217 protein-coding genes, 1 tRNA gene, 15 pseudogenes and 1 riboswitch (1 of these 234 running past the window's edge) are annotated in these 225,827 nt (G+C 61.5%); of the genes and pseudogenes, 99 read left to right on the top strand and 134 right to left on the bottom strand.

Annotation, left to right across the window (positions count from 1 at the left end; all coding sequences use genetic code 11):
* Positions 1–64 precede the first annotated feature (64 nt).
* The 4 genes from ACR52_RS01430 (at position 65) to ACR52_RS01415 (ending at position 3,539) form a co-directional block, all read left to right on the top strand.
* A complete protein-coding gene (locus ACR52_RS01430; protein WP_048719676.1) occupies positions 65–676 on the top strand; it encodes a LemA family protein in 612 nt (203 codons plus the stop codon).
* 18 nt (positions 677–694) lie between these two features.
* Positions 695–1,423, top strand: a complete 729-nt coding sequence (locus tag ACR52_RS31490; protein ID WP_048719674.1) for a TPM domain-containing protein — start codon at positions 695–697, stop codon at positions 1,421–1,423.
* 31 nt (positions 1,424–1,454) lie between these two features.
* Complete coding sequence (locus tag ACR52_RS01420) at positions 1,455–2,072, top strand: TPM domain-containing protein (protein ID WP_048719673.1); 618 nt, start codon at positions 1,455–1,457, stop codon at positions 2,070–2,072.
* A gap of 249 nt (positions 2,073–2,321) precedes the next feature.
* On the top strand, positions 2,322–3,539 hold the full coding sequence (locus ACR52_RS01415; protein ID WP_048719671.1) for a class I SAM-dependent methyltransferase: 1,218 nt from the start codon (positions 2,322–2,324) through the stop codon (positions 3,537–3,539).
* On the opposite strand, the gene ACR52_RS01410 is transcribed toward ACR52_RS01415, so the two are convergent.
* Positions 3,527–4,435 (bottom strand): DMT family transporter, encoded by a 909-nt coding sequence (locus ACR52_RS01410; protein WP_048719669.1) that lies wholly within the window; start codon positions 4,433–4,435, stop codon positions 3,527–3,529. The two genes, ACR52_RS01415 and ACR52_RS01410, sit on opposite strands and share 13 nt — an antisense overlap.
* 189 nt (positions 4,436–4,624) lie before the next feature.
* On the opposite strand from ACR52_RS01410, the gene ACR52_RS01405 reads away from it, so the two are divergent.
* Both ACR52_RS01405 and ACR52_RS01400 read left to right on the top strand, forming a co-directional pair.
* Positions 4,625–5,206, top strand: a complete 582-nt coding sequence (locus tag ACR52_RS01405) for a DJ-1/PfpI family protein (RefSeq protein WP_048719667.1) — start codon at positions 4,625–4,627, stop codon at positions 5,204–5,206.
* A gap of 18 nt (positions 5,207–5,224) precedes the next feature.
* A complete protein-coding gene (locus ACR52_RS01400) occupies positions 5,225–5,524 on the top strand; it encodes a ribbon-helix-helix domain-containing protein (protein ID WP_048719664.1) in 300 nt (99 codons plus the stop codon).
* 1 nt (position 5,525) lies between these two features.
* On the opposite strand, the gene ACR52_RS01395 is transcribed toward ACR52_RS01400, so the two are convergent.
* From ACR52_RS01395 to ACR52_RS01380, 4 genes are all read right to left on the bottom strand, one after another.
* Entirely contained in the window at positions 5,526–8,084 is a 2,559-nt protein-coding gene (locus ACR52_RS01395) for a TonB-dependent receptor (protein ID WP_048719662.1), read from the bottom strand.
* Positions 8,085–8,211: 127 nt separating this feature from the next.
* A complete protein-coding gene (locus tag ACR52_RS01390; RefSeq protein WP_048719659.1) occupies positions 8,212–9,180 on the bottom strand; it encodes a FecR family protein in 969 nt (322 codons plus the stop codon).
* Positions 9,177–9,716 (bottom strand): RNA polymerase sigma factor, encoded by a 540-nt coding sequence (locus ACR52_RS01385; RefSeq protein WP_048719657.1) that lies wholly within the window; start codon positions 9,714–9,716, stop codon positions 9,177–9,179. Before ACR52_RS01385 ends, ACR52_RS01390 begins: the two co-directional genes overlap by 4 nt.
* Positions 9,717–9,917: 201 nt before the next feature.
* A complete protein-coding gene (locus ACR52_RS01380; RefSeq protein WP_048719654.1) occupies positions 9,918–10,934 on the bottom strand; it encodes a DUF4917 family protein in 1,017 nt (338 codons plus the stop codon).
* 123 nt (positions 10,935–11,057) lie between these two features.
* Here ACR52_RS01380 and yiaY point away from each other — a divergent pair, with 123 nt between their 5' ends.
* Entirely contained in the window at positions 11,058–12,206 is a 1,149-nt protein-coding gene (gene yiaY, locus ACR52_RS01375) for an L-threonine dehydrogenase (RefSeq protein ID WP_048719653.1), read from the top strand.
* Here the strand turns inward: yiaY and ACR52_RS28995 are convergent.
* A pseudogene (locus ACR52_RS28995) lies at positions 12,173–12,409 on the bottom strand (hypothetical protein); the annotation flags it as partial. The gene yiaY and the pseudogene ACR52_RS28995 overlap by 34 nt on opposite strands.
* A 234-nt stretch (positions 12,410–12,643) precedes the next feature.
* Between ACR52_RS28995 and ACR52_RS01365 the strand changes: the two are divergent.
* Positions 12,644–13,318 carry an NAD(P)H-binding protein gene (locus ACR52_RS01365; protein ID WP_048719649.1) on the top strand — a complete coding sequence of 225 codons (675 nt, stop codon included), beginning with the start codon at positions 12,644–12,646 and terminating at the stop codon, positions 13,316–13,318.
* Positions 13,319–13,338: 20 nt separating this feature from the next.
* Here ACR52_RS01365 and ACR52_RS01360 read toward each other — a convergent pair whose 3' ends face one another.
* Positions 13,339–13,827, bottom strand: a complete 489-nt coding sequence (locus ACR52_RS01360) for a DMT family transporter (protein ID WP_048719647.1) — start codon at positions 13,825–13,827, stop codon at positions 13,339–13,341.
* Between the two features lie 77 nt (positions 13,828–13,904).
* On the opposite strand from ACR52_RS01360, the gene ACR52_RS01355 reads away from it, so the two are divergent.
* The gene (locus ACR52_RS01355) at positions 13,905–14,810 is read left to right on the top strand and encodes a LysR family transcriptional regulator (RefSeq protein ID WP_408003325.1); all 906 of its coding nucleotides are present in this window, start codon (positions 13,905–13,907) and stop codon (positions 14,808–14,810) included.
* 270 nt (positions 14,811–15,080) lie between these two features.
* Complete coding sequence (locus ACR52_RS01350; protein ID WP_048719643.1) at positions 15,081–15,608, top strand: DUF4142 domain-containing protein; 528 nt, start codon at positions 15,081–15,083, stop codon at positions 15,606–15,608.
* A 55-nt stretch (positions 15,609–15,663) separates the two neighbouring features.
* On the opposite strand, the gene ACR52_RS01345 is transcribed toward ACR52_RS01350, so the two are convergent.
* From ACR52_RS01345 to ACR52_RS01320, 6 genes are all read right to left on the bottom strand, one after another.
* Positions 15,664–16,089, bottom strand: a complete 426-nt coding sequence (locus ACR52_RS01345) for a low affinity iron permease family protein (RefSeq protein WP_048719641.1) — start codon at positions 16,087–16,089, stop codon at positions 15,664–15,666.
* A gap of 114 nt (positions 16,090–16,203) precedes the next feature.
* Positions 16,204–16,704, bottom strand: a complete 501-nt coding sequence (locus ACR52_RS01340; protein ID WP_048719640.1) for a methylated-DNA--[protein]-cysteine S-methyltransferase — start codon at positions 16,702–16,704, stop codon at positions 16,204–16,206.
* Positions 16,705–16,805: 101 nt separating this feature from the next.
* Positions 16,806–17,138 carry a hypothetical protein gene (locus ACR52_RS01335; RefSeq protein WP_048719639.1) on the bottom strand — a complete coding sequence of 111 codons (333 nt, stop codon included), beginning with the start codon at positions 17,136–17,138 and terminating at the stop codon, positions 16,806–16,808.
* A gap of 87 nt (positions 17,139–17,225) precedes the next feature.
* On the bottom strand, positions 17,226–17,636 hold the full coding sequence (locus ACR52_RS01330; protein WP_048719638.1) for a type II toxin-antitoxin system HicB family antitoxin: 411 nt from the start codon (positions 17,634–17,636) through the stop codon (positions 17,226–17,228).
* A 22-nt stretch (positions 17,637–17,658) separates the two neighbouring features.
* Positions 17,659–17,841: a type II toxin-antitoxin system HicA family toxin gene (locus ACR52_RS01325; protein WP_048719636.1), complete on the bottom strand. Its 183-nt coding sequence runs from the start codon at positions 17,839–17,841 to the stop codon at positions 17,659–17,661.
* A gap of 165 nt (positions 17,842–18,006) precedes the next feature.
* Positions 18,007–18,903: a LysR family transcriptional regulator gene (locus ACR52_RS01320; protein ID WP_048719634.1), complete on the bottom strand. Its 897-nt coding sequence runs from the start codon at positions 18,901–18,903 to the stop codon at positions 18,007–18,009.
* Between the two features lie 95 nt (positions 18,904–18,998).
* Between ACR52_RS01320 and ACR52_RS01315 the strand changes: the two genes are divergently transcribed.
* From ACR52_RS01315 to ACR52_RS31050, 5 genes are all read left to right on the top strand, one after another.
* Positions 18,999–20,162 carry an MFS transporter gene (locus ACR52_RS01315; RefSeq protein WP_048719631.1) on the top strand — a complete coding sequence of 388 codons (1,164 nt, stop codon included), beginning with the start codon at positions 18,999–19,001 and terminating at the stop codon, positions 20,160–20,162.
* Entirely contained in the window at positions 20,159–21,352 is a 1,194-nt protein-coding gene (locus ACR52_RS01310; RefSeq protein ID WP_048719629.1) for an MFS transporter, read from the top strand. Before ACR52_RS01315 ends, ACR52_RS01310 begins: the two co-directional genes overlap by 4 nt.
* 190 nt (positions 21,353–21,542) lie before the next feature.
* Positions 21,543–21,857 (top strand): hypothetical protein, encoded by a 315-nt coding sequence (locus ACR52_RS01305; protein ID WP_048719628.1) that lies wholly within the window; start codon positions 21,543–21,545, stop codon positions 21,855–21,857.
* Between the two features lie 34 nt (positions 21,858–21,891).
* Positions 21,892–22,149: a helix-turn-helix domain-containing protein gene (locus tag ACR52_RS01300; protein WP_048719625.1), complete on the top strand. Its 258-nt coding sequence runs from the start codon at positions 21,892–21,894 to the stop codon at positions 22,147–22,149.
* A gap of 23 nt (positions 22,150–22,172) precedes the next feature.
* Positions 22,173–22,424 carry a hypothetical protein gene (locus ACR52_RS31050; RefSeq protein ID WP_048719623.1) on the top strand — a complete coding sequence of 84 codons (252 nt, stop codon included), beginning with the start codon at positions 22,173–22,175 and terminating at the stop codon, positions 22,422–22,424.
* Between the two features lie 24 nt (positions 22,425–22,448).
* Here ACR52_RS31050 and ACR52_RS01290 read toward each other — a convergent pair whose 3' ends face one another.
* The 13 genes from ACR52_RS01290 to ACR52_RS01230 all read right to left on the bottom strand — a co-directional run bounded on the left by ACR52_RS01290 (position 22,449) and on the right by ACR52_RS01230 (position 35,724).
* The gene (locus tag ACR52_RS01290; RefSeq protein ID WP_048719621.1) at positions 22,449–22,754 is read right to left on the bottom strand and encodes a DUF6482 family protein; all 306 of its coding nucleotides are present in this window, start codon (positions 22,752–22,754) and stop codon (positions 22,449–22,451) included.
* Positions 22,755–22,768: 14 nt separating this feature from the next.
* Positions 22,769–23,293: a DUF3833 domain-containing protein gene (locus ACR52_RS01285; protein WP_048719619.1), complete on the bottom strand. Its 525-nt coding sequence runs from the start codon at positions 23,291–23,293 to the stop codon at positions 22,769–22,771.
* 220 nt (positions 23,294–23,513) lie between these two features.
* Positions 23,514–23,587, bottom strand: a tRNA-Gly gene (locus ACR52_RS01280).
* A 156-nt stretch (positions 23,588–23,743) separates the two neighbouring features.
* Positions 23,744–24,628 carry an alpha/beta fold hydrolase gene (locus ACR52_RS01275; protein ID WP_048719617.1) on the bottom strand — a complete coding sequence of 295 codons (885 nt, stop codon included), beginning with the start codon at positions 24,626–24,628 and terminating at the stop codon, positions 23,744–23,746.
* A 304-nt stretch (positions 24,629–24,932) separates the two neighbouring features.
* On the bottom strand, positions 24,933–25,625 hold the full coding sequence (locus tag ACR52_RS01270) for a pseudouridine synthase (RefSeq protein WP_048719615.1): 693 nt from the start codon (positions 25,623–25,625) through the stop codon (positions 24,933–24,935).
* On the bottom strand, positions 25,625–25,837 hold the full coding sequence (locus tag ACR52_RS01265) for a cysteine-rich CWC family protein (RefSeq protein WP_048719613.1): 213 nt from the start codon (positions 25,835–25,837) through the stop codon (positions 25,625–25,627). Before ACR52_RS01265 ends, ACR52_RS01270 begins: the two co-directional genes overlap by 1 nt.
* Before the next feature lie 59 nt (positions 25,838–25,896).
* On the bottom strand, positions 25,897–29,520 hold the full coding sequence (gene uca / locus ACR52_RS01260; protein WP_048719611.1) for an urea carboxylase: 3,624 nt from the start codon (positions 29,518–29,520) through the stop codon (positions 25,897–25,899).
* 234 nt (positions 29,521–29,754) lie between these two features.
* Complete coding sequence (locus tag ACR52_RS01255) at positions 29,755–30,384, bottom strand: urea amidolyase associated protein UAAP2 (RefSeq protein ID WP_048719609.1); 630 nt, start codon at positions 30,382–30,384, stop codon at positions 29,755–29,757.
* 9 nt (positions 30,385–30,393) lie between these two features.
* Positions 30,394–31,119 carry an urea amidolyase associated protein UAAP1 gene (locus tag ACR52_RS01250; protein WP_048719608.1) on the bottom strand — a complete coding sequence of 242 codons (726 nt, stop codon included), beginning with the start codon at positions 31,117–31,119 and terminating at the stop codon, positions 30,394–30,396.
* Positions 31,116–31,880 carry an ABC transporter ATP-binding protein gene (locus ACR52_RS01245; RefSeq protein WP_048719606.1) on the bottom strand — a complete coding sequence of 255 codons (765 nt, stop codon included), beginning with the start codon at positions 31,878–31,880 and terminating at the stop codon, positions 31,116–31,118. The genes ACR52_RS01250 and ACR52_RS01245 overlap by 4 nt, the downstream gene beginning before the upstream one ends.
* Positions 31,877–32,692: an ABC transporter permease gene (locus ACR52_RS01240; RefSeq protein WP_048719604.1), complete on the bottom strand. Its 816-nt coding sequence runs from the start codon at positions 32,690–32,692 to the stop codon at positions 31,877–31,879. The genes ACR52_RS01245 and ACR52_RS01240 overlap by 4 nt, the downstream gene beginning before the upstream one ends.
* Before the next feature lie 12 nt (positions 32,693–32,704).
* Positions 32,705–33,772: a putative urea ABC transporter substrate-binding protein gene (locus ACR52_RS01235; protein ID WP_048719602.1), complete on the bottom strand. Its 1,068-nt coding sequence runs from the start codon at positions 33,770–33,772 to the stop codon at positions 32,705–32,707.
* 60 nt (positions 33,773–33,832) lie between these two features.
* A riboswitch (guanidine-I (ykkC/yxkD leader) is annotated at positions 33,833–33,934 on the bottom strand.
* A 167-nt stretch (positions 33,935–34,101) separates the two neighbouring features.
* Positions 34,102–35,724 (bottom strand): methyl-accepting chemotaxis protein, encoded by a 1,623-nt coding sequence (locus ACR52_RS01230; RefSeq protein WP_048719600.1) that lies wholly within the window; start codon positions 35,722–35,724, stop codon positions 34,102–34,104.
* 320 nt (positions 35,725–36,044) lie between these two features.
* Here ACR52_RS01230 and ACR52_RS28990 point away from each other — a divergent pair, with 320 nt between their 5' ends.
* Positions 36,045–36,410 (top strand): hypothetical protein, encoded by a 366-nt coding sequence (locus ACR52_RS28990; RefSeq protein WP_082143075.1) that lies wholly within the window; start codon positions 36,045–36,047, stop codon positions 36,408–36,410.
* Between the two features lie 160 nt (positions 36,411–36,570).
* Positions 36,571–37,002: a DUF3757 domain-containing protein gene (locus tag ACR52_RS01225; protein ID WP_048719598.1), complete on the top strand. Its 432-nt coding sequence runs from the start codon at positions 36,571–36,573 to the stop codon at positions 37,000–37,002.
* A gap of 4 nt (positions 37,003–37,006) precedes the next feature.
* Here ACR52_RS01225 and ACR52_RS01220 read toward each other — a convergent pair whose 3' ends face one another.
* Positions 37,007–38,119 carry an enoyl-CoA hydratase/isomerase family protein gene (locus ACR52_RS01220; RefSeq protein ID WP_048719596.1) on the bottom strand — a complete coding sequence of 371 codons (1,113 nt, stop codon included), beginning with the start codon at positions 38,117–38,119 and terminating at the stop codon, positions 37,007–37,009.
* A gap of 136 nt (positions 38,120–38,255) precedes the next feature.
* Between ACR52_RS01220 and ung the strand changes: the two genes are divergently transcribed.
* Positions 38,256–38,948 (top strand): uracil-DNA glycosylase, encoded by a 693-nt coding sequence (ung, locus tag ACR52_RS01215; protein ID WP_048719594.1) that lies wholly within the window; start codon positions 38,256–38,258, stop codon positions 38,946–38,948.
* Between the two features lie 34 nt (positions 38,949–38,982).
* Here the strand turns inward: ung and ACR52_RS01210 are convergent, their stop codons facing one another.
* The 5 genes from ACR52_RS01210 to ACR52_RS01190 are packed head-to-tail and all read right to left on the bottom strand — an operon-like array spanning position 38,983 to position 44,362.
* Positions 38,983–40,023, bottom strand: a complete 1,041-nt coding sequence (locus ACR52_RS01210; protein ID WP_048719592.1) for an AbrB family transcriptional regulator — start codon at positions 40,021–40,023, stop codon at positions 38,983–38,985.
* Entirely contained in the window at positions 40,016–41,530 is a 1,515-nt protein-coding gene (locus ACR52_RS01205) for a tripartite tricarboxylate transporter permease (protein ID WP_048719590.1), read from the bottom strand. The genes ACR52_RS01210 and ACR52_RS01205 overlap by 8 nt, the downstream gene beginning before the upstream one ends.
* A gap of 1 nt (position 41,531) precedes the next feature.
* Entirely contained in the window at positions 41,532–41,990 is a 459-nt protein-coding gene (locus tag ACR52_RS01200) for a tripartite tricarboxylate transporter TctB family protein (RefSeq protein ID WP_048719588.1), read from the bottom strand.
* Positions 41,991–42,049: 59 nt separating this feature from the next.
* Complete coding sequence (locus tag ACR52_RS01195; RefSeq protein WP_161799283.1) at positions 42,050–43,039, bottom strand: Bug family tripartite tricarboxylate transporter substrate binding protein; 990 nt, start codon at positions 43,037–43,039, stop codon at positions 42,050–42,052.
* Positions 43,040–43,066: 27 nt separating this feature from the next.
* Positions 43,067–44,362 (bottom strand): OprD family porin, encoded by a 1,296-nt coding sequence (locus ACR52_RS01190; protein WP_048719585.1) that lies wholly within the window; start codon positions 44,360–44,362, stop codon positions 43,067–43,069.
* 246 nt (positions 44,363–44,608) lie between these two features.
* On the opposite strand from ACR52_RS01190, the gene ACR52_RS01185 reads away from it, so the two are divergent.
* Together ACR52_RS01185 and ACR52_RS01180 are read left to right on the top strand one after the other, a co-directional pair.
* A complete protein-coding gene (locus ACR52_RS01185) occupies positions 44,609–45,280 on the top strand; it encodes a response regulator (protein WP_048719583.1) in 672 nt (223 codons plus the stop codon).
* Positions 45,273–46,658: a sensor histidine kinase gene (locus tag ACR52_RS01180; protein WP_048719581.1), complete on the top strand. Its 1,386-nt coding sequence runs from the start codon at positions 45,273–45,275 to the stop codon at positions 46,656–46,658. The genes ACR52_RS01185 and ACR52_RS01180 overlap by 8 nt, the downstream gene beginning before the upstream one ends.
* Here the strand turns inward: ACR52_RS01180 and ACR52_RS01175 are convergent, their stop codons facing one another.
* Together ACR52_RS01175 and ygfZ are read right to left on the bottom strand one after the other, a co-directional pair.
* On the bottom strand, positions 46,659–47,480 hold the full coding sequence (locus tag ACR52_RS01175) for an HDOD domain-containing protein (protein ID WP_048719578.1): 822 nt from the start codon (positions 47,478–47,480) through the stop codon (positions 46,659–46,661).
* Positions 47,481–47,516: 36 nt separating this feature from the next.
* Positions 47,517–48,458: a CAF17-like 4Fe-4S cluster assembly/insertion protein YgfZ gene (gene ygfZ / locus ACR52_RS01170; protein WP_048719576.1), complete on the bottom strand. Its 942-nt coding sequence runs from the start codon at positions 48,456–48,458 to the stop codon at positions 47,517–47,519.
* Positions 48,459–48,598: 140 nt separating this feature from the next.
* Here ygfZ and ACR52_RS01165 point away from each other — a divergent pair, with 140 nt between their 5' ends.
* Both ACR52_RS01165 and ACR52_RS01160 read left to right on the top strand, forming a co-directional pair.
* Complete coding sequence (locus ACR52_RS01165; protein WP_048719573.1) at positions 48,599–48,853, top strand: FAD assembly factor SdhE; 255 nt, start codon at positions 48,599–48,601, stop codon at positions 48,851–48,853.
* Positions 48,837–49,283: a protein YgfX gene (locus ACR52_RS01160; RefSeq protein WP_048719571.1), complete on the top strand. Its 447-nt coding sequence runs from the start codon at positions 48,837–48,839 to the stop codon at positions 49,281–49,283. The genes ACR52_RS01165 and ACR52_RS01160 overlap by 17 nt, the downstream gene beginning before the upstream one ends.
* Here ACR52_RS01160 and nadB read toward each other — a convergent pair.
* Positions 49,252–50,868 (bottom strand): L-aspartate oxidase, encoded by a 1,617-nt coding sequence (gene nadB / locus ACR52_RS01155; protein ID WP_048719569.1) that lies wholly within the window; start codon positions 50,866–50,868, stop codon positions 49,252–49,254. The genes ACR52_RS01160 and nadB overlap by 32 nt on opposite strands.
* Positions 50,869–51,330: 462 nt before the next feature.
* Between nadB and rpoE the strand changes: the two genes are divergently transcribed.
* The 4 genes from rpoE (at position 51,331) to ACR52_RS01135 (ending at position 55,185) form a co-directional block, all read left to right on the top strand.
* Positions 51,331–51,912 (top strand): RNA polymerase sigma factor RpoE, encoded by a 582-nt coding sequence (rpoE, locus tag ACR52_RS01150; protein ID WP_003172477.1) that lies wholly within the window; start codon positions 51,331–51,333, stop codon positions 51,910–51,912.
* A 32-nt stretch (positions 51,913–51,944) separates the two neighbouring features.
* Positions 51,945–52,532 carry a sigma-E factor negative regulatory protein gene (locus tag ACR52_RS01145; protein WP_048719537.1) on the top strand — a complete coding sequence of 196 codons (588 nt, stop codon included), beginning with the start codon at positions 51,945–51,947 and terminating at the stop codon, positions 52,530–52,532.
* 16 nt (positions 52,533–52,548) lie between these two features.
* Complete coding sequence (locus tag ACR52_RS01140; RefSeq protein ID WP_048719535.1) at positions 52,549–53,511, top strand: MucB/RseB C-terminal domain-containing protein; 963 nt, start codon at positions 52,549–52,551, stop codon at positions 53,509–53,511.
* Positions 53,512–53,745: 234 nt separating this feature from the next.
* Positions 53,746–55,185: a DegQ family serine endoprotease gene (locus ACR52_RS01135; RefSeq protein WP_048719533.1), complete on the top strand. Its 1,440-nt coding sequence runs from the start codon at positions 53,746–53,748 to the stop codon at positions 55,183–55,185.
* A gap of 68 nt (positions 55,186–55,253) precedes the next feature.
* Here ACR52_RS01135 and ACR52_RS01130 read toward each other — a convergent pair whose 3' ends face one another.
* Positions 55,254–56,687: a M48 family metalloprotease gene (locus ACR52_RS01130; RefSeq protein ID WP_048719531.1), complete on the bottom strand. Its 1,434-nt coding sequence runs from the start codon at positions 56,685–56,687 to the stop codon at positions 55,254–55,256.
* Between the two features lie 95 nt (positions 56,688–56,782).
* On the opposite strand from ACR52_RS01130, the gene ACR52_RS01125 reads away from it, so the two are divergent.
* Complete coding sequence (locus ACR52_RS01125; protein WP_048719529.1) at positions 56,783–57,022, top strand: sulfurtransferase TusA family protein; 240 nt, start codon at positions 56,783–56,785, stop codon at positions 57,020–57,022.
* 31 nt (positions 57,023–57,053) lie between these two features.
* A complete protein-coding gene (locus ACR52_RS01120; protein ID WP_048719527.1) occupies positions 57,054–58,124 on the top strand; it encodes an AI-2E family transporter in 1,071 nt (356 codons plus the stop codon).
* 365 nt (positions 58,125–58,489) lie between these two features.
* Here the strand turns inward: ACR52_RS01120 and ACR52_RS01115 are convergent, their stop codons facing one another.
* Positions 58,490–59,116, bottom strand: coding sequence for a response regulator transcription factor (locus ACR52_RS01115; RefSeq protein WP_048719526.1), 627 nt, complete (start codon positions 59,114–59,116; stop codon positions 58,490–58,492).
* Positions 59,113–60,375 (bottom strand): sensor histidine kinase, encoded by a 1,263-nt coding sequence (locus ACR52_RS01110; RefSeq protein WP_048719524.1) that lies wholly within the window; start codon positions 60,373–60,375, stop codon positions 59,113–59,115. Before ACR52_RS01110 ends, ACR52_RS01115 begins: the two co-directional genes overlap by 4 nt.
* Positions 60,376–60,668: 293 nt before the next feature.
* Between ACR52_RS01110 and ACR52_RS01105 the strand changes: the two genes are divergently transcribed.
* The 6 genes from ACR52_RS01105 (at position 60,669) to ACR52_RS01080 (ending at position 65,702) form a co-directional block, all read left to right on the top strand.
* Positions 60,669–61,853 (top strand): ABC transporter substrate-binding protein, encoded by a 1,185-nt coding sequence (locus ACR52_RS01105; RefSeq protein ID WP_048719522.1) that lies wholly within the window; start codon positions 60,669–60,671, stop codon positions 61,851–61,853.
* Positions 61,854–61,879: 26 nt separating this feature from the next.
* A complete protein-coding gene (locus ACR52_RS01100; RefSeq protein ID WP_048719520.1) occupies positions 61,880–62,839 on the top strand; it encodes a YVTN family beta-propeller repeat protein in 960 nt (319 codons plus the stop codon).
* Positions 62,836–63,576, top strand: a complete 741-nt coding sequence (locus ACR52_RS01095; RefSeq protein WP_048719519.1) for an ABC transporter ATP-binding protein — start codon at positions 62,836–62,838, stop codon at positions 63,574–63,576. The genes ACR52_RS01100 and ACR52_RS01095 overlap by 4 nt, the downstream gene beginning before the upstream one ends.
* Positions 63,573–64,364 carry an ABC transporter permease gene (locus tag ACR52_RS01090; protein WP_048719517.1) on the top strand — a complete coding sequence of 264 codons (792 nt, stop codon included), beginning with the start codon at positions 63,573–63,575 and terminating at the stop codon, positions 64,362–64,364. The genes ACR52_RS01095 and ACR52_RS01090 overlap by 4 nt, the downstream gene beginning before the upstream one ends.
* A 108-nt stretch (positions 64,365–64,472) precedes the next feature.
* Complete coding sequence (locus ACR52_RS01085; protein ID WP_048719515.1) at positions 64,473–65,012, top strand: PQQ-dependent catabolism-associated CXXCW motif protein; 540 nt, start codon at positions 64,473–64,475, stop codon at positions 65,010–65,012.
* A gap of 24 nt (positions 65,013–65,036) precedes the next feature.
* Positions 65,037–65,702, top strand: coding sequence for a response regulator transcription factor (locus ACR52_RS01080; RefSeq protein ID WP_048719513.1), 666 nt, complete (start codon positions 65,037–65,039; stop codon positions 65,700–65,702).
* Positions 65,703–65,846: 144 nt separating this feature from the next.
* Here ACR52_RS01080 and ACR52_RS01075 read toward each other — a convergent pair whose 3' ends face one another.
* The 5 genes from ACR52_RS01075 to ACR52_RS01055 form a co-directional block, all read right to left on the bottom strand.
* Complete coding sequence (locus ACR52_RS01075; protein ID WP_048719511.1) at positions 65,847–67,787, bottom strand: PAS domain-containing hybrid sensor histidine kinase/response regulator; 1,941 nt, start codon at positions 67,785–67,787, stop codon at positions 65,847–65,849.
* A complete protein-coding gene (nosP, locus tag ACR52_RS01070; RefSeq protein ID WP_048719509.1) occupies positions 67,729–68,874 on the bottom strand; it encodes a nitric oxide-sensing protein NosP in 1,146 nt (381 codons plus the stop codon). Before nosP ends, ACR52_RS01075 begins: the two co-directional genes overlap by 59 nt.
* A gap of 165 nt (positions 68,875–69,039) precedes the next feature.
* Positions 69,040–70,215 (bottom strand): porin, encoded by a 1,176-nt coding sequence (locus tag ACR52_RS01065; protein WP_048719508.1) that lies wholly within the window; start codon positions 70,213–70,215, stop codon positions 69,040–69,042.
* Positions 70,216–70,372: 157 nt separating this feature from the next.
* Positions 70,373–71,185 (bottom strand): sulfite exporter TauE/SafE family protein, encoded by an 813-nt coding sequence (locus tag ACR52_RS01060; RefSeq protein ID WP_048719506.1) that lies wholly within the window; start codon positions 71,183–71,185, stop codon positions 70,373–70,375.
* The gene (locus ACR52_RS01055) at positions 71,186–72,430 is read right to left on the bottom strand and encodes an NAD(P)/FAD-dependent oxidoreductase (RefSeq protein ID WP_048719504.1); all 1,245 of its coding nucleotides are present in this window, start codon (positions 72,428–72,430) and stop codon (positions 71,186–71,188) included.
* Between the two features lie 168 nt (positions 72,431–72,598).
* Between ACR52_RS01055 and ACR52_RS01050 the strand changes: the two genes are divergently transcribed.
* Positions 72,599–73,462, top strand: a complete 864-nt coding sequence (locus tag ACR52_RS01050) for an MBL fold metallo-hydrolase (protein ID WP_048719502.1) — start codon at positions 72,599–72,601, stop codon at positions 73,460–73,462.
* A gap of 9 nt (positions 73,463–73,471) precedes the next feature.
* On the opposite strand, the gene ACR52_RS01045 is transcribed toward ACR52_RS01050, so the two are convergent.
* Together ACR52_RS01045 and ACR52_RS01040 are read right to left on the bottom strand one after the other, a co-directional pair.
* Complete coding sequence (locus ACR52_RS01045) at positions 73,472–75,091, bottom strand: methyl-accepting chemotaxis protein (protein WP_408003316.1); 1,620 nt, start codon at positions 75,089–75,091, stop codon at positions 73,472–73,474.
* A 185-nt stretch (positions 75,092–75,276) separates the two neighbouring features.
* Positions 75,277–75,759, bottom strand: a complete 483-nt coding sequence (locus ACR52_RS01040; RefSeq protein WP_027606189.1) for an Lrp/AsnC family transcriptional regulator — start codon at positions 75,757–75,759, stop codon at positions 75,277–75,279.
* Between the two features lie 195 nt (positions 75,760–75,954).
* Here ACR52_RS01040 and ACR52_RS01035 point away from each other — a divergent pair, with 195 nt between their 5' ends.
* The 6 genes from ACR52_RS01035 (at position 75,955) to ACR52_RS01010 (ending at position 82,651) form a co-directional block, all read left to right on the top strand.
* Complete coding sequence (locus ACR52_RS01035; RefSeq protein ID WP_048719495.1) at positions 75,955–77,190, top strand: 3-methyl-2-oxobutanoate dehydrogenase (2-methylpropanoyl-transferring) subunit alpha; 1,236 nt, start codon at positions 75,955–75,957, stop codon at positions 77,188–77,190.
* Between the two features lies 1 nt (position 77,191).
* Positions 77,192–78,250 (top strand): alpha-ketoacid dehydrogenase subunit beta, encoded by a 1,059-nt coding sequence (locus ACR52_RS01030; RefSeq protein ID WP_005789444.1) that lies wholly within the window; start codon positions 77,192–77,194, stop codon positions 78,248–78,250.
* Positions 78,251–79,513, top strand: a complete 1,263-nt coding sequence (locus ACR52_RS01025) for a dihydrolipoamide acetyltransferase family protein (RefSeq protein ID WP_048719491.1) — start codon at positions 78,251–78,253, stop codon at positions 79,511–79,513.
* Between the two features lie 4 nt (positions 79,514–79,517).
* Positions 79,518–80,897: a dihydrolipoyl dehydrogenase gene (gene lpdA, locus ACR52_RS01020; RefSeq protein ID WP_048719489.1), complete on the top strand. Its 1,380-nt coding sequence runs from the start codon at positions 79,518–79,520 to the stop codon at positions 80,895–80,897.
* A 281-nt stretch (positions 80,898–81,178) separates the two neighbouring features.
* A complete protein-coding gene (locus ACR52_RS01015) occupies positions 81,179–82,198 on the top strand; it encodes a branched-chain amino acid aminotransferase (protein WP_048719487.1) in 1,020 nt (339 codons plus the stop codon).
* Positions 82,199–82,366: 168 nt separating this feature from the next.
* The gene (locus ACR52_RS01010; RefSeq protein ID WP_048719486.1) at positions 82,367–82,651 is read left to right on the top strand and encodes a hypothetical protein; all 285 of its coding nucleotides are present in this window, start codon (positions 82,367–82,369) and stop codon (positions 82,649–82,651) included.
* 46 nt (positions 82,652–82,697) lie between these two features.
* On the opposite strand, the gene ACR52_RS28985 is transcribed toward ACR52_RS01010, so the two are convergent.
* Positions 82,698–83,585, bottom strand: coding sequence for a GNAT family acetyltransferase (locus ACR52_RS28985; RefSeq protein WP_082143074.1), 888 nt, complete (start codon positions 83,583–83,585; stop codon positions 82,698–82,700).
* A 214-nt stretch (positions 83,586–83,799) separates the two neighbouring features.
* On the opposite strand from ACR52_RS28985, the gene ctlX reads away from it, so the two are divergent.
* From ctlX to ACR52_RS00965, 7 genes are all read left to right on the top strand, one after another.
* Positions 83,800–84,726: a citrulline utilization hydrolase CtlX gene (gene ctlX, locus ACR52_RS00995; protein ID WP_048719483.1), complete on the top strand. Its 927-nt coding sequence runs from the start codon at positions 83,800–83,802 to the stop codon at positions 84,724–84,726.
* An 11-nt stretch (positions 84,727–84,737) separates the two neighbouring features.
* Positions 84,738–85,784, top strand: coding sequence for an ornithine cyclodeaminase (locus ACR52_RS00990; RefSeq protein WP_048719482.1), 1,047 nt, complete (start codon positions 84,738–84,740; stop codon positions 85,782–85,784).
* A 256-nt stretch (positions 85,785–86,040) separates the two neighbouring features.
* Positions 86,041–86,820 (top strand): ABC transporter substrate-binding protein, encoded by a 780-nt coding sequence (locus ACR52_RS00985; protein WP_048719481.1) that lies wholly within the window; start codon positions 86,041–86,043, stop codon positions 86,818–86,820.
* A 172-nt stretch (positions 86,821–86,992) separates the two neighbouring features.
* Entirely contained in the window at positions 86,993–87,694 is a 702-nt protein-coding gene (locus ACR52_RS00980) for an ABC transporter permease (RefSeq protein ID WP_048719479.1), read from the top strand.
* On the top strand, positions 87,691–88,404 hold the full coding sequence (locus tag ACR52_RS00975; protein ID WP_048719476.1) for an ABC transporter permease: 714 nt from the start codon (positions 87,691–87,693) through the stop codon (positions 88,402–88,404). The genes ACR52_RS00980 and ACR52_RS00975 overlap by 4 nt, the downstream gene beginning before the upstream one ends.
* Before the next feature lie 3 nt (positions 88,405–88,407).
* Complete coding sequence (locus ACR52_RS00970; protein WP_048719475.1) at positions 88,408–89,244, top strand: ABC transporter ATP-binding protein; 837 nt, start codon at positions 88,408–88,410, stop codon at positions 89,242–89,244.
* Between the two features lie 5 nt (positions 89,245–89,249).
* Positions 89,250–89,747, top strand: a complete 498-nt coding sequence (locus ACR52_RS00965; protein ID WP_048719474.1) for an Lrp/AsnC family transcriptional regulator — start codon at positions 89,250–89,252, stop codon at positions 89,745–89,747.
* 61 nt (positions 89,748–89,808) lie between these two features.
* Here ACR52_RS00965 and ACR52_RS00960 read toward each other — a convergent pair whose 3' ends face one another.
* From ACR52_RS00960 to ACR52_RS00945, 4 genes are all read right to left on the bottom strand, one after another.
* Positions 89,809–90,642, bottom strand: a complete 834-nt coding sequence (locus tag ACR52_RS00960) for a TIGR03915 family putative DNA repair protein (RefSeq protein WP_048719473.1) — start codon at positions 90,640–90,642, stop codon at positions 89,809–89,811.
* Positions 90,639–91,859, bottom strand: coding sequence for a putative DNA modification/repair radical SAM protein (locus ACR52_RS00955; protein WP_048719472.1), 1,221 nt, complete (start codon positions 91,857–91,859; stop codon positions 90,639–90,641). The genes ACR52_RS00960 and ACR52_RS00955 overlap by 4 nt, the downstream gene beginning before the upstream one ends.
* 87 nt (positions 91,860–91,946) lie before the next feature.
* Entirely contained in the window at positions 91,947–93,284 is a 1,338-nt protein-coding gene (locus ACR52_RS00950) for a lysine N(6)-hydroxylase/L-ornithine N(5)-oxygenase family protein (protein ID WP_048719467.1), read from the bottom strand.
* A 119-nt stretch (positions 93,285–93,403) separates the two neighbouring features.
* A complete protein-coding gene (locus tag ACR52_RS00945) occupies positions 93,404–93,886 on the bottom strand; it encodes a sigma-70 family RNA polymerase sigma factor (RefSeq protein ID WP_048719465.1) in 483 nt (160 codons plus the stop codon).
* Positions 93,887–94,143: 257 nt separating this feature from the next.
* Here ACR52_RS00945 and ACR52_RS00940 point away from each other — a divergent pair, with 257 nt between their 5' ends.
* The 15 genes from ACR52_RS00940 to ACR52_RS00870 all read left to right on the top strand — a co-directional run bounded on the left by ACR52_RS00940 (position 94,144) and on the right by ACR52_RS00870 (position 111,165).
* The gene (locus ACR52_RS00940) at positions 94,144–95,313 is read left to right on the top strand and encodes an efflux RND transporter periplasmic adaptor subunit (protein WP_048719463.1); all 1,170 of its coding nucleotides are present in this window, start codon (positions 94,144–94,146) and stop codon (positions 95,311–95,313) included.
* A 1-nt stretch (position 95,314) separates the two neighbouring features.
* The gene (locus tag ACR52_RS00935; RefSeq protein ID WP_048719461.1) at positions 95,315–97,288 is read left to right on the top strand and encodes a MacB family efflux pump subunit; all 1,974 of its coding nucleotides are present in this window, start codon (positions 95,315–95,317) and stop codon (positions 97,286–97,288) included.
* The gene (locus tag ACR52_RS00930; RefSeq protein WP_048719459.1) at positions 97,281–98,693 is read left to right on the top strand and encodes an efflux transporter outer membrane subunit; all 1,413 of its coding nucleotides are present in this window, start codon (positions 97,281–97,283) and stop codon (positions 98,691–98,693) included. The genes ACR52_RS00935 and ACR52_RS00930 overlap by 8 nt, the downstream gene beginning before the upstream one ends.
* A gap of 139 nt (positions 98,694–98,832) precedes the next feature.
* Complete coding sequence (locus ACR52_RS00925; protein WP_082143073.1) at positions 98,833–100,452, top strand: alpha/beta fold hydrolase; 1,620 nt, start codon at positions 98,833–98,835, stop codon at positions 100,450–100,452.
* A 116-nt stretch (positions 100,453–100,568) separates the two neighbouring features.
* Positions 100,569–101,339 (top strand): FadR/GntR family transcriptional regulator, encoded by a 771-nt coding sequence (locus ACR52_RS00920; RefSeq protein WP_048719457.1) that lies wholly within the window; start codon positions 100,569–100,571, stop codon positions 101,337–101,339.
* A gap of 107 nt (positions 101,340–101,446) precedes the next feature.
* Positions 101,447–102,649 (top strand): ABC transporter substrate-binding protein, encoded by a 1,203-nt coding sequence (locus tag ACR52_RS00915; protein ID WP_048719455.1) that lies wholly within the window; start codon positions 101,447–101,449, stop codon positions 102,647–102,649.
* Positions 102,650–102,707: 58 nt separating this feature from the next.
* Positions 102,708–103,568, top strand: a complete 861-nt coding sequence (locus ACR52_RS00910) for a branched-chain amino acid ABC transporter permease (protein WP_048719453.1) — start codon at positions 102,708–102,710, stop codon at positions 103,566–103,568.
* A gap of 1 nt (position 103,569) precedes the next feature.
* Positions 103,570–104,580, top strand: a complete 1,011-nt coding sequence (locus ACR52_RS00905) for a branched-chain amino acid ABC transporter permease (RefSeq protein WP_048719451.1) — start codon at positions 103,570–103,572, stop codon at positions 104,578–104,580.
* Positions 104,577–105,326, top strand: a complete 750-nt coding sequence (locus ACR52_RS00900) for an ABC transporter ATP-binding protein (RefSeq protein ID WP_010209301.1) — start codon at positions 104,577–104,579, stop codon at positions 105,324–105,326. The genes ACR52_RS00905 and ACR52_RS00900 overlap by 4 nt, the downstream gene beginning before the upstream one ends.
* A complete protein-coding gene (locus tag ACR52_RS00895) occupies positions 105,326–106,021 on the top strand; it encodes an ABC transporter ATP-binding protein (RefSeq protein ID WP_048719438.1) in 696 nt (231 codons plus the stop codon). Before ACR52_RS00900 ends, ACR52_RS00895 begins: the two co-directional genes overlap by 1 nt.
* A gap of 12 nt (positions 106,022–106,033) precedes the next feature.
* Positions 106,034–107,302: a Zn-dependent hydrolase gene (locus ACR52_RS00890; protein ID WP_048719436.1), complete on the top strand. Its 1,269-nt coding sequence runs from the start codon at positions 106,034–106,036 to the stop codon at positions 107,300–107,302.
* Positions 107,299–108,699, top strand: coding sequence for an amidase (locus tag ACR52_RS00885; protein ID WP_048719433.1), 1,401 nt, complete (start codon positions 107,299–107,301; stop codon positions 108,697–108,699). Before ACR52_RS00890 ends, ACR52_RS00885 begins: the two co-directional genes overlap by 4 nt.
* Before the next feature lie 93 nt (positions 108,700–108,792).
* Positions 108,793–109,068 (top strand): hypothetical protein, encoded by a 276-nt coding sequence (locus ACR52_RS00880; RefSeq protein WP_048719431.1) that lies wholly within the window; start codon positions 108,793–108,795, stop codon positions 109,066–109,068.
* 170 nt (positions 109,069–109,238) lie between these two features.
* Complete coding sequence (locus tag ACR52_RS00875) at positions 109,239–110,102, top strand: LysR family transcriptional regulator (RefSeq protein WP_048719430.1); 864 nt, start codon at positions 109,239–109,241, stop codon at positions 110,100–110,102.
* Positions 110,103–110,160: 58 nt separating this feature from the next.
* Positions 110,161–111,165, top strand: a complete 1,005-nt coding sequence (locus tag ACR52_RS00870) for a LacI family DNA-binding transcriptional regulator (RefSeq protein ID WP_048719428.1) — start codon at positions 110,161–110,163, stop codon at positions 111,163–111,165.
* Here ACR52_RS00870 and ACR52_RS00865 read toward each other — a convergent pair.
* From ACR52_RS00865 to ACR52_RS00840, 6 genes are all read right to left on the bottom strand, one after another.
* Positions 111,162–111,887: an SDR family oxidoreductase gene (locus tag ACR52_RS00865; RefSeq protein WP_048719426.1), complete on the bottom strand. Its 726-nt coding sequence runs from the start codon at positions 111,885–111,887 to the stop codon at positions 111,162–111,164. The genes ACR52_RS00870 and ACR52_RS00865 overlap by 4 nt on opposite strands.
* 138 nt (positions 111,888–112,025) lie before the next feature.
* Positions 112,026–113,558: an FGGY-family carbohydrate kinase gene (locus tag ACR52_RS00860; protein ID WP_048719425.1), complete on the bottom strand. Its 1,533-nt coding sequence runs from the start codon at positions 113,556–113,558 to the stop codon at positions 112,026–112,028.
* Positions 113,559–113,560: 2 nt separating this feature from the next.
* The gene (locus tag ACR52_RS00855) at positions 113,561–114,640 is read right to left on the bottom strand and encodes an alcohol dehydrogenase catalytic domain-containing protein (RefSeq protein ID WP_048719423.1); all 1,080 of its coding nucleotides are present in this window, start codon (positions 114,638–114,640) and stop codon (positions 113,561–113,563) included.
* Positions 114,641–114,667: 27 nt separating this feature from the next.
* Positions 114,668–115,660, bottom strand: a complete 993-nt coding sequence (locus ACR52_RS00850; protein WP_048720475.1) for an ABC transporter permease — start codon at positions 115,658–115,660, stop codon at positions 114,668–114,670.
* On the bottom strand, positions 115,626–117,134 hold the full coding sequence (locus tag ACR52_RS00845) for a sugar ABC transporter ATP-binding protein (RefSeq protein WP_048719421.1): 1,509 nt from the start codon (positions 117,132–117,134) through the stop codon (positions 115,626–115,628). The genes ACR52_RS00850 and ACR52_RS00845 overlap by 35 nt, the downstream gene beginning before the upstream one ends.
* Positions 117,135–117,197: 63 nt before the next feature.
* Positions 117,198–118,121, bottom strand: a complete 924-nt coding sequence (locus ACR52_RS00840) for a substrate-binding domain-containing protein (RefSeq protein ID WP_048719419.1) — start codon at positions 118,119–118,121, stop codon at positions 117,198–117,200.
* 206 nt (positions 118,122–118,327) lie between these two features.
* Between ACR52_RS00840 and ACR52_RS00835 the strand changes: the two genes are divergently transcribed.
* Complete coding sequence (locus ACR52_RS00835) at positions 118,328–119,029, top strand: sterol desaturase family protein (RefSeq protein ID WP_048719417.1); 702 nt, start codon at positions 118,328–118,330, stop codon at positions 119,027–119,029.
* A gap of 5 nt (positions 119,030–119,034) precedes the next feature.
* On the opposite strand, the gene ACR52_RS00830 is transcribed toward ACR52_RS00835, so the two are convergent.
* The 3 genes from ACR52_RS00830 to ACR52_RS00820 all read right to left on the bottom strand — a co-directional run bounded on the left by ACR52_RS00830 (position 119,035) and on the right by ACR52_RS00820 (position 122,181).
* Entirely contained in the window at positions 119,035–120,480 is a 1,446-nt protein-coding gene (locus ACR52_RS00830) for a pre-peptidase C-terminal domain-containing protein (RefSeq protein ID WP_048719415.1), read from the bottom strand.
* Positions 120,481–120,644: 164 nt separating this feature from the next.
* On the bottom strand, positions 120,645–121,007 hold the full coding sequence (locus tag ACR52_RS00825) for a hypothetical protein (RefSeq protein WP_048719413.1): 363 nt from the start codon (positions 121,005–121,007) through the stop codon (positions 120,645–120,647).
* A 136-nt stretch (positions 121,008–121,143) separates the two neighbouring features.
* Positions 121,144–122,181, bottom strand: a complete 1,038-nt coding sequence (locus ACR52_RS00820; protein ID WP_152687575.1) for a lipocalin-like domain-containing protein — start codon at positions 122,179–122,181, stop codon at positions 121,144–121,146.
* Between the two features lie 19 nt (positions 122,182–122,200).
* Here ACR52_RS00820 and ACR52_RS31650 point away from each other — a divergent pair.
* A pseudogene (locus ACR52_RS31650) lies at positions 122,201–122,287 on the top strand (outer membrane lipoprotein carrier protein LolA); the annotation flags it as partial.
* A gap of 24 nt (positions 122,288–122,311) precedes the next feature.
* Here ACR52_RS31650 and ACR52_RS00815 read toward each other — a convergent pair.
* Together ACR52_RS00815 and ACR52_RS00810 are read right to left on the bottom strand one after the other, a co-directional pair.
* Complete coding sequence (locus ACR52_RS00815) at positions 122,312–124,774, bottom strand: ABC transporter permease (RefSeq protein ID WP_048719411.1); 2,463 nt, start codon at positions 124,772–124,774, stop codon at positions 122,312–122,314.
* A gap of 1 nt (position 124,775) precedes the next feature.
* The gene (locus ACR52_RS00810; protein ID WP_048719409.1) at positions 124,776–125,444 is read right to left on the bottom strand and encodes an ABC transporter ATP-binding protein; all 669 of its coding nucleotides are present in this window, start codon (positions 125,442–125,444) and stop codon (positions 124,776–124,778) included.
* Positions 125,445–125,708: 264 nt separating this feature from the next.
* On the opposite strand from ACR52_RS00810, the gene pmrG reads away from it, so the two are divergent.
* From pmrG to ACR52_RS00795, 3 genes are all read left to right on the top strand, one after another.
* Positions 125,709–126,383, top strand: coding sequence for a lipopolysaccharide core heptose(II)-phosphate phosphatase PmrG (gene pmrG, locus ACR52_RS00805; protein WP_048720471.1), 675 nt, complete (start codon positions 125,709–125,711; stop codon positions 126,381–126,383).
* A 155-nt stretch (positions 126,384–126,538) separates the two neighbouring features.
* Positions 126,539–128,197 carry a lipid IV(A) 4-amino-4-deoxy-L-arabinosyltransferase gene (gene arnT / locus ACR52_RS00800; RefSeq protein ID WP_048719406.1) on the top strand — a complete coding sequence of 553 codons (1,659 nt, stop codon included), beginning with the start codon at positions 126,539–126,541 and terminating at the stop codon, positions 128,195–128,197.
* Between the two features lie 9 nt (positions 128,198–128,206).
* Positions 128,207–129,724: an ArnT family glycosyltransferase gene (locus tag ACR52_RS00795; protein ID WP_048719404.1), complete on the top strand. Its 1,518-nt coding sequence runs from the start codon at positions 128,207–128,209 to the stop codon at positions 129,722–129,724.
* Between the two features lie 23 nt (positions 129,725–129,747).
* Here the strand turns inward: ACR52_RS00795 and ACR52_RS00790 are convergent, their stop codons facing one another.
* The 4 genes from ACR52_RS00790 to ACR52_RS28910 form a co-directional block, all read right to left on the bottom strand.
* A complete protein-coding gene (locus tag ACR52_RS00790) occupies positions 129,748–130,461 on the bottom strand; it encodes an AAA family ATPase (RefSeq protein WP_048719401.1) in 714 nt (237 codons plus the stop codon).
* Positions 130,461–131,204 carry a cation-translocating P-type ATPase gene (locus tag ACR52_RS00785; RefSeq protein WP_048719399.1) on the bottom strand — a complete coding sequence of 248 codons (744 nt, stop codon included), beginning with the start codon at positions 131,202–131,204 and terminating at the stop codon, positions 130,461–130,463. Before ACR52_RS00785 ends, ACR52_RS00790 begins: the two co-directional genes overlap by 1 nt.
* 504 nt (positions 131,205–131,708) lie before the next feature.
* Positions 131,709–132,644, bottom strand: a complete 936-nt coding sequence (locus tag ACR52_RS00780) for an ATP-binding cassette domain-containing protein (protein WP_048719397.1) — start codon at positions 132,642–132,644, stop codon at positions 131,709–131,711.
* Between the two features lie 225 nt (positions 132,645–132,869).
* The gene (locus ACR52_RS28910; RefSeq protein WP_152687569.1) at positions 132,870–133,850 is read right to left on the bottom strand and encodes a hypothetical protein; all 981 of its coding nucleotides are present in this window, start codon (positions 133,848–133,850) and stop codon (positions 132,870–132,872) included.
* 152 nt (positions 133,851–134,002) lie between these two features.
* Between ACR52_RS28910 and ACR52_RS31985 the strand changes: the two are divergent.
* A pseudogene (locus ACR52_RS31985) lies at positions 134,003–134,089 on the top strand (DUF6124 family protein); the annotation flags it as partial.
* Here the strand turns inward: ACR52_RS31985 and ACR52_RS00770 are convergent.
* Positions 134,072–134,491, bottom strand: a pseudogene (locus ACR52_RS00770) (helix-turn-helix domain-containing protein); the annotation flags it as partial. The pseudogenes ACR52_RS31985 and ACR52_RS00770 overlap by 18 nt on opposite strands.
* Before the next feature lie 3 nt (positions 134,492–134,494).
* On the opposite strand from ACR52_RS00770, the pseudogene ACR52_RS31045 reads away from it, so the two are divergent.
* Positions 134,495–134,677 (top strand): annotated as a pseudogene (locus tag ACR52_RS31045) (aldolase/citrate lyase family protein); the annotation flags it as partial.
* On the opposite strand, the pseudogene ACR52_RS31040 reads toward ACR52_RS31045, so the two are convergent.
* Positions 134,678–134,860 (bottom strand): annotated as a pseudogene (locus ACR52_RS31040) (MarR family transcriptional regulator); the annotation flags it as partial.
* A 266-nt stretch (positions 134,861–135,126) separates the two neighbouring features.
* On the opposite strand from ACR52_RS31040, the gene ACR52_RS00765 reads away from it, so the two are divergent.
* A complete protein-coding gene (locus tag ACR52_RS00765) occupies positions 135,127–136,425 on the top strand; it encodes an NAD(P)/FAD-dependent oxidoreductase (protein WP_048719395.1) in 1,299 nt (432 codons plus the stop codon).
* Positions 136,426–136,456: 31 nt separating this feature from the next.
* On the top strand, positions 136,457–136,822 hold the full coding sequence (locus ACR52_RS00760; protein ID WP_048719393.1) for a cupin domain-containing protein: 366 nt from the start codon (positions 136,457–136,459) through the stop codon (positions 136,820–136,822).
* 256 nt (positions 136,823–137,078) lie between these two features.
* Here ACR52_RS00760 and feaR read toward each other — a convergent pair whose 3' ends face one another.
* The 3 genes and pseudogenes from feaR to ACR52_RS00745 all read right to left on the bottom strand — a co-directional run.
* Positions 137,079–138,020, bottom strand: coding sequence for a transcriptional regulator FeaR (gene feaR / locus ACR52_RS00755; protein ID WP_048719390.1), 942 nt, complete (start codon positions 138,018–138,020; stop codon positions 137,079–137,081).
* 112 nt (positions 138,021–138,132) lie between these two features.
* A complete protein-coding gene (locus ACR52_RS00750) occupies positions 138,133–138,729 on the bottom strand; it encodes a DUF3156 family protein (RefSeq protein WP_048719388.1) in 597 nt (198 codons plus the stop codon).
* Positions 138,692–139,585: pseudogene (locus tag ACR52_RS00745) on the bottom strand (APC family permease); the annotation flags it as partial. The pseudogene ACR52_RS00745 and the gene ACR52_RS00750, both read right to left, overlap by 38 nt.
* Here ACR52_RS00745 and ACR52_RS00740 point away from each other — a divergent pair.
* Positions 139,578–140,015 (top strand): annotated as a pseudogene (locus tag ACR52_RS00740) (hypothetical protein); the annotation flags it as partial. The pseudogenes ACR52_RS00745 and ACR52_RS00740 overlap by 8 nt on opposite strands.
* Positions 140,016–140,029: 14 nt before the next feature.
* Here the strand turns inward: ACR52_RS00740 and ACR52_RS28970 are convergent.
* Positions 140,030–140,239 (bottom strand): annotated as a pseudogene (locus tag ACR52_RS28970) (flavin reductase family protein); the annotation flags it as partial.
* Positions 140,227–140,775 (bottom strand): annotated as a pseudogene (locus tag ACR52_RS00735) (p-hydroxyphenylacetate 3-hydroxylase oxygenase component); the annotation flags it as partial. The pseudogenes ACR52_RS00735 and ACR52_RS28970, both read right to left, overlap by 13 nt.
* Positions 140,776–141,012: 237 nt before the next feature.
* On the opposite strand from ACR52_RS00735, the gene ACR52_RS00730 reads away from it, so the two are divergent.
* Complete coding sequence (locus ACR52_RS00730; protein WP_048719386.1) at positions 141,013–142,500, top strand: aldehyde dehydrogenase family protein; 1,488 nt, start codon at positions 141,013–141,015, stop codon at positions 142,498–142,500.
* Between the two features lie 217 nt (positions 142,501–142,717).
* Here the strand turns inward: ACR52_RS00730 and ACR52_RS00725 are convergent, their stop codons facing one another.
* Positions 142,718–143,128, bottom strand: coding sequence for a RidA family protein (locus ACR52_RS00725; protein WP_048719385.1), 411 nt, complete (start codon positions 143,126–143,128; stop codon positions 142,718–142,720).
* A 384-nt stretch (positions 143,129–143,512) separates the two neighbouring features.
* Here ACR52_RS00725 and ACR52_RS00720 point away from each other — a divergent pair, with 384 nt between their 5' ends.
* Positions 143,513–143,788 (top strand): DUF6124 family protein, encoded by a 276-nt coding sequence (locus ACR52_RS00720; protein ID WP_048719383.1) that lies wholly within the window; start codon positions 143,513–143,515, stop codon positions 143,786–143,788.
* A gap of 202 nt (positions 143,789–143,990) precedes the next feature.
* Here the strand turns inward: ACR52_RS00720 and ACR52_RS31485 are convergent.
* The 3 genes and pseudogenes from ACR52_RS31485 to ACR52_RS00705 all read right to left on the bottom strand — a co-directional run.
* Positions 143,991–144,311, bottom strand: a pseudogene (locus ACR52_RS31485) (LysR family transcriptional regulator); the annotation flags it as partial.
* 66 nt (positions 144,312–144,377) lie between these two features.
* Positions 144,378–145,010, bottom strand: a complete 633-nt coding sequence (locus ACR52_RS00710) for a glutathione S-transferase family protein (protein WP_048719377.1) — start codon at positions 145,008–145,010, stop codon at positions 144,378–144,380.
* Between the two features lie 105 nt (positions 145,011–145,115).
* Positions 145,116–145,988: a LysR family transcriptional regulator gene (locus ACR52_RS00705; RefSeq protein WP_048720460.1), complete on the bottom strand. Its 873-nt coding sequence runs from the start codon at positions 145,986–145,988 to the stop codon at positions 145,116–145,118.
* Positions 145,989–146,130: 142 nt separating this feature from the next.
* Between ACR52_RS00705 and ACR52_RS00700 the strand changes: the two genes are divergently transcribed.
* The 3 genes from ACR52_RS00700 to ACR52_RS00690 are packed head-to-tail and all read left to right on the top strand — an operon-like array spanning position 146,131 to position 149,344.
* Positions 146,131–147,483, top strand: coding sequence for a GntP family permease (locus tag ACR52_RS00700; protein WP_048719375.1), 1,353 nt, complete (start codon positions 146,131–146,133; stop codon positions 147,481–147,483).
* A gap of 20 nt (positions 147,484–147,503) precedes the next feature.
* The gene (locus tag ACR52_RS00695) at positions 147,504–148,277 is read left to right on the top strand and encodes a glucose 1-dehydrogenase (RefSeq protein ID WP_048719373.1); all 774 of its coding nucleotides are present in this window, start codon (positions 147,504–147,506) and stop codon (positions 148,275–148,277) included.
* Positions 148,278–148,291: 14 nt separating this feature from the next.
* A complete protein-coding gene (locus ACR52_RS00690) occupies positions 148,292–149,344 on the top strand; it encodes an L-idonate 5-dehydrogenase (protein WP_048719371.1) in 1,053 nt (350 codons plus the stop codon).
* A gap of 304 nt (positions 149,345–149,648) precedes the next feature.
* Here ACR52_RS00690 and ACR52_RS00685 read toward each other — a convergent pair whose 3' ends face one another.
* Positions 149,649–150,440: an ABC transporter permease gene (locus tag ACR52_RS00685; RefSeq protein WP_048719369.1), complete on the bottom strand. Its 792-nt coding sequence runs from the start codon at positions 150,438–150,440 to the stop codon at positions 149,649–149,651.
* Positions 150,437–151,114 carry an ABC transporter ATP-binding protein gene (locus ACR52_RS00680; protein ID WP_048719367.1) on the bottom strand — a complete coding sequence of 226 codons (678 nt, stop codon included), beginning with the start codon at positions 151,112–151,114 and terminating at the stop codon, positions 150,437–150,439. Before ACR52_RS00680 ends, ACR52_RS00685 begins: the two co-directional genes overlap by 4 nt.
* A gap of 132 nt (positions 151,115–151,246) precedes the next feature.
* On the opposite strand from ACR52_RS00680, the gene ACR52_RS31645 reads away from it, so the two are divergent.
* The 4 genes from ACR52_RS31645 to ACR52_RS00665 all read left to right on the top strand — a co-directional run bounded on the left by ACR52_RS31645 (position 151,247) and on the right by ACR52_RS00665 (position 153,935).
* On the top strand, positions 151,247–151,417 hold the full coding sequence (locus tag ACR52_RS31645) for a hypothetical protein (protein ID WP_408003310.1): 171 nt from the start codon (positions 151,247–151,249) through the stop codon (positions 151,415–151,417).
* 46 nt (positions 151,418–151,463) lie between these two features.
* Positions 151,464–151,697: an aldo/keto reductase gene (locus tag ACR52_RS31640; RefSeq protein ID WP_048719365.1), complete on the top strand. Its 234-nt coding sequence runs from the start codon at positions 151,464–151,466 to the stop codon at positions 151,695–151,697.
* A 176-nt stretch (positions 151,698–151,873) separates the two neighbouring features.
* A complete protein-coding gene (locus ACR52_RS00670) occupies positions 151,874–153,079 on the top strand; it encodes a DUF1835 domain-containing protein (RefSeq protein ID WP_048719363.1) in 1,206 nt (401 codons plus the stop codon).
* 19 nt (positions 153,080–153,098) lie between these two features.
* Positions 153,099–153,935 carry a 5'-nucleotidase, lipoprotein e(P4) family gene (locus ACR52_RS00665; RefSeq protein WP_048719361.1) on the top strand — a complete coding sequence of 279 codons (837 nt, stop codon included), beginning with the start codon at positions 153,099–153,101 and terminating at the stop codon, positions 153,933–153,935.
* Between the two features lie 218 nt (positions 153,936–154,153).
* Here the strand turns inward: ACR52_RS00665 and ACR52_RS00660 are convergent, their stop codons facing one another.
* From ACR52_RS00660 to ACR52_RS31120, 4 genes are read right to left on the bottom strand one after another with little or no spacing between them, the layout of a single operon-like run.
* Positions 154,154–154,642 (bottom strand): Lrp/AsnC family transcriptional regulator, encoded by a 489-nt coding sequence (locus ACR52_RS00660; protein WP_010449292.1) that lies wholly within the window; start codon positions 154,640–154,642, stop codon positions 154,154–154,156.
* Between the two features lie 45 nt (positions 154,643–154,687).
* The gene (locus tag ACR52_RS00655; RefSeq protein ID WP_048719357.1) at positions 154,688–155,332 is read right to left on the bottom strand and encodes an HAD family hydrolase; all 645 of its coding nucleotides are present in this window, start codon (positions 155,330–155,332) and stop codon (positions 154,688–154,690) included.
* A 48-nt stretch (positions 155,333–155,380) separates the two neighbouring features.
* Complete coding sequence (gabT, locus tag ACR52_RS00650; RefSeq protein WP_048719355.1) at positions 155,381–156,673, bottom strand: 4-aminobutyrate--2-oxoglutarate transaminase; 1,293 nt, start codon at positions 156,671–156,673, stop codon at positions 155,381–155,383.
* Between the two features lie 49 nt (positions 156,674–156,722).
* Positions 156,723–156,869: a hypothetical protein gene (locus tag ACR52_RS31120; protein WP_236692108.1), complete on the bottom strand. Its 147-nt coding sequence runs from the start codon at positions 156,867–156,869 to the stop codon at positions 156,723–156,725.
* Between ACR52_RS31120 and ACR52_RS00645 the strand changes: the two genes are divergently transcribed.
* On the top strand, positions 156,868–157,794 hold the full coding sequence (locus ACR52_RS00645) for a 2-hydroxyacid dehydrogenase (protein ID WP_048719352.1): 927 nt from the start codon (positions 156,868–156,870) through the stop codon (positions 157,792–157,794). The two genes, ACR52_RS31120 and ACR52_RS00645, sit on opposite strands and share 2 nt — an antisense overlap.
* A 178-nt stretch (positions 157,795–157,972) precedes the next feature.
* Here the strand turns inward: ACR52_RS00645 and ACR52_RS00640 are convergent, their stop codons facing one another.
* From ACR52_RS00640 to ACR52_RS00585, 12 genes are all read right to left on the bottom strand, one after another.
* Entirely contained in the window at positions 157,973–159,058 is a 1,086-nt protein-coding gene (locus ACR52_RS00640; protein WP_048719349.1) for a tartrate dehydrogenase, read from the bottom strand.
* A gap of 20 nt (positions 159,059–159,078) precedes the next feature.
* Positions 159,079–160,539 (bottom strand): NAD-dependent succinate-semialdehyde dehydrogenase, encoded by a 1,461-nt coding sequence (locus tag ACR52_RS00635; protein WP_048719347.1) that lies wholly within the window; start codon positions 160,537–160,539, stop codon positions 159,079–159,081.
* A gap of 117 nt (positions 160,540–160,656) precedes the next feature.
* Positions 160,657–161,814, bottom strand: a complete 1,158-nt coding sequence (gene argE, locus ACR52_RS00630) for an acetylornithine deacetylase (protein WP_048719344.1) — start codon at positions 161,812–161,814, stop codon at positions 160,657–160,659.
* Positions 161,811–162,965, bottom strand: a complete 1,155-nt coding sequence (locus tag ACR52_RS00625) for an NAD(P)/FAD-dependent oxidoreductase (RefSeq protein ID WP_048719341.1) — start codon at positions 162,963–162,965, stop codon at positions 161,811–161,813. The genes argE and ACR52_RS00625 overlap by 4 nt, the downstream gene beginning before the upstream one ends.
* Positions 162,962–164,338 carry an FAD/NAD(P)-dependent oxidoreductase gene (locus ACR52_RS00620; RefSeq protein WP_048719338.1) on the bottom strand — a complete coding sequence of 459 codons (1,377 nt, stop codon included), beginning with the start codon at positions 164,336–164,338 and terminating at the stop codon, positions 162,962–162,964. The genes ACR52_RS00625 and ACR52_RS00620 overlap by 4 nt, the downstream gene beginning before the upstream one ends.
* Positions 164,320–164,628: a (2Fe-2S)-binding protein gene (locus ACR52_RS00615; protein WP_048719336.1), complete on the bottom strand. Its 309-nt coding sequence runs from the start codon at positions 164,626–164,628 to the stop codon at positions 164,320–164,322. Before ACR52_RS00615 ends, ACR52_RS00620 begins: the two co-directional genes overlap by 19 nt.
* Positions 164,625–166,466 carry an ABC transporter ATP-binding protein gene (locus ACR52_RS00610; protein ID WP_048719334.1) on the bottom strand — a complete coding sequence of 614 codons (1,842 nt, stop codon included), beginning with the start codon at positions 166,464–166,466 and terminating at the stop codon, positions 164,625–164,627. Before ACR52_RS00610 ends, ACR52_RS00615 begins: the two co-directional genes overlap by 4 nt.
* 1 nt (position 166,467) lies before the next feature.
* Positions 166,468–167,343, bottom strand: a complete 876-nt coding sequence (locus ACR52_RS00605) for an ABC transporter permease (RefSeq protein ID WP_048719331.1) — start codon at positions 167,341–167,343, stop codon at positions 166,468–166,470.
* Positions 167,340–168,296 (bottom strand): ABC transporter permease, encoded by a 957-nt coding sequence (locus ACR52_RS00600; RefSeq protein WP_048719328.1) that lies wholly within the window; start codon positions 168,294–168,296, stop codon positions 167,340–167,342. The genes ACR52_RS00605 and ACR52_RS00600 overlap by 4 nt, the downstream gene beginning before the upstream one ends.
* Before the next feature lie 13 nt (positions 168,297–168,309).
* Entirely contained in the window at positions 168,310–169,947 is a 1,638-nt protein-coding gene (locus tag ACR52_RS00595) for an ABC transporter substrate-binding protein (protein WP_048719326.1), read from the bottom strand.
* A 95-nt stretch (positions 169,948–170,042) separates the two neighbouring features.
* Entirely contained in the window at positions 170,043–171,317 is a 1,275-nt protein-coding gene (locus tag ACR52_RS00590; protein WP_048719324.1) for an NAD(P)/FAD-dependent oxidoreductase, read from the bottom strand.
* Positions 171,318–171,347: 30 nt separating this feature from the next.
* Positions 171,348–172,016 (bottom strand): haloacid dehalogenase type II, encoded by a 669-nt coding sequence (locus ACR52_RS00585; RefSeq protein ID WP_048719321.1) that lies wholly within the window; start codon positions 172,014–172,016, stop codon positions 171,348–171,350.
* Between the two features lie 497 nt (positions 172,017–172,513).
* Between ACR52_RS00585 and ACR52_RS00580 the strand changes: the two genes are divergently transcribed.
* The gene (locus tag ACR52_RS00580) at positions 172,514–173,365 is read left to right on the top strand and encodes a GNAT family N-acetyltransferase (protein WP_048719318.1); all 852 of its coding nucleotides are present in this window, start codon (positions 172,514–172,516) and stop codon (positions 173,363–173,365) included.
* A gap of 22 nt (positions 173,366–173,387) precedes the next feature.
* On the top strand, positions 173,388–174,101 hold the full coding sequence (locus ACR52_RS00575) for a cupin domain-containing protein (RefSeq protein WP_048719317.1): 714 nt from the start codon (positions 173,388–173,390) through the stop codon (positions 174,099–174,101).
* A 28-nt stretch (positions 174,102–174,129) separates the two neighbouring features.
* On the opposite strand, the gene ACR52_RS00570 is transcribed toward ACR52_RS00575, so the two are convergent.
* Positions 174,130–175,014, bottom strand: coding sequence for a LysR family transcriptional regulator (locus ACR52_RS00570; RefSeq protein WP_048719314.1), 885 nt, complete (start codon positions 175,012–175,014; stop codon positions 174,130–174,132).
* Positions 175,015–175,109: 95 nt separating this feature from the next.
* On the opposite strand from ACR52_RS00570, the gene ACR52_RS00565 reads away from it, so the two are divergent.
* From ACR52_RS00565 to ACR52_RS00545, 5 genes are all read left to right on the top strand, one after another.
* Positions 175,110–176,246, top strand: a complete 1,137-nt coding sequence (locus ACR52_RS00565; protein WP_048719312.1) for a DSD1 family PLP-dependent enzyme — start codon at positions 175,110–175,112, stop codon at positions 176,244–176,246.
* The gene (locus ACR52_RS00560) at positions 176,236–176,640 is read left to right on the top strand and encodes a RidA family protein (protein ID WP_048719309.1); all 405 of its coding nucleotides are present in this window, start codon (positions 176,236–176,238) and stop codon (positions 176,638–176,640) included. The genes ACR52_RS00565 and ACR52_RS00560 overlap by 11 nt, the downstream gene beginning before the upstream one ends.
* Positions 176,637–177,809, top strand: coding sequence for an NAD(P)/FAD-dependent oxidoreductase (locus tag ACR52_RS00555; protein ID WP_048719308.1), 1,173 nt, complete (start codon positions 176,637–176,639; stop codon positions 177,807–177,809). Before ACR52_RS00560 ends, ACR52_RS00555 begins: the two co-directional genes overlap by 4 nt.
* Positions 177,806–178,645, top strand: a complete 840-nt coding sequence (locus tag ACR52_RS00550; RefSeq protein WP_048719306.1) for a GNAT family N-acetyltransferase — start codon at positions 177,806–177,808, stop codon at positions 178,643–178,645. The genes ACR52_RS00555 and ACR52_RS00550 overlap by 4 nt, the downstream gene beginning before the upstream one ends.
* 147 nt (positions 178,646–178,792) lie before the next feature.
* The gene (locus tag ACR52_RS00545; protein WP_048719304.1) at positions 178,793–180,256 is read left to right on the top strand and encodes an aldehyde dehydrogenase family protein; all 1,464 of its coding nucleotides are present in this window, start codon (positions 178,793–178,795) and stop codon (positions 180,254–180,256) included.
* A 134-nt stretch (positions 180,257–180,390) separates the two neighbouring features.
* Here the strand turns inward: ACR52_RS00545 and ACR52_RS00540 are convergent, their stop codons facing one another.
* Genes ACR52_RS00540 through ACR52_RS00530 form a run of 3 tightly spaced genes read right to left on the bottom strand, consistent with a single transcriptional unit; the run spans position 180,391 to position 181,708 of the window.
* Positions 180,391–180,669 (bottom strand): hypothetical protein, encoded by a 279-nt coding sequence (locus ACR52_RS00540; protein WP_048719301.1) that lies wholly within the window; start codon positions 180,667–180,669, stop codon positions 180,391–180,393.
* A gap of 34 nt (positions 180,670–180,703) precedes the next feature.
* Positions 180,704–181,171, bottom strand: coding sequence for a hypothetical protein (locus ACR52_RS00535; protein WP_236692107.1), 468 nt, complete (start codon positions 181,169–181,171; stop codon positions 180,704–180,706).
* Positions 181,172–181,219: 48 nt separating this feature from the next.
* The gene (locus ACR52_RS00530) at positions 181,220–181,708 is read right to left on the bottom strand and encodes an Hcp family type VI secretion system effector (protein WP_048719298.1); all 489 of its coding nucleotides are present in this window, start codon (positions 181,706–181,708) and stop codon (positions 181,220–181,222) included.
* Positions 181,709–181,893: 185 nt separating this feature from the next.
* Between ACR52_RS00530 and ACR52_RS31555 the strand changes: the two genes are divergently transcribed.
* Both ACR52_RS31555 and ACR52_RS31550 read left to right on the top strand, forming a co-directional pair.
* On the top strand, positions 181,894–182,187 hold the full coding sequence (locus tag ACR52_RS31555) for a hypothetical protein (RefSeq protein ID WP_330219065.1): 294 nt from the start codon (positions 181,894–181,896) through the stop codon (positions 182,185–182,187).
* Positions 182,188–182,231: 44 nt separating this feature from the next.
* Positions 182,232–182,879: a hypothetical protein gene (locus tag ACR52_RS31550; protein ID WP_330219064.1), complete on the top strand. Its 648-nt coding sequence runs from the start codon at positions 182,232–182,234 to the stop codon at positions 182,877–182,879.
* A gap of 255 nt (positions 182,880–183,134) precedes the next feature.
* On the opposite strand, the gene gspD is transcribed toward ACR52_RS31550, so the two are convergent.
* From gspD to ACR52_RS00460, 12 genes are all read right to left on the bottom strand, one after another.
* Complete coding sequence (gene gspD, locus ACR52_RS00515; protein ID WP_048719297.1) at positions 183,135–185,357, bottom strand: type II secretion system secretin GspD; 2,223 nt, start codon at positions 185,355–185,357, stop codon at positions 183,135–183,137.
* Positions 185,354–185,878, bottom strand: coding sequence for a general secretion pathway protein GspN (locus ACR52_RS00510; RefSeq protein WP_048719296.1), 525 nt, complete (start codon positions 185,876–185,878; stop codon positions 185,354–185,356). The genes gspD and ACR52_RS00510 overlap by 4 nt, the downstream gene beginning before the upstream one ends.
* Entirely contained in the window at positions 185,875–186,486 is a 612-nt protein-coding gene (gene gspM / locus ACR52_RS00505) for a type II secretion system protein GspM (protein WP_048719293.1), read from the bottom strand. Before gspM ends, ACR52_RS00510 begins: the two co-directional genes overlap by 4 nt.
* Positions 186,461–187,504: a type II secretion system protein GspL gene (locus ACR52_RS00500; RefSeq protein ID WP_048719291.1), complete on the bottom strand. Its 1,044-nt coding sequence runs from the start codon at positions 187,502–187,504 to the stop codon at positions 186,461–186,463. The genes gspM and ACR52_RS00500 overlap by 26 nt, the downstream gene beginning before the upstream one ends.
* The gene (locus ACR52_RS00495; protein WP_048719288.1) at positions 187,501–188,226 is read right to left on the bottom strand and encodes a hypothetical protein; all 726 of its coding nucleotides are present in this window, start codon (positions 188,224–188,226) and stop codon (positions 187,501–187,503) included. Before ACR52_RS00495 ends, ACR52_RS00500 begins: the two co-directional genes overlap by 4 nt.
* Positions 188,223–188,852, bottom strand: coding sequence for a prepilin-type N-terminal cleavage/methylation domain-containing protein (locus ACR52_RS00490; protein ID WP_048719286.1), 630 nt, complete (start codon positions 188,850–188,852; stop codon positions 188,223–188,225). The genes ACR52_RS00495 and ACR52_RS00490 overlap by 4 nt, the downstream gene beginning before the upstream one ends.
* Complete coding sequence (locus ACR52_RS00485; protein WP_048719284.1) at positions 188,849–189,217, bottom strand: prepilin-type N-terminal cleavage/methylation domain-containing protein; 369 nt, start codon at positions 189,215–189,217, stop codon at positions 188,849–188,851. The genes ACR52_RS00490 and ACR52_RS00485 overlap by 4 nt, the downstream gene beginning before the upstream one ends.
* Positions 189,214–189,645 (bottom strand): type II secretion system protein, encoded by a 432-nt coding sequence (locus ACR52_RS00480; protein ID WP_048719281.1) that lies wholly within the window; start codon positions 189,643–189,645, stop codon positions 189,214–189,216. Before ACR52_RS00480 ends, ACR52_RS00485 begins: the two co-directional genes overlap by 4 nt.
* Positions 189,646–189,654: 9 nt before the next feature.
* On the bottom strand, positions 189,655–190,080 hold the full coding sequence (gene gspG / locus ACR52_RS00475; protein ID WP_048719279.1) for a type II secretion system major pseudopilin GspG: 426 nt from the start codon (positions 190,078–190,080) through the stop codon (positions 189,655–189,657).
* A 20-nt stretch (positions 190,081–190,100) separates the two neighbouring features.
* Positions 190,101–191,303, bottom strand: coding sequence for a type II secretion system inner membrane protein GspF (gene gspF / locus ACR52_RS00470; protein ID WP_048719276.1), 1,203 nt, complete (start codon positions 191,301–191,303; stop codon positions 190,101–190,103).
* Complete coding sequence (gene gspE / locus ACR52_RS00465) at positions 191,300–193,030, bottom strand: type II secretion system ATPase GspE (protein WP_048719273.1); 1,731 nt, start codon at positions 193,028–193,030, stop codon at positions 191,300–191,302. Before gspE ends, gspF begins: the two co-directional genes overlap by 4 nt.
* Positions 193,031–193,176: 146 nt before the next feature.
* Positions 193,177–193,398: a hypothetical protein gene (locus tag ACR52_RS00460; RefSeq protein WP_048719271.1), complete on the bottom strand. Its 222-nt coding sequence runs from the start codon at positions 193,396–193,398 to the stop codon at positions 193,177–193,179.
* 507 nt (positions 193,399–193,905) lie between these two features.
* Here ACR52_RS00460 and ACR52_RS00455 point away from each other — a divergent pair.
* On the top strand, positions 193,906–196,656 hold the full coding sequence (locus tag ACR52_RS00455; RefSeq protein WP_048719268.1) for a beta-glucosidase: 2,751 nt from the start codon (positions 193,906–193,908) through the stop codon (positions 196,654–196,656).
* Between the two features lie 47 nt (positions 196,657–196,703).
* On the opposite strand, the gene ACR52_RS00450 is transcribed toward ACR52_RS00455, so the two are convergent.
* The 16 genes and pseudogenes from ACR52_RS00450 to ACR52_RS00375 all read right to left on the bottom strand — a co-directional run bounded on the left by ACR52_RS00450 (position 196,704) and on the right by ACR52_RS00375 (position 212,572).
* Positions 196,704–197,318, bottom strand: a complete 615-nt coding sequence (locus ACR52_RS00450; RefSeq protein WP_048719266.1) for a TetR/AcrR family transcriptional regulator — start codon at positions 197,316–197,318, stop codon at positions 196,704–196,706.
* A gap of 62 nt (positions 197,319–197,380) precedes the next feature.
* A pseudogene (locus ACR52_RS00445) lies at positions 197,381–197,614 on the bottom strand (substrate-binding domain-containing protein); the annotation flags it as partial.
* 4 nt (positions 197,615–197,618) lie between these two features.
* Positions 197,619–198,407 carry a Fe(3+) dicitrate ABC transporter ATP-binding protein FecE gene (gene fecE / locus ACR52_RS00440; protein ID WP_048719261.1) on the bottom strand — a complete coding sequence of 263 codons (789 nt, stop codon included), beginning with the start codon at positions 198,405–198,407 and terminating at the stop codon, positions 197,619–197,621.
* A gap of 4 nt (positions 198,408–198,411) precedes the next feature.
* The gene (locus ACR52_RS00435) at positions 198,412–199,380 is read right to left on the bottom strand and encodes an iron chelate uptake ABC transporter family permease subunit (RefSeq protein WP_048719258.1); all 969 of its coding nucleotides are present in this window, start codon (positions 199,378–199,380) and stop codon (positions 198,412–198,414) included.
* Positions 199,377–200,366, bottom strand: coding sequence for an iron-dicitrate ABC transporter permease FecC (fecC, locus tag ACR52_RS00430; protein WP_048719255.1), 990 nt, complete (start codon positions 200,364–200,366; stop codon positions 199,377–199,379). The genes ACR52_RS00435 and fecC overlap by 4 nt, the downstream gene beginning before the upstream one ends.
* Positions 200,367–200,368: 2 nt before the next feature.
* Positions 200,369–201,283: a Fe(3+) dicitrate ABC transporter substrate-binding protein gene (locus ACR52_RS00425; RefSeq protein ID WP_406955018.1), complete on the bottom strand. Its 915-nt coding sequence runs from the start codon at positions 201,281–201,283 to the stop codon at positions 200,369–200,371.
* A 183-nt stretch (positions 201,284–201,466) separates the two neighbouring features.
* The gene (locus tag ACR52_RS00420) at positions 201,467–203,872 is read right to left on the bottom strand and encodes a TonB-dependent receptor (RefSeq protein ID WP_048719249.1); all 2,406 of its coding nucleotides are present in this window, start codon (positions 203,870–203,872) and stop codon (positions 201,467–201,469) included.
* 123 nt (positions 203,873–203,995) lie between these two features.
* Positions 203,996–205,606 (bottom strand): gamma-glutamyltransferase family protein, encoded by a 1,611-nt coding sequence (locus ACR52_RS00415; protein ID WP_048719247.1) that lies wholly within the window; start codon positions 205,604–205,606, stop codon positions 203,996–203,998.
* A 17-nt stretch (positions 205,607–205,623) separates the two neighbouring features.
* A complete protein-coding gene (locus tag ACR52_RS00410) occupies positions 205,624–206,715 on the bottom strand; it encodes a polyamine ABC transporter substrate-binding protein (RefSeq protein WP_048719244.1) in 1,092 nt (363 codons plus the stop codon).
* A gap of 20 nt (positions 206,716–206,735) precedes the next feature.
* Positions 206,736–207,515, bottom strand: a complete 780-nt coding sequence (locus ACR52_RS00405) for an amino acid ABC transporter ATP-binding protein (protein ID WP_048719241.1) — start codon at positions 207,513–207,515, stop codon at positions 206,736–206,738.
* A 2-nt stretch (positions 207,516–207,517) separates the two neighbouring features.
* Complete coding sequence (locus ACR52_RS00400; protein WP_048719238.1) at positions 207,518–208,294, bottom strand: amino acid ABC transporter permease; 777 nt, start codon at positions 208,292–208,294, stop codon at positions 207,518–207,520.
* A 12-nt stretch (positions 208,295–208,306) separates the two neighbouring features.
* The gene (locus ACR52_RS00395) at positions 208,307–209,113 is read right to left on the bottom strand and encodes an ABC transporter substrate-binding protein (RefSeq protein ID WP_048719236.1); all 807 of its coding nucleotides are present in this window, start codon (positions 209,111–209,113) and stop codon (positions 208,307–208,309) included.
* 76 nt (positions 209,114–209,189) lie between these two features.
* A complete protein-coding gene (locus ACR52_RS00390; RefSeq protein ID WP_048719234.1) occupies positions 209,190–209,858 on the bottom strand; it encodes a GntR family transcriptional regulator in 669 nt (222 codons plus the stop codon).
* A 255-nt stretch (positions 209,859–210,113) separates the two neighbouring features.
* The gene (locus ACR52_RS00385; RefSeq protein ID WP_048719231.1) at positions 210,114–210,551 is read right to left on the bottom strand and encodes a hypothetical protein; all 438 of its coding nucleotides are present in this window, start codon (positions 210,549–210,551) and stop codon (positions 210,114–210,116) included.
* Positions 210,552–210,608: 57 nt separating this feature from the next.
* Entirely contained in the window at positions 210,609–211,892 is a 1,284-nt protein-coding gene (locus ACR52_RS00380) for a HAMP domain-containing sensor histidine kinase (protein ID WP_048719229.1), read from the bottom strand.
* Positions 211,889–212,572 (bottom strand): response regulator transcription factor, encoded by a 684-nt coding sequence (locus ACR52_RS00375; RefSeq protein ID WP_048719227.1) that lies wholly within the window; start codon positions 212,570–212,572, stop codon positions 211,889–211,891. The genes ACR52_RS00380 and ACR52_RS00375 overlap by 4 nt, the downstream gene beginning before the upstream one ends.
* A gap of 196 nt (positions 212,573–212,768) precedes the next feature.
* Here ACR52_RS00375 and bamA point away from each other — a divergent pair, with 196 nt between their 5' ends.
* The gene (gene bamA, locus ACR52_RS00370) at positions 212,769–215,135 is read left to right on the top strand and encodes an outer membrane protein assembly factor BamA (RefSeq protein WP_048719224.1); all 2,367 of its coding nucleotides are present in this window, start codon (positions 212,769–212,771) and stop codon (positions 215,133–215,135) included.
* A gap of 42 nt (positions 215,136–215,177) precedes the next feature.
* Here bamA and ACR52_RS00365 read toward each other — a convergent pair whose 3' ends face one another.
* Entirely contained in the window at positions 215,178–216,041 is an 864-nt protein-coding gene (locus tag ACR52_RS00365; protein WP_048719221.1) for a LysR family transcriptional regulator, read from the bottom strand.
* 112 nt (positions 216,042–216,153) lie between these two features.
* On the opposite strand from ACR52_RS00365, the gene ACR52_RS00360 reads away from it, so the two are divergent.
* Positions 216,154–216,762 (top strand): LysE family translocator, encoded by a 609-nt coding sequence (locus tag ACR52_RS00360; protein WP_048720455.1) that lies wholly within the window; start codon positions 216,154–216,156, stop codon positions 216,760–216,762.
* Between the two features lie 170 nt (positions 216,763–216,932).
* Here ACR52_RS00360 and ACR52_RS00355 read toward each other — a convergent pair whose 3' ends face one another.
* Positions 216,933–217,814, bottom strand: coding sequence for a LysR family transcriptional regulator (locus ACR52_RS00355; protein WP_048719219.1), 882 nt, complete (start codon positions 217,812–217,814; stop codon positions 216,933–216,935).
* 131 nt (positions 217,815–217,945) lie between these two features.
* On the opposite strand from ACR52_RS00355, the gene ACR52_RS00350 reads away from it, so the two are divergent.
* The 3 genes and pseudogenes from ACR52_RS00350 to ACR52_RS31980 all read left to right on the top strand — a co-directional run.
* Positions 217,946–218,983 (top strand): SDR family oxidoreductase, encoded by a 1,038-nt coding sequence (locus tag ACR52_RS00350; RefSeq protein WP_048720453.1) that lies wholly within the window; start codon positions 217,946–217,948, stop codon positions 218,981–218,983.
* 211 nt (positions 218,984–219,194) lie between these two features.
* The gene (locus ACR52_RS00345; protein WP_048719217.1) at positions 219,195–220,064 is read left to right on the top strand and encodes an AraC family transcriptional regulator; all 870 of its coding nucleotides are present in this window, start codon (positions 219,195–219,197) and stop codon (positions 220,062–220,064) included.
* Positions 220,065–220,171: 107 nt separating this feature from the next.
* Positions 220,172–220,317, top strand: a pseudogene (locus ACR52_RS31980) (DUF932 domain-containing protein); the annotation flags it as partial.
* 94 nt (positions 220,318–220,411) lie between these two features.
* On the opposite strand, the gene ACR52_RS00340 reads toward ACR52_RS31980, so the two are convergent.
* Positions 220,412–221,476, bottom strand: coding sequence for a 2,3-butanediol dehydrogenase (locus ACR52_RS00340; RefSeq protein ID WP_236692111.1), 1,065 nt, complete (start codon positions 221,474–221,476; stop codon positions 220,412–220,414).
* A gap of 551 nt (positions 221,477–222,027) precedes the next feature.
* Here ACR52_RS00340 and ACR52_RS00335 point away from each other — a divergent pair.
* A complete protein-coding gene (locus tag ACR52_RS00335) occupies positions 222,028–222,276 on the top strand; it encodes a hypothetical protein (protein ID WP_048719211.1) in 249 nt (82 codons plus the stop codon).
* On the opposite strand, the gene ACR52_RS00330 is transcribed toward ACR52_RS00335, so the two are convergent.
* From ACR52_RS00330 to ACR52_RS00315, 5 genes and pseudogenes are all read right to left on the bottom strand, one after another.
* A complete protein-coding gene (locus tag ACR52_RS00330; protein ID WP_048719208.1) occupies positions 222,246–222,698 on the bottom strand; it encodes a hypothetical protein in 453 nt (150 codons plus the stop codon). The two genes, ACR52_RS00335 and ACR52_RS00330, sit on opposite strands and share 31 nt — an antisense overlap.
* A gap of 1 nt (position 222,699) precedes the next feature.
* Entirely contained in the window at positions 222,700–223,011 is a 312-nt protein-coding gene (locus ACR52_RS00325) for a hypothetical protein (RefSeq protein WP_048719204.1), read from the bottom strand.
* Between the two features lie 426 nt (positions 223,012–223,437).
* Positions 223,438–224,346: pseudogene (locus ACR52_RS00320) on the bottom strand (reverse transcriptase domain-containing protein); the annotation flags it as partial.
* Between the two features lie 116 nt (positions 224,347–224,462).
* A pseudogene (locus ACR52_RS31110) lies at positions 224,463–224,567 on the bottom strand (Lrp/AsnC family transcriptional regulator); the annotation flags it as partial.
* Positions 224,568–224,760: 193 nt separating this feature from the next.
* Positions 224,761–225,827 carry the 3' portion of an Nramp family divalent metal transporter gene (locus ACR52_RS00315; protein ID WP_048719200.1) on the bottom strand. 235 nt of this gene lie beyond the right edge of the window, so only the last 1,067 of its 1,302 coding nucleotides appear in the window; its start codon lies beyond the right edge, outside the window; the stop codon is at positions 224,761–224,763.

Here is a 225,827-nt window from a genome sequence, read left to right as displayed (position 1 = left end):
CCCCAAGCGCGCGGTTTATAGGGTTAGTCGTCAAATTCCATCAAGTTTGGGCAGGAGAAACACCATGCAAGCAGCACAAAATTACCGCTGGGGCTTGAAAGCCGCGGCTTTGCTATTGATCAGCAGCGTGCTCAGCGGTTGCGGCATCAATAACATTCCGACCCTGGATGAACAGGCCAAAGCGGCCTGGGGCCAGGTGCAGAACCAGTATCAACGCCGCGCCGACCTGATCCCCAACCTGGTGGAAGTGGTCAAGGGCTACGCTGCCCATGAGCAAGACACCCTCACCGCCGTGATTGAAGCGCGGGCCAAGGCCACTTCGATCCAGGTCGACGCCAGCACCCTCGACAACCCGGAAAAACTCAAGCAGTTCCAGCAAGCCCAGGATGGTTTGAGCGGCGCCCTCAGCCGCTTGATGGTGGTGTCCGAGCGCTACCCGGACCTGAAGGCCAACCAGAACTTCCTGGCCCTGCAATCCCAGCTGGAAGGCACGGAAAACCGCATCGCCGTGGCGCGTCGTGACTTTATCCAGGCCGTGCAGGCTTACAACACCGAGATCCGCACCTTCCCCGGTCGCCTGTGGCACACCGTGATGTACAGCGACTTGCCGATCCGCGCCACGTTTGAAGCGACCAGTGCCGATGCCGATAAAGCGCCGCAAGTGAAGTTCAAATAAGGCTGCATTGAGGTGTCGATGCGTTTATTACGGATAGGCCTGGCGCTGTGCCTGCTGGCCTGCGTGGGCGTGGCCCAGGCGGCACTGACCTTCCCGGCCTTGACCGGGCGGGTGGTGGACAGCGCCCAGATGATCGACCCGGCGGTGCGCGAGCAGCTCACCCAGCAATTGCAGGCGCTGGAGCAGACGTCCGGCGACCAGATTGTGGTGGTCACTGTGCCCGACCTGCAGGGTGTGCCCATTGAAGACTACGGTTATCAATTGGGCCGCCAGTGGGGCATTGGCCAGAAGGGCAAGGACAACGGCGCGCTGTTGATCGTCGCCCGCGATGAGCGAAAATTGCGCATCGAAGTTGGCTATGGCCTGGAAGGCGTGCTGACGGATGCGCAGTCGTGGGTGATCATCAACCAGGTGATCGCACCCAAGTTCAAGGCCGGCAATTACAGCCAGGGCATCAGCGACGGCGTGGCGGCGATGCTGCAGGTGGTGGGCGGTGAGCCGCTGGCGGTGCCGGCCCATGTGGCGGAGGCGAATTTTGCCAAGGAGAATCCCGGGTTTTCCATTGGCTTGTTTATCCTGCTGATCGGCGTGTTGTGGCTGTGCCATCGCATGGGCCTGCCGGTGGGCGCGATCCTGCTGGCGATTCTCAGCAGCAGCGGTCGCGGCGGCGGGGGAGGCGGCGGTGGCGGTGGTTTCCGGGGCGGCGGTGGCGGTTTCGGTGGCGGCGGGGCCTCGGGCGGCTGGTAATGACAATAACTGGAAAAGAGCACCTACAACCATGGCATTACTGAGTGAACACGAGCAACGCCAAGTCGCCGAAGCGATCGCCCGGGTCGAGCAACAGACCGACGCCGAACTGGTGACCGTGCTGGCCGCCCGCGCTGACGATTACGCCTACATCCCGCTGCTGTGGGCCAGCCTGATTGCGTTGGTGGTGCCGGGGATTGTGCATTACCTCTCCGGCTACCTGACCATGTACACCTTGCTGTTGGCGCAATGGGCGACGTTTATTGTGTTGTGCCTGGTGTTTCGCCTGCCCAAGGTCACTACGCGCTTGATCCCGCGTTCGGTACGGCACTGGCGCGCGTCCAACCTGGCGCGGCGGCAGTTCCTGGAGCAAAACCTGCACCACACGTTGGGCAGTACCGGGGTGCTGATTTTTGTCAGCGAGGCGGAGCGGTATGTGGAGATTCTGGTGGATGACGGGATTTCCAAACGTTTGGACGACAGCAGTTGGGATGCGATCGTCAAGACGTTTACCCAGCAGGTGAAGCAGGGGCAGACGTTGGCCGGGTTTATTACGTGCATCGAAGCCTGCGGCGAATTGCTCAAGGAGCATGTGCCAGTGACGCAGACGCGCAATGAGTTGCCCAACCGCCTGGTCGTGCTCGAATAACCCAAACACTATCGCCTGATCGTTCCCACGCTCCGCGTGGGAATACATTCTGTGACGCTCTGCGTCACCCTTGCGCAGGGCTAGAGCCTTGCGCCATCTTCGGGACGCGGAGCGTCCCTGGCGGCATTCCCACGCAGAGCGTGGGAACGATCAGCGTAGTAGAGTCGACCGTTGATCAAATAACCCCGTGCCCTTAACCCCCATCCCGCCTAAAATGCCCGCCATTCCCAGCCCGAGGCGTTTTTGTTCATGTCTGTCACCGCTCAACCAGCCCGCCCTGCGCCGGATCATCATGCCCAGTTCATCGAACTGTTGAGCGCAAGCCTCGCGCAGAACGCCTTTATCAAGCTGGTGCTGGCCAAGTACGTCGGTGAGGAAGCCGAGCTGCAGCGGCTGATCATCAAGCCGGTGACGGTCAAGGAGCAGGCGTGCCTGTCCTTCGTCTACCGCTACAAGACCCGCGACATCACCAAGAACTTCCCCGTGGCGGACGGCGTGGTGGCGATTGCCGAACTGCTGCCGAGCGCCTTCAAAAACGCGCACTTGCTCTCGCTGACCGACGAAGCCCAGCTGGAGTACAGCAAGAAGAACAAAAGTTCGCTGTTCAAAAGCCAGCCGCAGCAACTGCGTGAGGCACCGTCGGCTGCGCATAACCGCGAGAAAAATCGCTTCCTCGACCTGAACCGGCCGTTCCTCGCCGACCTGGGCGTGACCGATGCCAAGCAGGCGCTGATCCCGTCGATGTCGCGCAAGTGGAAGCAGATCAACAAGTTCATCGAAGTGTTCAGTCATGCGCTGACTTCGTCACCGCTGAAGCTGGATCAGCCGGTGCGCGTTGCCGATTTTGGTTCGGGCAAGGGCTACCTCACGTTCGCGATCCACGACTACCTGCGCAACACCCTCAAGGCCGAGGGCGAGGTCACCGGCGTTGAACTGCGCGAAGACATGGTGACGCTGTGCAACACCGCCGCCGCGCGCCTGGAGCACCCGGGGCTGGTATTCAAGTGCGGTGACGTGCGCAGTGTGGCGCCGAGTGAGCTGGACGTGATGATCGCGCTGCATGCCTGCGACATTGCCACCGATTACGCGATCCACACCGGCATCCGCTCCGGGGCGTCGATCATCATGTGCTCGCCGTGCTGCCACAAACAGATTCGCCTGCAGATCCAGAGCCCGCTGCTGCTCAAGCCGATGCTGCAATACGGTTTGCACCTGGGCCAGCAGGCGGAAATGGTCACCGACAGCCTGCGTGCGTTGTTCCTTGAAGCGTGCGGCTACGAGACCAAGGTGTTCGAGTTCATCTCACTGGAACACACCAACAAGAACAAGATGATCCTGGCGGTCAAGCGCACCGAACCTTTGGATAACGCGCAATTGCTGGAGAAAATCCAGGCGCTGAAGGCGTTCTACCACATCACCGAGCACTGCCTGGAAACCTTGCTGCGCGCGGATGGCTACCTGAACTGAACGCCGCTCCTACAGGAAGTTGGCGCAGGCTGCACCGCCGTCTTGCGCCCCAGCATGACCGTTACGATTACCCCGCACGCAAACAGCCAAGTAATCGGCTCGATGTGTTCACCAAAAAACAGCGCCGAAAACGCGATGGTGAAAAATATCTGCAGCAGCTGAATCTGGCTGACCCGTGCAATGCCGCCCATGGCCAACCCGGCGTACCACGCAAAAAATCCCAGGAACTGCGAGAACAGCGACACATAACCAAACGCCCACCAGGCGCGCATGGAAATCGCCCCTTGATGCTGCGCCGCCAGGTACCACACCGGTCCGATTAGCACCGGTGTCGACAGCACCAGCGCCCAGCAGATCACCTGCCAGCCACCCATCTCCTTGGCCAAACGGCCGCCTTCGGCATAGCCCAGGCCACCCACGGCAATCGCGCCGAGCATCAACAGATCACCCGCCTGGATACTGCCGGCCCCGGTGATCAACGCATAACCGAGCACCAACGCACTGCCCAGCGCGGCGCAGGCCCAGAAGGCTTTCGACGGCCGCTCATGGGACAGCCAGGCTGCATACAGCGCCACGCACAACGGCTGCAAACCGTTGACCATTGCGCCATGGGAAGCCGGCAAGGTTTGCATCGCCCAGGCCGACAACACCGGGAAGCCAAGGATCACGCCGGCGATCACCAGGCACAGCCCACGTACCTGGCGCCAGGTGGGCCAGCGCTCACGGCGCCACAGCAACAGCGCCGCCGCCGGGATCGCCGCGAACAACGCACGGCCAAGGCCATTGAGCAGCGGGTGCATTTCCTGCACCACGATGCGGGTGAAGGGCAGGGTCAGGCTGAAGATGATGACGCCCAGCAGGCCGAGGGCCATGCCGGTGTTTTCGCGCGAGCTCATGGCGGGGACCAGAATCGAAAGGGCCGGAAGTGGTCGATCATCTAGCCACAGCGCCCGAAAATCGGGGGCCTACAGCTGGGCGCAGATTGATCCGTACAGTTGTAGTAGCGGGGCATTACCCGACTCGTCTACGCAGGCCTATCGTGGCTGTTCTTGTCTGCCCAACCGTTCAACCGGAGGAATGCCCCCATGGCCGCGAAAAAAATCCTGATGCTGGTCGGCGATTACGTCGAAGACTATGAAGTGATGGTGCCGTTCCAGGCGTTGCTGATGGTCGGTCATACCGTGCACGCGGTGTGCCCGGACAAGACCGCCGGCCAGACCGTGCGCACGGCAATCCACGATTTCGAAGGCGACCAGACCTACAGTGAAAAGCCCGGTCACCTGTTCGCCCTGAATGCCGATTTCGCCGACGTCGAAGCTGCCGATTACGACGCGCTCCTGGTGCCCGGCGGCCGTGCGCCGGAATACCTGCGCCTGAATGAAAAGGTCCTGCAACTGGTACGCTCCTTCGATGAAGCGGGCAAGCCCATCGCCGCCGTGTGCCATGGCGCGCAACTGCTGGCCGCCGCCGGTATCCTTGAAGGCCGCGAGTGCAGTGCCTACCCGGCTTGCGCCCCCGAAGTACGATTGGCGGGCGGCTCGTTCATCGATATCCCAGTGACCCACAGCCACGTTCAAGGCAATCTGGTGACGGCTCCGGCCTGGCCGGCGCATCCCGGTTGGCTGGCAGGGTTCCTCAGCCTGCTGGGTACCCAAATCACCCTGTAAGCAACGGAGGTCATCGCCATGTGCGAGCTGTACGTCAAGGCCGACCCGATTCTCTACGAATCGCGCTCGCGCTCCCTGCGCATCTGCGGCGTCGTCACCACCTTGCGCCTGGAGAACCAGTTCTGGGACATCCTCAGCGAGATCGCCAGTGTGGATGGCATGACCACCAATCAACTGATCACCAAGCTGTACGAGGAAGTCATGGACTACCGCGGCGAGGTGGTGAATTTTGCGTCGTTCCTGCGCGTCAGCTGTACCCGCTACTTGAGCAAGCAGCGGGTACCGGCGGCGGAGTTGAGCCTGGTGCGCAACCGCTAGGTTAGAAGAACCGCGTCACGCTGATCTTCGCATCCCGCCCCTTGGTGTAGGCACGGTCGCCGCTCAGGGCCGGACGGAAGTTGTTGTTGAACATGTTGTCCAGCGTGAAGTTGACCTCGGTGCCTTTCAGGTAAGCCTGCTGCGGCTTCCATTTGGCGAACAAGCCCTGGGTGTTGTAGCGCTTGTTGCCGTACTGGTCGTAGAACAAGTCGCCGACGCTGGAGCCCGGGCCGCCGGAGTATTTGTCGCTGGGCAGGCGGTCGGTCGCGCCGACGAACTGCCCCATCCAGCCCACTTGGGCATCCCAGGCCGGAATGTTGGTACCCAGCACCAGCACCCATTTGGTTGGCGGAATATCACGCGCCGATACGTCCGGCCCCCAAGGGTTGGTGTAGGCACCTTCGTGTTGGCCGGTGGCGTAGGCGAACGACACGGAGCCAAACAGGTAGGTCGAGTTATAGAAAGACTCGACCTCGAAGCCTTTGATGGTCAGGCCGCCAATGTTGCGGTAGTTGGACATCGCGCCTGGCGGGCAGGCGGTGGAAATGGTGCCGCCGTTGACGGCCTGGTTCTGGCAGCCGACGCCGGTTGCCTTGAAAATTTCGTCTTCGACTTTGTTGTGGAACAGGGTGGTGCGCACCTGCAGGTTGTCGTCCTGGGCGATCAGGTTGTCGAAGCTGGTGATGTTACCCACGGTGATCGACGTGATGCGTTCCGGGTCGAGATCGACGCTGGTGGCGGTACGGCTGCCCAGGCCTTGTACTTCGTACTGCTCGTCGATGACCGGCGCGCGCCAGGTCTGGCTCCAGTTGGCGAACAGTCCGACGTTCGGGGTGACGGTCCAGAACAGCGCCAGGCGCGGCGACCAACCGGTGTAGGTGCGGTCGCTGTAGTCATGGCCGATGGCCGGATCGGGGTTGCTGTAGTACGGCGCATCGTTGGCCTCGCCACGGTTGCGCACATGGTCGTAGCGCAGGGACGGGGTGATGGTCACGTCGCCAACCGTCACTGCATCCTGGATAAAGAAGCTGTTGGTATCGACCTTGCCGTGGGGCATGAAGCCCGGCTGGAAATGCCCGTAGTTGTAGCGCGCGGTGTTGTAGGTGGCACCGGGCATCCACATCTCGGTTTCGCGAATGTGCTTGCGGATCTGCCCACCGAGTGTCACTGCATGCTGCAATGGGCCGGTGTCAAACAGGCTGACGTTGCGGATGTCGAGGTTCTTGTCGGTGTAGGACGTGTCCATCTTGCGCCCGCCGCTGGCCAGCTGGAAAAACGCCGTGGCGTCACGCTCGTCGGTCTGGTCGGTATTGGACTGCGAGTACTTGACGGTCAGGTCCACCAGCGGGTTGTCCAGGGGCTGGTATTCATACTTGCCCGACCAAGTGGTGTCGACGGTGTCGCGGTTGGCTAGAAAACGCTTAAGCGCACCTTCGTAGCCGTAGCGGTCGATGTTGGTCTGGGTCGGCGGCGTCGGGTAGCTCGCGGCGGAAAACGGCGTCCAGCGATTGCTGTGGGAGCGCGAGTAAGACAGGCCCACACTGTGCTCATCGGTGATGTGTGCATTGACCTTGAACAGCTTGCCGTCCACATCTTGCGCGGTATTCGGCAGGCGCTGGGGGTTGATCGGGTATTGGTTGTTTTCGTTGGGCAGTTTGGCGGCCACTTTCATGTCGCCGCCGTCGCGCTGGGTCAGGTACGCCAGTGCATCGAACCGGCCATCGTCGGTGCGGCCATACACGGCGCCGCTGTAGACCTGTTCGTGGTCGTTGCTGGAGTAACCATATTTGAGCATCGCGCCGCTGTTGCGGCCGTCCTTGAGCAGGTCCGGGGCATCCTTGGTGGTCATGTTCACCGTGCCGCCAAAACCGCCGTTGCCGGTGAAGGGCGAGTTGGGGCCTTTCTCCACCTCGATGCTTTTGATCAGCTCGGGCTCGATGAACACGGTGCCTTGCTGGTAGCGCTCGAAGCCGCTCTTGGTGGCGCCGTCGACGGTCAGCGGAACGTCTTCGGCATCGCCGAACCCGCGAATGTTGATGGTCTGGCCACCGGGTTTCAGCGAGCCGCCCTGGCTGACGCCGGGCAGGGTCTGCAGCAGGCTGGGGATGTTGTTGGCCTGGTAGCGGTCGATGTCGGCCTGGCTCAGGGTGGAACGGCCTACGGTGCTGGAGTCGACCTCGGTACCGGTGCCGATCACGCTGAGGGTTTCCAACTGAATCGCGCCGCTGTGCGTGGTCTTGCCCTCATCGGGGCGCACAACGTAGGTGCTGCCAACCTTGATCAGGGTGAACTCGCCATTTTGCAGGAGGTTGCGGATCGCCACTTCCGGGGTGAAATCACCGTTGAGCGCCGGTGCCTGGACGTTCTTGAGCAGTGTTTCATCGAACAGCAGTTGGATTTTTGCCTGCTGCGCCACTTGGCTCAGGGACGTGGCCAGCAACTGGGCGGGCAGTTGCAGCTTGAACGACTCGGCCTGGGCGCTGACGCTGAAGGCCAGGCACGTAGCAATGAGCGTGGGTCGAAGAAACAGATGCGAAGCGTGGCAAGGCGCGCGAAACATGAAATCCCCCGGGGTGGCTAAATAGCCAAAAAGGTGTGCGTATCAAACACAGTCAGGAGGAAGACGGGGCAGGCAAAAAAATCCACACATGCGAATGCAAAATATTCTCATATGTGGCGCTTGGGGTTTATTTGCTGGATTCTATTCTGACCACGCCATCGGCCGAGGTCACGGTTTTCACCGGCAACAGGGCGGGCAGGGCGTTGAGCAGAGCGTCGGGATCATTCACATCAAGGTTGCCCGACACCTTCAATTGCGCCACCGAACTGCTGACCTGCAGCGGAGCCTGGGGGCGGTAAAGACTCAGTTCATCGATCAGGCTGGCCAGTTCGCGATTGCGAAACGACAAGTGCCCGCTGCGCCAATCGGCGACTTCTTCGGCGGTGAGGGTTTGCTGCTGCAACGTGCCTTTGGCGTAGCTGTAGGTGGCGCGTTGCTGGGCACCGAGCAGGGTCGCCGGGGTTTTGGGGGCCGGCTCGAATGCCACCTGGCCATGGGCAACGCTGACCACCAACTGCTGCTGGCTGCGGCGCACATCAAAACCGGTGCCCACCACCCGCACATTCGCCTCGCCGGCTTGCACGTAGAGCGGCCGTTCCTTGTCGGCGGCCACTTCGATGTACAGCTGGCCCTTGTCCAGATGGATGATGCGTTGGTGCGCGGTGAAGTCCACACGCAGCCGGGTGTTGGCATTCACATAAACGGTGCTGCCATCGGGCAGGTTGAGCGTGCGCATGCCTTTGGCATGGGCCGCGACCTGCGTGTGATACAGCTCGCGGGGCGCGCCGATATGCGTCGCCAGCACCGCGCAGAGCAAGGCGGCGGCCACGGCCAGGGCGGGGCGCCAGATCGCGGGTCTGCGCTGGGGCAACGGCACGGGTTTGTTCAGTTGCTGCAACTGGGCCAGGTCGGCCCACAGCTGTTCGAATTCGGCATAGGCGCGGGCATGGGCGGGCTCGGCCTGCCAGGCGGCGAAGGCCTTGCGGTCGGCACGGGTCGCGTCGTTGCGGTTGCGTGCAAACCAGCTGGCGGCTTGGGCATCGATGGAGTCGCTCGCTTCGATGTCCAGGGCGTCGATGTCGCTCAGGCGGTTCATTCTGGCTGCTCCGTGCCGGGGTCGGGTTGAAGGCGTCGCTTGCAATGCAGCAGGGCAAAAGCGATGTGCTTTTCCACCATGCTGGTAGAAATGCCCATGCGCTCGGCGATCTGCGCCTGGCTCAAGCCTTCGAAGCGGTGCAGCATAAGGGCTTCTCGCCTGCGGGGCGAGAGTTCGGCGAGGACTTCTTTCAACTGTTCCAGGCGTTGCATGCGAAGCGCTGCGGCCATGGGGTCGTTTTGCTCATTAGTGACCGGCTCGGCGTCCATGTCGGCCTGATCAGCGTGGACGTTCTGCCGTACCTTCTGTTTGCGCCAGTGGTCGCGCAGCAGATTGCGCGCCATCTGGAACAGAAACGCCCGTGGCTGCTCGACCTTCGCCCGGTCGCGGTAGTCCAGCCATTGGGTAAAGACATCCTGAGTCATGTCTGCCGCGTCGCTGGCGTTGTCCGTGCGTTTGCGCAGGAAATACAGAATATCTGCATAGAACCCGCGAAAGGCATCGGCCGACAACGGGTCGGGCTTGGGACGAGACATGGATATCCTTCTTGACGAAGCACGACGTGGAAAAGTCGTGAATGATATCGAGAATTATTGCCATTTGTCTCTATGTAAAGCGCGTACTCGGTCAACGTGTGGGAGGGGCGGTGCAACGATCCGACAAGCGCCCTCGCCACAAGTCCAGTGCGCCCCCTTAACTGACTGGCATTAGTCAGTGTGGGAGCTGTGTTCAGGAAGTCAGCGTTCGACCGGCACCGACAATGCCGAATTGCCCAGTGCATGGGTGCGGGCAGCGAAGAACCGCAACTCTACCCCAGTGCCTTCAAACAACTCCGAATACCGGCGCTTCTGCTGGCGGATAAACCCGTCGCTGCGCCCCGACACCGAGATCGCCAGGGTGCTCGGTTTGGCCTGGCGAATCGCGTCCACCAGGTGATTGTCCTGCGGCCCCAGGCCATGGCCGAAGATGCACAGCGCGCCCTGATGGGTCAGCAGTTGCTCATAGCAGAACGACAGGTAATCCGAACTGCGGATGGTTTTGAGCTTCTCTTCCACCTTGCCTTCGCTGACAAACAACGGCACGTCATCGAGGGTCTTGATGGTGTTGTTGATTGCAAAACTGCTGAGCAAGGTGCTGTCGGTGGTGGGCAATTTGCGCGCCGTGCCGTCGAGGTTGCGCACCAGGTGCAGCCCGCCGTGCAGGTAGAGGATGCGCGTGGCGTCGGTGCGGGTGTTGCGCAGGTCGAAGCTTGAGTCGGCGCTGCGGAACAGGTCGTCGATGCCCGGCGTGTGCAGGATCGCCCAGTAGTTGAGCAGGTCGTAATTGCTGGTGAATACGCTGGAGTAGTTGGCCAGTTCTGCATTGATCGTCGCCAGTGTCGACGGTTGCACCAGGCGCCACGGGATGTGCACGGTGTGAATGGTGTTGATCAGCGCTTCCTTGATCGCGTAGTAGCGATTGCGCGGCGCCGCCGAGCTGACCGCCAGCGCCTTGTTGACCCGGCTGGTGGTCTTCAGCGCGCCCAGCGCCTGTTCGAAGCTGCGGGTTTGCAGCGCGTCGAACACGCTGAGTTCGGATTGGCTCAGGGGTTTTTCTTCGACGGTGCGCGCGTTTTCGAACAGCGAGTCGTAGGCAAAGTCTTCCCAAATAGTCCGGCTGGCGCCGTTGCCGATCAGAATCCCGCTGAAGTCGATGGCGCTGCGCAACGCGCTCCAGTCTTCAAGGTGGGCGTCAATATCCTGGAAATCCTTCATTGCGGCGGGTCTACTCGAAATCGGCTGGACGGCGACTTTATCACGAGCGGGCGTTGATCCTGATCAAGATGCGACGTGCAATGTAGGTTGATTCTGTAGGTATAACGCCTATGAGGATTCGCCATGAGCAGCACCTTCTTTATTCCCGCCGTCAACATCATGGGCACCGACTGCCTCGACGAAGCGATGGTTGCCATCCGCAACTACGGTTTTCGCAAGGCGTTGATCGTCACCGACGCCGGCTTGGCCAAGGCGGGCGTGGCCAGCATGATCGCCGAGAAACTGGCGATGCAGGACATCAACTCGGTGATCTACGACGGCGCCAAGCCCAACCCCAATGTGGAAAACGTCGAGAAAGGCCTGGCGCTGCTGCAACAGAGCGCCTGTGATTTTGTGGTGTCCCTGGGCGGCGGCTCGCCCCATGACTGCGCCAAGGGCATCGCGCTGTGCGCTACCAACGGCGGGCATATCGGCGACTACGAAGGCGTCGACCAATCGAGCAAACCGCAACTGCCATTGGTGGCCATCAATACCACCGCCGGCACCGCCAGCGAGATGACCCGGTTCTGCATTATCACCGACGAAACCCGTCACGTGAAAATGGCCATCGTCGACCGCAACGTCACACCGCTGATGTCGGTCAACGACCCGTCGCTGATGGTCGGCATGCCCAAGGGCCTCACCGCCGCCACCGGCATGGACGCCCTGACCCACGCCATCGAAGCCTACGTGTCCACCGCCGCCAACCCGATTACCGACGCTTGCGCGATCAAGGCCATCGAACTGATCAGCGCCAACCTGCGCCTGGCGGTACGCGACGGCACCGACAAAGCCGCGCGGGAAAACATGGCGTATGCGCAGTTCCTCGCGGGGATGGCGTTCAACAATGCATCCCTGGGGTTCGTGCATGCCATGGCCCACCAATTGGGCGGCTTGTACGACTTGCCCCACGGCGTGTGCAACGCGGTGCTGCTGCCCCATGTGCAAAGCTTCAACGCCAGCGTGTGTGCCAAACGGTTGAGCGATGTGGCCCGCGCTTTGGGCGCCGACATCAAGGGCACCTCTGCGGAAGAGGGCGCCCAGGCGGCCATCGTCGCTATTCGCACGCTGTCCCAGGACGTTGAAATTCCCGCCGGCCTGCGTGAACTGGGCGCCAAGTTGCAGGACATCCCCCTGCTGGCCACCAATGCGCTGAAGGATGCGTGTGGCTTGACTAACCCACGGCGGGCCGATCAGCGTCAGATTGAAGAGATCTTTCGCAGCGCGTTCTGATCCGTCCTGCATCGGGCGACGCACACGTACGCGCCGCCCGCCAAAGCCACACATAACAGCGCCAACGGCCACGCCTGCTGACTCACCAGCAGGCTCGCCACGCCCCAGCTCATCATCGTCAACCGGCCCGTGCGCGCCACGAAGCGATTGACCATCAACGCCCCCGCCAGATAGGCGCCACTGATCGGCCAGCCCAGCCAGCCCAGCCAGCCATGGCGGCGGGCAGGGACTGGGCGATGGCAGGTGCAGCGGGCAAATAACTGCTGATACCGACCTGGGCGAGGAAGGCTGCGCTGCACGCCAGGGCCAGGGTTGTGGTGCTTTTCAAGGGCAGGCATTTCCTATTTGGGCGCTAAGCTACTGGCGGCACGCTACAAGCTGTTAGTGTATTTGTCTTTAGCGAGCCGCATGTTGCTGGCCATTGAAGGTAAAACCTCATGAGAGTCTTGTTATTCGGTGCCACCGGCATGGTCGGCCAGGGCGTTCTGCGCGAGTGCCTGTTGGCCGCTGACGTGCAGGAAGTTGTCGCCGTCGGCCGCACGCCGCTGACCCAGGAACACGGCAAGCTGCATCAGGTGTTGCACAGCGACATGCTGGATTTCCAACCGCTGGAAAATTTGTTGCAAGGTTTTGATGCGTGTTTCTTCTGCCTTGGTGTTTCGTCGGCGGGCATGAACGAAACCCGGTACACCCACCTGACCTACGACCTGACGCTCCTCGCCGCCAGCACCCTGGCACGGCTCAATCCGCAAATGACGTTTATCTACGTGTCCGGCGCCGGTACCGACAGTTCCGAGGCGGGTAAATCGATGTGGGCGCGGATCAAGGGCAAGACCGAAAACGCGTTGCTGCGCCTGCCGTTCAAGGCGGTGTATCTGTTTCGGCCAGGGGTGATTCAGCCGCTGCATGGCGTGCGCTCGAAGACGCCGTTGTACCAATCGTTCTATAGCGTGCTCGGGCCTTTGCTCACGGTTGTGCGTCGTATAAAGCCGGGCTGGGTGGTCAGCACCGAAACCGTTGGCCGGGCGATGTTGGCGGCGGTGCGTAACGGTGTACCGCAGCCGGTGGTCGAGCAGGCGGAGATCAATCGCCTGGCCTCTGACAAACACTGAACCCAGTGGACTACGGCTGATTAGCCCGCCGTTGCCAGTGCGCGGGCCGGTGTGGCGCTGAACTGAATCAACGCCACGCCGCCAATCAACAGCAATGCTCCCAGCACACGAGGCGTTGTCAGTTGGCGCTCCACCAGACCGAACAGGCCGAAGTGGTCGAGTGCCAGCGAGGCGAGAATCTGCCCGGCCATGGCCAAGGCAATAAACCCTGAGGCGCCCAGCTTGGGCAGCAGCATCAGCGCCAGCGAGATAAAGCACACGCCAAACGCACCGCCGGCCCACATCCACAGCGGCGCCTTGGTGATGAACGCCAGGCTCGGCAACGGCAGGCGCAGTGCGATGATCACCGGCAGCAGTACGATAATGCTTACCAGCAGCGACGCCAGGGTGGCCCACAACGGGTGGCCGAGCCCGCGCCCGAGGTTGGCATTGATCGCACTTTGAAACGGCACCACGGCCCCGGCGATCACCGCCAACAGCAACACACCCGTCCAATGCAGCGTCGTCATCTCGAATCTCCCAGAGGTTTTGCTGGACTCTAGGCTATTCGTCACGCAAATTTAAATTCCAAGTTCTTATGCCGAGCATGCAGCTGATGAATGATCTGCGCCGCATCGACCTCAACCTGCTGGTGATCCTCGACGCCTTGCTAAGCGAGCAACACGTCACCCGTGCGGCCGAACGATTGCACCTGAGCCAACCGGCGGTCAGCCATGCGCTGGCGCGTTTGCGGGATTTGCTGGGTGACCCGCTGCTGGTTCGTCAGGGCGGCACCTTGGTACCAACGGCCCGCGCGCTGGAGTTGGCGACGCCGCTGGCCGAAGCCCTGGCCCAGGTGCAGGCGCTGCTGGCGCCGAACCGATTTGACCCGGCCTCGGCCAAGCGTCGGTTTCGCGTGGCGATGTCGGACTACAGCGCGGCGATTTTCCTGCCGGGGTTGGTCCGTACTTTGCGCCGCGAAGCGCCGGGTATTGACCTGCAAATCATCCAGGCCAGCCGCGAAGGTATGGTGGACGGTGTGCTCAATGGCGACATCGACCTGGCCGCCGGGGTATTTCCCGACATGCCCGCCGAACTGCGCACTACGCCGCTGTTCGAAGAGCATTACACCTGCCTGGTGGACCGCGACAGCCTGCCGGAAAACGCTGTGCTCGACTTGCCTACTTACCTGTCGCGCCCCCATGTACTGCTGGAAATGCGCGGCAGCGGCACCCCGGAAATCGAGCGGGCATTGACGGCGATTCGTCAGCGGCGGCATGTGGCGATCAGCCTGCCGCATTGGGGCGTGGCGCCGCAGTTGATCCAGGGCACGGACCTGATCCTGACGGTATCGTCGCGGGGCTTGCTCTACATCGACTCCCAACACTTGTTGGCCGTGCCGCCGCCGTTTCATATCCCGGCGTTTGCCTTTGTGCTGGCGTGGCACGCGCGACGGGGTGGGGATTCGGGGTTGCAGTGGTTGAGTGAGCGGGTGCGGGGAGTATTGAAGTAAACCGTCTCCACCTGTCGCCAGCCCGCTTTGTGGCTAGCCCGCTTTTTGTGGGGAGCGGGCTAGCCCGCTCGCCACAGTTAACCGTGTTCGGGCATGGCATCCTGTTAGGCCCGATCAACCCCAGGGCCGGTTTGGCCGCAAACCTGGCTGAGTTGGCGGTTACCGTTCGTCGCACTGGCAAGTTTTTTCTAAACCTTTGTCGCTCTGAAAATTCGAATTCAGGGCGAGGTGTATTTTCTCGCACCTATTTTTGCCCTGGAGGAACCCATCATGAGCCGCATGGCTATCCGGTTACGCACCGCCAGTTTCGCGATGCTGCTGGGCCTCGGCGCCAGCAATGCTTTCGCCCAGTCGCCCGCTGAATTCATCGAGCAGGCTTCGGCCAAAGGGATGGCCGATATCGAAACCAGTCGCATGGCCCACGCCAAAACCTCGTCCCAGGAGATCAAGGACTACACCATCGAGGTGATTAACGAGCGCACCCTGGCCAACCAGCATCTGGCGGCCATCGCCAAGAAGCTCGACCTGCCCGTGGCACCGCGCGAGAAGATCGTCGACAAAGCCGAAACGCTGATGCCCGAACTCAAGGACGGCGACTCCTTTGACGCCGCCTACGTTGCGCAGCAGGTCAAGGAAAACGAAGACGCCATCGCCCTGTTCAAGCAGGAAGGCGCAGCGTCGGCTGTACCGGAGATAAAAGCGCTGGTGGATGAGACGTTGCCCAAGCTGGAAGAACGTCTGCAAAAAGCCCGTGCCCTGGCGTCGACCTACGGTAAAGCTCATCAAGGCGACGGTTGAATTTGTGAGTTGAAATAAAAAAAACGGCGGTTGGATCAGATCCAACCGCCGTTTTTTATGCCTGGTTCAAGTCGGTCTTGGTCGGCGCCGCATCGTCGGCAGCGTGGCCGCAACTGCTGTTCAGGCTTACGCTGCCGGCATCGCCGATGCTGCGGTATTGCTGGCGCAGTTTTTCCAGTTCCTTGCGGTCCAGCCCATCCAGGCTCAACACGGCGTTTTGTGCATCCTTGGAAACGCGCAGCAGTTCATCGATCTTGATGTGCAGGATGTCGTTGTCGCGGTTTTGCGTGTTCTGGATCAGGAACACCATCAGGAAGGTGATGATGGTGGTCGAGGTATTGATGATCAGCTGCCAGGTGTCGTTGTAGTGGAAGTACGGCCCGCTCAGGCTCCACAGGAAAATCAACGCGACGGCCGCGTAGAACGTCCGGGCACTGCCTGCCCAACGGGACAGGGATTGTGAGACTGCGGAGAATTTCATGACCGTTTTTCCTAAATAGGTGGGTGATGAAATGATGGACCGCAGCGGCGCTTTGAAATTTCTTTTTACAATTGCGCGAATGAACAAAGTTATACGTTTTTGTCGCGGTCTGATTCAGAACGCCAATTGCGCTTGGCCTGTGCCTTCGAGCGCCAACAAATACTGCTTTGCTTCCAGCCCGCCGGCGAACCCAGTCAGCCCTCCCGACGCTCCAATCACCCGATGACAGGGTGCGATTATCGAGATGGGATTGCGCCCATTGGCCGCGCCCACCGCGCGTACGGCTTTTGGGTTGCCTATCTGTTGGGCGATCTGGCTGTAGCTGCGGGTTTCGCCGAAGGGAATGGTCAACAGCGCCTGCCAGACTTGCTTCTGAAAGTCAGTACCTGCGAAGTCCAGTTCCAGCTCGAACTGGTTACGGGTACCGGCGAAGTATTCCTTCAACTGGCGCTTCGCTTCCAGGAGCACGGGGTTGTCGTTGGATTCGTGCAACTCACCCAGGCGTACGCGGTTGGCACGCTCGCATTCCCACAGGATTGCGCTGAGTTTTCCATCACGCGCCACCAGGGTGAGTTCGCCGACGGGGGAGGGCATGAGTTTGTATTCGTAGGGCATGAGCGGGCTCCTCGAGATAGGACATAAAAAACTACAACGCTACCGTAGTTGCATCAGCTCAATTGAAAACTACGTTTCTTGCGATCAAATTCTGCGCCCGCTTAGAAATTCCAGTAAACCCAGTGGGAGTAGTACGCGTACGCGTAAACCCAGCCGATGTTATACACGGCCTTGAGCACTGAGCCCGTTCCCATCAAGAGTGCAGAGACGACATTCAGCGAGGTGACAATCAGCGCGAACACCGCCACTTGCCTGCTTGCATGGCGCCAGGTGAACCGCATGCCGTAAACCGACGTGATGACCGAAGCGAGCGTCAGTAACAGCCCCAGCGGGGGCTTAAGCCACAACAGGGACATCAACAATGGCAAAACCACCACCCAACCCACCACTTGGCGCAGTACGGGTTTTGGCGTGGGTTGGTTGGGTTCAAGCATTGCGGTGGTCCCGTTCTCAGAGGCTGATGAGGCGACATCATTAAGTTACGCGGTCGTCTCGGCATTCAGACTTTGCTGGGATTTTAGCTACCGATCCTGTTGCAGCACCTTGAGCGCCGCCGACGCAAGGAAGCCCGAACGGCTTTTTTCTTCTGGATGGTGCAGTACATATTCGTCGATGCGATTGAGCAAATAGCCTGGCAAGGTGATGTTGAGTTTCTGTGCCTTGCCCAGGTACTTGGTGACGTCGATGTCGACAACCGCCCAGGTGCAGCCGGCGTACTTTGGGTTGGCTGCATGCAGGGTGACTTTCTGGGCGCTCGGGATCGGCGCGCCATCTTCCGCGAGAATCTCGAAGTGCCCTTCGATGGCTTCACGGGCCATGGCCATGGCGTCGTCCAGGTCTTCACCGGCAGAGTAGCAGCCAGGAATATCCGGGACTTCCACGCCCCAGGCATGGTCCTGGTCGCCGGTTGAAATTGCGATGGGGTACAGCATGTTTGTTGTCCTCCAGGGACGGTTAACTCAGTAGAGCTTGTTTCAAAATGCTCTTGGCGGTCTTGTCCAGCAGGTCCTTCTTTGGGTGGGGAATCGTTACCAGCCCAGGCTTTGTCGGGTGCTTGTAGTGGTGATGACTGCCCCTGGTGCGTACGAGGTACCAACCGTCCGCGACAATGTGACCTATCAGATATCGGCTATCCACATCACCTCCTTGTGGTGTGTGTTGGTGGTGACTATAACCACTGAAAATAATTTATCAACACTCTACCTACCGACGGTCGATGACCGGTATTTCGGCAGGGGGTGAATGCAGTGTATGAGTGCGTGGGAATGGTGCTGCGGGGGAGGTATTGCGAGGTTTTTCGGGTTATTGCCGGATGTGTAATGACTCCCCGATAACGGCCAGAAACGCGTCAATCAATACACTTTGTCTTCCGGCAGGAGTCAGCACCAACAACGGCGCACACGCATCCACCTCCACCAACGGTCGATACGTCACGCCCTTGTTCATCAAACTCTGCGTACAGGCCGGCACCAACGCTACACCTTGTCCGGCCGCCACCAGCGCAATGATCGAGGTGATCTGCCGTCCGGTCGGCCCGGCGCGCAGGGGAACGCCGTGATGGCGGTAAAGCTGCTCGATGGACTGGTTCAACCCCGAGCCGTAATCCGCCGGAAATAGAATCAACGGGTGCGTACTGAGCTGCGCCAGGCTGACGCTGGCCTGGCTTGCCAACGGGCTGTCACTCGACACGGCTGCCACCAAGCGTTCCTCGCCCAGCGATAACGTTTGTACCTCTTTGCTGTGCGGCAACAACCGGCTCAAGCCAATATCCAATCGTCCGTCAGCCACCTGCGCCCCCAGGCTGCCGGAGGCGCATTCCACCAGGGTTAATTGCACATCGGGAAAGCGCTGGGCGAAGGCCTGGATGGCCCGGCTGAACAGATCCGACAGGGCGATTGAGCTGACGTACCCCAAGGCCAGTTGGCCCGCCGTCCCCGCAGCCAATTTTCCGGCGATCACTTGAGCCAGCTCCACCTGGTCCAGCACACCACGGGCATAGGGCAAAAACGCCCGGCCCTGGGCGGTGAGGGAAACGGTGCGGCTGGTGCGGTCGAACAGCTTGAAGCCCAGCTCCCCCTCCAGCGCGGAAATCTGCCGGGTCAACGGCGGCTGGGCCAGGTGCAGGCGCAGGGCGGCGCGGCCGAAGTGCAGTTCTTCGGCGACCGTCAGAAAGTAACGCAGCTTGCGTAGGTCGAGCATCCTGATCCTTGGGTATTGATCGGTCGGAAATCGGTATTGGTCACGATCATGCCCGTCATTCTATAAAGGCGTTACAAAATAAAACGAGAGGTTTCATGAAACCGCGCCTGCATTGTGCCCGCCTTGCCCTGTTCCTGTGTGGCTGTGCGGCGTTTCTCAACCTCTATGCCACCCAAAGCATTCTCCAGACCTTTGCCGCGCATTTTCACATCAGCGCGAGGGCCGCGGGCTGGAGCATTACCGTCACCACCCTGGCCGTAGCGATCACCGCACCCTTCGTCAGCCGCCTGACCGGTCGCTTCGAGCAGCGCACGGTGATAGCGGTGGCGGCGTTGCTGCTGGCGGTGCCGGCGTTGATGACCGCCTATGCCGACAGCTTCGCCGAAGTGCTGGTGTGGCGTTTTGTTGAGGGCATGTTGATTCCGGTGGTGTTCGCCACCAGCGTGGCTTACATCGGCGACCGTTGGAGCGGCGGCACGGTCACTGAGGTTACCAGCCTCTACGTCGCGGGCACGGTGTTGGGCGGGTTCGCCGGGCGCTTCGTCACCGGTGTGATGACCGAATACGTGGGCTGGCGTGAAGCGTTTGAATTGCTGGCGGTGCTGAGCCTGATGGTGGGCGGGTTTATCCAGTTTCTGTTGCCCGCCAATCGGTCACGAACGATGCCGTTCAAAGCCTCGTCTTCGAGTGTCTTTCGCAGACCCTTGTTGGCCGCGTATGCCGTAGGTTTTTGCGTGTTGTTTTCCCAAGTTGCGACCTTTACCTACGCGGGTTTGTACCTCGGACTACCACCGTTCAATCTGGGCACTGCGGCGCTGGGCACGCTTTACATGGTGTTCCTGTTGGCCCTGATCGTAATCCCCATCGCCGGGCGTTTGAGCAAAGCCCGTCCACATGCCGAACTGCTGACGATTGCCGCCGTACTTGGCATCAGTGGCGGCGCCCTGACTCTGGCACCGTCGCTGTGGTGCATTGTGGTGGGCCTGGCGCTTAGCTCCACCGGCGTGTTCCTCGCCCAGGCCGCCGCCAACGCCTTTACCACCGCAACTGCCCGTGACAACAAGGCCGGCGCCGTGGGCGTCTACCTCACCTGTTATTACCTGGGCGGCAGTTGCGGTGCCATCGTCCCTGCATTGTTCTGGGAACGTTGGGGTTGGGCCGGGTGCGTAACGCTGGTTATCGGTTTTCAACTGCTGACCCTGCTGATTGCCCTGACCGGCTGGAAACCCCTCAAACCCGAGCTGATCCAAACGCCATGAACGATACCGTCGCCGTGCCTGCTGGCGAACCGTCAAGCCGTCGCCGCTCGCTGATCGCCGGCTGCAGCGCCCACGCCGTGCACGATGGCCTCACCGATGTCATCTATGTTCTGTTGCCGATCTGGCAGGCCCAGTTCGCGTTGTCCTACGCCCAGATCGGCCTTTTACGTGGCGCTTATTCCGGGATGATGGCGGTGTTCCAGTTGATGGCCAGCCGCGCCGCCCAACACTGGGGGCGCTTACCGATGCTGGTGGGCGGGACTGCGCTTGCGGGAATCGCCTACCTGTTGGTGGGACAAGCGAGCGGGCTGACGCTGTTATTGCTGGCGCTGCTGCTCGGCGGCTTGGGCGCCAGCACCCAGCATCCACTGGCCTCCTCGATGATTACCGACGCTTACGAGGACGGTGGCGGGGTCAAGCAAGCGCTGTCCCAATACAACTTCTCCGGCGACATCGGCAAAACCCTGATCCCCGGACTGGTTGGCGTGTTGCTCACCTTGATCAGTTGGCGTGCCAGCGCCACGCTCCTGGGGCTTCTCGGCCTGGCTGCGGCGGGACTGCTGTGGTGGATGATCCCCAACCAGCCACACGCAGCCACGGCCACTCAAAAAACCAGGCCACTCACTGGCACCGGCTCCGCCAGCGGCCTGCGCGCGCTGATCCTCACCGGCACGCTCGACAGCGCCGTGCGCATGGGTTTCCTCACCTTTCTACCGTTCCTGCTGCAAGCCAAAGGCGCCGGCACTGCCGGCATCGGGCTGGCGCTGACGATGCTGTTCATCGGCGGCGCATTCGGCAAACTGCTCTGCGGCTACCTCGGTGTGCGCATCGGCATGATGAAAACCGTGTGGCTAACGGAAACCAGCACGGCCCTCCTGATCGTCGCGGCGGTGTACCTGCCGCTGACGGCGTTGATGGTGATGTTGCCGGTGCTGGGGTTGGCGCTGAACGGCACGTCTTCGGTGCTCTACGGCGCCGTGCCGGACCTGGCGGGCGCCGGCAAGCGCGAGCAGGCTTTTGCGCTGTTCTACACCGGCACGATCGGCGGCGGGGCGCTGGCGCCGTTGCTGTTTGGCGCAGTGGGGGACGCGCTTGGGGTGTCGGTGGCGGTGCTGGTGTTGGCGGGGATGTTGGGGGTGACGTTGCCGTTGGCGTGGGTGGTGCAGCGGGGTGTGGGGATTGAGGGGTGATTGCCATTTTTTCAGATGGAAAACTCAGTTCCGTCCTACGTCATGTCACAGGTTCGCTGGTTGTAGAGTTTGCGCTTCAGAAATCTCGGCGCATGTTTCGTATGCCTATCAATGAGTGACGTATGGCTGTTGCGTGATAGGAAACGATCGGCATAAGCTACTTATGCGCCAGTGACGTATAGGCGTGAGCATGATATTTATCGAGTCGCTCGCATTTACAGAAGATTTGGAAGCGCTTCTGAGTGACGAAAGTTACAGTGAGTTCCAAGAGTTTCGGGCGGAAAATCCCACCGCTGGTGATGTTATTCAGGGGACCAATGGCCTCAGGAAAATCCGCTGGGCGTCGCAGGGAAAGGGAAAAAGGGGTGGTGTCAGAATTATCAACTACCACCTCTGTATGACCTATCAAATTAGATTGATCCTGATCTATCGAAAGGGCGTCAAAGATGATCTTTCGCCGGCGGAAAAGAGAATCCTGTGCGAGATAAACCGAAGGTGGGAGTGATGGAAAAAAACTGTTCAATCGTCTGGTCGAGAGCATGACCCAGATGGACGAGATCGTACGAGGCGAGCACCCCCCATCCCGCGAATTTTTTGTTGATGCCTTGAAGGTAAAAGAGATTCGACACGCCACGGGACTGTCACAAGCGCGCTTTGCGAAGGCGATTGATGTGCCGGTGGGAACGCTTCAAAACTGGGAGCAAGGGCGACGTGAGCCGGAGGGACCGGCAAGGGCATTGTTGCGCGCCCTTTACAATGATCCGGGTCACGTATTGGCAGCCCTGGAGTATAGATAACCATCTATAGGCGGTTTTTTTGTTTGAGTAGCCTGCGTCAGCGTTTCGCGAGCTTTTGCCACAAAATCGGTTGCACTGGGACGTTCGGCATCATCGCGGTCAGCCAGGACTTGAAATGGGTATTTGGGGAACGAAAGCCTGATTTTTTGAGGGTCACAGCCGAATTTGTCAGCGAGGCAGTCGAGAAGAGCCAAGGCGGCTTTCTGCGCAGCGGCGTTATCGAGAATCTCGATGAGCAGGATCCGAAACTTGTTTACGTCGAAGTTGTTCGGTAGGGGGCATAGCTGGAATCGTCGTTTCTAAAAAGACGAGTTCAGCGAAAAGGGAATCCGCAACGCATCGACAGGCCCTTCACGCACGCCACACATTTCATCATGCACGCAGTGCTGCACCAGCACGCAAGGGAACGGCGGCACCCGTTGCAGCAAGTTGCGCAAGTGGGTGGTAGACCCGATGCGCATCGGCTTCCCGTCATCACCGACCAGCGTTATTTCAACGTGATCCAGCCTGATGCGCGCCAGGTAGAAACCGCCCTCCAGCGACAGCAGTTCCAACTCGCGTACCTCGCCCTTCGTGGCCAGTTCGCTCAGCATTTGAATATTCATGATTCATCCTCTGTTCATTGGCGACGAAAGAACAACGTGACCTGCCCCCATTCGACGCCGAACTTGGACATGCTCGAACGGTTGATCAGCGTGTCTTCGTCCATCAGGTACATCCAGTCGTCAAAGCTGACTTCGTACACGGAGCCATCCACCGGCAGGTTGAGGCGGTAGCGCCAACGCAACGCGTTCCCGGCCACCTCGCCAATGGCCTCGCCGACCACGTCACTGGCCCGTCCGCGCCAGCGCCCAGGGCCATCCGGCGTAAGCGTCCACACCCGCTGTTGGCGCGTACCATCGCTGTATAGAAAACGTTCGTCGAGAATCAAGGCGTTGCCCTCGCGCCGGCTGGCGATGTCCACCTCAAAGCGCTTGGCCACTTCCCCCGAACGCTTCTGGAATATTCCCCAGGCCTTGACGGGTTTGCTGAAGAAACGCTCCAGATCCAATTGTGGTTGCTGGTCGGCGTAGTGGTCGACACCGACACTGCCGCAGCTGCACAGGCTCAGTGCCAGGAACAGTGAAACCAGTAGACGGCGCATTGTCCGGCTCCTTGATCGTGCGAGGCGAGGTGCCGACGCTCAAGGGTTTATAGTTGTACATGAAATTGTATTTGTACAGGTTTTGTGGCGCGTTATTTGGAAGATGCGGAGATTTAGACGGGATATTCCCAAACCCCACCCATAAAAAAACCGGCCCCAAGGGCCGGTTTTTTCATGCATCCCCCGTCAAAAACATTCTGACGCGGGAGCAAAATCTGAGTGGAGCGGGTGAAGGGAATCGAACCCTCGTTATCAGCTTGGGAAGCTGGAGTAATGCCATTATACGACACCCGCTCAGAGCGGCTGACTTTGTACCAGATGTGCGCCGGGATTTGAAGTTTTTCTTCGAAAAATGTGCGGGTTGCGTGCGTTGAACCAGGCGACGAACGGACCCAATGCAGTAGCGAGCAAGGGCTAGCCGCCCGCCTCGCTCCTGCAAGGGATCTCATTTCAGATTGCGAATGCATGCTGCGTCTGGCCCTGGTGATACCGCAATCGGCTCACCTGCCGCTGCGGTTTCAGAAAGCCCACCACCGCCTCCCGGCTGTCCCGGCACGCTGCCTTGTGCTCCATGTCCAAAAAGTGCCCGGTTGCCTGGATCGTGCTGAAGCTGCTGTTCGCCACGTATTGGCCGAACTGCTTGGCATCCTCCGCGCTGGTGTATTCGTCCCACTCGCCGTTCAAGAACAGCACCGGCACGTCGATCTGCCGCGCGGCCTTGAGGTAGCACAGTCGGTCACTGTTAAGCACCTGGCTGATGTGGAAGTGCATCTGGCCATATTCGTGCTCGGCCAGGCCGCTCACGTGCTTGTAGTTGAAACGCTTGAACAGTGACGGCAGGTGTTTGCCAATCGTGCTGTTGACCAGGTGGCCGACGCTATGACGGTCGAGGTTGCCGAGGTAGTCGACGCCGCGCTCAAGATAGTCGCGCATAGGGGCGTTGATCACCGGCGAGAACGAGCTGATCACGGCCTTTTCCACGCGACAGGGTCGGTGGGCGAGGGCGACGAGGGTGGCTGCGCCGCCCCAGGAGAACGACAGCACGTGTTCGGCGGCGAAGTGGTCGATGAGTTCCAGGAGTATCTGGCCTTCGACTTCTTTCGTTAGCATCTGCTCGTGGCGGTTATGGATTTTGGATCGACCGGCGTAGGGCTGGTCGTACAAAACCACGTTGAATTGCGGGTACAGGCTTTTTACGGTTTGGGCGAAGGATGCCGTGGTGGCCATCGAGCCGTTGACCAGGATGATGGTCTTTTCAGCTGCGTCCGCGCGATAGAACTCCGTGTAAACCCGATACTGACCCTGTATATCCAGCACAGCGATTTCTGGCCTCATGTCGTAAGACTCCTGGCAAGCGGGTAGTGCGCGCAGATCACTCTGCACGAGCTTTGTGACAGGTAGGCATACGCCTGGAAGATGAGGGCCCATGTCGATCCGGTGACGGCTGGTCGACGGGTATTGTTATGACGGGCTGTTTGCCTGAGAGGCCCGTCGGTCAAGCGCGGGCGGGGCAAGGTGTTTCTTGGAGGTTATAGGCGACTCGTCAGTCATAATTTGGCTGACGGTTTGATTCAAGCAGCAGACCCGGGATGTCGCAAGTCGCAGAAATGGGTTTTTGCCATCACCGGCCGAACGGTCGTCAGACCTGTCGTATTTCATCCAGGGTCAGCGCGCGATACGCGCCGGGCGCCAGCGAACAATCGAGCGCCAGCGGCCCCATGCGCTCGCGATGCAAGCCGATCACCTTGTTGTTGAAGTGCCCGAACATGCGCTTCACCTGGTGATAGCGACCTTCGATGATGCTCAAGCGCGCCGTCCTCGGGCCCAGCAGCTCCAGCTCGGCCGGTTGGGTGGTGAGGTCTTCAAACGCGAAGTACAGGCCCGCCTTGAACGTCGCGGCATAGTGCGCACCGATGTTCTGCTCGGTTTCCACAAGGTAGACCTTGGGCAGTTTGGTTGTCGGTTGTGTCAGGCGCCGCGACCACTGGCCGTCGTTGGTGATCAGCATGAGGCCCGTGGTGTTGAAGTCCAGACGGCCGGCGATATGCAGCTCGGCGATGTCGGGCTCGTCCAGCAGCTCCAGCACGGTAGGGTGTTGCGGATCCGAGGTGGCGCTTACGCAACCCTGGGGTTTGTGCAGCATGAAATAACGCGCCGGTTTGCCCTCTTGAAGCACTTCATCGTCCACGCACACACGGCTGAACTCACGCACTTCATGATGAGGGTCGCTGACCTTCACGCCATCGACGGCCACCCGCCGTTCAACCAACAGCAGGCGCACTTGCTGGCGATTGAAACGTGGCAGGTTGCTGAGGAAACGGTCGATACGCATTACTGAGGCTCGATCCCACGCAATTGCTCATTGACCTGGGCACAGCGCGGGCACAGGCAGGCCTTGTTGCGCAACTCGTCGGGCAGCGCTTGGAGCACCGCCGGGTCGATGGTGACGGTGTAGCACCAGCAGGCTTGGTCTGCGGTGCGTGGGTCGGCCAGGGTGCAGTCGTTGCGGGCACCGCAGGCGGGGCAGAGGGTGGGTGTGGTCATCGCTCGGTTCAGGCTGGATCGGGCAGGGCGCCGAAGGTCCCTGCACGATACAGCGCCGGTCAGTCGCGTTCCAGCACCACGACCCGCTGGCCAGCGCCGATGCCGCTGCCCGGTTTTACGGGAATTTCCCGCACCACGCCGGCAAACGGCGCCACCACCGGAATCTCCATCTTCATCGACTCCAGAATCACCAGCACATCCCCGGCCGCCACTCGCTCACCCGCCACCACCTGGACCTGCCAGAGATTGCCGGCGATGTGGCTGTCGATGCTGTACTCGTTGGCCTGCAGCGGCGTGTCGTCACCCGGTGGCGGCGCCAGTTCTTCGCTGTCGAAATGCGCCTGGCCGCTGGCAATCCAGCGCTCGCGTTCGGCATTGAAGGCGTGCTGCTGTTGCTCACGAAACGCGCCGATACTCGAGGCTTCCCGGGCGAGAAAAGCCTGGTAATCCGCCAGGTTCAACTCGCTCTCTTCGATGCTCAACTCGAAGCGCCCGAGCGGAAAATCCCGGCGTATCTGCACCAGCTCTTCGGCGCTCACCGGGTAGAAGCGAATCTGATCGAAAAATCGCAGCAGCCACGGTTTGCCGTCAAACGCCGCCACCTCGCGATAGCGATTCCACATCTGTAAGGTGCGCCCCACGAACTGATAACCACCGGGGCCTTCCATGCCATACACGCACAAGTACGCGCCACCGATGCCCACCGAATTTTCGGCGGTCCAGGTGCGGGCCGGGTTGTACTTGGTGGTCACCAGGCGATGGCGCGGGTCCAGCGGCGTCGCCACCGGGGCGCCGAGGTAGACGTCGCCCAGGCCCATCACCAGATAGCTGGCATCGAACACGGTGTGGCGGACTTCGTCGAGGTTGGCCAGGTCGTTGATACGGCGGATGAACTCCAGGTTACTCGGGCACCACGGGGCGTCCTTGCGCACGGTGGTCATGTATTTTTCGATCGCCAGTTGGCACGCCGGATCGTCCCAGGACAGCGGCAGGTGGACGATGCGTGAGGGCACTTGCAGGTTTTGCGTGGCGCACACGGCGGTCCATTCGCTGGTGATCAGCAGTAGCAGGTTGGCCAGGGGCAGTTGTTCGGGTTGGTAGTGGATTTGCAGCGAGCGGATGCCGGGCGTCAGGTCGATCACGCCGTGCAGCGCGCGGGCCTGGAGGGCTTGCATGAGGGCGTGGGCGCGAAAACGCAGCACCAGGTCGAGCTCGGGGGCGCCGATTTCCAGGAGCAGGTGGGTATCGCCGGCGAGGCGGGCGACGAGGCGGGCGTCGGCGTGGCCGATGTCCAGCACCACAGGCGACGCGATCAAATGTGGGAGCGGGCTTGCTCGCGATGGCATCACCTCGGTCTGACTGTGAGACCGAGTCGCCTGTATCGCGAGCAAGCCCGGCTCCCACATTTGATCCCATTTCAAGGCGAGGTCGCGGGCGGTTTTGATGTCCACTGGTTCAAAGCGAATATGGTCCCCCGCCTTGAGCTGTCCGAGCTGCCACAGGTCTGCCTCGATCACCGTCACCGGGCACACAAACCCACCCAGGCTCGGCCCGTCCGGCCCGAGAATCACCGGCATGTCCCCGGTAAAATCCACCGCCCCAATCGCGTAGGGATTGTCGTGAATGTTCGACGGATGCAGCCCGGCTTCGCCGCCGTCCGTACGCGCCCATTCAGGCTTCGGCCCGATCAAGCGAACGCCGGTGCGGCTGGAGTTGAAATGCACCTCCCACTGCGTGGCGAAGAAGGTGTCGATGTATTCGGGCTTGAAGTATTCCGGCGCGCCATGGGGGCCATAAATCACCCGCAGCGTGCGCACGTCAGTCAGCGGTTCGGCGATCAACTGCTGCCCGGCGGCGACGTCCATCAACGGCAACACATGCAACACATCACCCGCCCGCAAGGCGCGCCCGCCATGCCCACCAAACTGGCCAAGGGTGAACGTGCTTTTGCTGCCCAGGTAGTCCGGCACTTGCAGCCCGCCGCGCAGGCACAGGTAACTGCGTGCGCCGGCGCCGGCGATAGTTCCCAGACTCAAGGTGGCGCCCTCAGGGATGAGCAGCGCGGTATTCATCGGCACAGTCAGGTCATTCAACAGCAGCGGAATCTCTGCACCCGTCACCGCGACAACCGACGCACAGTTGAAGCGCAACATCGGCCCGCTCATGGTGATTTCCAGCGCAGCGGCGCCGTCGCTATTACCCAGCAGACGATTGCCCAGTCGCAGGGCGCGGCTGTCCATCGGCCCGGACGGCGGAACCCCAACGGCCCAATAACCGAGGCGACCGGGGTAGTCCTGCACGCTGGTTTGAGTGCCCGCGCTGATCACCTCGAAGGTGTTGGCACTGTAGACCAGGTCTTCCAGGCAACGCGTCCAAGGCCGGCCGCTGGCGAAGGGTGCGGCGAGCAAAATCTGGCGCAAGTAATCGCGGTTGGTTTCCACGCCGTACAGCTGGCTGTCGCTCAAGGCTTGATGCAAATCCAGGCGCGCCTGTTCGCGGGTGGGCGCCCAGGTGATGAGCTTGGCGATCATCGGGTCGAAGTACGGCGGGATCTCGCAACCGGCTTGCACCCAAGTGTCGATCCGCAAGCCCTCGGCCACCGGGAAGTCCACGCGGGTCAAAAGCCCGGGGCTCGGCTGGAAGTCGCGGCCCGGATCTTCCGCATACAGCCGCGCTTGAATCGCATGGCCTTGCGGTTTCAATTCCAGCTCACTCAGCGGCGGCAGTTCACCCGCCGCCAGTTGCACCATCCAGCGCACCAGGTCCACGCCCCACACCTGCTCGGTGACGCCATGCTCCACCTGCAACCGCGTGTTCACTTCGAGGAAATAGAAGCGGCCGTCGGCGCTGTCGAAGATGAATTCCACGGTGCCCGCGCTGCGGTAATTCACCGCCTTGGCCAGCGTGATGGCGGCCGCGCACAGTTCATCGGCCATGCCTTCGGGCAGGTTCGGCGCGGGGGTTTCTTCGAGGACTTTCTGGTTGCGCCGCTGCACCGAACAGTCGCGCACGCCGAGGGCGATGACCTCACCCGCGCCGTCGCCGAACACCTGCACTTCCAGGTGGCGAGCGTGCTGGATGTACTTCTCGATAAACACACCCGCGTCGCTGAAGTTGTTCTGCCCCAGGCGTTTGACTGTCTCGAAGGACTCGCTCAACTCCGCCGCGCTGCGGCACACGCGCATGCCGATACCGCCACCGCCGGCAGTGCTTTTGAGCATGACGGGATAGCCCACGCTATCGGCTGCAAGCAGCGCGGCGTCGAGGCTGTCGAGCAGCTCGGTGCCTTCCAGCAGCGGGATCTGGTGTTGCTTGGCCAGCGCCCGAGCGGTGTGCTTGAGGCCGAATACACGCAGCTGTTCCGGCGTCGGCCCGACAAAGGCGATGCCGGCGTTTTCACAGGCCTCGGCGAACGCTGCGTTCTCTGAAAGAAAACCATAGCCAGGATGAATCGCCTTGGCACCCGAAGCCTTCGCCAGGGCGAGGATTTTTTCCACCGCCAGGTAGGTGCTCGCCGCCGCGCCTTCACCGAGGCTGTAGGCCTCATCGGCTTGTTGGATGTGCAGGCTGGCGGCATCGGCTTCGGCGTACACCGCAATGCCCTTGACGTGGAGTTCGCGCAAAGTGCGCAGGATGCGGCAGGCGATGGCGCCCCGGTTGGCGATCAAGAGTTTTTCGAACATGGTAAAACCCTGCGGGCCGTCCCGCAAAGTGAGGGAACACTACGGTCGTCCGCAGTGCATGTCATGAGTGTGGGAGGGGGCTTGCTCCCGATGACGTGAGCCAGTGAGCGCATGTGTGGCTGACTCAGCGCCATCGGGAGCAAGCCCCCTCCCACATTGTTCAGCGGTTTCGCAGGCACTGCCCGCTGCGGGCCTGGCAGAGGGCAAACAGCCAAGCGCGCAACCGCTTCATTTTCAATTCCATACGAATAACTCCGCAGGGGTTGGGTTGTAGCCGTTGCACGGGTTGTTCAGTTGCGGGCAGTTGGAGATCAGCACGATCACGTCCATTTCCGCGCGCAGTTCAACGTACTTGCCGGGAGCGGAAATACCGTCTTCAAACGTCAGCCCGCCGTCGGCCGTCACCGGCACATTCATAAAGAAATTGATGTTCGGCCCGATGTCGCTTTTGCCCAGTCGACCGTCATGGGCGCAGGCCCGCAGGTAGTTGTCGCGGCAGCTGTGCATGTAGCGTTTTTCCAGGGCGTAGCGCACGGTGTTGCTCTCTTGCGCGCAGGCGCCGCCGAGGGTGTCGTGGCGCCCGCAGGTGTCATCGACAATGGTCAGCATCGGCTGGCCGAGGTTGGAATACAGCACGCTGCCGGTGCCCAGGTACACGCTGTTTTGTCGGCGCAGGGTGCGCTGCACGTCGTAGCGTTCCTTGGGGTTTTTGAGGCTGTAGAACAGCGTATCCACGGCCTGGTTGCCCTCAAGGTCGAGGATGCGCAAGGTCTGCCCGGCCTTGACCTCCATCAGCCACGGCTCGCCGGCGGGAATAGTCGCGCGGTACACCGCTGCGTCAGGTTGTTTCAGTGCGATAGACATGGCAGCTCCTCAGGCGAACAGACGGTCGGTGTTGATAAAGCCGCGCTCGTTTTCCGGGCGCGAGGTGCGACAGTGTTCGGCGACGCTGGCGTCGGCGTTCATCCAGCTCAGTTTCAGCGGTTGCGGCGCGTACTCGGGGTTGGGGTCCATCGGGTGCTGCAGGGCGGTGAGCACCACTAGGGTGTCCATCGGTGCGTACAGTTCGATGTAGTCACCGGCCTTGGAATTGTCCGGTACGAAGTGCAAACCCCCGTTGTCGTCCACGCTGATTCGGCTGAACAGGTTGAGGGTCATCAGCAAGTCGGACAGGCCCAGGCCCCACTTGCCCAGCTCCACCAGCAGGTTGTCGGTGCCGTTGCGGAAGAAGCCGTTGCGCAGCTCCTGGTAGCGTCCCTGGCCGTACTTCCGGGCGACCTCGGACGCGCACAGTACGCCGCCGATGCTGTCACTCCAGCCGCAGGTGTCGGCGGTGATCGCTGCCAGTACGCGGCCCATGTCCGAGTACAGGCAATGGCCGCGGGTGAGCTTGGCGGTGTGTTGGCATTTGAGGCTGTCGGGCAGGTTCAGGCGCTCGGTTTTTTCGTTGGCGTTGAGCAGCGTCAGGCTGACGTTGGCGCCGCCGCGAATGTCGGTGAGGCGCAGCAGTTGGCCGCGCTTGAGCACGAAGGAACGGTGGCCGCCGCCGGGCAGCGTTTCTTCGGCGAACGGCGGGAACAATTGGGTGGAGTCGGTCATTTGGAAGTTGCTCCAAGTTCGGCGGCGATCGCCTTGCGGCGCTCGCTGTTCAAAGGGATGTCGTAGGTGATGCGGGCGCCATAGGCACCGGGCGCGTGGGGATCGACGCGGACCTTGTCGAACACCAGCAGGCGCGTGCCGAGGCTGAAGCCTTCGCTCAGGTCGTGTGTGACCATGAACACCGTCAGCCGGGTTTCGCGCCACAGCGCCAGCAGCAACTGATGCATGTCTTTGCGAATGCCCGGGTCGAGGGCACCGAAGGGTTCATCCAGCAGCAATACGCGGGGTTTCATGATCAGGGCCTGGGCGATGGCCAGGCGTTGTTGCATGCCGCCGGAGAGCTGCGCCGGGTACTTGTCGAGGGCGTGGCCCAGGCCGACTTTTTGCAGCAGTACCGAGGCCTGTTCCCGTGCGTCTTTTTTGGCTTTGCCGAACAGCCGTCCCAACAGTCGTGAGTGCGGCAATTCAAGGCCGAGGGCTACGTTGTCGAGCACGGTCAAATGCGGGAACACCGAGTAACGCTGGAACACCACGCCACGGCTGGCATCCGGCTCGGCGGCGAGGGGTTGGCCGTCGAGCAAAATCTCACCTTTGCTCGCGGTTTCCTGGCCCAGCAGCAGGCGTAAAAACGTCGACTTGCCGCAACCGGACGTACCGACCAGCGTGCAAAACTCGCCCTCAGCCACGTGCAGGTTGAGGCCTTCAAGCACCACCTGGTCGCCGTAGCGCTGCCACACATTGTTGACGCTGATAAAGCTCATGCCCGCGCTCCTTCGTACCAGGGGAACGCGCGTCGGGTCAGGGCCTTGAGGCCCCAGTCCATCAGCCAGGCGAGCAGGGTGATCCACACCACATAGGGCAAAATCACGTCCATCGCCAAGTAGCGGCGCACCAGGAAGATCCGGTAGCCCAAACCGTCGGTAGACGCGATGGCCTCGGCGGCGATCAGGAACAACCACGCCGAGCCCAGCATCAGCCGGAGTGAGATCAGCAGGCGCGGCAGCAATTGCGGCAACACCACGCGCAGCATCAGGGTCCAGGTGGATGCGCCGAGGGTCTGTGCCTTCACCAGCAACTCGACCGGAATTTCCCGCGCCCGCTGTTCCAGATCACGCGCCAGGCACGGGGTGACGCCAATCACGATCAGCATCACCTTGGACAATTCCCCCAGGCCAAACACGATGAACAGAATCGGCAGGATCGCCAGCGGCGGCACCATCGACAGCACCGTCAGCAACGGCGATAACGGCGCGCCAAACAGCGGCAACGTGCCGGCGGCGATGCCCAGGCACAGGCCGGCGAGGGCACTGATGCCGAGGCCGATCGCCAGACGGCGCAGGCTCGATGCGCTGTCTTGCCACAACACGTATTCGCCGGTGCGAGTGTCGGCTGTGAAGGCCAGGCGCTTGACCGCTTCAAGCATTTGCCCGGCGCCGGGCAGCAGCTTGTCGTTGGGGTTCTCCGCCAGGCGCTCGGCCGAGCCCACAAAGTAGGCGAACAGCAGCAGGGCGAACGGCAGCAGCACCAACAACAGGCGGCTGGAGCGGTCCGGGTGACGGTTGATCAGGCGCATGGCCAGGTCCTCTTACAGCGTGCCGTCGGCGGCCATCTGCACGTAGCTGGGGTCGAAGTGCAGCTTGAGGTTGGTTTTGTCGCCGCTGGTCACGCCATTGGCGAAGCTCATGCCCACGGCGCTGGTGTCCTTGGCACCTTCACCGAGCAGGCCGTGCTGGAAGGAGAACTCGGTGACCTTGCGCATGGTGGCCGGCAATTGCGCGCTGGTGGCGAAGGCCAGAGCTTCCTTGGGCGTGGCGAAGAGCTTGGTGGTGTCCAGTTGCGACTGGAAGCCCTTGAGGTCAGTACCGGAGGCCTTGGCCATATGCTCGAGGGCTTCGGTGCTGGCGGGGCCCTTGGCGTTCATCAGGGCGACCACTTCAAACCAGGCGCCGGTCAGGGCTTTGCCCAGGGCCGGGTTGTCTTTGAGGGTTTGGGTGTTGACCACCATCATGTCCATGATTTCGCCGGGCACTTTGCTGGAGTCGAACACTTCGCTCACGCCGGGTTTGGCCTTGATCTCGGAGAGCATCGGGTTCCAGGTGGTCACCGCTTGTACCTGATCGGTGTTGAAGGCGGCGGCGATGTCGGCGTCGGAGGTGTTGACCACTTTCAGGTCTTTTTCGGTCAGGTCCGCCGACTCCAGCGCACGGGCCAGCAGGTAGTGGGAGACCGAGAGCTCCACCAGGTTGACGTTCATGCCCTTGAGGTCGGCCACGGTCTTGCCGGTACCTTTGATGACCACGCCGTCGTTGCCGTTGGAGAAGTCGCTGACCACCAGCGCGGTGCTGTCCACGCCACCGGCGGCGGGGATGGTCAGGGCGTCCATGTTGGTCATGGTGCAACCGTCGAACTGGCCGGCGGTGTACTGGTTGATGGATTCGACGTAGTCATTGAGCTGCACCACGTCGATGGTGATGCCGTACTTCTTCGCCCACTTGTCGAGGATGCCTTGGCTGCCGGCGTACTCCCAGGGCATCCAGCCGGCGTAAATCGTCCAGCACACGCTGAAGTGGTTTTTGGCGGCGGCCTGGGTCTGGAAGCTCAGCACGGCGGCGAAAGCGGCGGCGAGCAGGGAGGGTAAACGGATTGAGGGCATGGGGCTTCTCCAGTTGATCGAGGGCGAGCAGGAGCAACGCGGCACCGTGAACGGTGGCTTGTCTCCCGGGCTTTTATCCCGCCGTGTAACCTCAACTGGAGGTCGCCAACTCTCGGACCAGCCACTCGCTTTTAGCGAGCCGGAACCCTAGTCGGCCATTGCAAATTGTGGTGCCGCGAACCTGTGATGAATCCTGCACGGTAGAGGTAAAGCGAGAGTCGTGCCAAGTGCGCAGAAGCCCGGCGTATCAGCCGGGCAAGCGAGAGAGGAGGGCAGAGGCGAGCAGTTTGTGCGTCCCGCTGGTGCGCAGACGCACTGCAATGAGGCGGTTACAGCCGGAACTTGCCGACCAGCACGTTGAACGAGGTGGCCAAGCGTGACAGCTCTTGGCTGGAGGCGCTGGTCTGGAGGGCGCCGGCGGCGGTCTGGGTCGACAGGTCCTGGATGTTGAGCAGGTTGCGATCGACTTCGCGGGCAACCTGGGCCTGCTCCTCCGAAGCGGAGGCGATCACCAGGTTGCGCTCATTGATTTTCGCCACGCTAGCCGTGATCCGCTGCAGCGCTTCGCCAGCGTTCTGGGCCAGGCTCTGGGTGTTGTTGGCCCAGCTCAGGCTTTTGCTCATCGCGGCCACCGCGCCATCCGCCCCGGCCTGGACTTCGCTGATCATTTTTTCAATGTCGACCGTTGAGGATTGGGTGCGATGGGCCAGCGCCCGAACTTCATCGGCCACCACCGCAAAGCCCCGGCCTTGCTCACCCGCCCGCGCGGCTTCGATGGCCGCATTGAGGGCCAGCAGGTTGGTCTGATCGGCGATGCCACGGATCACATCAATCACCTTGCCGATTTCCCGAACCTGGTTGGCGAGGTCTGCAACCGATTGCGTCGAATCGTTAATTTCCAACACCATCGAGGACATGCCTGACACGGCCTGGTCCACCTGCTGACGACCGTCTTCGGCTTCAGTCGTCGCTTGGCGAGACGCTTCCGAGGTCGACACGGCGTTACTCGCCACTTCGTCGACCGCTGCGGTCATCTGGTTAACGGCCGTGGCGGCTTGCTGAATTTCATCATTCTGACGAGTCAGGCCGCGCGTACTTTCATCGGTCACTGCGCTCAGTTCTTCTGCGGCTGACGCCAGTTGGTCTGAGGCGTTGGCGATTTCCAGCAAGGTACTTTTCAAGCCGCCCTGCATATCGGACAGCGCCAGGAGCAGTTGCCCGGTTTCGTCGGTGCGTTCGGTGACGATGGCGTGGGTCAGATCGCCTTGGGCAATGCGCTGGGCGCTTTCCACGGCCTGGGCGATAGGGCGGGTGATCAGGCGGGTGATGAGCAGGCCGATGATGATGGCAATGATGAAGGCCAACACAATGCCGCTGATCATCCACGTCATCGCGCTGGTGCGTAAGTCATCGGCAGCGGCAGCACCCTCTTTGATTTGGCGGTTGTTGGATTCGATCATTACGCGGATCAGTTCGCGGGCCTGGCGGAACAGTTCGTTGTTGCCGGTGTTGAGTTGCGTACGGGCTTGTTCGAGTTGGCCAGCGTCGAGCATCGACATGATCTGCGCGGAGCTGGCGATGTAGTTAGGCAAGACCTGGTCGAGCGTGTCCCCGGCAGCGCGTTCGTCTTCCTCACTAGGGGTGGCGCGGTAGGTGGCATACGCCGTCTGGCTGCGTTTGAGTTCGTTCGCGATGTCCTGGCGCACACGGTCGCGGTCTTGCTGAGGTACGTCGCCTTTGCTGGCATCCATCAAGCGGTATAAACCACGGTTGTGGGCGACCAGGCCATTGAGGGTGGCGGCGGTGTTGCTGACCGATACCAGGTTGTTGGAGAAGGCAGAGTCCAGCGCAGACGCCAGCCGGATCACGCCTTTGATGCCCAATGCACCCACGACCAGAGTAACCAATGCGCACAACACGAATGAGAGCAACAGTTTGGACGAAATCTTCATAGCAGAAATCCGGGTATATAGGGATAGGAGGCTCGAACCAGAGCCTCCATGGCATTGTGCGATGTCATAACGACAGTACCCGAAAACTGAAAGTTTCAGTCGGTATAAAAAAGTTCTGATTCCCGCGTTGTTCTGATAGCTGCAAGCTATGCAGGTGTGCCGGATACGTTGGGGCGTGGGGGGCGTGGGGATATATTTCAAACTATTGCAAAAACGCACCAGATTCGCTTTTTGATGTCAGATATTTCGTCATTCAGTGAAAGCTGAATGCCGCCCCCCAGCGTCGCTGGAGGTGCTCTTCCGCGGTCCAGGAGGCCGCCATGTATCGACGACTGCTTCTCAGCGCTTTACTCGGTCTGACCCTTTCCGCTTGCGTGCCCTATTACGATGGAGGCCAGAGCTACTACCGTTCCGAGGTCTACACCTCGCCGGCGCCAGCGTATTACTACGGCGGTGGTTCGGCGTATCAATACCGGCGTGATTACTACCCCTCGCCACGTTACTACGCGCCAGCCCCGCGTTATTACTCAGCCCCGCGTTATTACCAGCCGGCGCCGCGCTACTATCCCGCCGGCCCAAGAGCGGGGTACCGGCCTTATCCGAACCAGGGCTGGGGCGACCGCGGGGGTAATGGCGGGCATGGGCGTGGTGGCGATCATGGAGGGGGCCGCGGCGGCCACCGTTGACAGGTCTTGAAAACAAGCGGCGCAGGAAGCGCCGCTTTTTTGTGGGCGCGGTTTATCAGGACTGTCAGATTTAACAGCTATCTTATGGGTCTCAGATGTACTTCACTTGGAAGAGGCCGTTGCGCCTTTTGTGTTCCCATTGAGCTAATGGAACTTCCTGATGATCAAGCTAATGGTGTGTGTGTTTCTGATGGTGGCCGGTATTTCAAATGTGAAAGCGGAGCAAGGCTGCCCCTATACGTCAATGATCAAATACGTTGACGGCTACTTTCAGACGACGACTCGACCAGTACGCTGGCAAAGCCAGAAGATCGGTCAACAGGATTTTATCGACCAGTTTATTGGCGCCATTTTTACCCCGGGCAATACGAACGAGCGGGAAAAAGGCTATGTCGACAAGTGCAGCTACCTGACCAATAACGGCCGGCGCGTGGACTTGCGGTATGGCAAGCCGGGGGAGGCAGAAACGATGTCGCTGACAAGCACTCTGCACTGGCAACTCGCCACCGACCCCCTCGGCCTACCGGTATATATCTGCCAGGACAGTCAGCCCGATAACTGCAAATTCACCGTCAAAATACCGAAGCGGTAACCTGTCAAAAGTAGGAAAAGTCCGCTAGCGGATGCCGACCTTCCCACGCTTTGTTGAAGTGCGCCTGCACCACTGCCTCCGGGATCGTATTGATGTCCGGCCAATGCCAGTGGGGCTTCTGGTCCTTGTCGATCAACCGCGCACGGACCCCTTCGCTGAATTCCGGATGCCGGCAGCAGTTCAGGCTCAAGGTGTATTCCATCTGGAATACCTCGGCGAGGGACAGATGGCGGGCGCGCTGGATCTGTTCCCATACCAGGTGCGCCGTCAGCGGGCAGCCCTCGCTGAGGGTCTTGCCGGCGCGGCTGAACAGCGGGTCGGCGTGGTCACGCAACAGGCTCAAGGCGCGCCAGGCGCACCGCACATCACTCACATCCAGCCATTCGTCGATCTGTGCGCGGCGCGGCAGCCATTGCGCTTCGGGTTGCTGGTCGACGGCTTCCTGGGCCAGGGCCTTGAGCAGGCTGTTGAGCTGCATGGCGCTCTGTTCCTGCCAGTTCAGTTGCAGCAGGCCTTCGAGCAGTTCGTCTTGCTGGTCATCGCGCAGGAAGCGGTCAGCCAGGCCCAACTCGAGGGCATCACGGCCGTTGATGTGTGCACCGGTGAGGCCAAGGAATAATCCGAGCTTGCCCGGCAGTCGCGACAGAAACCAACTGGCCCCGACGTCCGGGTACAGGCCGATGCTGATCTCCGGCATGGCCAGGCGGCTGCTCGGGGTGACGATGCGCACGGACGCGCTTTGCAGCAGGCCCATGCCACCGCCCAGCACATAGCCGTGGCCCCAGCAGATTAGCGGTTTGGGGTAAGTGTGCAGCCGGTAATCGAGGCGGTATTCCGCGGCAAAAAACTGCGCAGCCACGGCCGGCACTTCGCCCGGATGTTCCCGGCAGGCCTGGGCCAGGCTGCGCACTTCGCCACCAGCGCAAAACGCTTTGGGGCCATTGCCGCGCAGCAGCACGCAGACGATGTTCGGGTCTTTGGCCCAGGCATCCAGGCGTTCGCCCAAGGCCAGGATCATCGGCAGGGAGAGGGCGTTGAGGGACTTTTCAGCGTCCAGGCTGGCGATGCCGATGCGGGCACCGTCGCTGCCGGTCAGCTCTTCGAAGTGCAGGTTCATCGTAACCTCAATCGAGAAAGTGAAGGTTGAGTATGATCGCTTCCAGGGAAAGTGCCGGTTGTGTGTCAGATCAATTGACAAGCGGGGTCGGCTTTCCTAGGGTTCGCGCATTCTTTTTTTACACGATGATCCGACCATGACCGAAGGCGACCGTATCAAACTCGAACCCAGCTGGAAACACGCCCTGCAGGATCAGTTCGAGCTGCCGTACATGGCTCAGCTGCGCGAATTCCTGCGCCAGGAACACGCGGCTGGCAAGGAAATCTATCCGCCCGGCCCGCTGATTTTCAACGCCCTCAACTCCACGCCGCTGGACAAGGTCAAGGTAGTGATCCTCGGCCAGGACCCTTACCACGGCCCTGGCCAGGCCCACGGGCTGTGTTTCTCGGTGCAACCAGGCGTGCCGGCGCCGCCGTCCCTGGTCAACATCTATAAAGAGCTCAAGCGCGACCTGAACATCGACATTCCCAGCCACGGCTACCTGCAAAGCTGGGCCGACCAGGGCGTGCTGATGCTCAACACCACCATGACCGTGGAGCGCGCCAACGCCAACGCTCATGCCGGCAAGGGCTGGCAGTTTTTTACCGATCGGATTATCGAGGTGGTCAGCGAGCATCAGCCGCATTTGGTGTTCCTGCTGTGGGGCGCCCATGCGCAGGGCAAGCAGAAGCTGATCGACGCGACCAAGCACCTGGTGCTGACGTCGGTGCACCCGTCGCCGTTGTCGGCGTATCGCGGGTTTTTGGGCTGCGGGCATTTCAGCCGGACCAATAAATTTCTTGAGCAGAATGGTGAAACGCCGATTGAGTGGCGGTTGCCGCCACTCTGACCCTGATTAGTGTAGGAGCCGGCAAGCCTGGCTCCTACAACGGTTTGTCCGGTTGACGGTTCCAGTGCCGGAACAACGGCTCCGCCAGGAACAGCACAAACAACAAGCGCATCACCTGCATTGCCGTCACCAACGGCACCGACAGTTGCAGCGTCTCTGCCGTGAGGCTCATCTCGGCAATGCCACCGGGCATCATGCCCAAGGTCAGCGAGCGTAGATCCAGATGAGTCAACGCACTCAGTCCCACTGCCGCTAATGTTGCGAGTGCCATGGTCAACGCCGTACCGACCAACGTGCGCGCCATGAACGACGGCGCACGCCGAAAGAACTGACGGTTGAAGTGGCACCCCAAGCCGCTGCCGATCAGCCACTGGCCGATCTGGCTGCCGCCGTCAGGCAGGCCGATGTGCAGGTCCCACACCACGCTGGCTGTCGCGCTCACCAGCAAAGGCCCGAACAGCCACGGGTTTGGCTGACGCAAGCGCTGCCATCCCCAGACAACCAGCGCGCCAATTGGAAACAGCAGCGCCAGCCAAGTCCAGTTCACGGGCGCCGGATGAAACTGCGGCGCGCCGGCGTCCAGCAAGTATTTGAAAATTGCCGGCACACACAGCACCACCACAAGCACCCGCAAACTCTGCCCCGCCGCGACACGGCTGAGCACCGCGCCATTGCGTGCGCCGAGGTTGACCATCTCTCCGGAACCGCCTGGCATGCTGGAGAAAAATGCGGTGGCGCGGTCCTCACCGCTGCGGCGCATCAACCACACGCCAACCACGCTCGACAGGCTGGTGACCAGCGCGCCGAAGAAGATCAGCCCGAAGTGGCTCATCACCTGCTCGATCACCACTGGGGTGAAGTGCAGGCCGATGCCGATACCCACCACCCATTGGCCGCATTTGCGACCGCCGGGTATCTCCGCCAACTGCCACGGCGTGAGGCAACGCACCAGAATGATCGCCAGCAACGAGCCGACCATGTACGGCAAAGGCCAGCCGACGAGGCTGGCCAGGTAACCGCCGGCCAGGCCGACCAGCGGTGTTCCCCACCAATGTTTAAAGGTGACCTCAGACATCGGCCACGGCACGACGCTGCAGGGCACGCTTGCGGTAGATGCGCACCAGCGGGAACAGCAGCATCAACGCGGTCAGTACCCATACACCGAAGGTGATCGGGCTGGACCAGAGGATTTGCAATTCACCGTTGGAAATCGACAGCGCGCGGCGCAGGTTCTGCTCCATCAAGCCACCGAGGATAAAACCCAGCAACACCGGCGACAGCGGGAAGTCGAGCTTGCGCAGGATGTAGCCGAAGATGCCGATACCCACCATCAGGAACAGGTCGAAGGTGGTGGCGTGAACGGCATACACACCGATCGCAGTGATGATCGCGATCACCGGCACCAGCGCCCAGTTCGGCACGGCGAGGATACGGGTGAAGATGCGGATCATCGGAATGTTGAGGATCACCAGCATGGTGTTGGCGATAAACAACGACGCGATCAGGCCCCAGACGATGTCCGGTTGCTGTTGGAACAGCAGCGGGCCCGGCGTGATGTTGTACAGCGACAGGGCGCCGATCATCACTGCAGTGGTGCCCGAACCGGGTACGCCGAGGGTCAGCATCGGCACCAGTGCGCCGCAGGCGGAAGCACCGATCGCGGTTTCCGGGGCGGCGAGACCGCGCATGTCGCCTTGTCCGAATTTGCCGCTGGCACCTGCGATACGTTTCTCGGTCATGTAGGCAACGGCTGACGCCAAGGTCGCACCGGCACCTGGCAGTACACCCATGATGAAACCGAGCAGGCCGCAACGGATGTTCACCACGAACACCGACGAGGCTTCCTTGAAGTTGAACATCATGCGCCCGGTGGCTTTTACCGCTTCCTGGCCACGGTGGGTTTTTTCCAGCAGCAACAGAATCTCGCTGATGGAGAACAAACCGAGTACCAACACCACAAACTGGATGCCGTCGGTCAGGTGGATGTTATCGCCGGTAAAGCGGTACACGCCGCTGTTGGCGTCGATGCCAACGGCGGAGAGGAACAGGCCGATCAGCGCCGCCACAAACGTCTTCAGCGGTTTGTCACCGGCCATGCCGCCGAGACAGACAATGGCGAACACCATCAGCACGAAATATTCCGCCGGGCCGAAGGCAATCGCCCATTTTGCCAGCAGCGGCGCAAACAGCACCATGCCGCAGGTAGCGATAAACGCGCCGATGAACGAACTCCATGCCGACAGTGACAGCGCCACACCGGCCAGGCCTTTGCGGGCCATCGGGTAACCGTCGAGGGTGGTCATTACAGTGGAAGCTTCGCCCGGGATGTTCAGCAGGATCGAGCTGATACGGCCGCCGTATTCGCAGCCCAGGTACACGGCCGCCAGCAGGATCAGCGCCGATTCAGGCGGCAGGCCCAGGGCGAACGCGATAGGGATCAACAACGCCACGCCGTTGATCGGGCCCAGGCCCGGCAACAGGCCGACCACGGTGCCGATCAAGGTGCCGCACAGGGCGGTCACCAGGTTGTAGGGGGACAGCGCAACGCCGAAGCCCTGGCCCAAATAGCCAAAAGTATCCATATCAGTTCTCCAGAACGTCGAGCAGTCCGAGGGGCAGCGGCACATCCATGACTTTATCGAACAGCAGATAAAGACCGATGGCCATCAGGCTGACGATCACCACGCTGGGTAACCAGCGGCCGCCATACAGGCGCGCCATGGGGATGCCGATCAGCATGCTGCTGAGGATGAAGCCCAGCGGTTCGAAAGTGCCGGCGAACACCAGCAACAGCACCACGCACACGCCGATCTTGATCAGGGTGTCGCGGTCGAGCGCAGGTTCTTCTTCGGTGTGTTTGGTCGGCTGCGGACGAAACAGCATGTAGATCAGCGCCAGGCTCATCAGCCCGAGCATCAGCAGCGGGAAGGCCCGAGGACCCACTGGTTCGTAGGAAAACGACGCCTGGTACGGCCAGGCCATCAGTGCCAGGCCGGCGCAGGCCAGTAGCAGAATGCCGGCGAAAATGCGTTGTAAGAGCATGTAGAACTCCTGGGCCACGCCCCTTGTTCAAAGGGCGTGGCCGCGCGACAGAGAGGCGATTACTGGATCAGGCCGAACTCTTTGGCCAGCACTTTGTAGTCAGCCACCTGTTTCTTCACGTAGGTGTCCAGCTCCGGGCCGGTCATGGCGAACGGGAACAGCTCGCGCTGGTCACGCAGCTTGGCGAACTCCTCGGAGGCCAGCAGTTTGTCGAACGCAGCTTTCCACCAGGCGTAGTCTTCGTCGCTGACTTTTGGCCCGAGGTAGAAACCGCGTACCACCGGCCAGACGATGTCGTAGCCTTGCTCTTTGGCGGTCGGAATATTCTTCATTTCCGGCTCGTCCAGGCGCTCTTCGGAGAACACCGCCAGCAGGCGCATGTCACCGCTCAGAATGTGCGGCATGGAGTCGGAGATGTCGGTACTGCCCACCTGGATGTGGCCGCCGAGCAGAGCGGTGGCGATTTCCCCGCCGCCTTCGAGGGCTACGTAACGCAGGTCGCGCGGGTTGATCCCGGCGGCCTTGGCGATCAGTGCGGTTTGCATCCAGTCCTGGCTACCGACGGTGCCGCCGGAACCGATCACCACTTTGCTCGGATCTTTCTTCAATGCCTGGACCAGATCGTCGAGGGTCTTGTAGGGTGAGTCGGCTTTCACCGCGATAGCCCCGTAGCTGGTGCCAACCGCCGCCAACCAACGCACGGCGCTCTCATCGAAGCGTCCGAACTTGCCCTGGGCCAGGTTCAACAGCGAACCGCTGGACCAGGCCACCAGGGTGCCGGCGTCTGCCGGGCGCTGGGCGACCACGGCGTTGTAGGCCACCGCGCCCACGCCGCCGGGCATGTAGGTCACACGCATTGGCTTGCTCAGCAGCTTCTCGTTGACCAGCGCGCTTTGCACCAGTTTGCAGGTCAGGTCAAAACCACCGCCGGGGGAGGCCGGGGCAATGCATTCCGGCCGCTTGGGTTCGTCGGCGGCCAGCAACTGGCCGGCGAACAGCATGCAGCCGGCGGCGAGGGCAAATTTACGCAGTGAAAGGGTCATGGTGATCTCCGTCTTTTTTGTTATGAGGGGCTACTACCAGAGTGCAACGCTGTAACTGACCAGCAAGCGCATTTCATCCGCATCACGGGCTGAATAGTTGGAGCGGTAGGTGGCGTTGCGCAGGCGCACGGCCACGTCCTTGAACGTGCCGGTTTGCACCACGTACTTGATCTCGCTGTTGCGTTCCCACTCCTTGCCGGTGTCGCCGTTCTTGAGCTTGATATTGTCACCTGACAGGTAACGGCTCATGAAACTCAGGCCAGGAATCCCAAGCTTGGCGAAGTCGAAGTCGTAGCGCGCCTGCCAGGAGCGCTCTTGCGCGCCGGCAAAGTCGTTGATCTGCACGAAGTTAACCAGGTACGGGTCGCTGCCATCCACGTACGGGAAAGCGCTGTCGCCAGACATGTGCTGGTAGCCGGCGCTGAGCTTATGGCCATTGAGGGCATAACTGAACAGGCCGTTGAGGGAGGTGTTGTCGATCTTGCCGCCACGGGCTGCGCCGGTGTCATCACTGATGGCCAGGCGCAGGTCGGTGCCGAAGGTGCCGGGGCCCATCGGGCGCGCGGCGACCAGGCCGAGGAAGTGCTGGCGGTAGACGTCATCGAGTTGGGCGAAGTGGTAGCTGCCGGTGATCTTGTCGGCAAACTTGTAGTCGACACCGCCAAAGTTGAAATGCTTGCCGGTGGCGCCACTGAGGAAGCGGCTGTTCTTGTTGTTGAGGGCGATGTCTTCGTAGTGGGTGTCATCGCGGTCCTTGGCCTTGTCGAGACGGCCACCGGTGAATACCAGGTTCTTGAATTCCTTGGAGGTCAGCAGGCCGCCGTTGAAGGTTTGCGGCAGGATGCGACCGTCGTTGGGCTTGAGGATCGGCAGTTCGGGGATCAGCGCACCGATCTTCAACTCGGTGGCGGAGACCTTCACTTTGCCGGTCAGGCCCAGCTTGGAATACTCGTTGGCGGCGCGGCCGTCGTCATGGGTGGGCAAAAGGCCGGTGCCGGTACGGTCGGGACTTGAGTCGAGCTTGACCCCGAGCATGCCCAGCGCATCCACGCCAAAACCGACCGTGCCGTCGGTGTAGCCTGATTGCAGGTTGAGCATGAAGCCCTGGGCCCATTCGTCGCGCTTGGATTGCTGCAAGCGGGTGCCGTCGCGGAAGTCGCGGTTGAAGTACATGTTGCGGGTTTCCAGGGTCGCGCTACTGTCTTCGAAGAAGGCAGCCTGGCTAATAAGCGGCGAAAAGCCGGCAAGGGCAGCGGCACTGGCAAGGGCGGTCTGGGTCAGGCGGGAAAAGCGAACAGGCGGGCAAGCCTGGGGCTGTGTCGACAGCATCGTGGTGCACTCCGTTATTGTTCTTATTTTGGCGAAAACGCTTCGAGGCGTTTTTCGGGTGCTACGTATCAGGTAGCTCGGCGGGCATGACCCACCGTGGCTGGATGCTAAAGGGCGAAGCTTTCACTAACCTTTCAGTGGCCTTTCAATGTTTTCGGGCTTCACAGCGCAGGCGGCGCCTGTAAACTCGCCGGCCAGCGGGTCAATAAAAAGCCGCGCCGACCACCCCTCATGAGGTAGAAATACATGCGTGTCCTCCTGGTTGAAGACCATTTGCAACTCGCCGAAAGTGTCGCCCAAGCGCTCAAGAGCACGGGTTTGACCGTCGACGTGCTGCACGATGGCGTGGCCGCGGACCTGGCCTTGAGCAGTGAGGAATACGCGGCGGTGATCCTCGACGTGGGGCTGCCGCGCATGGATGGTTTTGAGGTGCTGGCGCGCTTGCGGGCGCGTGGGAAAAATCTGCCGGTGCTGATGCTGACGGCGCGCAGTGATGTGAAAGACCGCGTGCATGGCCTGAACCTCGGCGCGGATGACTATCTCGCCAAGCCCTTTGAACTGACGGAGCTGGAGGCGCGGGTCAAGGCGCTGTTGCGCCGCAGCGTGTTGGGTGGCGAGCGCCAGCAGACCTGCGGCGTGCTGGTCTATGACCTCGACACTCGCCGCTTCACGGTAGGTGGCGAGTTGATGACCCTCACCTCCCGCGAGCAAGCGGTGCTTGAAGCCCTGATCGCGCGTCCTGGCCGGGTGATGAGCAAGGAGCAACTGGCCTCCCAGGTGTTCGGCCTGGATGAAGAAGCCAGCCCGGATGCCATCGAAATCTACGTGCACCGCCTGCGTAAGAAACTCGACGGCCAACCCATCGCCATCGTGACTTTCCGTGGCCTTGGCTACCTGCTGGAAGCCCGCGATGCATAAGCCCAGCAGCCTGCGCTGGCGCCTGCTGTGGAACCTGGCGCTGTTGCTGGTGCTGTTGATGCTCGCCAGCGGTATGAGCGCCTACTGGAATGGTCGCGAAGCCGCCGACACCGCCTACGACCGCACTTTGCTGGCCTCGGCGCGGACCATCGCCGCCGGCCTGACCCAGGTGGACGGCACGCTCAGTGCCAACGTGCCGTACGTGGCCCTGGACACCTTTGCCTACGACAGCGCGGGGCGCATTTATTACCAGGTCAACGACATCGATAAAAAGCTGATTTCCGGTTACGAAAACCTTCCCGGCCCACCGCCCGGCACGCCGCGTACCGATGACTATCCGGCCCTGGCGCGCTTCTATAACGCCAAGTATCAGGGGCAGGAGGTGAGGGTGGTGAGCCTGCTCAAGGCGGTCTCCGAGCCGAACATGAACGGCATGGCGGAAATTCGCGTGGCCGAAACCGATGAAGCACGGGTCAGTATGGCCCGCAGCCTGATGGCCGATACCCTGCTGCGCCTGGGCATGCTCGCCATCGGCGCATTGTTGCTGGTGTGGTTTGCCGTGAGTGCGGCGCTACGCCCGCTGGAGCGCCTGCGTACGGCGGTGGAAGAGCGCCAGCCCGACGATTTGCGCCCGTTGCCACTGGTGGAAGTGCAGCATGAATTCGGCCCGCTGGTACGCTCCCTCAACCACTTCACTGAAAGGCTTCGCGGCCAGTTCGAGCGCCAGGCGCAATTCATTGCCGACGCGGCCCACGAACTGCGCACCCCGCTTGCAGCGCTGAAGGCGCGTCTGGAACTGGGCCTGCGCAGCGACGCCCCGGCCACCTGGCGCAGCACTCTGGAAAGCGCCGCCCAAGGCACCGACCGCCTGACTCACCTGGCCAATCAATTGCTCTCCCTGGCGCGCATCGAAAATGGCGCCCGCGCCATTGCCGAAGGTGGCGCGCAGTTGCTGGACCTCAGCCAGTTGGCCCGCGAACTGGGTATGGCCATGGCGCCGTTGGCGCATGCGCGCGGCGTCGCGCTGGCCCTGGAGGCGGATGAACCGGTGTGGTTGCGCGGCGAACCGACGCTGCTCAATGAGCTGCTGAGCAATTTGGTGGACAACGCCCTCGCTCATACGCCGCCCGGTGGCAATGTGATCTTGCGGGTGACGGCACCGGCGGTATTGGAGGTGGAAGATGACGGGCCGGGTATTCCGCTGGATGAGCGGGACCGGGTGTTCGAGCGCTTCTACCGACGCAGCCAGCAAGGCATGGGGTCAGGCTTGGGCCTGGCGATTGTCGGCGAAATCTGTCGCGCACATTTGGCGCAGATCAGTCTGCATGATGGTGAACTGGCGGGGTTGAAGGTGCGGGTGAGTTTTATCGCCGGTTGATCAGTAGAACATCGACCGTGCTTCATCCAGCTCTGCGCGAAGGCTCTCGCTGTAGGGGTCAACCCGCAGTTTTTTGATTGCCGGCAAGGTGGAGGCAGGTACGTCTGCGAGGGGGTGATCGGTGCCGCGATGGCAATACAGCACTGCTACCTGGACGATGTCGATGTAATCGAGGCTGGCCGAGTCGCGCTCCAGGTCGAGGTATTGGCCGGGCAGTTTCGCCAGCATTTCCGGGAAGTCCCAGCCGCCCAGTAGCTTGTCCCCCAACAACGGGTGGATGCTGTCGATCACGTGGTTCAGGCTGACCGGGTCCGAGAGCAGTTCGTAATGGTCTTCGGCGTAGGTCAGGATCGGCAGCACGCCGATCTGGTGTACCAGGCCACCCAGTGCGGCCTGGTCCGGCTTGAGCTGGCTGTGATTGCGGCACAGCACATAACTCACGCCAGCCACTTCCAGGCTGCGGCGCCACACGTCACGCATTTTCTGGTCAACCACATCGGAGCGGGCGTGGAAGATCTGTTCCATCACCAGGCCGATAGCCAGATTGCTGCTGTAGTTGGTGCCCAGTCGGGTAATAGCAGTGTGCAGGTCGGTCACTTCCTGGGTCGCGCGCAACAGTGGGCTGTTGACCACTTTTATCAGGCGAGCGGAGAGGGCGGTGTCGCGACCGATCACTTTGCTCAAGTGGCTGATGCTGATTTCCGGGTCCTCGGCGGCCTGACGAATTTTCAGGGCCACTTCCGGTAATGTCGGCAGAACCAGGTCATCGTTATCGATGGCCGTCACTAAAGCCTGTTGGACTTTCTCCGCCAGCTTGTTCATTCATGCTCTCTAGGGTGTTGCAAAAAGGTACGGCGATCAGCGCTGGATCTCTCGATCACGGTCGAGCTGGTAGGGCAGGTCAAGCAGTTGCAAACCGGGGCCTTCCAGTGTGCCTACGTGCACATCGCCACTCTCGGCAGCTTCGGCTTGTAGTACTGCCAGAAGTTCAATCACTTGGTCAGCTTTTGCCGCCAGCACCACTTCGCCGATTGCGCTGTTGTGGCTGGGGGAAAACAGCGGGGTGCCTGGCTCGGGCAATTCAGCCGCAGTGAGGCTCAGGCGGTACAGGCGGCGCTTGAGTTTGCCCAGGTACTGCATGCGCGCGACGATTTCCTGGCCGGTGTAGCAGCCTTTCTTGAAGCTGACGCCGCCCACGGCCTGCAGGTTGAGCATCTGTGGGATGAACAGTTCGCGGGTCTGTGGCATGACCTGGCCGATACCGGCGCGGATCTGGCCCAGCAGCCAATCATTCAGCGGTGTTTCTTGAAGGTGCGCGGCCAATTGGCTGCGCACGGCGTCGGCGTGTTCGGCAGGCACCCAGAGCTCGGCACGGCCGGGGGAAACGCGAATCGCGATTACATTATCCGCACGCGCGACGCTGTCGGTCTCGGCCGGCAGCTCAAGGCCGAGACTGAGCAGGGTCGGGTCTGCATGCGCCAGGCCGAAACGCACCCAGGCAGCGCTTTCGTCGGTGAGTTTGGATTTGGAGAACACCGCGTACTTTTTCAGGTCCGCCAGCTGCGGTTCCAACAGCTCGGAGGCCATGGCCAGGAGCACACCATCGCCCTGCAACAGGATGCGGAAGCTCGACTGCATGCGCCCTTTTTGCGTGCAGCGCGCGCCGAGGCTGGCCTGGGTGTCGCTCAGGTAATTGAGGTTGCAGGTGAGCTGGCCCTGCAGGAATTTGGCAGCGTCGGAGCCGCGGACGGCGAGAACGCCTTCGTGGGACAGGGAGCAGAAGAAAGCAGAGTCAGCCATGGGTCATCGCAGGTCAAAAAGTCATGGGTGCATCATAGAGGGGCGCCCGCCAAATGGATAGTTTCCGTATGGGGCGACCAAAGCCGACTGTTCCGGTGCCGTCGGGCCTGTATACTTGCGCTCTATTTGAGGAGCGCTCCATGGTCGAAGATGTAGAACTCAATCGCCTCTATTGGCACAGCCGCCGCGGCATGCTTGAGCTGGATGTGTTGCTGGTGCCATTCGTCAAAGAGGTTTATTCAACCCTCAATAAGGTAGATCGCGACGTTTACGTCCGCCTGCTGGAGTGCGAAGACCAGGACATGTTCGGCTGGTTCATGGAACGCGCCGAATCGGAAGACCCGGAGCTGCAGCGCATGGTTCGGATGATTCTGGATCGTGTCCAGCCCAAGTAATACCTTCCAATGCCGCTGGCAGGCCTCACGGCTGTTGCTGGCGGCGTATCTGCTTGCCCAGCTGTTCGCGCTGGGTGCCCTGTTGGTGCTCGAGCTTCCTTTTGCTTTCCTCGGGTCGGTGGTGTGCCTGGCGCACGCTGCCTGGGTGTTGCCGCGCCATATCTTGCTGACTCACCGTTCGTCTATTCGTGGCCTGCGCCGCGATGAAGACGGCTGGCAATTGTTCAGCGCCGCGCGGGGCTGGCACAGCGTGCAGCTGCGTCCGGACAGCCTTGCGCTGCCGTTGATCGTGGTGCTGCGCTATCGCTTGCCAGGTGATGCTCTCGTTCGTTCGATCTGTGTGCCCAAGGATTCGCAGGCCGCCGATGTGCACCGGCGCCTGCGGGTTCGCCTTAAGTTCAGCCGCCGTAGGTGGTTGGCACCAGAATAGTGTCGCGGGCCTCGGGCAGCATCTGCGGGTAGTCGAGGGTGTAATGCAGACCTCGGCTTTCCTTGCGCTCCATGGCTGAGCGGATCATTAGTTCCGCCACCTGGGCCAGGTTGCGCAGTTCGATCAGGTCACGGCTGACTTTATAGTTGCTGTAGAACTCGTCAATTTCGTCCAGCAGCAGCCGCACCCGGTGTTGAGCGCGTTGCAGGCGTTTGTTGGTGCGCACAATCCCCACGTAGTCCCACATGAAGCGCCGCAGCTCGTCCCAGTTGTGGGCGATGATCACGTCTTCGTCCGAATCGGTGACCTGGCTCGCGTCCCAGCGGGGCAGGGCGGCGGGTACGGGGATGCGCGGCAGTTGTTCGAGGATGTCCGCGGCCGCCGAACGGGCGTAGACGAAGCATTCAAGCAGCGAGTTGCTGGCCATGCGGTTGGCGCCGTGCAGGCCGGTGAAGCTGGTTTCGCCGATCGCATACAGGCCGGGCACGTCGGTGCGGCCGTGCTGGTCGACCATCACGCCGCCACAGGTGTAGTGCGCGGCCGGCACCACTGGGATCGGGCCTTTGGTGATGTCGATGTTGAACGCCAGGCAGCGCTCGTAGACCGTGGGGAAGTGGGTCTTGATGAAGGCTTCGGGCTTGTGGCTGATGTCCAGGTAGACGCAATCGATGCCCAGGCGCTTCATTTCATGGTCGATGGCCCGGGCGACGATATCGCGCGGGGCCAGTTCGGCGCGCGGGTCGAAGCGCTGCATGAAGCGCTCGCCGTTTGGTAGTTTCAGGTGGGCGCCTTCACCGCGCAGCGCTTCGGTGATCAGGAAACTCTTGGCCTGCGGGTGATACAGGCAGGTGGGGTGGAACTGGTTGAATTCCAGGTTGGCCACCCGGCAGCCGGAGCGCCAGGCCATGGCGATGCCATCGCCGCAGGCGCCGTCGGGGTTGCTGGTATAGAGGTAGACCTTGGCCGCGCCGCCTGAGGCGAGAATCGTAAAGCGCGCGCCGTAGGTGTCGACTTCGCCGCTGCTGCGGTTGAGCACGTAGGCGCCGAGGCAGCGTTCGCCGGGCAGGCCCAAGCGTTTTTCGGTGATCAGGTCGACGGCAACCCGTTGCTCCAGCAATTCGATGTTGGGGCGTTGGCGTGCCTGTTCGAGCAGGGTCTTGAAGATCGCGGCACCGGTGGCGTCGGCGGCATGGATGATACGACGGTGGCTGTGGCCGCCTTCGCGGGTCAGGTGGAACTCGAATCCGCCGTCATCGCTGCCCGCGTGTTCGTCGCGGGTGAAAGGCACGCCCTGATCGATCAGCCACTGGATGGCCTCGCGACTGTGCTCGACGGTGAAACGTACAGCGTCTTCGTTGCACAGACCGCCGCCGGCGTTGAGGGTGTCTTCGACATGGGATTGCACCGTGTCGGTGTCGTCCAGCACGGCGGCTACGCCGCCTTGGGCCCAAAATGTCGAGCCATTGGCCAGGTCGCCCTTGCTCAGTACCGCAATGCGCAGGTGGCCGGGGAGGGTCAGTGCAAGGCTCAAGCCGGCCGCGCCGCTACCGATCACCAGGACATCGTGTTGAAACTGTTGGCTCATTGGAAGGATTCCGCAAAAAGCGATCCACGGAGTGGCGCGAACAGGACGCCTGGATCGGCGAATCAAAGGGTCACACGGGCCACTAGTATATAGAGGGGGGGACCGGCACAATAGCCGGGCATTCGTGGCAATGTGAGATTACGGTGCACGGCTGGGGTAAAATCGGCTGGTTATTGATGCGGGAACTTTTTGCATAAGCGTCCACTCAATAGCAGGTTGCCCGAAAGCTGGGAAAACGTTGAGTTTATTGGCCCGTCGGGAGCATTGGACGCGTCAGAAAACCGGCGACAAGATTATTCGCGCAGCCGGCATTGCCCGTGCTGCGTTTTTCGTGTGTGCCAAATCAGTGCATGCCGGAAACTTGCTTGGAGGGGGAGAACTTTTGCGAAAAGTCCGAGTCTATGTTTGCAAGCCTGATCGTTTAGTTATGCAAGCCTCCTTCAAGTACAACGAGGAGTGTTCATGCTAACCCAGGAAGAGGATCAGCAGCTGGTCGAGCGCGTACAACGCGGCGACAAGCGAGCTTTTGATCTGCTAGTGCTGAAATACCAGCACAAAATTCTCGGGTTGATCGTGCGGTTTGTGCACGACACCCATGAAGCGCAGGACGTTGCACAGGAAGCCTTTATAAAGGCATACCGTGCGCTTGGTAACTTTCGCGGTGATAGTGCGTTTTACACGTGGCTATACCGAATCGCCATCAACACGGCGAAGAACTATCTGGTGTCTCGCGGACGCCGCCCACCGGATAGTGATGTAAGTTCAGAAGATGCAGAATTTTATGATGGTGATCACGGCCTCAAAGATCTCGAGTCGCCGGAGCGTGCATTGCTGCGCGACGAGATCGAAGGAACCGTTCATCGCACAATTCAGCAACTGCCAGAAGATTTGCGTACGGCGTTAACTTTACGTGAATTCGATGGTCTGAGTTATGAAGACATTGCGAGCGTCATGCAGTGTCCGGTGGGGACTGTAAGGTCACGGATTTTCCGGGCCCGGGAAGCCATCGATAAAGCCTTGCAACCGTTGTTGCAGGAAAACTAAAGACAGCGGCGACAGCCAAGAGAGGAACCGCCATGAGTCGTGATGCCCTGCAGGAATCGCTGTCCGCAGTGATGGATAACGAAGCGGATGAACTGGAACTTCGTCGAGTGCTTAATGCATTTGATGATGCCGAAACCCGTGATACCTGGTCTCGTTACCAAGTCGCTCGGGCGGTGATGCACAAGGATCTTCTAATCCCTCGTCTGGATATTGCTGCGGCCGTTTCTGCTGCACTGGCTGATGAAGCCGTTCCGACAAAAGCTGCTCGTGGTCCATGGCGTAGCCTGGGTCGTCTGGCAGTGGCTGCTTCGGTGACCGTTGCAGTGTTGGCGGGTGTTCGTCTGTATAACCAGGACGAAATCGCTGGTGCCGAACTGGCCCAGCAGACTCAGCAACCGGTCATGGCTGGTCCGCAAGTCAAAGGCCCAGCCGTACTGGCCGGCTACAAGGAAAGCTCCGACAGCACCGGCCCGATGGCCAACGGCGTGCTTCAAGGGCAATCCGGCTGGCAAGATCAGCGTCTTCCAGGCTACCTGCGCCAACACGCACAGGAATCGGCCTTGAAAGGCACTGAAAGCGCTCTGCCATACGCTCGCGCTGCAAGCCTGGAAAACCGCTAAACCGCTAAGGGGCCCTATGCGCGCCATACCGCTCCTTACGCTTTTGCTCAGTGGTTGGTTTGCACTACCCGCCCATGCCGATGAAGCCCAAGACTGGCTGACCCGACTTGGGCGTGCAGAGCAGCAGCAAAGCTTTCAAGGTACGTTCGTCTACGAGCGTAATGGCAGTTTTTCTACCCATGATATCTGGCACCGTGTCCAGCATGGTCAGGTCCGTGAGCGGCTTTTACAGCTCGATGGCTCTGCCCAGGAAGTCGTGCGCGTAGATGGTCGTACTCAATGCGTCAGCGGCAATCTAGTCGCCGGCCTGGGTAATTCGCGTGATGCACCGTCACGTGCGCTTGATCCGCAAAAACTCACTCAATTCTACGAACTCGCCCTCATCGGCAAATCTCGCGTGGCCGGTCGTAATGCGGTCATTGTGTCGATTACGCCGCGTGACCAATACCGCTATGGTTTTGAGTTGCACCTGGACCGTGAGACCGCGTTGCCCCTTAAGTCCCTGCTACTTAACGATCAGGGACAGTTGCTGGAACGCTTCCAGTTCACGCGATTGAACACCTCACTGGCTCTTGATGATCGCGATTTACAGCCGAGCAGCGAATGCACGCCCATCGAGGTCGCCAACGTCAAGGCGCCGCAAGTGCAGGCTACCGAGGATTGGCACCTGGAATGGTTGCCGCCCGGTTTCCAGCTGACCAATCGCAGCGCACGCAAAGACACCCAGACCAAGGCAACTGTCGACAGCTTGATGTATGAGGATGGGCTGGCACGTTTTTCGGTGTTTCTTGAGCCAATCAGCGACGCAAGCGTGACGGAAACGCGTACTCAATTAGGCCCAACGGTTGCCGTGTCTCGCCGCCTTAACACCGTGGATGGCGAAATGATGGTGACGGTTGTCGGCGAAATACCCATCGGCACTGCCGAACGCATCGCGCTGTCGGTGCGCGGCGAAAAAAAGCCAGTCGCCAAGCCGTGAACCGTTAATCCTATGTTCATCCTGACCTTTCAATCTAAGTTCATGCCAGGTTGGCTGCCGAGAGCATGAAATGTCTGGATCAGTATTTTCACTTGCAAAAATCCCCCATGTTTTTTATAGGTCAGGGCTTGTCGGCTCTGGCCTTGTTTTGTTCGCGGAACAAAAACGTCGGTCGCAGCTTTCGGCGTTTCTTGAACCCTGTCGCTCAACCCTGCTCGTCGTAACGGGAGCTGTATGTCGATACCACGTTTGAAGTCTTACCTATCCATAGTTGCCACAGTATTTGTGCTGGGTCAGGCCGTGACCGCGCAAGCGGCCGAGCTGCCTGACTTCACCCAATTGGTTGAGCAAGCTTCGCCTGCCGTGGTGAACATCAGTACCACGCAAAAGCTGCCGGATCGCAAAGTCTCCAATCAGCAGATGCCCGATCTTGAAGGCCTGCCGCCGATGCTGCGTGAGTTCTTCGAGCGTGGCATGCCGCAACCGCGTGCCCCTCGTGGCGGCGGCGGTGGCCAGCGTGAAGCGCAGTCCCTGGGCTCGGGCTTCATCATCTCGCCGGACGGCTACATTCTCACCAACAACCACGTGATTGCCGACGCTGACGAGATTCTCGTACGCCTGGCCGATCGCAGTGAGCTGAAAGCCAAGTTGGTGGGCACCGACCCACGCTCCGACGTGGCCCTGCTGAAAATTGAAGGCAAGGACCTGCCGGTACTGAAACTGGGTAAATCCCAGGACCTGAAGGCCGGGCAATGGGTAGTAGCGATCGGTTCGCCGTTCGGCTTTGACCATACCGTCACCCAGGGCATTGTCAGCGCCATTGGCCGCAGCCTGCCAAACGAAAACTACGTGCCGTTCATCCAGACCGACGTGCCGATCAATCCGGGCAACTCCGGTGGTCCGCTGTTCAACCTGGCGGGCGAAGTGGTGGGGATCAACTCGCAGATCTACACCCGCTCCGGTGGTTTCATGGGGGTGTCGTTCGCCATCCCAATCGACGTGGCCATGGATGTATCCAACCAGCTGAAAAATGGTGGCAAGGTCAGTCGTGGCTGGTTGGGCGTGGTAATCCAGGAAGTGAACAAGGACCTGGCTGAATCCTTCGGTCTCGACAAGCCGGCCGGTGCCCTGGTCGCGCAAATCCAGGACGACGGTCCGGCTGCCAAAGGCGGCTTGCAAGTCGGCGACGTGATCCTGAGCATGAACGGCCAGCCGATCGTTATGTCTGCCGACCTTCCACACCTGGTAGGCGCACTCAAGGCGGGCACTAAGGCCAAGCTGGAAGTGATTCGTGAGGGCAAGCGCCAGAACGTTGAACTGACCGTTGGCGCCATCCCTGAAGAAGGCGCGACTCTGGATGCCCTTGGTAACAGCAAGCCGGGTGCTGAGCGCAGTAGCAATCGCCTGGGCATTGCTGTTTCCGAGCTGACGGAGGAGCAGAAGAAGAGCTTCGACCTCAAAAGCGGTGTAGTGATCAAGGAAGTGCAGGACGGTCCTGCAGCCCTGATCGGCCTGCAACCGGGTGACGTGATCACCCACCTGAACAATCAGGCGATCGACAACACGAAGCAGTTCACCGACATCGCCAAGGCGTTGCCGAAGAACCGCTCTGTGTCGATGCGCGTATTGCGTCAGGGCCGTGCCAGCTTCATTACCTTCAAGCTGGCTGAGTAATCCGCTAGTCCCAAAAAAAAGCCCCGCCATCGGTCAACGATGGCGGGGCTTTTTTGTGGGCGATGGATTCAGCTCATCATTCCTTTTACCAAGCGTTCCTGTTCGATCAGTTCACGCTGGCGTGCATCGATACGTGACGACAGCGGGAAGTTGCTGCCCGCCCGGCGCTTGGCGAAGTCCAGTTGTTGAATGGCCTGCTGGAAGTCGCCCACCAGTGCAAAGTACTCGGCGCGAGCCTGATGCAGGCCGATGATGTTGCCGGACAAGCCACGCGTCTCGGCGACCTGATACCACACGTCCGGATCGTCCGGGCGGGACTTGAGCAGGCTATCCAGCGCTTTCTCCGCATCGGCGGTGCGATTCTGTTTGAGCAGCAGGTCTACTCGTATCTGGTTCAGAGGGTAGTTGCCCGGATATTGGGTCAGCATCCGATCAGTACGTTGCTGAGCATCGGGCAGGTGGTTGTTGTCGATGTCCAGTTGGATCAACGCCAGGTTGTAGGTGATGTCATTGGGCGCTTTCGCCAGCAGCGACGCCAGGTTTTCCCGTGCCTGTTTGAACTGAGAGCCTTTGATCTGCGCAATGGCCAAGCCATAGCGCGCCACATCGCTTTTCGGATTCTCGTCCAGTTGCGCCTGGAAGCGCTTGGCGGCGAGGCCTGAGGTGTCCTCATATTGCAGCTGTACCCGTGCGCGAATCAGTTGGTAGCGCAGGCTGTCTTCCTTGCCGCCAGGCTTGGCCTGCTCGGCACGGTTGCGGGTGTCAGCGATTCGTGACTCGGTCACCGGGTGCGTCAGCAGGAATTCCGGCGGCTTGGCGTCGAAGCGGTATTGGCGCCCCAGACGTTCGAACATGGCTGGCATGGAGCGCGGGTCATAACCGGCCTTCTCCAGGTTGAGGATGCCGATGCGGTCTGCCTCTTGTTCATTCTGGCGTGAGAAGCGCCGTTGTTCCTGGATCGCAGCGGCCTGGGTGCCGGCAATCGCCGCAATACCGGCATCGCCTGCACCCGCTGCGGCAGCGATGATGCCGCCGAGCAGGGCGGCCATCATCGGGAGTTGCATGCGTTGCTGCGCTTCCACGCCTCGGGCGAAGTGGCGTTGAGACAAGTGAGCCAGTTCGTGAGCCAGCACCGAGGCGTATTCACCTTCGGTCTGCGCATTCAGGAACAGGCCGCCGTTGACCCCGACAATCCCGCCTGGAGCGGCAAAGGCATTGAGTTGCGGGCTGTTGATCAGGATAAATTCCAGGCGACGGTCATTGACCTGGCTGGTCTCCACCAGCTTGTACACGCTGGTTTCGACGTAATCCTTGAGCTGTGGATCGTTGAGCTGCGAGACCTGCCCACGCAGGTAAGCCAGCCACGCACGGCCCAGTTGGTATTCCTGCTGTGGCGAGACAATGGCAGAACTGGCGTCGCCAAGTGACGGCAGGTCGTCGGCGAAGCCTGGGGAGGCCAGCAGGCAAGCCAGCGTCAGCAGGGTAGGGCGCAAAAAAGTCATGCACAGAGCCTTTCGACAAAGAGCTTACTGTAGCCGGACACTGAGCTTCGGACCAGATATTCTAAGCAGCCCAGACGCATGCCCGGAGTAAAACCATGACCGACGCTGTAGCCTTTGATGCCGAACTCGATACCAGCGGCCTCAATTGCCCGTTGCCCTTGCTCAAGGCCAAGCTGGAACTCAATTTATTGGCCAGCGGTGCAGTGCTCAAGGTGATCGCCACGGACGCAGGCTCCCAGCGCGATTTCCGCACTTTTGCCAAATTGGCCGGCCACACCCTGTTGCATGAAGACGCCGCTGCCGGTGTTTACCGTTACTGGTTGCGCAAGGCCTGAGCCGTTTGCCCCCCCCACCCGAGGTTGATTGATGTTCAAAGTGTTACGAGACTGGATTCAGCGCTACTTCTCCGATGAAGAAGCCGTGGTGCTGGCCGTCCTGCTGTTCCTGGCCTTTACGGCCGTACTCACCTTGGGTGGCATGCTGGCGCCGGTGTTGGCGGGGATGGTGCTGGCCTACCTGATGCAGGGCCTGGTCACCACCCTGGAACGTCTGCGCTTGCCGGGTGGGGCGGCGGTGGGGCTGGTATTTGCCTTGTTCATGGGGCTGTTGATGGTATTCATCGTGGTGGTGGTGCCGTTGCTGTGGCACCAATTGATCACCCTGTTCAACGAGTTGCCCGGCATGCTCGCCAAATGGCAGTCGCTGTTGCTGCTGTTGCCGGAGCGCTACCCGCACCTGGTGTCGGACGAGCAGGTGTTGCAGGCCATCGAAGTGGCTCGCGGCGAGATCGGAAAGTTCGGGCAATGGGCCCTGACCTTTTCCCTGTCCAGCCTGCCGCTGCTGGTCAACATCATGATCTACCTGGTGCTCGTGCCGATCCTGGTGTTCTTCTTCCTCAAGGACCGCGCGATGATCGGCCGCTGGGTGCGCGGTTATCTGCCGCGCGAACGGGCGCTGATTACGCGAGTGGCCGAGGAGATGAACCGGCAGATCGCCAACTACATTCGCGGCAAGGTCATCGAGATCATTATTTGTGGGGGCGTTACCTACATCGCCTTCATCGCTCTGGACCTGAACTACGCGGCCCTGCTGGCATTGCTGGTCGGTATTTCAGTGGTAGTGCCGTACGTCGGCGCTGTGGTAGTGACGGTACCGGTCACGTTGATCGCCTTGTTCCAGTGGGGCTGGAGCGACCAGTTCATCTACCTGATGGCGGTCTACGGGATTATCCAGACCCTGGATGGCAACGTGCTGGTGCCGCTGCTGTTTTCGGAAGCAGTCAACCTGCACCCGGTCGCGATTATCTGCGCGGTGTTGTTGTTCGGCGGGTTATGGGGATTTTGGGGGGTGTTCTTCGCGATACCCCTGGCGACGCTGTTCAAGGCCGTGCTGGATGCGTGGCCGCGGCAGGAACCAATAGTGGCACCTTTGTTGTAACGGCAGCGCGAACTGTGGCGAGGGAGGTCCCACTACCTCTTCGACGTAGCGCTGTCGCGCAGCAAACTGGGACCTCTGTGGCGAGCGGGCTTGTCCCGCGTTGGGGTGCGAAGCGCCCCTGATGAAGACGAATGCGGTGTATCGGGCACTCCTCTGCGCCTGGTTTTGGGGCTGCTGCGCAGCCCAACGCGGGACAAGCCCGCTCGCCACAAGAATGCGGTCGCCTGAAATTGTTTATGCAAGACTCAAGACTTTAGGGTGTGAAATTTTAACCCTTTAAAATCAGTAATTGATAAGAGGGGGCAATGTCGAATCGTCGCACCGCCCCTCCCACAAGGGTTTGGTGTGAAACAGAGAAAAACTTGTCAGCCCGCCACCCGCACCACCCCCATGTCGATCCCCAGATGCACCAACTCGGCATGGGAACTCACCTGCAACTTACTCTTGAGCAAGGTCAGGTGGTTGGACACGGTCTTGCTGCTGATGCTCAGTTGTTCGGCGATCAAGCGCGCCGGGGTGCCCTTGGCCAGCATCAGGAAAATTTCCAGCTCACGCGGGGTCATGCCCTTCAAACGTTGATCGCGGGGCGTATAAGCCAGTTCGGTGGCCAGGGCCTGCTCGATATAGGCATGGCCGTCGAGGATGCGCCGCACCGCTTCGATCAACACCTCGGGCGCCGAGCTTTTGGTCAGGTAGCCCGAGGCCCCGGCCTCCAGGGCCTGGCGCACCAGCGGCAACTCGTCATGCATGCTGAAAAACAGCACGCGCAGTTGCGGCAGGCGCTGGCGCAGACGGCGGGTGGTCTCCAGGCCGCTGATGCCCGGCAGGCCGAAGTCCATGATCACCAGGTGCGGCACCGCTTCCTGCACCCGGCTCAGCGCTTCTTCGCCACTGGCCGCCTCGCGCACTTCGATGGCCGGCAACAGCGCGCGTAACAGGCTGGCATAGCCCTGGCGCACCACGGCATGGTCGTCCACCAACAGAATATTCATAACGCCTCCAATGGCATGTTCAACGCCAGCGCCCAACCGGCGCCGGGGTGGCTGAGGATTTTCAGTTCGCCGCCCAGGCAACGCGCCCGTTCAAACATCGAATACAGGCCCACTCCGGGGCGCTGAGGCGTTTGCGCACCGCGCCCGTTATCACGCACCCACAGGCGCAGGCGCGAGCCGCGATGTTGCAGGCGCACGCGCACTTGGCTGGCGTCGGCATGGCGCACGATGTTGGTCAGGGCTTCCTGGAGCAAGCGATACAGGTGGGTTTTGCTGGCACCGGGCAGCGCCGGTAAATCCGCGCTGACGCGCAGTTGGCAGTCAATGCCGTGGCTGGCCTGCCACTGCGTCACCAGCATGGCGAACGCCTCAGCCACCGGCAGGTGTTGCAGGGCCACCGGATAGAGGTCGTGGACTAACGCGCGAAAGCCTTGCTGCAAGTGCTCGCAGTGATCTTCCAACTGCCCCACCGTGCGCGCCAACAGGTGCGGCTGGTCGGTGACCAGGCGCAGCAGGAACGCCTGGGCGCGAATGCCGGCCAGGTACTGGCCGAGGTCATCGTGCAGGGTCTGGGCCAAGTGATTGCGCTCCTGCTCCTGCACGGCCATCAGGGTTTGGGTCAGTTGGGTGTTATCGGTGCGCGCCTGCTCCAGAGCGTGGGTCATGCGGTTGAAATGCAGCGCCAGTTGCCGCGCTTCCGGCGAGCCTTCGCTGCGCAGGCGCACGTTGAGCTGGCCGGCGCACACCTGTTGCAGGGCGCGCAGCAGTTCATCGAGTACGCCCATGCCACGGCGCACGGCCCAGCGGATGGTCAACAAACTCAGCGCCAGGGCCAGGGCGCACAGGCCCAACAGTTGTTGCAGGGAGTCCCAGACTTCATCGATTTCGTCGCGGGGGTCGACCGCGATGGAGACGCGCCGCCCATCCGGCAGGTCCAGCACCTGGGCACTGCGCCGTGCCTCGGCAAACAGCAGGCGGCCAAGCCAGGCGTCCAGGCCTTCCGGCACCGGGGCTTGCAAGGTCTCGCCGGGCGCCAGCCAGTGCACGCGCACATGGCGCAGGCTGGCGGTAAGGCCGGGTTGCAGGCTGGCGGGGTCGCGCTCGGCGGTTTCGCTCAGGTAATGCACTACCGCTTCGGCCGATTGCAGCTCGCGCTCTACATCCGCCAGGGCCTGGTGCAGCAACAGGGCGGTGCAGGCGCAGGTGACCAGGGTGAAGAAGCCGCACACCCACAGGTTGATTCGCCACAGGGCCGACATGCCTAGCGCGCCACGCTGGCGGGCACGCTCAACGCTGGACGTGGCGCGTGGAGTTTGTCGACGCCGATCAGGCTGACGATCAGCAGGAACGGCAGGAGCAGCGCCTTGAGGATTTGCATGATCGTTCATCTCCCGAGTGGTCGCGGTGCGCGGTGAGTGATTGTGCAGATCCATGCTAAGACCGCGCCGTGCGCACGGGGCTACTACCTTGGTACTGGCTCAGCGGTACTTTCTGCATATTTGCAGCGGGCCTGAGGCTTCCTATGCTGGCGCTACCTGTCATGGAGTGCCTTATGCGCCAGCTCGCCCCCTACGCCGTGATCTACCTGCTGGCGATTGCTTGCGCCGCCGGGGTGACCACCGCCAGCCACGCCGCCGAGGCGCCGTTGGCGGTGCAGATCGGCTACCTGGGCTATCGGCCTGACCCAGGGCCGCTGCTGTCCAATGTGATTCCCGAGCCGGCCGATGCCGGGCAGCGCGGCGCCGAGCTGGCGATCATCGACAGCAACAGCACCGGGGCCTTTCTCAACCAGCGCTACAGCCTGGCCACGGCCACGGTGGACACGCCCGAGGCGCTGCTGGCCGCCGCCCAGGCCCAGCACGCCCAAGGCCTGCGCCTGTTCGTGGTGAACGCTCCCGCCGCCAGCCTGCGCCAACTCAGCGCGGCCCTGCCCGACAGCCTGCTGTTCAACGCCGGCAGCCCCGATGACAGCCTGCGCAGCACCGACTGCCTGGGCAACGTGCTGCATACGTTGCCCAGCCGGGCGATGCTCGCCGATGCGCTGGCGCAGTTCCTGGTGGTGCGCAAATGGCAGAAGGCGCTGCTGATCGTCGGCCCCACCGAGGATGACCAGGCCTACGCCGCCGCCCTGCGCCGCGCCGCCAAGCGCTTCGGCGTGCAACTGGTGGCGGAGAAAGCCTGGCGCTTCGATAACGATCAACGCCGCAGCGCCCAGGCGGATATGCCGCTGTTCACCCAGACCGCCGAATACGACGTGGTGCTGGTGGCCGACGAGCGCGGCGACTTCGGCGAGTACGTGCCCTACCAGACCTGGTACCCGCGCCCCGTCGCCGGCACCCAGGGCCTGACGCCCACCGGCTGGCACAAAACCGTCGAGACCTACGGCGCCGCCCAACTGCAAAAACGCTTTGAGGCCCTGGCCGGGCGCTGGATGAACGACCGCGACTTCGCCGCCTGGATGGCCGTGCGCAGCATCGCCAGTGCAGTGAGCAAGCTGCGCCAGGCCGACCCCATGGCCATCCGCCAACTGGCAATCAGCGAGCAACTGCCCCTGGACGGTTTCAAGGGCCGCAAGCTCAGCTACCGCCCGTGGAACGGCGAACTGCGCCAACCGATCCCCCTCGTGCAACCCCGCGCCCTGGTCAGCACGTCGCCCCAGGAGGGTTTTCTGCACCCCTTCAACGAAATGGACAGCCTGGGCTATGACAAGCCCGAGGTGACCTGCCGCTTTCCCTGATCGCCCACAATAATAAGGAATCCGCCATGCGCCGCACCCTGCTCTCATGCGCCCTGCTGCTTGCCGCCGGGCACGCTGCGGCCAGCACCGCTTGGGTCTCCAACGAGAAAGACAACAGCCTGAGCCTGATCGACATGCAGACCCTGCAAGTCACCGACACGCTCAAGGTCGGCCAGCGCCCACGGGGCCTGCTGCTGTCCCACGACAACACGCTGCTGTACATCTGCGCCAGCGATTCGGACCGGGTACAGGTGATGGACGTGGCCACCCGCAGGATCATCAAGGAACTGCCCTCCGGCAAAGACCCCGAGCAGTTCGCCCTGCACCCCAATAACCGCTGGCTGTATGTGTCCAATGAAGACGATGCGCTGGTCACGGTGATCGACACCGAGACCTCCAAGGTGCTCGGCCAGATCAACGTCGGCGTGGAGCCCGAAGGCATGGCCGTGAGCCCGGACGGCAAGTGGGCGGTGAACACCAGCGAGACCACCAACATGCTGCACTGGATCGACACCAGCACCCAGACCCTGGCCGACAGCACCCTGGTGGACCAGCGCCCGCGCTTTGTCGAGTTCAACCACGATGGCTCGCAGCTATGGGCTTCGGCGGAAATCGGCGGCACCGTGACCGTTCTCGACGTCGCCAGCCGCACGATCCTCAAGACCCTGACCTTCAAGATCAAGGGCGTGCACCCGGACAAGGTGCAGCCGGTGGGAATCAAACTCAGCGCCGACGGCAAATATGGTTTTGTCGCCCTGGGCCCGGCCAACCATGTGGCGGTGATCGACGCCAAGACCTTCGAGGTGCTCGACTACCTGTTGGTGGGACGCCGCGTGTGGCAGATGGCATTTACCCCGGACGAGAAGCAGTTGCTGGCCACCAATGGCGTGAGCGGCGATGTGTCGGTGATTGATGTGGACAGCCTCAAGGTCATCAAGTCGGTGAAAGTCGGGCGTTATCCGTGGGGCGTGGTGGTCACGCCATGAACGCCCTGGAGGTGCACGACCTGAGCTTCGCCTATGGTGCGCGCCAGGCGTTGAGCGCAGTGAGTTTCAGCCTGGCGCCGGGGCGTTTTGCCGCGTTGCTGGGCCCCAACGGGGCCGGCAAATCCACGTTGATCGCCCTGCTCACGCGGCTGTACGACCTGCAAACCGGCGACATCCGCGTGGGCGACCATTCCCTGCGCGATGCGCCGCGCGCAGCCCTCAAACAGCTGGGTGTGGTGTTCCAGCAGAGCACCCTGGACCTGGACTTGAGCGTGGAACAGAACCTGCGCTACCAAGCCGCGCTGCATGGTTTGTCGCGCCGCCAGACCGACTTGCGCGTAGAGGCCGAACTGGCGCGCCAATCCCTCACCGAACGCCGTCGCGAAAAAGTTCGCGAACTCAACGGCGGGCACCGGCGCCGCGTGGAAATCGCCCGGGCCTTGCTGCATGAACCGCGCTTGCTGCTGCTGGATGAGGCCAGCGTCGGCCTCGACCCCGCCAGCCGCCTGGCGCTGAACCAGCATGTGCGCAGCCTGTGCCTGGACCAAGGCATTAGCGTGCTGTGGACCACTCACCTGCTCGATGAAGTGCAGGCCGACGATGCATTGATGATTCTGCATCAGGGCCGCTTGGTGGCCAGTGGGCAAGTCGATGCGCTGATCCAGGCACAAGGCGGCGACCTGGGCAGCGTCTTCGCTCGCCTGACCCGTCCCACCGCAACGGGAGCGGCGGCATGAACGCTTACTGGCAATGCTTGCGCGGCATCGTGCTGCGCGAGTGGCTGCGCTTTGTGTTACAGCGCACGCGGTTTCTCAGCGCCCTGGTGCGTCCATTGTTGTGGCTGCTGGTGTTTGCCGCCGGTTTCCGCGCGGCCTTGGGCATCTCGGTGATCGAACCCTACGACACCTACATCCCCTACGAGGTCTACATCATTCCGGGCCTGGCCTGCATGATCCTGCTGTTCAACGGCATGCAGGGTTCGCTGTCAATGGTTTACGACCGCGAGATGGGCAGCATGCGCGTACTGCTGACCAGCCCACTGCCACGCACGTTTTTGCTGTGCAGCAAGTTGCTGGCCACCGCGTTGATTTCGCTGCTGCAGGTGTACGGGTTCCTGGCGATTGCCTGGGTGTACGGCGTGCAACCGCCGGCCATGGGGCTGTTGATCGCACTGCCCGCGTTGCTGCTGGTGGCCTTGATGTTGAGCGCCCTGGGCCTGTTGCTGTCGAACGCGATTCGGCAACTGGAGAACTTTGCCGGGGTGATGAACTTCGTGATTTTCCCGCTGTTTTTCATGTCGTCGGCGCTGTACCCGTTGTGGAAGATGCGCGACTCCAGCGAGTGGCTGTACTGGTTGTGCGCAATCAACCCCTTCACCCACGCCGTGGAGCTGGTGCGCTTCGCCCTCTATGAACGCTTCGCCGGCCTGGCCCTGGCGGTGTGCCTGGGCCTGACAGTGCTGTTCGCGCTGTTGGCGGTGCTCACCTTCAACCCCCAGCATGCGGCGGTGCGCAAAAAAGGCTGACGGCCGGCAAAACTACTACTTTAGTACTGGTTTTCCTGTCTATCGTCGCATTCCCAAAGGCTCGGGACTCACGTGTAATGGGCACATAACGATAAGGATTGCCCTGCCATGCTGCCTGCCCGACTGCCCTTGCTGGCACTGCTGTGCCTGTTCGCTGCCAACGTACAGGCCGAGACCCCATTATTTTCCGCCGACGGTTATCGCATCAGCCTGTACCGCAGCCCCACGCCCGATCACGTACAGGGCGCGACGATCATTGACACCCCTGCCCTGCAAACCCTGCTGACCCAAACCCCGACACCGGTGCTGATCGATGTGTATCGCCGCCAATGGTTGCAAGGCCGCTTCATCGAAGACCAGCCCCACGCCAACCTGCCCGGCAGCCGTTGGCTGGCCAATACCGGCGACGGCGACCTCACGCCGGAGTGGCAAAGCTATTTCGTGCGCCATTTGTATGCCTACAGTGGCGGCAACCTCGCGCGCCCCTTGGTCTTCTACTGCCGCTCCGATTGCTGGCTGAGTTGGAACGCGGTAAAACGTGCCGCTAACCTGGGCTATACCTCTGTGTACTGGTATCGCGACGGTCTGGATGCATGGGAAGCGGCGAAGCTGCCGGTGACGGCGGCCCAGCCCGAGCCATTTCAATAATCACAATAAGAAAGGTGAACGGCCATGTACAAAATCCTGATTGCCGATGATCACCCGCTGTTTCGCGAAGCGATCCATAACGTCATCAGCGACGGTTTCCCCGGCAGCGACGTGATGGAAACCGCCGACCTGGACAGCGCCCTGGCGCTGACCCGGGAACACGACGACCTCGACCTGATCCTGCTCGACCTGAACATGCCCGGCATGCACGGCCTCAACGGCCTGATCAACCTGCGCAACGAATCCCCGACCATCCCGGTGGTGATCGTCTCCGCCGAGCAGGACAAGCAGATCGTGCTGCAAGCCATCACCTACGGCGCCGTGGGTTTTATCACTAAGTCGTCGCCGCGCCTGCAAATGACCGAGGCGATCCAGCAGATTCTCAACGGCAATGTGTACCTGCCGCCGGACATCATCCGCACCCAGAAGCCCGGCATGCACAGGCGCCTGAACGAAAACCCAGGCTTCGCCCCCGAGCTGCTGCAGGCCCTGACGCGCAAGCAGTTGCTGGTACTGGAACGCATGACCAAGGGCGAGTCGAACAAGCAGATTGCGTACACGCTGGAAATTGCCGAGACCACGGTGAAGGCCCATGTGTCGGCGATCTTGCGCAAGTTGAATGTGCATAACCGGGTGCAGGCGATTTTGAGTGCCGGGGATATCGACTTCGGCTCGTACCTGCGCCGCTGATCTTCCTGACACAACACCGGTCAAAGGTGGGAGGGGGCTTGCTCCCGATAGCGGTGGGTCAGTCGACATCTACTTGACTTCACACCGCTATCGGGAGCAAGCCCCCTCCCACAGTTTGATCTCCATTTGATGGTATTTCGGTGTTCATTTGCCGAGCAGGTGGCTCATGGCGGTCTTGAGCTTCATCGGCCGCACCGGCTTGTGCATCAGCGTATGCCCCAACTCACGAATCTGCAGCTTCAGCTCATTGCTGTAGTTGGCGGTGATCATCATCGCGGGTATCGCGCTGCCGCGCCGGGCGTTGATGCGGGCGACGGCATCCACGCCGTTCTGGTCGTTATCGAGGTGGTAATCGGCTATCAGCAAGTCCGCCTCGGCATGGTAGTTGTCCACCTGCCGTGCCAGGTCCTGCTCCGACAACGCCGTCACCACCCGGCAGCCCCAACCTTCCAGTAATGTGCGCATGCCTGCGCAGATGGCCGCGTCGTTATCCAGCACCCACACGCGCGCGCCCTGCAGGCGCTCCAGCATGGGTTCGCTCATGGACGGCTGAGGCAATGACCTGGGCGCGGTGGCGCTCACTGGCACCTCCACCGAGAACATCGAGCCCTTGCCCGGCCAGGATTTGACCGTGATGCGATGGCCGAGAATCCCGGCGATTTTCTCGACGATCGCCAGCCCCAGGCCCAACCCGCGATCCTGGTCCGGACGCTGCACATCACCGCGCTTGAACTCCTGGAAAATCTCTTCCAGCCGCTCTTCGGCGATGCCCATGCCGCTGTCCCACACCTGGATCAACAAACGCTGATGCTGGCGTCGACACCCGAGCACCACGCGCCCCTTGTAGGTGTAGCGAATCGCATTGCTCAACAGGTTGCGCAGGATCCGCGCCAGCAGCTGGATATCGCTGCGCACTAGCGCCGAGCAGCCGACAAAATGCAATGCCAGGCCCTCGCTGCGGGCCAGTTCGGTGTACTCGGCGGCGAGGTTATCCAGCAGTTCGCTCAAGGCGAACGGGGCGATATCAGCCTTGATCACCCCGGCATCCAGCTTGGAAATATCGACCAAGGTGCCCAACAGGTTTTCCACGTCCTCCAGGGAATTGCTCACATTGCGCACCAGGGTTTCGCTGGGGCGTTCCAGCAGCGCGCTGGTAAACAGGCGGGCCGCGTTCAGGGGTTGCAGCAGGTCATGGCTGACGGCGGCGAGGAACTTGGTTTTCGACAGGTTGGCCTGCTCGGCCTCCAGCTTGGCCTCGCGCAGGCGTGATTCCATGCGGCGGCGCTCGTCGATCTCCTGCAGCAACTGGTCGTTGAGCGAAGTGAGTTCCGAAGTGCGCTGGGCGACGCGCTGTTCGAGGTGCAGATAGGCCTGGTGCAGCGCTTCGGCGGTGCGGCGGCGCTCGGTGATGTCGCGGATCAACACGAAAATCCCCACCACTTCGCCACTGGCCAGCATGTTCGGTACATAGGAGCGCAGCATGTAGCGCTCCTGGTTTTTGATGTTGGTCTCGGCAAACTCAAAGGTCACGCTCTCCCCGGCCAGGGCACGGGCGACGTAGGCATCCAGGCGCTGGCAATGCTGCTCGCTGTGGACTTCGCGCAAGCTCTGCCCAAGCATCATGCCGCGCGGCCAGCAGTACCATTCTTCGTAGACTTTATTGGTGAACTCGTAGACCAAGTCGGCATTCAGGTAGCCGATCAGGGCCGGTACGTTGTCGGTGATCAGGCGAATCCAGCGTTCGCTTTCCTGGGCCTTCTGCGCCGCCGCCTGTTCACCGCGCAAGGTTTCAGCGCGCAGCCGGGCGTTGATCAGCAAGTGGTTGCTGGCTTTGAGTTCGGCCATCGCCTGGTTCAGCGCGTCGGTGCGTTCGCGCACTTGCTCGGCCAGCACCACCGAATGCTGGAAGGTGGTGTAAGGGTTGTTGCCCTGGGCCATGCCGGACTCGATGCGTTCGATCAGCGCCGCGTTGATCCGCGCCAGCTTGTGGTTGTCCCGTTGCAGTTGGGCAACCTGGGCAAGCAGCTCAGCGCCGCCCTCGGGCAATGGCGACGCCGGTGAAGGTCTGGTTGATGTGCATGCCATTGAACTGTTCTCCGTAGGTGTTGAAGCCCATCACCCGCTGGTCGCGCAGGAAGCCGCCGATCTGTTCCAGGGTGCCGCTGTCTTCCAGCTCCAGGCGGCGCAGGAAGCAGTCGCAGCCGATGGTCAGCAACAGGTCGCCGAGGCGCGATTGCAGGCCGTCGAACAGAGCTTGCAGGTTCGGCAGGATCGGCCCGGGTTTCATCACGGTGAGGACGATGCCGTTTTCCACCGCGCAGTAGAAACTCAGGCTCAGGTCTTCATGCACCTGTTGGATGGCGCGCACGTAATACTGGTCGTGGATGCGCACCGCCAGCGGGTGGGCGGCGAAGATGCGGTGGTCGAGGTCGGCTACGGCCACGCCGATATGCCGCGCGTATTCTTCAGCGGCGGGTTCGGCGTTGAGTTCGAAGACGCGGCGTGACGGGCTGTCGGCGCCGGTCACCACCAGTTTTTCAGCGCGCGGCAGAATGTGGTGGGTGGTGAACACCTCGAAGTCGAGCCAGGTATTGACCAGCACCACCACCGCCGCGCCGCTGTGGAAGGCGCCGTTGAAGTACACGTGGGTGTGCGTGAGGAAGTTGTCGTCGCCGGCCGAACCGCCGAAGTGCGGGATATCGCCGAGCGCGGCGCTGAGGGCGGCGAGTACCATTTCTTCACGGCTGGACAGGCCGTCGAGCAAGGTCAGGGCGAAGGTATTGCCTTTGATCGGCGCGAGCGTATTGCTGCGGCAACCGCCGACAAGACGCTCGACCATGTGCTGGGCGTCGATCAGGCTGAAGTGCTCCACCTGGTCGATCAGTTCGGTGGCGATGGAAAAGTGCGCATGGTTGAAGCCCATGGCCGTCACGCAGTTGCGGCCATAGCCTTGGGGCGTGATCTCGCCGGCGCTGGTGCAACCGACCACGCGCACGTTGCCGAAGCACTGTTGCAGCGCTTGGCCGAGGGCCTGCAAATCGTAGGAGGCTGAACAGAAAAACAGCACGAACCCCAGGTACGGATGCAGCAGTTGCTCGGCCAATTCTTCGGCGGCCTGCCCGGCATCGGTGGCCTGGGACATGGCACTGACTATGCCTTCACTGTTGTGCATCGTTGGTTCCCCCTCTGATGCATGAGTGTACGAAGGTGGGGGGATGGCACCTATGCTACTTGGGTACTGGATGGGGGGATGCGATGGGATGAGACGCTCGAGGTGCCTGTGATCAAGTGTGGGAGGGGGCAAGCCCCCTCCCACACCTGGATTGCGTTTCACGTCTTACCAGGTGAGGACGGCACCGACAGCGAAGGTGTCGGTGTCTTCATTTTGCGCGCTGGTGTCGTGCCCCTTGATCTGGAACTGGTTGTACTCGGCCACCAGCTTCAGGTTGTCATTGATGTCATGAAACAGCGCGATCCCACGGGTTTCATAATCCGCCCCGCTGCCCACCACGCCGTTGCCGTCGTCCTTGGTCTTGCCGTACGACAACGCCAGGCGGTTCTTGCCCAGCTTGTACGAGCCCTGCACCAGGTAGCCGTTGCTGTCGACATTGCGCAGCGTCGCCTCCCCTGCATTGTTGGTGAAGAACGGGTTGATGCCCTTGGCCTGGAAACCCGAGCCGGTCAGGGACAAGCCGCCCATTTTCGCCTGCACGCCGTAGCCCAGGCCCTTGGAGGTGACGCTGTCGACGTTGGCGTCGGTGTTGTCCGAAGTCTGGTAGCTGCCGTTGAGCCAGCTGTAGATCTTCGCCCCGCCGAGGTCGAACTGGTAGGTGATCTCACTCTCCGTGCGCGGGTTCTTCTGGTAGGCCTTGCCCTGGGGGCTGCTGTCGTTGGTGTCCACGGGGTCTAGGATGCCGACGGCGATGCGCAGGCCGTCCATTACCGGGGTGCGGTAGGTGATCTGTGAGGATGGAAATGGGTACGGATAGCCGCTGCCGATGTTGCCGAACGACACGCCGCCGCCATCGACCAGGCCGAGGCTGTCGCTGACCTGGCCGTAGCCGGCGAGCAGTTCGTCGAGCAGGATGTTGGAACGGGCAAACAGACCGAAGTCCTTGCCAATCAGCACTTCGCCCCACTCCGGGTTGGCCACCGTGCCGTAGAACTGGCGCACATCAATGGCGGTGTCGGTGCCGTTGGTTTCGCTGTCGTTGATGGTCACCCAGAACGAAGCACGGGCGCCGAGCTTGAGGTCGTCGACCTGCTTGCCCATGTTGAAGCCCAGGTAATTGGGCAAAAAGCCCATCTTCACCCGGGCCTGGCGACGGTCGTACTGGTCGCCGGCGCGGTCCACATCGCTGTTGACGTAGAAGGCGTTGATGTAGCCATCGGTGGAAAAGGTGGTTTCGTCTTTGTCGTACAGCATGATTTCGGCGTCGGCGACCGAGCTCAGGCCCAGGCTGACGATAAAGGCAGGTAACAGACGCAGGGGGAGATTCTTATTGTTATGCATGGTGCGCTCCGCAACGGGGACGTGATGTCGGAGGCGATTATCGAAAGCTGCCAGGCCACGGCCTACGCTGCCTTGGCGCAGGTTGCAGGGTGCTTTGGGCGGGCAGCGGGTGCCCGGCAAGTTCGGCGTAAGACGGGCCCGGTCACAGGCCCGACACTTAGGACGTAAGACCGGCCTTGAACAACATGCCTATGGCGACCAGTACGCACAGGCTGGCAAAACCCACCTGCAAGGTGCGCGCCGGGATCACCGAGCTCAGCCGTCGCCCCGCCAGCATGCCGACGATGCTCGCACTGATAAACGCCCAGCCCACCGGCTCGATACTGACACCGGCATGAAAGGCACCGACCACACCGATCAGCGAAAGCAGGCTGACTACCATCAATGAGGTGGCGACAATCCCGCGCATCTGCACGTCGGTGAGTTGCTTGAACGCCGGCACGATCAGAAAGCCGCCGCCCACGCCGAGCAAGCCCGATACCGCGCCCGTCACGGCCCCCAGCGCGGCCAAGGTGGCGCTGCATTTGGCCGTCCAGGCAAAGCGTCCGGTCTGGTGGTCAAGCATGCAGTTCTTCTGGCCCCACGACGCGGCGCCGTGGTCACTCGGCCCGGCCTCACGCTTTTCGCGCTGCAACATGCGCCAGGCAACCAGCACCATCAGCGCACTGAACAGGCCCATCAGCACTTTTTCCGACAGTTGATGGGCGAGAAACACACCCAACGGCGAAAACATCGCGCCGAGCAAGGCGATCAACAACGCGGCGCGGTAACGCACCAGGCCATGGCGCAACCCGTCAATCGCCCCGACCGCCGCCGCCGCGCCCACGGCAAGCAACGACACCGGCGCGGCCTGGGTCATGCTCAAGCCCAGGCCCAGCACCAATGCCGGCACCCCGAGGATGCCACCGCCCGCGCCGGTCAGGCCCATGACCAGGCCCATCAACACACCTAAAACACTCGCCAGCAGCATTCAGTCCACCTTGCTCAGACGGGTCAGCCACTCACGCCCCTTGAGCATGCCGTTCCAGTAGAGCCACGGCAGCAGCGTTACCTTGAGGAACCACATGGATCGGCGTGCCTGGGTCGGGTCCAGGGGAAAGGTCGGCAGCAGCTTGCCGCCGTAACCGAACTCGGCGAGCACCACCTTGCCCTTCTCCACCGTCAGCGGGCAGGCGCCGTAACCGTCGTACTTGAGCGGCAGCGGCGCCTGTTTACGCAGGGCCAGCAGGTTTTCGGCGACCACCACGATTTGCTTGCGCACCGCAGCGGCGGTTTTGGCGTTGGCGGTGGAACACACATCACCGAGGCCGAAGATGTGCGGGTAGCGCAGGTGTTGCAGGCTGTGGGGGTTCACTTCGCACCAGCCGGCCGCGTCGGCCAGCGGGCTTTGGCGGATAAAGTCCGGAGAAACCTGCGGCGGGACGACGTGCAGCAGGTCGAAGGATTTTTCCTCGACAGTGACATTGCCCTCGGCGTCCTTCACCTCAAACCAGGCCTTGCGTGCGGGGCCGTCGACCTTGACCAGATTGGCGTTGAACGCCAGGCGGGCGTTGTATTTCTCCACGTACTTCATCAGCGGCGGCACAAAGGCCGCCACGCCGAACAGCGCAGCACCGGCCAGGTTAAATTCGACGTCGATGTTTTTAAGGTGGCCGTGTTTGAGCCAGTGATCGCAGGACAGGTACATCGCCTTTTGCGGCGCACCGGCGCATTTGATCGGCATGGCCGGCTGAGTGAAGATCGCCTTGCCGCCCTGGAGTTGCTGCACCAATTGCCAGGTGTAGGCGGCGTGCTGGTAGCTGTAGTTGGAGGTGACGCCGTGCTGGCCCAGGGTGTCTTCCAGGCCCTCGATGTTCTCCCAGGCCAGGCGCAGGCCGGGGCAGACGATCAGGTTTTTCCAGGTGACGCGCTGGCCGCTGTCAAGCACCAGGGTATGTTCGTCGGGCAGCAGTTCAGTGACAGTCGCCTGTACCCAGGTGACGCCATTGGGCAGCACGTCGGCCATGGGCCGTTGGGTTTTTTTCAGGTCATACGCGCCGCCGCCCACGAGGGTCCAGGCCGGCTGGTAGTAGTGGAATTCGTTCGGTTCGATCAGTGTGATGTTCAGGTGCGGGTCACGCTTGAGCAGGCTGGCCAGCAGGCCAATGCCTGCCGAGCCGCCGCCGATGACAACGATATCGCCACTGATGGTTGGGCCCCAGTGTTGGTCGGTCATGGTCTATCGCCTTTTCTATTCAATGCACACAAGGGTCGTTGCCGTGTGGCGTCACGCCCCGTTATAGGTCGATCCTTTGCCTCGGACCGTTTTTTTCCCTTAAGCTCGCAAGCCTATGTGGAAAACATCTCGAATGTAAGCCGCAATCCGCCACCAAGGACCGCCGCCATGCCCGCGTTGATTCAAGCCTTTCTGGACGAGGCATCGTCGACCTACACCTACGTCCTACATGAAGCAGATGATGGCCTCTGTGCCATCGTTGACTCGGTGCTCAACTACGACCCCGCTTCCGGGCGTACCGACACGTGCCAGGCCGACAAAGTGATCGCCTATGTGCGCGAACACCGCTTGCAGGTGCAGTGGCTGCTGGAAACCCACGCCCATGCCGACCACCTCTCCGCCGCGCCTTACCTGCGCCGCACGTTGGGTGGCAAGATCGCCATTGGCCAGTCCATCAGCAAAGTGCAGGACGTGTTCAAGAACCTGTTCAACCTGGAGCCGGAGTTTCGCGTCGACGGCTCGCAGTTCGATCACCTGTTCGCGCCGGATGAGGTCTTCCATATCGGCAACATCAAGGCCCAGGCGCTGCACGTACCTGGGCATACCCCGGCAGACATGGCCTATCTGATCGACGACCGGTTGATCCTGGTGGGCGACACGCTGTTCATGCCCGACGTCGGCAGTGCACGCTGCGACTTCCCCGGCGGCGATGCGCGCCAGCTATTCGCGTCGATGCGCAAGCTGCTGGCCTTCCCGCCTGAAACCGAGCTGTATGTGTGCCACGACTACCCGCCCGAGGGCCGTGAGGCCAAGTGTTTGACCACCGTGGCCGAGCAGCGCGCGGGGAATATTCACGTGCATGACGGGGTAGATGAGGCGGCGTTTGTCGCGATGCGTACGCAGCGTGATGCAGGGCTGGGGATGCCGACGCTGTTGCTGCCGGCGATCCAGGTGAACGTGCGGGCGGGGAATATGCCGCCCGCCGAGGAAAATGGCGTGGTGTACTTGAAGATCCCGTTAAACCAGCTGTGAGGCCTTTGCTCAGTTCACAGAGAACTTGGCAACGATCTGCTTGAGGTCGACCGCCAACTTCGACAACTCATGACTGGCGATGGAGGTTTGACCGGCGGCTGAAGAACTCTGGATGGACAGATCACGGATGCTGATCAGGTTCTGGTCCACCGAGCGGGCCACGTGGGCTTGCTCCTCCGATGCCGTTGCGATCAACAGGTTGCGGTCATTGATATCCGCGATGGCGTCAGTGATCTGCGTCAGCGCCACACCGGCTTCATGGGCGATTTTCAACGAGTCCACCGCTTCATTGCGGTTCAGCGCCATGGACGACACCGCCTCGCTGGAGCAGGTCTGGATCTTCGCAATCATCTGCTCGATTTCCTGGGTCGAGGTTTGCGTTCTATGGGCCAGTGCCCGTACTTCGTCGGCCACCACCGCAAACCCGCGCCCCTGTTCCCCGGCCCTGGCGGCTTCGATGGCGGCGTTCAAGGCCAGCAGGTTGGTTTGCTCGGCAATCGAGCGAATCACCTCAACTACCCGCGCAATATCCTGAGCCTGCTTGGCCAACCCTTCGACCTCCACACCGGTCTGCTGCACCGTGGCGCTGAGCTTCTCGATGGAAGCAATGGTTTGCGCCACACGCTCCTGGCCGATTTTGGCCGAGCGCTGGGAGTCTTGCGTCGAATGCGAAGCCGAGACCGCATTCCTGGCCACTTCCTCTACCGCCGCTGTCATCTCGTTGACCGCTGTCGCGGCCTGATCCGTTTCCATGCTTTGGCGCTCTATACCGGCACTGGACTCGCGGGTGATGGAACTCATCTCTTCCGCCGCCGAAGCCAACTGCCCGGACGCCTCCGAGATATTTTGCAGCGTGCTTTTCAGGTTCATCTGCATGGAAGCGGTGGACCGTTGCAATTCGGTCAGCTCGTCATTGCCATTGATTGCAATGGCCACACGCAAATCCCCATCGGCAATTTTGCTGGTCGACACCAACAAATCGCGCACCGGCGCAATGATGCTGCGGGTAAACAGGCGAGCGACCACGACAGTCAATAGCACCGAGCCAATCATCAATATCCAGGTGAACATACGAGCCGCGTCATACTCGCTGGAAGCGACTTTCACCGCTTCGGCGGAGCCGTGCGCATTCAACTCGATCAGCTCGCTGATGGAACGCTGGACCTCAAGTGCGATAGGCCCGTTGACGTCGCGCAAATACGTGGATGTCTGTTCAGCGGACAGGGTGGAGACTTGCACGAGGAACTCATCCATCTTCTGGCTGTAATTCTTGATCGCGGTGAAGGCCTCGTTGTACTTGGCCTGCTCCTCGGGGCTCGAGACTAGCGGCCCATAACGCTCGGCAATGTCGAGGGCTTCCTTGCGCGTCGCTTTGAGCTTCTCAAGGGAAGCCGGATCCTGGCGGCCGATATCCATGGCATAACGACGCAGATCAAGACGAAGCTTGTAAAACGCTGAATCAATCTCGCCGGCCAAGCGAATACTGGGGAGCCAGTTAGTTTCGATATCAACGGTCGACGCATAAACCTTATCGACTTTTATCAGCGTCATTGCACCCTGTATTAACAGCAAAATACACACCACACCAAAACAAAGCGTGGTACGAAAGTTTAACTTCAGCGCTCTCATGGACATCGCGACTCACCCCTACCCCTGGGCCGCGCAGTTCACGGCCTTATGGCGCTAATGTGTTGAATTGGATGTGAAAAATACGTGACTGATTACGCAATTTTTAGTTACAAACAAAAATAAAAAAAGTGATTATAGTTGCCTGGCTAACTATCAAAAATATTCGGCGCTATCGCTTGCGATCATCAGACCATCAGTCCACCCGGAGGGAGTGGCAATGCCGTCTTGTAGCGCACTTGCTTAAGCGCAAAGCTGGAGCGGATGTTGGCAACGCCCGGCACCTTGGTCAGAAAGTCCATCATGAAGCGCTCCAACGACTGAATCGTCGGTACCAGCACGCGGATGAGGTAGTCCGGGTCGCCGGCCATCAGGTAACACTCCATCACCTCGGGACGGTCGGAAATCGCCCCTTCGAATTGCTGCAACGCCAGCTCATTCTGTTTTTCCAGGCTGACATGGATGAACACGTTGACGTGCAGCCCCAGCAGGTCAGCGTCGAGCAGCGTGACCTGCTCACGAATCAGGCCCAGTTCTTCCATCGCCTTGACCCGGTTGAAACACGGCGTGGGCGACAGGTTGACCGAGCGGGCCAGGTCGGCGTTGGTGATGCGGGCGTTCTCCTGCAAGGCGTTGAGAATGCCGATATCGGTACGGTCCAGTTTGCGCATGAGACAAAATCACCTGTTTATTATGTTTATGCAGTTTTTTTATCCCCAAATGCTCCCGAGCGCAACGAAACAGAGATAAATATTCTTCTACGCCCCGCCTATGATTGTTGTAGGACAGGATTTCTCTAACCCGGAGACTGACTGTCAGCTAGCGCGCCCACTACAAGAAATTCACAAGATCGAGCGTAGAAAGCCATGAATCAGCCGTATGCCCCACTGCGCCTGCACGTTCCCGAACCCTCGGGCCGCCCAGGCTGCAAGACCGACTTTACCTACCTGCGTCTGACCGACGCCGGCCTGGTGCGCAAACCCGCCATCGACGTAGAACCCGCCGACACCGCCGACCTGGCCAAGGGCCTGATCCGTGTGCTCGACGACCAGGGCCAGGCCCTGGGCCCGTGGGCCGAAGGCGTTCCCGTAGAAATCCTGCGCAAAGGCATGCGCGCCATGCTCAAGACGCGGATCTTCGACAACCGCATGGTGGTCGCCCAGCGTCAGAAAAAAATGTCGTTCTACATGCAAAGCCTTGGCGAAGAAGCCATCGGCAGCGCCCAGGCCCTGGCCTTGAACATCGACGACATGTGCTTCCCCACCTACCGCCAGCAAAGCATCCTGATGGCCCGCGAAGTGCCGTTGGTCGACTTGATCTGCCAACTGCTGTCCAACGAACGCGATCCACTCAAGGGCCGCCAGTTGCCGATCATGTATTCGGTAAAAGACGCCGGCTTCTTCACTATCTCCGGCAACCTCGCGACCCAATTCGTACAGGGCGTGGGCTGGGGCATGGCCTCGGCGATCAAGGGTGATACCAAGATTGCCTCGGCCTGGATCGGCGATGGCGCCACCGCCGAATCCGACTTCCACACTGCCCTCACCTTCGCCCACGTATACCGCGCGCCGGTGATTCTCAACGTCGTGAACAACCAGTGGGCCATCTCCACCTTCCAGGCCATCGCCGGCGGTGAAGCCACGACCTTCGCCGGACGCGGCGTCGGTTGCGGCATCGCCTCACTGCGTGTGGACGGCAACGACTTCATCGCCGTGTACGCCGCCTCCGCCTGGGCTGCCGAGCGTGCGCGCCGCAACCTCGGGCCAACCCTGATCGAATGGGTCACCTACCGCGCCGGCCCGCACTCAACCTCGGATGATCCATCCAAATACCGCCCAGCCGATGACTGGAGTCACTTCCCCTTGGGCGACCCGATTGCGCGCCTCAAGCAGCACCTGATCAAGATTGGCCAGTGGTCCGAAGAGGAGCACACGGCGGTCAGTGCCGAACTGGAAGCCGAAGTGGTCAAGGCGCAAAAAGAAGCCGAACAGTACGGCACCCTCGCCGGCGGCCAGATTCCAAGCGCCGCGACCATGTTCGAAGACGTCTATAAAGAGATGCCGGAGCACTTGAAGCGCCAGCGTCAAGAGTTGGGGATCTGACATGAACGATCACAACAACAGCATCGAACTGGAAACCGCCATGACCACTACCACCATGACCATGATCCAGGCCCTGCGCTCGGCCATGGATGTGATGCTCGAACGTGACGACAACGTGGTGGTGTTCGGCCAGGACGTCGGTTACTTCGGCGGCGTGTTCCGGTGCACCGAAGGTTTGCAGACCAAATACGGCAGCTCGCGGGTATTCGACGCGCCGATCTCCGAAAGCGGCATCGTCGGCGTCGCGGTGGGCATGGGTGCCTACGGCCTGCGCCCGGTGGCTGAAATCCAGTTCGCCGACTACGTCTACCCCGCCACCGACCAGATCATCTCCGAGGCCGCACGCCTGCGTTATCGCTCGGCCGGCCAGTTCACCGCGCCGCTGACCATGCGCATGCCCTGCGGCGGCGGCATCTACGGCGGCCAGACCCACAGCCAGAGCATCGAAGCGGTGTTCACCCAGGTCTGCGGCCTGCGCACGGTGATGCCGTCCAACCCGTATGACGCCAAGGGCCTGCTGATCGCCTCGATCGAAAACGATGACCCGGTGATCTTCCTTGAGCCTAAACGCCTGTACAACGGCCCGTTCGACGGCCATCACGACCGCCCGGTAACACCGTGGTCGAAACACCCGCAAGCGCAAGTGCCGGACGGTTACTACACCGTGCCGCTGGACGTGGCCGCCATCGTGCGCCCAGGCTCGGCCGTCACCGTGCTGACCTACGGCACCACCGTGTATGTGTCGCAAGTCGCCGCCGAAGAAACCGGCATCGACGCCGAGGTCATCGACCTGCGCAGCCTGTGGCCGCTGGACCTGGAAACCATCGTCAAGTCGGTGAAAAAGACCGGCCGTTGCGTGGTGGTGCATGAAGCCACTCGCACCTGCGGCTTTGGTGCCGAGTTGGTGTCGCTGGTGCAGGAACACTGCTTCCACCACCTGGAAGCGCCGATCGAACGCGTCACCGGTTGGGACACCCCCTACCCGCACGCGCAAGAGTGGGCGTATTTCCCAGGGCCGTCCCGAGTGGGCGCGGCGTTGAAACGGGTCATGGAGGTCTGAATGGGCACGCACGTAATCAAGATGCCGGACATTGGCGAAGGCATCGCAGAAGTTGAACTGTCGGTATGGCATGTGAAGGTCGGCGACCTGGTGGTTGAAGACCAGCTGCTCGCGGATGTAATGACCGACAAGGCAATGGTGGATATTCCCTCGCCAGTGCACGGCAAGGTGATTTCCCTCGGCGGCGAGCCGGGTGAAGTCATGGCGGTGGGCAGTATTTTGATCAGCATTGAAGTGGAAGGCCCAGGCAATGCCAAGGACGCGCCGGCAGTTGCTGAACCGGTGAAGACTGCGCCCGTTGTCGAAGCCAAACCCGCTCCAGTGGTGGAAAGCAAACCAGCGGCCAAGCCCGTCGTGGCAGCCCAGGCGCCCGTGGCCCGCGAAGCCGACGAACGCCCCCTGGCCTCCCCCGCCGTGCGCAAACACGCGTTGGATGCTGGCATCCAGCTACGCCTGGTCCAGGGCTCTGGCCCGGCCGGCCGGATTCTGCACGAAGATCTGGACGCTTACTTGCTCCAGAGTCCGGCGAAAAATGCCACGGCAGCCAACCCTTACGCCGAACGCAACGACGAAGAACAGATCCCGGTGATCGGCATGCGCCGCAAGATCGCCCAGCGCATGCAGGACGCCACCCGGCGTGCCGCGCATTTCAGCTATGTGGAAGAGATTGACGTCACCGCCCTCGACGAACTGCGTGTGCACCTCAATGAAAAACACGGTGCGACTCGCGGCAAGTTGACGCTGCTGCCGTTCATCGTGCGCGCCATGGTCGTGGCGCTGCGGGACTTCCCGCAGATCAACGCGCGTTACGACGATGAAGCCCAGGTCATCACCCGCCTCGGCGCGGTGCACGTGGGCGTCGCCACCCAGAGCGACATCGGCCTGATGGTGCCGGTGGTGCGCCACGCCGAAGCGCGCAGCCTGTGGGGCAATGCCGAAGAAATCTCGCGCTTGGCCACCGCTGCACGCAACGGCAAGGCCAGCCGCGATGAGCTGTCCGGTTCGACGATTACCCTGACCAGCCTCGGCGCGTTGGGCGGCATCGTCAGCACCCCGGTGCTGAACCTGCCGGAAGTGGCCATCGTCGGCGTCAACCGCATCGTCGAGCGCCCGATGGTCATCAAGGGCCAGATCGTGATCCGCAAGATGATGAACCTCTCCAGCTCCTTCGATCACCGCGTGGTCGATGGCATGGACGCGGCGCAATTCATCCAGGCCATTCGCGGCCTGCTCGAACAACCCGCCAGCCTGTTCCTGGAGTAAGGGCATGACTCAGACATTGCACACCACGCTGCTGATTATCGGCGGCGGCCCTGGCGGTTATGTGGCCGCTATTCGCGCCGGCCAACTGGGCATCCCGACTATCCTGGTGGAAGGCCAGTCGTTGGGCGGCACCTGCCTGAATATCGGCTGCATCCCGTCCAAGGCGCTGATCCATGTGGCCGAACAGTTCCAGCAAACCGTGCACCACAGCCAGGGTTCGCAGTTGGGCATCGAGGTCGATGTGCCGACCCTGGACATCCGCAAAAGCGTCGAGTGGAAAGACGGCATCGTTGATCGCCTGACCACCGGTGTCGCCGCACTGCTGAAGAAACACAAGGTGCAGGTGATCCAGGGCTGGGCCAAGGTGGTCGACGGCAAGACCGTCGACGTCGGCGACCAGCGCATCCAGTGCGAACACCTGTTGCTGGCCACCGGTTCGAAAAGCGTCAACCTGCCGATGCTGCCGATTGGCGGGCCGATCATCTCCTCCACCGAAGCCCTGGCGCCGACTCGTGTGCCCAAGCGCCTGATTGTGGTGGGCGGTGGTTATATCGGCCTGGAGCTGGGCATTGCCTACCGCAAGCTCGGTGCCGAAGTCAGTGTGGTCGAGGCGCAGGACCGGATCCTGCCAGCCTACGATGCCGAGCTGACGCAACCGGTGGCCGATTCCCTCAAGCAACTGGGGGTGAAGCTGTACCTCAAGCACAGCGTGACCGGTTTTGAGCACAACAGCCTGCAAGTACGCGATCCGGATGGCGACACCTTGTCGCTGGCAACCGACCAGGTGTTGGTGGCCGTTGGTCGCAAACCCAACACACAGGGCTGGAACCTCGAAGCGCTGAACCTGGACATGAACGGCGCGGCGATCAAGATCGACAGCCGCTGCCAGACCAGCATGCGCAACGTATGGGCCATCGGCGACCTGAGCGGCGAGCCGATGCTGGCGCACCGGGCCATGGCCCAGGGCGAAATGGTTGCCGAACTGATCAGCGGTAAAACCCGCGAATTCAACCCGGCAGCGATCCCGGCGGTGTGTTTTACCGACCCGGAACTGGTGGTGGTCGGCAAGACCCCCGACGAAGCCAAGGCGGCCGGCCTGGACTGCATCGTGTCGAGCTTCCCGTTCGCGGCCAATGGCCGGGCCATGACCCTGGAGTCGAAAACCGGCTTCGTACGGGTGGTGGCGCGGCGTGACAACCACCTGATCGTCGGCTGGCAAGCCGTCGGCGTGGGCGTCTCGGAACTGTCCACCGCCTTCGGCCTGAGCCTGGAAATGGGCGCGCGCCTGGAAGACGTGGCCGGCACCATCCACGCCCACCCGACCCTCGGCGAAGCCGTCCAGGAAGCCGCGCTGCGGGCCCTGGGCCACGCCCTCCATATGTAGGCCGAGCTTTTATGCAGGAAGGGGCGGACTACCCTGTAGGAAGCGCCTGGCTTTTGTGGCGAGGGAGCTTGCTCCCGTTGGGGTGCGAAGCGCCCCCAAAAAGCTAACGACTGCTGCGCAGCCGAACGGGAGCAAGCTCCCTCGCCACAACAAGCCGGCTCCTACACGGACGGCATGCAACTGGAAGACCAACCGCGGAATGAAGTATTGTTGCGCCCATCCAGAAAAAAAACCGACAAGCCTGCTTTCGACCAGGCGGTTGACCAGAGATAGAGGGTGTCATGGGTAACGAAAGCATCAATTGGGACAAGCTGGGTTTTGACTACATCAAGACCGACAAGCGGTTTCTCCAAGTCTGGAAAAACGGCGAATGGCAAGAAGGCACCCTGACCGACGACAACGTGCTGCACATCAGCGAGGGCTCCACCGCCCTGCACTACGGCCAGCAGTGCTTTGAAGGCCTCAAGGCATACCGCTGCAAGGACGGTTCGATCAACCTGTTCCGCCCGGACCAGAACGCCGCGCGCATGCAACGCAGCTGTGCCCGCCTGCTGATGCCGCATGTGCCGACCGAGGCGTTCATCGACGCCTGCAAACAAGTGGTCAAGGCCAACGAGCGGTTCATCCCGCCGTACGGCAGCGGCGGCGCGCTGTACCTGCGCCCGTTCGTGATCGGCACCGGTGACAACATCGGCGTGCGTACCGCGCCGGAGTTCATCTTCTCGGTGTTCGCGATCCCGGTCGGTGCCTACTTCAAAGGCGGCCTGGTACCGCACAACTTCCAGATCTCCACCTTCGACCGCGCCGCGCCACAGGGCACCGGTGCCGCCAAGGTCGGTGGCAACTACGCCGCCAGCTTGATGCCAGGCTCCGAAGCGAAAAAAGACGGTTTCGCCGATGCGATCTACCTGGACCCGATGACCCACTCGAAAATCGAAGAAGTCGGCTCGGCCAACTTCTTCGGGATCACCCACGACAACCAGTTCATCACACCGAAGTCACCTTCGGTATTGCCAGGCATCACCCGCCTGTCGCTGATCGAACTGGCCCAGACCCGCCTGGGCCTGAAAGTAGTCGAAGGTGAAGTGTTCATCGACAAGCTGGGCGACTTCAAGGAAGCCGGTGCCTGCGGTACTGCTGCCGTGATTTCGCCAATCGGCGGCATCCAGTACAACGGCAAGCTGCACGTGTTCCACAGCGAGACCGAAGTCGGCCCGATCACCCAGAAGCTCTATAAAGAGCTGACCGGTGTGCAGACCGGCGACGTTGAAGCGCCAGCGGGCTGGATCGTCAAAGTTTGATGATGTAACACTTCTGCGTCCACCAAGAGCCCATCCACCGTCACCGGTGGATGGGCTTTTTGCGTTTATGGGCACTGGATCGGCACCCACCTGTCAAGGTTGACAGTAGACGGTAAAAACCCGGGCACCTAGTGTGAAGTTCCTTTCCCAATACAACCCGGTGACGTTATGGCTACCTATGAACTGAGACTTTCAAAAGAAGACATCGAGAACGGCGGCTTCAAGGAAGTCCTCATGGAAATCTACATCAACAACGTGCTTGATTGGGCGGTCTATGCCTCGTCCAGCAAACAGGATGGCGTTTACGACAAAACCTCAGCCCCGGACGATGCCGACGGCGATGGCGACTACGATGACGACGACAAAAAACTGTTTTTAGCCGTGGCGAATGCGTTCACCAAAATGAGCGCTTACGACAAGCGCAAGAAGAAAAAGAAACCTGCGAACAAATAACCGCGGTGGATGGCGAGTATGACCAGGCGGGCAGCGGCCATGCTCTTCAGCCATCAATGTTCTGCGCGATCTTCCTGCCCATGCTGATCCTCGGTTCCACCCCATACCCCAACGCCTCGTAGAACCCCACCACCGCGTCATTGCCGCTGGTGATCTGCAGGTTGATCTTCATGCAGCCCAAGGCGGTCAGCGCCTGCTCCGCATGCCGCACCAGGGAAGCGCCCAGGCCCTGGCGCCGATAGTCCATGTGCACCGCCACCGAATACAGCCAGCCACGATGCCCGTCGTACCCGGCGAGGATGCTGCCGATCACGGTTTTCTTGTCCATTGCCACAAAAAACAGCCCATCGTTGACCGCAAGCTTCTTGTCAATCGCCAGGGTCGGCAGGTTATGGGCGGTGTCATAGCCAAAAGCCTCCTGCCACAAGGCAACCACCTGTGCGCGGTGCTGGCGGTCGCGATACGGGCCGATGGGGTGGCGCGAGGACAGGGCTTTTTCCATCACCAACGTACGTTCGTTGCCGTGGTAGACATCGCGCACGGTGTGAAACCCCAGCTTGGTGTAGAACGGCTCGGCGGTCAGCGAGGACGGCACACTCAGTGTCGTCACCCCCGCTTCGCGCGCGCGCAGTTCGATTTCGATCATCAACAGGCGACCAATGCCCTGCCCTTGCAACGCCGGGTTGACGAACACCGAGCGCACCACGTTAGCGTCAAGGGCGGCCGTGGCGACGATGGCCTGGTCCTGGACCGCCACCAGCACGACTCGGCGCGTGAGCAATGCCAGCACCGCATCCGGCGTGAAGTTACTCGCCACTCGGGCAATCACATCCGCCGGGTAATCCCGCGCATTGCTGCTGTGCAAGGCCGCCAGGATGACCTGGCTGATGCCTTCGGCATCGGCTGCCTGGGCAATACGAACGACGGTAGACATGATTCCTCCTTCCTAACACGGATACTGATCGTTGCCACGCAGAGCGTAGGAACGATCATACAGTTTTGATCTTCATACGATCCGCACAGCCGATTCGGCTGCCACACCCACCTTTTCAGCTTTCCCGGCTGAGCCACCCCTCGGTTTCAGCCGGGATTCATTCCGCACAAGCCACAAAATAAGCGCACTGCTCAACCCGTGGACCCGTGCACCCATGCAAACCACTAACACCGTCCTGATGATTCGCCCGGCGCGCTTTGCCTTCAACCCGGACACCGCGGTCAATAACCGCTTCCAACGCCCGCCCCTCGACCCACTCGCCGCACAGCAGAAAGCGCTGGAAGAGTTCGACGGCTATGTCGACACCCTGCGCCAACACGGCGTGGAAGTGCTGGTGGTGCAAGACACCCCGGCGCCCCACACACCGGATTCGATCTTCCCCAACAACTGGTGGAGCAGCCACGCCGACGGCAGCCTGGTGCTGTACCCGATGGAAGGTCAGAACCGCCGGCTGGAGCGCAACAAGGGCGTGCTGCAAGTGCTGGAGCAACGCTTTGCAATCAAGGACACCATTGACCTGAGCCACCTCGAACAACAGAACATCTTCCTCGAAGGCACCGGCAGCATGGTGCTCGACCGCCAGCACCGCATCAGCTACGCCTGCCATTCGGGGCGCACTCACCAGGACGCCCTGCGCCAGTTCGCCGAACGTCTCGGCTACCAGCTGTGTGTGTTTCACGCCGTCGACCGCCACCACGCCCCCATCTACCACAGCAACGTGATGATGAGCGTCGGCCGCGACCTCTCGGTGGTGTGCCTGCAAGCCCTGCCCGACGCCGACGAGCGCCAGGCCCTTGAGCGCTCGCTGCGCGACACCGGCAAGGACATCGTCGCCCTCGACTTCGACCAGTTGGAAGCCTTCGCCGGCAACATGCTCGAAGTCCATGACCGCGACGGCCAGCCGCTGCTGGTGATGTCTGCCAGCGCCTGGGCTGCCCTGCAACCCGCCCAGCGCCAGCATGTGGAACGCCACACGCGGCCAGTGGTGGTGAACATCGACAACATCGAACGCATCGGCGGCGGCAGTGCCCGCTGCATGCTGGCCGAAGTGCATCTGCCGGCCCGTCCCTCATTTCAATAAGGAGTCTTGCCATGACCCGTTACATCGACGTCAACGATCTCAGCTACCTTGTCTCGCAAAAAGGCCTGCAAACCTGCATCACCGAGATGGCCGAATACATCCGTGCCGACTACCTGCGCTGGCACGACTTCGAAAAATGCGCGCGCCTGGCCAACCACTCGCCCGATGGCGTGATCGAGCTGATGCCGGTGTCTGACGCCTCGCTGTATGCGTTCAAGTACGTCAACGGCCACCCGAAAAACACCCTGGCCGGCATGCTCACCGTGATGGCCTTTGGTGCCTTGGGCGACGTGGACACCGGCAAACCGGTGCTGCTGGCGGAAATGACCCTGACCACCGCGATTCGCACTGCCGCCACCTCGGCCCTGGTCGCCCGCTACCTGGCCCGTGAGAACAGCCGCAGCATGGCGCTGATCGGCAACGGTTCGCAGAGCGAATTCCAGGCCCTGGCCTTCCACGCGATGCTCGGCATCAATGAGATCCGCCTGTTCGATATCGACGCCAAGGCCACTGCCAAACTGGCAGCCAACCTCAAGGCCTTCCCGGCAATCAAGGTGATCCTGGCCGGCAGCGTGGCTGAAGCGGTGAAAGGTGCAGACATTGTCACCACCGTCACCGCCGACAAGGCCTACGCAACCATCCTCACCGACGAGATGATCGAGCCGGGCATGCACCTCAACGCCGTCGGCGGCGACTGCCCCGGCAAGACCGAGCTGGACCGACGCATCGTCGAGCGCGCCCGCGTGATCGTCGAGTACGAACCGCAAAGCCGCATCGAAGGTGAAATCCAGCACATGCCGGAAGACTCACCGGTGACCGAGCTGTGGCAAGTGATCAACGGCCAGCAACCCGGTCGCGAGAATGAGCGCCAGATCACCCTGTTCGATTCAGTAGGTTTTGCCATCGAAGACTATTCGGCCCTGCGATACGTGTTGGACGTGGCCAAGGCGCTGGACGTAGGCAGCGAACTGGAACTGGTGCCGGACCTTGCCGACCCGAAAAACCTGTTCGCGCGCCTGGCGCAACAACCCGCTACACAGCAGAAAAAGCGCGCCTGAGACCGCTCTGGCCTGCCGCTTTGCGCCTGGGGCAGGCCAGACTTTCAGGGATGAAAAGCCGATTCAGCGGGTGCAACAGCCGATTCCGCTGCATTGCCTGTTTTAACAGCGCAATTCGCGCTTTAACCACCCGCCAAACGACACAAAAAACGCACCATCATGAAGCATTCTGAGCCTGACCAAAGAGTCACCAAATGAATGCAAGCTGCACCCTTTTTACTGCCCTGACATCAATTACAAAATATAGGGACTCCACATGACTCCACTGCGATCACTCTTCGCTGCATTGTTGTTGCCACTGTGCGCCAGCGCCGCCCACGCCCAGGACTGGAAAGAAATCCGCTTCGGCGTGTTCCCCGAATACCCACCCTTCGAATCCGTGGCCGCCGACGGCAGCCTGCAAGGCTTCGATATCGAGCTGGGCAACGCCATCTGCGCCAAGCTCGAAGTCAAGTGCACCTGGGTGCACAACGAATTCGACGGCATGATCCCCGCCCTGCGTGCGCGCAAGTTCGACGCGATCATGTCGTCCATGGCCGTGACCCCGGCGCGCGAAAAAGTCATCGACTTCACCGACCGGCTGTTCCTCAGCCCTACGTCAGTGATTACCCGCAAGAGCGCCGACTTTGGCGACACCCCGGAATCGTTGAAAGGCAAACAAGTCGGCGTGCTCCAGGGCTCGCTGCAGGAAGCCTATGCCCGCGCGCACCTGGCCAAGCTCGGCGCCCAGATCAAGGCTTACCAGTCCCAGGAGCAGAACTACGCCGACCTGCAAAACGGCCGCCTCGACGCCACCCTGACCGACAAACTGGAAGCCCAGCTCAACTTCCTGTCCAAGCCTGAAGGCGCCGACTTCAAGACCGGACCGGCCTTCAAGGACCCGACCCTACCCCTGGACATCGCCATGGGCCTGCGCAAGAACGATCAGCAATTGCGCGCGCTGATCAACAAGGGCATCGCCGCCGTGCAGGCCGATGGCACCTACGCACAGATCCAGAAGAAGTACTTCGGCGATCAAGACATCTACAACGAGTAACCCCCTCACCTTGTAGGAACCGCCTTTCTGTGGCGAGCGAGCTTGCTCGCGCTGGAGTGCGAAGCGCTCCCAAAATAGCAGGGCCGCTTCGCAGCCCAACGGGAGCAAGCTCCCTCGCCACAGAACGCCGGCGCCTACAGGGGATGTCTGCGGCCTTTAGAGATCTCCCTCCATGAACGAATTCCTTAATCTGCAAGGCTACGGCCCGATGCTGGCCCAGGGTGCCTGGATGACGCTCAAGCTGGCGTTCCTCGCGCTGACCCTGAGCCTCACACTGGGCCTGCTGGCCGCCAGCGCCAAGCTCTCCAGTGCCAAATGGCTGCGCGTGCCTGCCACGCTCTACACCACGCTGATTCGCAGCGTGCCCGACCTGGTGCTGATCCTGCTGATTTTCTACAGCCTGCAACTGTTGCTGAACGACCTGACCGAAAGCTTCGGCTGGGACTATTTTGAAATCGACCCGTTTACCGCCGGGGTGGTCACCCTGGGCTTTATCTACGGCGCGTATTTCACCGAGAACTTTCGCGGTGCGATCCTCAGCGTACCGGTCGGCCAACTGGAAGCCGCGACCGCCTACGGCCTGAGCCGCTGGCAGCGTTTTCACCTGGTGCTGTTCCCGCAGTTGATGCGCTTCGCCCTGCCGGGCCTTGGCAATAACTGGCTGGTGCTGCTCAAGTCCACCGCACTGGTGTCGATCATCGGCCTGTCGGACCTGGTCAAAGCCGCGCAGAACGCCGGCAAGACCACCCACTCACCACTGTACTTCCTGATCCTCGCGGGCCTGGTGTACCTGGTGATCACCACCCTCTCCAACCGCATCTTCAAGCGCCTCGAACGGCGCTACAACCTCGGCATCAAGGGGATGGCGCGATGATCGAACTGTTCCAGCAATACGGCCTGGCCTACCTGTTCAGCGATGGTGCGGGCTTGTCCGGGGTGGCGATGACCCTGTGGCTGTTCATTGTTTCGGTGGTGTTCGGGTTTTGCCTGTCGATCCCCCTGGCACTCGCCCGCGTCTCGGAGCACTTCTGGCTGCGCTGGCCGGTGGAGGTCTACACCTACCTGTTCCGTGGCACGCCGCTGTATATCCAACTGCTGATTTGCTACACCGGGCTGTACAGCCTGGAGGTGGTGCAGGACAACGCGCTGCTCAACCAGTTTTTCCGCAATGCGCTGAACTGCACCCTGCTGGCGTTTGTGCTCAACACCTGCGCCTACACCGTGGAAATCTTCGCCGGGGCGATCCGCAATATCCCCCACGGCGAAATCGAAGCAGCGCGGGCCTATGGCCTGCACGGCTGGCGCCTGAACCTGTTTGTGGTGGTCCCCGCCGCGCTGCGCCGTGCATTGCCGGCCTACAGCAATGAAATGATCCTGATGCTGCACGCCACGTCGCTGGCATTTACCGCCACCGTCGCCGACATCCTCAAAGTGGCTCGCGATGCGAATGCCGAGACGTTCCTGACGTTCCAGGCCTTCGGTATCGCCGCCCTCCTGTACATGCTGCTGTCCTTTGCACTGGTGGGCCTGTTTCGACTGGCCGAACGTCGCTGGATGCGTTTTCTTGTTCCTACCCGAGGCTAACCCATGAATCAGTCCGCGCAGGCCCTGGCCGCTTATCCTGTTGATGTACCCACTGCCCAAACCACCACACAGGCCGCTGCCATCAAGCTTCAGGTCGAAGGCATCCACAAACGCTACGGCGACCACGAAGTGCTCAAGGGCGTTTCCCTCAACGCGCGCAATGGCGATGTGATCAGCCTGATCGGCGCCAGCGGTTCCGGCAAAAGCACGATGCTGCGCTGCATCAACTTTCTCGAACAGCCGGACGCCGGGGTGATCACCCTGGACGGCATCAGCATCGAAATGCAGCAAGGCCGCGCCGGTACCCGCGCGCCGCACCAGGCACAACTGCAAAACCTGCGTACGCGCCTGGCCATGGTGTTCCAGCATTTCAACCTGTGGAGCCACATGACCGTGCTGGAAAACATCACCATGGCCCCGCGCCGGGTGCTGGGCGTCAGCGCAGTCGAGGCAGAAAAACGCGCACGGATGTACCTGGACAAGGTCGGCTTGCCCGGCCGCGTGGCGGATCAATACCCGGCGTTCCTCTCCGGTGGCCAACAGCAGCGCGTGGCCATCGCGCGAGCCTTGGCAATGGAGCCGGAGATTATTCTGTTCGACGAACCCACGTCTGCCCTGGACCCGGAGCTTGTAGGAGAAGTCCTCAAAGTCATACAGACGTTGGCTGAGGAAGGTCGTACCATGCTGATGGTCACCCACGAAATGGGCTTTGCCCGCCAGGTGTCCAGCCAAGTGCTGTTTTTGCACCAGGGCCGGGTCGAAGAACAAGGCGGCGCCGAGATTCTCGATCACCCCAACAGCGAACGCTTGCAGCAATTTCTTTCCAACCGTTTGAAGTGAACCCCATGGATACCAAGGCCAACGGACCCCATTCTTCCCCTGCGCTGGATCGCATCGATGAGGCAATCATCGACGTGCTGCGCCACCAGGGGCGCATCACCTACGAAAAACTTTCGTCGCTGGTGCACCTCACTCCCAGGCCCTGCCTGGAGCGGGTGCGCAAACTGGAGCGGCGCGGGGTGATCCGTGGCTATGGCGCGATCATCGACGTACAGATGGTCTCGCCGGGGTTGTCGTTGCTGGTGCTGGTGGCCTTGTCCAACCAGAGCGGGCGCTCGGCGCAGAAGGCTTTCGAAGCCTGCATCAAAGCCTGCCCGCAGGTGTTCGAATGCCAGCTAATCAGTGGGCCATTCGACTACAGCCTGAGGATGCGCTGCCGCGACATGGAGCACTACCGGGTGGTGTCGGAAATCTGGCTGAACAATGACGAGTTGCACATTGACAAGCTGGTGGCGCATCCGGAGTTGGCAGTGGTGAAGAACACGGCGACTGAGCTGGCCTGAACCCCACTCCCACAAACACTGGAGATTCAATGTGGGAGGGAGCTTGCCCCCTCCCACATTTTTAACGGTGCCCACTTAAGATTTTCTTACCTTGCCGCCCCCCAATCAACTTCGCCTGCCCATCCCGCTGCTTGCCCGTGCGCGCCTCGCTGATCAACCCAGGGATCAACTTGCCCTCCGGCAAATTCTTCCAGAACCGGCTCGGTAAGTGCCCTTCCATCACCTTGGGGTTCAACCGCGCCGGGTTGAAGATGTGGCTGTAATAAGTCAGCCACATGGCGCTGTGAGGGTCTTCGACATTCTGCGCCAGTTGCTGCCACGCCTCGGGGCATTGGCGTTGATGAATCAATTGTTCGCCGTCGTAATAAACCCCGTCCAGCGGCGTCGCAATCATCCAGCGATGACGCCCCATGCGCCCGATAAAATGCTGGCTGGCGGATTTCAGAATGTCATGGGCCGGCTCATGCCAGGCCACGTACTCCGGTAACTCCTGACCCGCCTGCGCCGGCAGCGCAACAAACCGTACAAACGCGTGCAGGTGATGCGCCTCGCGACTCACCTGTTTGATGCGCCGCTGCAGTTCGCTGCCCAGCTTGTCCCCCGCCAGCATCGCCGTGCGATCACCATGGCTGACCCGCCACAACACTTCATACAAAAGGCTCCAGCGCTGGTCGCCGTGGTAACAGGCGGCTGACTCGAGCAGCTCCAGCAGCGCCTTGGGAATGCGTGCCTGAAACGGCCCAAGCCCTTCGGGAATAGACTCGTCGGTGGCAAACAGGTCAGCCACTTCCGCCTCGCCCCAACTCACCTGGCTGGGGTCGACCTGATGGCTGAGCAGCCAGCGCGCCTGTTCGCGCCACGTACTGAACAGGTTGTCACATTCCAGGCTGATCATCCCCACAACCCCATTTGCTGCGGCTGCGGACGGTCGCGCAGTTGTTCGCGCAGCAACACGCTGGTGCTGTCGGCCTGTTGCGGGTGGTAGTCGCTGGTGATGAAAAACGGCTTGGCCTTGGCCAGCACGCAGCGCATGCGCGCCAGGTCTTCGAAGCGGATCTTGCGCTCACGGCGCAGGTCGACCAGGCGCTGGGTGGTGCGCAGGCCAATCCCCGGAATACGCGCGATGAGGGTAGGTTCGGCGCGATTGAGGTCCAGGGGGAACACGTCGCGGTGCTCCAGGGCCCAGGCAAGCTTGGGGTCGATGTCCAGCGCCAGGTGGCCGGGGCCTTCAAACAGCTCGCCCGCGCTGAAGCCGTAACTGCGCAGCAGGAAATCCGCCTGGTACAAACGGTGTTCGCGCATCAGCGGCGGCGCGGCCAGGGGCACGCTTTTCGGGCTGTTGGGGATGGGACTGAACGCCGAGTAATACACGCGGCGCAGTTTGAAATTGCCGTACAACGCCTCGGCGCCATGGAGGATCGTGCTGTCGTCGGTGTCGTCGGCGCCGACGATCATTTGCGTGCTCTGCCCGGCCGGGGCGAAACGCGGTGCGCGCGGCTCGTTGAGCACGGTCTGTTCGCCGATGTAGATGGTCTGCATGGCCTGCTTGATCGAAACGATCTGCTTCTCGGGCGCCAGGGTCTGCAGGCTGGCGTCGGTGGGCAGTTCGATGTTCACGCTGAGGCGATCGGCGTAGCGCCCGGCCTCGGTAATCAGCGCCGGGTCGGCTTCGGGGATGGTCTTGAGGTGGATATAGCCGCGAAAGTCATGCTCTTCGCGCAGCAGTTTGGCCACCCGCACCAACTGCTCCATGGTGTAGTCGGCCGAACGGATGATGCCGGAGCTGAGGAACAGTCCGCTGACGCAGTTGCGCCGGTAGAAATCCAGGGTCAGGGTGACCACCTCCTCCGGGCTGAAGCGTGCGCGGGGCACGTCGCTGGAGCGGCGGTTGACGCAATATTGGCAGTCGTAGAGGCAGAAGTTGGTCAGCAACACTTTGAGCAACGACACACAGCGACCATCCGGCGTGTAGCTGTGGCAGATGCCCATGCCATCGGTGGAACCCAGCCCCGCCTTGCCCTCGGAACTGCGCTTGGGCGCGCCACTGCTGGCGCAGGAAGCGTCGTACTTGGCGGCGTCGGCAAGAATGCTGAGTTTTTCGATCAACTGCATGGAGGGTTACCGATACTGGTTTTATATACAGTATCAGAGGGCAGCTACAAGCTACAAGCTACAAGCTTGTAGCTTGAACGCAGTTCGTCAACTAGCGGTGGCGAGCAGCAGGTCCTGCACCGAGCGTGCCTGGCCACGATGCCGATCATGCTCATAGAGCGACGCCGCAATCTCATCCGCGCGAATCGGTAGCACCGACAGCAGGGTATCGCTCAAACCATGGCTGGCCTGGCTGAACCCCTGGATGTAGATACCTGCCTTGCAGCGCTCATCGGTCACGATGCGGTAGTCGCGCGCCACCTCGAAGTCACCCATATAGGCTTCCAGCGGCGCCAGCAATTCTCGGTGCATCTGGCGCTCGTAGCCGGTGGCAAGGATCACCGCGTCGTAGTGACTGACGCTGGTTTCGCCGGTGGCGTTGTTGCGCAGCGCCAGTTCGATGCCCAGCGGGCCGGCGGTGGCCTTCTCCACCACGGTCATGGTGCGGAAGGCCTGGCGGGCGATGCCGGAGACTTTCTGGCGGTAGAAGATGCCGTAGATGCGTTCGATCAGGTCCAGGTCCACCACCGAGTAGTTGGTGTTCTGGTACTCGGCGACCAGGCGTTCACGCTCGGCACCGACTTGCTGGAACACCAGGTCGGTAAACGCCGGCGAGAACACTTCGTTGACGAACGGGCTGTCATCCGCCGGCTTGAGCGCCGAACCCCGCAGGATCATGTCGACCTGCACCGATGGGAAGCTGTCATTCAGGTCGATAAAGGCTTCGGCCGCGCTCTGGCCGCCGCCGATCACCGCAATGCGCATCGCCTTGCCGTCGACACACGGCTGCTGGGCCATGCGCGCCAGGTACTGGGAATGGTGGAAAACGCGGCTATCATCCTTGAGGCCCTTGAACGCGTCGGGCACACGTGGCGTGCCGCCGGCGCTGACCACCACCGAACGCGTGGTGCGCACATGCTGCTCGCCCAGCGCATCGCGGGAGATCACGCGCAGCGCTTCAACTTGTTGCTGATGCAGGATCGGCTCGATTGCCAGCACTTCCTCGCCGTAGTTCGCCTGGCCCTGGAACTGCCCCGCGACCCAGCGCAGGTAGTCGTTGTATTCCATGCGGCACGGGTAGAAGGTGCCCAGATTGATGAAGTCCACCAGGCGGTCGTGGGCTTTCAGATAATTGACGAAGGAGTACGGGCTGGTGGGATTGCGCAGGGTCACCAGGTCCTTGAGGAAGGAAATCTGCAGTTCGCTCTGGGTCACCAGGGTATTGCCGTGCCAGCGGTAGTCGGCCTGCTTGTCGAGAAACAGCACGTCCAGTTTGCCCTGGGCCTTTTCACGCTCCTGCAGGGCGATGGCCAGCGCCAGGTTCGAAGGGCCGAAACCGATACCGATCAGGTCGTGAACCGCGGGGGACGCAATTGCCTGTGTCATTCCAGTGTCCTCTGGATAAGCCCCTTGGCGGTGGGGCGGGAATACCTTCACGACCTGAACAACAGGTCATGTGTTGATAGGAAACGAGGACAGTGAAATAAAATTTAACGGATCATTGATCAGTGGGCGTCCCACTCGCGCATCCGCACCCGGCAGTGCTTCATGGCGTTGACGATGTGTTTCTCCACCAGGCTGCGGGAAATGCTCAGGTGTTCGGCGATTTGCAGGTGGGTCAGGCCGTCGAGTTTGCGCAGCAGGAAGCTGTCGCGACAGGCGCTCGGTAACTCGGCCAGGGCGCGTTCGAGCATCTCCAGGCGCTGTGCCTGATCGTGGCTGGCGTGGGGCGAGTAGCTGGAGAATCGCTCTTCGCTGTCCAGCACGTCGAGCGGCTCGACCTGACGCAGGGCGTTGCGCCGGTGGCCGTCGATCACCAGGTTCAGCGCCGTGCGGTACAAGAAAGCGCGGGGCTGGTCGATGGGAGTGTCGCTGGAACGCTCCAGCACTCGCACATAAGCGTCATGCACCACATCTTCGGCCACCTGACGGTTGCCCAGCTTGGCGTTGAGGAAACACACCAGCTCGCGATAGTAGTTTTCCAACATGACTCCCGACCGCCCGGCGGCGGTATTAGGCCCTTGAATGTTTAATGACGACAGGCCATTCAATGATGGCAGTTTGAGTGCCTGCAATTTATAGTAATTCTCATCTACTTTTAAAGAAGTCTTGCACCAAAGGACGTTTTTTTTATTCAACAGAGCTGTATCCGCTTGTGTAACAGCCTAAATCTCCGGGCAATTCTCTCGTTTAACTGTCAGCTCCCCGCAACTGCGGCCCGAACTTTCCTGGCTGGAACCAAAGCATGAAACGCCCTCGCCCCGCTCGACGCGCCCTGCTTGTTGTCGCGTGCCTGATTCCCATCGTCGCCGTCGCCGCCTGGCAGGTGCTGCCTTCGGGCCGCGACAACCTGGCTACCGTTACCGTCACGCGCGGCAACATTGAAAACAGCGTCACCGCCCTGGGCACCCTGCAACCGCGCCGCTATGTGGATGTGGGCGCCCAGGCGTCCGGGCAGATCCGCAAGATCCACGTCGAAGCAGGCGACCAGGTGCAGGAAGGCCAACTGCTGGTCGAGATCGACCCCTCGACGCAAAAAGCCAAGCTCGACGCCAGCCGCTACGCCATCGAAAACCTCAAGGCCCAGTTGCAGGAGCAAAAGGCCCAGCACGAACTGGCCCGTCAGAAATATCAGCGCCAACAGCGCCTGGCCGCCGGCAACGCCACCCGCGAGGAAGACGTGCAAACCGCCAAGGCCGAGCTGAGCGCTACCCAGGCCCGGGTCAATATGTTTCAGGCGCAAATACTGCAGGCCCAGGCCAGCCTGCGCAGTGACGAGGCAGAGCTGGGTTACACGCGCATCTTCGCGCCGATGACCGGCACCGTGGTCGCGGTGGATGCGCGAGTCGGCCAGACCCTCAACGCCCAGCAGCAGACCCCGCTGATCCTGCGCATCGCCAAGTTGTCGCCGATGACCGTGTGGGCCGAGGTGTCGGAAGCCGACATCGGCCACGTCAAACCCGGCATGACCGCCTATTTCACCACCCTCAGCGGCGGCAACCGTCGCTGGACCAGCACCGTGCGGCAGATCCTGCCGATCCCGCCCAAGCCGTTGAACGAAACCCAAGGCAGCGGCAGCCCCAGCAGCGCGAGCAAAAGCGGCACCGGCCGCGTGGTGCTGTACACCGTGCTGCTGGACGTGGACAACACCGACAACGCCTTGATGGCCGAGATGACAACCCAGGTATTTTTCGTCGCCAGCCAGGTCAAGGATGCCCTTACGGCACCGGTCGCCGCGCTGCTGGGGACGTCGAGTGCCGACAAGCAAATCGCCCGTGTGGTCACGGATAAAGGCCGTATCGAGGAGCGCGAAGTGCGCCTGGGGATCAGCGACCGCCTGCGCGTCGAGATACTCGACGGGCTCAACGAAGGCGATCACCTGCTGATCGGCCCGGTCGACGGCAGTGGAGGTTGAGTTGACCACGCCGCTGATTGAACTCAAGAACATCCGCAAGTCCTACGGCGGCGGCGACAGCCCGCAGGTCGACGTGTTGCGCGGCATCGACCTGTCGATCCATGCCGGGGAATTTGTCGCCATCGTCGGCGCCTCGGGTTCCGGCAAATCCACGCTGATGAATATCCTCGGCTGCCTCGACCGGCCCACCGTCGGCGACTACCTGTTCGCCGGGGAAAACGTCGCGCAACTGGACAGCGACGAACTCGCCTGGCTGCGCCGTGAAGCCTTTGGTTTTGTGTTCCAGGGCTACCACCTGATTCCGTCGGGTTCGGCCCAGGAAAACGTCGAGATGCCGGCGATCTATGCCGGTATCAGCGCCGCCGAACGCCATGCCCGTGCCAACGCCTTGCTGACCCGCCTGGGCCTGGCCGAGCGCACCGGCAACCGTCCGCATCAACTGTCCGGAGGCCAACAGCAACGGGTGTCGATTGCCCGCGCACTGATGAACGGCGGCCATATCATCCTGGCCGACGAACCCACTGGTGCACTCGACAGCCACAGCGGTGCCGAGGTCATGGCGTTGCTGGACGAACTGGCGAGCCAGGGCCACGTGGTTATTCTGATCACTCACGACCGCGAAGTGGCGGCGCGGGCCAACCGCATCATCGAGATTCGCGATGGCCTGATCATCAGCGACTCCGCCGACAGTGACACCTACGTGCCGGCAACGGCCAACAGCAACGCGCTGCAAGCCGTGGACCTGCGCCAGCGCCTGGCCGACGGCGCCGAACACAACGGCGCCTGGAAGGCCGAACTGGTGGACGCAGTGCAGGCCGCGTGGCGAGTGATGTGGATCAACCGCTTTCGCACCGCGCTGACCTTGCTCGGGATCATCATCGGCGTGGCGTCGGTGGTGGTGATGCTGGCGGTGGGCGAAGGCAGCAAGCGCCAGGTCATGGCGCAGATGGGCGCGTTTGGTTCCAACATCATCTACCTGAGCGGCTCGTCGCCCAACCCGCGCACGCCGCTGGGTATCGTGACGCTCAATGATGTCGCGGCCCTGGCGGCGTTGCCTCAGGTCAAGCGCATCATGCCGGTCAATGGCAGCGACGCCGGGGTGCGCTTCGGCAACCAGGACTACCTGGCCTATGTGGGCGGCAACGACGTCAACTTCCCGGAAATTTTCAACTGGCCGGTGGTCGAGGGCAGCTACTTCACCGAGGCCGACGAGCGCGCCGGCGCCACGGTTGCGGTGATCGGCCATCGCATCCGCGAGAAACTGTTCAAGGGCCTGGGCAGCCCGATCGGCCAGTACATCCTGATCGAAAACGTGCCCTTCCAGGTCATCGGGGTGCTGGCGGAAAAAGGCTCAAGCTCCGGCAACAAAGACAGCGACGACCGCGTCGCCATCCCCTACACCGCTGCCAGCGTGCGCCTGTTCGGCACCTACAACCCCGAATACGTGGCGATTGCCGCCGCCGATGCACGCAAGGTGCATGAGGCCGAAGTGGCCATCGACCAGTTAATGCTGCGTCTGCATAACGGCAAGCGTGACTACCAGCTCACCAATAACGCCGCGATGATCCAGGCCGAGGCCCGCACGCAAAACACCCTGTCGCTGATGCTCGGCTCGATTGCCGCGATTTCCCTGCTGGTGGGCGGCATTGGCGTGATGAACATCATGTTGATGACCGTGCGCGAACGCACCCGCGAAATCGGCATCCGCATGGCCACCGGCGCACGCCAGCGCGACATCCTGCGCCAGTTCCTCACCGAGGCGGTGATGCTCTCGGTGGTCGGTGGCCTGTGCGGTATCGCCCTGGCGCTACTGGTGGGCGGCGTGCTGGTGCTGGTCAAGGTCGCGGTGCAATTTTCCCTGGTGGCGGTGCTCGGCGCGTTTGGCTGTGCGCTGGTCACCGGCGTCGTATTCGGCTTTATGCCGGCCCGTAAAGCTGCCCGGCTCGATCCGGTTAAGGCATTGACCAGTGAATAAACGCGCCCTCACCCCGCACCTGTCGGTGCTCAGCCTGTGCCTGTTGCTCAACGCCTGCGCCGGCAACTCGCCCACCGTCGACAGCGGTATCGCACCGCCCGCCGCCTGGCAATTTGCCGAACGTAAAGCGGCCCAAGCCACCAACCAGCAGTGGTGGACGCAATTCGGCAGCCCGCAACTCAATCGCCTGATCGACCAGGCCCGCCGTGACAGTTTCGACGTGGCCGCCGCCATGGCCCGCGTCCGCCAGGCCCAGGCGACGGCGGTGATTGCCGGGGCGCCGCTGTTGCCGGAGGTGAAACTCAACCTCACCACCAGCCACCAGAAGTTGCTGCGCGGCAACGGTGGCCCGGACCTGGATGCGTCGCAAAGCGATGACGCCGTCAGCAACTTCGGCGCCAATTTCACCGCCAGTTATGAAGTGGATTTCTGGGGCGGCCGCGCCGCCGCACGCGACAGCGCACTCTACAGCCTGCGCGCCAGTGAATCCGACCAGGCCACCGTGGAACTGACCCTGCTCGGCAACGTCGCCGACCGTTATGCGCAAACCCTCGCCGCACGCCAGCGCCAGCAGATCGCCGAGCTGAACCTGGCCAATGCGCGCAACGTGCTCAGCCTGGTGCAGACCCGCTACGACGCCGGCTCCGCCACGGCACTGGAACTGGCCCAGCAGAAAAGCCTGGTAGCCAGCCAGCAACGGCAATTGCCGCTGATTCAACAACTGGCCGAAGACTCGAGAATCACCCTCGCCGCCCTCCTCGGCCAACCGGTGCAGGCCCTGGACCTGGGCGCGGAGCCGTTCCAGGCGCTGACCTGGCCAAGTATCGGCGCGGGTGTGCCCAGCCAACTGCTGAGCCGTCGCCCCGATCTCGCCAAGGCCGAAGCCGAGCTGGCGGCGGCGCAAGCCGATGTCACGGTCGCCCGGGCGGCCATGCTGCCCGCCGTGACCCTCGGCGCCACCCTCGGCTCCGACGCGTACAAGGCGGCAGAGCTGCTGCGCAGCCCCTACTACACACTGACGGCAGGCCTTGTAGGACCGATCTTCAACAACGGCCGCCTAAGCGCCGAGCGCGACAAAGCCCGCGCACGCCAGGACGAACTGCTGCAAACCTATCGCGGCGCAATCATCAACGGCTTTGCCGATGTGGAGAAGTCGCTCAGCAGCATCACGCGTCTCGACCAGCAGCGCCAATGGCAAACCGAAGAACTGCAACACGCGCAGACGGCGTTCCAGATCGCTGAAAGCCGCTACCAGGCCGGCGCCGAGGACTTGCTGACGGTTCTCGAAACCCAACGCACCCTGTACGCCGCCCAGGACTTGAACGTGCAGTTGCGACTGTCGCGCCTGCAAGCCAGCATTGCGTTGTACAAGGCGTTGGGTGGCGGCTGGAAATCCGACATCTGATAAACGAAAGTCGTGTTTCGTACATAAGCTGTTTTTTCTTCCTACATTAATCGTCTAGCGGTCCTTGGTAAAAAAGTCGCCTCGAAACAGATGCCACAACAGTGGCTTCTGTTCCCCACACGACTGACCAGGACCGCAGATGAAATCCCTTCCAGCTGCAAGCGTTACGGCCGTCCATTGCCTGATGCTGCTAGCCGCCCTCGCACCCGCCGCCGGCCATTCTGCAACGCAACCTTCACCCTTCGGCATCGAATGGTTCCTTGATTGCCCACAGCCCGCACTCGAACTCCTGGACCCGGAAGTTATCGAGCGTACCCAATGCGGCATCGTCACCGCGCCCCTTGACCACGCCGCCCCTGAGCGTGGCAGCATCAGCTTCGACATCACGCGCGTCGGCGCCAAACACCCCCTTGCACGCCAGGGCGCGCTGTTCACTAACCCGGGCGGCCCGGGGCTCGATGCCGGTGGAGCGTTCGCGGTGCACCTGGCAACCGTGTGGAAGCATTACGCCCGGCAACCCGACTGGGGCAACACTTACCGCGAGCTGGCCGATACCTATGACGTGGTCGAAGTCACCCCGCGAGGCCTGGGCAGCCCGCAGGGGTCGCGCCTGGAGTGCCAGTCCGAAGGCAAGATCGTGCCGCAAGGGGACGTCAGCGAAGACCGCAGCGAGGCCAACCTGGCCGCCGTGCGCCACAACGCGCGGCTGATCGCCCAAGCCTGCGCCAGTCATCCGCTCACGCCCTACATCACCACCGAGCAGACAGCCCGCGACCTGGAATTTGTTCGCAAGCAACTGGGCGAGCTGCGCTTCAACTATCTGGGCAACGCTTATGGCACCTGGCTCGGCGCCTGGTATGGCGGCCTGTACCCGGCGCATGTCGGGCGCATGGTGCTGGATTCGAACATCAACTGGACATCCACCTTCGAGCACGCCAGCTTCATTGTGGCCGGCGAAAAAGAGAAGATTTTCGAACGCTTCGTGGCCAACCACGCCGCCCTTGATCCCGGCGTCTATCAACTGGGCGACAGCCCTGCCGCCGTGCGGCGGCTGTTCATGGAGCTGCTGCCCAGCGTGCGCACCGCGTTACGCTCCAGCAATCGCTACTACAGCGACCCCGCCGCACTGATGAGCGCCCACCTGCTCAGTCGCTGGCTGCGAGAGTCCCCCGACAGCGATGACTTGACGCTTGAGGCACGTGCCCGCGCGTATACATTCAGCCCGAACCGTGAAATCGAATACCGCGCCAAGTCGATGTTCAGCCTGCTGTTGCAGCGCGTGCGCGAACCGTTACAGGCCAATGTGCCCAAGCCTGGGCCCTTGCGCATGTCCGCCGCCGACTCGGTGAAAACCGCGATCCTGTGCAACGACTCGGTCTACTCCAGCGAAGACCAGTGGGCACAGAAAGAATCCGAATCGCTCGCCAAATACCCCGTCGCCGGCAGTGCCCTTGAAGCCCGCCAGTGCACCACGTGGCCACGCAAAATCGCAAACCCGCTCCCCCACAAGGCCTTGGCCGAGCTCGACAGTTTGTTGATGGTGCAAGCCGAATTCGACGACCAGACGCCGGCTACCGGCGCCGCCTGGGCCTTCGAGCGCACGTTCCCGGCGAGCCGCGTGCAGCTCAAGGATGCTTATGTGCACGGTGTTTCGTTCAGCGGGGTGAGTGCCTGCGTGAATCGGTGGGTGGGTGATTACCTGATGTACGGGACCAAGCCACCGCGCTCGACCGTGTGCACCGATGCCAGCGTGCAATGAGTCGCCTGGGCATTCGTTTGCGACCCATCCATACCAAAAGCGACACACCGCGTTGACGCCCCGGACCAATCGTTATTAAGTGCTATTTATCCGCATTAATACGATAAATCGAAACCATGCTGACTCGACCGCTGCGACGCAAACGCCAGAAGCTCTCCGATGTGATTGTCGAATCGGTCAAGCGCTCCATCGTCACCGATGCCTTGAAGCCCGGCGACCGCCTGCCCACCGAGCGTGAGCTGATGGAAAGCTTCCAGTGCTCCAAGGGCTCGGCCCGTGAAGCGCTCAAGGCCCTGGAGGTCGAAGGCCTGGTGAATACGCGCACCGGCCCCAGTGGCGGCGCGTACCTGAACCAGGCGGGTACCGAACCGGCCAGCCGCGCATTGCGCAATTACCTGCACTTCCAGCATCTGGATGGCGAGCAGGTGTACCAGTTGCGCAAGGTTATTGAAGTGGAGCTGGCGGTGTCGGTACTCGGCCGGTTGACCGAAGACGACTACCAGGCCCTGCAGGACAACGTGGATTTTTGCAGCGCACCGGAAGACAGCGAGGCCGGTCAACGTGAGCAGCGCCTGGCGGAACTGGAGTTTCACAACCTGCTGGCCAAGGCCTGCCCCAACCCGTTGCTGAGTTTCATGGCGCAGTTTCTCAACGACTTGCTGCGCGACCTGGTGGTGCTGAAAAAGGCCTACAAACCCAAGCGCAAGCAGTTCGATGCGGCCAACCTCGACTATCACAAACAGCTGCTGAACGCCTTTCGCGCCGGGGATGAAAGCGCCGTACGCAGTTTGATGCATGAACACATGTGCGACGCCGAACACCACATGACCGCCCTTGAAGGCCAGGTCAGCCCGCACTTTTTGCTGGAATTCGATCACCACCACTGACCCCTGCGAGGGCAGCGTTCATCTCAATAAAAAGGCCTGCCCACAGGCCCTGCTCCACCGTATCGCCATTGCTACTCCTGCCAATAACTAAACCAGGGAGTCACCCCATGCAGCGTCGTACGTTGTTGAAAGCCAGCCTCACCGCAGCCGCCGCCCTCAGCCTTCCGCTGAGCGTGCGTTCTGCGTTCGCCGCCGAGCCCTTTACCTTTTACGGCCTCAAGTCCATGTCTGGCGCGTTTGCCAGCTATGGCAAGTTTGCCGACATGGGTTCGCGCCTGGCAGTGGAACAGCATCCCGACATACTTGGCCGCCCACTGAACTACAAGGTCATCGACACCGAAGGCAACGCCGGCAAGGCCGTGCGCAAAGTCCAGGAAGCGATCCAGCAGGACGGAGCACGGTTCTTCCAGGGCTGCACGCTGTCCTCATCCGCGCTGGCAGTGGCCAAGGAAGTGGACAAGGCCGGTGGCGTGTTCATGACCCCGGTGGGCGCCGATGAAGTCACTGGCAAGGACTGCAACCGCGCGACTTTCCGCTGGTCGGTGCCCACCTACGGCGCGATCCGCGAAACTATCGTGCCGCTGATCAAGCTGCTACCGGACGCCAAGCGCTGGTACACCATCACGCCGCAATACGTGTTCGGTGAAGCCTTGCTGGAAGGCGCCAAAAATGTGCTCAAGGAACACGGCCTGGAACATGTCGGCAACAGCTACCATTCGCTGCAGGAACAGGAATTCTCCGGATACCTGACCAACGCGATCTCCACCAAACCCGACGTGCTGGTGCTGCTCAACTTCGGCAGCCAGTCGTCCAACACCCTGCGCCAGGCGGTGAACTTCGGCATCAAGGAGCGCATGAAAGTGCTGCTGGTGTGGTCCGCCGGCCTCGATCAGTTCCAGGAACTGGGCAGCGATATCCTCGAAGGCGTGTACCTCGGCGCGCAGTACTGGCACCAGGTCGACACCCCGCTCAACCGTGAACTCGTCAAGCTGACCCAGGCCAAGTACGGCATCAACCCTACCTACCCGCTGGCTGCCGATTACATCAGCACCAAGGTCATGCTCGACACCATCATTTCCACCGGTAGCTTCGACGGGCCGACCGTGGCCAAGGCCATGCAGGGCCTGAGTTTCGAAGGCCCCACCGGCAAGGAATCGATCCGCGCCGGCGACCATCAGGTGATCAAGGACTACTACCTGCTGATCGGTAAAGCCGCCGCAGACATGGCCGACAAGGACGACCTCGCCAAAGTGCTCAGCGCCGGCCAATCGTTCCCGTCGGTGGACGCCACGGGCTGCACGCTCGCCTGACCCCCTGACTATTTGCACCGCAGGGCTGCGCGAGCAGCTTCCTGCCGAGGGTTCCTGCATGCTTAATCTTTACCTGTTCCAGATCCTCAACGGCCTGGGGTTGGGGATGATTTACTTCCTGATCGCGGTCGGGTTGACGATCATTTTCGGCCTGCTCAACTTCGTCAACTTTGCCCACGGCGCGTTCTTTCTGCTGGGCGCCTACATCTGCTACACCGCCGTGAGCCTCACCGGTAACTTCTGGCTGGCGCTGCTGATCGCGCCGCTGGTGGTGGCCGCCCTGGCGTGGGTGATTGAGCGGTTGTTGATCCAGCGGATTTATCACTTGCCGCACATGTTCCAGATTCTGGTCACGCTGGGCATCGCGCTGATCATCCAGGAAGCCAGCGTGATGATCTGGGGGCCGGTGGGCAAAAGTGTCGCCGTGCCGGAACTGCTGCGCGGGGTGCAGGTGGTGGGTGATTTCGTCTACCCCTACTACCGCCTGTTCCTTATCGTTTTCTCCGGGCTAGTGGGCCTGGGCCTGTGGCTGTTGCTGGAACGCACGCGCTTCGGCGCTCTGGTGCGCGCCGGCAGCGAAAGCACCGAAACCGTATCGCTGCTGGGCACGAATATTTTTCGCCTGTTCTCCATGACCTTCGCCCTCGGCGTGGGCCTGGCCGGCATGGCCGGCGTGCTGTTCGCGCCGTTGCGCGGCGCACAACCCTTTGTCGGCCCGGAAATCCTCGGCATCGCCTTTGTTGTCGTGGTGATCGGCGGCATGGGCTCTTTCAGCGGCGCGCTGGTCGGCGGTTTGCTGGTGGGCGTGGTGCAAAGCCTGATGACCACACTCTGGCCCCAGGGTGCGAGCCTGATGATCTACGGCGCGATGGCCGTGGTGATTCTGGTACGCCCCTACGGCCTGTTCGGGAGAGCCTGACATGAGCGAGAAAAATCCCCTGCCGTTTGCCAAGACCCAATCGCGCGCAATGCTGCTGTGGGTGCTGGCGGTACTGATCGGCCTGCCGTTGATCCTGCCGTCGGCGACCCTGGCCACCGAAATCCTGATCTTTGCCATGGCCGCCCTGGCTTGCAACCTGCTGCTGGGCTACACCGGGCTGTTGTCATTCGGCCAAGGCATCTTCTTTGGTGCTGGCGCGTACTGCGCGGCGCTGCTGATGATCCACCTGCAAATGGGCTTGTTCACGGCTCTGTTGGGCGCTGCGATTGCCGGCGGTTTCCTCGCGTTGCTGGTGGGTGCACTGGCGATCCGTCGCACCGGCATTTACTTCGTGATGCTGACGCTCGCGTTCAGCCAGATGGCGTACTTCGTCGCCTACACCTTGAGCGGCTGGACCGGCGGCGACAACGGCCTGCTCAGCGTACCGCGGCCGGAAATCCGTATCGGTGACACGGTGCTGTTGTCGCTGGCCGACGCCCGTGCGTTCTACGGTTTTGTCGCGGTACTGTTCCTGCTGATCTTCATCGGCGCACGCCGGGTGATCGCCTCACCCTTCGGCAGCACGCTGATGGCGATCCGCGAAAACGAAACCCGCGCCTCGGCCATCGGCTACGACACGCGCCACTTCAAGATCCTGGTGTTTGTGCTGTCCGGCGCAGTCACCGGCATCGCCGGCGCGCTGTATGCCATGCTGCTGCACTTTGTGCCGCTGTCGAATATCGACCTGGCAATGTCCGAGAACATCCTGATCATGACCATCGTCGGCGGCACCGGCTCGCTGTTCGGTTCGCTGCTGGGCGCCGGCTCCATCGTGCTGCTGGGGGATTTTCTTTCGGACCTGTGGCCGCGCTGGCTGATGCTGCTGGGGGTGATCCTGATCCTGGTGGTGATCTTCATGCGCGGTGGTTTGTGGGGCGGCCTGGCGTCGCTGTTCGAGAAAGTAAGCGCAAGCCGCAAAGCCACCGTCGTCGCCAAGGAGGAAGGGCTATGAGCATCCTGCTGGAAACCAAAGACCTGGAACTGGCCTACGGCGCGTTCCATGCGGTGAACGGCGTCAACCTTAAGGTCGAAGCCGGCACCATTCACACCATCATCGGCCCCAACGGCGCGGGCAAGACCAGCCTGTTTCACTGCCTCACGGGTGAACGCCAGGCCACCGCCGGGGCGATTCATTTCGACGGCAAGAACCTGATGCGCAAACCGGCCCACGGCCGCGTCGGCCTGGGCATGGCGCGTTCGTTCCAGCTCACCAGCCTGTTCCAGAACCTCAGCGTGCGCGAAAACCTGCGCCTGGCCGCCCAAGGCCGCGACGGTGCGCGTGCCCTGAACTTCTGGCGCCGCGTGGACAGCAAGCGCGAACACCTGGAGATGGCCGACCAGGTGCTCGAACGCCTGCAACTCACCGCCCGCGCCGACACCCTGGCCGGCGAGTTGTCCCACGGCCAGCAACGGGTGTTGGAGGTGGGCATGTCGATCTGTTCCAAACCCAAACTGTTGATGCTCGACGAGCCCACTTCGGGCATGGGCATCGATGACATCCCGATCATGACCCAACTGATCAGCGACCTCGGCCGCGACCACACGGTGCTGCTGATCGAACACAACATGAGCATCGTCATGTCCATCAGCCAACGCATCACCGTGATGAGCCACGGACAGATCCTGGTGGAAGGCACGCCAGAATTCGTGCGCGCCGATGAACGTGTGCGCACCGCATATCTGGGGGAGGCTGCCTGATGCTGATCGTCGAGAATATCCATTCCTACTACGACAAAAGCCACGTGCTTGAAGGCGTGTCGCTGACCGTCAACCCCGGCGAACTGGTGACCCTGCTCGGCCGCAACGGCGCCGGCAAGACCACCACGTTGCGCAGCATCCTCGGGATTATCTGCCCGCGCCAGGGCCAGATTCACTTCAACGGCCAGGCGCTGGTCGGCCAGAAGATCTTTGAAATCGCCCGTCAGGGTCTCGCGCTGGTGCCGGAGAACCGCGGCATTTTCCGCCTGCTCACCGTCGAGGAAAACCTGCGCATTGCCGCGCGCAAGACCAGCCGCTGGCAGCTCGAAGACGTGTACGGCATGTTCCCGCGCCTCAAGGAGCGCCGCAAAAATGCCGGCCACGCGTTGTCCGGCGGCGAGCAACAGATGCTCGCCATCGCCCGCGCCCTGCTCAACGACCCCAAGCTGCTAATCCTCGACGAACCCACCGAAGGCCTGGCCCCGGTGATCGTCGACGAACTGGTGAAGATCCTGCGCAAGGTCAAGGACGACGGCCTGCCGGTGCTGCTGGTGGAGCAGAACCTGATGGTCTGCGACAAGCTCGCCGACCGCCACTACGTGCTCGAACAAGGCCGCGTGGTGTACGAAGGCAGCGCCGCCGCCTTCCGTGCCGACCCGACGATCAAGAACCGCTACCTGGCCCTGAGTGCCTGACGGAGATTGAAGATGAATAGTTTTGCCCAACCGCTCAAGAGCAACGCGCCGCTGATCAACCGCGACCGTCTGTGGCAATCGCTGATGGACCTGGCCCAACTCGGCGCCACCGTCAAAGGCGGCGTATGCCGCCTGGCGCTCACCGACCTCGACCGCCAGGCCCGCGACCTGTTTGTGCAGTGGTGCGAGGCGGCCGGATGCAGCGTCAGCGTCGACGCCATCGGCAATATTTTCGCGCGCCGCGCCGGCCGTAATCCCGCCCTGCCCCCGGTGATGACCGGCAGCCATATCGACACCCAACCCACCGGCGGCAAGTTCGACGGCTGCTTCGGCGTGATGGCCGGCCTGGAAGTGATCCGTACCCTGAACGACCTGAACATCGAAACCGACGCGCCGATTGAAGTGGTGGTGTGGACCAACGAAGAAGGCTCGCGTTTTCCGCCGTGCATGATGGGTTCCGGGGTATTTGCCGGTAAGTTCGATTTGCACGACACCCTCGACAAGCTCGACGATCAAGGCCTGTCGGTGGGCGCCGAATTGCAGCGCATCGGCTATGCCGGTTCCCGTGCGGTGCTCGGTCACCCGGTTGGCGCCTATTTCGAGGCGCATATCGAGCAAGGCCCGGTACTGGAAGACCAGGCCACCACCATTGGCGTGGTGATGGGCTGCCTCGGCCAGAAGTGGTTCGACCTGACCTTGACCGGCGTCGAAGCCCACGCCGGCCCGACGCCGATGCACCTGCGCAAGGACGCCCTGGTGGGCGCCGCCGAGGTGGTCAGCGCGGTCAACCGCATCGCCCATCAGCAACAACCTCACGCCTGCGGCACCGTTGGTTGCCTGAGCCTGCACCCCGGCTCGCGTAACGTGATCCCAGGCCAAGTGCACATGACAATCGACCTGCGCCACCTGCATGCCGACACGCTGCAAGCCATGGTCGATGAAGTGCGCGGCGTGATCGAAAGCACCGCTGCCAGACACGGTTTGACGTTTGAGCTGACCCCTACCGCCGACTTCCCGCCGCTGGACTTCAACCCGGCCTGCGTCAACGCCGTACGCGACGCCGCCAGTGCCCTGGGTTTGAGCCATATGGACATTGTCAGCGGCGCCGGGCATGACGCGATTTTCGTCGCCGAACTCGGCCCGGCCGGGATGATCTTCGTACCGTGTGAAGGCGGTATCAGCCACAACGAAATCGAAAACGCAGCGCCGGAGGACCTGGCCGCAGGCTGCGCGGTATTGCTGCGCGCCATGGTCAACGCGGCCCAGGGGGATCAGGCATGAGCGAAATCGCTGAGTTGACGGCAGTCCAATTGCTTGCGCATTACCGGGACAAAACCTTGTCACCGGTGGAAGTCACCGAAGACGTGCTGCTGCGTATCGAGCGTTACAACCCGGTGGTCAACGCTTACTGCCATGTCGACCCGGAGGGCGCGTTGAAGGCCGCGCGGGCGTCCGAAGAACGCTGGTTAAAGGGTGAACCGTGCGGTGCTCTGGACGGTGTGCCCTCCTCGATCAAAGACCTGACGCTCACCATCGGCATGCCCACCCGCAAAGGTTCGCGCACCTCATCGGCCGAGGGCCCGTGGGACGTGGACGCACCCTTCTCGGCCTTGATGCGCAAGGCCGGCGCGGTGCTGCTGGGCAAGACCACCACACCGGAATTCGGCTGGAAAGGCGTCACCGACAACCCGCTGTACGGCATTACACGCAACCCGTGGGACACCCGCACGACGGCGGGCGGCTCATCCGGCGGGGCGGGTGCGGCGGCGGCGTTGAACCTGGGCGTGCTGCACCAGGGCAGCGACGCGGGCGGTTCGATCCGGATTCCCTGTGCGTTTACCGGTACGTTCGGGGTCAAGCCGACCTTCGGTTACGTGCCGCAGTGGCCGGCGAGTTCCATGACGATTCTGTCGCACCTGGGGCCGATGACCCGCACCGTGGAAGACAGCGTGCTGATGCTGCAAGCCGTCGCACAGCCGGATGCGCGGGATGGCTTGATCGGTGCGCCGAGGACCACGCCATGGCTCAGTGAGGCTACAGATTTGAAGGGCTTGCGTATTGCCTACAGCCCCACGTTTGGCTATGTGGATGTCGATCCGCAAGTAGCCAAAGTGGTCGCCCAGGCGGTTCGAGGCCTGGAGCAGTTGGGCACCCATGTCGAACAGATCGACCCGGGCTTCAGCGATCCGCTGGAGCTGTTCAGCACCTTGTGGGCGGCCGGTGCCGCACGCCTGACCGGCTCGATGAGCGCGGCGCAAAAGCAACTGCTGGACCCCGGCCTGCTGCGTATTGCACAACGGGGCGAGCGGTTGAGCCTGGATGATTTCAACGCCGCTCTCGAAGCCCGCGCGGCACTGGTCGCGCGCATGGCCGCGTTCCATAAGCATTACGATGTGCTGGTGTCGCCGATGATGCCAATCACCGCATTCGACGCAGGGCATGACGTGCCACCGGGTTCCGGCCTGCAGGAATGGACGCAGTGGACGCCGTTCACCTACCCCTTCAACCTGACCCAACAACCGGCGGCATCGGTGCCGTGCGGGCTGGCGGCGAATGGCTTGCCGGTGGGGTTGCATGTGGTGGGCGCGCGGTTTGCTGATGAGCAGGTTTTGCGGGTATGTCAGGTGTATGCAAAAGCGTTTCCCACCGAGCACCTTGAAGCACCGCGCGTGCTCTAAACCGCTGTTTTCGACCGGGGATTGCCGTGTGCATCTCCGGTCGTTGATGGCCTATAATTCGCGCCTCTTTTTTTGTTGCCCGGATTATTCCAGATGCAATTCACAAGGACTGTTCTGACGAGCGCAGTGCTCGCCCTCCTGCCCGCCATGGCCTATGGCACCTCGCTGGACCTGACCTACACAGCCCCGCCGTCGGAGGCTGTGCACGTCGATTCAACGCCCCAGGCCAAGCCACTGTTCCACCTCCAAAGCCTGCCGCCGCTGACGCTGGAACACCGCTGCGAGGGCCCGGAGTGCCAATACGAAATTGATATCGACAAGCGGCACGAAGACCAGACGACGAGGCGTTGGTCTGTTGGTTTTCAGTAGTTCAGTTTGATGGACGTGATTGGCTGGCGTCTGCGGGATCAGGTTTTACCTGACATGCAGGCTTGATACACCGCTATCGCCGGCAAGAACCTGGCCCCCCCGACGCCTACAGCGGTTCGCATTCCAGGCCCCTGCCTCTACAATGCCCCCCATTCATCCCCGGGGGCTTCATGGACATCGAACTGGCACGCACCTTCCTCGAAATCACCCGCTGCGGCAGCCTGGCCGCGGCGGCCGAGAAACTGCACGTCACCCAGACCGCTATCACCGCACGCGTTAAAAACCTCGAAAGCCAGCTGGGCAGTACGCTGTTTGTTCGCAACCGCGCCGGTGCGCGCCTGACCGCCGATGGCGAAGCCTTTGTGGTGTACGCCAACCAGTTGCTGCAAACCTGGGAAGCCGCGCGGCGTGACCTGCCGTTGCCTGATGGTCATCGCAATGTGCTGCATATCGGCGGTGAGGTCAGCCTGTGCAACCCGCTGATGCTGGGTTGGGCCCAGGCCTTGCGTGAACACATTCCCGGCTATGCGCTACGTACTGAAGTGCGTGAGGGCGAATACCTGCTGCGTCAGCTGGAACTGGGCGTGCTCGATGCCGCCCTGGTGTTTCAGCCGCAGTACTGGCCGGGGTTGCAGGTGGAACAGGTGCTGGAAGAAAAACTGATCCTGGTGCAGTTGGTCAGCAAGCCGGACCCGTACGTCTATATCGACTGGGGCCCGGGGTTTCGCCAGCAGCACGATGCTGCCCTGCCCGACCGGGCCCGCGCCGCGTTGAGTTTCAACCTGGGGCCGCTGGCGTTGCAGTACATCCTGGAGAATGGCGGCGCGGGGTACTTTCGCACACGGGTAGTACAGAGCTACCTCGACAGCGGCGTGATGCAGCGCGTGCCCAAGGCGCCGGAGTTCAGTTTCCCGACGTACCTGGTGTATTCGCGCGCGCGGGATTCGGCGGTATTGCAGCAGGCGCTGGGGTTGTTGCGGGAGGTGGTCAAGGCGGAAAGTGACTGGTCGCAACGCTGGGACCCACTGATTTGAAGCCCCCTACGCCTGCGCGCATGCTAGCCTGCGGGTGTGTCCCTTCGCAGCCTTACCGATGAACAAGAAAAAGTCCGTCACGATCAGCGACATCGCCAAACGGGTCAACATGACCACCATCACGGTGTCCCGGGCGCTGAACAAACCTGATCAGGTCAAACCCGCCACCCTGGCGCGCATTCTCGAAGTGGCGCGGGAGCTGGACTACGTGCCCAACGCCTTCGCCCGTGGGCTCAAGCGCAGTGAAAGCCTGATCATCGGCGTGATCACCGCGTCGGTGGACAACCCGTTCTACAGCGAGATGATCAAGGCGATTTCCCGCGAGGCGAAACAGCACGGCTACACCATCATGCTGGTGGACACCGATGAGCTGGAAGAGCTCGAAAGCAAGGCGGTGGATACCCTGCTGGGCTACCGCGTGGCGGGCATCATCCTGTCGCCGGTCTCCGATGAACCGAGCTACCAGCCCGACTACCTGGAACGCCTGGGCAACGGCAAGACCCCGGTGGTGCTGCTCGACCGCACGATCCACGACAGCCCGTTCAGCCGCGTCGTGCTCGACAACTACCACAGCGGTATCCAGGCCGCGCACTACCTGTTGCGCCAGACACCCGACCTTGCGCGCCTGCTGGTGTTGACCGGCCCCGAGCATTCACGCATCACCGTCGAGCGCCTCAAGGGCCTGCGCGAAGTGCTAGCCGAGCATCCGCACGTACAGGTTGAAGTACAGGCCGGCGACTACACGCTGATGCCTTCCTACCTGCATACCCTCGACTACCTGGCCGAACACTCGGCACCGGACGCGATCATGGGTTTCAACCAGTTGATCACCCTCGGTGCCCTGCGTGCATTGCGCATGCACAACATCCCCCACGACAGCCTGACCATCTGCGGCATCGACCGCCTGCCCTTCGCCGATATCTTCGGCGTGCCGATCGCCTGCGTGGCCCACGACGCCTCCCTGGCCGGCAGCAGCGCAGTGCGCCTGCTGCTCGACCGCCTGCAAGACCCGCACAAGCCACGGGACAAGGTGGTAATTGCCGGCCAGCTGGAGAACGGCTAGCGGCTGGTGTAGCCACCGTCGATTGGCAGGCTCACGCCGCTGATCATGCTCGCGGCGCTGCTCAGCAGGAACAGCACCGGCAACGCGACCTCCACGGTTTCAGCAAATCGCCCAAGGGGTATGGCCGCCAGCGCAGGGTCGCGCTTGGCCGGGTCAGACCAGGCCATGGTCGCCATCGGCGTGAGCGTGACCGTGGGGTTGACGCTGTTGACGCGGATGCCATAGCGGCCCCACTCGGCACACTGCACACGAGTGATCGCATCCAGTGCGGCCTTGGAGGCGCAGTAGCCGAGGTGGTCGTCCAGCGCCACCAGGGAAGCCTGGCTGGAGACGTTGACGATGCTGCCGGCGAGCTTTGCCTCGATCATTTTTGCCGCCACGCGGCTGGCCACCTGGGCGGCGGCGCGGGCGTTGACGTTCATCACCTGGTCGAACGCGGCGGCGCTGATGGCCGTGGCAGGTTCCAGCCGCGAGATGCCGGCGCAGTTGACCAGCCCGTGCAGTGGCGGCAGGGCTTGCAGGGCGCTGTCGAGGGTGATGCTGTCGGCGATGTCCAGGCACAGGGTCTGGCAGCCGAGCTGCGACAGGGCTTGCGCGTCGCGGCCGAGGGCGAAGACTTCGGCGCCGCTTTTTATCAGCTGCAGGGCAATTTCGCGGCCGATGCCGCTGCTGGCGCCGGTGACGAGGATGCGGTGGTGGGTGAAATCAAAGGTAGTGGTCATGAATAAAGACCTCGAAGTCCATAAAGATCCGGATGTGGGAGGGGGCTTGCTCCCGATAGTGGTGGGTCAGTCAATACATGTATCTCTGACACGCCGTCATCGGGAGCAAGCCCCCTCCCACATTTGTACCGCGCAGGTTCAGTTGATTTGCAGGCTATGCATGATCGGTTTCAGCGCGGGATACAGCTTCAGGTACTCGGCAAATGCGCGGTCATAAGCCTCGACATTCTCCGCCTTGGGCTCAGCCCGCAACTCCAACTGCACCCACCCCTTGTCCATCTCCCCATCACTCACCAACCCCACCGTATGCGCCGCCAGCAACGCGGCGCCCATGGCGGCTTCCACCTCCTGAACAATGGTGTACACCGGGTACCGCGTGACATCGGCAATGATCTGCATCCACAAATCCGAATGGCTCGCGCCACCCACCACAATCAAGCGCGGGTCCAGGGAGTGCGCGCCCCGCGTACCCGCTTCGATGTTATGGCGCAGGGCAAAACTCACCCCTTCCAGCACCGCGCGGTAGAGGTGAATCCGGCTGTGAAACAGGTTCAATCCGACAAAACTGCCACTGGCCCGATCATCCCAGACCGGGCTGCGCTCACCCATCAGGTACGGCAGGAACAACAAGCCTTCGCTGCCCGCAGGGATCTTCATTGCGCTGTGTTCCAGCAACACCAGGCTGTCCTGACCGGTCGCCTTGGCCTGTTGCTCCTCGGCCTGGCAGAACTGTTCGCGAAACCAGCTGACCGACGCCCCGGCAGTGATCGCTCCGCCGAAGATGTACAGGTCCTGATGGCCGTTGTAGACGTGGGGAAAGCTCACCAGACCATGGCGTGCATCCACGTGCTGGTTCAGGTAGCCCCAGCACATACTGGTGCCGATCATCGCCACGTGGTTACCCGGCTGTGTAACACCCGCAGCCAGGGTCGCCATGGCCGCATCAACGCCGCCCGCAAGGATTGGCGTGCCTGCCTGCAGCCCCAGGCGCGTGGCCCAGGTCTCCAGCAGCCCACCCACCACTTCAGCGGAATACACCAGCCGTTCGGGCATCATCGCCAGGGGAATTTCCAGTGCCGCGAGCATCTCTTCAGACCAGCCCCGCTGCGCCACGTCATACACCCCGCCGATATTGCCGGCGCTGCTATGGTCCACCGCCAACTCGCCGGTGAGGCACCAATTGATGTAGCTGTTCGGCGGCAGCAGGTAGCGCGTATTGGCCCATACCTCAGGCTCATGCTGCTTGAGCCAGAGCATCTTGGTGAAGCCGTAGTAACTGTCCACCGAGTTGCCGGTGACCGCGAACAGCCGCTCCAGGTCCACATGCTCACGCACCCACGCCACTTGCTCGCCTGCGCGCCGGTCCATCCAGATCAGGCACGGGTGCAGCGGCGTGATCTGCGCGTCTACGGCAATCCCCGAGCCGCCGTACAGGCTGCTGACGCACAACGCCTTGACCTGATCCTTGGCCACACCGGCCTTGGCCATGCACTGCGCGACGCACGCCTCGACGGCGTCCAGCCAAACCTGCGGCCATTGCTCGGCCCAACGCACTTTCGGGGTATCCACGCGATACCCCTGGCTGTGCTGGGCGATGATCGTGCCTCGACCATCCATCAGCAATGCCTTGGTGCTCTGGGTTCCAATGTCGACCCCCATCACGTATTCCATGATCAGTTCACCGGCTTCAGCAGCACCTTGATCGACTTCGTCGAGTTGGCCAGCTCGAAGGCTTCGGCAAAATCGTCCAGGGGGAAGTCATGGGTGACGATGCCCTTGGACGTGACCAGGCCGCGCTCGAACAGGTCGATGGCGATCGGGTAGCAATACGGCCCGAGGTGCGCGCCGCGTACGTCCAGTTCCTTGCGGTCGCCGATGATCGACCAGTCGACGCTGGTCTCGGCGCCAAACACGCTGAACTCGACAAAACGCCCGAGTTTGCGGATCAGGTCAAGGCCCTGGGTCACGCCCGCCGGTACGCCAGTCGTTTCGATGTACACGTCGCAGCCGTAGTTGTCGGTGAGGCCATTGATGATTTCACGGGCGTTGTCGCGGGACGGGTTGATCACCACGTCAGCGCCGAATTTTTTCGCCAGTTCCAGGCGCTCGTCAACCATGTCGATCACCACCAGTTTCTTCGGTGTCTTCAGTGCAGCGACCTGGACCATGCAAAGGCCAAGGGTGCCGGCGCCGGCGATCACCACCACATCATCGAGCTGCACATCGCCCCGGTTGACGGTGTGGATCGAGCAGGCCATCGGCTCCACCAGCGCGGAGTCTTCCAGCGACACCGACTCGGGAATCTTGTGCACGATGGCCGTCTTGGGGATGCGCATGTACTGGGCCATGCCGCCTTCAGCCACTTCACGCTGGAAGCCAAAGATGTTGTGCACTTCGCACATCCAGTATTTGCCCGACTTGCAGAAGCGGCACTTGGCGCACGGCACGATCTGCTCGGCGATCACCTTGTCACCGACTTTGACCTCGAAGTGCTCCTCGGCACCCTCGCCAGCCTCCACCACGTAGCCGAAAAACTCATGCCCCGGCACCACCGGTGCCTTGACCCACGGGTTGTCGCCACCCCAGAACATCGCCGCGCCCGAGTGGCATTTGCAGTCACTGGCACAGATGCCGCAGGCGGCGATGCGGATCACCAGCTCAAAGGCGCGTGCCTGGGGTTTGCCGATGCGTTCCAGGCGATAGTCTTTCGGGCCGTGGCAGACGACAGCTTGCATTTCGGTGTGCTTGTCCATGGTGTTCGGTCCTGTCTTGATAGGAGTTTATTTGTGGCGCTGACGGCTGATAAAAATCGCCAGCAAAATGATCCCGCCCTTGATCACGCTCTGGACGTAGGGCGAGACCCCGAGCATGTTCAGTCCGTTGTTCAATACGCCGAGCAGCATCGCGCCGAGCAAAGTCCCGACGATCACCCCGCGCCCGCCGGCAATCGATGCGCCGCCCAGCACCACGGCGGCAATCGCGTCCAGCTCGAACGAGACACCGGCATTCGGCTGGCCGCTCATCAGGCGTGAGGTCAGCACCAGCCCGGCAATTGCGGCGGTCAGGCCACTGATGCCATACACCAGCAACTTGAAGCGCGCCGCGCGCACCCCGGACAAACGCACCGCTTCTTCATTGCCGCCGATGGCGTAGATGTACCGGCCGATGCGCGTGTGTTGCAGCAGTACGTAGGCGGCGAAGTAGGTGACCAGCATGATCAGGATCGGCACTTCAATCCCGAACAGACTCTGGCGACCGAAGAAACCGAACCACTCCGGCAGCCCGGAAATCGGGTAGCCGTCGGTGTACATCAGGCCCAGGCCACGGGCGATGCCCATGGTCGCCAGGGTGACGATGATCGGCGGCATGTGCAGGTAGGCGACAAAGAGCCCGTTGCCGATACCGAAGGCCACGCCGATCAGCATCCCGGCGCCAATCGCCAGCCCTGGCGGCAGGCCCGCGACCATCAAACCCGCGGTCAAGGTGCCGGACAACGCCATCACCGGCCCCACCGACAAATCGATGCCACCGGTGAGAATTACGCAGGTCATGCCCACCGCGATAATCGCGTTGATCGACACCTGCCGGGCGATGTTCGACAGGTTGCTGGTGGTGAGGAACGTGTCGCTGGCGAGGATCATCACCAGGGTCACTACCACCAGCCCGACGAAGGGATAGAACGCCGGCGAGCGCACCAGCCGCGCCAGGTTCAGGCGCAACCGGCTGGTGTCGACGGCGTTAATGGACGTATTCACTTGAGCCTCCTGTTGCATGGCGCATGACCTCTTGAGGATTGACGGCAGACGCTTCGAGTACCTTGACGATGGCGCCCTTGTGGAACACAGCGACGCGGTCGCACATGCCGATGACTTCGGGCAGTTCGGAAGAAATCATGATGATGGCGTAGCCCTGTTCGGTGAGGCTGCGCATCAACGCGTAGATCTGCGCCTTGGCGCCGACGTCGATGCCGCGGGTGGGCTCATCGAACACCAGCACGTCGCAGTGGTGGTTGATCCAGCGCGCGATCACTACCTTTTGCTGGTTGCCGCCGCTGAGGTTGAACACCCGGCTTTCGCCACTCGGCGCCTTGATCGACAGCTGCTTCATCAGGCCGTCGACGCTGGCGCATTCACGGCCCTTGTCGATCAGGCCGCTGGCGTTCTGGTATTTGGGCAGGTTGTTCAGCGAGATGTTTTCGCGAATGCTGAAGTCGGTGATCAGCCCCTCGCTCTTGCGGCTTTCCGGGAGCAGGCCGATGCCGTGGGCCAGCGCCTGGGCCGGGTCGTCGAGGGTGATTTTTTCACCGCGCAGCCACACGTCTTTGCTCACTGACGGCAGTGCGCCCATCATGCCCAGGGCCAGCTCGGTGCGGCCGGAACCGACCAGTCCGGCAAAGCCCAGGATCTCGCCTTTGTGCAGTTTGAAGGTGTTGTGCGGACCGTTGCGCACCAGTTGGATGTCCTTGACCTCGAGCAACAATGCGCCGCGCTCGGTGGTCGGTTTGGGCGGAAAACTGCACTCCAGGCGGCGGCCGACCATCATTTCCACCAGGCGGTCGATATCGCTGTCGGCCACATCGGTGACGCCCACATTGCCGCCGTCGCGCAGCACGCTGATGCGGTCGCACACCTGGAAAATTTCCTCCAGGTGGTGCGAGATAAAAATCACCGCCACGCCCTGGCGCTTGAGCTCGCGCATGATCTCGAACAGCAGTTCGGCTTCGCTCGGCGTCAACGTCGCAGTGGGCTCATCGAGCACCAGCAAGCGCGCATCCAGGGCCAGGGCCTTGGCGATTTCGACAAATTGCTGCTCGGCCACGCTCAGGTGCTTGACCGCGCATTGCAGGTTGATCGTCACTCCAAGACGCTTGAACAACGCCTCGGACGCCTCGACCATCTCGCGCTTGCGCAGCAGGCCAAAGCGGTTACTCAGCTCGTGGCCGAGGAAGATATTTTCCACTGCCGTGAGGTAGGGAATCAGGCTGAATTCCTGGAACACGATGCCGATACCGGCGGCAATTGCATCGCGGTAGGTCGCAAAATGTCGCGCCTGGCCGTCGATCAGAATCTGCCCTTCGTCCTGATGCTCGACACCGCCGAGGATCTTCATCAGGGTCGATTTTCCCGCGCCATTTTCCCCAAGCAATGCGTGAATTTCGCCGCGTTCCACTTGCAGGTTGATGGACTTGAGGGCCTGTACCCCCGGGTAACGCTTACAGATGTTTTCCAGCTTCAGAAGAGTGCTCATACCGCCGACCCCGTATTCAGAAGGATGACCTGGGCCCCACGGTTGGCGTGGGGCCTGGGTGATTTACCAGCTGAAGTCCTTGGCCTTGGCCTGGTCGATCAAGGTGATGTCCACCGGGATCGTGGCGGGCACTTGCGAGCCCCACTTCTTGGCCAGGGCAATGCCCAGGGCGAGGCGGATCTGGTCGCGCGGGTATTGGGCGGAGGTGGCGATGAATTTGCTGCCGGGTTTCTGGATCGCCTTGATCGCTTCCGGCGCGCCGTCAACGCTCACCAACTTCACGTCCAGGCCGCTGGCTTCGATGGCCGAAAGCGCGCCGAGGGAGCCGTTGTCGTTGACGCTGAAAATGCCCTTGAGGGTGGGCTGGGCCTGCAGCATGTTTTCGGTGACGGTCAGCGCCTGGTCACGTTCCTGCTTGCCGTTCTGGATGCTGACGATCTTGATGTCCGGGTGTTTGGCCACGGCCTCTTTGCAACCGCGTACACGTTCCAGGATAGGCACCACGGCGATGCCGTCGAGGATGGCGATGTTGCCTTTGTTGCCAATGTTTTTGGCCAGGTATTCACAGGCCTGGAAGCCGGCGTCGAAGTTTTTCGAGCCAACGAAGGAATCCAGCGGGCCATCGGCTTGGGCGTCCACCGCCACCACCACGACGCCGGCAGCGTGGGCGGATTTGACGGCCGATTGCACGCCGACCGAGTCCGTCGGGTTGATCAGCAGGATGTCGATGCCTTTTTGCAGCATGTCTTCGACGTCGCTGACCTGCTTGGACACGTCGTGGCGGGCGTCAGTGATGATGAGTTTCGCACCGATGGTCGCGCCGGCTTCTTCCAGGGCGTTTTTCATCGTGACGAAATAGGGGTTATTGATTTCCTGGAACGACGCACCGATGCGGATGGGCTTGGCGGCGTCGGCGAAGGCAGGGGAAGCGGTACCGAGGGTGATGCTTACAGCCAATAAACTCAGGGTTTTCGAGAGCATTTTCATGGCGTGGGTCTCTGTTTTGTTTTTATTTTTAGAGCAAATGTTATCGATAACATTTTTCGAGAAACTAGCAAGTAAATGAGGTGGGCGCAAGCCCCCGTTGGTCGGCAGCGGTCAAAATGTGGGAGGTGCGTACCGCGCAAAAACTCGCACATTCGCGACTGCCAACTAAGCTCAGACTCCAATAAAAAAATACCGAGCTTCCCGTCATGGCCCATCCTACCGAGACCTTTCGCGCCCGCTACCGCGCTGCCGTGAGCCCCCATTACAACCCCTGGCTCCACGCCAGCTTCGTCCTCGGCTACGGCGTTTTCTGCATCACCCTGGCCTGGTCCAGTACTGCGCAGATCACCGCGCTGCAATGGCTGACAGTCCCCCTGACCCTGGTGTTCTTCAACCTCTGCATCTACCTCGTCCACCGCCACCTCGGCCACCACAAACACGCCCTGGCCAGGCTGTTCTACGCACGCCACACCGGTGATCACCACAGTTTCTTCACCCCCGGCCACATGACCTACGATAGCCCCAGGGACTGGCGCGTGATTCTGTTCCCCACTTGGTTGATCGTGTTGCACAGCCTGGCGATCACCCTCCCCGCCTGGTGGCTGCTCCAGCGACTGAGCCCCAACGTGGCCGGTTTGTTTGCCGGGTGCATGATCCTCGGTTACCTGCTCTACGAAGTGTTCCACGCCTGCGAACACCTGCCCGCCGAACACCCGGTGGCGCGCCTGCCGTGGATTCGCCAGATGCACCGGTTGCACGCCCTGCATCACCGCCGCGAGCTGATGCAGGGGCGCAATTTCAATATCGTCCTGCCGCTGATGGACTACCTGTTCGGCACCCTGCATTGGGAGCCCGCCCACAAAAAAGGGGGCAGCCCAAACGGACTGCCCCCTGCCTCACTCAAGTAAAACGGTTAGCGCACGATGCGCTGGCTGCAGATATGCCCCAGGCTGACGTACTGCGAGATATTGCCGCCCACGCCCACACCCGGGAACTCCTTAAGCTCGATGCGCCAGCCGCCCTCGTTGAACCAGGTATCCCAGTTGTACGTCTGGCCGGACCCACTGTCCGGGTAGACCGCGTGGTTGTCGCCGGAGCAGGTGCCCAGGTCGACATTGCCCGAGGCGGCACCCGTGATGCCGGTCTTGGCCTCATAGTTGACCCAGTTGTAAGGGCCACTGAAGCGCTTGTCGACCCGAAGTACCGGGGTGATACCCCGCAGTGGCTCGCCGGTGCTGTCTGACCATCGGGTGCTCCAGCTCAAGCTGCGGGCCGCCTGGGTGGCCAGCTGGAAGACCGAGCTGGGGATGCGCACCACGTTGTCGCCGTTCACATCGTACTGGTCCAGGCGTGGCGCCGAGCCCAGGCTCAAGGTGTATTTCGCCTGCGGGTTCAGCGCCACCGCCGGGTTGGCTCGCACACGCACCTTGACGGTGTAGCCCGGGGTCAGGTTCGGGTAGGTCGAAGTGGAGCCCTGCAGGATTTCCACCCATTTATTGCCATCGAACCGCTCAAAGATCCACTGGTTCCGCGTGCCCGCACCGTCATCGCCGAGGAACATGCCCACACCCTGGCCGCGCAGCGAGGTGAAGTCGAAATAATCAACATCGTTGACGCTGTCGAGGTTGCCCATCACTTGGTTCAACCCATCCGGCAACGCAAACGCGGTTTGCGCGGTGTCGTTGGGTTCAAAGGCGTCGATATTGCTGTCCACCGCCACCCCGAAACTGAACTGCGCGTCGCTCGCGGTGTTGGCCACCATGAACCAGTAATAGTCACCGGCCTGCAGCACACCGTTGAGGTATTCATCGGCATTGCCGGTGTTGTCGGAGGTGCCCAAGGCGGTCAGGTTACCCTGGCCATCATCGTGGAACAGGGTCAACGACATGTCGGTACCGGCGCTCTGGTTCAGCAGCTGTACCTGCACTCGCGCATTCTTCGGCAGGTTGAAGTGGTAGGCGATTTGCGCACCGGTCTCCACGCCCGTGAGGGTGTACAGCGTATTGATATCCAGGGTTGGAAACAGCGGTGTGAACGCAGCGATTGCAGCCTGTTTCAGCTGCGCCTGGTCGGGTTTTTTCAGCTCGCCAACCTTGGCGTCAACCGCCACGTTGCTGGGAGCCGCCTGACTCGCAGGCGCCTTGGACTTGCCGGCCTTGGCTGCATTGAGCTTTTGCTTGAGAGCGTCCGAGACCTGGGTAGTTTCCAGCGTGCCGCCGGGTTGCAGCGCTTTATCCACGGCCTGTTTGAGCGTTTGTGCGCTGAGTTTCGGGAGGGTTGGTTCGGCCAGGGCAAAGGCCGAAACGAAGCAGGAGGCCGCCATGGCCGCGCCCAGCATAAAGGCTTTTTTCGATTTCATTTTTTATCCATCCATAGTTAAAAACTGAAGGTCAGGTGACATCCGGTCACCTGGGATGGACTGTAGGATAATGCTGGATGGATGTACAGTATATTTTGGAAAAATATGGAACCCCGAGGAAGGAAAAATGCAGGAAAACGAGCTACCCGCTAAAGCCACGTGCATCAATAGCCCCAGCTAATAATCCAAATCATCGTAAGGCGATATGGCCATACGGCCCAACGCTTAAGTGATAGGGGAACAGAGGCCAACTCTGCCTCAGTCACAAGACCTTCTTTCACGTAGCGTTTTGACGTTAACAGGAGATCAATCATCAGGCCCATGCGATGAAATCTGCCAAACCGCGGCTTTGGTCCCCAGAGTTGCTTACGTTTACGAACCTGCCCCGACGTCACCAGCCCCCGGCGCAAGTGATAATTCAACACATCAAAATGGTCAGAGCGCTGCCGACTCAGACCGTACCCCATCAATCGGGTTTTCAAACTGCCGTAGTCGATTGTCTTGTCGTTGATGTATCCCTGCGCCATGCCTTACATCCTTGATGCAATGAAGTTGGCGTCGAAATATAGGCAAGCGAATCCCCCCGGGACACAAGCCCGGAAGGGGCACAACACATTTGGGAAGTTGCCTACGCAGAAGAAGATCAGCGCCTACAGAAAAGCGCTAATACCCGGTCATCTCCAGGTACCCCACCCCACCCTCAAACCTCACCGGTCCTTCCCAGTACGGAATACTCAGGTTCATCCAGGCCTTCGGGTTGACGGCTTCAGTGGTGATATCCAGCTGTTTGCCGGGAATTTTCAGCGACCAGCGTGTAGGAATGCTGCGCCCGTCGATGTCGGTGGTGGCCAGCGGCGTGAGTTGGATATCGGCGTTGTGCAGGGTTTGCGTATGGCCCTCGCGGTCGATCCAGGTGCCGGTGAGATAGCCCGCGCCGTCTTTTTGCCGCACGCGAAACAGCATCAACTGCTCGCCACGGTCCAGGTGCAGGGAGAACCAGTCCCAGCCGGTCTGGCTGGCGGAGAGGGGTTGGCTGCTCCACTCGCGGTCTAACCAGGCCGGGCCGGTGACCTGATACACCTTGCCGTCAATGCTGACGCTGCCCGTGGCGGTGAAAAACGGTTGGCTGTAGTAATACGACGCCTGGCCCTGGTCGGACTTGCGGCTGTAGCCGTTGTCGCCCTGCAGCACCAGCGGGCGGCTGGAGGTCAGGTGCAAATCGTAGGCGAACTGCGGGCCGCCGGCCTTGAGTTGCATGTCTGCCAAGGGGCTGCCGGCGCCGGGGCGGGTGGTGAATTTCCAGTCATCGATCCAGGCGTTGAACGGCTCTGCCTGGGCACCGGCCTGGTCGACGCCACCACGGGCGTAGCGTTCGGCGGCGTAGTGGCGGGTTGCGGACGTGACGGCGGCATGGCCGAGCCAAATCGTCGAGTCGTGCCAACCCGGCTGCGTCGGCTCGGCCTTGAGGGCGTTGCGAAACAGGGTCCATTGCACGCCGAACAGATTGCCCTGGGCGTCTTTGAGATTGGCGGTGACGTACCACCACTCGATGCGAAAACCTGCGTGAGGGCCGTGGTCCTCGGGGAAGCTGAAAACTTTGCCTGGCACCACCTGGGCAAAGTCGGCGGCGTCACTGCCCAGGCCGGCGAAGCTTTCCTCGGGCGCAGGGATTTTGTCGCACGCGCCCAGCAGCAACAACAAAACACCTGTAGGAGCGAGCTTGCTCGCGAAAAATATCAACGATAACTTGGGCTGTCTGATGGGACGCGGCGCTCTCGAATTTTTCGCGAGCAAGCTCGCGCCTACAGAGAGCAGCACCCGGAACATGGGCTTAATCTTCATGGGCAAAGGTCCTCAACAAGTCCGCCGGGCGGCTGCGGTACAACTGCCACAGCGGCCACGCCGAGGCCAACAGCGTGGCGAGCATCGCCAGCCCCAACAATTGCGCCAACTGCCACGGGAACACCTGCAACGGCAGGCGCCAACCGAACGCCTGCACGTTGATCACCGCATCCAGGCACCACGCCAACAGCAGCCCCAACGGCAATGCCAATACCAGCGTGAGCACCGCCAGCAGCCAGGTCTGCCCGAGGTTGAGCAGCATCAGTTGCCGGCGCGTCACCCCCAGTGCCCACAGCGGTGCGAGTTGGCCGAGGCGGCTTTGGCTCTGGGTCAGCAGGCTGATAAACAGCGCCACGCCAGCGACGCTGAGGGTCAGGCTGTTCAGCGCAGCGGTGGCGGCGAAGGTGCGTTCGAACACCTGGCTCGACCAGCCCTTGAGTTGCTGTTGATCGACGATGTGGCTGTCTTCCAGGCCGAACTCGCGCTGCACTTCACGCACCAATGGCGCCACATTCGCCGGCGCTACCCGCAGGTTGAAACGCGCCGGCGACAGCGTCGGCCAGTGCGCCAACAGGTGCTGCGCGTTGACCAGCACGTGGCCCCTGGGATTGCCGTAGTCGGCGTAGATTCCCACCACTTTGGGCGACCACACGCCCTGTGGCGTGGGGATAGCGACCGCGTCACCCAATTCCACGTTCAGGCGCCGCGCCAATTGCTCGCTGAGCATCACCGTGTCGTCTTGCTGCAGCTGGTCCCACGGCGCGTTTGTCGCCTCCAGCAACGGCCAGTGCTGGCGATAGGTCGGGTCGTCGACCACGCCGAACACGTCCGCCGGCCAGCCCTGCAGTTGCACCGCGACCTGCCAGGTGGGCAATACCGTTTGCACCAGCGGTTGCTGCGTCAGCCAGCTGTTCATCTGCTCGGCCTGGGCCGGGTTTTGCGGGTTGAGGTACAGCTCGGCGGTGAGGCGTTGTTCGAGCCAGTTATTGAACGTCTGGCGAAAGCCCGAGGTCATGGAGCCCGCGCCGATATTGGCCGCCAGCGCCAACAGCAACGCCATCAACGCCAGGCTCAAGGCGGGTAATTGTTGGCGGCAGTCGGCGAGAAACCACTGCCCGAGCACGGAACGGCTACGCCCCAGTACCGCCTTCAACACACCGTTTAGCACCACCGGCAAACCCAGCGCCGCCCCCAGCAGCAAGGCCGCCATCAGCACAAAACCGGCGGCCAGGCTGTCGCCCAACGCCAGTGCCAGCAACGCGATCACCAGCGCGGTCAACGCCACCCAACCCTGACGCCGCAACCAGCGCCCATGGGCCTCATGCCAGGCCTGGGCATTGGCCAGCGCCAGCAGTGGCAAACGCGCCGCACGCCACAGGCTACTGGCCCCCGCGAGCAAGGCACCGAACAGGCTCAAGCCCAACCCGGCCACCCACCACAACGGGCTCAGGCTCAGTTGCCCCGCCACCTCGGCGCCGTAGAGCCCGCGCAGGCTGGCGGCCACATCCGGCAGCAACAGACTGGCCAGCAGGTAGCCGCTGGCAACGCCGAGCAAGCCACCGAGCAACGCCAAGGCACCCAGTTCGACAGCCAGGCTGAGGATCAACAGCCGCGCACTCACCCCACAGGCACGCAACGTGCGCAGCAGACCGCGCCGCTGTTCCAGGGCCAGGCCGATGGCGGCGTGCACGATGAACAGCCCCACCACAAAGGACAAAAAACCCAGGGCATCGAGGTTCAGGTGAAAGCTTTCGGTCAGGCGCGCGAGGTTATTGTCCTCGCCCTGTTTGAGTTGCAACGCGGCAGGCGGGGTGGGATGGCGGGCCGCGTAAGCCTTGTCGACCAGCAGTCGCGACAGGCGCCCAGGCATCTCCAGCACCGGTTGGGCAAAACCGATATCAGTCAGCAGCATGCCCGGGGCCATGTCCGCCTGCACCTGCAACGGCGGCAAGGCGTGCCCGCTCGTGGTCTGCGGCTGCGCGCCTTCCTGCAACCCCAGCGCCTGCAAGGTCTGAGGCGCGATCCAGGTACGCCCCGGAGGGTCAAAAAACGCGAGCATCTGCGCCTGGCTCAAGCGCTGCCCCGCCACGGCTCCGCTGCCGGGCAGCGACACCGGGTCGATGCCCATCAATTGCAGGCGCTGGTCCTCATGCCCCTTGAGCACCACTCGCCCCTGCACCACCGGCGACACCGGCCACCCGGCACGGCGCAGCTCGGCGAACAGCGCTTGCGGGAAACTGGCAGCGTCCGGCGCACTAAGGCTGGCCTGGGGTTCACCGCCGATCAGTTGACTGGCCCGCGCGTAGCTGTCCCGCGCCTGGCTGTTAAGCGCTTGCACGCCGGTCAACAGCGCGGTGGCCAGCCACAGCCCTGTCAGCACGCTGAAAAACTGCACGGGATGGCGCCGCCAATGGCTGAGCAGCGCGCGCAACGTCCAGTAAAAAACCGCCATCTCAGCGCGCGTCCGCCGGCACGACACGCCCGCGATGCAACACCACCTGCTGGTCTAGCCGTGCGGCGATGCGTGGGCTGTGGGTGACCATCAACAGGCTGGTGGGCGTATCGCGCAACAGGTCCAGCAGCAGTTGCAGCACGTCGTCGCTGGTGGCTTCGTCGAGGTTGCCGGTGGGTTCATCCGCCAGCAGCAAACCAGGGCGAGACGCCAGCGCGCGCCCCACCGCCACCCGCTGTTGCTGGCCACCGGAGAGTTGTTCGGGATAGCGCTTGAGCAGGTCACCCAGGCCCAGGCGCTCGACCAATTGCGCCTGCCATTGCGAATCGAAGCGCCCCGCCAGCCGGGCCTGGAAGGCCAGGTTGTCGTCCACACGCAAACTGCCGATCAGGTTGAACTGCTGGAACACCAGGCCGATTTCAGTGCGGCGCCAATGGGCCAGTTGCGCTTCGTTGAGTTGATCCAGACGCTGCTCACCCACGCGGATGCTGCCACCGTCCACCCGATCCAGCCCGGCCACCAGGTGCAACAGGGTGCTCTTGCCACTGCCCGACTCGCCCATCAGCGCCAGGCTGCTGCGCTCGCCCAAGTGCAGGTCGACACCCGCCAGCACCGCCAGCGAGCCCTGAGGGGTGGCGTAGCTTTTGAGGACACCTTGCACCTGCAACATAAACAACACTCGCGGAAAGGACGACAACCGAGAATAACGGCTGAAGCTTGGCGTCATGCAAATTTTTCACATGGTTTTCACTGGGCGCCCACCCTCGACACTTTAAATTACCCGAGATCGGCAACTTGTTAGTTGCAACACTCAACAACTTTTAGCCGCAAGATGTTCAGCGAAAAGACAGCAGCCCTGTGACAGGATTTCGCTCCACTACGGGCCGCTGTCAATGCGTTGCGCCTGTTTGATAAAACACTGCCGACAGTGCCCATGGTGAATAGTGTGGTTGACCTTAGCCTGACCAAATCGCGCTCGCGCAGGCCCCGCCTCAAGCGACTGAAACGCCTGTGCCTGGGCCTCGCCGTTGTCGGTGTGCTGCTCGCCAGCAGCCAGTGGTGGCCGGTTTCGCCAACGAACTTGAGCGTGGGCAATCGCCTGCTCACATCAGGCGTTCTGGCCAGTTGGCGCGACGGTAATTTGATCGTATTGGTACGCCATGAAGAACGTTGCGACCGCTCTGAGAACCCGTGCTTCGGCCCTGCCGACGGCCTGACTATCCACGGTACCGAGCAGGCAGAAAAAACCGGCCAAGCCTTTAAAACACTGGGGATGGAGGGCAGCGATGTGCTCAGCAGCCCGACGACCCGCACCGCCCAGACCTCGCTGTTCATGTTCGGCAAGACCCTGATCTCTCCGGGCCCGCTGGCCATCTGCGGCGACGCCATGGGCGAAGAAATGCTCACGCACAAGCTGCCCGGCCGCAACCTCGTGCTGATCACCCACAGCGCCTGCATCAACGACTTCGAACAGGCCCTCGGCTACCCCCATGCGGTGGCTGCCGAGTACGGCAGCGCGCTATTCGTCGAAGTGCTGGGCAACGGCAAGTTCAAGGCCGTGGGCATGATGAACAGCGAAGATTGGGTGGCGGCGCTCAAGCAACTCTAGACACTTTTCCACCTAGACAGCGGCTGATGTTCAGCCAAGCGACAGCCAACTTCTGGCATGTTTAGTTGCGCCTGTTAGTTAAGGACGCCATGACTTATTTCCGTAACTTAGTGAACCCCGTGCCTCTTACTGACTCGTTAAAACAGCAGGCTGTCATGAGCCGCTTAAATCCCCTTCACCTCTTGTTGCTCTTGGCCTTCGCCGCGTTTTATCTGCTGCCCCTGGGCCTGCACGGTTTATGGGTACCCGATGAAACCCGCTACGCCCAGATCAGCCAGGAAATGCTGCAGAGCGGCAACTGGGTGGCGCCGCATTTCATGGGCGTGCGTTACTTCGAAAAACCCGCCGCCGGCTATTGGTTGATCGCCCTCGGGCAGGCCGTGTTCGGCCAGAACCTGTTCGGCGTGCGCATTGCTTCGGCGTTGACCACCGGGCTGAGCGTGTTGCTCGCCTACCTGATCGCTCGCCGCCTGTGGAACAACCCTCTCAAAAGCTTCGCCTGCGCCCTGCTCTACCTGAGCTTCGGCCTGGTCGCCGGGCAAGCCGGTTACTCCAACCTCGATCCGCAATTTACCTTCTGGGTCAACCTCAGCCTGGTCGCGCTGTGGTTTGCCCTCGACAGCCGCACACCGCGTGCCCGGCTCGGCGCCTGGGCGTTGCTGGGGCTGGCTTGCGCGATGGGCTTCCTGACCAAGGGCTTTCTGGCGTGGCTGCTGCCCGTACTGATTGCCTTGCCCTATATGCTCTGGCAGCGTCGCCTGGGGGAATTGCTGCGCTATGGCCCACTGGCGGTCGCGGTCGCGGTGCTGGTCTGCCTGCCGTGGGTCTGGGCGATCCATGTGCAGGAGCCCGACTACTGGCGCTTCTTCTTCTGGAATGAACACGTTCGCCGTTTTTCCGCCGACAATGCGCAACACGTGCGGCCGTGGTGGTTCTTCCTGCCGATCATGGTGGTGGCGTGCTTGCCGTGGGCAGGGCTGTTGCCGAGCACATTGCTGAAGACGTGGAAGGAAAAACGCCAACCGGCAATCGTCTTTCTCGCCCTGTGGATGCTGCTGCCGCTGGGCTTTTTCAGCCTGAGCAACGGCAAGCTGCCGACCTACATCATGCCGTGCCTGCTGCCCCTGGCGTTGTTGATGGGGCACGCGTTGATCGACTTGATCCGCGAGCGCAAACCGCGCGCCATCTGCCTGAACGGCCTGCTCAACTTCGTGATCGGCATGGTCGCGATGGTCTCGTTGATCTACCTGCAAATCGCCAAGCCGTTGTATGGCAACAGCCATGCCGAGATGTTCAGCCTGTCGCTGACGTTCATCGTGCTGCTGGGCTGGGTCCTAGCCAACCTGCTGCAAGCGTTTCGCCCGCTGACACTGTGGGCAGTGCCGGCACTCGGCATCGGTGTGCTGGTGTTGCTGCTGCCCGTGGGCATGCCGGCGCACATCTCGGATAACGAAATGCCTGACCAGTTTGTGCTGGAACATCTGGAAGAGCTGCAGCAAACCCGAGCGCTGCTGAGCAATGAACTGGAGTCGGCATCGGCGCTGGCCTGGCGCCTGAACCGTACTGAGGTGGCGTTCTATAACACCGAAGGCGAACTGCGCTACGGCCTGCAATACGCCGACGCGGTGCACCGCAAGGTTAACCTGGACACGGTCCAGGCCTGGCTGGCCGACGCGCGCCGACAGGGTCCGGTCGGGGTACTGCTGCGGGTCAGGAGTACCAGCGAACACCGCGAAGAAGGGCAACTGCCACCCGGCGGCAAGCGCTATCGCAAGGGCGACCTGGTGCTCACCCTCTATCCGCAATCTCCTTAGGATGCGTCCATGACTTTCTGGAAAACCGAACGCGGCGCCCTGCTGCTGTTGCTGGGCGTGTCGGCCCTGCTGCTTCTGCTGGGCCTTGGCAGCCGCGACCTCTGGGGACCGGAAACCCGCTGGGCGAACATCGCCCTGAGCATGCTGCAAAGCGGCGATTACTTCGACCCGTACCTCAAGGGTGCGCCGTACTACGACAAACCCCTGCCCTCTTACTGGCTGATCACCGGCTTCGCCAACCTGATGGGCGGCCTCGGCCCGTGGTCACTGCGCCTGTCGTCGGTAATCGCCGCGTGGCTGAGTATCTGGCTGGTCTACCTGATCGGCGAACGCCTGTTCCGCAAGGGCACCGGCCTGATTGCCGGCTGGATGCTCGCGACTACTTTTTACTTCCTGTTCTGGGCGCGCGTGGCCACGGCGGACGTGCTCACCGTGTGCGGCGTGCTGGCGGCGGTGTGGTGGTACTGGCGCGGGCCGGAAGACACGCGGCTGGGGCGCTACAGCGTGTTTTTCCTGTTGCTGGCGGTCACGTCGCTGTTCAAGGGCCTGATCGGTTTTGTGCTGCCGGGCCTGGTGCTGCTGCCGCACCTGCTCACAGAACACCGCTACAAACGCCACCTCAACCCGCGCCTGTTGCTGGCCGTGCTGATCGCCGCAGCGTTCTACGCCATCCCGTTTGTACTGTCCCATCTCTACGGCGCGCCGACCTATGGTGAAAGCGGACTGGCGCTGGTGTTCCGCGAAAACGTGGTGCGCTTCTTCGACCCGTTCGACCATATGGGCCCGATCTACACCTACCTGATCTACCTGCCCGCCTACACCCTGCCGTGGGCGCCATGCTGGCTACTCGGCCTGTGGTTGGCCGTGCGGCACTGGCGCCAAACCCCGCCGAACGTGCGCTGGCTGGTGTGGGGCCTGGGCCTGCTGTTTGTGTTCTTCACCGCCAGCGGCAGCCGCCGCAGCTACTATGTGCTGCCACTGGTGCCTTTCGCCCAGTTGCTGGCGGCGTGGTGGCTGAGTGAACGGCTCGCGAAAAAACCGGCGAGCTGGCCGCGCTGGCAAAAGGGCTTCGGCCTCGCCGCTGCCCTGATGCTGCTGGTACTGGGCGTGATCTATCCCTGGACCAACGGCAACGGCGGCGTGACCGGCTTCGTCAAAGATGTGCAGGCCGAGGCCGTCAAAAACGCTCCGTGGAATCAATGGCAAATGGTGCTGGTGGAAGTCGACAACAAGCTACCGATGTATCTTCAGAACCACGGCAAACCGTTCTACTACGTCGCCGAAACCCAGGACTTCCCGCGCCAGGGCGACAGCGCCGCCTTCATGGCCTGGCTGGAAAAAACCAGCGGCCAGGGCTTCGATCCGCAGCACACGATCATCATCGCGCAGTTTTCCAAGGATGATCCGGCGCCGTTGGCTTACCTGGGTGCGGATCATCAAGTGATTACGACTCGGCCGGACAATGGCGAGCGGTTGTTTGAGAAGCGTGTGGGGGGCAGCGTGGCGTTTATCCCCTTCAATAAATAACAACGGGTAGCCAGAACCAGACCTCAGCCTTTTGCATGGCTAGCCGCGCGAATAAACGCCTCATCCAAGCTTTTAGCCCCGTAGGCGCTCATGAAGCTCTCTGCGCCAGTAAAGCGATTGAGACGCTGCTGACTCAACATGTAAAAGTCATCACAGTGAGTAACGATCTCATCGACGTTATGCGACGAAACCAGGACGGCAACGCCTTCCGCAACAGCACCCTCCAGACATTTCCAAATGTGGTAACGAAACTCTGGATCCACACCCGCGGTTGGCTCATCCAGTATCACCAGATCGGCGTGAGCGGAAAGCAGTGACAACGTAAAAAACCAACGCTTCTCCCCGTAACTGCACAGGGATGACTTCTTTTTCCAGATTTCACAATATCGCTCAGCGATTCCGGGGCTCCATTTTTCAATTTTCCCCAGCGCATGCTTTTGCGTAACTCTCGTATCAGAGCAAAAAAGCATCATCATATTAAAGACATCAAACATACGAAGCACCGGCGGCGTATTAACGACTTGCGACAAGTACAGCAACGTTGAGAATGAATTGTGAATTTCTCCCCCGTCCATTTTTTTGAGAAGACAAACCACATCAAAAAAAGTCGTTTTTCCAGAACCGTTGGGCCCCAACAAACCCGAGAGGGATCCAGCCTCAATCTTAAACGACGCTTTGTTAAATAAAATACGGTTTGCGTACCTGACATCCAGGGAACTCACAACAAGACGCTTCATCAGTAACGACTCCAAACCGGATTAATCAGCAAGAAGCGATAGGTCATCCACAGTGAGAAAACAAATAACACGCCCACAAACATGACGACCAGCAAGCCGTCAGCCACACCCACTAACATAATCTGATTCGCCCACCACATCGGGTTAAAAAAACTGACCACTTCAAGCACTGGATGAGACGAGCTAATACTGACCACCCCTAACGCCAACATCACGAAGGACACTATGGAAAAAACAGTATTAGCATTTTGAAAACCCATTGGAATGAGTGTCAGCAAAAGCGAGGGAATAGAAAATAGCAGAAAGCAAATATAAAACCTTCCAACGATAGTGGCGAACTCCGAAAACCCCATCACACCAAAATAGAACCGAGTCAAACCATAAAAAGCAGAGCAATAAATGACCGACATGAAAGAGTAGGCCAAAAACTGGCCTGAAAGAAAAATCACTTTTGTACTCCGCGTATATACGAAAGATCGCAAAAAGCCACTCTCCCGTCGCCCCACTATATAAAAAGCCAAGCCAAACAGCGCCACACTCGACGAAACAAATGCATAAAACCACGAGGTGATATCGAGATATTTATAAGACAGTTTGCCCTCGGGCAACTTGGCGTAATTTATCAAATAGAACATAACCACCGGAGATATTACAATCCAAAACAGTGCAACAGGCTCCTTAACCTGCTCCTTAATAAAAAGCGTCGCAAGCACAATCGGCTTAAACAATAGATAGCCATTCATGACTCACCTCATGAAAACGGAACCATTTTATCAGCTCTGGATGAGCGTATCGTCGCGGAAAATATTTAGAGCACTCATTGACCCTACTGATACTCTTTGAGTTATTCATATGTAGAAATAGATCAGGCGAAACACCTTTACTAAAAATACCACTCACACGAACACTTTCGTGAATCACCTATCACCAGGCCACCAAAACAATTTAGTATTTCTGAAAAAATATGCAAATCGCCGGCAACCCTTACGTAGGAAAATCACTTCTTAAGCATAGGAAATTTCACTCAACGAAATCAGACACTCAGGCGTTGCGCAAAACATGAAAACTTACTTCCATCTTTAGAAGACAACACCAACCCTCACACAATTAGCAACTTACAAAGTAAGCTTTTGTAAATAAGAGATCCTCCCATCTCGAAAATGCTGTGTAGGACGTGAAGAATTCTTTCGAACATATGAGTAGTAATCCGATGAGCGGTACTACTTTAGCTATCTAATAAGCCAACTTCAGGTATCTGGATCAGTTCCAGCTTTCCGCTTCACTCCAGACTCCCCCCCATCGACCTGCAACCCCGCCACCCGCTCCCGCACCGCACGCCCTTCAGCCCGATTGCGGATAAACCCCGCCCGGGTAAAGCGCTCAAGAAACGGTACCGGCAGGGCTTTATCAGCGACCAACAAAGGGGTTTGCGAGGTGTCACCAAACAGCGTGTAAGCCACTGTCGGCAGGTGCCGCATATTGAGGTCACGGGTAAGGCGGCCTTCCTGCAAGACGATGGCGCGATTGGTCACCCGTTGCAGGTCGGACATGCGCTCGGAAATGTAGAGGATTGCCACGCCCTTGCTGCGCTGGCTGTCGATCAGCCCCAGCAGGCGCTCGGCGTCGGTTTCAGAGAGGGCTGCGGTGGGTTCGTCGAGGACCAACAGTTTGGGTTGCAGGGCGAATGCCCGAGCCAGTACCAGCAGTTGCCGGTCAGCCTGGCCGAGGCGCTCCACCGGGTGTTGCAACGGCAGGTCCAGGCCCAGGCCGTCGGCGATGGTTTGGGCGCGTTGCAGCAGGTTTTTGCGGTTGAGCAGGAAGTCTGCGTCGGGTTGGCACAACTCGTCGAGTAACAGGTTCTCGGCCACGCTCAACCCCGGCGCAATACCGTCGTCAGGCCGCTGGTGCACCGCGACAATCCCCACCCGTCGCGCCGATAACGGAGAAACAAAACGTTGGCGCGTGCCATCGACCCACAGTTCACCGGTGTCCGGCGCCAGGCTGCCGCCGAGGATCTTCACCAGGGTCGACTTGCCCGCGCCGCTGGCCCCCAGCAATGCCACCCCCTCGCCCGGATAGATATCCAGGCTGACCTGATCCAGCGCTCGCTGGGCGCCAAAGGTCTTGCACAGGTCACACGCGCGGACCAGGGGCTCGGGTGCAGCGGCAACGGGGTTGCTCATGGCTGATCTCTAAGGCGCAACAATGACTCACTACAACGCGCGAGGGCGCTGATTTATTCGGTGTAACAATGAGTTAGGCCACGGATTAGATGCATTACCTTATCAACAATCCAATAGCTGAATCGCATAGCGGCAAGCTTTCGAGTTATAAGCGTTTTGCCAGCAGCTTGCGGAATGCTTTCAGTCCCGCATCGGCGCTTTTCCGCCACCTTGCGTAGAAAGTCCTTATCTTTTGTCGAAGATGGAGTACCCGGCATGAGCAAAATCCGATAGCCGTCGCGCTTCAGAGCCCGGATAGGTGAAATGCTCACGTGTGAGGAAAGCGGGAGGAAGAAAAGGAACGTCTTGCACCCTGCCGTCTATTTTGCCGTCATTGGCCGTTGAACAGGCACCGCCTTGCTGGTCGATGAATGCAAGTACGTGCTCTGCGTTCGCGGCAATATCGGCTCGAACGTCAGCAGGCAAACCGGAGTCTTCCCAATCACCCCCTATGCGCACCTTGAAGGCCGCTAGTTCTCCAGCTACGAATACCTCTTCGAACGCCTTGAACAGAGGGTTCAGCGTAATTTCCTCTACCGGGCGCAGGTCACCCGGCATCCGGCCTTGGGGGGCAGGCTTTTGCCTGATGGCCTTGCGGTCTCCCTCCTGCAAAACTCTATAACCTTGCTCGCCGAATTTTGTGAGGCGGTCTACCTCGGACGGGAAACCCTTGGCGCCCTGCACGTCCAGATGCCCATCCCCTGGGTAACTACCTTTGACCCTACGCAAACTCGGGTCGCGATCAATGTAATTGATCACGCGCGCCAAGCGATACATGGCGTTGGCACGAGACAACGGGTCTGGATTGGCAGAGGTGAAGTCGCCTACTTGTCGCTTCAGATTTTTGATCAGTTTGGTTTGGCGCTCCCGCCTTTGCGGGTTCCAACCAAAGGCTCGCGACATTATTCCACTGCCCAGCATCGGGTTGTCTTTGTAGATCTGTGTCGCTGAACGTCGATCGTCTGCAAGCCTGATTTCCGTACGCGTCGGCAGGCTCGATGCATCGGTCTCACCTCGAGTGGCTGAAAGCGGCGGCAGGCTTGTATTGATGAGACTACCCAGTTCCCTGGCGAGGATGACTTCAGGTTTTTGCTCATCGCAATGACTGCTCTTATGAGCATCGTGAATACAGCTTTGAGGCTGATAGTGTCCATGAGTCAGGGCCATAACCACCTTTTTAACGAAGTTCAACGGCGTCAAACGCAAACGTGGACGCTTGAGGCAAAACGATACCTTGTGTTGGCTATGGCGGCGGGAATGGTTCCGTTGACTGTATGACGGCCCTGTATTCCTTTGGAAAAAACGTTCCGTCATGAGGTCTGGCTGTGTGGCATTTGTTGGAGATTGCCAAGGCCACGATGGATCGCTCTATCGAGTGCCTGAAGCCATTAAAGGCGGCTGCCTGACTGTAGGAGCCGGTACTCCCCCGGCGTCACCTGCGCATAACGAAGAAAAAACCGGCTGAAATACGCCGGGTCCTTGAACCCCAACTGGTAGCAGATTTCATTCGCCGAGTTGCCGGTAAACAGCAGCAGGCGCTTGGCTTCCTGCATCACGCGCTCAAGGATCAGGCGCTTGGACGGCAGGTCGGCTATGCGTCGGCAGACTTCATTGAGCCGCGCCTCGGTCACGCCGATGCCCTCGGCATACCGCGCCAGCGGCCAGTGTTCCAGGTAATGGGCCTCGATCAGCTCGTTGAAGCGATGGAAGATGCGCAGGTCTTCGTGCCGCATCGGGCGTGCGGGCAGTGAGTGAGCGCACAGGCGCAGCAGGCGGATCATGATCAGGCGCGTGAGGCTGTCCAGAGCGGCGGCGAACACGCGCCCTATCACCTGCAAGGCATGCTCGCGTAATTGCAGGTCGTGGCACCCTACCCCAGCCAGCCGCAGATTCGACCGGTGATCGGCGACACGGCGCTGATCAAGCAACTGCTGGATATCGGTGCCCAGACGCTGCTGGTGCCGGTGGTAGAAAGCGCCTCCCAGGCCCGCGAGCCGGCGCACCATGCCGGCCGCTTCCATGCGCACCAGCACGCCGGTCATGCTCGGCTTGAGGATGCAGGCCAGTTCCGCCAGTTGGTAAATCTCCAGCTCACCGTAACGCTCCAGGATGCGGATGATCCGCCATTGCTGTTCGGTCAGGCCGTGTTCATTCGGGGACGGGCGGAAAACACTCATGGCTGCTTCGCGGGATCGCAGCAGGGTCGGGGTCAGGGATTACCGGGGTTTGAGCATAGGAATCAGGGTCACGACGTATTTAGTTAGTAATTTAACGAAGCTCTGGCATTACCCGCCAACGCGCGCGCTATGACTTCTCTGTCGTGCCTGCCGCATGGCGCCCTGAATCAAAAGCCAGGGCACGCAGGATCAAGACTTCCATCCCGCCAGGGCCCCTAATGGAGGCATCCGCTTTAGAGCCTTCCTTCACTTTTTCAGGCTGCGCCATGATCAATATCGAAACCCCCACGTATTACACCGCCACCAAGAAATACAACCTCAGCTTCCCCACCCTGGAGCAGGATATCGACGCTGACGTCGTGGTGATTGGCGGCGGTTTCTCCGGTATCAACACGGCCCTGGAACTGGCGGAAAAAGGCATCACCAATATCGTCGTACTGGAAGCGCGTTACCTGGGATTCGGCGGCACCGGGCGCAACGGTGGGCAGATCATGGCGGGCATCGGCCATGACCTGGAGAAGATCAAGAAGGACGTGGGCGAAGACGGCCTGCGCCAGGTCTTCGAGATCAGCGACCTGGGCGCCGACATCATCAAGAGCCGGATTGCCAAGTACAACATCGACGCGGATTTCTGCCACGGCTACGGCTACATGGGCTTCAACGCGCGCCAGGAAAAAACCCTGCGTGCCTGGGAAAAGGACTTCAAGTCGATCAACACCCAGCACGAAATCCGCTTTCTCGGCGGCTCAGACGTGCAGCAGATCATCGGCTCCAAGGCCTACACCAGCGCCCTGCTGCACATGGGCGGCGGGCATGTGCACTCGCTGAACCTGCTGCTGGGCGAAGCCACCGCCCTGGCCAGCCACGGCGTGCGGATTTTCGAGAACAGCCCGGCCCTGGAAGTCAGCTACGGCGAGCGCATCACCGTGCGCACCGGCCGTGGTTCGGTGCGCGCCAGCAAGTTGCTGTGGGCCTGCGACAGTTTCCTCAACAAGCTGGAACCGGAGCTGCATCGCTCGACCATCAACACCTACGCATTCCAGATGATGACCGAGCCGCTGTCCGACGAACTGATCCAGCGCATCAGCCCGATTCGCGGGGCCTACAGCGACATTCGCCCGGTGATCGACTACTACCGCGTCACCCATGAAAACCGCCTGCTGTTCGGCGCCGCGACGCCCTTGGTGGAGCATATTCCCGGCGACCTGAAAGCCTGGAACCGCAACCTCATGCTGAAGATTTTCCCCTACCTCAAGGACGTCAAAATCGACCTGGCCTGGGGCGGCCCGATGGCCTGCAGCCCTAACCTGTTCCCGCAGATAGGCACGTTGCCGGGACGCAGCAATGCGTTTTTCGTGCAGGGTTATTCAGGCTTTGGCGTGACCCCAAGCCACATCATCTGCAAGGTCCTGGCCGAAGGCATGAGCGAAGGCTCGGCGCGCTATGACCTGGTCAGCTCGATCCATCGCCCGAGCATCATCGGCAAGGACGCGATCCGCCCCTTGCTACTGACGGCGGGTAAATCCTGGCACCAACTTTCCGGTTATTGGAACGGGCGCCGTTAACCCCCTTTTTTACTCATCAGGAGCATCTGCCATGACCCTCACTACGCTCAAGCACAACATCCAGCTGTCGGAACTCGACGCCTGGGGCACCGTAGCCGACCTCGGGTCGGAGATCCTCGAAGGCGAGGTCCGTGCCTTCGGCAAGATGACCTTCGGCGCACCGACCGACGCAGTGAGCAGCGCTTACTTCGGCACCACCCAGGGCAAATTCCGCATGGTCTACCCGTTCACCGAACAGGCCACGGTGGTCACCGGCGAAGTGCTGCTGACCGACGAGTCCACCGGCCAGTCCACGCGCTACAAGGTCGGCGACAGCTGGTTCGTGACCAAGGGCACACCGGTGCTGTGGGAAGTGCTCAGCGAGAGTTTCGTCAAACATTACTTCGCTGTCGTGTAAGGGAGGCGCTGCCATGACGAGTTGCTCCGACAGGATCACCGTAGGCGCCCTCGCCGACTGATTCGCCCCGCAAGCTTTCATCTGGCCGGCCTGGCGGGCTACATCACCGCGCAGACCCTCCTGATGGACGATGGGTCTACCCTCCCAAAAATCTGAAAGCTAACCAGTTTTATCAGATATAAACCGATACCAATGTGGGAGGGGGCTTGCTCCCTCCCACTTTGGATCTAGATCTGCTTCGTTTTGAAGACCCTGTTTATGCCCCCACCGCCAGCAAGCGGCTCGACCGGAAGTCCTTGGGCGACACTTCAAATTGCTTCTTGAACGACCGGCTGAAATGCGCCGAATCGGTGAAGCCCCATTTGTAGGCAATCGACGTAATCGACTCGCTGCGCAAAAACGGGTTGGTCAAATCATCCGCACTGCGTTTGAGCCGTGCGCGCTGAATGTAGCGGCAGACGCTGTCATCCTGCTCCTCGAACAACCGGTACAAATGCCGCACCGAAATATTCAGCCGATTGGCCAGGCCGATCGGACTCAAGCCCGGCTGGCTGAGCGATTCATCAATGACTTTCTGTACATAGCTGCGCAGGTTATTGCCCTGCAACGACGCAGCGCCCTCGCGGCACTCGTCGCCCTGCTCCAGGGCCGAGCCCAGCAGCGAGACAAACGCCGATTGCAGCGCTTCGACCTCGCCCGCGCCGTCCGCCGTGTCGTCCTTACACAGTTGGTCCATCAGCACATGCAGCATGCGCCCGCAGGCTTTGGTTAATGAGATCTTGCCGAAGGCACGCGCCTCACTACCCAGGTGCTTGCACACGTCAAGCCGCGAGAGCGACAGCGAGGCGTGTTCAATGAGGCCGAAGGGGGTGATTTCGATGGAGCCCACCGAATCCATCAGCAGCATTTCTCCCGGGGCGAGTTGCAGGGTCTGGCCGTTCTGGATGATCTGCGAATAGCCGCTGCGCTGGCTGATCAGGAAACAGTCCTGGTCGTTGTCGTGGTCGGCACGGTGCGCCGGGCGTTTGATCAGGCCTGCATTGGTGCGCAGTATGGCCACACCGCGCGGCAAGTTGCTGATCTCGCCAATGAACAGTGAGCGGTGGAAGGCCAGTTCCGTATCGAAGTGACCGCACGCGGCGCGCAGCTCGTGGTTCCAGCTGTCCAGCCCGTCGTGTGCAAGCTGTTGAAGGCTCATGGGGTGTCTCCGCAATGGCTTCTTTATTGTTGTTCTCGGGCAATAGTTAACATGTTATCTATATGCGCGCAACAATTACCTTTTGCCATTGCAATAGCACTAATGATGCCAATCAAAGGTTCGACAGCACCCGTTGCAAGCCCACCAGCGCCGTCAACAGATGGCTGCGCTGCGCAGGGCTCAGGGCGATGTAACGCCGAAACGCCGGCAAACGATTGACCACCTCGCTGCCCCCCATATGTTCCAGGCGCACGCACCATTGCTGGCCTTGCAGCTCGATGCGCAGGCGCTTGAAATCCCGCGGCATCAGCGCTTGAAACAGCGCCGCGTCCGCCAACAAACACGCCTGCAGTTCACGCGCCAGCGCCTGGTTGCCGGAACGCCGTCGTACACGAAGTCCACTGCGCCGAACCGCGCCGCCATGGTGCACCTCGAAGCGCCCCGTGCCCCCTGTAGAAGCAGGCACACGCAGCACAAATTCGGTCATCACCAGGTGCATCAACAGTTGGGATTCGGTGCGCTCGACAATCTCCAGCGCCACATCGCCCACACCCACTTGCGCGTGCGTCGCTGACAGCCGCTCGAAACTCGCCAGCCCAAGATTGCGTCGCAAGTGTTCCAGGGTCACCCCCGGCCGATACCCCGCCGGGGCGCGATCGGCGCGAAACAGCTCAAACAGTTTTTGCCGCAAAGTCGCGATAACCATCATCTGCATGCCCCGGTTGATGACTGAATTCCTTGGCCAGCACCTCCTCCACGGAGGCCGGCTTGAAGGGGTTTACCTTCTGCACCACCAGGGTCCAGAACAACGCATACGCCGCCGTCGCCCCGAGCATCACGCCAAACGGCACGTAGATGTCGGCAGGGTTCATGCCCGGCGGGGTGATAAACCACATACCCAGCAGGATACCGATGCTCGACACGATCTGCGGCAGCGCAAACCACGGCGAACGGTAGGCCCGTGGCAGATCCGGCCGGCGGATGCGCAAAATCACCACCGACAGCGTCACCAGCAGGTAGGCAAAGCTCCACGCACACACCGCCGCCAGCACCAGGTGCATGATGTTGTCGGTATTGCCGCCCAGATACAGCGCGTGCAGGCAGGGAATCAGCATCGCCACCAGGATGCACAGCAGCGGCGTCTTGAAGCGTGGGTGCAGGTAGGTGAACACCTTGGGCAACGCCCCATCCACGGCCATGCCGTAGAGAATCCGTGGCACGCCGGCCATCAGCGTGTTGATGGTCGCCGCACCGGCAAACAGAAAGCCAATGCCCAGCCACAGCGGGCCGATCTGCCCCATCACCTGCTCGGCGAATTTGGGGATGGCCATGGGCGTGTCCAGCAGGTGTACGCCCGAGGCGGCGTCGAGCACTACGTTTTCCACCTGGCGCTTCATCGCCGCGCCGTAGATGAACATGCACGTCGCCACGCCCACCAGCCCGAGCATCATCGCGCGCGGCATCACCTTGGCCGATTGGCGCAGGTCTGGCGCCAGCGGCGTGACGAACTCGCAGCCGACAAACATGAACATCGCCATGCCCACCAGCGACAGCACGGCGATCAGCAAGGATGGCGTCGACCTGTCGTTCGGCCGGCAGGTCATCACGTTGGGCGACGGTTTCATCATCAACGACGACGGCCCCAACCTGGGCAACGGCATCGGCGACGGTGAGTTCAATCGCGGCGGCGCCTATTACATCGCCGCGCGTCACGCCTTCGACAAGACCGCCGTGATCCGCCTAGGCGGCAAGGACGGCAAGGACGGCGTGCATGGCAGCCTGATGTGGATCAAGTCCGACAACCCCGCCCAGGCCATGACCGAAATGGCCGCCGGCAGCCTGGAATACAGCGCCGCGCCGGGCACCCTGGGGCTGACGTATATTCACGGAATCGACGTGGATGAGCGCTTCGCCATCGACGTGCAACGCCAGCGCAAAGGCATGAACCTGTACAGCGTGCGCGGCGCGGGTAATGCCGGTATCGACAACGCGCACGGACGCAGCGCCTGAACCTCTGCATAAGCGCCTTGATGATAAAGCAGCGGCGCGCGGACGAAGTCATCGAAGGCCACCACCTTGCCGATCATGATCCAGTGGTCGCCGCCGTCCACCTGCTGATTTTTCTCGCAGTGAAACCGCGCCGAGCAATCGGCAAACACCGGTGAGCCGCCCTCCCCCGGTTCGTATTCGATCAGCGCGAAGCGGTCTTCACGCGGGCGGCGAACCAGTCGTCACGGATCTGGTAGTCGCTGCGCGGCAGCACGGCGAAGCAGTAATCCTGGGTGCCTTCGGCGTTCTGGCGACGGCAGCCGACAATAGCCCACTCGCCATGGTCACAGCCGCTGCTCCAGCCCATTTCACCGCTGAAGTGCACACCGCCCTCGCCCTCGGTGACCCGCCCGAACGGTGCAATACTGCTGCTGGCAGTGGCGTTCGGGTTCTGCCCCCAGATTTCCTGCTGCAATCGGGCCGAGAACAGCGCCAACTGATGGCTGTGGGTGCACAGTAAACTCATGGCCCAGGCGGTGCTGGCGCAACTGCCGGCGAGCAAGGCGATGCAGTCGGCAAACTCGGGCAGCGACAGCTCCAGGCCACCAAAGCCCTTGGGTTGAAAGGCACGGTGCAGGCCGATGCTTTTGAGCAGCGCGATGTTTTCATCCGGCACCTGGCGCAGCTGTTCAGCACGCGCGGCATTCGCGGCGATGGCGGGTAGGAGGGGCTTGAGGTCTTCGAGGAGCGGGTTTGGCTTTTTCATGGACGGCCCTGCTTATTTTTGGAAGTCCGGCAGGCGCTCAGAATCGAGCAACGGCGATGGATGCAGCGCCAGTATCAAACGCGTTGCCAACGCATAAAATGCACGGTCCACAGGCTAGGTTGTACTTTTCATAAGCCACGGCAGGCACAGGCATAAAACCTGGCAGGCACAGTCAAGCCACCTCACGACACGTTGGTTACCCTCGGCTTTTCCTTTTTGAACTGCCAGGAACCTGCCATGAGCGATATCCCGCTGTTGCCTCAAGTCGAAGCCTTTCTGCGTCGGCGCCATGGGCTGTTTATCGACGGCGTCAATGTGCACAGCCACTCAGGCCAGAGCCTTGCCGTGACCAACCCCGCCACCGGCCAGGTCATCGCCCAGGTTGCCGATGCAAACCTGGCCGATATCGATGCGGCGGTGACGTCGGCCAACCGGGGCTTTCAGCTGTGGTCCGAAGCCGCACCCGCCACGCGCGGCAATGTGCTGCTGAAACTGGCGGACCTGCTGGAGCGCAACCGCGAGGAACTGGCGCAGATCGAAACCTGCCAGTCGGGCAAGATCATCCAGATTTCCCGCGCCTTCGAAGTCGACCAGGCCGCGCACTTCCTGCGTTACTACGCCGGCTGGGCCACCAAAATCAGCGGCCAGACCCTCACCCCATCACTGCCTTCCTTCAATGGCGAACGCTACACCGCCTTCACCCTGCGCGAACCGGTGGGCGTGGTGGTGGGCATCGTGCCGTGGAATTTCTCGACCATGATCGCCATCTGGAAACTCGCCTCGGCGCTGGTGACCGGCTGCAGCATCATCATCAAACCCAGCGAATTCACGCCGCTGACGATTTTGCGCATCGCCGAACTCGCCATCGAAGCCGGGTTGCCGGCCGGCGTGCTCAACGTGCTGACCGGCGGCGGCCACGTCGGCAAAGGCCTGGTAGAACACCCCGGCACGCACAAAGTGTCGTTCACCGGCTCGGTGCCCACCGGCATCGCCGTCGGCCGCAGTGCCATGGGCGCCGGCCTCACCCGTGCAACCCTGGAACTGGGCGGCAAGAACGCCGCCGGCTTCCTGCGCGACATGGACGTGGACAAGGCGGTGGAAGGCATCATCGAAGCGGGCTTTTTGCACTCCGGGCAAATCTGCGCGGCGGCTGAACGTTTTTACGTGCACCGCTCACAGATCGACGCCGTGCTGGAGAAACTCAAGCTGCGCCTCAGCCGCCTGACCATCGGCTCGCCCCTGGATGAGCGTACCGAATTTGGCCCGGTGACCCACCACCAACACCAGATGAAGCTACTCGGTTACTTCGCCCAGGCCCGCGCTGAAAACAACACGATCATCCACGGCGGCAAGCTCATCGACCGCCCCGGCTGCTACGTCGAACCCACCGTGATCCTCGCCAACAGCCCCACCGACACCCTGCTCAACGAAGAAACCTTCGGCCCCATCGCCACCTTCCTGCCCTACGACAGCGAAGACGAACTGGTCGCTCTGATGAACAACGGCCCCTACGGCCTCAGCGCCAGCCTGTGGACCAACGACCTGGGCAAGGCCCTGCGCATGATCCCCGCGATCAACGCCGGCACGCTGTGGATCAACATGCATACCTTGCTGGACCCGGCGGTGCCATTTGGAGGGAATCGGTCTTCGGGGGTTGGGCGGGAGTTTGGCAGTGCGTTTATTGAGGATTACACGGAGCTTAAGTCGGTGATGATTCGGTACTGAGGCGCACGGGCAGCCCCGCATGGCCAGCGGGCTTCCTGTGGCGAGCGGGCTTGCCCCGCGTTGGGCTGCGGAGCAGCACCAATAGGACCGCCGCGGTGTTCCTGATAGACCGTCTCGCCTGGTTTGGGGCTGCTACGCAGCCCAACGCGGGGCAAGCCCGCTCGCCACAGGAAGCCGCAGGTAGTCGTATCCACAGGTAGCCAGGTAGCCACAAGAATCAATCCTGCCCCAGTGGAATCACCGCCTCCGCCTCGATCTCAATCAACCACTCCGGCAATGACAGCCCGCTGACGATAATCCATGAAGACGCTGGCGGATTGTGCGGAAAGCGCTGACGCAGGGCCTGGGCAATCAGCTCCTGCTGATCACGAGCAGACTCGACGATGTACAACCGCAGCATGATCACATGGGACAGATCACCTGTGACCTCGGCCAGAACCTTTTCGATGTTGTCCAAAGCCATGGCGGTCTGCTCGGCGATAGCTTGGCCGACGGTACGTTCGTCGGCATCCACACCCACCTGACCGGAAAGCAGGATACGCCTGCCTTCACACACTTCCACGGCCTGGCTGAAGCCGTATTGCAGGGAGTTGAACACCGTTGAGGGGTTGATGACCTTTCGTTGCATGACGAGTCCTTGTTGTCGGTAGGAAAACAAGGCTACCCCAAAGACTTTTTTCAATCTGACGGTTCAACATCCCGCAACATTTAGGCTGTGGAACACACCACACCCGTAGGACCGCTCTTACGCAACTTTCGGGTTGCGTCCGATCACCCTCACCGCTAACCTTCGCGGGTCGCTGCCAATTCAGCGACCGGGTGTGGTAGCCCGGTTCTTTCATAGATCCCAAAACGCTCAAGGGCGTTTTTTTGTGCGGGCTGCTTTGTGGCGGCTGTGCATGGGAGGCTTCGGCCTGCCGGGTTTCTATGACCGGTCTACCACCCCGTGTACAGTCGCCTCCTGACTTCGTGTGGTAGCGAAATGGAGGTGCTCATTCATAGGAGCTTCGCCATGAAAAAAATCACGCCCAATCCTCCGCCATCCGCCCCGGATGACAACCTGCAACCCCCTCCCACTGTAATCTTCACCGTCCGTCCCGGCCTCAGCACTGAAACTGCCTTGAGCAATGCCAGCGAGATGCTCGAATCAGCGACTGTCTGCGCGTACGACTGCTCCGAACACCTGGATGGCCAAAACCGTAAACACGTGCTGGCGGTGGTGCAGATGATCGAGATTGCGCAGTTGCTGGTGGATGAGGCGCTGAACCGGGAATGCCCGGTGGCTTGATCAAGAACGAAAATCCAACAAACAACGCAGAACCCTGTAGGGGTTGTCGGACTTTAGCGAGGCTGCGATGGGGCTGTGTCAGACGGTAAATTCGTCGACTGACAGGACGCCATCGCAGCCTCGCTAAAGCTCGACAGCTCCCACATTCGACCTGCTGCGTCTTGGAGATTGTGCATCACTGCTATCATCCAGCCACTACTCACGAATTGCGGCCTTCACGATAAACCACGTGCACCGGCACCGGCGGCAGCTCATCAGCGTGCAACACGCGACGCAATTGGCCGGTCACCAGGTGTTCGTGAACCGGATAGCTCAGGCAGCGGACAAGCCCGGCGCCGTGCACAGCGGCATTGATCGCGCCTTGCACCGTGGCGCAGCTCAGGCGTGCACGGGCCAGCAACTGCGTGCCGATGCGTTGTTCCATGGCGGCGATGGCACGGGTCACGCTGGGCGGGGAAGTGTTCAAGCGACGCGCAGCGGCGGCGAAGCCCTCCTCCTCGGCCACCGCCACGAACACCTGCATTTCATGAAATCGGTCCATCGGCGTTCCCTCTACGACTACTTGTTGCCACTTGTGGCGAGGGGTACATCACGCCGATTGCAGCCCTGCCGCCGTACGCGGCATACCGACAAAACCCGGCAATGCTTCGATACTGGCCAGCCAGGCGCGCACTTTAGGGTAGTCGGCCAGCGATACATTGCCTTCCGGCGCATGGGCCACGTAGGTGTAGAACGCGATATCGGCGATGGTCGGCTGCTCGGCGGCGAGGAAGCGGCTTTGGCCCAATTGCTGCTCCACCAGACTCAGCAAGGCATGAGAGCGGTTGATGGCGGTCACAGTGTCGACGTCAGCACCAAACACAACGGCCAGTCGTGCGGTCGCGGGCCCGGCGTGAAGTTGCCCGGCGGCAGCCGAGAGCCAGCGCTGCACGCGCGCCTGGCCGAGCGGGTCGCTTGGCAGCCATTGGCCTTTGCCGTATTGGCTCGCCAGGTAGACCAGAATCGCATTGGAGTCGGCCAGTACGGTGCCGTTGTCATCAATCGCCGGCACCTGGCCGAAGGGGTTAATCGCACTCAAGAACTCAGGTGCCTTGTGTGCGCCTTGCTTGAGGTCAACCAGGATAAATTCACTGGGCAGCCCCAGCAGAGAGAGCATCAGCTCGACCCTGTGGGAGTGGCCGGACAGCGGAAAACCATAAAGCTTGATCGCAGGCTGGGACATGAAAGGCTCCAAAAGAGTGGGTATCGACGCCAGGCATGTTCCTGCGCTGCCTTAACCGATGGAATGACCAGGATTTACAATCCAGCATTTCACCGGATGAAACAATCAATCGGCAAACAATTCCACGATCAGGTTGAACAAGGTGGTCTTCACCGCACTGTCCAACTCGGTCCAGGCCAACCCGGTGGTGGCCTGGAACGCCCCCAGTTCCAGATGCCGCGACACGCAATTGGCAGGCAACGCCCGCGCCGCCTGGAGCGGTAACACCCCAACGCCCAAGCCGGCGGACACCAGCGCGAGCATGGTGGTGAACTCGCCCAACTCGGAGGCGATCTCCAGGGGCATGCCCACGGCCTGGATAAATTCGTCGTAGAAGCCCGGCGCGTAACGCCGCGCGAGGATGTACACCGGCACCTGGAGCAAATCGGCGGGGTGAATCGACTCCTGTGCGGCCAACGGATGATCCATCGGCAGCGCCACACAAAAATGCTCGCGCAACACAGCGCGGGTCTGCACACCGGGATGAGCGGCCGGCAGGCGCATCAGGCCAAAATCCAGCTGGCCGTTCTTCAGCGCAGCGGCTTGATCGGGGCCGGGCATGTCCTTGAGTTCAAGCTCGATACGCGGGTAACGCTGGTGCACCGCACGGATCAACTCCGGCAACAGTTGCGGCAACACTGACGACACGAACCCCAGGCGCACCCGGCCAATTTCGCCCCGGTTGGACGCCCGCGCCGCATCGGCTGCACGGGCCGCCTGATGCAAAGTGGCCTGGGCTTCGGGCAGAAAGACCCGGCCAGCTTCGGTCAGCGTCACCGAGTGGCGATTGCGGTCGAGCAGGCGCACGCCCAGGCCGCTTTCCAGCAATTTGATCTGCATGCTCAGCGCCGGTTGCACAATCGACAACTGCGCCGCCGCCCGGCCGAAATGCAGCTCTTGGGCGAGTACCACAAAGGCGCGCAAGTGTTTGAGTTCCATCAAGCCTCCCTGGTTATCACGAACATTGATCACCCAATCATAAATGAACATTGGACGCTGGCACGCCGCTGCGGTGAAGTAACCCTGCGTCATACACGATATGACAGGGTTTGGCCTATAACAATGAGAACAAGGAGGCACCATGCTTGGCATGGCTAACGACACTTATCTGCTGCTCGATGCGCTGGTCACAATTATCGGATTGATATTGTTGATCACCCACCTCAAGGTCCACCCCTTCGTCGCCCTGACCGTCGCCGCCGGCTTTCTCGGGCTAACGTCGGGCATGCCGGTGGACAAAGTGATGAAGGCGTTCCAGGACGGCTTTGGCGGCGTACTGGGGTTTGTCGGCATCATCCTCGGCCTGGGCACCATGCTCGGCAAGTTGATGGCCGACTCCGGCGGCGCCGACCAGATCGCCCGCACGCTGATCCGCGCATTCGGTAAAAAACGTGTGCACTGGGCGATGATGTTTTCCGCGTTCCTGGTGGGCATTCCGCTGTTTTTTGAAATCGGCTTTGTGCTGCTGATTCCGCTGGTGTTCATCGTCGCGCGGCGCACCGGGTTGTCGCTGATCAAGGTCGGCATGCCGCTGCTCGCCGGCTTGTCGGTGGTGCACGGCCTGGTGCCGCCACATCCGGGGCCGCTGTTGGCCATCGGTATTTTTGGCGCCGACATCGGCAAGACGATTTTCTACGGGTTGATCGTTGGCCTGCCGACGGCGGTGATCGCCGGTCCCCTGTTCGGCAACCTGATCTCGCGCTACGTACCGGGTACCCCGTCGCCGGAGCTGATGGAGCAGCTTGCAAAAGAATCATCCGGCGAAAACCTGCCGGGCTTTGGCATCACTGTCACCACCATCCTGTTGCCGGTGGTGCTGATGCTGCTCAAAACCTTCGCCGATGTGGCCTTCGCCGTCGACAGCACGTTCCGCGTATGGATGGATTTTATCGGCCACCCCATCACCGCGCTGCTCGCGGCCTTGCTGCTGGCGTTCTATACCTTTGGGGCGGCCCGGGGTTTCTCGCGCGAGCAGTTGAGCAAGATGCTCGATTCCAGCTTGGCACCGACCGCCGCCATCGTGCTGATCGTCGGCGCCGGTGGGGGTTTCAAGCAGATGCTGGTGGCCAGCGGCGTGGGTGATGTGATCGGGCACATGGCAGTGCGTGCCGAAATTTCGCCGATCCTGTTGGCCTGGCTGGTGGCAGCGGTGATTCGCGTGGCCACCGGTTCAGCAACCGTGGCGACGATTACCGGCGCCGGGATTGTCGCGCCGGTGATCGGCCTGATGCCCGGCGTCAACCGTGAGCTGCTGGTGCTCGCCACCGGCGCCGGTTCGCTGGTGTTGTCCCATGTGAACGACGCCGGTTTCTGGCTGGTAAAACAGTACTTCAACATGACCGTCGTCGAGACTTTCAAGACCTGGACGCTGATGGAGACCGTGCTCTCCTTCGCCGCCCTGGGGTTCATCATGCTGCTGTCGTTGGTAGTGTGAAGCGTTAGGAGAGGTATCCCATGCAAAGCGTTTTAGACAACTTCCGCCTCGATGGCCGGCTCGCGCTGGTCACCGGTTCCAGCGCCGGCATCGGCCTGGCGATTGCCCGTGGCCTGGCCCAGGCCGGCGCGCGGGTGGTGCTCAACGGGCGCAACCACAGCACCTTGCGCGATGCGGCCGCGATGTTGACCCTGGAAGGCCTGGAGGTGCACACCCAGGCGTTTGACGTGACCGACAGCGCGGCGATCCAGGCCGCCGTCGCCGATATCGAAGCGCGCCTGGGGCCACTGGAGATCCTGGTCAACAACGCGGGCATGCAACGGCGCGGGCCGCTGGAAGACTACAGCGAGCAGCACTGGCGCGAGCTGATGAGCACCAACCTCGACAGCGCATTCCTGGTGGGCCAGGCCGTGGCGCGGGTAATGATCCCGCGCAAGCGTGGGCGCATCATCAATATCTGCTCGGTGCAAAGTGAGCTGGGCCGCCCCGGCATCGCGCCGTATGCGGCGAGCAAGGGCGCGTTGAAAATGCTCACCAAGGGCATGGCCATCGACTGGGGCCCGCACGGGCTGACGGTCAACGGCATCGGTCCCGGCTATTTCAAGACGGAGCTGAACGCCAACCTGGTGGCCAACCCCGAGTTCAGCGACTGGCTGGTGCAACGCACGCCGAGCCGGCGCTGGGGCGACGTGGCCGAGTTGGCCGGCGCCGCCGTGTTCCTCGCCAGCGACGCCGCGAGCTTCGTCAACGGCCATATCCTCTACGTCGACGGTGGCATCACCGCGTCGCTGTAACCCTGGAGAACCTTATGCACGCTATCGTCTGCCATGCCTCGAAAGATTTGCGGGTCGATCCCCAGGACGAACCGCAACCCCTCGCCCCCGACCAACTGCGCGTGCGCATCGCCCGAGGTGGGATCTGTGGCTCGGATTTGCACTACTACCAGCACGGCGGCTTCGGCACCGTGCGCCTGCGCGAGCCGATGGTGCTCGGCCATGAAGTGTCGGCGGTGATCGATGCCGTGGGCAGCGAGGCCGGGTTGTTCAAGGTCGGCCAGCGCATTTCGGTGTCGCCGTCACGCCCGTGCGGCGGCTGCCGTTACTGTCATCAAGGCCTGCCGAATCACTGCCTGAACATGCGCTTCTACGGCAGCGCGATGCCCTTCCCGCATATCCAGGGCGCGTTTCGCCAAAGCCTGGTGATCGAGACGCATCAGGCGCACCTTTTGGCTGATAGCGTCAGCCTCGCCGAAGGTGCGCTGGCCGAGCCGCTGTCCGTTGGTTTGCATGCGATCCAGCGCGCCGGCGCGGTGTTCGGCAAGCGTGTACTGGTGACCGGCTGCGGCCCGATCGGCAACCTGCTGATCGGCAGTTTGCGCGCCGCCGGTGCGGGTGAAATCGTTGCGGTGGACCTGTCCGCCAGCGCCCTCGCCTGCGCGGAAAAAATGGGCGCCACGCGCACCCACAACCTCACCGACGGCGCCGATGCGCTCAAGCGCTATACCGCCGAGAAAGGCTACTTTGACGTAATGTTTGAAGTCTCCGGCAGCGCCCAGGCCCTGCGCAATGGCCTGGACTGCATCGCCCCGCGCGGCGTGCTGGTGACGGTGGGGTTGGGCGGTGATGTGTCGCTGCCGTTGAACCTGCTGGTGAGTCGCGAGATCGATCTGCGTGGCACCTTCCGCTTCCACAGCGAGTTTGCCCAAGCGGTGGATTTGCTCAATCGCCGGATCATCGACGTGCGGCCGGTGATTTCTCATACCGTACCGTTCGAGCAAGCCGTGCAGGCGTTCGAGTTGGCAGCGGACAAAAGCCAGGCGATGAAGGTGGTGCTGGATTTCGGTGTGGCGGATAACACTTAACCCCGGCGAGCTGGTTTTTTAGTGGCAAACGGGCTTTCTGTGGCAACGAGGCTTGTTGTGGCGAGCGGGCTTCCTGTGGCGAGCGGGCTTGCCCCGCGTTGGGCTGCGAAGCGGCCCCAATAAGACAGCCGCGGTGTTCCTGATAAATCGCATCGCCTGGTTTGGGGCCGCTTCGCAGCCCAACGCGGGGCAAGCCCGCTCGCCACAACAAGCCAGTTCACCACAACAAGCCCGCTCCCCACAGGAAGCCCGTTTGCCACAACAACCCCGCTTGCCACAGGAAGCCAGCCCGCAACATGGGCGTTTAGCGCTCTTCCAAGCGATCCCGCAAAAACCGGTGACTCGTGGAAAACAACCGCCGGTACGTCAGCAACACCGCGCCCACCGTGCCCAACGCCGACGACGCCGCAATCAAAAACATAATCACGATCTGATACCGCACCGCGTCCACCGGGCTCTCCCCCGCCAGCACCTGGCCAGTCATCATGCCCGGCAGGCTGACGATGCCTACCACCGTCATCTGGTTCAGCGTCGGGATCATCCCGGCGCGCACCGCCTGGCGGATCGCTTCCTGCGCAGCCTCCCAGCGTGTACCGCCGAGGGCGAGGATCATCTCGATGGTGTTGCGCCCCGAGGTCAATTCCTGGGTCATGCGCTCGATACCCAGGGACACGCCGGTGAGGGTGTTGCCGAGGATCATCCCCAAAATCGGGATCGCATATTGCGGTTCGTACCACGGGTGGATGCGGATCACCGCAAACAAGCCCACCGCCGTGACCAGCCACGAACTACCCCACACCGATACGATGCTGTCGAGCCGCTGCCCACGGTAGGTGCGCCGCCCACGCCCCGCCGCCGACAGGCCAGCGATCAGGGTCATCGCACACATCAACGGCAGCACAACGTACCAATAGGCAAACTCGAACACCCAGCCCAGCAGGTAACCAATCGCCAGCAATTGCACCACGGTGCGCACGGCCGCCCACAGCAACTGGCGCTCCAGGCCAAGGCGCAACAGCAGCGACAGCGCACCATTGATCAGGATCAGCGAGGCGGCGATGCCCATGTCCAGCGCGGTAAGGTTTTGATAATTCATGGCTGGGCCGCTCCGCTCAACACGCCGGCACTCATCTGCAAGTGGATGTCGCTCATGCGTCGGGCCTGGTCGAGGTCGTGAGACACCCAGACATAGGCGCGGGCGTTATCGCCGGCAAACCAGGCGTTGATCAGCGCTTCGACGTCACGGGATGAGGTGGGGTCGAGGGCAGCAGTGGGTTCGTCTAGCAACAGCACTTCGGGGTTCAGTTGCAAGGTTCGGATCAGCGAGACCACCTGAGACTCACCGCCCGACAGGTCACCGGCGTTTTTGGCCAGGAAGTCGGGCGACTTGCCGGCGTGCCCCAGCAGCGAGGTGACCGCCGCCAGATCGAAACTCCGTTTACGCAGGGTCTTGAGGCTGAAGGGGAAACGCAGGTTGTCCTGCACCGTGCCGTCGATCAGCGCCGGGCGCTGGGACAGGTAGCTGATGTGGCTGCGATAGTGGGGAATCTGTGCGTTGGCGATCGGCTGGTTGTTCCACAGGATCTGCCCCGAGGTGGGCGCATCCAGCAAGGCCAGCGCGCGCAGGAACACGCTTTTGCCGGAGCCGGACGAGCCGGTGATCGACACGCGGTCGGCGCGGTTCAGGGTGAAGTCCGTGGGCTGGAGCAATAGCGTCTGACGACGCTCGTCCTTGCGCGTGAGGGCGCGGGTTTCGATCAGTGCGCTCATGAACGCTAGGTTCCTCTTTATCCTGTTGGGCGCAATGGTGAAGCAGGCGCGCCGACTTTTCCTATAAAAAATTCAAACTATCGCCCGCCCTGCGGCCCAGAACTTTACGTTCAACGTTAAGCCGGAGGCGACATGCACTACCGACAACTGGGCCATTCGGGCCTGCTGGTATCCGAAATCATCCTGGCGACCAAGGGTCGCAGCCCCGTGGACAAAAATCCGAACAACGCCGGCTCGTTGCGCCACCACCTGATTCGCGCCTGCGAGGCCAGCTTGAACCGGCTCGACCCGTCACGGGCATAGACACCCGGCCAATACCCGCCAGGGCAGCGGCTGGCCCGAACCCTACGTGCACGATCAGGAGCGCGCGCTCGACATCATCGAAACACTCGCCGCCGTGGGTGAGGAACACGGAGTCTCGGTGGCACGCACCTGCCTGGCATGGCTCAAGGACCGTCCTGGGATTACTTCGCTGATCGTCGGTGCCAGGACCGAAGCGCACTTGCGTGACAACCTGGCTCGCGATGCTCAGCTGTTTCTATACGGTGGCCTGGGCCAAAGGCATCAAGACCCACTGGACTGATCGCAGGCTGGACAGCCAAGGCTGATTTGCAATCCCTCACCACACTGCCTATATTTCCCGCCTGGCGCTCTCTACGCCACCTTCCGCGGAAAGGGCTGCGCCCAGGACATTCAAGCTCTACCTCATTTCTACGACTCCCAACCTTGAAGCGGAAAAGGTTTGTGCAAGGAGATCGTATGTCGCAACGCCCCCTATCCTCGACCACTGATGGCCGACTCAACCTTGAGCAGCAGCGCAAGCGCGCCAAGGAACTGTTGCCGCGCCTGAAAACCGAAAATCCCACCGCAACCTTGTCCCAAGCCCAATGGCAGATCGCTAAACAATTGGGCTTCAGCAGCTGGCCCAAACTCAAGGCCCATGTCGACGCCCTCGACTTCGCCGCCCGTCATCCAGGCTTCGAAGCGAGCGATGAAGCCCGTACCACCCACTGGCGCTGCGGCAATGACATTGCCCACAGCCTGCAGGTGGCAGGGTTCAAGGGGCAGTTCCAGATGCTTTCCGACCCGCTCTGTATGGGCCCGGTTCGCGACCTGCCTACCGAAGACTTTCGCGCCCTGCGCAGCGCGTTCATCAGCCAGGCCTTTGCCCTGAACGAAGCCGACGCCGCATGCCGCCTCAGCGATGAATACGACCGGCTTGAAGACCTGGCCAACGCCGATCACAGCGTGCTGTGGTGCGAGGCGGATGCCTATGACCAACTGTTCCTGATCCGCGCGCTGGCAGGTCTTGAGCGTGCGCCGGGCAAGATGGAGCTGATCGAAGTTGATCGCATTCCTGGCGTCGAGCGCTTTATCGGCATTGGCCAGTTGGCCCCCGATGTACTTGCCTGGTTATGGCCGCAGCGACGGTTGATTGATGACGACGCGGTGCAACTGGCCAAACAGGCGTGGTCGGCCTATTGCGACAGCTCACCGCTCAAATGGGCGGAACTGGCCCATGGCACGCACCCGGCACTGCCCTTCCTGGCGCCGGCTTTACTGCGTCAGTTGCAGGAGTTGCCCGGCATTCACGATGGCCTGTCGCTGACCGAACGCCTTTCCCTGGCCTACATTGCCGAGGCAGGGCCAGTGCCGTTCGGTAGAGTGTTCGCCGAGCTGATCAGCCGGCGCGAGCCGCTGCCGTTCCTGGGGGACATGATGTTCCACGCGCTGCTGCGGTCGTTGATTGACGGCGAGCAGCCGTTGCTGACGCAAACCGAGGCGCATCTGGAATGGCCTCGGCGGGTGCTGTCGCTGACGGCGTTGGGGCATGACGTGCTGAACTGCAACACGTATTGGCTGGACCACGCCAGCCAGGAGCGCTGGGTCGGTGGTGTTGGCCTGCGGCCCGGCCAACCCCATTGGACACTTGATGAAAACCTGTCGCCTGTATGGCGACCTTAACCCCCCTTGAGACCTTGCCATGCGTAACCTGATTCTCACCGGCGCTTGCCTGCTGTCCACCGCCCTGGTGGGCTGCCAGCAAACCCCGCCGGCCAACGACCAACTCGACGCCGTGCTCTGGACCCAGACCTCCATCGAACACGAGTTGATCTACCGCCAGCAATTCGCCAATGCCACTCGCCAGCTCGACGTGGCCCTGGCCGACCCGAGTTGGGACGCCCTGCCCTTTCCCCCGCGCAACCTGAGCGGCCTGCCGCCGGCCGTGGTCGTCGACATCGACGAAACCCTGCTGGACAACGTGCCCCTCAACGCCCGCGACATCATCAACAACCAGGTGTATTCCTACGACCGCTGGAACACTTGGGTCGACCAGGCCAAGGCCCAGGCACTGCCCGGCGCCGTGGCCTTCCTGCATGCGGCCCAGCAAAAAGGCGTCAAGGTCTATTACCTCACCAACCGCGAGCACAGCCAGGTCGCGGCCACTGTCGCCAACCTGCGCTTGCGCGGTTTTCCGGTAGAAAGCGACGAACAAGTGCTGGCCGCCAGTACCCCCACTGGCCACTGCGAAAGCGCCGGCTACGGCAAGAACTGCCGCCGCCAATGGGTCGCCAACCACGCTCGCGTGCTGTTGATGGCCGGTGACTCGCTGGGGGATTTCGTGCAGGCCGAACACAACACCCTCGCTGCACAGCGCAAAGCGGTCGAGCCCTATGTGGGATGGCTGGGCCAGCGCTGGTTCCTGCTGCCCAACCCGAGTTATGGCAACTGGTACAGCGCCCCCTACGCGGATGATGAAAAGTTGCCGTTTGCCCGCAAGCGCCAGCTCAAGCAACAGGCGCTGCAGTTGCAGGAGTAGCACCACCTACTGCACGCACGCGCCCAGCGGGTACTCAACCGCGACGCCGCCTGAGGTTGATCTCAGACGCCCGGTTAACCATGTTGGCCGGGCGCAGGCGTGAAACCGTGGGTAACCGGGCATGGCTCCGCGTTAGATATCATGGGCCATGGGATCGCACATGACGCCGGGCCACGGATTCCAGCCAGCCCCCGACATTTAGTTCGGTCGAGCCTGTTTCAGTGGCGCAGGAGTTTGCGCAGGGGGACGCCGTCCTTAAGCACAGGCGACTTGATCACGATATAGCTGAAGTACTTGGAAATGCCGATGTTCTTGTCCAACAGACTTTCGACCACTTCCTGGTAATGCTGAATGCTGCGGGTCATGAAACGCACCAGGTAGTCATAACCGCCACTGATCAGATGGCATTCAAGCACCTCGTCCACCAGTCGAATATTGGATTCAAACTTGGCGAAGTCTTCGCGCTTGTGGTCGCTGAGGGTGATCTCGGTAAACACCGTCACCGAATCGGTGATCTTGGCCAGGTTCAAGTGCGCCTTGTAGCTGGAAATATACCCGGCCGACTCCAGCCGCTTGACCCGTTGCAGGCAAGGGCTGGCCGACAGGCCTACCGCGTCGGCGAGGCTGACATTGGTCATCCGGCCGTCCTTTTGCAGTTCAACCAGAATACTGATGTCGATCCGGTCCAGCTTGACTTGCCCTTCCATTACGTACCTCTTGACTGCCGTTTGTAAGACAATCTTCTAGCAAAATCAGCGCCGTAAAGACAGCTGATGCTGCGCCACCAGATCCGCCATGCTGCTGATGCAGTAATCCGCCCCGCATGTCGAAGGCTTCCGGGCCCGCTGGCGGCCGATCAAACAGCGATCCAGCGTACCATGGGCGCCGACCGACGGTTGCGTCACATGCAACACCGGCTGCACATCAGCCCCTTGCTCCGTGAGCCATTGCGAGTCTTCGGCCAGGGAAATGAAATCTTCCGGTGCAACCCCCAACCGCTCGCACAGCACCCCTCGATCCTCCGCGTCCCGGTCGCCGCGCACTAGCAACCGGTAGAATTTACGCAAGTACAGCATCGCCCCCGGCGCATCCTCGAACAGCGACCAATTGCCCGCTGAACGGGCAAAGCTCATGCCCTCCTCCCAACTGGCGTGCAGCCCCCAGCTCTCGGCGAGTTGGCGATGGGCAAAACACAGCACGCCACTGAAACCTAGCTCAGCGAAGCGCGGGTAGAGCTTTGCGACCACCGCTTTGTAGTCGGCCAACACCTGCTCCTTCGATGGCTGCCCGCCACGGCTCTCGAGCAGCGGCTGCAACGCCGTCCACACCCCCGAGTCCCGATCCACCAGCACTTCATCGCAATCGATCAGCAACGCTCGATAATCTGTCAGTCCCATGTGGGGTCAAGCCTCCAATGATGCAGTTGGCCCATAACAGGCACAGGCTCAGTTCAAGACCCGTGCCAAGGCGCCATCAAGCATTTTCAGAGCTTCGTCAACCTGGGCTTCGGTGGCCACCAACGGCGCGAGGAAGCGCAGCACATTACGGTGCACCCCGCATTTGATCACCAGCAAACCACCGGCACGGGCTTCATCGATCACCCGTTGGTTGAGGTCGGCATCTGGCGTGTGTGCCGGGTCATCCTTGATCAATTCGATCGCCAGCATAAAGCCGGTGCCGCGCACGTCGCCGATACGCGGGTAGCGCGCCTGCAAACCAAGCAGGCCCTGGCGCAGGCGCTCGCCCAGCACTTGGCTGCGCGCCAGTAACTGCTCTTGCTCGAACGCTGTGATCACCGCCAGCGCCGCCGCGCAGGCCAGGGCGTTACCACCGTAGGTGCCACCCAGGCCGCCGGGCAGCGGCGCATCCATGATGTGTGCCTTGCCGACCACACCGGAGAGCGGCAAACCACCGGCCAGGCTCTTGGCCACAGTGACCAGGTCGGGCTGGATGCCTGCATGCTGGAAACCGAACCAGGTGCCGGTGCGACCGAAGCCGGTCTGGATTTCGTCGAGGATCAACACGATGCCATGCTTGTCGGCCAACGCACGTAATGCCTGGAGAAACTCAGGCGGCGCCGTGAGGAAACCACCATCGCCTTGCACCGGTTCAATGATGATCGCAGCCACGCGTTCCGGGGCCACCTGGGTCGCCAGCAACTCATCCAGAGCCTTGAGCGCAACGTCGCTGGTCACACCGCGATAGGCGTTCGGGTACGGCGTGTGGAACACCTCCGGCGCAAACGGACCGAAGTTCTGCTTGTAGGGTTGGCTCATGCCCGTGAGCGTAGTACCGAGCAAGGTACGGCCATGGAACCCGCCACGAAAGGCGATGACCGCCGAGCGATTGGTGTGGGCGCGCGCGATCTTCACCGCATTTTCCACCGCCTCGGCGCCGGAGGTGAAGAACGCGGCCTTATAAGCCTCCTGCCCGCCGACCAATTCACACAGGCGCTGGGCCAGGTCGAGGTAAGGCTGATAGGCCACCACCTGGAAGCAGGCGTGGGAGACCTTCAGCAACTGAGCCTGCACGGCAGCGACCACTTTGGGGTGGTTGTGGCCAATGTTCAACACGCCGATACCGCCGACGAAGTCCAGGTAACGCTTGCCATCCACGTCCCACAATTCGGCGCCCTGCGCGCGGTCGATCACCAGCGGGTGCGCGGTAACCAGGCCACGGGGCACGAATTGATCGCGCTGACGGAGCAAATGAGGGGTTTCGTCGACTTTGCTGTTCATGGCATTTCCCATCGTGAGTCCGGCAACCGGAAGGTGGTTGCGATGCTGTTCAGATTACGGCCTGCGGGAAACGAACTACGCCGAACTTGCCCCGTGAGAAATTCGGATCCACTGTTTTTCCCCCGCCTTTCAACAGATCCTGCGCCGGGCTTAAGGGATGATGGGCGTTATCTTCAATCAAGCAGGAAACGCCCATGGCCTTGCTCTACAAAGCTGACCCGGTGCGCGGCCAACACTGGCAGGCACTGTTCGCCGAACATGCACCGGACATCGCCTGGCGCGCCTGGCCGGACATCGGCAACCCCGAAGAGGTCGAGTACCTGGCCGCCTGGCAGGCGCCGGACAACGTGGCGCAACGGCTGCCCAACCTCAAAGTGCTGTTTGCGTTGTCGGCGGGGGTCGATCAACTGGACCTGGATAACCTGCCGCCAGACTTGCCTGTGGTGCGCCTGCTCGATCCGGGCATCACTCGTGGCATGTGCGAGTACGCCAGTTGGGCGGTGCTCAGCCTGCACCGGGACATGCTGCGCTATCGCCAACAGCAAGTGGCGCGTTGCTGGCAGGCGCACCTGCTGCAGCCGGCGGTGAATCGGCGCGTCGGTGTAATGGGGTTGGGAACTCAGGCGCAGCAGATTCTGGCGACCTTGGCACCGCTGGGGTTTGCGCTGTCGGGTTGGGCGCGCAGTGCGCATCAGTTGCCGGGGGTGGATTGTTATGCGGGTGAGCAGCAACTGCCGGCCTTCCTTAGGCAGTGCGATATTTTGCTGTGCGTGCTGCCGTTGACCGAGCAGACCGTGGGCATTCTGGATCGGGGGTTGTTTGCGCAACTGCCACGGGGGGCGGCGTTAATCAATATGGGGCGTGGCGGGCACCTGGTTGAAGAGGACTTACTGGAGGCGCTGGGGAGTGGGCAGTTGAGTGGGGCGGTGCTGGATGTGCTGCAGGAGGAGCCGGCCGCGCCGGACCATCCGTTTTGGGAGCATCCGCAGATTGTGCTGACGCCGCATATCGCCGCGATGACGCAGCCGGAGAGTGCATTTAGGGTGTTGTTGGAGAATATTCGGCGGCATCAGCGCGGGGAAAAAATGGTGGGTGAGGTGGATCGTTTGCGGGGGTATTGATTGAGTTCTGCTGTATCGAGATCAAACTGTGGCAGGGGGCTTGCTCCCGATTGCGGCAGGTCAGTTATAAATGCATTCACTGACACTTTTGGCTGGGCCGGCATTCCGGCCCCTCCAAAAATACCCCGCTGTAAGCGCGGAACCCTAAGTAGCCGTTACCTGGATAACGGGTATGTACTCAACCAACCAGCCGCTGAACAATCGCCAACCCCACCTCCTGAGTAGACCCCTGCCCCCCCAGATCCGGCGTAATCGGCCCCTCGGCAATCACCGCCTCAATTGCCCGCAAAATCCCATCATGTGCCGCCCGATACCGTGCATCGCCATTCCCGAGGAAGTCCAGCATCAATGCCCCCGACCAGATCATCGCAATCGGGTTGGCAATGTTCTGCCCATAAATATCCGGCGCCGACCCATGCACCGGCTCAAACAACGACGGAAAGCGCCGCTCGGGATCCAGGTTGGCCGACGGCGCAATCCCGATCGTCCCCGTACACGCCGGCCCCAGGTCGGACAGGATGTCGCCAAACAGATTCGACGCCACCACCACGTCAAACCGGTCCGGTTGCAGCACAAACCGCGCACACAGGATGTCGATATGTTGCTTGTCCCAGGTCACCTCAGGGTACTTAGCCGCCATCAGCGCGGTGCGTTCGTCCCAGTAAGGCATGCTGATCGAAATGCCGTTGGACTTGGTCGCCGCCGTCAGGCGCTTGCGCGGGCGGGTCTGGGCCAGGTCGAAGGCGAACTTGAGGATGCGGTCGACGCCGCGTCGGGTAAACACCGACTCCTGCAGCACAAACTCATGTTCGGTGCCTTCGAACATCTTGCCGCCCACCGACGAGTATTCGCCCTCGGTGTTCTCGCGGATCACCACGAAATCGATATCGCCAGGCTCGCGCCCGGCCAGCGGGCACGGTACGCCGGGGAACAGCCGCACTGGGCGGATGTTCACGTACTGGTCAAAGTCGCGGCGAAACTTGAGCAGCGAACCCCACAGGGAAATGTGGTCCGGGACCTTGTCCGGCCACCCCACGGCGCCGAAGTAGATGGCGTCGTAGCCCTTGAGCTGCTCAAACCAGTCCTCGGGCATCATCTGCCCATGCTCCAGGTAATAATCGCAGTGGGCCCAGTCGAGCACTTCAATGCTCAGGTTCAGGTCCCAGGTTTTCGCCGCCTGTTCCAATACCCGCAGCCCTTCGGGCAATACTTCCTTGCCGATGCCATCACCAGCAATCGCGGCGATTCTGAATGCCTTGCTCATGGTGGATACCTCGCAAAAATTCAGTTCAACCCACCGATGTGGAAGGCTTTGACTTCAAGGTACTCGTCCAGGCCGTACTTGCTGCCCTCGCGCCCCAGGCCCGATTGTTTGATGCCGCCAAACGGCGCGACTTCCATGGAGATGATCCCGGTGTTGAGCCCGACCATGCCGAATTCCAGCGCCTCACCGAAACGCCACGAGCGCTGCAGGTCCTGGGTGAAATAGTAGGCGCCCAGGCCGTACGGGGTGGCGTTGGCCAGGGCGAGTGCCTGGGCTTCATCAGTAAAGCGCATCAGCGGCGCTACCGGGCCGAAGGTTTCCTCGTTGGCAAGCAACATGCCGGCGTGGGTGTCGCCCAGCACAGTGGGCTGTACGAACTGGCTGTCGCCCGTGGGGATCGCGCCGCACAACAAGGTGGCGCCCTGGCTCAGGGCATCGTCGATATGCCGTACCACCTTGGCCACCGCAGCGGGGTTGATCAGCGGGCCGATGGTCACGCCGTCTTCCAGGCCATTGCCAACCTTGAGCTTGCCCACCTCGTCCACCAGGCGCGCAGCGAAACGTTCGTAGATACCGTCCTGCACCAGAATGCGGTTGGCGCACACGCAGGTTTGCCCGGCATTGCGAAACTTGCTCAGCATCACCCCGGCCACCGCCTGTTCGAGGTCGGCGTCGTCGAACACGATAAACGGCGCGTTGCCGCCCAGCTCCAGGCTCAGGCGCTTGATGTGCTCGGCGCTCTGACGCATCAGCAGGCGGCCGACGGCAGTGGAACCGGTAAAGGATATCTTGCGCACCGCCGGGTTACCGGTCAGCTCTTCGCCAATGCCGGCCGGCAACCCTGTGATCACGTTGAACACGCCAGCCGGAATGCCGACGCGCTCGGCCAGCACCGCCAGGGCCAGGGCCGACAGCGGCGTGAGGTCCGACGGCTTGACGATGATCGGGCAACCGGCGGCCAGCGCTGGCGCGCACTTGCGGGTGATCATCGCATTGGGGAAGTTCCACGGGGTAATGGCGGCGCAGACGCCCACCGGTTGTTTGAGGGTCAGCAGACGGCGGTCGCCACTCGGCGCGGGCATGGTTTCACCGTAGACCCGACGGGCTTCCTCGGCGAACCATTTGACGAAACCGGCGCCGTAGCGAACCTCACCCTTGGCTTCGTTCAGCGGCTTGCCCTGTTCGCAGGTCATGATCAGCGCGAGGTCGTCGAGGTTGTCGATCATCGCCTGGTACCAACGCTCCAGCAGCGCCGCACGCTCCGCTGCAGGGCGCGCGCGCCAGGCGGGCCAGGCACGCTCGGCGGCTTCGATGGCACGGCGGGTATCCACCCCGTGCATGGCCGGGACCTGTGCGAGCAAGTGGCCGGTGGCGGGGTCGCGGATATCCAGGGTGGCGCCGCTGTCGGCAGCGATCCACTGGCCATCCACATAGGCGAGTTCAGCCAGCAGGCTGGGGTCTTGCAAGCGATTCTTGAGCATGGTCGAGTCCTGATCCGAGACACGCTCAAGTCTAGGGAGACGCGGCGAACGAGGATGCCGAAAGCGCCGTTTGAGCAGCGTGCCGTGCTGAAATTCGACCCAGGACGGCAGGCTCTGCTACACCTTCAACGAGCCGAGCAACCCCTGCAAAAAGCGCTCGCCGGCATCCATCTGGCTGATCTCGATAAACTCATCGGGCTTGTGCGCCTGCTCGATGGAGCCCGGACCGCACACCACCACCGGCACATCCAGGCGCTGCTTGAACAGCCCGCCTTCGGTGCCGAACGACACCTTGGAGGTGCCGGTGTCCGGCGCGGCGAATTGCTTGAGGAAGTGCACGGCCTCGACGCTGGGGTGCGTGTCCAGGCCAGGATAGACATTGACAGTCTCGATCTCGATGGCCGCCACGCTGGACAGCTTCTGCGCCTCGCGCACGATCACTTCGGCGCGCTCGCGCATCTGTTCCAGGAACTGATCCAGATCGTCGGCCGGCAGGTTGCGCACTTCAAAATCCAGGGTGCACAGGTTAGGCACGATATTCAGCGCCTTGCCGCCGATAATCTGCCCGACATGCACGGTGCTGTAGGGCACGTCGTAGTCGTGGTCCTGGGCGCCGTGACGTTGCAACTGCTGCTGGCTCTCGCGCAGCGCGGCGATAAAGTCGCAGGCGACGTGGATCGCGTTCACCGAACGCGGCGCCAGCGACGAATGCGCCTCCTGGCCCCGACAATAAGCGCGGTACGAGCCCTTGCCCTTGTGGCCCAGCACGAACTGCATGTTGGTCGGCTCGCCGATCACGCACAAAAACGGGCGGACGGGCGCCAGGTGCAGCACATCGAGCAAACGCCGCACGCCGACGCAACCGATCTCCTCGTCATGGGACAGGGCCAGTTGCAGCGGGCGGTTAAGGGTGTGGTCGGCGGCATCAAGCATCGCGTCGATGGCCAGGGCGATAAAGCCTTTCATGTCGCAACTGCCACGCCCGTAGATCCGCCCGTCCTGCACAGTGGCCGCGAAGGCGGGAAAGGTCCACGCCTGCCCCGCCGCCGGCACCACGTCAGTGTGCCCCGACAGCAGCACGCCGGGCTGGTCCCTGGGGCCGGTGCTGGCGAACAGGTTGGCCTTCTTGGCGCTTTGGTCCTTGACGATCAGCGACTCGATGCCCTTGGTCAGCAGCAGGTCGCGCACGTAGTCGATCAGGGCCAGGTTGGACGCCGAGGACACGGTGTCGAAGGCCATCAGTTGCTTGAGAATTTCGAGGACGCGAGGTTTCATGAGGCCTGGCTCCGTTGCTCGGCAGGTAGGGCGAAGCGAGTGATGGAAAACGACTCGATCGGTGTGCTGGTGCTGCCGGTGCCGAGCAACTCGGCCATCACATCGCCGACGCCTGGGCCGAGCTGGAAGCCGTGGCCGCAAAAACCGAAGGCGTAGAACAGACCGTCGACGGTACCGCTGGGGCCCATCACCGGCAGCGAGTCCGGCAGGTAGCCTTCGATGCCGCTCCACACGCGGATGATATTCAGGTTACCCACGCCCGGCAGCAAGCGGCGCATCTGGTTGATCTGGTTGATGATGCTGCGCGGCTCCACGTAGGCGCGGCGGTTGAGCATGTCCGGCTTGCTGCGGTAGCCGCCGCCGATCACGATATTGCCCCGTGGAATCTGGCGAAAGTAAATCACTTCCTCGGGGATCTTGGTGTACACGCCGATCACCGTGGGCAACGCATAGGGCACCGGTTCGGTCACCGCCATTTGCGGGCCGTGGGTGTCCAGCGGCACCGGCTCGCCGAACTGCGCCGAGAGTTTCTGGCCCCAGGCACCGGCGGTGATCAACAGCTGCGCCGCCTGGAACTGGCGGCCGTCGGTGGTAGTGACGTGGAAATCAGCGCCGACCTTCTGCACCTCGGCCACTTCCGTACGTTCTTCAATCTGCGCCCCCAGGCGAATGGCCGCGCGGGCAAAGGCCGGTGCCGCCAGGCGCGGGTTGGCGTGGCCGTCGTGGGGCGCGTAGGAGCCGCCTTTCACGTCCGGGCCGAGGAAGCCGAAGCGCCGGTGCAGTTCGGCGCCGCGATAAATCTTCAAGTCCAGTTGCGCAGCTTCCGGCGCGGCGGCATAGGCCTCCAGCTCGGCGACTTCATCTTCGCGATAACACACGCGCATATGCCCGCTGGGGATGAACTCCAGGTCATCGTCAATCAGCTCCGGCAAGCGTTTCCACAGCTCCCAGGAACGGTTAGCCAAGGCCAACTGCCCAAGGAACCGCCCTTGCCGGCGTACATTGCCAAAATTGACACCGCTGGCGTACTGGCCAATCTGGTCGCGCTCCAGCAAGATCACCGACTGCCCGCGCCGACGCAGGAAAAACGCAGTGGCCGAGCCCATCAGGCCGCCACCGACAATCACCACATCGGCTTTTTGCACACTCATGACGAAACCTCCTCGGTGAGCATCGACAGCGGCTTGACCGGGGCCTGCCCACGCTGGCGACCGACCTCCTGCACTGGCACGCCGGCCTCGGCGGCAATCACCTCCGCGCCGGCCTGGGAACAATAGCGACCCTGGCAACGGCCCATGCCCACTCGACTGAACGCCTTGGCGCGGTTGACTTCACAGGCGCCCTTCTCGTTCACCGTGCGGCGCAATTCGCCGGCGCTGATCATCTCGCAGCGGCACACAATGGCGCTGTCGGGCAGGGCCTTGGCCTGTTCGCTGGGCCAGGGGAACGCCTGGGCGAGGCCGAGGCGAAACTGATCCATTACCGCCAGAGCTTGCTGTTGTTCGTCACGCAGCCCGGCGTCCACCGGTTGCTGCAGATCTTCAAGCAGCGCCAACGCCACCAGGCGCCCGGCGTGCTCGGCGGCATCGGCGCCGCGAATTTTCGAGCCGTCACCGGCCGCATACACACCCTTCACCGAGGTGCGCCCGGCATCATCCGTGGCCAGCCACCATTGGCTGGAGGCCTGATCAAACGCCATGGTGCAACCGGCCAGGTCGCCCAATTGGGTTTCCGGGCGCAGGTGGTAACCGAGCGCGACGGCGTCGGCCTGCACTGTCACTGTTCGCCCATTGCCCGCAGTGAACCGCACGCCGCCCACGCCATTGGCGGCATCGCCCATGACCTGCAGCGGCTTGATCCCCAGGTGCACCGCCACCCTGGCCCGGTACAGTTGCGCCAGCAGCTTGATCCCGGTGAACAGCAGGCCCGGGCGCGCCAGCAGTTTGGGCAAGGCCTTGAGCCGCAGGCTCAGGGGCGAAGTGTCGAGCACCGCCGCCACTTCGGCACCGGCTTTGACGTATTGGCTGGCAACCAGGTACAGCAACGGTCCGCTGCCCATGAACACCACGCGATGGCCGATGGACACGGCCTGGTTTTTCAAGGCGATCTGCGCCCCGCCCAGGCTGTAGGTGCCCGCCAGTTGCCAGCCCTCGATAGGCATCAAGCGGTCGGTGGCGCCGGTGCAGAGGATCAGCGCGTCGTAATCCACCGTGCTGTGGCGGCCTTGGCTCGCACAGCACAATTGCCCCGGCGTGAGGTTCCACACCAGGGTGTCGGGGCGATAGTCGATGGCGCCACGCAGGCGGTCGAAACTCTCGTGCAGGTCGCGGGCCTTGGCGGCTTCGCTGCCATACAGGGTGGTGTAGTCCCGGGTAAAACCCTGGGGCTGCCGACGGTATATCTGGCCACCGTCGCGTCGATTTTCATCAATCAGGATCGGCTTGATACCGGCCGCCAGCAAGGTTTCGGCGCAACGAACGCCCGCCGGTCCAGCACCCACAATAACTACCCGTGCAGTGGCCATGTCGCCTCCGGTTGTGTGGTGACAATGTCCAGCCCGTCACGGACTTCATTGGAGCAGGCCCGCAGGCGTTCGCCGCTGCGGGTCCACACCCAGCAATCCTGGCATGCCCCCATCAAGCAGAAACCGGCGCGGCGCCCCGTGTCGAATTCCGATTGGCGCAGGGCGTTGCCCTGGGTCAGCAAGGCCACCATCAGGGTGTCGCCCTGCAAGGCCTCGATGGGTGCGCCATCCACGATCAGGTTGACCGTCGGCCGGCCCTGTTCGGCCAACCTCACAAAACGCCCCTTCATGCATACGCTCCCAAGGTCATAGTGGTAATGCTCTGCTGAGTATTCAGTAATTGGGCGCCATCGTGGTGGCAGAGAATTTCACTGCCGTTGTCCAGGGTTCTGCGGTTCGGCGCGGTGCGGTTGCACAGGCCGTCGACCCGCACCGGGCAGCGATTGAGAAAGGTGCACAGCTCCGGCACGTTGGCCCGCTCGCCAATCGGCGGCAATGCGCCGCAGGTGGTGCCGCAGTTTTCCAGCCAGCCCTGGCGCAGTTCGGGCACCGAGTGAATCAACAGGTCGGTGTACGGATGGAACGGCGGCTCGGCAAACGACTGGCGGCTGCCGGCCTGCACCTTGTGGCCGCTGTACATCACCACAATGTCATCGCACAGCGCGCGTACGGTGGAAATGTCATGGCTGATGAACAGGTAAGACACCCCCAGTTGCTGGCGCAGGTCGCGCAGCAGTTCGAGGATCGCCGCGCCCACCACGGTGTCGAGGGCCGAGGTGACTTCATCGCAGAGGATCAGGTCGGGCTTGGCCGCCAGCGCCCGGGCCAGGTTGACTCGCTGCTTTTGCCCGCCGGACAACTCATTGGGCCGGCGTTCGGCCATGTCGCGCGGCAGGCGAACCAGGTCCAGCAGTTCGCCGATACGCGCCTGCAATGCCGCGCCCTTGAGGCCGAAATACATCTTCAGTGGACGGCTGAGAATGGTCGCCACGCTGTGCATCGGGTTGAGCGCAGTGTCGGCGTTCTGGAACACCATCTGGATACGCCGAAATTGCTCCGGGGTCCGCTCGGACAGACTGCCGCCCAAGGGTTGCCCGTCGAATACCAGGCCGCCCAGGGCCGGGGTCAACAACCCCGCGACCACCCGGGCCAGGGTGGACTTACCCGAGCCCGACTCGCCGATCACACCGATGGCCTGACCCCGTCGCACCGTCAGGTCGATATCTTCCAGCACCCGGATCGCGGGCATGCCGTGCAGGTTTTTGTTGCCGTAGCCGGCGGTGAGTCCGGTAATGGTCAGCAGCGGCACGTCTTCGGCGATGCCGCAGGGTGGGCGGATGGTGGTATCGGGCCGCGCGGCGGCCAGCAGACTGCGGGTGTACGCGTGCGTCGGGGCCTTGAGCAGCGGCGCCGTGGCGCTCTGTTCGAGGATCTGCCCGCCGTTGAGCACCACGATCTGGTCGGCCATTTGCGCCACCACCGCCAGGTCGTGAGACACATACACCGCCGTGGCACCGCGCTCGCGCACTACGCGCTTGAAGGCGCGCAGCACATCGATCTGGGTCGTCACGTCCAGCGCGGTGGTCGGCTCGTCGAGCACCACCAGCAACGGGTCGCTGATCAGCGCCATCGCCGCCATCACCCGTTGCAGTTGCCCCCCGGAGACCTGATGCGGGTAGCGTTGACCAATGCGTTCAGGGTCTGGCAGCGCCAGGTCGCGGAACAGCCCGATGGCTTTGGCTTGCAGATCCGCCCGGCTGCCCAGGCCATGGATCAACGCGCCCTCCACCACTTGGTCGATGAGCTTTTTGGCCGGGTTGAACGCCGCCGCCGCGCTTTGCGCGATATAGGACACACGGTTTCCACGCAGGCCTTGCAGTTGTTGTTCGTTCAACGCGAGCATGTCGTGCTCGCCGACTTGCACGACGCCGCCAGACAGCCGACAACCGCGCCGCGCATAACCCAGCAGCGCCAGGGCGATGGTGGTCTTGCCCGAGCCCGACTCACCGATCAACGCCAGCACTTCACCTTTTTCCAGGGAAAAGCTCACCCCTTTGACGATTTCCACCTCGCCGTGCTCGCCACAGGCAACCACGCGCAGGTCTTCGACGCGAATCAATTCGGTCATTTCAATGGCCTCCCGTGCGGCGACTACGTCGGGACGAGAGATAGTCGATCAGCAGATTCACACCGATGGTCAGCGTACCAATGGCCAGCGCCGGAACAATAATGGCCATCGCGCCCTGATTGAGGCCGCCAATGTTTTCCCGTACCAGCGAGCCCAGGTCAGCGTCCGGCGGTTGCACGCCAAGTCCAAGAAAGCTCATGCCGCTGAGCAACAGCACGATGTAGCCGAAACGCAGCCCCAGGTCGGTCAAGACAGGGTTGAGCATATTCGGCAGGATTTCCATGCACGCCACGTATAACCGGCGCTCGCCTCGGGTACGCGCGACTTGTACGTATTCCAGGGCTTCGATGTTGACCGCCATGCTGCGGGCGACGCGGAACGAACCGGGGATGTAACTGATCACCGCGGTACAGATCAGCAGCGTCACTGACGACCCAAATGCCGAGACCATGATCAGTGCAAGCATTTTGCTCGGGATCGAAATGAACGCATCCATGATGCGGCTGATAATTTCGTCCAGCCACTTGGGTGAGACCACCGACAACAGCGCACACCCGGTGCCCAGCGTGCTGGCCAGCAACGCCGCCACCAAGGCCAGCCCGACGGTGAACCGCGCACCGACCAGCACACGGCTGAGCATGTCGCGGCCCAGGTAATCGGTGCCAAACGGATGCGCGAAGCTAAAGCCTTCAAAGATGTTATCGGACACTACTTCACCCACCGGGTGGGGTGCCAGCCAGGGGCCGAACAGCGCCACCAGCAACCAGGCCACGCACACCACGCCACCCACAAGACCCAGCCAGGACGGGCCACTGGAAACTTTGGCGAGTGCCAGGGCGGAGGAAGCAGGCTTTGACTTCACAATGAGAGTGTTCATTGGTTTCTCAGCCTCGGATTGGACAGGATTGCGCACAGGTCGGCGAGTAGCACCAGGCCCAGGTAGGCCGCGCAGAACAACATGGTGCACGCCTGCACCAGCGCCATGTCGCGGTTGGTCACGGCATCGACCATCAAGCTGGCAATGCCGGGGTAGTTGAAGATGGTTTCGACGATCACCACCCCGCCCAACAGGTACGAAAGGCTCAGGGCGATGGCGTTGGCAATCGGCCCGATCGCATTGGGCAAGGCATGGCGCAGCACAATCCGTATCGGGCTGACACCTTTGAGGCGGGCCATTTCCACGTAGGGGCTGTCGAGTTGATCGATCACGGCGGCGCGGGTCATGCGCGCCATTTGCGCGACGATCACGCAACACAGCGTCATCACCGGCAAGGCATAGGTGCGGATGAATTGCAGCGGTGAGGTGATGTCGCTGGCGTAAGACAGTGCCGACAACCAACCGAGGTTGACCGCGAAGATAAGCACCGCCAGGGTCGCCACCAGAAACTCCGGCACCGCGACCATCGCCAGGGTGACAAAGCTCAGGCAACTGTCGATGCGCCCGCCCCGGCCCATTGCCGAACCGATGCCCAGCAACAGCGCCACCGGCACCGAAACCAGCGCCGTGGCACCGGCCAGCATCAGGGTGTTGGGCACTCGGCCCGCCATCAGTTCACCCACCGGCATGGCGTTGGATACCGACACACCCATATCGCCGGTGAGCAGGTTCATCAACCAGTGCAGGTACCGCAACACACCGGGCTGGTCCAACCCCAGTTTCAGGCGCAGTGCCGCCACCTGTTCAGGCGTCGCGAACTGGCCGAGGGATTGTTGCGCCGCGTCCCCCGGCAGTACTGCCGTGATCGCAAACACGACCATGGACACGATCAACAAGGTCACGACCCCGGCGCTGAAGCGCCGGCCGATCAACCACAGTGTATTGCTATTCATCGCACTGCCCTCCTCAAGCGTCCAACCACACCTGCTCGGCGAACATGTAGCCCATGAAACCGCCCAGCGGGTTAGTGCCATAGCCTTTGATGCGCTGGTCCACGCCATCGATGTTGCTGATGAACACCGGCACGCCGATACCGCAGTGGTCGTGCACCAGCGCCTGCATGTCGCCGTACATTTTGGCGCGCTTGGCGTCATCGGTCTCGCCACGGGCCAGCATCAGCAACTGATCGAACTGATCGTTCTGCCAGCCCGACTCGTTCCACGGCGCCTTGGACTGGAAGAACTGCGAAAACATCACGTCGGCATTCGGCCGGGGGTTGATGTTGCCGAAGCTCAACGGGTGCTTCATCCAGTGGTTGGACCAGTAGCCGTCGCTCGGCAGGCGGTTGACATCGAGCTTGAGCCCTGCCTGTTTTGCCGATTGCTGCAACAGCACGGCGATGTCCACGGAACCGGTGGCGGCAGGCGACGCCATGACGGGCATGGTGATGCTTTCCATACCGGCTTTTTTTAACAGGAACTTGGCTTTTTCCGGGTCGTAGACCGTCTGCGGCAAGTCGGCGTTGAAGTAGCGCGAACCCGGCGCAATCGGGTGATCGTTACCGACCACGGCAAACCCTCGGAACACCGCAGACTTGACCTGCTCACGGTCCAGCAGCAGTTTCATGGCCTGGGTGAATTCCGGGCTTTTGCCGGGCAATTGGTCCTGGCGAATGATCAAGTCAGTGTAGTTGCCCGACGGTGCATCCACGACCCGGTGTTTGGCACTCGCTGCAATACGCGTGGTGGAGCGCGGGTTGACCTCGTTGATCATGTGCACGTCGCCCGACAGGAGCGCGTTGACCCGCGACGGCTCGTCAGCGATGGCGATGAATTCGATTTCATCGAGGTACGGCAGGCCCGGTTTCCAATAATTCTTGTTGCGCGCGGCAATCGAACGCACGCCGGGCTTGAACTCGCCGACAGTGAACGGACCGGTACCGATACCTTTATTGAAGTCGGTGGTGCCCTCGGGGACGATCAACAGGTGCGACACCGCCAGGATCGACGGCAGTTCGGCGTTGGGTGCGCTGAGGCGAATCTGCACTTCGTTCGGCCCGCTGGCCTTGATCTCGGCAAACTGCTCCATCAGCGGCATGACCTTGGAGCCGGTGAGCGGGTCCTTGTGCCGGTTCAGGGAGAACACCACGTCGGCGGCGGTCAGGCTCTTGCCGTTGTGGAAGGTCACGTCCTTGCGCAGGGTGATGGTCCACAGCGTGGCATCGGTGTTGTCGATGCGTTCGGCCAGCTCCAACTGCGGCACCAGGTGCACGTCGAAGCGCGTCAGGCCGTTGTAAAACATAAAGTGGCGCACGTAGTCGGTGGACAGCGCGCCCTTGGCCGGGTCAAGGGTATCGGCGGTGGAGCTGGACATGCCCGCGACACGGATCTTGCCGCCTGGCTTGCCCTTGCCTGCTGTGGTTGCTTCATCGGCAAACAACTTGCCGGCGGCGCCGAACAGGCTGCCTGCACCGGCCGCAGCCACACCGGCAACACCGAGCATTTGCAGGGCGTTGCGGCGCGACATGCCGCGATTGAGGCTTTCGAACACCCGCAGGCTTTCCTGGCCGGAGATGAGCTCGGGGGTGGTTTTGTTGTCAGTCATATCAAGGCTACCTGTCGATAATCGGAAGGATCGAGTGCTCACGGATGTCCGGAGCGTCCTGGAAACACAAACGACGGTGACGCAACAACGGCAACTCAGTGCAAATAGTCCTGGAAGCGGTACCAGGCACCCACAAACGGCAGGAACCAGGGTTTACCGAAATGCCCGGGGATCGCCGGCCACTCGAGTTCACCCCAGGGGTTGGCCGCCGCATTGCCGGCCATGACCTCGGCCATCACTTGGCCCATGTGCACCGACATCTGCACGCCATGGCCGCTGTAGCCCATGGAGTGGAACACCCCGCCATGTTGGCCGGCGCGTGGCAGGCGGTCGGACGTCATGTCCACCAGGCCACCCCAGCAGTAGTCGATCTTCACATCCGCCAACTGCGGGAACATGCTCAGCATTGCCGCTTGCAGAACCTTGCCGCTCTTGGCGTCGGACACGCTGTCGGACATTGCAAACCGCGCACGTCCGCCAAACAGCAGGCGGTTGTCAGGGGTCAGGCGAAAGTAGTTACCGATCATGCGGCTGGTCACATAGGCCCGATGCTGTGGCAGCAACTGGTCGATCAGCGCCTGGGGCAAGACTTCGGTGGCGATGACAAAACTGCCTACCGGCACGATCCGCCTGCGATACCAGCCCAGGTCGCCATGCTGGCAAGCGCCAGTGGCCAGCAACACTTGCCCGGCGTGCAGCGAACCCTTGGCGGTGTTGACCTGATAGCCACCCGCCTGGGCCTTCCAGTCCTTGACCTGGGTGTGCTCGTAAATCATCGCCCCGCGCCGCGCCGCTGCTTCGGCCAAGCCGACACCAAAGCGACCGACATGCATTTGCACGCCGTTGCGTTGCAGCAAGCCGCCGTGGAACTGCGCCGAATTGACTTCAGCGTGGGTCTGTTCGGCGCTGAGCAATTCGACATCGGCATCCACCTCCTGGCGGATCAGTTCGCAGGTACGGGCCAAGCCTTCGTAATGCATCGGCTTGGCCGCCAACTTGAGCTTGCCGTTGCGCACCATGTCGCAGGCGATACCTTCCTGCTCGACCAGCGAAACCACGGTCTGCACCGCGCTTTCATAGGCCTGGTAATAGGCGCGTGCCTTGGCGGCACCGAGGCTGGCGTGCAACCCGGCATAATCCTGGGCCACCCCGGTGTTGCACTGCCCACCGTTGCGCCCCGAGGCTTCACCGTTCACCCGCCCGGCGTCCAGCACCACCACGCTGGCGCCCTTGAGTGCCAACGCCCGCGCCGCCGCCAGGCCGGTGAACCCACCACCGACCACTGCCACATCGACCTGCCTGGGCAAGCCGCCCAGTTGGGCACCGGTGAACGCCGGTGCGGTATCGAGCCAATAGGATTCACTGCCCATGTGTAGCCCCTTGTGCCGATGGCGTTTGCTTTACAGCCCGACCAGCGCTGGCAGCCCACCGATATCGGTGATCTGCTGGTAGCCATAAAAGGCATTGGCCGGCGCTTCGTGGCCACGGGCAACGAACGCCTTGTTCTTGATCTTCATGTCATGGGCCGACATCAGGTCATAACGGAAGCTCGAAGACACATGCAAGATGTCTTCCGGACCGCAGTTGAGGTTGTCGAGCATGTACTCGAAAGCGGCCAGGCGCGGCTTGTAAGCCTGGGCTTGCTCGGCGGTGAACACCTTGTGGAACGGTGCGCCCAGCTTGTCGACGTTAGACATGATCTGACTGTCGCTGGCATTCGAGAAAATCACCAGGGGAATCTTGTCGGCAATTTTCGACAGGCCGGCCGGCACGTCCGCATGCGGGCCCCAGGTCGGCACAGCGTCGTAATACAGTTGGCCTTCCTCACGATAATCGATACCCCAGCGCTTGCAGGTACGGGCCAGGGCGGTCTTGAGAATTTCGTCGTACGGCATCCAGTCGCCCATGACCTGGTCGAGGCGGTAGGCCGAGAAGTCCTTGACGAACTGATCCATCTCTTCGGGCTTGATGCGATCGGCGAAGATCTCGCGGGTCATGGTGCCCATATGGAAGTTGGTCAGCGTACCGTAGCAGTCGAACGTAATGAATTTGGGACGAAGAAAGCTCATTGAGTGCAGTCCTGAAGTTCGTTGAGTGTGACAAGCGTTCACTGCCCTGGCGGCGCGTCGGCCTCGTTGCAGCACAGGTTCATTACACCACTGTGAAATCAGCATATGCCGTCTAAAACGACCTGTGCTCAATACAAACCACCGTTTTGGTGGCTGGGCTCAGCATACTTTGCGGTGCGCGCCAGGCTTGGGCAGGGCCTGTGTTTGTGCGCTTTTAAGGGGCTTTGGGGGGCTGAAAAGGCTTAAGGACGGGGGTGAGGCGGCAGAAAGTATTGAGTACATATCCACTATCCGCCGTTACCTAAACAACCGATATGGACTCAACCCCCACCTGGCATTTGCTGCTGCCCTCCCACCGCAATTAAGTAGTAAGTGTGGTCGCGCAACACACAGCCCAAGGAATCTACCGAATATCCGCGCCCCCCTTGCCAGCCTTTAAACCAGGTGGGATACAAGCAGCCCAGTGCTGAAAAAACAACGCTCTATGGAGGCTCGCCATGTCCGCCCTGCCACACCCTGCTTATGTCTACCGCCCGATGACCGTGGCTGACCTAGCGGCCGCCCACGCTTTGTCGGTGCAACTCAAATGGCCCCACCGCCTGGAAGACTGGGCGATGTTGCAACGCATCAGCGACGGGGTCGTGGTGCTGGATGGCGAGCGGCTGATCGGCAGCGCCTTCACGTGCCCCCAAGGCGACTACGCCACCATCGGCCTGGTGATCGTCAGCAATGACTACCAGGGCCAGGGCATCGGCCGCCGCTTGATGGAAAACGCCCTCGCCGCCTGCCAGTCGCGCACGCCGATCCTCAATGCCACCCTCGCCGGCGCGCCGCTGTATGCCAGCCAGGGGTTTGTCGAATTCGGGCGAGTGCAACAACATCAAGGCCAGGCGCTGGTCCCCGCGCTGGCGCAGCTAGCCAACGACGAAACCTGCCGCCCGCTGCACGCCGATGATCATGCCGCCCTGCTGGCCCTGGCCAAAGCCGCCAGCGGCCTGGACCGCCGTGAAGTACTGCGAGACCTGCAGGTAGAGCATGCCGTGGGCATCGAGCGCGATGGCCAGCTACGCGGCTTCGCCCTGCTGCGCCCGTTTGGCCGTGGGCGCTGCATCGGCCCGGTGGTGGCCGAAAACATCGACCAGGCCAAGCACCTGATCACGGTATTGCTCGCGCAGGTACCGGACACCTTTGTACGCATCGACATCCCCGTCGCCTGCGGCCTCAGCGACTGGCTCGAACAAGCCGGCCTGAAGAACGTCGACACCGTCGCACAGATGGCCTTGGGCACACCACCCCAGGCGAGCCAGGGCGTACAGCCTTTTGCACTGATCACCCAAGCGATCAGCTGACTTTCCTCACGGAGCACTTCCCATGTCATCTCCCCGTATTCTGCTGTTGGCGCGCGCCGACAGCAGCCGCGTTGCCACGTCCTTCAACACAGCGGCGTTAAGCGCGCTTGATCCGTTCGGCGACACACGCCAACTCGCCTGGCAGGGCGATGACGGCGTATCCGCAGGCCTGGTGCAGTTCAGCGGCGAAGCCATAATCGAAGATTTCCCGCACAGCGAAACACTGGTGGTGCACGCCGGCCACGTGGTGCTCAGCAGTGCAGAACAGACGCTGGAATTGGGCGTCGGCGCCAGCGCCGTGATCGGCCGAGGCACTCGTCTTACCGTGCAGGCGAGCAGCGCCAGCGAGTGGGCGTTCTGCGCCGTCGACCTGGCCGACGCCCCCGCCCGCCCCGGCCTGACCCTGCTCGACCCGCACACCCTGCTAACCCCCTCGGCCGCACCGGAACCGGCGATCCTGATCGGCCCCACGCCGCAGTGCCGCGCGCTCAACCTGTTCGACGATGCCGCCACCGAATTGCGCATCGGCATCTGGGACTCGACGCCCTACGCCCGCCACGCGCGCGCACACAAACTGCATGAATTGATGCACCTGCTGGAAGGCAGCGTCACCTTGCAAGATAGCGAGGGGGTCGAAGTCACGGTCAATACCGGTGATACGGTGTTCGTGGCCAAAGGCGCACCGTGCGCCTGGAAAAGCACGGTGTATGTGCGCAAGGTGTATGCGGTGAAGTAAAGTCGGTCAGGGCTACTCATCGCCCTGATCAGGCTTTCAACGCATCTTCCAGAAACGCCACCAATGCCTGTACGCGCGGGCTGCGAAGTTTGCGCGAAGGTAACAGCAGGAGGATCGGTGCGCTGTCAAAGCGCCAATCCTCCAACACCCGTACCAGGTTGCCACTGGCGACGGCGTCACCGACATCCCACTGGGAACGCAGCACCAGCCCCAAGCCTTGCTCGGCCCACCGCCGGGCGACGCTTCCGTCGTTACTCAGCAACGCCGGCTCTACGCGCAGCGTTTTACGGGCCTGCCCCTTACGCATATGCCACAACGTGACATCTTCATCATTCTCGCGAATGCAAATGCAGCGATGCTTCGCGAGCTGGTCCGGCGAGGACGGCACGCCGTACTCTTGCAGGTAGGCTGGGCTCGCGCATAACCAGCGCTCGTTTGCCGTGAGTTGCCGAGCAGTCCACAGGCTGTCATTGAGATGCCCGATGTGAATCACAGCATCGCTGTCATGCCGATCAGGCCAAGGTGTCTCGCGCAAATCCAGATGCAGGCGAAGCTGTGGATGCAACCTGGCAAAACGCGCCAACAGCGGTGCGATGCGCTGTCGACCATAGCCAAACGGCGCCGCCAGCCTCAATGTGCCTACCAGGCTTTCGTCCTTTTGCCTGAACGACTCCGGGAGCGCCTCCAACTGTTCCAGCAACAGCGCGCTTTCGCGGGAAAACCGCTCACCATCCGCCGTGAGGCTGAGACGTCGGGCGTCGCGATTGGCCAGGGTCAGCCCCAGCAGCGTCTCCAACTTGCGCAGCCGCATGGAAAGCGCTGGCGGGGAGACATTCAGGGCTCTGGCGGCGGCACTCAGGGACTCAGAGCGTGCAAGCGTGACGGCGAGGCGCAGGTCTTCGATGGAAATCATTCAATTTTACTTAATGATTGATTAGCTTTTATTGAACCACAACTTAAGGACAGCTGAGTAGAGTGCTGCCTGTACCCAGCCACTCGAGTTCCCCCATGTCCACGGCAATTGCCTCCCTCGATACACCTGCTGCGCTCATCGATGTCTCGCGAATGCAGCGCAATATCCAGCGTATGCAGCAGCGCATGGGCACTCTTGGCGTACGTTTGCGCCCGCACATCAAAACCAGCAAGTGCCTGCCGGTGATCCAGGCTCAGATCGACGCAGGTGCCAGCGGTGTCACGGTCTCCACCCTCAAAGAAGCCGAGCATTGTTTCACCGCAGGCATCAGCGATGTGTTCTACGCCGTGGCAATCGCACCGGGCAAACTGCCCCAGGCCCTGGCACTGCGGCGCAAGGGCTGCAACCTGAGCGTCCTCACCGACAGCGTCTCAGGCGCCCAGGCTATCGTCGCGTTCGCACAGCAACATGACGAACGCTTTGACGTGTGGATTGAAATCGATTGCGACGGCCATCGTTCAGGCCTCGCCGCTGAAGACGATTCACTCATAGACGTAGCGCGCATCTTGAGCGAAGGCGGCATGCAACTGCGTGGCGTGATGACCCACGCCGGGTCCAGTTACGAGTTGGACACGCTTGAAGCCCTGCAAGCGCTGGCTGAGCAGGAACGCTTGCTTTGCGTACGCGCCGCAGAACGAATCCGCGAAACCGGCATGGCGTGCCCCGAAGTCAGCATCGGTTCCACCCCCACTGCACTTTCGGCACTGAACCTGGAGGGCATCACCGAAGTGCGCGCGGGCGTGTATGTGTTCTTCGATCTGGTGATGCACAACATCGGGGTGTGCCAGGCAGACGAATTGGCGCTGAGTGTAATGACCACCGTCATTGGCCATCAGCAGGACAAAGGCTGGATCATCACCGACGCCGGCTGGATGGCCATGAGTCGTGATCGCGGCACGCAGCGTCAGCGCCAGGACTTTGGTTATGGGCAAGTGTGTACCGAAGCGGGCGACTGGATCGAAGGCGCGCTGGTCACTGGGGCCAATCAGGAACACGGCATCATCACCCTGGGCGCCGCCGGCAGTGACGACCTTGTCGCGCGTTTCCCCATCGGCAGCCGCCTACGCATCCTGCCCAACCATGCCTGCGCCACGGGTGCGCAGTTCCCGGACTATCACGCCGTAGACGCCGATGGCGCGGTGCACACCTGGAGTCGCCTGCATGGCTGGTAACCTAAACGTGATTCAGACGGCCAACGCGGCCGCACCGGGCGGGCATTATTCGCAGGCGGTGTCGCATGGCGGGGTTGTGTATGTGTCCGGGCAACTGCCGGTACGCGCGAATGGCGAGCACAGCGCCGATCAACCGTTCGAGGTCCAGGCGTCGATCGCCCTGGATAATCTGCTGGCGATTCTGAGTGAAGCAGGCCTGGGCCCCCGTGACCTGCTCAAAGTGACGGTGTATGTGGTCGGGATAGAACACTGGCCCGCCTTTGATCAACTGTATGCGCACTACCTCGGCGACCATCGGCCAGCGCGCGCCGTAGTGCCCGTTCCGGTGCTGCATCATGGCTACCTGATCGAAATCGAAGCCGTCGCCCGGACCGCACACAAGGAACCGTTATGAATCCGCAAAAAAGCGACGTATTGATCATCGGTGGCGGCATCATGGGCGCATCGTCAGCGTTTTTCCTGCGTCGGCGCGGTTGCTCGGTCACGCTGCTGGAGCGCGACCAGATTGGTCAGTACGCCAGCGGCGTGAACTTCGGCAACGTACGCCGCCAGGGCCGCTACCTGGGCCAGCTCGAGCTGGCCAATCGTTCCTGGGCGTTGTGGAAACGCCTGCCGGAGCTGATCGACGATGACCTGGAGTTTATTGCCAGCGGGCATATGCGCGTGTGTTATCGCGAAGATGAAATCGCTGAGCTGGAGGCCTATGCCGCCGCGCCGGAAGCCGCCCAACTGGACCTTAAAATCTATCGCGGCGCCGAGCTGCACCGGCGCTTCGGTTTCCTTGGCCCGGACGTTAAAGGCGGCTCCTACGCGCCCCACGACGGGCACGCCAACCCGCGCCTGGCGGCACCGGCGTTTGCCCGCGCAGCCCGGCGCCTCGGGGCGCGGATAGAAGAACGTACCGAAGTCGCCGACGTGCAAAAGGTCAATGGCCTGTTCCAGGTCACCACCACGGATGGGCAGTTATTCGTCGCCGAACAACTGTTGATTACCGCTGGCGCCTGGGCTGCGAGGTTGTCGGAGCGCTTCGGTGAGCCGGTGCCGCTTGAGCCCAACGGCCCGCAGATGTCAGTCACTGAACCGGTGCCCTACGCCTTGCCAACCGTGATCGGAGTGTTTACCAAAATCAAGGAAGAGGTGATCTACTTCCGGCAGATTCCGCGCGGCAACATCATCATTGGCGGCGGCAACCGCTGCACCCCCGACATGCTCAACCGACGGGCGTATTTCAAACCGCAAAGCCTGCTCAACCAGATGCGACAAATGCGCCGACTGTTACCCGGCGCAGAGAAGCTGAACATTATCCGCGTGTGGAGCGGCATCGAGAGCTACACGCCGGACTCCCTGCCAGTCATGGGCCCGAGCGGCAGCGTGGACGGGCTGTTTTATGCCTTCGGTTTCTGCGGCCACGGCTTCCAGCTCGGCCCGGGCGTGGGGGATGTGATGGCTGAACTGATCAGTACCGGGAGCACCAGCACCTTGATCAGCCAGTTCGATATCCGGCGGTTTACCCAACCTTCGACGGTGCCTGCAAACGCCCCCACCACAGGAAAACTGATATGAGCCACGCCTACGTTTATCGCACGGTCACTGCCGCCGACATGCCCGCCGCCCACGCGCTCTCCGTGCACCTGAAATGGCCTCACCGCGAGGAAGATTGGGCCATGGTGCAGCGCACGTCCGAAGGCTTCGTCGCGGAACAGGACGGCCAACTGGTTGGCGTGGCGTTCGCCTGCCATCAGGGCGTTTACTCCTCCATCGGCCTGGTGATCGTGAGCGATCACCATCAGGGAAAAGGCATCGGGCGCCGCCTGATGAACCTGTGCCTGGAGGCTGCGGCACCGCGCACGCCGATCCTCAACGCCACCGAATCAGGCGCGCCGCTTTATGCAAGCATGGGCTTCGTCGACTTCGCGCGAATCCAGCAACATCAGGGTGTGCCGCAGACGCCGGCGCCCTTGATCAAGCACTCGAGATGTCGCGTATTAAGCCTGGCTGAGTACCCGAAGCTGATCGAGTTGGCCAATGCCGGTAGCGGTCTGGACCGCACTGGAGTACTCAACGACCTGCTGCCAACGGCCGAGCACGTGGTCGGTATCGATGTGGACGGGCAACTGAGAGGTTGCGCCCTGCTCCGTCGATTTGGCCGGGGGCATATCATTGGTCCAGTGGTCGCGCAAAACCTGGAACAGGCCCAACAATTGATCACCCACCTGTTGCACTTGATCCCTGGTGCCTTCGTGCGATTCGACATTCCAACCGCGTGCGGGTTGGCTGAGTGGCTCGAGAGCCTGGGGCTGCCATGCGTGGATAAAGCGCCGCGGATGGTGCTGGGTTTGCCGCCGCAATCAAGCGGCGGCATCACCCAGTTTGCGCTGGTGACGCAAGCAATCGGCTAGGGAGCAAGGCGGGCCCGCCAGATTCAGCAGATTATCCCTTGCTGGCTTGAACAACGGCATCTTTTGCCTGGACCGTTTTGCTAGCTTATTCAGACGACAGGGGCGTGCTGTTCGCAGCGCCTATTACCGCTCCAGGGAGCCAGTTGGATGACAACCCAATCTTCGAATAGCTACAGCGTTGATCCGCAAACGGCTCATCAGTTTTATATTAACGGCCGCTGGTCTTCCCCGGTAATCCCGGCCAGCCTGGACGTGGTCAATCCGGCCACTGAACAGGTTGTCGCACAGGTCGCGCGAGGGTCTGCAGAAGATGTCGATCGGGCGGTCGCGGCAGCGCGTGCGGCGTTTACGGGTTGGTCTGCTACCTCCCCCGAGTTACGTGCGCGAGTACTTGGAAAAATCCACGAGCTGATCCTTGAGCGAAAAGAGCTGTTTGCGCAGGCCCTCACCCTCGAAATGGGCGCTTCAATCAGCTCCGCCCGGGCAATGCAAGTGCCGCTGGCGGCCGAGCACGTTCGGGTCGCACGTGATCTGCTGTCCAGCTATCGCTTCCGGACGATTGAAGGCGGCACCGCGATCGAGCGCGAACCCATCGGTGTCTGCGGTCTCATCACGCCGTGGAACTGGCCGCTGTACCAAATCACCGCGAAAGTCGCTCCCGCGATAGCCGCCGGGTGCACCGTGGTGTTGAAGCCCAGCGAACTGTCGCCTCTGAGCGCCCTGCTGTTTGCACAACTGGTGCATGACGCAGGCCTGCCGCCTGGCGTGTTCAATCTGGTGAACGGCAGCGGTGCCGAGGTCGGCGCAGCCATGGCGGCACATCCGGATATCGACATGATTTCTATCACCGGCTCCAACCGCGCAGGCGCGCTGGTTGCACAAGCGGCTGCCACTACGGTGAAACGCGTCACCCAGGAACTGGGGGGCAAGTCGCCGAATGTGCTGCTGCCTGACGCCGACTTCGCCAAAGCCGTGCCGCTGGGCGTGATGGCTGCGTTTCGCAATGTTGGCCAATCGTGCAGCGCGCCGACCCGAATGATTGTGCCAAAAAGCCGCCTGGCCGAGGTTGAATCCCTGGCCGCAGCAACCGCCAATGCAATCATCGTGGGCGACCCGCAAGCGGAAGATACACAATTGGGTCCGATTGCCAACGAAGCACAGTTCAATCGCATTCAAACGATGATCGAGGCAGGCCTCGACGAGGGTGCAAAACTGGTGTGCGGTGGGCCGGGACGCGTGACGGGATTTGAAAAGGGCTTCTATACCCGGCCGACGGTATTCTCCAACGTGGATAGCGCAATGCGCATTGCTCAAGAGGAAATATTCGGCCCCGTGTTGTGCATCATTGCTTACGAGACGGTCGATGAGGCGGTCGCTATCGCAAACGACACGATCTACGGGTTGGGCGCCCACGTTCAGGCGCAGGACCTTGACCTTGCCCGTGCCGTGGCGTCGCGTATTCGCGCCGGGCAAGTGCACCTGAACTACCCCGCGTGGAATCCTATGGCGCCGTTTGGTGGCTACAAGCGCTCGGGGAATGGTCGGGAGTATGGTGTGCAGGGTTTTGAGGAATACCTGGAAACCAAGGCCATTGTGGGGTTTGGTGAATGAGCCACGGGGAATAGCGTCACAACGACGCCCTCTCTTGTTTGAGCGAGTCAAGGAACAATAGCGGCGCGTTGACAGTGCCGCCTTGTTCGGGATCGCACTTGTGCGATGACAACGACGCCTGGCGTCAAAACGCTTTAAGTCGATCGCTCGTTTTTAGCCATTTCCCTCGCAATCCAAGCCGTGACAAGGGTCACCGCAATCAGGAAAATCTCAATACCTGCCAGCCAAATAATGTTGAACCAATACTGCTTCGGTTGCTCCACAAGCGTGTAAGTGATGGAAGGCCCGACACGACTGAAAGCCACCACCACACCGCGAGTTAACCCATCAATTATTTGGTAGCCTAAAAGCCCCACAATAACGGTCAGAACCGCTGTGATGCACCAGAACGACCGACTCTGCGAACGCTTCATAGAGTTTCTCTTGAGATCCAACGATCCAGAAGGTTTACGCAATCTGCGGGACACGAGGTAAAACAACATCCTCAGCTTGAGCCCGCGCTTCAATGATCTCGATCAAATCACGATGTTTGGGAAAGTCTCTTTTTAGCCAGTCGCTGGGTACGAAGGGGTGATTGAGATACTCCGCAACAGGCTGATTTTCAGTGATTGCCAACACTACGACCAACTGCGCTGCGGTATCTGCGGCCATAGCCGCTGGTACGAATACGCGTCTTTCGTCATTCACACCGAATGACCGACGCCATTCGGGATAACGCTTTTTCTCAAGGTTGGGAACAGAAAACCAGTAAATATCGCTCATCAATTTCGTCTCGTAAGTTGACTGCGGGTGCGGTTGGAATTCAACCCCTAATTCTGGCGCCTGCTGATCCTGGAGCCGGCTTGCCGGCGAAAAACCCACGGGCGCCGCGTTCACTCGGGTTCCCGGGTTTGCGTTGACGACCATCGCAGGCAAGCCGGCTCCTTGTATCATTCGGATTGTGTCCGGGCACGCGATGAGGCTTCAGGCTTTGACGTTCTGCCGGATATTCCAGCCAAACTTCACCGGCCCACCGTCCTTGGCGCCATCGGCTTTCTGCGGCTGATAGCTGACGTCGACGGTGGCGAAGTTCAAGGCGATGCTGTCGTAGAGCACATCATCCTTACTGTCAGCACCGGTGCCGTAGGACACCACCATGACTTCCTTCAAGGTGATCACCAGGTACTCCACCGGGCTTGAACCGCCCGCCTTGCGTACCACCAGTATTGCTTCGGGGTAATGCTTGCCACTGGCGCAGGCCATCATCAGGTTGGGGCTGGATTTATCCAGCGGCTTTTTCAGGTTGAGGTTGGCGATATTGACCTTGCCCGCGCCACCTCCGGTACCCGAGTGCATCGACCCCGTCTGCGACAAACCCCACGCCCACTCGGTGATATCGATCTCGTCGCGATGGGCCTGGTCCCGTGATTCACCCTTGATATCGCCCAGCTTCAAAAACATATCGACTGCCATGTTGGCTCCGTGTCCTGTAGTGCGTCGGGAGTGACGTGGGGCGCACTGTTCCTCTGTCGGGGGCGATTACACAAGACCGCAAAGCCGGATCGGGAAGCATCCGACTTCAAATGACGAACTTTCTGATATTAATTTGCGCCATTCCATCTTTAACCTTCGAACGCCAAAAAATCAGGTGTTAAGGAATGACAACCGCCCTGCTCAGGGATGGATTCCCTTCGGCCCACCGCACTACCCGAGAACGGATTGAAAGCAGCATCGACCTGCGTCGACTGTTCTTCGCCATCGACAGCGACCCGGCACTGATTGGTGCGGGCGTGGTGTATATCGATGAAGACTTCAACGTGGTGACGCTGCGTGAGTTCCAGGCAATTTGCAGTGTGTCGCCGATTAAGGTGGTGCTGCGTGAGGCGCCCAGGTCTGTGGGCCGGTGGAGTTCACGCGGATGTTGGAGCATGAGCCGCGGGAGTCGGAATTGATGAGGGAGGCACTGACTGCGGGGGTAACGCGCGCGGGAGCGCTGTTGAGTTGGCATGTTATTTACAGCGGGATCGCCTTGATGCCTTTTACTGCTGGCACAAGCGTTGTCATCTCATTCATTGGCACAGCCGCAGCAGTAGCGGGTCTGTTCCAGTGCGCAGCAGGCGCTTATCGAACAGTAAACGAAGTATGGGACCCGCAAATGAATAACCGCCGAGAGCACTTTTACATCGTAGATCCTCACCCACTTTGGACGAGTCACAGAGTGGCCTTGTTTGGCGGAGTCTTAGCCTTGTGTTTTTCGATTGCCACCGCCGGCACGCTAATGAATCTCACCTATTTCGCTGACGCATCCGATGACTTTACCGATAGCGCATTCTTCATTGCAGGTGGCATAGCGTGTGTGATATTCGGCATCGCACAGAGCCTGGTTCTTCACGGTTATCCAGGGTGGGTGTGGCTTCAGGTTGGTGTGTTCATGAGCTATTTACTGCTCGTAGTGCCGACAATCATTTACAGCCCTGATCACCTTCTATTTACCCTTACCTTACTGAGCCCGTTAACCGGGCTTCTCTGCCTGAACAGCAACCGACAAAGGGAAATGCGCCGAGAGATGCTGGAAATCAGACATAAACGCAATGGCGTTATCGCCGCCCCCCTGAAAAAACAAGGCCGCTGGAAATGGTGGTAACACCCCTACCCCACCACCTGATCGTTCCCACGCTCCGCGTGGGAATGCCGCCTCGGACGCTCCGCGTCCTGCCGTTGGCGCGTAGCTCAAGTCCTGCGCAAGGTGACGCGGAGCGTCAGGGGATGCATTCCCACGCAGAGCGTGGGAACGATCAAACCGCAGCAACGGATATGTACTCGGTCTGATCCAACATCCTGGTCGGCTGTCAGGCCGCCATCGGGAGCAAGCCCCCTCCCACATTTTTCCCGCGTTCCTTCAGTTAGCCGGCTTCAACAGTTGCATCTGCTGCCGATAATCATCCGTCACCTGCCGTGCCTGGCTGCTGCTGGTGATGACTCTTGGAGTGATGAGCACGATCAACTCCGTACGATCCTTGGACTTGCTGGTATTGCCAAACAACCAACGCAACCCCGGAATCTTCCCAAGATAAGGCACCGCACTGACACTCTCCGCGTTGTCCTGCTTGATCAACCCGCCCAGTAGCACTGTTTGCCCACTCTGCACCGCGACCTGGGTCGATACCGAGCGCGTGGAGATACGTGGGTTGGCCTGGGTGTCGTTGCTGGACGCCTGCTGGTCCTGGGCATCGCTGACCTGCTGCTGAATATCCATGTACACCAAACCACCCGGATTGATGCGCGGCACGACGTCGAGGATCACCCCGGTCTGCACATATTCAACACTGCTCAACGTGGTGTCGGAGGTGCCGGTGTTGACCGTGGTTTGGCTGATAGGAATGTTGTCACCTACCTGAATCTGCGCCGGCTGGTTGTTCATCACCACCAGCGACGGCGCCGACAGCACCTGGGTGCGGCCGTTGGTCTCGAGGGCATGCAAGGCCACTTGCAGGTTGGAGCTGACGAACGAATAGAACAACGAATCCGTCGCCCCCAACCCTGCCCCGCCACCGCCCAACGCACCTTGGCTGCCGGCGGTGTTGCCCACCGTGGTGCTGGTGGAATTACCCGCCAGGCGCCCCAGATACCACTGCACGCCAAGGTCCAGTTCACCCGTGAGTTTGACCTCCAGGATGCGCGTCTCGATCTGCACTTGCAGCGGTGGGTTGTCGAGGCGTTTGATCGCCGATTCGATCTCTTTCCATTGCACCGGGCGGGTACGTACCAGCAGTTGGTTACTGCTTTTTTGCGCGGTGATGCGGGTGCCGGCGTCGAGGCTTTTGGCCGGGGCGTCTTCGGTCGTGCCCTGCTCGGCGTTGTCCTGGTCGGCTTCGGGCGCCTGGTCTTCATCCTCGGTGGCGGGCTGGCTGTTATTCAGGTTGTTGCTCAGGCCGCCCGGCGTGCTGCCGGAGGTGCTGTTGGTGCCAGGCGAGGACAGGGTAGCGGTGCGTAAACCGGGGGCGACCTTGGCCGGGGTATCGTCCTTGATCGCGCCCGTGCCGTAGATCTGTCGCAGGTATTTGGCGAGGTCGGTGGCCTTCATGTTGCGCACGTCGTAGACGTACATCTGCGGCTCGTTGCCGCCACCTTCGTCGATGGTGTGGATCCAGTCCCCGACTTCGCTGAGGTACTGTGGCTGCGACGAGATCGCCACCACCGAATTGGTCCGCTCGATGGGCAAGAACCGCACCATACCCGCCAGGGGCATCCCGCTGTCGGGGCCGAACATCTTTTGCAGCTCGGGCATCAGCTCGGCCACCGAGGCGCGTTGCAGGCCGAACACGCCCACCGACATGCCCTTGAGCCAGTCCACATCGAAGGTGTCGATGGTGTCCTGGTAGTTGGCCAGTTCCTCGGGGGTGCCGGCCAGGCTCAGCACATTGCGCGCCGGGTCCACCAGCAAGAACGCATTCTCGCGGGCGAACGGCTTGAGCAGTTTCTGCATCTCGGTGGCCGAGATATAGCGCAGCGGAAACAGGCGTGCCGACAAGCCGCTGGACGGTTGCGACACCCGCATCTCGGGCACCAGCTTGCCCGCCACTGCCTGGTTGGCCGGCAGGATCACATAGCGGTTGCCCTGCTTGATCATGGCGTTGTCGGTCCACGACAGTAGGGTTTCGAGAATCGACAAGGCCTGCTGCTTGTTCACCGGCTTTGACGTGGAAAAGCTGACATTGCCCTTCACACCCTGGGCGATGCTGTAGTTCTCATGCAGCAAGTCGCCCATCACGCTGTTGATCACCGCTTCGATCGGCTGGTCAGCGAAGTTGAACACGATGTCGCCGCTGCCCTCCTCCTTGGCGGCCGATACCGCTGCCGGTTGGCGCACGAACTGCTGGTTGCCGCGAATCAATTGGCGTTGCGGTGGCGTTTTGGCCTGGGGTTGGCCGCTGTCGACCGGGGTCTGTTCGCTGGCCGGGTCCACGGGCGGGCGTTGCGAACCGGTGCCCTGCATCGCCTCATGCAGCAGGGCCTCGTCCGGGTCGAGATGCTCGGGGAATGTCCCGCAGCCACCGAGGGAAACGGCGGTGGCCAGGCAAAACACGGTGGTGCGCAAGGCGCCAGGGAAGGTATCGATCAAGGGGTGGACTCGTGAGGAAGGGTAATCGGGGGTGTGGTGGACGGCAGCGGCAAACGCAGGGCGCGCAGGCTCAGGGTTTGCGTGTGGCCGTCCAATACAAAGCGAGCGTCGCGGGGCGTGAGGTGCGCAAGGCGCCAGCCATTGGGCAAGGTCTGGCCCTGATGGACTTTGAGCGGTGGGCCGTCGGCACGCTTGAGCAGCGCCACCCGCAGGTCGCCGTCGAGGACGATACCGGTCAGCACCAGGCTCGACAGGCTGGAGACGGCGGCTTGGCCCACTGCACGGTCGGGGCTGCGATCAGGGCTGAACAGCGGCGCTTGCCAGGTGCCGGCCAGGCTTTCCAGGGTCGCGCTCGGCGCCACCAGCACCTTGGCGGCCGTATTGGCGCGCACATCGGCGGCAGACGCCGGCAACCACTGCGGCGCATCGCCGATGCTGCTGAGGATGCCGACCATCAGCAGGCCCAACAGCCCGGCCACACCGAGCAACAGCCATTCCAGGGGACGCAATGCATGGATCATCGCTGCACCTGCCGGGCGGCGGCCGGTTGCAGGTAACCGCGCACCAACAGGTGCACCACCAGTTGGCCGGCACCGCCGCTGGCCGGTGCGTTCGGCGGGCGGCGAATGCTCATCTCATCAACGAACAGAAACGGCCGCTGGTACTCCAGTTCATGCAGGATCGCGGTCAAGGGCTCGATGGCGCAGTTGAGGGTCAGGCTGACTTTGACCTGGCGATACGGCTCGGCGTCGTCCTGCTCCGGGGTGATGGGCATGCGCTGGGTCAGGCTGCAACCGCCACCGAGGCCGGCGCGGCTGTTGATCAGGTCGGCGATGCGTTGCATCAGGTCGGCAGCGACTGCGCTGGGGTCATCGCCGGGCAACAGGCTGGTGCTGCTGGCCGGGTCCTGGCGGGCTTGCTCCAGCTGTTGGCGCAGGCTGTCGCCCTGGCGCAGCACGCCGGCGTAGCGTTGTTGCTGTTCACGTAACTGCTCGGCCTGCTCGCCCATGGTGCGCAAGGGGCCGGCGAACCAGCTGTCGATGAACAGCCAGTAACCGGCGCCGAGCACCAGGGCCAAGCCGATCAAGGCAGCGCCACGGCGTTCACGGGGTGTCAGTGGTCGGCGCATCGGCGGCCTCCTGGTGCAGGTGGGCGCGCAAGGAAAATTGATCCTTGCCGGTTTGCGCATCGGGTTGAATCACCCCTTCGAACTGGGCGTTTTCCAGGCTGTGGCAGCCCTTGATCCGGGTAATCAAGGCGCTGGCCTTGGCGCTCTGCCCGGAGAACGACACGTCGGCGCCGTCATTGACTTCCAACTGGTCGAGCCAGGTGTCGGCCGGCAGGCAGGCCGCAAGCTCGTTGAGCAGCGCCGCCAACGGCGGTTGGGCGGCCTTGCGGCGAATCAGGTACTGGGCGGCGCCACGGGTATTGAGCAGTTGCTGGCGCAGGGCCTGAATCTCGGCGACCTGGGCTTTCTGCTCGCGCACGCTGTGCTGCATGGCATCGAGCACGCGCTGGCGGTCGTTGAGCCACAGCAGCATCGCGGCAATCAGCAAGGCGCCGCACAGCCACGGCAGGCTGCGTTGCAGGCCCTTGCCCTGGGGGCGCTGGCGGGGGCGCAACGGCGCCGGCAGCAAGTCGATGCCCATGGGTTTGCCTGCGCTATCCGCTACATCCACTGCATGGGGTTGCAAGCCGAGGGCCGCGCATTCAATGAGCATCTGGTCCAGGCGCTCACGCAGGATCGCCACCAGCGTCACCTGCAAGTGCGTGGGGGTGCGGCGTTCCTGGCGCGCGACAAAGTACAGCTGGGCGGCGTCGAACGGGGTAAAGCGGTCCAGTTCGTAGCCAACGACCGTGGACAGATTACGTGCGGCGGCCGGGGGCAATTGCAGGCTTTGCACCAGCACCGTGGCGGGGGCCAGTAACAGCACCTGGCGCGCCTCGCCGGGCGTTTTTTCTACGGGTGCGGTCAACGGCCACGGATAGACATGCTCGGGGATGTCCTGCAGCGACAACCACGCCGGCAGGCAGCCACGCAGCTCCTTGAGCCACAAGCGCCAGCCCTGTTGCAACAGGCTGCCGTGCCAGCGCCGAGTGATCGGCTCCGCCAGCAACTGCAGCTGTGCCGAGAGGTGTTCGTTCATTCTTGCCAACGTAGGACTCGATAAGGTTGTGCGCTGCCTTGCGCGGGGCTCAATAACACGGTGGCTTGCAACTGGGCGTGGTAACCGCCGGGGCGTTGTGCGCGGCTGCTGACCACCAACACTTCGCCGGGATCGGCACCCACCGCGCTCTGGTGCGGCAGGTTCAGCGCGCGGCGCATCAAGGCACTGGCGAATGCCGGATCGGGCCGATCCAGGCCACTCCACAGGCTGATCTCGGGCACCAGTTCGCTGTACAGCGCCTGGGTCATGCCCGGCAGTTGGCGCACTTCTTCCACCACCCGAAACGGCGCCAGGCCCTGGTTGCGGCGCACTTCCAGGGCTCTGGCGAGCTGATTGGCCTGGGCCTGGGTCGCACCGCAGGCCAGGGCCAGGCGGGCAAAATCGCCCACCTCGGCGCTGTTCAAATACAACTTGCCGCGCTCGCTGTGCAGGCTGACGTGCAACTGCGCATCGTCGAACACCAGCGCAATCTCACGCCCGTCGGCAACCCACTGTTTGCGCTGCAACGGGTCCGCCACGGCCGCCATCGCCAGCGCTACCCCGGCCTCGGCCGCCAGCACCGCCTGGGTGTGCTGGCGGTGCCAGGCAGCCTGGCGCGTTTCCAGTTGCACCCAGCCGGCCAGGCCGCCCAGCAACAAGCTGAGCAAGGCCAGCACCCACAGCACCAGCAGCAGGGCTACACCCCGTTGATGCTTGATCATTCGGGCGCCCCGCCGGACAGATTCAGGCGCAACGCAACCACCTGGGTGACCCACGGCACCGGCCCATTCACCCGCGCGTCAATCCGCACCGCGTAAGGCAGGCGTTTGGTCCACGGCCATTGGCTGATCCAACCGGTGGCCTGGCCCTTGGGCGACACGCCGCGATAGCTGAATTGCAGATCCTCGACATCCTTCAACAACACCTGCGGCTCACTGCGCGACGCCGGGACACTCACCTGCGCCGCGGACTCAAACCGCGCGAACGCCACCTGCAAGTCGCGCTGCGCCTCGGGGCCGGTCAACTGCAAGGTGAAGCGCTGGATACCGCCGCCGAGCACACCGGGCAAGGTCGCGACAAACTGCATGCGCTGCGGCCCGCCGGTGAAAAAACCATCGGTCTGGCTGTCGTCCTCGGTCACATCCAGCGGCAACGCCTCGCTGATGGCGGAGCGCAAAAACTGCTGCGCGGCGCGCATTTCATCCAGGCTGACCGTGTAGCGCTGGGCCTTGAGCACTGCGCGATTGGCGCCCAGCAGCGCCCCGCCGACCAAGGTCAGCAACACCCCGAGCAGGCTGAGCACGATCATGATTTCAAGCAAGGTGAAGCCCTGCTGACGCGCCTTCACAAGCCGGCCCCGACGGCCGCAGCGCGCAGTTTCAAGGTGCTGAAACTGGCGTGGCGCGGGCCTTCGCTGACGGTGAGATCAAGGCGAAAGAGATGCGCCTGGCCGATACGACTGGGCTGTTGGGCGATGCGCAGTTGCCAGGCGATGCCGTCCATCTCGCCCTGGCGTGTGCCACTCGCCAATGGCCCCGTGCCCTCCTGATCCATCACACTCAAGGCGGCATGGGTCAGGCGGTCGCTATGAGCCACCTGCAACAACGAGCGCGCGCTCTGGCCGAAGGCGACCAGCAGCACCGTGCTACAGATCGCCATCAGCGTCAGCGCGGCGAGCATTTCCAGCAGGGTAAAACCCGATTGGCGCTTCATGGCAAGGCCTTGGACTGTACGCTGCCCGTCAGCCAGCCGATGTCGATGCGCCAACGCCGACTGCCGTTGGCCAGCAACACGTGGCCGCCGGTGGAACTGCCATCGGGGTAGAAATCCACCGCAGAGCCTGCTTGCTCGGCGGTGTGCAGGGTCACGTGCAGTTCGGCCGGCCAATGCTTTTTCGGACGGTCCGGCGCCTGCACGCTGAGGTTGCGCAAATCGAAGACCGTGCTTTCGGTGGTGCCACTGACAATCGCCCGCGCCCGCGTGCTGCGCAATGCCTCGACCACCTGCCCGACGGCCTGGCGCTCTTTGGCGGCGCGCAGGCCTTGTTGCAGGCCAAACCCTACCAACCCGGCCGCGATGCTGATCAAGACGATCACCACCAGCATTTCCAGCAAGGTAAAGCCGCGTTGGGCGTTGGCCATGGTCGTCGGTTATTCCCAGTTGCCCAGGTCGGCGCTGTAGCCTTCGCCGCCCGGCTGGCCGTCCTGACCGTAGAAAACCAGGTCGAAGGCGCCGTGCTCACCGGGGAAGCGATAGCCGAAGGCATGGCCGAACGGGTCCTTGAGGTCCGACGGCTTGGCGTACGGCCCGGCCCAACCGGCGCTGTTGCCCGGCTTGTCGACCAGTTGTTGCAGGGTCTTGGGTGGCGAGCCGACATCCAGGCCATAGCTTTCGATCTTCATGCTCAGGCTGGCCAGTTGGGCCTTGCCCGCGCCGTATTTGCCCTTGTCGACATTGCCGCCGACCTGGCGCACCACGATGGTCGCGACGATGCCCAGCAGCACGATCACCGCGAGCATTTCCAGCAAGGTAAAACCGCCCTGGCGGCGGGCGGGCTTGAATCGGGTATGGCGCATCAGCGTGTTTCCTTAAGGGTTCATATATTGCTGGTCAAGCTCATCAGCGGCAGCATGATCGCCAGCATGATCACCGCCACCAGCACCGCCATGACCACGGTCAGGGACGGCACCAGCGCAGCGAGCAGGCGGTCGATGCCGCGTTTGGCTTCGACGTCGAATACGTCGGCGACCTTGAGCAGCATGCTGTCGAGTTCGCCGGCCTGTTCGCCGACTTCAATCATTTGCAACGCCAGATCAGGCAGCAACGGCTCGCTGCCGAAGGCGCTGGCCAGGGTGCCGCCGCCTTTGACCGACTCGGCGGCTTGGGCCACTTGCGCTTGCAGGGCGCGGTTGGTGCAGACCTGCCGGGCGATGACCAGCGCTTGCAGCAGCGCCACGCCGTTGCTGAGCAGCGTGCCGAGGGTGCGGGCCAGGCGTGCGGCCTCGACCCGTTGCAGCAGCGGGCCGATCACGCGTATACCCAGCACGCGGCGGTCATAGCGTTCGCGGCGCTGGGGGTCGCGCAGCCGCGCGGCCAGGGCCCATGCACCGACGATCAAACCGGCCAACACCGCCAGGCCGAAGGCACCGAGGAATTGGCCGAGGCCCAGAATCACCTCGGTAATCAGCGGAATCGGCACGCCCAGGTCCTTGAAGATCGGCACGAACTGCGGCACCACGTACGCCAGCAACAGGGCCAGCGAACCGAGCACGCCTACCACCAGAAAGGCCGGGTAGATCAGCGCGTTGATCACTTCGCCCTTAAGTAACTGGCTGCGCTCCAGGTAATCGCTGAGCTGGCGCAGAGTGTCTTCCAGGGCGCCGCCCGCCTCGCCGGCGCGGACCATGCTCAAGTACAGCGGGGAGAACTGGCTACCCTCCTCCTCCAGCGCCTTGGATAACGGCTGGCCGGCCTTGACCTGTTCGCGGATGCGTTCGATCAACGCGCGGGTCTGCGGTTGGCCAGGCTGCTTGAGCAGGATGCCCAGCGAGCGCTCCAGCGGCTGGCCGGCGCCCAGTAGCGTGGCCAATTGCTGGGTGAAGCTGACCAGTGCCGCGCCATTCAACTGGCCACGGCCGAAGGCCTTGCGCAGCCCCTGGGCACCCGCCACATCGATCTGCAACACCAGCAAGCCGCGCTTGTGCAGCGCGGCGACGGCGGCGTTCTGGTCCTTGGCTTCCAGGGTGCCGTTTTGCGGCTGGCCCTGGCTGTCGAGAGCGCGGTACTTGAACAGGCTCACGCGCCCTCTCCACGGGTAACCCGCAACACTTCTTCGAGCGAGGTGACACCGGCCACGGCCTGGCGCAGGCCCTCTTCATGCAAGGTGCGCAGGCCGCCACGGCGGGCGGCCTGTTCCAGAGTGGCGGCGTCGGCCTGGCGCATCAGCAGGCTGCGCAGTTCGTCGTTCATCACCAGCAGTTCGGTGATTGCGCTGCGGCCGTGATAGCCACCGCCTGGCGCATCGGCGCGGGGGCGATAGAGCATGATCGGGCGCTGATCGGTAAAACGATCCAGGCCATGTTCGGCGATCAATTGCGCTGGCGCTTCGAAGGCTTCGCGGGTAGCCGGGTCAAGGCGCCGCACCAGACGCTGGGCGAGGATACCGTTGACGGTCGAGGCAATCAGGTAGCTTTCGACGCCCATATCCAGCAGCCGCGTGATACTCGCTGCCGCACTGTTGGTGTGCAGGGTCGAGAGCACCAGGTGGCCGGTCAGCGACGATTGGATGGCGATACGGCAGGTTTCCAGGTCGCGGATTTCACCGATCATGATCACGTCCGGGTCCTGGCGCACGATAGAGCGCAGCGCGCCGGCGAAGTCCAGGCCGATGGCCGGCTTGACCTGGATCTGGTTGATGCCCTCAAGCTGGTATTCCACCGGGTCTTCGACGGTAATGATCTTGCGCTCGGCGGTATTGAGCCGCGACAGCGCGGTGTACAGGGTGGTGGTCTTGCCCGAGCCGGTGGGCCCGGTGACCAGCAGAATACCGTGGGGCCGTTCGAGCACTTCCAGGAAGGTTTGCAGGCGCTGGCCATCAAACCCCAGGCTCTGGAAATCGAATTTCACGGTCTGGCGGTCGAGCAGGCGCATCACCACCGACTCGCCAAAACTGGTGGGCACCGTGGACACCCGTAAGTCGAGCTCCTTGCCCTGGATACGCAGCATGATGCGCCCGTCCTGAGGCAGGCGCCGCTCGGCGATGTCGAGGCGCGCCATGATCTTCACCCGCGAGATCACCGCCGCCGAAGAGCTGGACGGCGGAGCTTCAGCTTCGTGCAGCACACCGTCGATGCGGTAGCGCACCTTGAGCTGGTTTTCGAAGGGTTCGATATGAATGTCCGAGGCGCGATGTTCCACCGCGCGCTGCAGGATCAGGTTGACCAGGCGAATCACCGGCGCTTCGGAGGCCATGTCCTTGAGGTGTTCAATGTCTTCCAGCGCACCGCTCTGTTCATCGAGGTTTTCGATCAGGGTGCCCATGGCTGAACGGCCTTGGCCGTAGTAGCGCTCGATCAGGGTTTCGACTTCGTTGCGTGGGCCCACCGCCAGCCACACGGGTACGCCGCAGGCATAGGCCATGGCCTGGAACGGATACACCAGCGACGGGTTGGCCGCCAGCACCCGCAGGCCACCCTGGCTCCAGCCCACGGGCACCACCTGGTAGTGGCGCATGAAACGTTCGGTCAGCACCGGCAAGGGGTCGAGTAAGGGGGGCGCGGCATCGGCCAGCAACAGCGGTGCGCCGAGCAAGTCAGCCCAGGCGCGGGCGAGTTCCACTTCGGAGACCAGCCCCAGACGGGTGAGCAAACCGAGCAATTGGGGCTCATCGGACTCTTGGGACAGGCGTCGGGCACGCTCCAGGTCAACGGTTTTCAACCCAGCGTGCTGCATTAGCCACGCGCAGACCTGTTCGGTGTGCGGGATGTGCAGTTGGCAGGCATCGATGGGCGTTGAGGGGCTGGGCATGGGTGACTATCTGAGGGGCTATGTGTAGAAGCGAGCTTGTTGTGGCGAGGGAGCTTGCTCCCGCTGGGGTGCGAAGCGCCCCCAAAAGCAGGCGACTGCTGCGCAGTCGAACGGGAGCAAGCTCCCTCGCCACAAAAACCGCGCGCCTAGTTGGAGGTTTTGGGTGTAGCCGATGGGTTCAGCGGCCGGCCACCCTTGGTGGTTTCGGCCTTCTGCTTTTTAACCGCCTTGGCATCGTGGGCCTGGGTCAACACCGTGGAATCGGCGGCCCCGGATTTCGCATCAGCGTCCGTGGATTCAGCCGCCATCGCCACACCACTTAGCGCAACGCCCAGTACAACACCGGCACCCAACAGGGAAATCTTCATCAACTTTCTCCAGATCAAAAACAGCAGATAGCCCAAGTGGCGCCTTGAACTCGATCAAGACCCTACACCAAAGCGTTGTGTATGACAGCTTGTGTAAACATGGCACTTTAGAACTACCGAGCAATGCCACTAGTTCGCCATACCATGATGATTTTTCTTAAACCAATCGACTGGTAGGTTTAGTATAAGTTCAAAATCGTAAGGAATTATTTCTTATTTAACGCAAAAATTAGCTTTTGTTTGACTTATAACCGCAAGAATTGCCTTAATTATGACGTTTTCGCGGTTCAAAATGCCATCTCGTGATATCGCCTAGACACTACCCACAATAATAATTAATACAATTATTACACTTATAAAACTGCGAAATTCGCCAAGTAATTGCAATTAGCCATCGGTTAAAAATTGCGATCACGGGCAACTATTGCCCAAAAAAAGTGACGAGCGTGCAGTGCAACACGCACTTCTCGGCGCGCCATGTTTACTGAACTGTTGTCGGAGAGACCCATGAATAAACGCAAAATGATCGGTGCACAGTCGGCATTCGCCCTGCTGGCACTGGCCGTGTCCCAGGTGCATGCGGCGACCAGCCCGGCCCTGGATGAAGGCCGGGTGAGCCGCGCGGAAAAGGCCGCGGACAAAACCCTGGCGAAGATGACGATGGAAGAAAAACTCGCCTACATCGGCGGCACCGGTGGCTGGGACGTCAAGCCACTGACCCAGTACGGCATCCCGCAGATTCACGGCGCCGATGGCGGCGTGGGCGTGCGCTACACCAGCGAAGGCAACGCGCAGGGCGTGGTGTACCCGTCGGGGCCGAACCTGGCCGCCAGTTGGAACCCGCGTCGCGCCATCGACCTGGGCCGTGCCCTGGGCTATGACACCGCCAGTGGCGGTTATCAGTTCGTCACCGGCCCAGGGGTGAACCTCTACCGCATGCCGTACAGCGGCCGTGCGTTCGAGTACTTGTCCGGTGAAGACCCGTTCCTCGGCGCCAGCCTGGGACCGGCGTTAATCAACGGGATTCAGTCTCGCGGCGTGTGGGCCAACGCCAAGCACTTCGCCGCCAACGACCAGGAAAGCAACCGCTTCCACCTCGATGAAATCATCAGCGAACGCGTGCTGCGCGAGATGACCCTGCCGCCTTTCGAGTCCGCCTCGAAGAACAGCAAGGTCGCGATGATGATGTGCGCCTTCCAGAAGGTGAACGGCGAGTTCGCTTGCCAGAACAAACACCTGATGCGCGACATCCTCAAGACCGAATGGGGCTACCCGGGCTTCGTGCAGAGCGACTACAACGCAGTGGTCAACGGTTTGCCGGCGGCACAGGCCGGCACCGACCTGGACATGATGGGCTACCAGATGAACAGCACGGTGCTCAAGCCGTACCTGGACAGTGGCGAGCTGAGCAGCGCAACCATCGATGACAAGGTGCGGCGCATCCTCAAGCAAATCTACCTGTACAAGTTCGACAGCAAGGCGCCGTTGACCAGCCATAACATGAACAGCGCCACCAGCAACCGCGTGGCCCTGAACGCCGCCCGCGAAGGTATCGTGCTGCTGAAAAACCAGAACAGCCTGCTGCCGCTGGACGCGAACAAGGTCAAGCGCATCGCTGTGGTCGGCACCCTGGCCAAGTACGCGCCGCCCACCGGTTTTGGTAGCGCCAACGTCATGGCCGCCAACTACATCAGTGAGCTGAGCGGCTTGCAGCAACTGGCGCCGGGCGCCAAGGTCGAGTTCATCGACGGGCTGTCCCTGGACCCCGCCACCTCCAGCTGGACCCATGCCGACAGCGATGGCAACAGCGTCAAAGGCTTGAAGACCGAGTTTTTCAGCAACACCAACTGGTCGGGTGACCCGGCCGCCAGCCGCACCGATAAGCATGTCGACCTGGACTGGTCCACCGACAGCCTGCCGGTGAACGGCGATACCGCCGCCACCTCGATTCGCTACAGCGGCCAGATCACCCCGACGGTCAGCGGCGAACAGGTGTTCAAGGTCCGTGCCGACGGCGCGGTGCGCCTCTACGTCAACGGCAAGAAAGTCCTCGACAACGGCGACGGCAAACCGCTGCCGAACAACAGCATTCCGCCGACCATTCCGGTGTTTGCCAAGGTCAACCTGGAAGCCGGCAAAGCCGTCGATATCAAGCTGGAATACTCGCGCCGCAATGGCTACCTCTCGACCATGGGCGGCATGGTGGGCGTGCAGATGAGCTGGGCCTCGCTGGTGGCACCGCAGGACCTGGCCAAGTACGACGCGGTATTGGTTGCAGCCGGTAACAGCAACGAATACGAAGGCGAAGGCTTCGACCACAGCTTCGACCTGCCGGAGTACCAGAACCTGCTGATCCAGAGCATCGCCAAGGTCAACCCGAACACCGTGGTCACCCTGCACGGCGGCACCGGCCTGAAGATGAGCGACTGGATCGACCAGGTACCGGCCGCACTGCATGCGTTCTACCCTGGGCAAAACGGCGGCCAGGCGTTGGCGGAGATTCTGCTGGGCAAGGTCAACCCGTCGGCCAAGCTGCCGATCAGCATCGAGCGCAACATCGAAGACAACCCGATCTACGCGACTTTCCCCAAGTTCGACAACCAGGAAACCCTGGCCGAAATGAGCTACAAGGACGACCTGTTCCTGGGCTATCGCGGTTACGAGAAAAAGGGTATCAAGCCGCTCTACCCGTTCGGCTACGGCTTGTCGTACACCACCTTCGGCTACAGCAACATCAGCGTGACACCTGGGGTGGCGGTGGCCGGTGCGCCGATCAAGGTGTCGTTCGACCTGGCCAACACCGGCAAGGTGGCGGGCGCCGAAGTGGCCGAGTTGTACGTAGGCCAGAACAACCCGAAAGTGGAACGTGCGATCAAGGAACTCAAGGGCTACAAGAAGGTGTTCTTGAAGCCTGGCGAGAGCAAGCGCGTGACCATCGAGCTTAACGATCGCTCGCTGGCCTACTACGACGTGGCGAGCAAACAATGGGTGGTGGATGCGGACAGCTTCAACCTGTCGGTGGGCGCGTCGTCCCAGGACATTCGACTGAACGCCAAGCTGGTCAACCCGTTCCGCCAGGAACTGTCGACCACCACCAGCAACCCGCTGCCGCGCTCGGCGCTCAATTCGACGCTGCGTGAGTCGACGGTCAAGACCGGCGGCGTGCTGCATCAAAATGAAGGTGATAGCGGCACCAGCGACGGTGATGGCTATGACATGAGCGATGACAGCAGCCAGAGCAGTGCTGCCGGTAACTAAGCGCTAACGATCGTTCCCTCGCGGGAGCGTGGGAACGATCATTCAACTCAAGTTCTGATGGCTGCATCGACCCGCGCGATGTAGCTGTCGAACCGCGCCACCAGGTCCACCTGCTCGGGAAAGCGCAGCCACTGGATCTGCAGGCCATCCATCATGGCCAGGATTTCTTCCACCAGCCCGGCGATGTCCACGTCGCTGCGCACCTCCCCTGCCGCTACCAGATCAGCGAACTGCCCCTGTAAACGCCGATGAATGCCCGCATAGCGATCCTGGAACCAGGCCCATGCCGGCTGGGTGTCTAGCAAGCTTTCGGCATTCAAAATGGTGAACGCCCGTACCACGCCAGGCGCGGTGGCGTTCGAGCGGTTGATCGCCCGCAGGCTGCCGAGCAACCCGGACAGCGACTTCTCGGCGCGTACTTCATCGGCAATCCGTTGATTAACCTCGTCGCGACGTTGCAGTACGCCCATCAACAAGGAAATTTTGCTGGGGAAGTGGTGCAGCAGGCCGGCCACCGAGATGCCGACAATCGCCGCCACCTGCGCCACAGAGGCGCCGCTGTAGCCTTCGAGGGAGAACACCTGCAAGGCCGCGTCCAGCAGCTCTTCGCGGCGTTTTTCACCTTTGGGCGCGCGGCGGGTCTTGGGGGCGGGTCCGGTCATGGGAACATCCTTGTGGGCAGGCGTGCACCGTATCCAAATTGCCCGTGAGCCGCAAATAAAGCTCAGGCGCTTTCCCGTTCCATCAAGCGGCAGTCCAGCAGGTTCAGGCGCTGTACTTCATCATCCACCGGCAGTACCCCAAGGTTTTCCAGTACCCGCGTAGCCGCCAGCACACCCATCTCCAACGCGGGCGGCTTGAGGGTACTGAGGCTCGGCAACAGCATCTCGGCAAACGGGTAATCGCCAAAACCGAGCACGGCGCAGTCCTGCGGGATCTTAAGCCCGGCGCGCTGACCGACATCAGTAACTGCGGGTGCTTTTTTCTACGAGGCACATCGGCGTGCCGGCCACCGGTTCGCTGATGATCTGCACCTGCACATCGAATACCTGGCGCATCAGCTCGGCGCTCATCACCGCTGCCGGCGCGCCATCAGCCACCAATTTGCCGCCGTGCATCACCGCCAGATGGTCGGCGTAGCGGCAGGCCTGGTTGATGTCGTGCAGCACGGTGATCACGGTCTTGCCTTCGGCGGCGAGTTCACGCATCAAGTCCATGAGTTCGACCTGGTGGCTGATGTCGAGGTAAGTGGTGGGTTCGTCAAGCAGCACCACCGGCGCGTTCTGCGCCAGCACCATCGCCAGCCAGGCACGCTGGCGCTGGCCGCCGGACAAATCCGCCAGGGCGCGGTCGGCCAGGGTGTCGAGCTCCAGGCGTTGCATGGCTTGTGCGACGTGGGTTTGATCGCTGCCGCTGAGGCGACCCCACAACGAGTTGTGCGGGCTGCGGCCGTAGGCGACCAACTGGCGCACGCTGACGCCTTCCGGCACCGGCAGCACTTGCGGTAGAAACGCGACCTGCTGGGCCAACTGACGCGCGGACAAGCTGGCGTAAGCCTGGCCGTCGAGGGTCAATTCGCCCTGGGTCGGTTTGAGAATCCGCGCAAAGGCCTTGAGCAAGGTCGACTTGCCGCAGCCGTTGGGGCCGATCAGCGCGGTGACTTTCCCCGCGGGCGGTGCGCAGGACAGGCCTTGCACGATGGGCGTAGCGCCGTAGCCGATGTCGAGTTGGTGTGCCTGAAGAATGCTCATGTCATCAACCCTTGAACCGTGCCAGTAACCAAAGAAAATACGGCGCACCAATCACCGCCGTGAGCACCCCCGCGGGGATCTCGCTGGGCGCGATCAAGGTGCGCCCGAGGGTGTCGGCCAGTACCAGCAACAACGCGCCGATCAGCATCGAGGCCGGCAGCAGATGCTGGTGATGCCCGCCCACCAGCCGCCGCGCCATGTGCGGCGCGACCAGGCCGATAAAGCCAATCGGCCCGATCACGCCGACACCCAGGCTGGTGAGCACCACCGCGCAGGCCATCGCCAGCCAGCGCGTCTTGCTTAACGCGGTGCCCAGGCTGTGCGCCGCCTCATCGCCCAATGCAATCAGGTTCAGCGGTTTGGCCAGGCACAGCCCTAGCGGGATCAGCACCAGGAACGGCAACACCAGCGCGACGTGGTGCCAGTTGCGGCTCCACAGGCTGCCGGTCAGGGCGAGCAATGCGGTGTTGATGTCCAGCGGGTGCGACAGGATCAGAAACTCGGTGACGCTCGATAACGTCACCGCAATCGCCACCCCGGACAGCGCAAAACGCACCCCGGAAAAACTCACGCCGGTGTTGTACAACGCCAGCAGCAACGCGCCGCCCGCGCCGCCCAGGCAGGCCACCAGCGGCAGCCAGGCAATGGGCAAATGCGGCCAACTGATGATCGCGACGGTCAGCGCCAGGCCAGCGCCCTGGGTGACGCCGAGGATTTCCGGCGAGGCCAGCGGGTTACGGATCACGCCCTGGACAATCGCACCAGCCAGGCCAAACGCACAGCCGGCGAGTATGGCGATCAGGCTGCGCGGCAGTCGGTGGTTCCAGACTTCAAAATCGAGGGCGTCATGGGCCAGCAGGCGGTCCAGCACGGTGGCGGGCTTGAGCCACAGGGTACCGGCGCTGAGGCTGATAAACGTGGCCACCAGCAGCAAGCCGAGCAGCAGCCACAGGCGCAATCGCGGCTGAGTCATAAGGTGCGCCTGGCGAGGAAAAGAAAGAATGGCGCGCCGATCAGCGCGGTGACGACACCGGCCGGGGTTTCCACCGGAAAGGCCACGGCGCGACTGAGCAAGTCGGCACCGAGCACGATCACCGCGCCCAATGCCGCACTCAACGGGATCAGCCAGCGGTAGTCGTTGCCGAGGAACTGCCGCACGATATTCGGCGCGATCAAACCGACAAAACCGATGGGGCCGACCGCGCAGACACTCGCACCCACCAACAGCAGGCTGGCGACGAACACCTGCAACCGCAGGCTGGCGATCCCCACGCCCAGTGAGCGCGCGGCATCTTCACCGAGGTTGATCAGGTTCAGGCGTGGCGCGCACCACAGCGCCCACAGGCCACCGATCAAGGTGCACGGCCAGAGCAGTTGCACCTGGGCGGCGCCGACATTGGCCAGCGAACCGGCCAGCCAGTTCAGCACGCTTTGTGCCTGGGCCTCGACCAGGATCACCGTGAGCCGGGTCAGCGCCGCGCACAACGCCGCCACCGCCACACCGGCCAACACCAATCGGCCCTGGGCGGTGGTCGGCGACCAGGCACCGCCGAGGCTGAACACGGTGACCCAGGCGACGGCGCCGCCCAGGCAGGTCATCAATAACGCGCCACCGGCAAAGGGCGGCGCGACCAAACCGGTCGAAAACAACGCCAGGCCCAATGCCGCCCCCGCCGTCACGCCGAACAATGACGGCGATGCCAGGCGGTTGCGCGTGATGCCCTGCATCAGCGCGCCGGCCAGCCCCAGGCAGGCGCCGACCAACGCTGCGCACACGGCACGCGGCACGCGCAACTGGGCGACGATGTAAGCCATGTTGCCGCCTTCGCGGCCCTGGTGAATCAGGCCGTTCCAGGCGTCCGCGCGGGTGATCACAAACGGCGAAAAGCTGTACAGCGACAGCCAGAACAACAACGCCCCCAGCAGCACGATGCCTGCCGCCGCGACACTGCGCTGCACGGTTATTGGCTCAGTACGGCTTTGCCGCCTTTGAGAATCGCCAGGGCATCTTCGGCGATCTGCTCCGACGCCAACACGCCACGGTTACGCGCCCAGCTGTCGCCGTCGACTTCGGCCACGTGCTGGTTACGCACGGCGCCGAGCACCTGCCACAGCGGCTGCTTGCTCCAGGTGTCGACGATGCTCGGGCGACGGTAGTGGCCGACCAGCAACCAACCCGGGTCGAGGGCGAGCAGTTGTTCGAGGCTGACGAACTCGGTCGGCGCGGCCTTGGCGCGTACCGAAGGCACCTTCAGGCCGATGGCTTCCAGCACGCTGCCGGCGTAGGAGTCCGGGCCGTGTACAGAAAAACTGTCTTCACGGGCGACGCCGAACAACACGCTGGCACCCGCCGGGATCTGCTGGGCAATCGCCTTCAGGTGCTCACGGTTCTGCGCAATGCGCGCGGCCATTTGCGGGCTCTTGCCCAAGGCCTTGCCAATCAGTTCGGCGGATTTCAGGCTGCCTTGGTAGTCCTCACCGCGCGACGGCAGCAACAGCGTCGGCGCGATACTCGACAGGTCGCTGTACAGCGCCTGATGGCGGTTGAGGTCGGCCACGATCAGGTCCGGCTTGAGCCGCGCAATTTCCTCGATGCTCGGCTGCGAACGCAGACCCACGGACTTCCATTGGCCGATAGCCTGGCGCACACGGGGCAATACGCGATTGGCATCCCCGTCGTCAGCCGCGCCGACCGGGGTGACGTCTACGGCGGCGAGGCTGTCGAGAAAGGAAAATTCCAGCACCACCACACGCTTGGGTGCATCGGGCAGGTGCACCGCGTGCTGGCCGTCGTTGAGGTCGATGGGGGCAGCGCTTAATAGGCTTGAAGAGAACGCCAGGAGGCAGGCGGCAAGGGTTGGGATGGAGCGCAGCATTCGCATGGAGGTACCTCGGCGTTAAAACACCCCAGCGGGACAGGCTGGGGAAAACGGCGGGTACTATTCCATATCGGAGCGGCGTGATCAAAAAACATTCTCATTAGCGGCAATAATGAACAACCTTGGCGAGCGCTTCTGTGGCGAGCGGGCTCGCCACAAAAAAACCGGTCGCCGCAGGTTTTAGAAGTCGACCGTGGCCGAGAGCAAGTAGGTGCGCGGCGTAGACAGCGTCAACCCCGGCTCGCTGTCATCCGACGCGCCGGCCGAGCTCCAGTAGCGTTTATCAGCGACGTTCTCGACATTCGCCCGCAGGGTGACGTGCTTGTCATCGACCTTGAACGCATACCGCGCGCCCACGTCGATACGGTTCCAGGCGTCGATTTCCTTGACGTTGGACTGGTCCAGGTACTGCGAACTGGAGTGGATGCCACGGCTGGTCAGGGTCAGGCCTTCCAGGGTCGGCACATCCCACTCGGCGCCGAGGTTGACGTTGTACTTGGGCGTGGCCGGTGCGCGGTTGCCGTCGAAGGTGCCGTTGGTGGTGTTCGTCAATTCGCTGTCGATGTACATCACCCCGCCGAGCAGGCGGAAGCCCTTGAGCGGCTCGCCGAACACGCTGATTTCCACACCTTCATTCTTGCGCTTGCCGTTGGGGCCGAACAGCCGCGAGGTGGCGTTGGTCTCGTAGGCCGGTTGCTTGATGCGGAACACGGCGGCGGTCACAGCGAAAGCACCGGCATCGTATTTGGCGCCGACTTCGACCTGGCGGCTGATGAACGGCGGGAAGATGTCATTCTCATTGCTCGAGGTCGAAGGGGCGATCTTGCCCTGGCTCAGGCCTTCCATGTAGTTGGCGTACAGCGACAGTTTGTCGGTGGCCTTGAACAGCACACCGCCCGACGGCGAGATTTTTTCTTCGTCGTAGCCTGTTTTGCCCTTCACGCCATTGCTCCAGTCATCCACTTTCACTCGCTGCCAGCGTGCGCCGAGGGTCAAGAGCAGGCGGTCGTCGAAGAAGCCCAGGGTGTCGGACAACGCCACGCCGCTGAATGTGTTCTCGGTGTAAACCTTGGGGTCGAAGCGTGTCGGCCGGGACGGGGTTGGTGTTTGCACCGGGTTGTAAATATTGCTCGTCGCCTGCGCATACCGGGCACCGCCGTTTTCGAAGTCCATGTAGAAGTAGCTGGCCGCCAGGTTGACCTCATGGCTCACCGCCCCGGTGTGGAACCAGTTGCGCACGCCGGCAGTGGCGGTGCGCACGTTTTCATCGCGGGTGAAATCGCGCGGTTGCACGCTGAATGCACCGGCCGCATTGGTGACGGACACCGCATGGCGCAGGAAGTCGTGGTTACTTTTGCGCGCGCCTACGCCGCCATACAGCATCACGTTGTCGCTGAGGTCGTACTCAGCGTTGACCGTGCCGAAGGTGTCGTTGGTGCTGGCCTTGCTCCAGGACTGCGCGTAGTTACGGCGCACATCGTTGGCACTCGGCACCGGGGCCGCGGCAGCGACCTGCACACGCTCCTGCGGGGCATCGGTGTCACGCTCGGTGCGGCCGATATCGGTGGAGAGACGCAGGCGCTCGCCGCGAAAATCCAGGCCGAGCACGGCCATTTCGCGGTCGACACTCTGGTGATCCCAGGCGGTGTCACCGGCCTGTTTCACGCCGTTGAAGCGGATGCCGAACTTGTTGTCTTCGCCAAACCGCCGCCCCACATCCACCGCCCCGCCCGCCTGGCTGTCGGAGGCCCAGGTGCCGGTGAACGAGGTGATGTCTTTGTCGGTGGCGCGCTTGGGCACCACGTTGATCCCGCCGCCAACGCTGCCGCGCGGCGAGATGCCGTTGATCAACTGGCTCGGGCCTTTGACGATATCGACGCGGTCGGCCATTTCCATATCAATCGTGTAGGTCGGCAATACGCCGTACAGGCCGTTGTAGGACACGTCACTGTTGAACAGGCTGAAGCCACGAATGGTGAACTGCTCATAGCGCCCACCGGCCGGGTTGGTGGCGCGTACCGACGGGTCGCTGGCGATCAAGTCGCCGAGGGTGCGCGCTTGTTGGTTCTTCACCGCTTCCTGGGTGTAGGTGGTCATGCTGAACGGTGTTTCCATGAAGTCCCGCGAGCCCAGCAGGCCTTGGGAACCGCGCCGTGCCACTTGGCCACCGGCGTAGGTATCACCATCGGCCAGGCCTGTGGTGCCGAGGATCGAGGTCGGCGCCAGTTGCAGGCTGCCGCCCTCTGGTGCGGGAATCAGCATGTAAGCCTGCTCGCCCATGGGCTGCAATTGCAGGCCGGAGCCTTGCAGCAGGCGGGCAAAGCCCTCTTCCACGCCAAATTCGCCGGACAAGCCACTGCTGTTACGGCCGCTGACCAGCGTCGGGTCCACCGACAGATTGACCCCCGCCAGCCCGGCGAAACGGGTCAACGCAGCACTCAGACTGCCAGCCGGCACCTGGTAACTGCGGCGCGCGGCGGCGTCTTCGGCGTAGCTGATCGGGACAAACAACGGGCTGGCGCTGAGGCTCAGCATCAGGCTCAGTTTCAGCAACGGGCGCAAGCGCATGGGTCGGACTGCGGGCATTGGAGGAAGCTCTCGATTTTGTTCACTTACCTGGAATGACCGGCGAGGTGAAAAAAGGGGACAGGCTTCGACCAACTTTTTTTCAAAATGGCAGGGCAATGGCGGCGCCATGCCCTGCTCTGGTTACCACACCGCAATATGCGAATCCGCCCGTGGTTCGGTGCCGCCGCACAGCACCCCGCTGACCGGGTCGCGCAGGATGATCTGCCCGCGCCCGTAGTCGGTGAGGTCGCTGGCGATCTGCACCTGGTGACCACGCCGGGCCAGGGCATTGGCCAGGTCGCGGGAGGCGCCTTGCTCGATACCGACCTTCATGTCGCCCAGCCATTGCCAGCGCGGCGCATCCAGCGCGGCCTGGGGGTTGAGGCCGAAGTCCAGCAGGTTCATCACCATCTGCACGTGGCCCTGGGGCTGCATATAGCCGCCCATCACGCCGAACGGGCCAAGGGCCTGGCCGTCCTTGGTGAGGAAGCCGGGGATGATGGTGTGGAAGGTTTTCTTGCCCGCCGCCAGGCAGTTGGCGTGGGCCGGGTCGAGGCTGAATTCCTGCCCACGGTTCTGCAGCGCAATGCCGCTGTCGGGCAGCACCACGCCGGAGCCGAAGCCGTGGTAGTTGCTCTGGATGAACGAGACCATATTGCCTTCAGCGTCCGCCGTGGCCAGGTACACCGTGCCGCTGGCGTGCGGGTCACCGGGTTTGGGCGGCTGCGCCTGTTCGCTGATCTGGGTGCGGCGGCGCGCGCTGTAGTCGTCGCTGAGCAGGTCGGCCACTGCCACGCGCATATGCAGAGGGTCGGTGATGTAGTGCAGGCCATCGCTGTAGGCGAACTTCATTGCCTCGAGCTGGCGGTGCCAGGTCTGTTGGCTGTCGCGGTGATCGAAGGTGAAGCCTTCGAGGATTTTCAGCGCCATCAGCGCCACCAGGCCCTGGCCGCTCGGTGGGATTTCCCAGACGTCGACGCCGCGATAGTTGATGTGGATCGGGTCCACCCACTGTGCGCGGTAATCCTTGAGATCACTGGCGCGCAGGTAACCACCGGTGGCCCGTGAATGGGCGTCCAGGCGTGCGGCCAGGTCACCGCGATACAGGCTTTCGCAACGGCTGGCGGCCAGTTCTTCCAGGGTGCGCGCCTGGGCCGGGTTGCGGAATATCTCCCCTGCCCGAGGCGCGCGGCCGTCGATCAGGAAAGTATCGAACCACGCGTCCAGCACCGGGTCACGATGGGGCGTGAATTCATCCAGCGCGATCTGCCATTGATGGGCAACCACCGGAGACAGCGGGAAACCGTCGCGGGCCAGGCTGATGGCCGGTTGCAGCAACTCGGCAAACGGCAACTTACCGAAGCGTTGCGACAGCTCCGCCCAGGCCGATGGGCAGCCGGGCACGGTCACCGGTATCCAGCCGTACAGCGGCATCCGGTCGTGCCCTGCTGCCTTGACCGCCTCGATACTCAAGGCGCCCGGCGCGTGGCCGTTGCCGTTCAGGCCATGCAACTGGCCCTTGCACCACACCAAGGCAAACGCATCGCCGCCCAGGCCGCAGCCGGTGGGCTCCACCACCGTGAGCGCCGCCGCCGTGGCGATGGCAGCATCGATGGCGTTGCCGCCCTTTTGCATGATCTCGATACCGGCCTGGGCGGCCAGGGGCTGGGACGCAGCGACCATGCCACGACGGGCGAATACGCTCTGGCGCTGCGACGGATAGGGGTACTCGTGAGCAGAGAATTTCAACATGGCAAAGGCTCTTCGATTCATTGGCCGGATTTGATGCGGTTCCATTCCCGGGTCATCAAGCGCTGGATGTTTTCCGGTAGGTCGGCGGAGACAAAGGTGTGGCTGATCACGTCATCGCCGGGGTAGATGCCCGGGTTGCCGCTGACCTTGGCGTCCATCAGAGGCGTGGCATCTTTGTTCGGGTTGGCATAGCCGACATAGTCGCTGATCGGCGCGATCACGTCGGGGCGCAACAGGTAGTTGATCAAGGCGTGGGCATTGGCGGCGTTACCGGCATCCTTGGGGATCGCCAGCATGTCGAACCACAGGTTCACGCCTTCCTTGGGGATCAGGTAGCGGATGTCGATATTCTTGCCGGCGTCCTTGGCGCGGCTTTGGGCCTGCATCACGTCGCCGGAATAACCGACCGCCACGCAGATATCGCCGTTGGCAAGGTCGGCGGTGTACTTGGATGAGTTGAAGTAGGTCACTGACGGTCGCAGCGCCATCAAGCGTTTTGAGGCCTGCTTGAAGTCGTCCGGCTTGGTGCTGTTAGGGTCCAGGCCGAGGTAGAGCATGACTTGCGGGATGATCTTCACGGGCGCATCGAGGAAGGCCACGCCACAGCTTTTCAGCTTGGCCAGGTTGCCCGGCTCGAAGACCATGGACCAGGAATCCAGCACCGCATCCTTGCCCAGCACGGCTCGCACTTTTTCTGCGTTGTAACCGATGCCCACGGTGCCCCACATATATGGCACGGCGTAGCGGTTGCCGGGATCGGCGGCTTCCAGGCGCTGCATCAGCCGCGGGTCGAGGTGCTTCCAATTGTCGAGCAGCCCGCGCTGCAGCGGCTGGTAGGCGCCGGCACGAATCTGCTTGGACAGGAACTGGCTGGACGGCACCACCACGTCATACCCCGAGTGCCCGGAGAGCAACTTGGCTTCGAGCATCTCGTTGGTGTCGAAGATGTCGTATTGCACCTTGATGCCGCTGTCTTTCTCGAAGTTCTTCAAGGTGTCGGGGCCGATGTAATCGGACCAGTTATAGACCTTGACCACCGGATCGGCAGCCTGGCTCATGGGCACAACGGCGGCGCAGCACAGGGCCGCAAACAAGCTCGATAAACGCATGGCGGATTTCCTTGGAAGGTTCATAACACACGGCTGAGAAAAGCCCGGGTACGGGGGTGGCTGGGGTGGCTGAAGATCTGTTCGGGCGGCCCTTGTTCGATGAGTTCGCCCTGGTCGAGTACCACTACGCGGTCGGCCACTTCACGGGCAAAACCCATTTCATGGGTGACCACCACCATGGTCATGCCGTCCTCGGCCAGCTCTTTCATCACCTGCAGCACTTCGCCGACGGTTTCCGGGTCGAGGGCGCTGGTGGGTTCGTCGAACAGCATGGCCTGGGGTTTCATTGCCAGGGCGCGGGCGATCGCCACCCGTTGCTGCTGGCCGCCAGACAGCATCGATGGGTAGTGGCTGGCCTTGTCCGCCAGGCCGACCCGCGCCAGCAGGCCACGCGCCTGTTCCAGCGCTTCGGCACGCGGCGTGCCGAGCACCTGGATCGGCGCTTCGATGATATTTTCCAGCGCAGTCATATGGGGGAACAGGTTGAAGCGCTGGAACACCATGCCGACGTCGCGGCGCTGGCGGGCGATGTTGCGCTCCGAATCGCGCACCAGGCTGCCGTCACTGCGCTCGCGATAGCCCATGGCGCGGCCGTTGACGCGGATGCGCCCGCCCTGGATGTCTTCCAGCAGGTTGATGCAGCGGATAAAAGTGGTCTTGCCGGAGCCCGAGGCGCCGATCAGCACCACCACTTCGGCGCGCCGTACTTGCAGCGAGATGCCCTTGAGAATCTGCAGCGCGCCGAACGACTTGTGGATGTCCAGCGCTTCGATGATCAGTTCGTCACTTTGGTGCGCCATGGTTATCGTCCCCTCAGCAGTTTCAGGGTGCTGCGCCCGAACATGCGGCTGGCTGCCGGTGGTGGCGCGGAAGGCCGGTCGGACCGGCTGAAACGCGCTTCGAGCCAGCGCTGGAAAAAGCCCCACAGGGTGGTCAGCGTCAGGAAGTACAGGGCGACCACCAGGTACAGCTCAAACACGCGGAAGGTCGCCGAGGTGATCATCTGGGTGCTGAGCAGCAGCTCCTGCACACCGATCACGCTGACCAGGGTGGTGTTCTTGAGCATCACGTTGAACTCATTGCCCAGCGGCGGCACGATCACCCCGAACGCCTGGGGCAGCACGATGCGCCGCATCAGCTTGGCGAAGCCCATGCCCAGGGAGCGCCCGGCTTCGTATTGGCCCTTGTCCACCGCGCCGATGCCGGCACGGATAATCTCGGCCATGTAGGCACCTTCGTTGAGGCCCAGGGCAATGATCGCCGCCTGGATGTTGCCGGGGACGATCAGGCCGAACAGTTCAATATCTTCGAAGCGGAAAATCCCGCCCGCCGCCAGCGCCGTGTACAGAAACACGATCTGTACCAGCAGCGGCGTGCCGCGCATCAGCCACACATAAAAACGCACCGGCAGATGCAACAGCGGGTTCTTCGACAAGCGCAACAACGCCGCCGCCAGCCCCAGCGCGCAGCCCAACAGCATCGCCAGTACGCTGATCAGGCACGTCAGCCACAGCCCCGTGAGGTAAACCCCGCTGGGCTGCAGCAGGTACTGCCAGAACACATCCCAATTGAAATTCATCGCAGGTACGCCTCAGTCGAGTGTGTCGCTGCTGACATGCCATTTGTTCAGCAACTGCACATAGCTGCCATCGCTGCGCATATCGCTGATCACCTGCTGCACGGCGGCGGTCAGTTGCGGGTCGTCCTTGCGCATGCCCAGGCCGGTGAGGATGCGGCTGAACGCCGGCACGCCTTCCTGGAACAGGTCCGGGGCCATTGCTGCGTAGTAACCGGCGGTTTCCACGGTGGTGCCGTAGGCGTCGACCTGGCTGATACGCAGGGCCTGGAAGGCATCGGTGTCGGTGTTGTAGACCACCAGTTTCATCGGTGGCTTGCCGGCCTTGGCGAAGCTTTCATTCTGGGTATCGAGCAGGGTCTTGATGGTGGAGCCGTTGAGCACCGCAACCTTGTGCCCGGACAGGTCGTCCAGCGCCTTGATGCCTTTGGGATTGCCCTTGGGCACCACCACCGACTGGCTGGAATACATGTAGTTGACGATGTCGATCACCTGGCGCCGCTCGGGTTTGTCGAACAACTGGTCGACGATCATGTCGCACTGCTGGGCGAGCAACGCCGGCACCAGCCCAGAGAACTGAATCACACGCCATTGCACTTGCTTGTCCCCCAGGCGCTTGGCGATTTCCAGGCCCAGGTCGACGGTGAGCCCGCGAGGTTTCTGGGCTCCATCGAAGGACACCAGGGGCGGGGAATCCATCCCCGAGCAGTAGGTGAGTTTATCGACCTTCTGCAGGCGCTCCGGCACCTGGGGCGCAGCAACGGCCCATTGGCTACAAAGACCGAGGGAGACAGCCACCAGCAAGACACGGTGTTTATGCATGACCAGAAACTCCAGTTCGTTGAATAACGGGGCAGGACTCAAAGTCAAAACACGGACGGATTCGGATCCGTCTCTATTATTTTTCCGATTGCAGAAATTGAATCAGCGCCGGCACGGTGCCTTCAATGTGCTCGCGTACCACCGCTTCGGCGCGGGCAGCGTCGCCGGCACGAATCGCGTCAAGGATTACCGCGTGTTCCTGGCGGGCGCTGAGGGGTTTTTCACCATGCTGCAGCCACAAGCGCATGGGCGCTTCGACCAGGGAGTACAACGCCGAAATCTGCTTCATCAGGCGCGGGCGGCCGCTGAGGCTGCACAGGTATTCATGGAACGCGCGATGGCGGCTGACCCAGGCGGCGCTCTCGTCACGATAGTCGTCCATCTCATCGAGCATGCGCTCCAGGGCCGCCAGTTGGCGCTCGCCGATACGCCCGACGGCAACGCGCACCGCCAGGCCTTCAAGGGCGCTGCGCATCTCAAACACTTCGTGCAGTTCATCAATATCCAAACCGCTGACGATGGCGCCACGGTTGGGTCGCAGGGTCACCAGGCCCTGGGCATCCAGGCGGCGAAAGGCCTCGCGCACCGGCATACGGCTCATGCCGATCTCGCTGGCAATGTCTTCGGCGATCAGCCGGTCTCCCTTGTGGTAGCGGCCGCCGCAAATGGCATCGAGCAGGAAGTTGTAGGCCTCCTCCTCGGCGGTGAGGGGCTGGCGGTCAACGTAAGCGGGAGCAAATTGCATCGGCAGCACCTTTTGAATTTTTGTATCCAATTATCCACGAATGCAAAAAAAGCAGGATGCGTGCCAACGGCTTGGGACGTAAGCCAAGTGGTTGATTCAGATGGGATAGAAGGGAAAAAACTGGCGCAGGCGTAGAAAAGTCGCCTGGGAACTTGCTACCCAATGGTGCAAAAGACGCCCCATTGGTGGGCGGAAGTAACAAGCGGGACGTGGGCGAGATGCTGTGTTTGAGGTAAATCCAGCCCACTGTTGGCGTTATGGTTCGTCTGAATAGATGACGGTTTGCGCGCTGTTTTCGGCGACCGCCTGGCGGGTGAAATAGGTGTCGCCTTCGTCAGTGAGGATCTCGTAGTCGGCCTTGCGGGCTGGGCTGGCGTGTTTGATGATCTTGAGCACGCGCTGGAATTTCACACGTTGCGTGCCGTTCTGGTTGGGTCCGGTCAGCACATTGACGCTTTGAAACCAGCCGGCGTGTTTCTTGTTGCTCACCAGCGCGCTGGTCATCGCCTCGAACCGCTCCAGCCGGGTAAAGCCCCATAATGTCTGTTCCGCGACCGTCGCGCCCGGCGTGGCCGCGCCGGTAAACACAAACAGATTGATCGCCGGGCTGTCTTCGCAAAAGAAGTCATAGGGGACCAGGCCGTCGACCATTTTCCTGCCGGGCACGAAGCCCTTTTTATGCACCTGAAACATCGCCACCTCCACTCAATCAATGGCGACAAGTCTAATGAGGCGCGACGTACAGGGCGGTCAAGCCAATGTAATGTCGTGTAAAGATCGTGCGCTGTGCAGGTTGACCTCCACAGTCAGCCCGCCGCCCGGCTCGTTGCGCGCCACAATGTTGCCGCCGTGCATTTGCACGGCCCTCGCGGCGATCGCCAAACCCAGGCCAAAGCCCACACTGGCGTCGCCCACACCACGTTCGAACGGATGAAAGATGCTCTGCAGGCGGTCATTGTCGACGCCCGGCCCGTGGTCGGTGATCCGTACGTTCAAACGGTTTGCATCGGGACTGACCTGCGCCGAAACCAGCACGGCAGTGCCCGGCCGGGTGTAGCGCACGGCGTTGCGGATCACGTTTTCAAAACAGCGGTACAGCAACTCGCCGCTGGCACACGCGATAAACGGCGGGCACGCCTGCAGGTGCACGCGACAGCCTTTGATCCCGGCCTCGAACTGCGCATCTTCGACAATCATCGCCAGCAACTCGATGATATCGACGCACTCGCGCTCGATGCTTTCGGGCCGGCCTTGCAGGCGTGCCAGGGTCAGCAGGGCCTCGATCAGCGTGTCCATGCGCTCGGCTTCGCGCTCGACGCGTTCGAGCATTTCCACGCGTGCAGCATCCTGGCGCAACAGGCCGATGGCCGCCTGCATGCGTGTCAGCGGTGAGCGCAGCTCGTGGGAGATATCGTGCAGCAAGTGCTGTTGGGCCTCCACCAGCACCTTCAACTGGTTGGCCATGCGGTCGCAATCTTCGGCCAGGTCGACGATTTCATCGCGGCGCTTGCCCATCGCGGGCTTGACCCGGGTTTCGAAACGGCCCTCTGCTGCGTCGCTCATCGCCCGGCGCAGGTAAGCCAGGGGCCAGGCCAGGTAGTAGGCCATGTAGCCGCTGAACAGCGCACTCATCAGCGTGCCGATGATCAGCGGGGTCTGGTGCCAAGGCATGCCCGGGTCGTTACCGGGGGCGTGGGTGGAGCGGATCGAAAGCGCTAGGCCTTCCTTGCTGATGACCGCTTGTTCATATGCCGCCTGCTCGACGGGGGAGCCCACCAGCAACTTACCGGTACTGTCATAGACGCCGATGGCCTCATCCGGTGGACGTTCCCACACCGCGAGGAGTTGGCCGGCTGCTTCGACACCGAACTGTTGCAGCAGCTTTTCTTCGGCCGCCAGCATGGTTTGCACATGCGGGTCGTTCGGCCGGAAGCGGCTCAGTTCCAGCACGCAGACCCCCACCAGGAACGTCAGGGTGGTCGCCAGCCAGAAGGCCAGGAACAGTTTCCAGAACAGCAGGCTGGGCTTGGTCATTCGGCAATCAACAGGTAACCAAGGCCGCGCACACTCTGGATCCAGGCCTTGGCATCCGGGCGCGGCCCGAGTTTTTGTCGGATGCTGCTGATGTGCACGTCGATGCGCCGGTCGTAGCGGGTCAACGCGCAGCCCAGAGCGTTGAGCGACAGATCTTTTTTACTCACCACTTGGCCGGCATTGCGCGCCAGCTCTTCAAGGAGGCTGAACTCGGTGCTGGTTACGCCCAGCTCCACGCCGTTCCACAGGGCCTGGCGTTTGCCGGGCCATAACACCAGAGCGCCGGTCTTGATCACTTCCGTGGTCGACTGGCCCACCGGCTGCACCCGCCGCATGATGGCGCGCAGACGCGCAACCAACTCGCCCGGTGAGCTGGGCTTGGGCACATAGTCATCGGCGCCAAGCTCCAGGCCGGTGATGCGATCTATGTTGTCGCCACGGGCGGTGAGCAACACCACCGGCACCTGGCTGACGGCACGGATGCGCCGGAGTACCTCGATGCCCGAGCGCTGGGGCAGCATGACGTCCAGCACCACAATGCTGTAGTGCCCCGAAAGCGCCGCCACCTCGCCCTCCTCCCCTGTATGCACGGCCGTCGCCGCAAAGCCTTCGCGCTCCAGGTATTGGCTCAGCATTCCAGTCAGTTCCTGGTCATCGTCGACTAACAGTACGCAGATCATCGCAGGCTCGTCAGTGGGGGGTTGCGCATTATCAGCCTTGCACCATGGTTTCAGGCCAACCTTTACCTAACTTGACATTCAGTTAACCGCACCAAACTCCACGCGCTCTTATGCTGGATGTTCACCAGTCTGGCCGCGCGGCGAGTTATCCAAGCGCGCCGGCGCTGCTTGTCGATGTGCTTTGGAAAAGATCTTGATGAATTTTTCGCGCCTGCTCTGCTCGGTTGCGCTGCTGCTCAATGCCTCACTGGCACTCGCCCAAGGCTTCAAAATCTCGGATATTCGAATCAACGGCCTGCAACGGGTCTCTGCGGGCAGCGTGTTCGGCGCATTGCCGCTGAACGTCGGCGATGAAGCCGATGACCGGCGCCTGGTGGACTCTACCCGCACACTGTTCAAGACCGGTTTCTTCCAGGACATCCAATTGAGCCGTGAAGGCGATGTGCTGATTATCAATGTAGTCGAGCGCCCCTCGGTTGCCAGTATCGAGTTCGAGGGCAATAAAGCGATCTCCACCGACGACCTGATGAAAGGCATGAAGCAATCAGGGCTTGCCGAGGGCGAGATTTTCCAGCGTGCCACCCTGGAAGGTATGCGCAACGAGTTGCAGCGCCAGTATGTTGCCCAGGGCCGTTATTCCGCCTCGGTCGACGCCCAGGTCGTGGCTCAGCCGCGCAACCGCGTGGGCCTGAAGATCAAGATCGATGAAGGCGAAGTGGCGTCGATCCAACACATCAACGTAGTGGGCAATACGGTGTTCCCCGACGAGGCGTTGATCGACCAGTTCACCCTCAAGACCAGCAATTGGCTGTCGTTTTTCAAGAACGACGATAAATACGCGCGAGAGAAACTGTCGGGTGACCTTGAGCGGCTGCGCTCCTACTACCTGGATCGTGGCTATATCAACATGGATATCACCTCGACCCAGGTCTCGATGACTCCGGACAAGAAACACGTCTACATCACCGTTAACATCCAGGAAGGCCAGAAATACACGGTGCGTGAGGTGAGGCTGAGTGGCGAGCTGAAAGTGCCACAAGACCAGGTCCAGTCGTTGCTGCTGGTGCAAAAGGGCCAGGTGTTCTCACGCAAGTTGATGACCACCACCTCGGAGCTGATTACCCGCCGCCTGGGCAATGAAGGCTACACGTTCGCCAACGTCAACGGCGTGCCGCAGCCAAACGATGAAAACCACACGGTGGACGTCACTTTCTCCGTCGACCCTGGCAAACGGGCCTACGTCAATCGCATCAACTTCCGCGGTAATACCAAGACCGACGACAAGGTGCTGCGTCGCGAGATGCGCCAGATGGAAGGTGGCTGGGCGTCGACCTACCTGATTGACCAATCCAAGGTGCGCCTGGAGCGCCTGGGGTTCTTCAAGGAGGTGAACGTCGAGACGCCTGCGGTGGCCGGCCTCGATGACCAGTTGGATGTGAATTACGCAGTGGAGGAACAAGCGTCCGGCTCGATCACCGCCAGCGTCGGTTTCGCCCAGAGTTCGGGCCTGATCCTGGGCGGCTCGATTACCCAGAACAACTTCCTCGGTACCGGCAATTACGCGAGCCTGGGGCTGACCCGCTCGTCCTACCAGAGCAAGTACAACATCGGTTTCACCGACCCCTACTTCACCACCGATGGGGTGAGCCTGGGTTACAACGCGTTCTACAGCAAGACCGATTACAACAAGTACTACGACGACGGTGTCTCCTACTACGCCATCAACAGTTTTGGCCTGGGCGCCACCCTCGGTTACCCGATCAATGAAACCTCAAGATTGAGCTTTGGCCTGACGGCGCAGCACGACAGCATCGAACCGGGCACCTACAGCGCCGACGAGATCTATGACTTTATCGAGCGCGAAGGCAAGGAATTCACCAACTTCAAGGCCAACCTCGGCTGGTCCGAATCGACCCTGAACAAAGGCGTGTTGGCGACTCGCGGGCACTCGCAAAACCTCAACCTGATGGTGACGGTGCCCGGCAGCGACCTGAGCTTCTACAAAATCGATTACACCGGGCAGACCTACCTTCCCGTCAGCAACGCCACGACCCTGCGCTTGCATACCAAGCTCGGCTACGGCAACGGCTATGGCTCAACGGACGGGCTGCCCTTCTATGAAAGCTATACGGCAGGTGGCGAAGGCACGGTGCGCGGCTTTGAAAGCGGCACCCTCGGCCCGCGCAACACCCCGGCTACCGGTGCTTATGCGAGTGCCGGCCAGGCGTATTACTCGGACCGGGACACCGAGTCGCTGGGTGGCAACATCCTGATTACCGGGGGCGCGGAGTATTTGTTCCCGGTCCCGTTCATCAAAGACAACAAATCCGTGCGCACCTCGTTGTTCTGGGATGTGGGTACGGTTTACTCGGACAAGTGCTACCTCAGCACGACCCAAGGCTGCGGCGGCGTGGACTTGAGCAAAATGGCCAGTTCGGTGGGGGTCGGCGTGACGTGGTACAGCCCGCTGGGGCCGTTGAGTGTGAACCTGGCCTATCCGATTCGAACGCCCGAGAACGCGGAAAAGCAGGTGTTTCAGTTCTCCATGGGGCAGACGTTTTGACGGCGCGCTTATAAGTGGAGGTAATTCTTCAACCCCAGGTGACTACGCCTGAAGTCTTAGCGCGTTGATGATAAATGCATGAAGGCTATTGACCGCTTTAGACCCCCTAGAGGCTCGGCTACGTAGAATCGAAACTTCCATCGGCTCAATGCTTCCCAAGCCGTGCTCGCTGCTCAAGACCTGAAGCGATGGCTGCACGGTACATTGAGTGATCGCGGCAATCGCAAGCCCACCCTCAACGGCGGCCACCTGGCCGGCAAGGCTGGAGCTGTTGTAGACCACCTTGAACTCGCGGCCCTGGTGGGTCAGTGAATTCACCGCATAACGCCGGGCCAGGCTTGCACTTTCGTAGACGGCGATAGGCAGCGGGTCTCGCCGCCAGAGTTCGAACTGCGGTGAGCCCACCCAAACCATCGGCTCTTTGAAGAGAAAGGTGCCGCTTTGAGGCGAGTCCCTGGACACCAGCGCAAGATCAAGGTCGCCGCTTCGCACGCGCGGGATAAGCGTGGTCGACTGCTCACAGGTGAGTTCTATTTCCACGCCGGCGTAGCGCGGCGAAAAACGCTTCAGAACCGGCGTGAGATACTTTGCCGCATAGTCCTCCGCGACGCCAAGGCGGATACGCCCCGTTAACTCTTCACCGTGAAAAGCCGCCTGGGTCTCGGCGTGAAGTGCGAGCATCCGGCGGGCGTAGCTCAGCAGCGTCTGGCCGTCAGCCGTCAGTTGAAGGTGCCTCGGGCCACGATTCAACAACTGCCTCCCAAGCGCGGCCTCAAGCTTCTTCATCTGCATGCTGACGGCAGACTGTGACCGGTTCACTTCGTGGGCTGCGCCCGATAGCGAACCCGCATCCACCACGGCGACGAAACACTTGAGCCAATCGATCTGCAAATCGCCGGCAGGCATCGCTGTTACCTCTATTCGTTTATCGAATGGCTAAGACGTGAATTATGCGCTTTTCATGAACGCTGTTCACTCGCAACATGCTGGCTTGAATCAACCCATGCTGGATCGAATCATGCCCTTTGAGACCTGGTTGCTCTACCTGTTTACCTGTTGCGGCATAGCGGTAGTGCCAGGGCCCAACGCGTTACTGGTGCTGACCCATGGCGCCCTTCACGGAAGCCGGAGAACGCTGTTCACCATCACGGGTGGCGTACTCGGCTTTGCAATCGTGCTGACGCTTTGCGCGTTGGGGTTGGGTGCGCTGATCCAGGCGTCAGCCGCCTGGTTTACCGCCTTGAAGGTGGTCGGCGGGCTGTATCTGATCTGGTTGGGCTTCGGGCTGTGGCGGTCTGCACCCGTCAGCCTTGAAATAGCCGGCACTACGAGCTTGCGGCGTTGGTCGCTGTTCCGCCAGGGGCTGGTATCAGCCATTTCAAATCCCAAGGCACTGCTGCTGTTTACTGCGTTTATTCCACCTTTCCTGGATCCGCACAGGAGCCTCATTGCGCAGACGATTACTATCGCGCTGACCTATGCAGCCGTGGAGTTCGTGGTTGAGTATATGGTAGCCAGCGCAGCACACCGGGTCAGGCCTTGGTTGGCTCGGACCGGGCGCCGGTTCAATAAGGTTTGCGGGGGATTTTTTGTGCTGTTTGGGTTGGTGCTGCCTACTCATGGCTGAGGGTACGAAAAATCTGATAGCGAATAATCCGACAACATCTTGCAAGATCCAACACCCCTCTTTGCACGTGAACGGGGGACTGCACATCGCCGGATGAGCCATACGCTCTTGGTTGTTTTGGACGTTGAGCGTTCAAGTGAGCACGCGCCTTACACGGGGGCGCGCCAAATTTAATCTTCGACATTTTCAACGCAGAGGACTTCGAGCAATACCTGCTCCAAGATGTCAAAGAAACATCTGATGTGCGCCTGTTTCAACGCCTGAGTCCGGGTTACCAGATAGACCTCCATCTCTGGAAGTTCAAGCTCCGGGAACAACTCAGTCAGGTCCTTCGCCAAAATACGCGGCAGTACCGCCACGCCCATGCCTTGCCTCACCGACTCCAGTTGTACGGCGAACGAGTTCACGCTGATTTGTGCACGGTCCAGACCCGCAGCTTTTGCGGCACGCATTTGAGGCAACATATCCAGCGGAGGAAGCAAGGCAATGTTGACCGCCGTAGCCAGGGTCAGCCCTGGAGAACGCTTCAAGTACCCCGCATCAGCGAAGACGCCGTAGGCGAGCTTGCCTATGGGTCGATAAATCAGCGATGGCTCGCCCAGATGCGCTGTGCGTATAGCAATATCCGCCACACCGCGGACGATCTTGTGAAAGTCGGCGGTGACCAGTAACTCCACGGAGCAGCGCGGATGCAGGGAAGTAAAACGATTCGCGGCCACCAATACACAAGAAGAAAACCCCTCACCCGCACTGACCAGGACACTGCCATATAACTCTGTTTGCACCCCGGGCAGGTTCGCCGCCGCTTGACGCCTCAAGCCCGCTTCCGCAGCCAGAGCGACTTCCACCAGGGATTGGCCCCGCGAGGTCAACCAGCAGCCTTCAACGCCTCGCTCAACGAGCGGCTCACCCAGGGCAGCTTCCAGTTGGGTCAGGCGACGGGACACGGTAGACGCCGCGATCCCCAGCAGCTGGCCCGTTTGAAGAAAACTGCCACGCCGCGAGACCGCCAACAGCAGACGAAGATCGTCCCAATTTGCCTGCAACGCCATACCTCCCATCCTCCCTGGTCTGCATATGTGCAAAGCCATTATGCAGTAGTCGCTGTTTTTCAGGCGCGGTCTAAACGGTATATCTACAGGCCTTCGAAACCACTGGAATGGAATATATGACTACGGGCCCCATGCGCAACGCATTCGTTACTGGCGCAACCGGCTTGCTGGGAAACAATCTGGTGCGGGAACTGGTCGCACGTGGATATGCCGTCAAAGCCCTAGTCCGTTCAAGAGCCAAAGGTGAGCAGCAGTTCAACGACCTCCCGAGTGTGGAACTGGTCGTTGGTGACATGGCCGATATCGACGCGTTCGCAACATCGCTGCAAGGCTGCGATACGGTGTTTCATACGGCGGCGTTCTTTCGCGATAACTACAAGGGTGGCAGCCACTGGGAAGAACTCGAAAAGATCAATGTCGCCGGTACGCGAGACTTGCTTCACCAGGCCTACGGCGCGGGGATACGCCGGTTTGTCCATACCTCTTCGATTGCCGTGCTCGACGGGGACCCTGGCACCTCTAGCGATGAAACATGTCTGCGGTCCGAAGCCGATGCGGATGACTACTACCGCAGCAAGATCCTCGCTGACCGTGTCGTCTTGACGTTTCTTGAAACCCATCCCCAGATGCATGCCTGCATGGTTCTGCCCGGCTGGATGTGGGGACCTGGCGATATGGGCCCGACCTCCTCGGGACAATTGGTCAAGGATGTCATCAACGGCAAGTTACCCGGGCTGATCCCCGGTACCTTCTCCGTAGTCGATGCCCGTGATGTGGCATGGGCTCAGATTGCCGCAGCCCAAAATGGACGGCGAGGAGAGCGCTACCTCGCGGCCGGCCGGAACTTGACCATGCGCCAGTTGGTACCTGTCCTGGGGCGTATAGCGGGCGTCAAAACACCTGTTCGGCAACTACCACTGCCCGCCCTATACCTATTGGCGACAGTGCTGGAGGTCTACGCGCGCCTTACCGGCAAGCCTATTTTGCTGAGCATGGCGACGTTGCGCCTATTGATACGAGAGGAGCACCGCACCTGTTTTAACCACCGTAAAAGTGAACAAGAGCTTGGCCTGAGTTTTCGAGTGCTGGAGCAGACCATTTCTGACACTGTGGCGTGGTATCGGAAACATGGCTGGTTTAAGCAAAACAAGGACGAAAACACACAGTGAACAAGACAATAACCCTGATGCATCACGGCCAGCCAAAGCGGGATAGAGCCGGATGTGAATGAAGTGGACACCTGAATTGTCCCCGACATTTACGTCGCCTTGGAGGAGATAGCATTGGCAACCCAAAACGTGCCTTGAGCAAACACGGCTAGGCGCGTTCACGCTGCGATAGACGACTCTATTGGCGACCGTACTTCCAGGAGCTTTTCCAGTGTCTGACATGCCGATCCATTTCGCTTACACAAAACGCTTCAACGCCGTACTCGCCTACATTGATGCCAATCTCGAAGGTGACCTGTCGGTGAAGACGTTGAGCCATGTGGCGAACTTTTCGGCGTTTCACTTCCATCGACAATTCACCGCGTTCGTTGGAGTGCCTGTCTCACGTTATGTGCAACTGATGCGACTACGACGCGCGGCACATCGCCTGGCCGCCCTCGCTGATCACTCGGTACTGGACGCCGCACTCGGTGCCGGCTTTGAAAGTCCCGAGGCATTTTGCAGGGCGTTCCGGCGGGCGTTCGGTATGACGCCGAGTGCGTTCAGGAAGGAACCAAACTGGCAAGTCTGGAGTGCGGTATTTGCAATCCCTCACTTTTCCAGGACGATCATCATGCAAGTACGAATCGTAGATTTCCCTGAAGTCAAAGTAGCAGCGCTTGAGCACTGCGGACCCGGCGGGCTCGTCAATGAGAGCGTGCGCACCTTCATCAAATGGCGTATGCAGAGCGGACAGTCGCCGGTAGCATCGAGTCGCACCTTTGGCATTCCCTACAACAACCCCGATACAACACCTCCACAAGCATTCCGCTTCGCAATCTGCGGCGAGATTCACGAGGCCGTGGCGCCGAATGAGTTCGGCGTGCACGAGATTGTCATTCCTGCCGGGCGTTGTGTCGTGGTGCGACACGTGGGGTCGCCGGATCACATCGGCGAAACGATCTATCCGATTTACCGCGATTGGCTTCCTGCCAGCGGCGAGGAACTGCGTGACCAGCCGCTGTTCTTCCATTACCTGAGCGCCTATCCCGAGATACCGCAGGATCAATGGCAAACAGATGTGTATGTTCCGCTGCAATAGAGGAGCAAGCGCAAGCGTCCGGCCCTATCAGGTGCTGAAACTGGCGCGGTGCTTGGTGTGGCCGGCGGGCCTGTGGGGATCGCTATTATCCCCCCGGAATTTCTACCGTGACCCATCTCGTTGAAAAAACGGCCTACGTTGGCGCAACTCCCTGGCATGGACTTGGAAGTCGCCTTCCCCAAAACAACCGCTAGAAGTCTGGCAGCGCGAAGCTGGCATGGACTGGAAAATCCAGGACAGCCCGGTGCAATTTTGCATCATTGCTGCAACGCCAGACGCGTCAGACACTCGGCCCCTCCTCTCTCCTTCAAGGAGTGGGCCGACGACCGCGACGGTCATCGCTCGTTTCAGACCCGAGCGGGTGACACGATGATTTTTACGTTGTGCTCCTTGTTTTTGACCAGTTCCTCAAAGCCCTGACCCACGATCTGTTCCAACTGAATGCGCCCAGTCACCAGCGGCGTGACGTCCAGCCGTCCATCAGCGATAAACGCGATCACGTCAGCGAACTCACCGTTATAGGCCAGCGCGCCCAGTACCTGTTTTTCCGTAGCTACCAACTCGAAAAAGTTGAACTCGCTGGGCTCCTCGAAGATACCAACCAGTACGCACTTGCCCGCCTTGCGGATCAAATCGATCGCGAGCTTGGCCGTGTGTTTGTTACCGATGCATTCGAAACTGACATCCGCCCCGAGCCCTCCCGTCAGGCGTCGGACCTCGGCCAAGGCATCGCACTCATTGGGATCGAGCACATGAGTCGCCCCCACTTCCAGAGCCTTGGCCTTGCGCGCTCCGGACATTTCGAGAGCAATCACCTGAGCCGCACCCGCCGCCTTGGCGCACATGATGGTGCACAGGCCAATAGTGCCTGCACCGACCACCACCACGTTTTGCCCGAGCAGGCTTCCAGCTTTTTTCACCGCGTGCATGCCCACCGCCAGAGGCTCGATCAGTGCCCCGGCTTCAGACGGAAAGTTCGCCGGTAACTTGTACAACAGGTTGGCTGGCACGTTGACCAGTTCGGCGAAGGCACCATTGTTCATCAGTCCGGTGAAGGCTAGGTTCTCGCAAATGTTGTACAGCCCGTGGGTGCAGTAGTAGCACGTGCCGCAATGTTGGCATGCATCGGCCGCCACCGGCTCACCGACGCTGAAGCCCTGCACGCCGGCACCGAGTTCGACGATCTCGCCACAAAACTCATGACCGAGAATGCACTGGCCCTTTATCCCGGTCAGCGGGTGCGGGGCGTCAACCGGTATGAACACAGGCCCGGCCACGTACTCATGTAAATCGGACCCGCAAATTCCGCACCATTGCACTCGGATCTGCACCCAACCAGCAGGCGGCGAAATGGGCAGCGGAACGTCTTCGACGCGAATATCGTTACGGCCATGCCAGACAGCGGCACGCATGCTGCGTTGCGGATTGATCGAAAGGGTCATAGCGAATTCTCCTTGAAACGGTTGGTCCTGGCGCCCCGCAAGAGTCCACCAGGAGGGGCGTCAGTGCTGTTGCACAAAGTCAAAAATCAGTCGGTTGACCTGCTCGGGGTTATGCCAACAGTCAGCGACACACGACGCCACCACGGGCAGAACAGGGAAAGGGGCTGGGCAAGACATCGGGCACCTGTTTTTATTATTGGGTTGCCAGTCGGGCTGGTTGCCAGAGCTAGAGCAAGGCCGGTGCCAGATCCGCAAAAACACCTGAATAACCCTTTCTTAGAGCGGCTCGATTGAAAACCAAGGGGGGCTGGGATCGAGTTCGAATGAGACACACCATGTCAGACCGCACCAGGTGGCGATGAGACCGTGAGACGCTGCGTCTCACCACTAGCCCCCAATGCATGCCTGCGACCAATGAACGGCTGAGCGAACAGGCCATGCGTGACGAACAATAGCCATTGGCTCGGCGTTACCGGGAAGAGGCCGACCAGCTACAACGCCAAGCCTGTGAGACACACGAGATGGCCGAATACAGCCCCCACCCATTGGCACCGGCTGAACAGCAAAAACTGGCGCAAAACCTTGCCCCGCTGCTGCGTGTGGCCAACAGCGTGTGGTTACTGAGCGAAGGCGGATCGAAACGGCATGTGCTGCTGGTACTGGCCTCACAGCGCTGGGTCTCGCGGTTGGCCTACCGCCTGACGGGCGAAGAAAACCCGTTCACCGTGACTGCGAACGTTTACTTGACCAACACTTTATCGATTTCCTGAACCAGGGACCTGGGTGCGGGCGTATCGGCATACACCTGAGCCATCTCCATTGGGTCGACCATTGGCGTGGTCACCCCGTCGAAGGAAAAACCACCGACCACATAACGTGTGAAGGTCGGCGACGCCGGGTCTTCGTCGACCTGCCAATACCCGTCATACCGTGTCGCCAGGTACTCGCCGATGTAGTAACCGATACGGGTAATGAACCAGACCCGGTTGGCCTCGCTGATCACTGCACTTCGAAAACCGCTGTCCAATTGGGCCAAAAATTTCCCGGGGGTGTTCAGGACCTCGTGAGGTTGTTCAAACCCCAGGCTGGTGCAGAACTCATGGAGCACCGGCAGGCGCTCGGACTTGAATGCTGCAAAGCCTGCTATGCGGCGGGTCAGGCCTTGCTCCGATGATCCTTCAAAAATATCCATACTACTTTTCATCATAGTTGAAGCTTGTTTTAACCTGGCCTCCACGCCGATAGGACATCACAAAAGAACGCCAGCACTCACCGCGTTCCTTGGCATTTTTATTGAGCTGCTTGGCAAGCATATACAGCGCCGTATCATCGAAATCAGTTCTGGCATCAGTGACCTCAACGCCTTCTCTCTCGACGGCCAACCCTGTATCGATGAAGCCGTCTCCCACTTCTACGTCATAACAAAAATAATCATAACCATCGACAATACCGGCATCGATGATTGAAAAAATCTCTTTAACGACTTCGATATCTTCAGTCATCATTCTTCAACCCTCTGGAATTCTATTGGGCTCATTTTCAAAAATTTTGGTTCTGACTTTACCATCAACCGTATAGGTCACAGACAACGTATCCGGCCTCTGTTTGCCTTGCGTCTCGAGGCACCCAATTTCGCCGCTTTTTCCGCGCGGTTGATGGGCAAGAAGGCCAGCGCCCACTCTGTCTTGTACTTTTCGATCACCGCGACACTGTTGACCGAGTCACCCTGCAGCTCGTACAGCTTGCCCAACCCGTAAGCTGTCTAGCCTTCAGCCCAGAGCCCAGAGCCCACCGACCAGGTCGACAGGGTGGGAATCCGAGGTGTACTCACACGAAAATATGAAAGGAAGGGATTTTCAGATCGAGTAGGAGGCGGATTTACATCCGCCGTCCTCCCACACCACCGTACGTACGTATCCGTATACGGCGGTTCAAGCTATGCGGCTAAGCCGGTTTATCGTATCCAGTACCGAGACCAACCCAAGTTGATCCCATAGCTTCTTCGGCAGCGCCTGATTCATATGAGATGCTCCCGAGCTCCACCATGGGCCTCGGCCATTGAAGGCTGATTTGCAGGCGCGAGCTTCGCTAAGCCCCAGGCGCATCAAGTTACGTGCCCTCGTTGAGGGCCGCTTCCATTGACGCCAGACGACGCAGCGAAGTTTGCGCCGCACCCAGCCGTCAATTTCCTCAAGTGGCCGTTTGCTCTGACTGAGCTTGAAGTAGCCTGCCCACCCGCGCAGCACAGGGTTTATCCGTTCGATGACATTCGCCATCTTGTGGCCCTGCGCCCCGCGCAGCAGGTCTCTTAACCGGTCGTGCAAGCGACCCAGACTCATCGTCGCCACTCTCAGCCTCGGTTGCTGATGCCAGCTCATCCCATAACCCAGATAGTCGCAGACCCAAGGCCGTGATACGCGGCTCTTTTCCCGGTTCAGCGTCAGTTTCAGGCGCTGATTCAGGAAACGCTCAACACCGGCCATCACCCGCGTGCCAGCTCGCTGACTGCGCACATAGATGTTCGCGTCGTCGGCATAACGCACGAAGCGATGGCCTCGCCGTTCCAGTTCGCGGTCGAGTTCGTTGAGCAGGATGTTCGACAGCAACGGCGAGAGCGGGCCGCCTTGCGGCGTCCCTTCCTGCCGTCGGCTGACGAGTCCGCCCGACATCGTTCCCGCTTCGAGGTAACGACGGATCAACGTGAGCACACGCTTGTCTTCGATTTGACGCGCCACGTAGGCCATCAGGACATCGTGGTTGACCCGATCAAAGAACTTCTCGAGATCAAGTTCCACGCACCAGCGGTGACCCGCTGCCACGTGGCCGCGAGCGGATTGGAGACGGCCACGATGCAGGCATTCGTTTATCGGGTCTGTTCCAGAGGGCATGATCGTTCAGCGGCTGTCGCCCGATGTCGCCTGGGCCATCGTCGGGGCCACGGACTACCTCTATCGTTTTACATCTTGCTCGATTGGGGTATCGCTATCCGGCTACTGGTCTTGACCTCGCGTAACGACAAACTGGACTGGATGGATGCAATACCAATCTGCCGCCGGAGTAATGTTCGCCAACGAGAAAGTGGTACTGCAGCCCATCGCGCCAGTTCGATGCTGCAGATCCGCGCGCGTATGGGAGAGATGGTGGTGGCGAATCTGGTGGACCGTTTCGCCGGGAGAATACCGCAGGGTTCCGTGACTGACTGAAGGTTGGCCACCGAGGGGACGTTGCGTTCCCTCGGTGGCTCGGTGTCAGTGTCAGGTAAACAGATCGACGCCCAACTGGAAGGCGACCCACAACGCGAGGCCTGTCGCAAAGAGCAGCGCGACGTTTTCAAACAGGTTGTTGCGATATTTCTTGTCCAGCAGCGACTTCTGGTTGGACATGATCAGCAGCCCCAGGGAAATGACCGGCAAGCCGATGATGTTCAACGCGCTGACACCAATGGTCAGAGTCACGAAATCCGGCATGCCTGGCAGCGACCAAACTAATGGTGTCACGAGGATGAACAGCATGAACCATTTGTGCATCGGATCATGATGAAACTCTTTGCCGTACTTTTCGCGACGTTCAGGACGAACGTGTTGGAAGGCATCGGTAATCAGCATCGGGAACGCGGTGGTCTTGCCTGAAATACTGGCAAACAATGTCGCGAACACGCCGATGAAGAACACATACCAACCAATCGGGCCGAAGAAAATTTCCAGCGCCTTGCCCAGATCTCCCAAGGTCTTCACCTCGATGCCGTTGGGCCGCAGGATTTCCGCGCCGACGATCCAGATAGCCAGGTTGATGACGATCCCGACGAACACGGCGAACAGCAAATCGTTTCGTTGAACGCGCTTGTGTTGCGGCCCTACCCAGCCCTTTTGACGCATGACGTAAGGATGGACGAAGTTGGCAATCGAACCTGCCACCGCGCCGATCACCGAGACCGCCACCAGCAGCGCGCCATGCACGCCTTCATCCGGCGGAATACTGAAGCCGATGGTGCCTTTGACGATGCCGACGACATCGGGGCCGGACATCACGGCCAGGGCAATGAACGCCAAGGTCATGATCGCCAGCAACACCTTCATCACGCCTTCGATCATCGAATAAATATTACGCCCCACCAGCATCCACACCGCGAGTACCACCGCCAGTGAACACAGCAGTGGTTGGTCGATTTTCAACAGCATCGCCAGCGACTCACCCGCCCCCTTGATCATGTAGGCGTTCATCAAGTGCCCCATCAGCAGGGCGTAGACGAGCATGAACCAGGCGAAAAAGGGATTCAGTTGGGCATAGCCCTGCAGGATGGTCATGCCCTGGTTATTGCACA

Source organism: Pseudomonas fildesensis (genome assembly GCF_001050345.1).
GTDB classification, from domain to species: domain Bacteria; phylum Pseudomonadota; class Gammaproteobacteria; order Pseudomonadales; family Pseudomonadaceae; genus Aquipseudomonas; species Aquipseudomonas fildesensis.
This window is presented reverse-complemented; position numbering and strand designations above follow the sequence as displayed.

Coding starts and splice junctions, on each gene's coding strand:
- ACR52_RS01430 (WP_048719676.1), top strand. CDS start 65: ATGCAAGCAGCACAAAATTACCGCTGGGGCTTGAAAGCCGCGGCTTTG.
- ACR52_RS31490 (WP_048719674.1), top strand. CDS start 695: ATGCGTTTATTACGGATAGGCCTGGCGCTGTGCCTGCTGGCCTGCGTG.
- ACR52_RS01420 (WP_048719673.1), top strand. CDS start 1,455: ATGGCATTACTGAGTGAACACGAGCAACGCCAAGTCGCCGAAGCGATC.
- ACR52_RS01415 (WP_048719671.1), top strand. CDS start 2,322: ATGTCTGTCACCGCTCAACCAGCCCGCCCTGCGCCGGATCATCATGCC.
- ACR52_RS01410 (WP_048719669.1), bottom strand. CDS start 4,435: ATGAGCTCGCGCGAAAACACCGGCATGGCCCTCGGCCTGCTGGGCGTC.
- ACR52_RS01405 (WP_048719667.1), top strand. CDS start 4,625: ATGGCCGCGAAAAAAATCCTGATGCTGGTCGGCGATTACGTCGAAGAC.
- ACR52_RS01400 (WP_048719664.1), top strand. CDS start 5,225: ATGTGCGAGCTGTACGTCAAGGCCGACCCGATTCTCTACGAATCGCGC.
- ACR52_RS01395 (WP_048719662.1), bottom strand. CDS start 8,084: ATGTTTCGCGCGCCTTGCCACGCTTCGCATCTGTTTCTTCGACCCACG.
- ACR52_RS01390 (WP_048719659.1), bottom strand. CDS start 9,180: ATGAACCGCCTGAGCGACATCGACGCCCTGGACATCGAAGCGAGCGAC.
- ACR52_RS01385 (WP_048719657.1), bottom strand. CDS start 9,716: ATGTCTCGTCCCAAGCCCGACCCGTTGTCGGCCGATGCCTTTCGCGGG.
- ACR52_RS01380 (WP_048719654.1), bottom strand. CDS start 10,934: ATGAAGGATTTCCAGGATATTGACGCCCACCTTGAAGACTGGAGCGCG.
- yiaY (WP_048719653.1), top strand. CDS start 11,058: ATGAGCAGCACCTTCTTTATTCCCGCCGTCAACATCATGGGCACCGAC.
- ACR52_RS01365 (WP_048719649.1), top strand. CDS start 12,644: ATGAGAGTCTTGTTATTCGGTGCCACCGGCATGGTCGGCCAGGGCGTT.
- ACR52_RS01360 (WP_048719647.1), bottom strand. CDS start 13,827: ATGACGACGCTGCATTGGACGGGTGTGTTGCTGTTGGCGGTGATCGCC.
- ACR52_RS01355 (WP_408003325.1), top strand. CDS start 13,905: ATGCAGCTGATGAATGATCTGCGCCGCATCGACCTCAACCTGCTGGTG.
- ACR52_RS01350 (WP_048719643.1), top strand. CDS start 15,081: ATGAGCCGCATGGCTATCCGGTTACGCACCGCCAGTTTCGCGATGCTG.
- ACR52_RS01345 (WP_048719641.1), bottom strand. CDS start 16,089: ATGAAATTCTCCGCAGTCTCACAATCCCTGTCCCGTTGGGCAGGCAGT.
- ACR52_RS01340 (WP_048719640.1), bottom strand. CDS start 16,704: ATGCCCTACGAATACAAACTCATGCCCTCCCCCGTCGGCGAACTCACC.
- ACR52_RS01335 (WP_048719639.1), bottom strand. CDS start 17,138: ATGCTTGAACCCAACCAACCCACGCCAAAACCCGTACTGCGCCAAGTG.
- ACR52_RS01330 (WP_048719638.1), bottom strand. CDS start 17,636: ATGCTGTACCCCATCGCAATTTCAACCGGCGACCAGGACCATGCCTGG.
- ACR52_RS01320 (WP_048719634.1), bottom strand. CDS start 18,903: ATGCTCGACCTACGCAAGCTGCGTTACTTTCTGACGGTCGCCGAAGAA.
- ACR52_RS01315 (WP_048719631.1), top strand. CDS start 18,999: ATGAAACCGCGCCTGCATTGTGCCCGCCTTGCCCTGTTCCTGTGTGGC.
- ACR52_RS01310 (WP_048719629.1), top strand. CDS start 20,159: ATGAACGATACCGTCGCCGTGCCTGCTGGCGAACCGTCAAGCCGTCGC.
- ACR52_RS01305 (WP_048719628.1), top strand. CDS start 21,543: ATGATATTTATCGAGTCGCTCGCATTTACAGAAGATTTGGAAGCGCTT.
- ACR52_RS01300 (WP_048719625.1), top strand. CDS start 21,892: ATGACCCAGATGGACGAGATCGTACGAGGCGAGCACCCCCCATCCCGC.
- ACR52_RS01290 (WP_048719621.1), bottom strand. CDS start 22,754: ATGAATATTCAAATGCTGAGCGAACTGGCCACGAAGGGCGAGGTACGC.
- ACR52_RS01285 (WP_048719619.1), bottom strand. CDS start 23,293: ATGCGCCGTCTACTGGTTTCACTGTTCCTGGCACTGAGCCTGTGCAGC.
- ACR52_RS01275 (WP_048719617.1), bottom strand. CDS start 24,628: ATGAGGCCAGAAATCGCTGTGCTGGATATACAGGGTCAGTATCGGGTT.
- ACR52_RS01270 (WP_048719615.1), bottom strand. CDS start 25,625: ATGCGTATCGACCGTTTCCTCAGCAACCTGCCACGTTTCAATCGCCAG.
- ACR52_RS01265 (WP_048719613.1), bottom strand. CDS start 25,837: ATGACCACACCCACCCTCTGCCCCGCCTGCGGTGCCCGCAACGACTGC.
- uca (WP_048719611.1), bottom strand. CDS start 29,520: ATGTTCGAAAAACTCTTGATCGCCAACCGGGGCGCCATCGCCTGCCGC.
- ACR52_RS01255 (WP_048719609.1), bottom strand. CDS start 30,384: ATGTCTATCGCACTGAAACAACCTGACGCAGCGGTGTACCGCGCGACT.
- ACR52_RS01250 (WP_048719608.1), bottom strand. CDS start 31,119: ATGACCGACTCCACCCAATTGTTCCCGCCGTTCGCCGAAGAAACGCTG.
- ACR52_RS01245 (WP_048719606.1), bottom strand. CDS start 31,880: ATGAGCTTTATCAGCGTCAACAATGTGTGGCAGCGCTACGGCGACCAG.
- ACR52_RS01240 (WP_048719604.1), bottom strand. CDS start 32,692: ATGCGCCTGATCAACCGTCACCCGGACCGCTCCAGCCGCCTGTTGTTG.
- ACR52_RS01235 (WP_048719602.1), bottom strand. CDS start 33,772: ATGCCCTCAATCCGTTTACCCTCCCTGCTCGCCGCCGCTTTCGCCGCC.
- ACR52_RS01230 (WP_048719600.1), bottom strand. CDS start 35,724: ATGAAGATTTCGTCCAAACTGTTGCTCTCATTCGTGTTGTGCGCATTG.
- ACR52_RS28990 (WP_082143075.1), top strand. CDS start 36,045: ATGTATCGACGACTGCTTCTCAGCGCTTTACTCGGTCTGACCCTTTCC.
- ACR52_RS01225 (WP_048719598.1), top strand. CDS start 36,571: ATGATCAAGCTAATGGTGTGTGTGTTTCTGATGGTGGCCGGTATTTCA.
- ACR52_RS01220 (WP_048719596.1), bottom strand. CDS start 38,119: ATGAACCTGCACTTCGAAGAGCTGACCGGCAGCGACGGTGCCCGCATC.
- ung (WP_048719594.1), top strand. CDS start 38,256: ATGACCGAAGGCGACCGTATCAAACTCGAACCCAGCTGGAAACACGCC.
- ACR52_RS01210 (WP_048719592.1), bottom strand. CDS start 40,023: ATGTCTGAGGTCACCTTTAAACATTGGTGGGGAACACCGCTGGTCGGC.
- ACR52_RS01205 (WP_048719590.1), bottom strand. CDS start 41,530: ATGGATACTTTTGGCTATTTGGGCCAGGGCTTCGGCGTTGCGCTGTCC.
- ACR52_RS01200 (WP_048719588.1), bottom strand. CDS start 41,990: ATGCTCTTACAACGCATTTTCGCCGGCATTCTGCTACTGGCCTGCGCC.
- ACR52_RS01190 (WP_048719585.1), bottom strand. CDS start 44,362: ATGCTGTCGACACAGCCCCAGGCTTGCCCGCCTGTTCGCTTTTCCCGC.
- ACR52_RS01185 (WP_048719583.1), top strand. CDS start 44,609: ATGCGTGTCCTCCTGGTTGAAGACCATTTGCAACTCGCCGAAAGTGTC.
- ACR52_RS01180 (WP_048719581.1), top strand. CDS start 45,273: ATGCATAAGCCCAGCAGCCTGCGCTGGCGCCTGCTGTGGAACCTGGCG.
- ACR52_RS01175 (WP_048719578.1), bottom strand. CDS start 47,480: ATGAACAAGCTGGCGGAGAAAGTCCAACAGGCTTTAGTGACGGCCATC.
- ygfZ (WP_048719576.1), bottom strand. CDS start 48,458: ATGGCTGACTCTGCTTTCTTCTGCTCCCTGTCCCACGAAGGCGTTCTC.
- ACR52_RS01165 (WP_048719573.1), top strand. CDS start 48,599: ATGGTCGAAGATGTAGAACTCAATCGCCTCTATTGGCACAGCCGCCGC.
- nadB (WP_048719569.1), bottom strand. CDS start 50,868: ATGAGCCAACAGTTTCAACACGATGTCCTGGTGATCGGTAGCGGCGCG.
- rpoE (WP_003172477.1), top strand. CDS start 51,331: ATGCTAACCCAGGAAGAGGATCAGCAGCTGGTCGAGCGCGTACAACGC.
- ACR52_RS01145 (WP_048719537.1), top strand. CDS start 51,945: ATGAGTCGTGATGCCCTGCAGGAATCGCTGTCCGCAGTGATGGATAAC.
- ACR52_RS01140 (WP_048719535.1), top strand. CDS start 52,549: ATGCGCGCCATACCGCTCCTTACGCTTTTGCTCAGTGGTTGGTTTGCA.
- ACR52_RS01135 (WP_048719533.1), top strand. CDS start 53,746: ATGTCGATACCACGTTTGAAGTCTTACCTATCCATAGTTGCCACAGTA.
- ACR52_RS01130 (WP_048719531.1), bottom strand. CDS start 56,687: ATGACTTTTTTGCGCCCTACCCTGCTGACGCTGGCTTGCCTGCTGGCC.
- ACR52_RS01125 (WP_048719529.1), top strand. CDS start 56,783: ATGACCGACGCTGTAGCCTTTGATGCCGAACTCGATACCAGCGGCCTC.
- ACR52_RS01120 (WP_048719527.1), top strand. CDS start 57,054: ATGTTCAAAGTGTTACGAGACTGGATTCAGCGCTACTTCTCCGATGAA.
- ACR52_RS01115 (WP_048719526.1), bottom strand. CDS start 59,116: ATGAATATTCTGTTGGTGGACGACCATGCCGTGGTGCGCCAGGGCTAT.
- ACR52_RS01110 (WP_048719524.1), bottom strand. CDS start 60,375: ATGTCGGCCCTGTGGCGAATCAACCTGTGGGTGTGCGGCTTCTTCACC.
- ACR52_RS01105 (WP_048719522.1), top strand. CDS start 60,669: ATGCGCCAGCTCGCCCCCTACGCCGTGATCTACCTGCTGGCGATTGCT.
- ACR52_RS01100 (WP_048719520.1), top strand. CDS start 61,880: ATGCGCCGCACCCTGCTCTCATGCGCCCTGCTGCTTGCCGCCGGGCAC.
- ACR52_RS01095 (WP_048719519.1), top strand. CDS start 62,836: ATGAACGCCCTGGAGGTGCACGACCTGAGCTTCGCCTATGGTGCGCGC.
- ACR52_RS01090 (WP_048719517.1), top strand. CDS start 63,573: ATGAACGCTTACTGGCAATGCTTGCGCGGCATCGTGCTGCGCGAGTGG.
- ACR52_RS01085 (WP_048719515.1), top strand. CDS start 64,473: ATGCTGCCTGCCCGACTGCCCTTGCTGGCACTGCTGTGCCTGTTCGCT.
- ACR52_RS01080 (WP_048719513.1), top strand. CDS start 65,037: ATGTACAAAATCCTGATTGCCGATGATCACCCGCTGTTTCGCGAAGCG.
- ACR52_RS01075 (WP_048719511.1), bottom strand. CDS start 67,787: ATGGCATGCACATCAACCAGACCTTCACCGGCGTCGCCATTGCCCGAG.
- nosP (WP_048719509.1), bottom strand. CDS start 68,874: ATGCACAACAGTGAAGGCATAGTCAGTGCCATGTCCCAGGCCACCGAT.
- ACR52_RS01065 (WP_048719508.1), bottom strand. CDS start 70,215: ATGCATAACAATAAGAATCTCCCCCTGCGTCTGTTACCTGCCTTTATC.
- ACR52_RS01060 (WP_048719506.1), bottom strand. CDS start 71,185: ATGCTGCTGGCGAGTGTTTTAGGTGTGTTGATGGGCCTGGTCATGGGC.
- ACR52_RS01055 (WP_048719504.1), bottom strand. CDS start 72,430: ATGACCGACCAACACTGGGGCCCAACCATCAGTGGCGATATCGTTGTC.
- ACR52_RS01050 (WP_048719502.1), top strand. CDS start 72,599: ATGCCCGCGTTGATTCAAGCCTTTCTGGACGAGGCATCGTCGACCTAC.
- ACR52_RS01045 (WP_408003316.1), bottom strand. CDS start 75,091: ATGAGAGCGCTGAAGTTAAACTTTCGTACCACGCTTTGTTTTGGTGTG.
- ACR52_RS01040 (WP_027606189.1), bottom strand. CDS start 75,759: ATGCGCAAACTGGACCGTACCGATATCGGCATTCTCAACGCCTTGCAG.
- ACR52_RS01035 (WP_048719495.1), top strand. CDS start 75,955: ATGAATCAGCCGTATGCCCCACTGCGCCTGCACGTTCCCGAACCCTCG.
- ACR52_RS01030 (WP_005789444.1), top strand. CDS start 77,192: ATGAACGATCACAACAACAGCATCGAACTGGAAACCGCCATGACCACT.
- ACR52_RS01025 (WP_048719491.1), top strand. CDS start 78,251: ATGGGCACGCACGTAATCAAGATGCCGGACATTGGCGAAGGCATCGCA.
- lpdA (WP_048719489.1), top strand. CDS start 79,518: ATGACTCAGACATTGCACACCACGCTGCTGATTATCGGCGGCGGCCCT.
- ACR52_RS01015 (WP_048719487.1), top strand. CDS start 81,179: ATGGGTAACGAAAGCATCAATTGGGACAAGCTGGGTTTTGACTACATC.
- ACR52_RS01010 (WP_048719486.1), top strand. CDS start 82,367: ATGGCTACCTATGAACTGAGACTTTCAAAAGAAGACATCGAGAACGGC.
- ACR52_RS28985 (WP_082143074.1), bottom strand. CDS start 83,585: ATGTCTACCGTCGTTCGTATTGCCCAGGCAGCCGATGCCGAAGGCATC.
- ctlX (WP_048719483.1), top strand. CDS start 83,800: ATGCAAACCACTAACACCGTCCTGATGATTCGCCCGGCGCGCTTTGCC.
- ACR52_RS00990 (WP_048719482.1), top strand. CDS start 84,738: ATGACCCGTTACATCGACGTCAACGATCTCAGCTACCTTGTCTCGCAA.
- ACR52_RS00985 (WP_048719481.1), top strand. CDS start 86,041: ATGACTCCACTGCGATCACTCTTCGCTGCATTGTTGTTGCCACTGTGC.
- ACR52_RS00980 (WP_048719479.1), top strand. CDS start 86,993: ATGAACGAATTCCTTAATCTGCAAGGCTACGGCCCGATGCTGGCCCAG.
- ACR52_RS00975 (WP_048719476.1), top strand. CDS start 87,691: ATGATCGAACTGTTCCAGCAATACGGCCTGGCCTACCTGTTCAGCGAT.
- ACR52_RS00970 (WP_048719475.1), top strand. CDS start 88,408: ATGAATCAGTCCGCGCAGGCCCTGGCCGCTTATCCTGTTGATGTACCC.
- ACR52_RS00965 (WP_048719474.1), top strand. CDS start 89,250: ATGGATACCAAGGCCAACGGACCCCATTCTTCCCCTGCGCTGGATCGC.
- ACR52_RS00960 (WP_048719473.1), bottom strand. CDS start 90,642: ATGATCAGCCTGGAATGTGACAACCTGTTCAGTACGTGGCGCGAACAG.
- ACR52_RS00955 (WP_048719472.1), bottom strand. CDS start 91,859: ATGCAGTTGATCGAAAAACTCAGCATTCTTGCCGACGCCGCCAAGTAC.
- ACR52_RS00950 (WP_048719467.1), bottom strand. CDS start 93,284: ATGACACAGGCAATTGCGTCCCCCGCGGTTCACGACCTGATCGGTATC.
- ACR52_RS00945 (WP_048719465.1), bottom strand. CDS start 93,886: ATGTTGGAAAACTACTATCGCGAGCTGGTGTGTTTCCTCAACGCCAAG.
- ACR52_RS00940 (WP_048719463.1), top strand. CDS start 94,144: ATGAAACGCCCTCGCCCCGCTCGACGCGCCCTGCTTGTTGTCGCGTGC.
- ACR52_RS00925 (WP_082143073.1), top strand. CDS start 98,833: ATGAAATCCCTTCCAGCTGCAAGCGTTACGGCCGTCCATTGCCTGATG.
- ACR52_RS00920 (WP_048719457.1), top strand. CDS start 100,569: ATGCTGACTCGACCGCTGCGACGCAAACGCCAGAAGCTCTCCGATGTG.
- ACR52_RS00915 (WP_048719455.1), top strand. CDS start 101,447: ATGCAGCGTCGTACGTTGTTGAAAGCCAGCCTCACCGCAGCCGCCGCC.
- ACR52_RS00910 (WP_048719453.1), top strand. CDS start 102,708: ATGCTTAATCTTTACCTGTTCCAGATCCTCAACGGCCTGGGGTTGGGG.
- ACR52_RS00905 (WP_048719451.1), top strand. CDS start 103,570: ATGAGCGAGAAAAATCCCCTGCCGTTTGCCAAGACCCAATCGCGCGCA.
- ACR52_RS00900 (WP_010209301.1), top strand. CDS start 104,577: ATGAGCATCCTGCTGGAAACCAAAGACCTGGAACTGGCCTACGGCGCG.
- ACR52_RS00895 (WP_048719438.1), top strand. CDS start 105,326: ATGCTGATCGTCGAGAATATCCATTCCTACTACGACAAAAGCCACGTG.
- ACR52_RS00890 (WP_048719436.1), top strand. CDS start 106,034: ATGAATAGTTTTGCCCAACCGCTCAAGAGCAACGCGCCGCTGATCAAC.
- ACR52_RS00885 (WP_048719433.1), top strand. CDS start 107,299: ATGAGCGAAATCGCTGAGTTGACGGCAGTCCAATTGCTTGCGCATTAC.
- ACR52_RS00880 (WP_048719431.1), top strand. CDS start 108,793: ATGCAATTCACAAGGACTGTTCTGACGAGCGCAGTGCTCGCCCTCCTG.
- ACR52_RS00875 (WP_048719430.1), top strand. CDS start 109,239: ATGGACATCGAACTGGCACGCACCTTCCTCGAAATCACCCGCTGCGGC.
- ACR52_RS00870 (WP_048719428.1), top strand. CDS start 110,161: ATGAACAAGAAAAAGTCCGTCACGATCAGCGACATCGCCAAACGGGTC.
- ACR52_RS00865 (WP_048719426.1), bottom strand. CDS start 111,887: ATGACCACTACCTTTGATTTCACCCACCACCGCATCCTCGTCACCGGC.
- ACR52_RS00860 (WP_048719425.1), bottom strand. CDS start 113,558: ATGGAATACGTGATGGGGGTCGACATTGGAACCCAGAGCACCAAGGCA.
- ACR52_RS00855 (WP_048719423.1), bottom strand. CDS start 114,640: ATGGACAAGCACACCGAAATGCAAGCTGTCGTCTGCCACGGCCCGAAA.
- ACR52_RS00850 (WP_048720475.1), bottom strand. CDS start 115,660: ATGCAACAGGAGGCTCAAGTGAATACGTCCATTAACGCCGTCGACACC.
- ACR52_RS00845 (WP_048719421.1), bottom strand. CDS start 117,134: ATGAGCACTCTTCTGAAGCTGGAAAACATCTGTAAGCGTTACCCGGGG.
- ACR52_RS00840 (WP_048719419.1), bottom strand. CDS start 118,121: ATGAAAATGCTCTCGAAAACCCTGAGTTTATTGGCTGTAAGCATCACC.
- ACR52_RS00835 (WP_048719417.1), top strand. CDS start 118,328: ATGGCCCATCCTACCGAGACCTTTCGCGCCCGCTACCGCGCTGCCGTG.
- ACR52_RS00830 (WP_048719415.1), bottom strand. CDS start 120,480: ATGAAATCGAAAAAAGCCTTTATGCTGGGCGCGGCCATGGCGGCCTCC.
- ACR52_RS00825 (WP_048719413.1), bottom strand. CDS start 121,007: ATGGCGCAGGGATACATCAACGACAAGACAATCGACTACGGCAGTTTG.
- ACR52_RS00815 (WP_048719411.1), bottom strand. CDS start 124,774: ATGGCGGTTTTTTACTGGACGTTGCGCGCGCTGCTCAGCCATTGGCGG.
- ACR52_RS00810 (WP_048719409.1), bottom strand. CDS start 125,444: ATGTTGCAGGTGCAAGGTGTCCTCAAAAGCTACGCCACCCCTCAGGGC.
- pmrG (WP_048720471.1), top strand. CDS start 125,709: ATGGTGAATAGTGTGGTTGACCTTAGCCTGACCAAATCGCGCTCGCGC.
- arnT (WP_048719406.1), top strand. CDS start 126,539: ATGAGCCGCTTAAATCCCCTTCACCTCTTGTTGCTCTTGGCCTTCGCC.
- ACR52_RS00795 (WP_048719404.1), top strand. CDS start 128,207: ATGACTTTCTGGAAAACCGAACGCGGCGCCCTGCTGCTGTTGCTGGGC.
- ACR52_RS00790 (WP_048719401.1), bottom strand. CDS start 130,461: ATGAAGCGTCTTGTTGTGAGTTCCCTGGATGTCAGGTACGCAAACCGT.
- ACR52_RS00785 (WP_048719399.1), bottom strand. CDS start 131,204: ATGAATGGCTATCTATTGTTTAAGCCGATTGTGCTTGCGACGCTTTTT.
- ACR52_RS00780 (WP_048719397.1), bottom strand. CDS start 132,644: ATGAGCAACCCCGTTGCCGCTGCACCCGAGCCCCTGGTCCGCGCGTGT.
- ACR52_RS28910 (WP_152687569.1), bottom strand. CDS start 133,850: ATGGCCCTGACTCATGGACACTATCAGCCTCAAAGCTGTATTCACGAT.
- ACR52_RS00765 (WP_048719395.1), top strand. CDS start 135,127: ATGATCAATATCGAAACCCCCACGTATTACACCGCCACCAAGAAATAC.
- ACR52_RS00760 (WP_048719393.1), top strand. CDS start 136,457: ATGACCCTCACTACGCTCAAGCACAACATCCAGCTGTCGGAACTCGAC.
- feaR (WP_048719390.1), bottom strand. CDS start 138,020: ATGAGCCTTCAACAGCTTGCACACGACGGGCTGGACAGCTGGAACCAC.
- ACR52_RS00750 (WP_048719388.1), bottom strand. CDS start 138,729: ATGATGGTTATCGCGACTTTGCGGCAAAAACTGTTTGAGCTGTTTCGC.
- ACR52_RS00730 (WP_048719386.1), top strand. CDS start 141,013: ATGAGCGATATCCCGCTGTTGCCTCAAGTCGAAGCCTTTCTGCGTCGG.
- ACR52_RS00725 (WP_048719385.1), bottom strand. CDS start 143,128: ATGCAACGAAAGGTCATCAACCCCTCAACGGTGTTCAACTCCCTGCAA.
- ACR52_RS00720 (WP_048719383.1), top strand. CDS start 143,513: ATGAAAAAAATCACGCCCAATCCTCCGCCATCCGCCCCGGATGACAAC.
- ACR52_RS00710 (WP_048719377.1), bottom strand. CDS start 145,010: ATGTCCCAGCCTGCGATCAAGCTTTATGGTTTTCCGCTGTCCGGCCAC.
- ACR52_RS00705 (WP_048720460.1), bottom strand. CDS start 145,988: ATGGAACTCAAACACTTGCGCGCCTTTGTGGTACTCGCCCAAGAGCTG.
- ACR52_RS00700 (WP_048719375.1), top strand. CDS start 146,131: ATGCTTGGCATGGCTAACGACACTTATCTGCTGCTCGATGCGCTGGTC.
- ACR52_RS00695 (WP_048719373.1), top strand. CDS start 147,504: ATGCAAAGCGTTTTAGACAACTTCCGCCTCGATGGCCGGCTCGCGCTG.
- ACR52_RS00690 (WP_048719371.1), top strand. CDS start 148,292: ATGCACGCTATCGTCTGCCATGCCTCGAAAGATTTGCGGGTCGATCCC.
- ACR52_RS00685 (WP_048719369.1), bottom strand. CDS start 150,440: ATGAATTATCAAAACCTTACCGCGCTGGACATGGGCATCGCCGCCTCG.
- ACR52_RS00680 (WP_048719367.1), bottom strand. CDS start 151,114: ATGAGCGCACTGATCGAAACCCGCGCCCTCACGCGCAAGGACGAGCGT.
- ACR52_RS31645 (WP_408003310.1), top strand. CDS start 151,247: ATGCACTACCGACAACTGGGCCATTCGGGCCTGCTGGTATCCGAAATC.
- ACR52_RS00670 (WP_048719363.1), top strand. CDS start 151,874: ATGTCGCAACGCCCCCTATCCTCGACCACTGATGGCCGACTCAACCTT.
- ACR52_RS00665 (WP_048719361.1), top strand. CDS start 153,099: ATGCGTAACCTGATTCTCACCGGCGCTTGCCTGCTGTCCACCGCCCTG.
- ACR52_RS00660 (WP_010449292.1), bottom strand. CDS start 154,642: ATGGAAGGGCAAGTCAAGCTGGACCGGATCGACATCAGTATTCTGGTT.
- ACR52_RS00655 (WP_048719357.1), bottom strand. CDS start 155,332: ATGGGACTGACAGATTATCGAGCGTTGCTGATCGATTGCGATGAAGTG.
- gabT (WP_048719355.1), bottom strand. CDS start 156,673: ATGAACAGCAAAGTCGACGAAACCCCTCATTTGCTCCGTCAGCGCGAT.
- ACR52_RS00645 (WP_048719352.1), top strand. CDS start 156,868: ATGGCCTTGCTCTACAAAGCTGACCCGGTGCGCGGCCAACACTGGCAG.
- ACR52_RS31120 (WP_236692108.1), bottom strand. CDS start 156,869: ATGGGCGTTTCCTGCTTGATTGAAGATAACGCCCATCATCCCTTAAGC.
- ACR52_RS00640 (WP_048719349.1), bottom strand. CDS start 159,058: ATGAGCAAGGCATTCAGAATCGCCGCGATTGCTGGTGATGGCATCGGC.
- ACR52_RS00635 (WP_048719347.1), bottom strand. CDS start 160,539: ATGCTCAAGAATCGCTTGCAAGACCCCAGCCTGCTGGCTGAACTCGCC.
- argE (WP_048719344.1), bottom strand. CDS start 161,814: ATGAAACCTCGCGTCCTCGAAATTCTCAAGCAACTGATGGCCTTCGAC.
- ACR52_RS00625 (WP_048719341.1), bottom strand. CDS start 162,965: ATGAGTGTGCAAAAAGCCGATGTGGTGATTGTCGGTGGCGGCCTGATG.
- ACR52_RS00620 (WP_048719338.1), bottom strand. CDS start 164,338: ATGGCCACTGCACGGGTAGTTATTGTGGGTGCTGGACCGGCGGGCGTT.
- ACR52_RS00615 (WP_048719336.1), bottom strand. CDS start 164,628: ATGAAGGGGCGTTTTGTGAGGTTGGCCGAACAGGGCCGGCCGACGGTC.
- ACR52_RS00610 (WP_048719334.1), bottom strand. CDS start 166,466: ATGACCGAATTGATTCGCGTCGAAGACCTGCGCGTGGTTGCCTGTGGC.
- ACR52_RS00605 (WP_048719331.1), bottom strand. CDS start 167,343: ATGAACACTCTCATTGTGAAGTCAAAGCCTGCTTCCTCCGCCCTGGCA.
- ACR52_RS00600 (WP_048719328.1), bottom strand. CDS start 168,296: ATGAATAGCAATACACTGTGGTTGATCGGCCGGCGCTTCAGCGCCGGG.
- ACR52_RS00595 (WP_048719326.1), bottom strand. CDS start 169,947: ATGACTGACAACAAAACCACCCCCGAGCTCATCTCCGGCCAGGAAAGC.
- ACR52_RS00590 (WP_048719324.1), bottom strand. CDS start 171,317: ATGGGCAGTGAATCCTATTGGCTCGATACCGCACCGGCGTTCACCGGT.
- ACR52_RS00585 (WP_048719321.1), bottom strand. CDS start 172,016: ATGAGCTTTCTTCGTCCCAAATTCATTACGTTCGACTGCTACGGTACG.
- ACR52_RS00580 (WP_048719318.1), top strand. CDS start 172,514: ATGTCCGCCCTGCCACACCCTGCTTATGTCTACCGCCCGATGACCGTG.
- ACR52_RS00575 (WP_048719317.1), top strand. CDS start 173,388: ATGTCATCTCCCCGTATTCTGCTGTTGGCGCGCGCCGACAGCAGCCGC.
- ACR52_RS00570 (WP_048719314.1), bottom strand. CDS start 175,014: ATGATTTCCATCGAAGACCTGCGCCTCGCCGTCACGCTTGCACGCTCT.
- ACR52_RS00565 (WP_048719312.1), top strand. CDS start 175,110: ATGTCCACGGCAATTGCCTCCCTCGATACACCTGCTGCGCTCATCGAT.
- ACR52_RS00560 (WP_048719309.1), top strand. CDS start 176,236: ATGGCTGGTAACCTAAACGTGATTCAGACGGCCAACGCGGCCGCACCG.
- ACR52_RS00555 (WP_048719308.1), top strand. CDS start 176,637: ATGAATCCGCAAAAAAGCGACGTATTGATCATCGGTGGCGGCATCATG.
- ACR52_RS00550 (WP_048719306.1), top strand. CDS start 177,806: ATGAGCCACGCCTACGTTTATCGCACGGTCACTGCCGCCGACATGCCC.
- ACR52_RS00545 (WP_048719304.1), top strand. CDS start 178,793: ATGACAACCCAATCTTCGAATAGCTACAGCGTTGATCCGCAAACGGCT.
- ACR52_RS00540 (WP_048719301.1), bottom strand. CDS start 180,669: ATGAAGCGTTCGCAGAGTCGGTCGTTCTGGTGCATCACAGCGGTTCTG.
- ACR52_RS00530 (WP_048719298.1), bottom strand. CDS start 181,708: ATGGCAGTCGATATGTTTTTGAAGCTGGGCGATATCAAGGGTGAATCA.
- ACR52_RS31555 (WP_330219065.1), top strand. CDS start 181,894: ATGACAACCGCCCTGCTCAGGGATGGATTCCCTTCGGCCCACCGCACT.
- ACR52_RS00510 (WP_048719296.1), bottom strand. CDS start 185,878: ATGATCCATGCATTGCGTCCCCTGGAATGGCTGTTGCTCGGTGTGGCC.
- gspM (WP_048719293.1), bottom strand. CDS start 186,486: ATGCGCCGACCACTGACACCCCGTGAACGCCGTGGCGCTGCCTTGATC.
- ACR52_RS00500 (WP_048719291.1), bottom strand. CDS start 187,504: ATGAACGAACACCTCTCGGCACAGCTGCAGTTGCTGGCGGAGCCGATC.
- ACR52_RS00495 (WP_048719288.1), bottom strand. CDS start 188,226: ATGATCAAGCATCAACGGGGTGTAGCCCTGCTGCTGGTGCTGTGGGTG.
- ACR52_RS00485 (WP_048719284.1), bottom strand. CDS start 189,217: ATGAAGCGCCAATCGGGTTTTACCCTGCTGGAAATGCTCGCCGCGCTG.
- ACR52_RS00480 (WP_048719281.1), bottom strand. CDS start 189,645: ATGGCCAACGCCCAACGCGGCTTTACCTTGCTGGAAATGCTGGTGGTG.
- gspG (WP_048719279.1), bottom strand. CDS start 190,080: ATGCGCCATACCCGATTCAAGCCCGCCCGCCGCCAGGGCGGTTTTACC.
- gspE (WP_048719273.1), bottom strand. CDS start 193,030: ATGCCCAGCCCCTCAACGCCCATCGATGCCTGCCAACTGCACATCCCG.
- ACR52_RS00460 (WP_048719271.1), bottom strand. CDS start 193,398: ATGAAGATTTCCCTGTTGGGTGCCGGTGTTGTACTGGGCGTTGCGCTA.
- ACR52_RS00455 (WP_048719268.1), top strand. CDS start 193,906: ATGAATAAACGCAAAATGATCGGTGCACAGTCGGCATTCGCCCTGCTG.
- ACR52_RS00450 (WP_048719266.1), bottom strand. CDS start 197,318: ATGACCGGACCCGCCCCCAAGACCCGCCGCGCGCCCAAAGGTGAAAAA.
- fecE (WP_048719261.1), bottom strand. CDS start 198,407: ATGAGCATTCTTCAGGCACACCAACTCGACATCGGCTACGGCGCTACG.
- ACR52_RS00435 (WP_048719258.1), bottom strand. CDS start 199,380: ATGACTCAGCCGCGATTGCGCCTGTGGCTGCTGCTCGGCTTGCTGCTG.
- ACR52_RS00425 (WP_406955018.1), bottom strand. CDS start 201,283: ATGCTGCGCTCCATCCCAACCCTTGCCGCCTGCCTCCTGGCGTTCTCT.
- ACR52_RS00420 (WP_048719249.1), bottom strand. CDS start 203,872: ATGCCCGCAGTCCGACCCATGCGCTTGCGCCCGTTGCTGAAACTGAGC.
- ACR52_RS00415 (WP_048719247.1), bottom strand. CDS start 205,606: ATGTTGAAATTCTCTGCTCACGAGTACCCCTATCCGTCGCAGCGCCAG.
- ACR52_RS00410 (WP_048719244.1), bottom strand. CDS start 206,715: ATGCGTTTATCGAGCTTGTTTGCGGCCCTGTGCTGCGCCGCCGTTGTG.
- ACR52_RS00405 (WP_048719241.1), bottom strand. CDS start 207,515: ATGGCGCACCAAAGTGACGAACTGATCATCGAAGCGCTGGACATCCAC.
- ACR52_RS00400 (WP_048719238.1), bottom strand. CDS start 208,294: ATGAATTTCAATTGGGATGTGTTCTGGCAGTACCTGCTGCAGCCCAGC.
- ACR52_RS00395 (WP_048719236.1), bottom strand. CDS start 209,113: ATGCATAAACACCGTGTCTTGCTGGTGGCTGTCTCCCTCGGTCTTTGT.
- ACR52_RS00390 (WP_048719234.1), bottom strand. CDS start 209,858: ATGCAATTTGCTCCCGCTTACGTTGACCGCCAGCCCCTCACCGCCGAG.
- ACR52_RS00385 (WP_048719231.1), bottom strand. CDS start 210,551: ATGTTTCAGGTGCATAAAAAGGGCTTCGTGCCCGGCAGGAAAATGGTC.
- ACR52_RS00380 (WP_048719229.1), bottom strand. CDS start 211,892: ATGACCAAGCCCAGCCTGCTGTTCTGGAAACTGTTCCTGGCCTTCTGG.
- ACR52_RS00375 (WP_048719227.1), bottom strand. CDS start 212,572: ATGATCTGCGTACTGTTAGTCGACGATGACCAGGAACTGACTGGAATG.
- bamA (WP_048719224.1), top strand. CDS start 212,769: ATGAATTTTTCGCGCCTGCTCTGCTCGGTTGCGCTGCTGCTCAATGCC.
- ACR52_RS00365 (WP_048719221.1), bottom strand. CDS start 216,041: ATGCCTGCCGGCGATTTGCAGATCGATTGGCTCAAGTGTTTCGTCGCC.
- ACR52_RS00360 (WP_048720455.1), top strand. CDS start 216,154: ATGCCCTTTGAGACCTGGTTGCTCTACCTGTTTACCTGTTGCGGCATA.
- ACR52_RS00355 (WP_048719219.1), bottom strand. CDS start 217,814: ATGGCGTTGCAGGCAAATTGGGACGATCTTCGTCTGCTGTTGGCGGTC.
- ACR52_RS00350 (WP_048720453.1), top strand. CDS start 217,946: ATGCGCAACGCATTCGTTACTGGCGCAACCGGCTTGCTGGGAAACAAT.
- ACR52_RS00340 (WP_236692111.1), bottom strand. CDS start 221,476: ATGCGTGCCGCTGTCTGGCATGGCCGTAACGATATTCGCGTCGAAGAC.
- ACR52_RS00335 (WP_048719211.1), top strand. CDS start 222,028: ATGGCCGAATACAGCCCCCACCCATTGGCACCGGCTGAACAGCAAAAA.
- ACR52_RS00330 (WP_048719208.1), bottom strand. CDS start 222,698: ATGGATATTTTTGAAGGATCATCGGAGCAAGGCCTGACCCGCCGCATA.
- ACR52_RS00325 (WP_048719204.1), bottom strand. CDS start 223,011: ATGATGACTGAAGATATCGAAGTCGTTAAAGAGATTTTTTCAATCATC.